Genomic DNA, 230686 nt, shown 5'->3' on the forward strand with positions numbered 1-230686 from the left:
GCTTCAATACGGTGGTGCTGGCCCTTACTATTGGCGGCCTGGCTGGGGTACTGTAGCAGTTAGGGTGGGCACAAAATCACCTAGCATATCGGGATGCTAGATACTTGAATACAGTTCGTTATGCTACCGAAGGCAATGTGCTAAAATGTAGGTTGCGGCAGTACAAAGAAGCATCGAGTAGGGTAGCCAGAACGAGGGGTTGCGCAGCCGTAGGGAGCTGTTGCACAGCATGCTGGCACTCTTCTTCAAGATGACACAAGATTAGTTCGATGCCGCGGCTGCGCACTTGTTTGCAAAACTGCCCCAGCAGCTCTACAACGGCCGTCGTCGGGTGAGACATCTCACTGCAATCTATCCAGATGTTGGCCTTGCCACTGCCGCCGGCTCGGTGTAGTGCACGCTGCAACGTGTGCGCATCAGTGAAATGGCTACCCGTTAAAATCAGCAGATAACTCTCCGGTAGAATTTCGCGGTACACGTGCATGGAGGCAGAACTGAGAAGCCGAGGTATTACTGTAAAAGCAAGTAGAAGAACTCGAAATAGTGAGGTAAAGCTTGATGAGGTAAAATACTGATATAAAATACGTTAATTGGTTTTTTGGGTTGGGTGCCGTGTTGTCCGATAGACTTCACTTTGCTGGTGATAATACTGCAAATATTATATATGAAAAGTACTAAATACTAGTGATAAATACCTAGTACTGGTGCGGAAAAACACTGATTTTCAGGTCCATCAGTTAAAATATGCTGCTGTCACGTCACTAAAAAGCAGGCGGCTCTGTTGGCTCTAAATGCAGTTATGCTTCTAAACTGTAGCACTAGAAGGAAAATTTACCTGATTTTTCATTCGTGCTAGCTTCGCGTTACCAAAGCGGCGGCACAAATAGTGGCTTGCAAGCGGCTAATCCACCTGACGCTGTTGTACGTACTGCTTTTAGCTGGCTGCTTCCGCGGTAAGGCTGCTGCCGGCGTTCCATTTCTTCTCTTCCTTTCTGCTATGATTCGAGTACTGCTGACCGACGACCACACTATTCTGCGCGACGGTATTCGGGCCTTGCTTAGCCAACAGCCAGACCTAGAAGTAGTAGGAGAAGCCAGCAACGGCCAGGAATTGCTAGACCTGATACCCACCACACCCACTGATGTAGTGCTCATGGACATTAATATGCCTGTGATGGATGGTTTTGCCACCATAGAGCACCTGCGGGAGCAGTACCCTGATGTGCGGGTGCTGGTATTGTCGATGCTCAACCACGAAAACTACGTGCACCGTATGCTGGAGGCTGGCGCCACCGGCTACGTGCTTAAGAATGCTGACATCACCGAAATAACACATGCTATCCGGACAGTAGCGGCGGGCCGGCCGTTCCTGTGCACCGAAATCGGGCTGGATATGCTCTACAAAATAGTGCGCACCACGGCGCAGCCCACCGATGCAACCCGCCCTAAAACGGGCGAGTTGTCGAAGCGGGAACTAGAGGTGCTGCGGCTGATTTCCGAGGGTATGACCAACGCCGAAATAGCCGACAAGCTATTTACCAGCAAGCGGACCATTGAAACACACCGGCAGAACATAATTGAGAAGACGCAAGCCAAGAATACGGCTGCGCTTATCAAATATGCCGTTTCTAACGGCTTGCTCAATGAATAAGAAATGCTTATTAGCCAGGTACTTCGCCTACCAGCACTTCAGTGGGGTAGGTACCCTCGGCGTATTCTAGTTGCCGGGCTAGCCGTTCCACCGCCGACTGAAACGACTCTTTGGCCGTAGTAAAGCCTTTGTCGTTTTCGCTGGGCGGAAGGTGGTAATTACGGTAAGTAGCAGCATTACCGGAAGTTAGCTGAGCGGTTAGCGCGGCGGCTTCCTGTTCCTGAATGGAATCAGGGTTGCCACGCCAGAGCGTTTGGTAGCCGGGTTGCGGGGTTAGCTCGCTGTGCTTGAAGTAGAGTGGTACACCATCGGGTACAGCATACAAGTACACCCGACGGCCTTGCGGCGCCGGGGAAAGGAACAGGGACTCCATTAAAATAAACTAAAATTGCAAGAGGTATGGTAGTGCGGGTACTCAGGGCGTGCGGCCATCTACGGAATGCGTAAAAGACCGGATTTCAAGAATACCAAAATCGATATAATATTTATAATATTCAAAAATTTGATGATTTATTTAAAATAATATCAAAGAAGAGCCGAATTCCGGCTGTTTTAATATAGCCTACACGTAGGTCCGACAAAACAACGCCGCCTGCCCAGTATACCAGGCAGGCGGCGTTGTTGTAAATAGTATCATGTGGCCCCGGCGAGAATCGAACTCACATCTAAAGTTTAGGAAACCCTTGTTCTATCCGTTGAACTACGGGGCCGGTAACGGAGCGCACAAAGGTAGGGGATTGTAGCTGAGGGATAAAAGCAGCCAGGAGGCAAGAACCATACATAACGGTCTTTGCCTCCTGGTTGCTTTTATTCCTCAGCTACTTTACATCTTGTATAGCAGCGCAATACCAAACGACAACGAGGTCAGAATCAGGCCGACCATGAAGATGGTGTAACTGATGCGGAGCAGCCGGTATTTACGGGTCAGCACGTCGCCAAGGTAGTAGATGTCCGTTACCATGTTGGTGTAGAGCGCCTCTTTCTCACCCATAATCTGGTTCATGCCCGCGTGGAAGTCATCGAGGCTCAGTTTGCTGAAGTTACCGAAAAACAGCAGGTTCACGCGGCGGTTGGTGGCAATCTGGGGGCTCTTTTTCAGCCACTTAAAGCTGGTTACGTCGGGTTGGGCACACAAAATGGCCGTTACCACCGAGCCCAGCGCCGTAGCCAGCAGCAGCCCAATTGGTATAGTAAGCACCGGGTTGTTCATGATAGTGGGGCTAAGCACGCCCGATTTGGTGCCGGCCTTGGCCCCCAAGTAGGTGATGATAACTGAGAGCAGCACCGCATTAAGGCTAATCATCATGTTGGCCTTTTTATCGGCCATGTCTGAAAGCTTCATGTGGTTGCTATACATGGTTCGAAACATAGTTTCGATACCGCGCTTGGGCTCGGCGAAGGTGCCGGTAGCTTCCTCTTCTTTCTTCTTTTTCTTTTTCTCGGTTTTCTTCAGCAGGTCGCGCTGCTCTTTCAGGTTGGCTTTGAACTGCTCCCCGTAGCGGGCTTTGGCTTCCCGGGTATGAAACTTAGCCGATAGCAAAAAATCCAGCTGCGACTCGGCCCATTCCACGTTGGAGTAAGTTTTGCCCAAAGTGGTTTCCCACTCGGCACGCAGCAACTCGGCATTGGCAAAAAAATCCTCGCGGCCCATGCCGCTCATGTCGGCATCTTGGAGCAACTCTTGCAGCTCGGTTTCGGAGGGCTCGTCGCGGTGTGTGCACCGGATGGTATCGGTTACCACCTGAATACGGGGCTCGGGGTAGCCTTGCTGGCGCAGCCATTGCTCGGCAATGGCCATGCTGCGGTACTCGTGCCCGTCGTTTACTTCAATGTAGCCCGTGTCGTGAAACCAGGCGGCCAGCAGCAGCGCCTCCTGGTCGGGAGCTTCTAGGCCGGCATCTTCACCGAGGGTGCGGGCCTCTTTCACTACCGTAACGGTATGCTTCAGCGAATGATAAACCAGCTGCGGTGGAAGCTTCTCTTCCAGCAACTGCGTGACGTAGGCTTTAGCCTGTTTCAAGATTTCTGATTTGCCGGCCTTGGCCGGTTCGAGCGTTTCCGTGGGTTCCATTCGAATTACTGGGGATGAGCGACGGGAGCGGGGCGGCGTCCCCAACCAACTTTGAACGCGAATCAAACGCTGAGGTTTTTTACCTTTTGCCTGAACCGTGAATGGTAGCTTTGCGTACGGCAGGCACTATGGCCTGCCAAAGCTCGGGGCACCCGTTTCAGGAAGTTACTCGTATTTCCCAATAACTACGGCCTAGCCTCAACGGTTCAGATACCATTAACCTGCTTGCACTTTTTTACTACTGCCTCTTTATGAAGCGTATTTCCTTGTTTTGTGGTTTGCTTTGGACGCTAGGCGCTGCCCCAGCATGGGCACAAAAAACCACACAGACTCCGCACCCCATCCGCCCAAACTACAACCACGGCGGAGAAAACTGGGAGTCGAAAACACCGCCCGACACTTCCCACATTCGCTATACCGTATTTTTGATTGGCGACGTGGGCAAGCCCATTGCGGCCGATAAAGGCGGGGAACCATCGTTGAATTTCCTGCGCAAGCAGATTATGGCGACTGGCTCCAAGAGCACTACCATCTACCTCGGCGACAATATATACGAGTACGGTATGCCCGAAGAGGGCGCCCTTGACCGTAAGGAGTCGGAGCGCCGCATTGTTGACCAGCTGGATATCCTGCGCAACTACGCCGGCGAGAAATATATGATTCCGGGCAACCACGACTGGAAACAGGGCCGCAATGGTGCCGTGGAGCAGGTGAACCGGCAGCAGCGGTTCGTGGAAAACTACATGACCAACGATTCGGCGGCGTTTTCCTACACTGGCGACTTTTTTATTCCGCGGGATGCCTGCCCTGGCCCATTTGAGGTGCGTTTGCAGGACAACCTAGTGATGATTGCCATCAACTCGCAGTGGTTTTTGCAAGGCGAAGCCGAGCGGCCGTACGGGGCCAACAGTGGTTGCGGGGTAGCCAACGAAACCGACTTCTTTACACAGCTCGAGGACATTATTGAGCGCAACAAAGACAAGAACATCATGGTGGTGGCGCACCACCCAATCCAGTCCGATGGCATTCACGGGGGCTACTTCACGCTAGGCGACCATATTTTCCCGCTCTCCATCGTGTACAAGTACGCCTTCCTGCCGCTGCCGGTGATTGGGTCGGTGTACCCGTTTGCGCGCAAATACGGCGGCATCTCGCAAGACATTCCGCATCCGCTGTACCAGGCGTATAAAAAGGGGCTGGAAGACATCTTTGCCAAGCACCCGAACATTGTGTACGCCTCGGGCCACGAGCACAATTTACAATACTTCAAAACGCCCACTTACCACCAGATTGTGAGCGGCTCGGGCTGTAAAACCCAGCACACCCGCTCGGGCAGCGGTGCCGATGCCATGTTCTCCGACAAAGAGAAAGGCATTGCCCGGGTGAACTACTACGACGACGGCGAGGCCTGGGTGGAGTACTACATTCCGAACGACCAAGGCGAAACAGCCCGCTTGGTGTTCCGCACGCCACTGTACGCCCAGCCCCTAGTGACTGATGCCCAAGCGGCACCAGTACCCACAGGGCCGCGGCCCAACTTCAAAGACAGCACCGTAACGCTAGCCGTAAACCAGCGCTACGCCGACCGGAGTGGTATTCATAAGGCGTTTTTCGGTAAACACTACCGCCAAGAGTGGGCCACGCCGGTGAAGTTTCCGGTGCTGGACTTGGCCACCGAGAAAGGTGGTCTGACGCCGTATAAAATTGGCGGTGGCAAGCAAACAGCTTCTCTGAAAGTACGCAATGAAGAAGGGCGTCTCTTCACCATCCGTAGCCTCAACAAAGATCCGTCGGCCGTGTTGCCCGAAGCTCTTCGCTCCGGCGCCGCCGCCGACATTCTGCAAGACCAGATTTCGGCGCAGCACCCGTATGCCTCGCTAGCTATTCCGCCGCTGGCTACGGCAGCAGGTATTCTGCACACCAACCCCGAGCTACGCTTTGTACCGCAGGACCCGTTGTTGGGCCAGTACCTCAATCGATTCTCGAACACACCCGCTGCTCTTGAGGAAGACGCCAACGAAAACCAAAGCAACGTAGCTTCCCTTGGCAACGCCAAAAATCTGGTGGGCACCGACAAAGTGTTTGAGCGCCTAGTGCAAGACAACGATAACCGCGTAGATGAAAAAGCCTTTGCCCGCTCGCGCCTCTTCGATATGTGGATTGGCGACTGGGACCGGCACGAAGACCAGTGGCGCTGGGCCGAGAAAAAAGACAAAGACGGTGACCGGAAATTCACGGCCGTGCCCGAAGACCGGGACGTAGCTTTCTTTAAGGGCGACGGTATCTTCCCGTATTTGGCGTCGCGCAAGTGGGCCATCCGCAATTTCCAGAATTTCGGGGCGGATTATGCCGACTGGAAAGGCCTCAACCTGACCGCCCTCAGCAACGACCGGGTGTACTTGGCTTCCGTGACCAAAGAGCAGTGGGTGAAGCAGGCCGAAGACATGAAAGCGTCGCTCACCGACGACGTAATTGAAAAGGCGTTCAAGCAGCGCTGGCCCAAGCAGATTTACGACCAGCACGGCCCCGAAATCATAGCCAAGCTGAAAAGCCGCCGCGACTTGCTGCCCCAATTGGCCGCCGACTACTATGAAGTGGTGAGCAAGGTGACCGAGGTGAAAGGATCTAGCAAGCGCGAAAAGTTTGTGGTAGAGCGCTTGCCCGACGATAAAACCCGCGTGACGGTGCGCAAAATCACCAAGGAAGGCGCGCTAGGCAAAACGCTCTTCGACCGTACCTTCGACAACAAAGTAACCAAGGAACTGCGCCTCTACGGTTTCGAGGGCAACGACGTGTACGATGTGAAAGGCGACGTGAAGCGAGGCACCAAAGTTCGCATCATTGCCGGCACCGACAAAGACTCCATTACTGACCGCTCCAACGTAGCGGGCTTCCGCCACTACACGCATATTTATGATGCCGACACTGGCAATGTGATAACGCCGGGCCGCGACACGCGCCTGCGTACCGAGCCGGGCATTGATGTGAGCCGCTATGACGTGCACAACCGCTCCGACCGCAAAGACTATACTCTGAACTACTTCGGCCCCACGGCCTACTTCGGCTACAACATTGATGACCGGGTATTTGTAGGCGGGGGCGCGGTGTACCGTACCTACGGCTTCCGCAAAGAGCCCTACGCCACCGAGCAAAGCTTGGCCGCCAACTACTCACCTTCGCAAAGTGCTTACAACGTGCGCTACCTGGGGCACTTTGTGGATGTGTTTGGCAAAACTGATTTACGCGTGACGGCTCAGCTTTATGGTCCGCAGCTACTCTACAACTACTTCGGCTCCGGCAACGACACGCGTAATATTCTGGCCGACGACACCGATGCCCGCAACCGTGACATCAACGACACTTACCGGGTGCGTTTCTCGCGCCTGTATATTTCCCCGGTGCTGGAACGTGATGTGTTTAGCTTCCTGAAAGTGGGTATCGGCCCGCAGTACGACCAGTTTCGGGTGGATGCTAACCAAATCGGTAGCGAGATTCGCAACGGGCTCGACGCCAGTGGTAACGGGGTGAGCGGTGCCGGTTTAGGTATTCGTTCCTCTGACTTTCAACTGAACCGCTACCTTGGGGCGCGGGGTTACCTGAACATCGACGCGGCTTCGTCGCCGAAGAACCCACGGATTGGATTACGTTGGTATAACTCGGTGGAGTACAACCACCAGCTCAATGCCGAGAAGCTGCAGTACGGCCGGTTAGCCTCCGAATTTCGCTTCTATTTAAGCCCCAACTTCCCATTCCAACTCACCTGGGCTGGCCGCATTGGAGCCGCTCGCAACCTTGGCGACTACCGTTTCTACCAGGCCAACACGCTGGGCGGTACCACCAATCTGCGCGGCTACCGCCGCACGCGCTATGCGGGCCGCTCCAGCGCCTTCGCCAACGCCGAGGTACGGATTCAGCTCTTCGAGTTCAACGCCTATTTGCTGCCCGGCAAGTTCGGTATCATGGGTCTGGCCGATGCCGCCCGTGTGTTCTCGCAGTACGACGTGAAAACCGGCCTTAAGGCCTACCATACCGCCTATGGTGGAGGTGTGTGGGTGGATATTCTCAAGCAGGCCGTTGTCAATGTCACCTACTCACAGGGCGAAGAAAACTTGGTGTTCCTAGGTTTCGACTTCCTGTTTTAAGGGCCTATGCGGCATCTGATTTCTGCCGCCGGATAAACTTAATAGACCTCGATACTCGTCCCAAGCAGGGAGCTGACCATCCTAGGTCAGCTCTTTGTGTGAGGAGGTAATCCGCAGGTGAGAACATGCATAAAAAACCGGGCGTGCGGCTCAGCCTTTTTAGCAACGCACCCGTTAAGACCAAACAGTTCAACGATTACCAAATTTTGACTTTGAAGCGTATGCTGGTTTTTAGTTGTATGTGGGCGCGTGCGGTGCGCAAATCGGTGTTGGGCGTAGGGGGCTTGCTACTGGCCGTGTCTGCTGTGGCACAGGTAACACCGGCCTCGCCAACACCGGTATTTCCGGCCCCGGCTCCGCCCCGTGGCGACACCCTCGCTACCGACCAAGTAGGCCAAGACCAGGAGTTTGCTACACCTTCCGTTGTAAACCAAGGACCCACCAAGGGCATCGTTTTTCACTACGAGCGAATGCCCACGTTTGGAGTTACCTCTAAAGCGCAGGTTGCCAACCTACCCAACTACTCCGCCGACGCCGAGAAAAACGCCCGGCTCATCATCAAGGGCTATATCCCGATGCTCAATCACCCTCACCTGAAGCTGATTTTAGGGGTGAACTACGAGCGGGAAGAGTTTGAATTCAAGAACACGCCTACCCGCTACGAGTTGTACGACAACATCGAGAACAAGGGCTTGAAGACGTTGGGTGCGCAGCTGGCGGTTATCCGGCCGGTGAATACCGTGAACTGGTATATCTTCCGTATCAAGGGGGAGCTAAGCGGCGACTATACCTCCAACGAGTTGAACGTGAGCGACTATCTCCGGGTATCGTCGGAGTTCATCTATGGTTGGAAGCGCAGCCCCACGTTCTCATGGGGGGTAGGGGCACAGCTGGGCTACACCTTCGGCCGACAGAGTATTTATCCGGCGGTGCTCTACAACCGCACCTTCAACTCGCGCTGGGGCCTGGAAGCTCTGTTTCCGGCCCGCGTATCAGCCCGCTACAACGTGTCGCCGAAGTCCATCTTCACGGCTGGCTATACGGTTGATGGCTTCAACTACATCGTGAAGCTGAACACGCCGCTGGTGCGCCGTACCGCCGATGGTACGCCCGAGCCCAATATTAAGCCGTTGCGCACCTTAGAGCTACGCGAAACTGAAGTAAAACTCCGGGGCCGCTGGGAGCGGGAACTGTACGACTTTATTTGGCTGGGCGTAGAAGGCGGCTACCGCTACAACTATGCCTTCGATGCCTTCGATAAAACCAACAGCGACCGGCAGAAAATCATTGATAGCCAGTTCGATTGGGCCCCCTACGCCAGCTTGGAAATATTCATTGTGCCCACTAAAGGCCTGTTGGGCATGTTTGGGGTGGGGCGCTAAACTGGCCTGCTGAAAGCCAACCCTTATAAAATAATAGCGCCCACCCTGGTAACAACCGGGGCGGGCGCTATTCTTATGCAGAAACTACGCTACTCCTTTTCTGCCAGCTTTTTGGAACGCTTACGACCAAGCTTTTTCAGGTAAGCATAGGTGTCGGACTGGGCCCGGACTTGCGGCGCGTTGGGCGAGTCGGCTGACAAGAAGTTGTTCTGCCAATCGCGGGACTTTACGTTGTCTTGGCGTTGCAGGTCGAGCAGATGGCGGACTTCCTTGCGTAGGTCGTCTTGCAGAATCGGGAAAGCCACTTCCACCCGGCGGTCCAAGTTGCGCGCCATCCAGTCCGACGACGCCACGTAGATTTTCTCTTCGCCGCCGTTGCCGAACACGTACACGCGGGCGTGTTCCAGGTACCTATCCACGATGCCGCGCTGGCTGATGTTGCTGCTCTGGCCCGGAACGCCCGGTATTAGGCACGAAATGCCCCGAATCAGTAGTTCCACCCGCACGCCGGCCTCACTGGCTTCGTAGAGCTTCAGAATCATCCGGTCATCTTGCAAAGCATTCAGCTTCAGGATAATGTAAGCATCCTGCCCTTGTGCGGCCAGCTTTATTTCGTGGTCGATGAGGGCGTTGAGTTTCTCGCGCAACTCGAACGGCGCCACCAGCAGGTGCTGGAAGCTGCCGGTTTTGTCTTGCCGGTCGGAGAAGTAGCGGAACACTTCGGCCACTTCGCTGGTCAGGCGCGGGTCGGCAGTGAATAGGCCGTGGTCGGCGTAAATCTTGCTGGTATTCTCGTTGAAGTTGCCAGTGCTTAGGTAGGCGTAGAGATGGTTGTGGCCTTCTTCGGCCCGCGTAACCAAGGCCAGCTTGCTGTGCACTTTCAGTTCTGGAATACCATAAATGACGTTGGCGCCGGCCTTTTGCAGCTTCTCGGCCCAATACATATTGCTTTCCTCATCGAAGCGGGCCTTCAACTCCACCACCACCGTTACCTGCTTGCCGTGCTTCACAGCTTTCAGCAGCGCCTTAGCCACTTCACTCTTACTGGAAACCCGGTACAGCGTGATGCTGATGGCGCTAACCAGCGGGTCGTTGGCGGCTTCCAGCAGAAAGCGCGTCACGTAATCGAAGGGCTGGTAAGGCAGGTTCAGCAGATGGTCGCGCTCGGCAATGGCAGGCAGCATGGCGCCAGTGCGGGGCAGCGTGGGATGGGGCAGGGGCGTGTGTGCTTCGTACACCAAGTTGGTTAGTCCGAAGGTTGGGAAACCGAAAAAGTCGCGGAAGTTGTGGTAGCGGCTGCCTTCTACCAGTTCATCCTTGCCAATGCCGGTTTTGTGCATCAGGGCTTTCATGGCCTCTTTGGGCATGGTAGGGTCGTAGAGCAGGCGAGCGGGGTAGCCGGTTTCGCGCTTTTGCAGGCTGCTCTTAATTTTGGCCATCAGGTTGCCCGACACCTCTTCCTGAATGTCCAATTCGGCGTCGCGGGAAAGCTTAATGGCCTGCACCTGAATCTTGCCGAACTTCGGGAACAGCGTGTGCGCGCAGCACCGGATTACGTCATCGAGGAACATGACGTACTGCTCTTCGCCTTGGGCTGGCAACTGCACAAAGCGGCCACCGTGGCGCTTCACGGGTAGCTCCATCACCAGCATCCGCTCGGTATCAGCGGCGTGCTTTTTCTTTTTGGGGGCTTCCGTGGGCTCGGTCAGGTAGAAGGTTAGGTACACCGTCTGATCCTTCAAGAACAAATGGTGCAGGTTCTCGTCCAGAATTACCGGCGACAGTAGATCCTGGACGTGTTGCTCGAAATATTGCTGTATCCACTGCCGTTGTTCATCGTTCAGGTCGTGCTCCGAAACCAGGTGGATGTGGTTTTCGCGCAAAGCGGGCAGCAAACTATTCCGGAACGTTTCGCCGAACTCCTGCTGCTGGCGGTGCACCTCTTCCAGCAACTGGCTGAGCTGCTGAGTGGGGTCTTCGCCGAGCTTGGCGCGGGTTTTCTTTTTCAGCTTCACTAACCGTCGCAGCGTGGCCACCCGGACTTTAAAATACTCGTCGAGGTTGCTGGAAAAAATAGCCATGAATTTCAGGCGCTCCAGCAGCGGCACGTCGGGGTTCTGGGCTTCCTGCAACACGCGGCGGTTGAAGGCTAGCCAGCTCAGTTCCCGGTTCAGGAGTACCGGTTTGGTAGCAACTTTTTTCTCGGTTTTTTCCATGAGACGGTGGGCAGTTCAATGAAAGGAATGAAGCGAGGAAGGTAGAGTGCCTCGCCTCAGTTAACAGCGTAAGCCGCATAAAATGAAGCGCTTGCGTTGTATGATTCTTAGTGGTTGTCCTTGGGTCGGTCGAAGAAGTAGAACTCGGAGTTGGCTTGGTCTACGCCAGCCCATGTTTCGGTGTGGAAATGCAGGCATACCACGCCGGCGGTGGGTAGCTCCTCGTTGATAGCCTCGGGCGAAAGCAAGGTCACAAACTCTGATATGGTGTTGTTGTGGCCTACCATCAGCACCGATTGTGCCGTGTCGGGGCAGGAGCGCACCACTTCCAGCAGGGTAGGTACCTCGGCGTGGTAGATTTCGGGGCGCACCTCTATTCGCTCGTGCGGATAGTCCAACTCTTTGGCTACCAAGGCCGCAGTGGTCATGGCCCGTACCGCCCCCGACGAGATAATCAAATCCAGCTTGATGTTGCGTTTGGCCAGGGCCTGGCCCATACGGGGAGCGTCGTCGCGGCCTCGGTCGTTGAGGGGGCGTTGCTCGTCGGTGAGGTCGTCGAAGCTCCAGCTGGATTTAGCGTGGCGCATCAGATATAAAGTTTTCATGCGAACAAGGTGGGTATAACTTGGGAGCACGCCTCTTTACTACGTGGCTTGCAAAATGGTTATTGCCAAGCCCAAGCACAACAGGAAAATAATGCTTCGGGCCGTGCCATGCAGTACTAACGATGCTTCGTATTGCGTTGATTATGAATTAATAAAATGAGATTCAGAAACTAGAAAAGCCTGCCGGAGTGGCAGGCTTTTCAACTGGTGAGTGGTACAATAGATTGGTTACGCAGAGCCGACGGTGCTGCAACACGCGCCGATTTTTACGTAAGTAAACTATTCTTTCTGGAAACGTTGGCGAATTGTCTGTTGGCCATCAGAAATAACCACTTGGTAGAGCCCCTGTGGTAAGCCTGAAACAGCTACCTGTGACTTACCGTTGTAGCGGGCCTGCTTCATTTCGTACCCCAGCAAATCGTACACTTTCACGGTCCAGGTAGTGGCTTTTTCGGCGGGCAGCGTTACGTTCAAAGTTTGGGTAGCAGGGTTCGGGAATAGCTGAACTTCGGGCTTGGTGGTAGCCATTTGGCGCGGAGCGGTGCCGCCTAGCGAAGTAGCCAGCGAAGCGCGAGCTCCACCAGCCCCAAATAGCGCATTCATACGAGTGCTTTGACCGGTCGAGAACATGTACATGCACGCGTCGTCGGTGTAGTCCATGTAGTTCATGCTCATGTCACCCTGGTTGTTGCACGTTACGTGAGGGAAGCTGGGGCAGCCATAGTTGGCGGTTTGCTGAGTAGGCGTGTCGCTCACCAGGTCGTTGCCGCAGCTGGCATCCCCCCAAATGTGGCGCAGATTCAGCCAGTGGCCCACTTCGTGGGTGGCAGTACGGCCTTTGTTGTAGGGAGCGGCCGAGCCGTTCGGCAACGAGGAGTACAGCACCACTACGCCGTCGGTGCTGGCCGAGCCGCCTGGAAACTGAGCGTAACCCAACAGGCCTTGGCCCAAATTGCATACCCATAGATTCAGGTACGAGCTGGTGGGCCAAGCATTGGATCCGCCGCGCTTGGCGTTTTTCACGGCGTCATTGGAGCTCCACGACGTGGTTTTGGTGAGCGTGCGCACAATACCATTGCTAGGGTTGCCATTCGGGTCGCGCTGGGCCAGTACAAACTGAATATTGGTATTAGCGGCTAATCCAGAAAAAGCCGATGGCACCAAGTTGGCATCGGAATTGAGCTTGGCGAAGTCTTTATTCAGTACGTCAATTTGCGCCTGCACTTGTGCAGTGGATACGTTTTCGGCAGCGGTCTTATATACCACATGCACTACCACCGGAATAGTAACCACGCCAGCCGTGGTGCGGCTGGCTATGCTAGCCGGGTTGGCCTGGAATGTGTGGGTTTGCGCTTCAATAGTAGCCATACGCTTCGCCAACGAGGGGTCAGCGGCTAGCTGGGCCTGCAACACATCCATGGTAGCGCACTGGCGTCCGGGTATCGTAGGAGTTTTGCTGGAAGTCAAGCGGAGGTCTTGGGCCGAAGCGGCGGAGGCCATGCCTAAAATGGAAAGGGCAAGAGCGTAGAATTTTCCTTTCATGAGTAGGGCTGATTTGGTTTTGGTTGGTGGGGATAGTGTGGAAAGGATGAATGTATTGAAATTATGTTAACATTTAGTGTGTATAATTAAGATGTTTGTATAATATAGGAATGTATATATAAAGAATTTAGAAGGATAGCCGTCATTTATGGTGGAGCAGAGGCATAAAAAAAGCTCTGGCAATTTGCCAGAGCTTTCAGGGTTGTTGGTTGGAATCTAGGCTTCCACTGTGAAATTCATGCCGGAATTAGGGTAACGCTGGTAGTGTATCTCGGCTACATGCCGCGTAATCAGGGCCCGTAACTCGTCGATGTTTTCACGCTCCTGCGCTGAAATGAAGATAACCGGGTCATGTAGCTTGGCCATGTAAGTGGCTTGGAGCTGCTGAAGCGTAGGGCGCTGCGGGGCGTCTTCGTCTTCGTTCATACCCTCGAACCCAGCCTGCTTCTCCTCTTCAGTATCATGGCGGTACTGGTCTATCTTGTTGAAGACGAGTAGCATGGGCTTGTCGGCGGCCTCAATATCCTTGAGCGTTTCGTTTACTACCTCAATTTGGTCCTCGAAGCTGGGGTGCGAAATATCCACCACGTGCACCAGCAAATCGGCCTCCCTTATTTCGTCGAGCGTACTCTTAAAGCTCTCGATGAGGCGAGTAGGCAGCTTGCGGATAAATCCTACGGTATCGGACAGCAGAAACGGCACATTGTCGAACGAAATCTTACGCACCGTAGAATCAACGGTGGCGAAAAGCTTGTTCTCGGCAAACACGTCGGAGCGGCTCAGCAGGTTCATGATGGTGCTTTTGCCCACGTTGGTGTAGCCCACCAGCGCCACCCGCACAATGCCGCCCCGCGACTTGCGCTGGGTATGGCTCTGCTTGTCGAAGTCCTTGAGCTTTTCTTTGAGTAAGGCTATCCGGTCGCGCACCACGCGCCGGTCGGTCTCAATTTCCGTTTCCCCCGGTCCGCGCTGGCTCACGCCCCCGCCACGCTGCTTATCTAAGTGGCTCCAGAGGCCCGTTAGGCGAGGCAGCAAATACTGGTACTGCGCCAGCTCCACCTGCGCCCGTGCCGTAGCCGACTTGGCCCGCGTGGCAAAGATATCGATGATGAGCAGGGAACGGTCCACGATTTTCACTTCCAACTCGGCTTCCAGATTGCGCAGCTGCGAAGGCGAAAGGTCGTCATCGAAAATGACCACCGTAATGCCTTTGTGCCGTACGTAAGCCTTGATTTCGGCCAGCTTGCCTTCGCCCACAAACGTGCGGATGTCGGGCTTGTCGAGGCGCTGTACGAAGCGGTGCTGCACGTCTACGCCGGCCGTTTCAGCCAGAAAAGCCAGCTCGTCGAGGTATTCCTGGGTGCGGGCGTCGGCTTGGCGTTTATCGGGTACGGCTACCAGCACGGCAGTTTCGCGCTGCACGGCGGTATCGTAGGTGGCGTCTTTATTGCCCTTGGCCAGCAAGCGGCCTACCCGACCAGGTATGTTATCGGTGGCGCCGGGGTGGCGGGTACTATTGGTATGCTGGCGGCCGCCAGCGTTGGATTTCTTGGCCATGTAAAGGAAAGAGTGGGTTGGGAAGGGAGAGAATAACGAATAAAAACAGTTTTCTATATAATAAGGTTCGGATGGGTCGAGCAATGCTAACAGATTACTTGAGGGTCAGAGAATACGCCACTACGGCCTGAATCTGCCCGGGCGTGAGCTGGTCTTTGAAGCCAGGCATCTTGCCCAGGCCCTGCGTTACCATGTACACGCGGCCGGTGGTATTGAGGTTGCTTTTGCTGAGGTCGTGGGCACCATTTAAACCAAGGCGGCCGTCGGAGCCGTGGCATACGGCGCAGTTCTTCGTGAACAGCACTTTGCCTTCTGTCAGGGCCACATCTACTTCAGGCTCAGCCGGTGGTGAGGCCTGTGCGGCACTAGCCGACGCGGCTGCCAGCGCCGCTGCTTCGGCCTCGGAAATTCCGGCTGGGTCGGTGGTCAGGGTGTCAACGGGTGGGGCGGCGTCGGGCGTGGCAACGGCTTCGGGCAGGCCAGGGGCGGCTAGGCTGCCTACGGGCCGGGTAGGGCGCCGAAGCGTCAGGCTGCCGGTTTCGGCTAGGCCATATACATACAAGAAGCCTAGTAGCGTAAGGGCCACGCCCGGCTTGTACTGGCGGCGCATGGCGGCAATGGCCAGCGGCAGTAGCACCAGCACCAAACCTAGCTTAGTCCAGAGCCAGCCGGGTATAGCGCCAGGGTAGGTAGCTAGCAGCCAGCCCCCCGTAACCAAAATTAGGAAGCCTAGCAGAGAATCGACCACGCGGGTGCGGGCGCGCAGAGTGCGCAGAGCTTCCTGGCGGTTCAGGAACAGCAGCGCGGCTTTAACGGCAAAAAACAGCAGAAAGGCCAGTATAACCAGCACATGCAGGCGGAGAAGCAAAGGGGAGGTATATGAAAAGGTGAAGAGTGGATTCGCGTTTCAGTAAACAAAGGTAAGGCTGGAAAAAACGGGTGGCGCGGTGAAATATTCTGTCTTGACAGACTCTCGCCCAGCAACTTTTTAACTGCGCAACCCGCTGCACCCTGCCGCGCGTAACCGGGCGGGGCCTGTTTGCCTGCCTATCTTTGTTCCCGGAACAGCAACTCACCATTTCACCACTTCACAATTTCACCTTCTGCCCGTGCGCGTTGCCATTGTAATCAACACTTCCTGGAACATCTGGAATTTTCGGCGCAGCCTGGTAACTGCCTTGCAGGCCGCCGGCCATGAGGTGCTGGCTATTGCGCCCCCCGATGGGTATTCTGAGCGGCTGGAAACCGAGCTGGGCTGCCGCTACGTGCCCATCCTGATGGAAAACAAAGGCACCAACCCCATCAAAGATGCGCAGCTGACCCGCCGTTTCTACAACATCTACCGGCGTGAGCGGCCGGATGTAGTGCTGCACTACACCATCAAGCCCAACATTTACGGAGCATTAGCAGCCCGGCTGGCAGGTATTCCCAGCGTGAACAATGTGTCGGGCTTAGGTACAGTATTCATTGTGAAGAACTTCGTGAGCCGGGTGGCCCTGCAGCTCTACCGCTACGCCTTCCGTTTCCCGCGCAAAGTGTTTTTTCAGAACGCCGACGACCGGGCGCTGTTTCTGGAACACAGCCTGGTGCGTGCCCAAATTACCGACGTGCTGCCCGGTTCCGGCGTGGACGTGCGCCGGTTCCGACCCGCTGCCGAGTTTCGACGCCAAGAGCCGTTTGTGTTCCTCATGATTGCGCGGGTGCTCTACGAGAAAGGCGTGGAAGAATATTTCCAGGCGGCCCGCCTAGTGCGCGAAGCTGTGCCCGGTACCCGCGTGCAGCTGCTGGGTGGCATTGATGAAAGCGGGGGCGTGGGCGTGAAGCGGGCGGTGTTTGAGCAGTGGCTAACCGCCGGCCACATCGAGTACCTGGGCACCACCGACGACGTAGCCGCCTACATCCGCGAGGCCGACTGCGTAGTGCTGCCCTCCTACCGTGAAGGCACGCCCAAAACCTTGCTCGAAGCCGCCGCCATGGGCAAGCCTATCGTCACGACCGACGTGCCCGGCTGCCGCGAAACTGTGGTAGATGGCCAGAATGGTTTTCTCTGCGAAGTGCGCAACGGAACTGATTTAGCCGAGAAAATGCTGCGTATCCTGGCCCTGCCCGCGGCCGAGCTGCACGCCATGGGCCAAGCCGGCCGCCAGCTAGCCGAAACCAAATTCGACGAGCAGATTGTGCTGGACAAGTACCTGCGCGAAGTGGCCGCCGTGCAAAAAGGTAATTAGGCGGGTGCCTCATCCTGCGTAACTTGCCCCTCTGAACCAGCCAACCTTAACCAGCAATATATTTTCCGCATGGAAATCAAGCAACATGCCTTAGCCGGTGTCGTGGAGTTTATCCCTCGCGTTTTTGGCGATGCCCGCGGGGCGTTTTTCGAGTCGTTTAGTGCCCGGGTGATGGAGGAAGCTGGTGTGCGGGAAAACTGGGTACAAGACAACCAGTCGCGCTCCGATAAGGGGGTATTGCGCGGCCTGCACTTTCAGCGCCCGCCCCACGCGCAAGCTAAGCTGGTGCGTGTAGCTCAAGGACGCGCCCTCGACGTCATTGTGGATTTGCGCCGCGACTCGGCTACTTACGGCCAGCACGTGCAGGTGGAGCTGGACGCGCAGCGCTACAATATGCTGTACGTGCCCGTCGGTTTTGCACATGGCTTTGTGGCCCTCGAAGACGACACGCTGTTTCTCTATAAGTGCTCCGGCTACTACCAGCCCAGCGCCGAGGGCGGCATCCTCTGGAACGACCCTGGCCTCAACATCAACTGGGGCATCGACAACCCCAAAGTGTCCGATAAAGACCAAATCTTGCCCGTGCTAGAAGGCTTCGAGAGTCCTTTCTAGACCACGGCTTTTGTTAACGCATAAAATGAGAACAGGCTGCCAAGTGGCAGCCTGTTCTCATTTTATGCGTTTGGTGTGTTATGTGCACGGTTTACAAACCAATAATCGTCACCGAAATCCGTACAATCCGGCGAATCTGCAAAATCCGTGATTCAGACGAGGGGGAGCAAGGTTTCTAGGCCCATGCCGCGGGAGCCTTTGATGAGGATTTGCTGGCCTTGCAACGCCTGAGTTTGCAGCCAGTCGGCGGCTTCGGCTTTGGTGGTGAAATAGTGCGCGGTACCACCAAGAACGGCATGCGCCAGGCGCATTTCTGGGCCAACCAGCACTGCTGTGCCAAACGGCAAATCGGCCAATAGGCGGCCTAGCTCGGTGTGTTCGTGTTGGCTCTCGTCGCCCAGTTCGAACATGTCGCCCAAAACCACCACCTTCTGGTCGTTGCTGGTGCCGGGGCGGGCCGCGAAGCTACGTAGCGCTGCTGCCATGCTGCTGGGGTTGGCGTTGTAGGCATCCAGAATCACTTCATTGCGGCCGGTTTGCACCAACTGGGAGCGGTTGTTGGTGGGCGCATACGCGGCTAGCGCAGCAGCAATATCGGCAGTAGAAACCCCAAAATGCTGCCCCACAGCGGCGGCGGCGGCTAGGTTTGGGAAGTTGTAGTCGCCGGTAATCTGGGCCTTCACCAGCGTACCATCAGCTAGGCGCAGGCTGATGTTAGGCGTAGCCCCTACGAACGTAGCGGGGTAGGTATCGGTGGGGGCGGGGTAGCTGACGCGCTGCGGCACCGCTTCCGCTAGGGCGGGCAGCCGGGCATCCAGCGTATTCACGAAGGCTGTGCCGCCCGCTGCTGCCAGAAACTGGAACAATTCGGCTTTGCCCTTGGCAATGCCTTCCTGCCCGCCAAAGCCTTCGAGGTGAGCCTTCCCGATGTTGGTAATCAGGCCGTGGGTGGGTTCGGCAATGGCGCTGAGCAGCGCAATTTCGCCCTGATGGTTGGCGCCCATTTCCACAATAGCCAGCTCGTGGTCAGTGGGTTGGATGCTGAGCAGCGTGAGGGGCACGCCAATGTGGTTGTTGAGGTTGCCGCGGGTGTACTGCACCCGAAAACGCCGGCTCAGGACGCTGTTAACAAGTTCTTTAGTGGTGGTTTTGCCGTTCGAACCGGTAATGGCCAGCACCGGGATAGTGAGTTGCCGGCGGTGATGGCGCGCTAAGTCTTGAAGAGTCAGCAGCGGGTCGGGGGCGTAGGTGTAGCGGGCAGGGTCGGTGGCGGCCAGGGCGGCATCGTCCACTACGGCGTGGCGAGCTCCTTGCGCCAGCGCCGGGGCGGCAAAGTCGGCCCCGCGAAAAGACGGGCCGTTCAAGGCAAAAAACAGCGTGTTGGTCTGCGGCTGCCGCGAATCGGTGCTGACGGACGCACAGGCGCGAAACTGGTCGTAGAGGGCCGCTATGTCTTGCATGATGTTTGTGGTAACTTAGAGATAAATTCTTGTGTTCTACCGAAAAGCAACGATGCCTTCTATGATTTCACGTTTCCTATTCACTTGCGCTTTGCTAGGCTGCTACGTAGGTACGCACTCGGCCGTGGCACAATCCACGGCATTCGGCTTCGAGCTTCGGTCGGTGGCAAAAGTAGTGCAAGGCACCGATACCCTGCGCCATGCCTGGGCCGGTGGCCTCGACTCGCCGCAGTTTTCCAACATCGACCTCAACGCCGACGGGCAGCAAGATTTATTTGTTTACGACCGGCGCACCCGGCGGGTGCTCACTTACCTCAATGCAGCCAATCCGGCGGGTGGCCGGCAGTGGCAGTACGCCCCCGACTACGAAGTACTGTTTCCGGCGGGCATGCACAGTTGGGCGCTGCTACGCGACTACGACTGCGACGGCCGCCCCGACCTATTTACCAGTGGCAACAGTGAAGTGGATATTCAGGTGTACCGCAACGTGGCTGGGCCCAACGGCCGGCCCACGTTTACGCTGGTGAACCCGCTGGTGTCAGCCATGGTAGGACCCAACCTTGTCAACATCAATACGGGTAGTCATCTACCTGCTATTGAAGACGTGAATGGGGACGGAAAGCTGGACATCCTGATTTATAATTGGGATAATCTGCGCTTCATCGACTACTATCAGAACACTAGTACTGCCTGCGGGGGACTGCAATTCCGGCTGGTTTCCAGTTCGTGGGGCGATATCCAGTCGTGCCTGCTCACGTGCGGTTCGTACGACATCAACACCACGGCACTGTGCCGCCCTACGGGTACGCTGCACAGCTCGGGCAGCAACCTGACTGTACTGGACCTGGACGGCGACGGGGATAAAGACGTGCTAGTAGGCCGCGACTTTTGCACGCAACTGACTTCGCTCACCAACCGCGGAACCAACGCTCAGGAGGCATTTACGAATGCCGACATCAGCAACACCTTCCCGGCTGGGACAACGCCCATACGGGTGCCCAATTTTGCTACCGGCTACCACGTTGATGTCAATTTTGATGGCCGCCGCGACCTGCTAGTGGCGCCTGCCGTGTACGACAACCTCGATACCATTGAAACCCGCCGCTCGGTGTGGTTCTATGAAAATGCGGGTACGGGTGCGGCCACCAATTTCCAGTTCCGGCAGAACGATTTCCTCCAGCGTGACATGATTGAAGCCAGCTCGCTGGCCAGCACCACGTTTCTGGATGTAGATGGCGACGGACTAAAAGACATGCTGGTGGCCGGCACCCGCCACGATGTAGGCACCCTGTTTGCGGCCTCGCTGGCGTACTACCGCAACGTGGGCACCCTCAGTCGCCCTGTGTATAGCCTCGTCACCAACAACTACCTGAACCTGTCCGCCAAGAAGTACGCCCGCATCCAGCCCATAGCCGTCGACCTGAACCGTGACGGGGCCCTGGATTTGGCATTTACCTGCTTCGAAACCTACGGCCGGGGCGCTTACCTAGGGTTCTTTCTGAACCAAGCGGCAGCTGGGGCGCCAGTTAGCTTCAACACCACCACGGTACGCACCATCAGTAACCTGCCGAACAGCCAATATGATATGGCGGCCTTCTTCGATGTAGACAACGATGGGTACGTAGACTTGCTCTACAGCACCAATTCCAACCGTATCGACCTGCCCGCCGGCCAAAGCCTGCGCTATTACCGCAACAACGGCAGCAGCAACCTGGAAACGGCCTTCGTGATAACCAATTCCGACTACGGCCAGATTCGGACGGCTACCAACACTCGGCCCAGCAACCTGTGCCCCGTAGTGGCCGACTTCGATGGGGACGGGGCGCCCGACTTGCTGACTGTGGATATCAGCGGCCAGATCCGCATGTTCGGCAACATCCGGGCGCAGAGCGGCGTGTTCCTGGACCGCACCAGCTTGTTTTACAACACGCTGCTAGGTACTTATAACGACGGCCAACTAGGTATCCGTGACCAGAACCACACCAGCCTAGCCGCCGCCGATGTGAACGGGGATGGCGTGCCCGAGCTGTTCATTGGCATGGAAAGCGGCGGCGTACTGGCGGCAGCCACTCGCAACCGAGTGCTAAGCACCCGCGGAGCCGCCCAAAGCCTGGCTCTCTCGCTGTACCCGAACCCAGCTACTACCAGTGCCACCGTGGCCGCCCCGCGCCCCGTGCGCCTCACCCTCTTCGACCTCACTGGCCGTGTGGTACGCACCATAGCAACGCCCGCCCGCCAGCACGAGTTGGATTTGCGCGGACTGGCCTCAGGCCTCTACATCGTCCGTTGCGAAACCACCGACGGCCAGCTAGGCGTGCAACGGCTGGAAGTGAAGTAAAAGTGACTTAGTAAGCTAGTGCAAGGGGGAGTTGAATGTTCAACTCCCCCTTGCACTAGCTTACTAAGTCACTATTTCGTGAGCTCGAAGGAGTCGGCGTCGTGCAGGGCGGGGAAACGCTCCCGGAATGCCACCAAGTCGGCGTAGCGGAGGGAGCGGGTGATGCCGGTTTCCTGGTTGCCCACTTCCACCAAATACTCGCCGCGCATATCCAGCAAGGCCGAGTCGCCGGAATAGGCGAGGCTGTTGCCATCGATACCCACGCAGTTCACGCCCATGGTGTACGCTACGTTTTCAATGGCGCGGGCACGTAGCAGCGTCATCCAGGCGGTGCGGCGGGCGGCGGGCCAGTTGGCTACGTATAGCAGCAGGTCGTAGGGTTCGGTGGCAGAGTTGCGGCTCCATACCGGGAAGCGCAAATCGTAGCATACAAAAGGGCAGATACGCCAACCGCGCCATTCCTCTATTAGGCGCTCGGTGCCAGCGGTGTAGGTGTGCTGCTCGTTGGCCATCGTGAACAGATGGCGCTTGTTGTAATAGCTCAGGCGGCCGTCGGGCCGCACCCACAGCAGGCGGTTATAGTAGCGCCCGTCTTCTTTGATGATGATACTACCCGTAATTACGGCATTGCGGGCGGTTGCCAGCTCTTGCAGCCACGTCACCGTAGGGCCATCCATGGGCTCAGCTAATTTGGCGGCGTCCATGCTGAAGCCAGTAGTGAACATTTCGGGCAGCACAATCAAATCGGGCGCCAGGGAAATTTCGTCGATATGTCGTTGCAGTTCGGCTCGGTTGGCCGCCGGATTGTGCCACTGCAAGGAGGCCTGCACGAAGGATACAGTTAGGTCAGACACAAGGGTAGGGCAATAGGGAGTAGGAGAAGAGCAGTATTTCTATCAAGAAATATAAGACGGTTGGCAACACAAAAGAGTTATGCTAGCCTAAAATAATTTCAGATAGAAAGGCAGGGGATATAGCCTGAATAAGTGCCAAACGCCCCAAGGGTACTTGCTGAAAACAGCTTGGGTATAAGTGCTAGATTCACTGAGTGCTAGCCTCTACAAAGTCTTCAGTTGTTCGGCGGCGGCACGGAGCGTGGCCTCCTGCTTAGCAAAGCAGAAGCGGACCAGGCCTTCGTCGTGGCCGTTGTGGTAAAACGCCGACACGGGCACCACGGCCACGCCGGCTTCGCGAGTGAGACGTTGGGCAAACACTACATCGGGCTCGGTGGAAATACGGGCGTAGCGGGCCAGCTGGAAGTAGCCGCCGGGCACGGGTAGCAGCTCGAAGCGCGACTCGGCCAGCAACTCCCGGAATAGGTCGCGCTTGGGCTGGTAGAAGGCAGGTAGCTGCTGGTCGTGGGTAGGGTCGGCCTCCAGCGCATCGGCCAGGGCATGCTGAGTGGGCGTGCTCACGGCAAACGTAAGGAACTGATGCACCCGGCGTACCTCGGCGGTAAGAGCTAGCGGCGCTACGCAGTAGCCCATTTTCCAGCCGGTAGCGTGGTAGGTTTTCCCGAACGACGACAGCACGAAAGCCCGTTCCCGCAACGCCGGCTGTTGTAGTACGCTGCAATGCGGCTGCCCATCAAACACCATGTGCTCGTACACTTCGTCGCTGAGCACCAGTACGTTGGTGTTAGCTAATATTTCGGCCAAGGTATCGAGGTCGGAGGCGGAAAGTACGGCACCGCTGGGGTTGTGCGGCGAGTTAAGCATGATGAGGCGAGTGCGGGGCGTGAGGGCGGCGCGTACCCGGTCCCAGTCGGGGCGGAAGGTGGGGGCCGGTAGGGGTACGTACACAGGCACGCCGCCTTGCAGCCGGATGGCCGGGCCGTAGAGGTCGTAGGCCGGCTCCAGTACCAGCACCTCGTCGCCGGGGTGCACTACGGCGGCCAGCACGGCGTACAGCGCTTCGGTGGCGCCGCAGGTTACAGTTATTTCGGTGGCTGGGTCAGGGGCGGGCACGCCGTACACGCGGGTGGTTTTGGCGGCAATGGCTTCGCGCAGGCGCGGCAGGCCGGGCATAGGTGCGTACTGGTGGTGGCCGGCGGTGCGGGCGTGGTGGGCTAGCGCCTCCTGCAGCGCCAGCGGCGGGTCGTAATCAGGAAAGCCCTGAGCTAGGTTGATGGCGCCGCACTCCTGGGCCAGCTGCGTCATCACCGAGAAAATGCTGGTGCCCACATCGGGCAGCTTGGAAACTAGAGGAGGCAGGGCCATGCGGAAAGTCGGGAGGTGGAACAGACGCCCAAAATACGCTGCGGTACCGGAAAGTTCCGGCGCCCGCCTACCCGGCTGTGGCCTCTGCTACCGGCAAATACACCCGGAACGTGCTGCCTTCGCCCACCGTGCTATCCACTTCCACGCGGCCGCCGTGGCCCTTGGCAATTCGATTAACAATGTACAGGCCCATGCCCGAGCCTTCTACATGGTCGTGGAAGCGGCGGAACAACTGAAACAGCTGAGTGCCAAACCGCGCCAAATCAATGCCGATGCCATTGTCTTGTACTGTCAATACTAAGTTGTTGGCTTGCATGCTGCTGCTGACCTGAATGCAGGGTGGCCGGCCGGGAGCAGCGTATTTGAGGGCGTTGCTAAGTAAGTTGTAGAGGATGCTTTGCAGGCTGGGCCGCACAAACGTAACCACCGGAGCAGCCTCGAAACTAGTGCTGACGGTGGCCCCAGTGGCCGTGAGCTGCTCCTGAATACTGAGCAGCACTTCCGCTGTTAAGGCATCCAAGGCTACTTGCTCAGTGGGTACGTAGTGGCGCTGCTTCTGCACCTGCACCAACTCCGAGAGGTCGTTGATGGTGGCGTAAATTTGTTGCAAAGCACGCTCGAACATGGCCACCAGTTGCACCGCTTCCGGGTCGCGAAACTGAGTGGTGCGCCGGAGTTCCTCGAAGATGCCGGCCATATTGTTGATGGGCTGGCGCAAATCGTGGGAGGTGGTGTACACGAAGTTGTCGAGGCTTTCGTTGCTGCGCAGTAATTCAGCGTTCTGGTCTTGCAGCAGTTCCCGTAGTTCGCGCTCCTCATGCACATCGGTTATGGTACTGTACCAGCGAATTACGCGGCCGGTGGCGTCGGTTTCGGGTACGCCGCGGCTTAGCTGCCAGCGGTACTGCCCATCGTGGCGGCGCAACCGAAACTCGTAGCCCCAACTGCGGCCCTGGGTTAGCGCCGCCCGAAATTCTTCATGCAGCTCAGATGCATCATGAGGGTGCAGCACGCCCTGCCAGATGGCGTTGCCACTCACGGTAGCGGGGTCTTGTCCGGTGTAAGCGTACCACTGTGGGCTCACGTAGAGCGGCTGGCCAGCTTCGTCGTTGATAAAGGTCATCACCGGCAACGACTCGGTCATGAGGCGCAGCTGCTCGTCTCGGCGCCTAATTTGGGCTTGCAGCGCTTCGGATTTCCGGCGGTTGCGCACCTGCTCGGTCACATCGAGCACGAGCACCAGCACGGCCTTCACCTGCTGCTGCTCGTTGCGCAGGGGTTGGTAGGTGAACGTAACGTGGCGCTGCCGCAGGGTCGTTGTGCCGGGCTGGCGGAAACCAAGCAAAACTTCCGTACCCGACCAAGTTTCGCCGGACTGATACACTTTATCGAGCAGCGCCACAAAGCCTTGGTCCTCCAGCTCAGGCAGCAAATCGGCAATGCGCTGGCCCAGTTCAATATGCGCGCCTACTAGTTCGGCGTAGCGCTGGTTGAAAAACGTAAGGCGGTGCTCGGGGCCGGTAAGCGTGGCAATGGCAGCGGGGGCCTCACTCAGGATTTCCAGCAGCTGCCGGTCTTTTTCCTCTAGCCGGTGCTGGGCCTGCCGCTTGTCGTTGATATCAGTATTGGTGCCTACCCAACGCAGAATCCGGCCATCGGGCCGCCGGATGGCTTCGGCGCGAGCCAGAAACCAGCGGTACTGCCCCCGCTGGTTGCGCCAGCGGTGCTCGGCCTCGAAGCGCGTGCCCTGAGTTAGGGCAGCGTGCCAGCGCGCCTGGGTGGTGGGCAAGTCGTCGGGGTGGATGAACTTCTCCCAGCCCCAGTCCTGCAACTGCTCGAAGGTGCCGCCTGTGAAATCGTACCAGCGCTGGTTGTAGTAAGTCACACCACCGTCGGGCTTCGACACCCAAGCCATGGCGGGCAGCCCTTCCAGCGCCTGCCGGAACTCTTGGTCTTGCTGCCGGATTTCTTCCAGCAGACCGGCGGCTTGCTGCTTGGCCTGCACCTGCTCAGTCACATCAATACCGAACACCAAAATGCCCTGCGTGTGGCCTTTGTCATCAAGTAAAGGCTGAAACACCCCGTTGAAAAACCACTGCTGCCGTTCCATTGCAGGGTCGGGTGACTGGAATGGTATTTCATGCAGCACAAACGGCTCCCCGGTGCGGTACACGTCATCAACGAGGGCAATAAAGCCCTGCTCCACCAATTCGGGCGCGGCCTGTGCAGCAGGTAGCCCAATGCGGGCCTGCCCCCGAAACAGCTGCTGCCCCCGTTCGTTTACGTAGCTATACACGTGGTTGGGGCCAGTGAGCGTGGCAATGTAGGCGGGTACCTGGCTCAGAATCTGTTGTAACTGCTGGTCTTTTTCTTCGAATAGCTGGCGGGTACGCTTCTGGTCATCAATGTCGGTGCTGGTGCCAAACCAGCGCACAATGTGGCCGTTAGCATCGCGCTGGGGCAGGGCCTGGCTCAGAAACCACCGAAACGAACCATCCTGCGCTCGAAAGCGGTGCTCAATTTCGTACGGTTCGCCGGTGCTGAGAGAGTGGCGCCAGTGGGTGCGTACTTGCTGCTGGTCGTCGGGGTGGGTCATGGAGCGCCACAAACCCGGAATGTCCGCAGCAGCCAACGACTGGCCGGTGTAGGCCATCCAGCGGGCACTGAAATACTGGTAGCGGCCGGCGGCATTAGTTACCCACACCAGCTGCGGAATCAAATCGGCCAGAAATAGAAACTGCTCTTGTTCCGGCGTTGGACGGGGCGCTTCCGCTACGGTAGCTAACTGGGTTTCCTGGAGCTGGCAAAGCAAATAACGCACTGGCGACCCAGCTTCGGGGCTGGCTGGTACCGGTGTGAGCGTGAGGCGTACTCCTCGTAATGCTGGCGTTGGGGTTGGCGCGGCGAGCTGGGGCAGATGGGCTTCCAGCTGGTGGGGTTGCCCAGTGGCTAGGGCCGCTGCAACGGCGGCGTTCCAGGCAATAGGGCCGCCCTCAAACTCCAGCAGTTCAGTAGCTGGCTGGCCCGTTATTGATTCAGTGCGACCGATAAGCGCTTGTGCTGCCGTATTAGCTGCAACTACCAGTTGGGTGTGCGGAGCTAAGGCCAGACTAGGAGTGGGTAATGCATCAAAAAGCAGCTGAAAATCAGGCGAATCGGTCATGATGCGGTGCGCTCGGGGTAACATGTGCCCCCGGCATTTACCCCCAAGGTAAGCGGCTGACCGCAACTTCACTAACTGATTTACTTAGCTGTGAAAGTCACTGCTGGCTAGTGTCGAGGTTCGAAAAAGCACAACGCCCACCAAGAGCCGATTCCTAGCAAGAATCAACTTCTGGTGGGCGCTGGATGGTGAGTTGCTGAACTGTTACAGCGGGTTTTTAAGCAGTTGCGGATACGCTTTCCGGAACTTCATAATCTTGGGAGTGGATACCGACTGCACGTAGGGGTTTTCGGGGTGGATGCGGTAGTAGCCCTGATGGTAGTTTTCGGCGGGCCAGAACTTGCTGAACGGCAGCACCTGCGTTACAATAGGGTTAGCGTAGTGTTTAGACGCATTAACCTGCTTGATGGTGGCTTCTATCTGCTGCTTTTCTGCGGGAGTGCGGTAAAACGCAATGGAGCGGTACTGCGTGCCAGCATCAGGGCCTTGGCGGTTGAGGGTAGTAGGGTCATGGCCAGCCAGGAAAAACACGTCGAGCAACTGTTGAAAGCTAACCTGCTTGGCATCGTAATACACTTCGATGCTTTCGGCGTGGCTGGTTTGGCCGCTGCCTACCTGCTCGTAGGTAGGGTTGGCCTCCTTGCCACCGGAGTAGCCCGACACCACGTATTTCACACCTTTCACCTCTTCAAATATTTCTTCGGTGCACCAGAAGCAGCCGCCCGCAAACGTGGCTACTGCCAGGCCCTGTGCTTGGGTGGCCGTGGGCATACCGCCTGCGGTGGAGCGTGAAAGAGTTTGGGCATCGGCGGGGCGCTGTTGGCCGCACGCCACGGTGAGCAGCAGCAAGCCAAACAAATAAGACTTCAATTTCAAAAACGACATTGGAATGGTAAAGAAGCAAGTGAAAAACGATGAGGAATGTACGAAACTGTTCAGGTATCGGACGTGCTACGCAACAATCTGCCAGGATACTCTTGTTCCTTGCCCGAGGAGGTATTGAAGATGTATTATGGCAGTTGCTTGGGCGAGGTTCAAGCCAATTAGTATCGGATTATTCGGCGGACATCAGGCGGTGCAGCATTGGAATATTACCGTAAACTCTTTCTTACAGTAATCGTAATTATTATATAATTCTACTTATTATTGGTTATGTCAAAATTTAGGCCGCTTCCACTCTCGCCGGGCGCTTCTCTCGCCAATCCTTTAGTCCGCGAACAACTAGCCGCCTGGATGAAGGATTTTCATCGGGAGCAAGTGGCTGAGGCGGGCAGCACTGAAATGCTACGGGTGTACTGCCAGGCTTTGCACAACTGGATCCTCAACCCAACCACCGACGCCCACCACATCGAAATACTGATTGACGAAATTTGCCATACCGCTCAGCTAGACGACCTGGAAAACTAGCTTTTACTGCGAAAAAGAGCCCTGAGCTGCGTGCAGCATTCCGGCGATAAAGCTATATTGGCTTTTTATTGTGCTGGCACTTTTACCGGCGCGGCGCAGTTAAGCCCTTACTCCTTTCGACCTAGCACGGCATTCTGCTCATGAACATACTACAGCGCACTTTTCTGATGGCCGCTGGTAGCGCCCTACTAGCCACCCCGGCCCTGGCCGCCGGCGACAATCCTACGGGTACTTCTTCGGTCACGGTGGTAGTATCGGCACTGGCCTCCACCAGTTCCGTAGTGAAGCTGTATTTCTACAATGTGCGCGACAAGTTTTTGCAGCACGGCGGCTATGCGTTTATGCGGGTGATTCAGCCGGGCGGGCAGCAGCAGATTACGCTACCCATCACGCTACCCAACGGCGAGTGGGCCGTGGCTATTACCCAGGATATCAACAACAACGACAAGCTGGACAAGAACTTTGTGGGCATCCCGACCGAGCCTTACGCCTTTTCCAACAACGTGCGCCCCACCCTGGCCGCCCCCGATTTCAACGAGTGCAAGTTTGTAGTGAACGGGCCGGGCAAGGTGGTTAACATCGTGCTGAAGAAGTAACCGACCTGCCAAAGCTAGCAGCCCGCCCCGCACCCCGTGGGGCGGGCTTTATTTTGGGCGGGGTTTTCAGTTTCTTGCGGGCTGTCTGTTCTTTCTATGCGCAAGTTTCTGCTGGCTGCTTCGGCGGCCCTGATGTTGGGAGCGGCGGGCCACGCCCAAACCCTCCCGGTCCTCGACCAAAACCCGCCTTCGTTGCGCTGGCAGCAGGTGCGCACGCCCCACTTTCGGGTGCTGTATCCGGCGGGGTTTGAGGCGGCGGCTCAGCGCACTGCCCAACAGTTAGAGCAGGTGCACGAGCCAGGCGCGGCCACGCTGGGGGTGCGCCCCCGCCCCATTGCGGTGGTACTCCAGACTCGCACCAGCGTCAGCAACGGCTTCGTAACGTTTCTGCCCCGGCATGCCGAGTTTTTTGCCACTCCCGAGCAAGGTATGGGCCTGGGTACCGTGGATTGGCTGAACCAGCTGGTGGTGCACGAGTACCGCCACGTTGGGCAGTTCGAGAAGGGGCGCTACGGCATTGGGCGGGTGCTGGGGCCGCTGCTGGGGGATGGGGCACTGGGCGTGGCGGCCGTAGGCATACCGCAGTGGTTTTTTGAGGGCGACGCCGTGGGTACCGAAACAGCTCTTACCCGCAGTGGCCGGGGCCGGATTCCGTCGTTCGGGGTAGGCATGCGCGCCAACCGGCTGGCCAACCTGCGCTTCAACTACCAGAAAGCCAACAACGGCTCCCTGCGCGACTATGTGCCCAACTGGTACGTGCTGGGCTATTACTTGACCTCCTACGCCAAAACGCACTACGGCCCCGGCATCTGGGACCGGGTGCTAACGGGCTACAACCGGTTTCCGTTCTACCCGTTTTCGTTTTCCAACCACCTGCGCCGCTCCACTGGTTTGCGCGTCGAGCAGCTCTATGCCCGCACGATGGCCGACCTAGATTCGACGTGGCAGGCGCAGCAGCGGGAACTGCAACCTACCGCTGCACGCGAGCTAACCGGGCAGTACCAAGGCCGGGTGTTCACCGAGTACCAGTACCCCCAATATCTCACCGACAGCACCGTAGTGGCCCTCAAGTCCGGCCTCGGCGACATTGCGCAGTTCGTGGTGCTGTCTACCACCACCGGTCGGGAGCAGAAGCTGTATGTGCCCGGCCCGCTGAACCTGCCGGAAATGCTGGCCGTGAGCGGTAGCAAGCTACTGTGGCCCGAGTACCGGTTTGATGCGCGCTGGGGGCAGCGGGTATATAGTGAGCTGAAAGTGCTGAATACCAGTACCGGTGAAGTCAAGCGCCTGGGGCAGCGCCACCGCTACCCCGCCGCTAGCCTCTCGCCGGATGGCAGCCGGGTGGTGGCTTTTGAAACCGATTCCAGCTACCATCATGCCTTGTCGGTACTCGATGCTGGTACTGGTGCCGTACTTACCACCCTGCCCAACCCCCAGAACAACTTCTACGCCCAACCCCGCTGGACGCCCGACGGGCAGCAACTAGTGGCGGTGGCGTTGAAGCCGGGCGGCAAAACCATCGAGTTGCTGAACCCCGCAACCGGCGCGGCCCGCGCCCTGCTGCCCGTCGCCAACGTCAACCTCTCCAACCCGCAGCCCTGGCGCGACTATGTGCTCTATAACTCGCCGCAGTCGGGTATTGATAACGTATACGCCGTGCATGTAACCACCGGGGCTACTTACCAGGTAACCTCCCGGCCGTTGGGCGCCTATCACGCCGCGCCGTCGCCGGATGGTAAGCGGCTGGTGTTCCACGACTACCGGGCCACCGGGGCACGCATAGTGGAAATGCCGCTGAATCCGGCCATCTGGCAGCCCGTGCCGCCGGCTACCAGCGCGGCTTCGGGGCCGTATGCCGAGGCGCTGGCCGCGCAGGAGCCCGGCGCGGCCCGCATGGTGCCGCTGCTGGCCGCCGCTACCACTCCTGCTGATACCACGCGCCGCTACCCTACGCAGCCGTATTCGGTGCTGCGCAACGCCTTCAATGTGTTCAGTTGGGGCGTGGTGCAAAGCCCGGCCGGCAACGCAGTGAGTATGGGCGTCAGGTCGCAGGATGTGCTGAGTACTACGCAAGCCATTGCCGGGGCCAGCTACGACCAGACGGAACGTACGGCGGCGGCGTTTGGCGGCTTCAGCTACCAGGGACAGTATCCGGTTTTCGATGCCGACATCACCTACGGCGGCCGTAACGCGGCCCGCTACATCGACCGGCTTCGGAACCAGGCGCTGGATAGTTTGCGGCGTGACCAGTGGCGCTATGCCCGCCTCACGGCGGGTGTGCGGCTGCCGCTCACCCTCACCCGCTCGAAATACCTGGAAGCCCTCACGCTGAGCAGCTACTACCTGCACGAGCGGGTGTACGACTACGATTTGCCGACGCGCTTCCGCTCCGAGCCCGGTCCTGATTTGCCGGTGCACGCCCTGCAAACCACGCTTAGCTACGTGCGCCAGCTACGCCTGAGTGCCCGCGACGTGGCGCCGCGCTGGGGCGGCTCTTTGCTGCTGACTTCCCGCCTTACGCCCTTCGGTACCAACCTGCAAGCCCGGCAATGGGCGGGACAGGGCAGCGTATTTCTGCCGGGCATTGGCAAGCATCACGCCCTCCGGCTGCGGGCCGGCTACCAGTGGCAGCAGCAGCGGCAGTACCAGTTTGCGGCGGCCGTGTCGTTTCCAAGGGGCGAAGGCTACGTGAGCTTCGACAGGCTGCGCGCCGCTTCCCTGGATTACTACCTGCCGCTGGCCTACACGCACTGGAGTGTGGGGCGCTGGCTATACGTGCAGCGTCTGCGAGCCAATGGGTTTCTGGATGTAGCCCAGGGCCGCAGCGTGGGTGTGTCCGGTGCGCGCAATTACCGCAACGTCGGCCTCGATACGTCGGTGCTGTTCAACGTGCTGCGCCTACGCACGCCCCTGGAAGCCGGCGTGCGGGTGGTACTCGATACTTATACTCAGCAACTGATAGTGGAGCCGTTGGCGTTCAGTATTCGGCTGTAGTCTGCTCCGTTGGCAGATCGTGTTAGAAAGTCCCTTAACAAGCAAGGTAAATACTGTCGTCATCGTAGTATATCATGATAATTGCTGATTATGAAGTAATTATAAAGTCAGGTTGTGGGCTATTCTGTAGCGTCAGTTACTTGGCTGGTAGTGGAAGTTTCTTTACCCTTGCGTGATTACCTCTGCTTCTGTAATCGTCCGCATGCATTTGGGCACCACCGCCTAAGACGCCCCAGCTTTTTTACTTTTGCGGCTGTATTTTGTGTGCCCACTACTGCCGTTTTGGTAGCCAGTAGCGCCATGTATTCAGGGGTTTTGTTGTACTTCTCTTCCTGCGCGATTATGAACCAATTCCTCACCGGTCTATTACTGTTCGCGCTGCTTGTGGCTACCGTTTCCTGCAAGAAAGACGAGATAGACGTGCTACCCAAAGCCACAGCCAAAGGAAAAAACACCTTTGGCTGCCTCATAGATGGTAAAGCTTTTCTGCCAAAGAAGTCTGACGGAAGTATTTTTCAGTTGACGCGAGATGAACCATTATTTACTTGGTATGTAAAACGCACATTCGATGTCTTAGCTACTGGAGGTGGGCAACGTGTCTTTATCCGGCTACCGAATACTATTCGAGCGGGCACGTACACTTTAGCTGATGCCCGGCCTGATGCTGCATACGGCAGTTGCCTAGTAGGTTCATTAGAATATTATACAACCAGCAGCTTAGCTAGTCAAGTTATTATCAGCCGTTTCGATACGGCAGCTAAAATTGCAGCCGGTACCTTCGAGTTTACAGCCCGTAACTATCAAAGTGGTAAAACGGTCACCATCACTGAGGGCCGTTTTGATGTTCGCTTAAACTAGAATGCAAACACAAGTAAGTAAGGTCATGAGCCTACTGGTGTTTGCTCATGGCCCTGGGTGAAATTTGCGTTACATCCCATGTCTAGCATAGATTAGGTTGCCCATAAAAGCTAGTTGTCGGGGGAAAGCATGTATTGGTCGATTGAGTAAGATGAATGCTGGTATAGGGAGCAAAATTCAGGTATTGAATCAGCAACCCTATTAGCCCATCTGTTCTCATGGAAAGAAAGCACTTCCTCAAAAGCCTGTTGGTAGGCGCTATGTCGGCCCCGGCGGTGCTGGCCGCCTGCGGCAAAGACGACGAAGCTGTAACCCCCGATACCGACGCCTCGGGCTCGGGTAGCTGCGCCGTGGCCCCCACTGAAACGGAAGGCCCGTTCCCCACCAAAGCACCGGCCAGCTACGTGCGCAGCAACATCGTGGACGGTAAAACCGGTCACCCGATGACGGTGAAAATCACCATCAAAAACGCCAGCAACAGCTGCGCCGTGCTATCGGGGGCGCTAGTGGACATCTGGCATTGTGATGCCGAGGGCAACTACTCCGAGTACGGCGGCACCGGCATGCAGACTACCAACTACCAGAGCGTGCACTTTCTGCGCGGCCGCCAGATTACCGACGCCAACGGGCTCGTGACGTTCACCAGCATCTTCCCCGGCTGGTACTCAGGCCGCGCCACCCACATTCACGTGCATATCTACAGCGCCAGCGGTACCTCGCTCAAAGTCACCCAGATTGCCTTCCCCGAAGGTGCTGGCTCGGCCGTGGCCGCCGTGAATGGCTATGGTAAAGGCCTGAGCGGCTACACCTCCAACGCCTCCGACAACGTGTTCAGCGACGGGGTAAGCCTAGAACTGGCCTCCGTTACGGGCAGCACTGCTGCCGGGTTTGAGCTGGCTATTACGCTGAATGTGGCTGTGTAAATTGCTGGTAGTGAATGAGTAGAAAGGCATGGGTGGTACATCGTTGCTTGGTCCTGCTACTCTCTACTCAATACTTGCTGCCCCTACTGACTCCTATCCTATGATCAAGCAAACACCGGGGAAAATATTTTTGGCCGACCAGCGGGGGCTCACCGAAACCAGTCGGTTCCGGCGCTACAGTACGTTCAATTTTGGAAGCTATGCACACGAACACAAAGCAGCTTTCGGGCGGTTGCAGGCTGTGAACGAAGAAACGCTGGGCGGCGGCCAGCACCTTGCGTTTCGTGCCGACCAGGCTACGCACCTGCTGCTGATTCCGGTAACCGGTGAGCTGCTGGTAAGCGTGCCCGCTCAGCAGGATGTAGTAGTGGAAGTGGAAAACATGCACCTGCTGACCGTGCCGGCCGGCACGACTATCAGCCTGCGCAACCCGTACGCCACCGAGTTGGTGACGTTCTTGCACCTCTGGGTGCAGCCCGATGCGCCGGTAACCATTATCGGCAGCCAGCAATATGCCTTCAGCCTAGCCAGCGCCGGCGGACAGCTCACGGCCGCAACGGCTCCGCTGTCGGCGGCGCCTCTGCCTTTTTCTGTGTATCTGGGCCGGTTTGCCGGGCGCCAGGAAATCATGTACGACCTGTCGCCAGAGGCCTCGTTTTTCGCCTATGTGCTGGCCGGTGCCTTTGAAGCAGAAGGCCGACTGCTACACGAAAAAGACAGCCTGGCCCTCTGGGAAACCGAAACAGTGGAGCTAGAAGCCCTCAGCAACAACGCCCTGCTGCTGGTGCTGGAACTGAAGGCGTAAACAGAAATTGAAAGAACGATGCAGAGACGCCATATTTGGTGTCTCTGCATCGTAAAAAGACAAGCAAATACTTATTTCCAGCGGCTGACAAACTGGTCGAAGGCTTCGCGGTAACTGTCGCTGACGGGGATGGTTTCGGTACCGATGTGCACTGTGCCCCGCCCAATGGCCACAATGTGCCCCAGCCCCACAATGTAGGAACGGTGAATGCGCATAAACTGGCGGGCTGGTAGCTTTTCTTCCAGAGCCTTTAGGCTGGTGAGTGAGAGTAGCGGCTTGGGCTCGTTGCGGCGATACACTTTCACGTAGTCTTTGAGCCCTTCCACGTACAGAATGTCGTTGAAAGGCACGCGCACGAGTTGATATTCCACTTTTAGGTAGAGGTAATCCTCGGCTGGCTCAGCAGGAACCGTAGGCGCGGGCGGTGTGGCGGGTGCCGTGGGTTGCTGGGTTAGTTCGGCGTAAGATTTGGCCTTGTTGGCGACGCGCAGAAAATCATCATAGGAAAACGGCTTCAACAGATAATCAAGAGCATCTACCTTATAGCCATCTAGTGCATACTGGTTGAAGGCTGTGGTGAATACCACGCGCGGGCCGCCACCCGGCCCTTTGTCCAGCAGTTTTGCCAACTCCAGCCCGTTGAGGTCAGGCATTTGAATATCCAGAAAGATCAGGTCGATGGGCTCGGTTAGCTGCTGCAACCCGCGCAAGGCCGCCACTGCGCTGCCATAGCTGGCTACTAGCCGCAAAAACGGAGTCTGCTCGATGAAGCGCCCTACCAGTTTCAGGGCCAATGGTTCGTCATCGACGGTAATGCAATTGAGCGTCATGCTTGCAGAGTTAAAGTGAGGTGCACGTAGTATTCGTGAGTCGGCGCGTTTTCGGTTACGGTAAGCGTGTGGCGTTCGGGGTAAAGCAGTTCTAGGCGCCGCCGGGTGTTCGTCAGCCCGATGCCGTGGTTTTCATCCAAAGCCAGAGGCCGCTCCGCAAACAAGGAATTACGCACGACTACGTCCAGCGTATGCGGGGTAGGCTGCTGCACCGTGATATGAATGTAGCTTGGTGCCAGCGCGCTAACCCCGTGCTTGAAGGCGTTTTCTACGAAGGTGAGTAGCAGCATTGGGGCAATGGGAGCATCGTGAAGGGAAGTAGGCGTATCGTACACCACCTGCACGTTGTCGGTGAGGCGCAGCTGCATTAGGTCGATGTAATCACGCAGGAATTGTAGCTCCTGGCTAAGCGGAGCAGTGCCAGCCTGGGTGTCGTAGAGCACGTAGCGCATCATGCGCGAAAGGCGCAAAATGGCTTCCCGGGCTTGGTCACCGTCGAGCAGTGTGAGGGAATAGATGTTGTTGAGCGTGTTAAAGAAAAAATGCGGGTTGATTTGCGCTTTCAGCCATGCTAGCTCCGTTGTCAGCTTTTCCTGTTCCAAGGCCTGCCTGATTTGCGCGTCGCGCTGCCCGCGTTGCACGGCCGCTACGCTGGTGCTCAAACCCAGGACCAGCAGGATAGAGAACATTACGGCGGGGTTCACCCACAGATTGTGCTGCTGGCGCATCATACGTCGGGGAGGCTGCGTGGCCGAACGGGGGCGCTTGTTGAACGGCGCCGCTGCCGCGCCTTGGAATTGGGGCCGAAAAAACGGTGGACCTACGCCGTAATGCTTCTCCAATGCACGCTGTGCCTGCCGATGCGGCACCGCTACAGCCAGCACCAGCACCAGTAGAAACAGCGCATAGCTTACCCAGCGCCGCCCATACAACAAGTGCGGTACGGCCCACTGTGCATTCAAATAGAACACCCCCAGCGAAGCCGCAAACAAGCTGCCTTGCAACAAGTAGAACGGCACATCGGGCAGTTGGCTATCGGGCTGTACCGCCACCAAAAAACCCACCAGCAGCCAGATAACGACGTGCAGTAAAATAGGCTGGGCTTGGCGGGAAGTAAAAAGTGGCATAGCGCGCAGAAACAAGGGTTGCTTCAAAGGTAGTGGCGCAGCAACCCGGCGACCCCGCGCAATCGGCCAAACCGACAGAAGATTATACCACCGCCGATATTACGCCGTTCGGTGGGCCTGGTTCAGGTGCCTTCCTTTTTTTCAGCCACTACGATTTGCGGAAAGGGTGATGCCCTAAGGCTAGCCGCTCAGCTAGCTCCACCGCCCGGCGGGCCCGGGTTTCCGGCTGCTTCGCCGACGCTACGTGCCGCGCCATAGCCCGGCGGTGGCTGGCTGAGCGGTGCTGAAAAGCTACTTCGGCCTCGGGCCAAGCTGCCAGGGCTTCCGCTAGTTCTTCGGGCAGGTCCACTACGTCTGGCTGCGGGTCGGGCGTGAGGATAACCGTTACGAGTTGCCCTAGTTGCGCGCCAGCGTTACGGCACAAGTCTTTGTTGAGCATCAGATAGCGCCCGCCACCGGGCAGTGGTAGCAGACCTAACCGTACCGGAAAGCCATTTATTGCGCCTATCATTCGCTTGGCAGCCTTTCCACCCAAGGCCGCTACTATCAGTGGCGGGACTACCACAATTTGGGTAGGCATAAAGCTAGGGCCGCCCGGTTCCAGCAGCGCCTGAAAGGTTTGAGAATCAGACATACCAAGAGGATAAGGGTAAGCCGGAATTTAAAAGTGCCACCGAAATCAACCTTGTAAAACTAAGCTGGTTACTCTTGCCGTATGGTATAACAGAGTACTCCAGCAAACAACGCTTATATTTCGCTGAATAAGCTACATATTTCGGCCTTTTCTCACATCCTGCTATTCTATGTCCAATCCCGGCGCACTCACATGCTTGGTCATCGACGATGACACGATGAACCGGCTCACGCTGGAGCATTATATCGGTCTAACGGAGTCATTGCAATTGGTGGCCTCTCTGAGCGATGGTGCCCAAGGGCTCAACTTCTTCCGGGCTGGCAACAAAGTGGATCTGCTGTTTCTGGATGTTGAAATGCCCAACCTCAGTGGTCTGGAATTGCTGCGCGTCCTTCCCGACCCGCCCGAAGTAATTCTGGCTACTTCTTACGAGCATTTCGCCGTTGATGCCTTTGCTCTGCGCGTAACGGATTATTTGGTGAAGCCCTTCGATTACGCTCGGTTCAGCCAAGCTGTACAGCGCGTACTGGAGCGTCGCCCCACGTCTACTATCCAGCCCGCCGCTCCCACTGCGCCCACTGCGCCGCCTTCGTCCGACGTGTTTGTGAAGGTAAACAACCGCATGGTTCGCCTCAACTTCGACGAGGTATTGTACATCGAGGCCCTCTCGGATTACGTTACCATCGTCACCACCAAGCAGAAGCACATTGTGTACACCACGCTCAAGTCGTTTGCGGCTCGCCTGTCCTTCGACCATTTCGTGCGGGTGCACCGCTCCTACATTCTGAACATGAAGCAGGTGGAATCCATTGAAGACAATACCGCTCGTTTGCCTGGTGGCCACCAAATTCCCATTGGAGTTTCGTACCAAGAGGCCTTTTTCAAAAACCTGAACCGTTTTTAAGTCGGTATTGATTTTCTTACTTGTTATTGAGAGTTGGTCGTCAGTTAACCTTAAAAAGAAGTAGCGCGAAACTCAGTTTCGCGCTACTTCTTTTTAACCTACTGTCTGTTGAAGAGACGTGCATACGCGTTTCAGCAGGTTGCCTAGGTTTTGAGCAGCTACCTGGCGTGCTTCGGGGGCGGTAGCAGGATCTTCCAGCACCAGCAAATACTCGAAGGCGGTGGTAATCTGGAACAGCTTCAGAGTGGATTTCAACTTGTGAGCCAGTGTGGTCAGGGCCAACCAATCTTTGGTAGCAGCGGCAGTTTGCAGGTCGTTGGCAGCTACCGGTACCTCGGCCAGAAACACCTCTATCATGCGGCGCATAAACTCTTGGTTGCCGTGCGCATTGCGCTCCAGCTGGCTCAGATCGAAAAGTGGGGCGACTAGTTCGGTTGGCCCCGACGTAGGGGTTGCCGCGGCAGTTGCCGGTACAGCCGTAGGCAGGTGGTTGGTGACGGGAAAGAGTTGAGCTACCAATTTCTGATACAGGTCGGTTTCTTCGAAAGGTTTGGTCAGGCAGTCGTTCATACCTGCTTGTAAGTACCGCTCTCGGTCGGCGCGGAAAGCATTGGCCGTGAGAGCAATAATGGGTATGCTGGCCCGGGCGGGGTCGGTGCTTTGCCGGATGGCCTCGGTTACTTCCAGCCCACTCATGCCCGGCATCTGAATGTCCATCAGCACAGCATCGTAGGTACGAGCCTGGAACAAAGCCAGTGCGTTGGGGCCATTTACGGCGCTGTCCACGGCAATGCCCCAGTTTTTGAGGATGAGCGTGGTAAGCTGCCGATTCACAGCGCTGTCCTCGGCCAGTAGCACCCGGGCTCCTTGCAGGCGTTGGTAATCAGGTAGGGGAGGGGTGGGAGCTATCTGCTGGTCGGTGGCTTTAGGTAGCGTAAGCGTAAAAGTAAACCATGAGCCCTGCTTTGGGATGCTGGAAAGTTCCAGTTTACCGCCTAGTTGCTCCACTAAGCTCCGGCTGATGGCCAGACCCAGCCCAGTCCCACCGAAGCGGCGCGTCGTATCGGTATAGGCTTGGGTGAAGTTCTCAAAAATCTGCTGCTGCTTTTCCACCGGAATGCCGATGCCCGTGTCGCGCACCCAGAAACAGATGGTAACGGCCTCGGGCGTGTCAGAGAGTACGTCGGCACCTAGCGTAACGCTGCCGTGCTCCGTGAACTTGATGGCGTTGCTAAGTAAATTCAGCAGTACTTGGTTGAGCCGGTACGGGTCACTCACCACTACGGGCTCAGGCAATACCAGCGGCTGAATATCAAACGTCAAGCCTTTCTCGGCGGCCCGATAGGCTAAAGTTTGGGCGGCCGTTCGCACGGATTTGCCGAGGTCGAAAGCAATCTGTTCTAGTTCAAGCTTGCCAGCCGAAATCTTCGCCATATCTAACACATCATTAAGCACTGCCAGCAAATTACGGCCAGATGCCAATATAGTGTCAAGGTATTGTCGCTGCTGGGCATCAAGCGGGGTCTTGGCCAGCAGGCCCGCCATGCCCAATACGCCGTTCATGGGCGTCCTGATTTCATGGCTCATGTTGGCCAGAAAATTTTCCTTGGCCAAGGCATTAGCCTCTGCTTCCTGTTTGGCGCGGTGCAATTCGCGTTCTGCCTGTACTCGTTCGGTGATATCTTGCCCGTAGGCTACCACGTAGGGCTCTTGGCCGGGCTCATCCACCCGGAAATTGTTGAACAGCACGTAATGACGGTCGTTTTGTTGGTTCACTATCTTCATTACCCCTTGGCTGTGCTTACTGGTGCTGATTTCGGCGAGGTACTGTTGCACTTCGCTTTGTAGAGCGTGCGGCACGGCCTGGGTGAGGTGGGCTCCCACAATAGCCGAAGCCGGCAGCCCCATCAGCTCCTCCACCGCTGGGTTCACCGTCAGCATCCGCCCCTGTAAGTCGTGGGTGCCAATCAGGGCCTGAGTATGCGCCAGCAAATCACGGTAGCGCTTTTCGCTTTGTTCCAGCGTATCGCGCGCGGTCTTGACCTCCGTGATGTCGGTGGCAATAGTAAGTACATGCGTGGTGCCATTAGGCTGCGGCAACGGTAGCTTATTCAACTTAAACCACAGCACCTGTCCATCGGCCAGCGCATAAGCGCTTTCTTGCGCCACGGCTTGCTGCTGGTTAAGCACTGCGTGATAAGCAACTTCCCAGTCGGGTAATTCCAGGGGTGCAGTTAAGTCGAGGTGTAGCGGCGTGACAGCGTGGTGGCTGCGTTCGGCCAACTCATCGAAGGCGCGGTTACGGAAAATCAGCTGGCCCTGCGCATCGCGCACGTACATAACGTGGGGGCTGGTATCCATCACTTGTCGAATGAGGGCCTGCCGGGCGTCATCATCGTTGGTATAGCCTGTGCAGTTACGCGCTTGAAGCTGTTGTTCGCGCTGGCGGGATGCTGCCAACTCCCGCCGTAGCTCAGCTACCTGCAACTCGGCAGCGGACTGTCCTGGTTGATGGGTGAAAAGCGGGAGAGAAAAAGCAGCTGATTTCATACGGTATAATGGTCCCGGCGCGGTATATGGCCTCACTAAGGTACGGGTAGGCCTCTTGCTAGCTAACTGCCCTAGCTGAACTGCGCGGTCCAGCCGCCAAGTACCCCAACTCACTCGGCCAGTACCACCCGTTGATAGATGATAAATTTCAACATTCTGTATTAAGTGCAATAAGTGAAATATGGGTTGCGCTAAACACTACTCGGATCGAATTAGCCTTTCGAACCTAAAATACTTGATAAGGCAACAGAAGAGGGAACGAGTTACGTTGTACTCAATGCCAGCCCAATGATGCTGGCAAAGCCGCCTGATTCTTTACCTTAGTGCCACTTCCTTTCTTTGCCAGCCGCGTATGCTTCCGCTTACTCCCGATTCCACTCCCGATTATCAGCTGAAAATCAAGCAAATTTTCGCCGAAGTAGGCAAGGTAGTGGTAGGCCAGCAGTACATGATAGGCCGGCTGCTGATTGGCTTGTTTACGGGTGGCCACGTGCTGCTAGAAGGCGTGCCGGGGCTAGCCAAAACCCTTACAATCAGTACGCTTTCCAAGGTGCTACATCTTGATTTTCAGCGCGTGCAGTTCACTCCTGATCTGCTACCGTCTGATTTGGTGGGCACCATGATTTACAATCAGAACCAGTCGGTATTCGAGGTGAAGAAAGGCCCCATCTTCGCCAACCTGGTGCTGGCCGATGAAATCAACCGTTCCCCGGCCAAAGTGCAAAGCGCTTTGCTGGAAGCCATGCAGGAAAAACAGGTAACTATTGGCGAAACTACATATCCGTTGGACTTGCCGTTTCTGGTGCTGGCCACCCAAAACCCCGTGGAGCAGGAGGGTACCTACCCGCTGCCCGAAGCGCAGGTAGACCGGTTTATGATGAAAGTATTTGTGGATTACCTCAAGAAAACCGACGAGCTGGAAGTGATGCGCCGTATGGCCAACATGAGTTACGTGGGCGAAGTAAATCCCATCCTGACCAAAGAAGATATCTTTGGCATCCGGCAGCAAATCAACCAAGTACAGATTTCAGAAACGCTAGAAAAGTATATCATCGAGCTGGTATTTGCTACTCGTAAACCCGCCGACTACGACTTAGCCGAGTTTCAGCAGTATGTGCAGTTTGGGGTGAGCCCACGGGCCAGTATTGCCCTGCACCGGGCCGCCAAAGCTGTGGCTTATTTCGATGAACGGGACTACGTGCTACCTGAAGATATAAAGGACGTAGCTGCTGATGTGCTCAACCACCGCATTCTGCTCACTTATGAGGCCGAGGCAGACGGAATCCGGACCCAGGATTTGATAGAGGCTATTCTAGGTAAAGTGCCTATTAGCTAAGAGGTTATACTGGTAAAATGTGTTTTAAGCTACTTAGCTGTAGGAGCTAGAACTAATAGGTGGAAGGCTGTTGGCTGAAACAGTGGCACAGGGCCGTCGGATTTGCTAGGGGCAGCAGGTGGGGTGATATGGTGCAGCAGCATCGTGCTGGCTGGTAGCTGCCGAAGCCGCGTGCTAGCAGGATTATGTGCTGTCAGCCTGCCCACAATGAGCAGCGAAAATAGAAAGGCAGTGAGTAGCCACAACTCGATGGAACGGGCACGGCCTGATGAAACGGGTTGAACTGGTAAAGGGAGTTGGGTAGTAGCGTGTAGCGAGACAGACATAGCGTTAGTATCAAGGCCTTCAGCACAAGGTGTTAGCAGGTAAAACGTGACTTAACCATCAGGTTCAAGCGCGCTCTTGCCCAGACAGAAGTAAGAGTAAAAAGGCTGCTATGTGTTGATTGAAAAGTGAATAATTAATAGTTGGGTAACACGGAGTGATAGTGTAAGTAATTAGTATCTAATGTTTTAATTTAATATAAAAACTGCGCTTTTCTCTTATTGCTACGAGGCAGGCTGGCCAGACCGATGCTTATTAAATAAGTGCTGCCAGTGCTTGGTAATGGAGGTGCGAATGCGCCGCAGGCGGCCACCGCGCTCCTCAAGTCGGTGTTTTGGCGTTCGGTATTCGGGGCGCCACTCGCGCAAGCTTTGCTTTGGGGCAGCACTAGTATAGAGTGGTGATGTTGTGCCAGCTGTATCCTGTAGCGGCGTAGCAATAGCAGTTGATGAAGTGACACTGGTGGCACTCTTTTCAGCAACTGTAGTGCTTGCTGCCGATTCGAGAGGCGTAGTAGGCATCACGGCAGCCGCTAGTACCATCGAATCAGTTAGCGGAGACAAGGGAGTTGCCTGCGCATTTGGGCTAGTAGCCGATGCTGGTACGGGCCGCACACGTTTGGCAACGGGTCTGTTTGCCTTTACTTGAACACGGATAGCATTGCTGCGCAGCGGAGTCTGTTCGGAAGTGTATGCTAATGGAACAGGGGCGGGCAGGGGTTTGGATTGAACAGCCGTTTCAGTAGTTATGGTTGGTTGCGGCTCTTGAGTTAGCTTAGTGGGGTGTGGCAACAGCCAGCCAACAGCTATGCCCACCAGCCCTACTGCTGGTAAAAGCAGGGCAAGAGGTACGGTTCGGGGCGGGCCAGGCATGGCCGACAGCTGACTCTCAATACCACCCCAGATATGGCCGGAAGGTGGTAGGTCATAGTCGCTGAATGTGTCGCGCAACGACTGGTCTAGCCGGTCGTCTTCGGGTTCCTGCATCATAATCGGATGTAGTTGTTCTGTTGTAGATAAAGGTGTTGCAATTGCTTTCGGGCTTTACTGAGTTGAGCTTTGGAAGTGCTTTCCTGTATATTCAATAGTTCACTTATCTCGCGATGAGAGTAGCCATCTACGGCATACAGCATAAGTATAAGGCGGCAGCCATCCGGCAGTTTTTCCATCAGAGCCAGTACTTCTGCCACGTTCAACCGGTCGAAAGCCGAGGAATCAGTAGCCGGCGGGTCGGGTATATCGTCGAGCGTAGCGCCTTGCGTTTGCCGACGGAGCCGGCCGCTTTGCCAATGGTTGATGGCCGTTGTTACAACTATGCGCCGAATCCAGCCTTCGAGGGTGCCCTCGGCCCGAAACTCGGTTAGGTGAGTGAAAACTTTCACGAAGGCATCCTGCAGAATGTCTTCGGCTTCGGGAAGGGTACGGGCGTACCGCCGTGCCACTCCCAGCATCCGGCCGGCATACCGGGCGTACAAGGCCCGTTGAGCAGCTGGTTCGCGGCGGGCGCAACGGGCAAGCAGAGCGTCGAGTTCAGAAGAGGCCGGCATGCTGGATAGTTTCACGCCCCGAAGCGGGTTGCATTAGGCAGACAAGTGGTAGCGCCAAAAGGCTGCTGTGGGGTGCAAATTTTTATTTGAGAGGTGCCAGGACTATGAGGTAGCTGATTATAAGGGGCGTCCTTACGGCAATTATAAGCTAGGCTACAGCTGACACCACTAGCAATAGGAGGGTGAAGTTCTAAATCCCATGCACACGCGTAGCTTTGCAGAGTCGTCTTTAAGCTCTTGGTATTGTCTCGTATTTCCAAAACCCTGCGTGGCTTAGCCAGCCTAGTGCGTAACCCCTGGCTGCTCAACAACGTGCTAGCCACCGACGAGGCGGCTTGGCAACGGCGAGTAGCCCGCCACGCCGCCCGCAACCTGACGGCACAAGGGCTCCCGGCAGTACCACTTACCCATTTCCTTTCGCCCGCCGACCACACCGTGCGGCCATTTGCCTTTCGGGATGGGGGCTCCCTGCCCACCGATTTGCTGCTGCTCCGGGCTTTAGCGCGTCAAGTGTCAGCATGCCGCTATTTCGAGATTGGAACGTGGCGCGGCGAGAGTGCCGCCAACGTAGCAGAAGTGGCCGAGTCGGTACACACGCTCAACCTGTCGGCGGAGGAAATGCGCCAGCTAAAGCTGAGTGAGCGGTACATCGAACTGCATGGGTTTTTTTCGCGGCCATTGCCCAATGTGGTACACCTACATGGTAACTCCGCCACGTTTGATTTCGCCAGCCTGGGGCATTTCGACGTGGTATTTATTGATGGCGACCATCGGTACGAAGCCGTGCAAACCGATACGCGCCGTGTGTTCGAGCACTTGGTAGGGCCGAATACGGTGGTAGTGTGGCATGATGCCAGCCGCCAGCCCGCGCAGCCACGCTGGGAGGTGCTGGCCGGTATTCTGGATGGATTGCCTGCTACTGCTACCGGCCAATTGGTGCAGGTGGCCAACACCCTATGCGCGCTGTACTCGCCGGTGGTCTTGCCTACCTATACGCCTAACTTGCTCACGGATCCAGTGCCGTATTTCGAGCTTACAGTACAGGTGAAACCCTAGCTATGTAGGCGTTGCCGGACCAATGACCAAGCATGCGCGGCATCCGCAGGGCCCGGTAGAAAAGACCACGGCGCCGCCCCTGTGGCACGATGGAAATGGTAGAGTAGAAAAGCCGTGGACACCGTGTATGACAACGTACTGGCTACAGCTGCGCCTTGAATACCGAAGCGCGGAATTAGCAACGAGCACGCTATTATGGTCATTAGTAAGCCCAGTACCGAAGCTGTATTGTTGATGCGGTACTGCGCCAGACCGGCAAAGTAGCTGCTGCACAAAATCTGGAAAGCCATAATGATGCTACCAGGAGCCAGCAGCAAAATAACCGGCCGCGCCGCCCCAAATTCGGGGCCAAACACCGCCGCTAATACCGCCGGGGGTAGCAGCGCCAGCACGCCAACGGCCCCAATCGTGCTCAGCACCGTAAGCCGTGATACGCGCATTGCCGACGCAATAGAAGCAGCTGCCTTGCCAGCATGTATCAAATCAACATATTGCACCAATGCTGTGCTGCGCGGAATCAGCCAGATGGCCTCCGTTAGCGCCACGCCTACCGACAGGATACCTACTGCCCGGGCATCAGCAAAATGCGCCACGAAGTAGTAGCTGAGCCGGTAATTAGCGAAGGCCAAAATATTGGAAAAATGCGCCCCTCGGCTGTGGCGGGCCAGTTCCCGAACGGTAGCCCGTAGGCGTCGGCCGCCGCGCCGCCTACGGTCGGGCTGCCTCCATAGTGGGCGCAAGCTCAACAGCAACGGTACACTATAGGCCAAGTAGCTAGCATAGTAATACACAGGAACCACGCGCTGGTTGAGAACAGCAAAAGCTAGCAGCAAGCCACCGGCCAGTAAGGCTACTTGTCCGGCTGCCAAGCGGTTATAGGCCGCTTCCTGGCGGCGCCCAAGCAGTAACGACGTATTTATTGATAGAAAAGCCTGCAATAAAGCTAATGCCAGCAGATGGCCGAGGTAGCTAAGCGGCACTTCGCGCACCAAGGCTACCGCTCCCGTGCCCATCAGGCAAACCACTGTGGCCCAGCCATAAGCAGGTAGCAGTAGGTGCCATAAATTGCGGCGCGGAGCCAGGTAGATGAGAGAGGAGCCGCCCAGCAAGCCAATAAACAAAAGCAACGCCGCGCAGTCTGTCACGAACAAGCTCACGGCCCCGCGCCCGGCCGCTCCTAAGTAGCGCGCCGTCAGCCACACCACCGCAAAGCTCAGCAAGGCTGTGGCTAGGCGGGTTATGAAATTGCGTAAAATCCGATGAACCATAAAAACCAGGCGGAATAAACCGCTAAGATGCGGCGACTACGCCAGAACCGGTGGCATGCACCAATAGGATGGAGCGGTATAAAGCAGCAAAGCGCTGTCCTACTTGCGTGTAACTACACCGTGCCTCGGCATCGGCGTGCAACGTAGCCGCCTTAAAAACATAAGTGCCGCTTAACACAGCTTCTAGGGCGTGGGTCAGCGCAGCTTCATCATCGGGGAGGATTAGCAGCCCAAAGGTACCATCGGGTTCAAATAGTTCAGGCACCCCCCCCGTAGCTGGCCCTACTACCGGGCAGCCCGTAGACCGGGCTTCCAAGAACACGCACCCAAACGTTTCGGCTCGGCTGAATGATACCAAGGCTGTTGCCTGCTGCATCTCCCGCGCCACTTCCTCGTGTGGTAGCTTACCCAGAAACGTGACTGTGTTGTTGGTTAGCAGACCCAGTTCATTGGCTAGTTGCCGCAGTTTAGCTTCGTCGGGGCCGTAGCCAGCCACCCGCAGCCGCAGGGTTGGCCACCGATGCCGCAACTGGGCAAACACCCGCAGTACGCCCGATATGTTTTTTACCTCGTCATGAAATGCCGAGACGACCAACAACTGCCCAGAGCTGCGTGCTACTGGTGCTAGAGAAAACAGTTCGGTGTCAACCACATTGGCAATAACTTCAGAGCGAGGAGCCAAGAAGCCCAACTGCTGCATAGCCGCGCGTAATCCTTCCGACACTGTGTGAAGTGCTGCCGCGTGCTGCACCACCCAGCGTGTCAGCCACCGCCGCAGCCACCCAATGCTGTGGGCTCGCGCAGGTAGATATAGCGTCCAGTGTTCGGTTATTATATAAGGTATACCCTGCGTCAGCTTCAGCCACCAGGCAAATAGCCCGGTCCGGAGCAGTACATGCACGTGCACCAGTTGCGGCGGACTACCCCAATGGCGCATAAATTGTTGGTAGCCTCGTGCCAGGCACCAGAAATACAAAACGAGCTTCAATAGCTTATCCAATGGCTTCAGCCCCGTTGGCTGAGCGCGGTAATAATAGCGCAGTATAGGTACTCGGGCCGTAAGGTCGGCTTCGCACTCTATCAGGCGAGGTAAGGGGCCGCGCGCTACGGTGGCAAACAGCACAGCCGTTTCAGCGTGCAACGCAATAGCCGTTACGTGCCGCGCTACAAAGTCGCCGTCCTGGTCGTCGTAGCGGTGAGGGTACCACTTAGGCAAGTGCAGAACGCGCATGTATATATAAGGTATAAGGCAGCGTGGCGGAACTGCCTCAAAGGTAGCAGCAAGCGAAGTAGTTAGGCGGTTGAGAGTGGCTGGTAGTAGCTAGCTGACACTTGTATTAATCTTTTAACATGTATGAACATGGCTCTACGGGCTGGAAACCGCCGTTTACGATTTGGTAATATTGGGGATACAATGAGGTAACGCTGGAACAGGAGCTTTGCGGCATAATTCAAGCCCATGAACCTGATTCTTACTCGTTTTCTGACTTTTCTGCTGCTGCTGCTAGGTAGCAGCGCCGCCACCTGGGCCCAGACCGGCACCATTAAGGGTACCGTGAAAGATGCCACTACGCAGGAGCCTATTATCGGAGCCAGCGTGGGCGTGCCGGGCACTTCCATCGGAGCCGCCACCGACCTCGATGGCAACTTCACGCTCAACAAAGTACCGGTAGCTACCTACTCGCTGGTAATCAACTCGGTATCTTACTCCACCAAAACCATTCCGGGCCTGCAAGTGGAGTCGGGCAAGGTGGTAGTGGTGAACACCCAACTGAACAGCTCCTCGGCGGCCCTTGGCGAAGTGGTGGTAACGGCGCAACGCCGCACCAACACCGAGGTAGCCGTTATTTCGGAAGTGCGCAATGCACAGTTGGTAGCCGTGGGCGTATCGAGCGAGCAGATTGTAAAGTCGCAGGACCGCGACGCCGCCCAGATTGCGCGCCGCGTGCCAGGCGTGAGTATCCAGGACAACCGCTTTGTGTTGGTACGTGGTTTGGTGCAGCGCTACAATGCCGTGATGCTGAACGACGTGCTGACGCCCAGCTCAGAAGTAGATACGCGGGCCTTCGCCTTTGACATGATTCCGAGCAGCGTTATCGACCGGATGATGATTTTCAAGTCGGGTTCGGCTGAGCTGCCCGGCGACTTTGCCGGCGGGGTAATCAAGGTGTACACCAAGCGTGCTCCCGAAGAGAACTTCACTTCTTTCGGCGTGCAGGGCGGCTACCGCAACGGCACTACGTTCAAAGACGTGCAGAAGTACGAAGGCGGTAAGTACGACTGGCTGGGTTTCGACAGCGGCAAGCGTACCATCCCCGACAACTGGCCCGGCAAAATCGACCGTAGCCTTCCTCTTACGCTACAGGCCGCTTACGGTCGCCAACTGCCCAACAACTGGGCAGTGCGTTCGGCAAAAGCTGCTCCCGATTTGCGGCTTTCTTTCAGCCTGGGCCGTCGTTTCGAGCTAGGCGAAAAGCAAGTAGGTACGCTTACCAGCCTCAACTACGGCAATTACAACGTAGCTACCACGCCTAACTTAACTTTCTACGCGCTGGGAGCCGATCGTAGCGCTACTAACGCCGAATACAAAGACCAGGCTTATAACAATGAAGTGCGCTTAGGCGTGGTGCAAAACTTCTGGCTGCGCTTGAACAGCCGCAGCACGCTGGAGTTCAAGAACTTGTTCAATCAGCTTGGCGCTGCCGAAACGGTAGTGCGTGAGGGGCAAGACAAGGTGGCTACCAACGATGTTCGTTCTTACTCAGAGCGGTTCGAGAGCCGCAGCATCTACTCAGGTCAGCTGATAGGCAACCACGAGTTGGCCAACGACAAAACCACCATCAACTGGGTAGGTGGCTTCGCTTATACTCACCGCACCGAGCCCGATTGGCGCCGGGTACGCTACCTGCGCCCCTTAGGCGGCCTTGAAAGCGACGGTTCACCGGCGTCTTATGGGGTGGCTACCGGTCCTCAACCCGTGTTGACAGAAGCTTCGCGCTATTTCTCCAAGCTCAACGAGCGGGTGGAATCGGCGGCCCTGAACGTAGTGCACCAATTCACGACGGATTCTACCAATAAAGAAGGTGGTATCAAGCTGAAGGCTGGCCTTTATGCCGAGCGCAAAGACCGGGACTTCTCGGCTCGCTGGTTTGGCTACACCAACGTGGGCAACACCGGTGCTACCGGTAGCGGCACCCGCCTGCAACCCGTAGACCAAGTGTTTAGCAACCAGAACCTGACCGGCCAGAATGGTGGCTTTGCGCTGCAAGAAGGTACCGACCCCAACGACGTGTACGATGCCAATAACACGCTGGCGGCCGGCTATGCTAGCCTCACCCTGCCACTTGGCAAGTTTACGGGGGTAGCAGGTTTCCGGGGTGAATACAACGACCAGGTAGTAAACAACCAGTTCCGCGGTGGCGGCACGGTGCGAGGTGGCCAGCGCCTGTTTAGCCCGCTGCCTTCCTTGAACCTCTCGTACAACCTAACCGACAAGATGTTGGTGCGTGCGGCTTATGCTTCAACCATCAACCGGCCCGAGTTCCGGGAGCTTTCCACCTTCCGTTTCTATGACTTCAACCTGAATGCCGATGTGCAAGGCAACGCTTCTCTGAAAACAGCTAAGGTTCAGAACCTCGACCTGCGCTGGGAAATGTACCCTTCTACGGGTGAGCAAATCACGCTGGGCGGTTTCTACAAGCACTTCAACGACCCCATCGAAACCTTCATGAATAGTTCGGTAGGCGGGGCCAACGTGTTGGGCTATTCTAGCGTGAACACCCAGTCGGCTACTAGCTACGGCGTAGAAGCTGAGGTACGGAAGTCGTTGGCTGGTATATCAGCTTCGCGGTGGTTGGAGCGCCTGTCATTCGTTGGTAATTTCTCCTACATCTACAGCCGTGTACAACTAGGAGACTATTTGATGATTCCGGATGCCAGTGGCCAAGTGAAATCCACCTACGTAGGTGACACGCAAATTCAGCGTCGCCCCTTACAGGGGCAGTCTCCTTACCTCATCAACCTGGGTGCTTACTACAACGACGACGAGCGGGGTACGCAGCTGAGCGTGCTTTATAACGTGGTAGGTCCGCGCATTTTCGCGGTAGGCAACGTGGACAACCCTACTCTGTTTGAAGTACCCCGCAACGTGCTCGACTTGGTGCTGACCAAGCGCCTAACTAAACACTGGGAATTGCGCGCTGCCTGGCAAGACATCTTCAACCAGCCCGTGCAGTTGGTGCAGGACTTGGACCGCAACGGTAAATATTCGAGTAACGACGGTGCCTACCGTTCGTTCCGCCGGGGCTCCAGCACCACGCTGGGCCTGAATTTCAACTGGTAATAGCAGCCGTTGGCTCCTCTATTGTTTCATTCACCCAAATCCCTTTTATGAAACGCTTTCCGAAAATGTTGCTGTTGGCTATGCTGGCTTTAGCCAGTGCTTCGTCGCTCAGCAGCTGTGAGGACAACAACGACAATGCACCTTCCACACAAGACCCCAGCGGCCCCACCGATAGTGCCGGCCGTGTGATTCTGGAGGGCGAGATTACCACTAGCCGCACGTTGCGCGCCAACGAGAAATATCTGCTGAAAGGCTTTGTGTACGTAACGAACGGTACCACCCTCACTATCGAGCCTGGCACTAAAATTTTTGGCGACCAGACCACAAAAGGGGCCCTGATTGTTGAGCGCGGTGCCAAAATTATTGCCGAAGGCACCCAGTCGAACCCCATTGTTTTCACGTCGGCCAAGGCGCCTGGCACCCGCAACTACGGCGACTGGGGCGGGCTCGTGCTGGTGGGTAGTGCGCCCATCAACCGGTCACTCAGCACCGAAATGGAAGGTGGTATCCGCGGTAATTTCGGTGGTACCAATAATGCCGATAACTCGGGTAGCCTGAAATACGTGCGCATCGAGTTTGCCGGTATTCCGCTCTCAACCACGGCTAACAGCGAAATCAACGGCCTGACTATGTACGGCGTAGGTTCAGGCACCCAAATCGACTACGTGCAGGTGTCTTACTCGGGCGACGATTCTTTCGAGTGGTTCGGCGGTACCGTAAATGCCAAGCACCTTATTGCTTACCGTGGCTTCGACGACGATTTCGACACAGATTTCGGCTTCACCGGCAAAGTGCAGTACGGCCTTTCCCTACGCGACCCACAATTTGCTGACCAGTCCGCTTCTAACGGCTTTGAGTCGGACAACTTCAACCCCGGTACTCCTGCTACCGGCGACAATGCTGGCTTACCTCTTACAGCACCCGTATTCAGCAATATGAGCGTGTTCGTGACAGCCGGTGCGCCGCCCACTACGCAGGCGTCGGGTAGCGGTGTGTACCAATCGGCTATGCACCTGCGCCGCAATACGGCTATCAGCATCTACAACTCTGTATTCGTGGGCTACCCTGAAGGTCTGCGCCTTGATGGCACCTCAACTTGGTCGAACGTACAGGGGAACAACAATGCCCAGCTGGACCTGCGCGGTGTAACTATTGCCAACTGCAACACGCCGCTACGGGCCGCTAATAACACGGGCAGCGGTGCCTTCACCGATGCTGATGTGCAAACGTGGTTTAACGGCTCTGGCAAAAACAACCAAGTAGTAGCTAGCACTGGTCTGATGGCGCTAGGCCTAAATGCCAACTCGTTTAACCTCAATGGTCCAGCTTTCATTCTCCAGAGTGGCTCACCGTTGCTGACGGGTGCTATTTTCACCGGTAAAGCAGCCGACTCTTTCTTCACCAACGGTACATATCGTGGTGCTTTCAATGGCTCTGACAACTGGACTCAGGGCTGGGCCAACTTCGATCCACAGAACGCAGCTTATTAGTGCTTGTAATTACATAATCGTATCTGCTATTGTTAAGAAAGCCGGAGCTTAGGTTCCGGCTTTTTGCGTTTCATCCAGTACCAATTTGCCTTCTCCACTGCCAGCCTTGGCTCTGCAACTATCCAGTACTTTTGCTGAATACCTTTTTCTCCTTTCCTGTATGCTTCAATCCATGACTGGGTACGGTGTTGCCCACCGCGACGCCACCCTTTATTCCGCCAATGTCGAGGTGAAATCCTTGAACTCGAAAACCCTGGATTTAACGTTGCGGCTGCCGCGCTTTCTGCAGGACAAAGAGCTGGAAATTCGCAACCTAGTAGCCAAAAGCCTGGTGCGTGGCAAGGTGAATCTGAACTTTGACTTCACTCGGGTGCGGTCTACTAGCACGCAAGGCGGTATAGTAAATCAAGCTGCTTTGGCTGCCGCGTATCAGGAGCTAACGGAGTTGAGTAGGCGTACTGGAGCTACGTTGGAGCAGCTCACAGCTATTGCTAGGGCACTACCTGGCAGTCTGCGCCTGCCAATGGAAGGCTTAGCGCAACCCGAGCAGGAAGATGATACCGCAATAGAGTGGGAGGAACTATTACCGCTGGTGCAGCAAGCGTTGGATCGTGTAAATGAATTTCGGCGGACGGAAGGCCAAGCGCTAACCACCGAAATTTTGGGTTACCTCGATAATATTCGGATTCAGCTGGCCGAAATAGAACGCCACGACCCTAATAGGGTAGAGCAGGTGCGCGAACGGCTGCGTGCCCACCTCGCCGACTTAGCGAGTAGTGAGCAATTCAATCAAAATAGGTTCGAACAAGAACTAATCTACTATATAGAAAAGCTGGATATCGCCGAGGAAAAAGTGCGTTTGATCAGTCATTTGCACTATTTCACCGAAACTGCATATTTGCCAGAGCCTACTGGAAAGAAATTAGCCTTTATTTCGCAGGAAATTGGTCGAGAAATCAATACAATCGGATCCAAAGCGAATGACTCTATTGTACAACACCTAGTAGTAGGTATGAAAGAGGAACTGGAAAAAATAAAGGAACAAATCAATAATATACTTTAAGTGCAATTAAACGCAAAAAGTATATATGTATAATTTTTTCAAGTAAGTATATGGCTCAGGTAGACGTGAATGGTTTGCTATTTTTATGCTATAACTTATGGTGTGAAGTTGTGATAAAACTTATAGTGTCATGAATAGCGCTTATAAAGTGTTTTAAAGGTGTTTTTAAATGTGCCATTGACTTGTTCGAAATTTATTTATCTAATATTTCTTGCTAACAGAAATTTCATTCGTAAATTGTGTTATCCAAACAGAGTAGCAGTTGAATACTTGAAAGGATCTACCATTTGACATTCATCTTTTTTCACTCAATGATTATGAAAAAAGTATTACTTTTTCCGATTACGTTTTGCCTCACCCTTTTGTTGGCGGCATTTCGACCCTATGCCGAAGTTGAACTCATCAAAAAGCGCGTTCTAAGTGAGCGGGTGGAAATTCTTATCCCCAAGGGATTTGAAGTGATGAGCGAACAGCAGATGGATTTCAACTATGCTCGTGCTCAAAGCCGTCCTAGCGTGATATACACGAACAGTAAGGAAGCCAGCTTGGCTTTCACTTACACGGATAACACGGCTGATCAGGATATGATTGATATCTACGCCAACAACTTCTATAAGACCTACTCCAAGCAGTTCAAAGAAGCTAAGTGGTTTGGAAACGGTGTAAAAGAAATCAGCGGCCGTAAAGTGGGCTACCTCGAATTGATGAAACCTGAACTTGGCCACGAAGTATATCAGTTAATTTTCTTCACTGATGTGGAAGGCAAGTTGCTGATGTGCACGTTCACTTGCGCCGACCGCCAGAAGCCGGAGTGGGAAACAGTTGCCAAGCAGATCATGTCTTCGGTGAAGACCAACGAGTAGAAGCCACAAGCAGGTATTATATTCCTGCCTCAGCAACCGAAAAGCCTTGCCGAAACCAAGTACCTGCTGTGGTACTGGTTTCGGCAAGGCTTTTCGGTTATGTATCGGGTTGTTAGTAGTGGCTTCTACTTCACTGTAGGTTGCGCCTGAAGCGCATCCAGAAAGCTGCGAAGCAGCGTGAAGATATTGGCGAAGGCAGTGAGCGGCAGAGTTGCGGCGCGGTCGTGTACATCGTGGTAAGCGGTTATACCACCACGGGTATATAGGAAGAACGCCGGTACGCCGTACTCCGAAAATGGGTAATGGTCAGAATTAGCGGCCTTGCCTCGGGCCGCCAAGCCTTTCAGCGCGTGTTGCGCCTCATTGAGGCGTTGCAGCAATTGAAACTGTACCGGCAGTTCCCGACCATTCACTACAGTGGCGCCCTCATCGCCAGTACCCAGCAAGTCGAGGTTCAGAAGGAAGCGGATGCGACTCAATGGTACCAATGGATGCTCTACGAAGTAACGGGAACCCACTAAGCCAGCTTCTTCGGCGCCAAATGCCAGAAAAACTACGGAATACGCAAGCCTGTTTTTTGGCTGAGTGTAGTATGCAGCTAGCTCCAGCAACATGGCAGTGCCGCTGGCATTATCATTCGCTCCTGGGAAATAGGTGCTGCTGCCCATCTGGCCCAGGTGGTCGTAGTGGGCCGTAACTACCAAGAACGAATCGGGTTGAATCTGACCAGGAATGTAACCGACGATGTTCTGGGTTGGGTAATGAAGCTTCAATATAGCGTCCACCCTGATAATAAGGTTGGGCGTTGTGTCCTGCCAACGGTCGGCGAGCAGTTGCAGGCGAATCTGGGGGCTTTGCTCGGCGCTAAGAGACGCAGTGAGTTTTCGCTCCACTAGCGTAACGCGAGCGGCGGCACTATTTAGAGAGTTGCGAAGACTGTCGTCGGGAAAAGTAGGTGCCTCGAGGCGGGCCAAGTGGCGAGCGTGTATCACCACTGGTTGGCCATCTAGCTTACGTGCTAGCCACCGACGACGAGCGGCTACATTGCTGAAGGTCAGCGTATCGAATACTACAGCGGAACCTACTACATATCCACCCCCAGAGTTGGGCTCGGCAATAAAGTCGATGCCAGGCTTGAATAGGCGACTAACGCCTGACGAACTGCTGGGGCTTGCTTGCATTTGCAGCCGTCCGGGAAATGTATTGATGTCGAGCGAAAAAGGCTGCGTGTAGTCAGGCGCCAGCGGCTGTAGACCAAGCTGTTTGAAGCGGCGGCGCAGATACGTAGCGGCGCGCAACTCTCCTTGCTGTACGTAGCCTCGCCCGTGCATGGCTGGAGCAGTAAGGTCTTGGATGGTTTGCCGGACTCGTGGCATATCCTGCGCAAAAGCCGAAGCAGATGCCAGTAGATACATCGGTGCCGCCCACAACCACTTCCGTCCTAGCCCAAGCATAATGAGGTATTAGGGTAGGCAATCTTACTCCCACCAACGGCGGGTAGCGTAGCCCAGCAGTAAGCCAACCACAACCCCTAGCGCGTCGCTGATGCCGTCAGACCATTCGCCGTGCCGGCCCAGGTTCATGGTCATTTGCAGCACTTCAATTAATAGGCCGAAGGCAGTGCCACCTAGTAATACTGCTAAGTAACCCCACCGCCGTAGCTGCGACCAGGTTTGCTGCCGGCGCACTGAAAAAACAGTGAGTGCCGCTAACACCACAAACACGAAAGCATGCGCGGCTGTGTCGAAGGATATCAACTCCCACGGCGGTAGCTCGGGCATATCCTGCGCCGGCGTCAGGGTCAGGACTAATACTACAGCCGCCCACGCTAGGGGCAGCCCCACAAGGGGCCGGCGCCGAGGCGTGGGCGGAGCAGTTGCTAGCAAAGAGGCCACTGGAACGAAGAATTACGCGCCTACCAGTTCACCATACGCTTCGGCCGACAGTAAGCCTTCCAGCTCGGCGGGGTTGGCAATTGAGATTTTTACCATCCAACCATCGCCATACGGATCGGCATTCACGGCCTCGGGAGTGCCATCGAGGTGGCTATTGATTTCCAGAACCGTACCCGAAATAGGGCTGAACAGGTCAGAAACAGTTTTCACGGCTTCAACGGTGCCAAACACCTCATCCTGCGCAATTTCTTTGTCGAGCGTGTCAATGTCCACATACACGATGTCGCCGAGTTCCTTTTGGGCGTGGTCGGTGATGCCGATATAGGCAACGTCACCTTCAACGCGGACCCATTCGTGCTCTTTGGTGTACTTGAGGTTTGCGGGCAGATTCATGGAATGCTGGTTTGAAAGAGGGATGACCGCACAGGCGCGGTAGCCCAAAAGTACGGGGAAGTAATGAAGCCGTGAAATAGTGAGGTAGTGAAATGGCGAGTTTGATGTTCTGTTGGTGCTACTCGCACAAGTCGAACATCAAACTCGCCATTTCACTGCCTCATCTTTATTGCGACAAGCTGTAGCGCAACTGAATACCGCCCTCCGTGGTGGAGTTCTTGTAAGAATTTTCTACCCGCGGCTGGGTGATATTTTTAGTGAAGAAGAATTGCAGATTCAGGCGCTGGTTCAGCACGTAGTCAACGGTAGGCCGAAGCTGAACCTGCTTGGTGCCGTTGGTAGCAATACCGTTCTGGCGACCGATGCTAGGCGTTACGCGAGTGTCAGGGGAGCCATCGGGCAGGAAGGCTGGGTCTACCGCATCCTCAATCGTGCGCTGAATAGTAACGTTGTCACGGATGCTTAAGTCGAGGCGGGCCGTTAGCTCGTTTTTCAGAATCTTCTGTTCGCCCCCAATTCGGAAGGGTAGCTTAAGCCGGTTGGTGGCATAGCCAAACCCAATAACCATTTCCTGCGTGTGCAATTCCGTTACCTGCGCGTTGGTGGTATTAAGCGCCACGGCCCGCTCGGTCCGCAGTTCCAGGTTGCCGGTAATCTTTTCCAGGGTCTGGAACCGAATTCCAATTAGCGGCGTGAGGCGTTCGGCAATGCTCACCTGCCCCAGCACGTAGTACGGAATGTACTGGCCGGTGGCATTGATGATAGAGCTTAGCCCATTGGGCTCGGCGGTGTAAGCGGAAGCCGTTGTGTAGCTGGCTACGTTATACACCGACGAGTACGCGTGCGTTAAGGCAATAGAGCGGAAGTATTTCTTCACGAATGGCAGCTCGGCCAAGCCATTGTACTGAATGTTCCAGTTTGGGATGGGGAGCTGGGCAAAGGGGTTGAACTTTTTGGCCCGGTACCCATCCGACGACTTGCCTTTATACGCATCCAGGAAAGCCGGTATCAGCACATCTTGCGAGTTGTAGCCGTACAGCCCCAAAGGCGACGTAGTGGGGCCAGCTGCCGACGACACAGTTTCCTGTAAGCGCTGCTGCACAAACTCACGGTTTTTTCTGAACCGGTCGAACGCCTTCGAGAAAGTGCCTTTCTCCGACAAGTCGCCGAACAAGGTTTGGATGGTAACAACCGAGGTGCTGAACGAGCCCGACCCCAGCGGGTTGCTGGGCGTAGGCACTGCGCCCGGTATGGGCAGCAAATCGGTTTCGTTTACTATCGTGCGGTAAAACACTTCCCGGTTGCGCACCAGCTGCCGCCGGCTTTCCACCTGAATGTTGAAGTCGCGGAAAGGCTCCAGGGCCGTGCGCAATACCAAGTTTTCGGTGAGTAGGGCGCTGAGCGGCGTGTTCAACAGGTCGCTACGCTGGGTGTACCAGCCGTTTTCGCTGGCTCGCGCATAGAGATTGTTCAGGTCATACTGCCGGCCCAGCAAGAACGGTACGCCGGGCGCATTCCAGTCGGAGTTGAGACCGAAGAATCGGGTGCCAGGCAAGTAGCCGGGTAGCAACGTGCCGTTGCTGCGGGTGTAAGTGAAATTCAGGGAACGAGCCGTCATAAGAGAGCGAAGCACGGCTTTCAGTAAACGCAGCTCTGGTCCTTTTGCGGTATCCACTGCTGCCGTCTGGTCTGCGTTGGGGCTGCCAAGTGCGGCTGGGCCTTTGTTGGGGGCTTTGCCAGGAGGTGGGGCGTTATTGATAATGTTGAGGAAGCGCACCTTGTTGTAGAGCTTCACCAAGTCAATTCGGCCGTTGGCACTCAATTCCCCGTTATTCTGGATAGTGTTGCCGAGCCTGACCTCTACGGTGCTATCCGGATAAGCTGGCCCGATGGGAGCCCGCAACGCCGTGGAGGCCGCCTGCCAAGTGTAGTTGGCGGCGTAGCGCGCATCCGCCGATAGCCAGTCAGTAAGCGGGAACTTGTCGAGGGGTAGGCGGTAGGTGAGGGCTACCGTTTGGTTGAAGTTGGTGGTACGACCGCCGCGCAGCAGGTTATTGCGCAACTGCTCCCGGTTGGCTCGTGCCTCCGGCGAGTCGTCGATGGAGCTGCCAATGCCTTCGTCTATTACCGAGCGGTTGTTGGCCGTATAGTCGAACGTGAGGCCCTTGGTGAGAGCCCACTGCATGTCGTAGATGCGGTTGAAGTAGAACGACTTCTGGAACACGCCCGGAATACCCAGTGTGGACGGTACCGTGCCGGGTTCCAAGACCCGCTGCAAGAAACGCTCGTTGTAGCGCCGGTCAATATCGGCTCGGAACGAGAAGCGTGAGGGTAGCGGCGTGAAGTTCACCTCCTGCAAAAACTTCAGGTACGGCGAGTCCAGCGACTTCACTCGGGCCAGGGGCGTGTAGTTCTTGGGCGTGGTCTGGTAGATGTAGGCTACGGCCCCGGTATAGGTGCGGGTGTAGTCCCGGTCGGTATTGATGTCGGTATGGGTACGCTCGGTATAAGAGTAGCTGAGCGCCACGTTCTCGATGTCGTAGGGCTTGGGTTTGCGTTCGGTGTTGGTGCGTTCCTTGCGCACGTTCAGCACACTGATACTGCGGCTATTGGTTTGGTCGATAACTTCTTTGCGATACGCGGCTTGGGCTTCCGCATCGATAGTATTATCGTCCCTCCTGAATTTTTGCAGGCTTTGCCGCAGCTCCGTATCAGGGTCGAGGGGGTCGTACTTGGGCGAGCGGCTCTCGTGGCCAGCCTGAATCAGTACCGGTACGCGCAAGCCTAGCTTCTCAGGGAAGAACTTTTCCACCGCTACCGTGGCATTCACGTCGCCGCGCTTAATATCATCGAGGGAGCGTTGGGAAAGCTTGTCTTGTAACCCTCCGAAACCTACTGATGTGAAGCTGCCTGTGGCCGTAATATTGGCTATATCGGCTAGCTTGGTATTGAAGCGGGCCGTAGCCGCCCAGCCAGTTTCCCGGTCGAAGTCGAACACACGCAGCTCGTCCGCCCACAAACACATTGATTTGGATTGCAAGTCGTTGGCTGGGTTGAATACGCCAATCATAGCCCCCTGCACCGCGCTGATGTCGGGGTTGCCGAGAACCGTAATGCTAGAACCGTCGGGGAAGGTTTTCACGAAAGGAACGGCGTACGATACGTTCAGTTGGTTGCGCTCGGCTTTAGCGTCAATAAAGCGCTGCAACTCAATATCTACGCGGTTGGCCAGCGGCCATACCTCGTCGGCCGTAACGTTGCTTCCACTCGTTGGACGGGTAACCACCAGCGGTAGGCGGTATTCGTAGTAGTTCTGGTTGTAGTCGGTGCCGAGGCGGATGAAAGCCTGTACTTCGTTGTCGCGCAGCCGGTCGTCTTCGCTCTGGGCGTGCAGAAACAAGCGCAGCCGCTTGTAGCGCACCAAATTCAGGTTCAGGTTTTTGTAGGCAGCCTGCCCGAAGCCGTCGCGCAGGTCTTCCACGCACAGCCGCAGGCTTTGTTCGTTCTGCTGGCGGTTTACGGTGCTGGAGCCGTATTCTTTGTCGCGCTGAATGCCTGGCGGTACCACGTACCGCACGGCCCCAGCCGCTGCCGCGTCGCTGCCTCCGTTTTCTTCCACGCCTACCGTGCTGATGTTGAAAGCCGCAGCGGCGTCGCCGCAGTTCACGCACGGAATGTTCGGGTCGGAAATGGGGCCTAGGTAGCGGCGCCACTGGTTGGCAACGAACTGGGGCTGCACTAGGCGCAATACCACTGGCTGCTCCCATTCGGTGAGCACCATGCGCAAAAACCGAATCGATTTGAAGTTAGGCAACGAGCCGTTAGGAGGGCTCTGAATGCGGGTAGGAGTCCGGATAGGAATGCGGAACTGGTACCACGAAACCTGCTCATTGCTGATGGTCCGCGTCACTTTGTCTACCACGAAGTTGCTGCCCACCGCAAGCTGGTCTTTTTTCAGATTCAGCTCGTATTCGAAGTAGCTTTCGGTTTCGGAAATAACGTTGTCCCGGTTCAGGTCTTCCTTATCGGGGAAAGCCGTGGAGCTGAGCTGGCTGTTCTCGCGGGAGTTGCCTTCCATGCCGTTGTAGTTCTTGTAGCGGCCCAGAATGTTCACGTTGTTCTGGTCGTAGAACGGGTCGAGGTGGTGGCGGAAGTTGTCACCCGATGGGTCATCGCCGAAGGCCGCCGAGAAAAAGGCTTGCTCTTCGGTGTCATCCAAACCATCTAGGCCAATATCCTGCCGAGCCCGGCCAGCGCTGTTGAAGGCGTCAGTTAGGAACTGCTGGCGGGTTACACGCCCCCACGGGGTTGGACGGGTAGTTTGGTTAGGATTGCCCGGATCGATCGGGTCGGTAGGCAAGCCATTTTCGAACTCGTACTGGTTGTTGTCGCTCAACACGTCTTCCGATATCGAGCCCAGGTTGATGAGTAGCTTGCCGCCAGTCGTGTTGTTTGCTGGTGGCGGGCTTGAAGGGTCACGGCTGGAATCATCTATTCGGCCATTCTCACCTTCGATGAACGGGTCCAGCATCCAGAACTCCAGATACTCAACGTTGGCGTTATCGAAGTCAGTGTCGAAGGTGATTTCGCGCGAAACAGCCCCGTAATTTTGCCGCGCTTCTTGAACGCTAGGGAACCGACCACTGGCGGCTATAGGGTTGTAGTTGTACTGGCCCCGTTCGGCAGGGTAGTACGCCAAGTCAAACGGATACTCGAAACCATTGCCGGAGGTACCTACGTCACGGTTCGGGAAAATCTCGTCGCGCAGTACGCCCCGGATGTAGTGGTTTTTTACTTCCCCGATGTTGTTGGGTTTGTTGGGGCCGTTGGTGTAATAAGTCTGGTCGATAGAGTACCAGGCCAGCTTACCGCGCCGGAAGGCTGAGGTAACGTTGTTGGCATTGAAGTTAGTGAATGAGCGGGGCGTGGCCCCTAGCCGCCAGGCTACCGCCGAGTTTAGGCCGCCTAGCGTGTAAGGCGTGCGCGCATTCTCAAAGTCGTCCAGATACGACACACCGTTTTCCCCGTTGCCCAGCTGCGACCTACCGGGCAGTAATTGCGCAAACTCGCCACTAAAGGCCACCGACGAGGGCTCCTTGGTGTTGATGAACGGCAGCATATCCAGGTACTTGGTGAGGGCACGCGAGTCGCGGCGCATGTTCACGTCGAAGCCGTAAATGGTGTTGTTGCCGGGCTCGTCACCGATGTTGACGCGGTTGATGCCGGGCGCCTGGTTTTCGCGTAAGTGCAGCACCGTGGCTCCGAAATTGATATCGGGGTTGAGGCGGTAGTCCATCCGCACACCGAGTAGCTTGCGCGGCTGTACCTGCACCAAAGCGTTTTTCTCGAACTCCACCCGTAGCTCGTTGGCCGAGTTCAAGTACGCCGGGTTCAGGATTTTAACAATGGACTGGTCGTAGAACACCTGGTAGTCGCGGCCTTCTTCCAGCAGCACCGAGCCGGCGCGTACCCGCACCGACCCCTGCGCAATGCCTAGGCCAGGCAAGCTTATTTCGTTGGTAGCCGTGGCCTGGAACCGGCCCCGCAGCACAAACTTGTCTTTTTCGGTGCGCTGCTGCGCGTCGCTCTGCACTTGGTTGTACAGCTCCTGGTACACGTATTTGTTGATCAGCGCATCCTCGGAGCCTTCTACAAAGCGGGTGCGTAGGTAGCTACCGAACGGCTCTACCACCGGGAAGATGATTTTGCCTAGCTCCGGGTCGATGGTGATGCCCGGAAAGAAGTCGAAGTTGCCGTCGGGGTTCTGGTCGTTGTTGGGGTTTACGTTGTCGAGGTTGAATACCTCCACCAGCGGCCGGTTGATTATCTGCTGCCCCTCTTTCAGCGAAATTTGGTCAACCCCAGTTACGTCGTCTTTGTAAATGATTTGGAGCTGGAAGTTGTCCCGGTTGAGCTGCGAGGCATTCAACGGGTACACGTTCTTCATCATCAAATCCCAGGTGGGCAGGTTACCCGTCAGCAGGTTGGGGTTGTTGGTAGCTGGGTTGGGGTTGTTCTGGGGTGTGTTGATGGTCAGATCATTCTGCTGCACTAGCTGCACGCCCGGGTTGGTGGCCTTCAGCATCTTCATGAAGATAACCTGGTCCTGCCCCACGGTGCCATAATCATCCACTAGCTCTCCTACTTTATAGGTGCGGCCGTTGTAGATGTATTCGTAGCTCACACTCAGCACCTGCTCGGGTAGCAGCGGCGTATTCAGCGAGAGGTAGCCCAACTGCGCATTAAAGGTGTATTCACGCGCATCGAGCTTGCGAGCCCGCACGTGCTCATAGTCCAAGTTCTTGCTCAGCGGCTGTAGTGGCAGCGTATTGAGGTAGTTATCCACTGTTAGCTCGCCGCGGGCGGCAGCGCCACCGTTCAGAACAGCCTGAAACTCCTGGTTGCTGGCATTAGAAGCCGTGCTATTCGTGCCCGACCCTAAGAAGGCTCGCCGATACACGCGCCGCGGTTCGCCCAAGTCCATGAGGGCTACTACGTTGCGTAGGTTGTCACTCTGGCGGTTGTCGTTGGTGATGTACACCTCCACCCGCCGGATTTCCACCCCGCTCTGCACGGTAGGCAGATTGCGCAGGGCCTGATTGTACCGGTCGCGGAAGAATTGGCTCAGGAAAAAGTGCCGGTCCCGTTCGTACTGGCTGGCTTTAATTTCAAATTGCCGACCCTGGGCCCCGTTTTGCACCCGTACCTCGTCAGCCTGGCCCCGTAGGGTACTGGCTACCGCCGTCACGGCCATACGCCCGAATTGCAACTGGGTTTTCACCCCGAACAGGTTTTGCCCGCCCTGAATCAGAGAGTTGTTGAGCGGCAAGCTTACGTTGCCGAGGTCAATCTTGCGGATGATATCGGTATCGAAGCCCGTATAGTCGAGCTTCATGTTGTTTTCGAAGTCGAAGGCGGCCTTGGTGTCGTAGTTGAACGTGAGGCGCACTTTCTCCCCAATCTGCCCGGTTAGGTTCAGGTTCAGGTTCTGGTCGTACTGGAAGTCGCCGATGCGCTGCTGCCGTAGCGTCAGAGTTGGGTTTTTGTTGACGCTGTAGCGGGCACCCATGCGCAGTGTAACCGCGCCAGCCGGCCGAATATCCACGTAGCTGCCCCCAAAAATCCGGTCGGCCATGGGGCCAAGGTAAATTTTCGGGATAACCCGGCGGGTGGCGGCGGTATTTTCGTCGCCGGTTACGCCGCCCGCCGAACGATTTCGGAAGTAGTCTCGTATAGCCTGACGTTGCTGCCATTCCGAATAATCTCGAAAACTCATGCGGCTAGGGTCCCGGAAGTCAAGCTCCTGCCCAATTCGCTCCTGAATATCGAAATACTCTAGGCTGTCATCGGGAGAAACTTGCTGCGTGATGTTGGAGGGTAGCCCCAGAATGAGGGGGGACCGACGGCGCTGCGGCGACAAAGGCGTGCCAGCCCGGTCGGCGGGTGCCACCTTGGGCCGACGACTGGAACGGTAACGGCTGGTGTCGGGCAAAACAACCCGGGGCGTGTCGGGCGCTGGCATTAGCCAAGGCAGTTGGCCCTGGGCTTTTTTGCCGGGTAGCCAAGAACTCCACAGTTGCTGCAAGGCAAACGCGGAACTTCCCAACGACTCAGCCTGCGACCACCAAGCCAACAACGACGCAACCACAACCAAAGAGGCAGTGAGGGACTTCTTACCGGAGTTCAAGTGCTACAAATAAAAAAGATACGGGTGGCGTATAGTCAGTAGCGAGACATAAGCACTGAGTGGAAAGAGTTGGTGCCAACAGTTTTAAACAAGGTAAGCAACACCTTCAATCTCCAGACTCACTACTTATGCCCTAGTGCTTAGGAAAACGCTAATTCGACTTAAGAGCAAACTTAATCAATTCCTCCACGCTCAGGTCGTTACCGTGCTTATTCTGAATTTGATCCAGCGTTTTCTCGGCAGCCGACCGGGCAAAGCCCAGCGTTACTAAAGCCGACAACGCTTCACTCCGATTCGTATTGTGTGCCCGCGCCAACGGAACGGTGTCAACCCCAGCCTTAGCCAGCAATTCATCTTTGCGCAGCCGGTCCTTCAGATCGATGATAACGCGTTGTGCCGTTTTCGGGCCTACCCCTTTGATGCTCTGAATAGCCCGCACATCTTCGTTGATAATGGCGTGCCGGATTTCGCCTACGCTCATGCTGCTCACCATTACAATGCCGGTGCCCGGCCCAATGCCCGACACCGAAATTAGGTGCAGAAACAGCGCCCGTTCGTTGGGGTCGAGAAAGCCGTAGAGCGTGTGCGCGTCTTCCTTGATGTGCTGAAACGTGTACAGCTTGGCTTTGTCGCCCTCGGTGGGCAGCTTGCTGTAGGTAGCCAGCGAAATCTTGATTTCGTATCCCACGCCGTTCACGTCGAGAATGGCTTGGGCAGGGTCTTTATAGGCGAGCTTTCCTTCGATGTACGCAATCATGGGAAGTAGTTGGGATGATAGGGTGCCAGTGAAAACGCCTTTGCAGGCGTTTTCTATCCCAAAAATACTGGCATTTTTAACTAAATAAATTGGATGAGAGCAGCAGGCTACACGCCCGTAGCTTGCTGTGCATCCACTACGGCAATAGCCGCCATATTCACGATTTCGCGCACCGAAGCGCCAAGCTGCAAAATGTGCACTGGCTTGCGCATGCCCATGAGAACCGGCCCAATTACCTCTGCCCCACCAATTTCCTGGAGCACTTTGTAAGCAATGTTGCCGCTAATCACATTCGGGAAAATAAGCGTGTTGGCCCCACCTTTCTCAGCCAGCACCGAAAACGGGTATTGCTCCCGTAGCAGCTGTGGGTTAAGAGCAGTGTTAGCCTGCATTTCGCCGTCCAGAATCAAATCAGGGTAGCGGGCTTTGGCTAGCTCGGTGGCCCGGCGGGCTTTGTCGGGGAGGGTGCCGGGGTTGGAGCCAAAGTTGGAGTAGCTGATAACGGCTACCCGCGGCTCGGTGTCGAAAAAGCGCACGGCCTGAGCCGTGAGGCCGATAATGTCCACCATTTCCTCAGCTGTGGGGTCAATGTTCACGGTGGTATCAGCGAAGAAAAACGGGCCTTTCTTGTGCTGGATGATGTACATCGAGGCTACCCGCTTCACGCCATCTTCCACCCCAATCACCTGCAACGAGGGCACGATGCTCTTGCTGTAGTCTTTGGTGAGGCCGGTAATAACGGCATCGGCGGCTCCGGTTTCCAGCATCATCGAACCGTAGTAGTTCCGCTCGCGCAGCAGGCGTTGGGATTCGTAAAGCGTGAGGCCCCGGCGCTGCCGCTTCCGGAACAGCATCTCGGCGTACTCGTTGCGCTGTTTGTCCTCGTCCAGAATGTTGATAATCTTGCAACCCGTCAAATCCAAGTTGTTGGCATCGGCAATGGTCTGAATCCGGTCGAGCGGGCCCAGCAGAATGGGCTTGGCAATGCCTTCGTCGTGCAGGATGGTGGCCGCCTTGAGAATCTTGTAGGTATCGGCCTCGGGGAAAACCACCCGCTTGGGGTTGGAGCGCGCCGCCGAGGTAATACGGTTCATTAGCTTCTGGTTCACGCCCAAACGGCCGCGCAGCTCGTCCTCGTAAGCTGTCCAGTCGGTAATCTGGATGCGGGCCACGCCGCTTTCCATGGCGGCGCGTGCTACGGCTGGGCTCACGGCCGTAATCAGGCGTGGGTCCAAGGGTTTCGGAATCAGGTAGGTGCGCCCGAAAGCCAGGGTGTTGTCGCCATATGCGCGGTTCACCATATCGGGTACGGGCTCTTTAGCCAGCTCAGCCAGTGCCTTCACGGCGGCCAACTTCATTTCCTCGTTGATTTCGGTGGCCCTCACGTCCAGCGCCCCCCGGAAAATGTAGGGGAAGCCCAACACGTTATTCACCTGGTTGGGATGGTCGGAGCGGCCGGTCGCCATGATGATGTCGGGCCGGGTGGACATGGCCAGCTCATAGGCAATTTCCGGGTTTGGGTTGGCCAGCGCAAACACAATGGGGTTGTCGGCCATGGTCAGCAGCAGCTCAGCGGGCAGCACGTTGGCTGCCGACAAACCCAGGAACACGTCGGCACCCTGCATAGCCTCGGCTACGGTGCTTACGCTGCGCTTGGTGGCAAACTGCATCTGCAACGGCGCCAGGTCGGTCCGCTTGCCGTTGATGACGCCGTCCTTGTCGAACACCACTACATTTTCCAGCTTCAAGCCCAAGGCCAGATACAGCCGCAGGCACGACACCGCCGCGGCGCCCGCGCCACTCACCACTAGCTTGATTTCGTCGATTTTCTTGCCTACCACTTCCAGCGCGTTCAGCAAGGCCGCCGACGTAATAATGGCCGTGCCGTGCTGGTCGTCGTGCATGAGCGGAATGTTCATCTGCTCGCGCAAGGCCGTCTCGATGCGGAAGCACTCGGGCGCCTTGATATCTTCGAGGTTGATGCCGCCGAACGTAGGCTCCAGCGCCTTCACAATGCGGATAAACTCGTCGGGGTCGGTGGCGTCAATTTCAATGTCGAAGCAGTCAATACCGGCAAACTTCTTGAACAGTACGCCTTTACCTTCCATCACCGGCTTGCTGGCCTCGGGGCCAATGTTGCCCAAGCCCAGTACGGCCGTTCCGTTGCTAATAACCGCCACCAAGTTGCCTTTGGCGGTGTATTTATATACGTCGTCTTTGTTGTTGGCAATGGCGAGGCAGGGCTCCGCTACACCCGGCGAGTAAGCCAGCGCCAGATCGAGCTGGGTGCTGACGGGCTTGGTGGGTACCACCTCAATTTTGCCGGCAGGGCTTTGGGAATGGTAGTCTAGCGCGTCCTGTTTGTTGATTTTAAGCATGAGGAAGGGGATGGGGAAGATGCCGCTCGTGCGGCGCGGGTTAGGCAAGTTGGGGCGAAATCAGCCGGAATCAAAGCTGAGGCCACCGGATCAGCCGGTAAAGGCGCTTCGTATCGGTGGCCTGCTACTGCAGTGGTAGCCGCACCGGAAGAAAGCAGCCGCGGCATAAGGGCCAATCAGAACCGGCTGGTGCAAAACTTTGGCAATGCAAGGAGCACCGTTAGGCACCGTAAAGGTTTGCGCCGACCAACGGCCGGATTTTCGCTTTGAGGCGGACCACAAACCAAGGTCCTGGCCCAACAGAGTTTCTGGTAGTCCTCCTACCTTGCACCCCCAACACTACAGGAGAGTACCCCGAATAGCAGTGCTCATTTTTACTGCCGGCTCACTCACCAGTAAGGCAAGCAACTGGCCTCCACCCACTGGGTAGCGTCTGGTTTACCTATTCACACAGCATAGTAGCAAGCAATTCGTATGTTCAGTTTAGCTGGGAAGAAAGCAGTAATTACCGGCGGTGGCAGCGGCATCGGCAAGGCCATTGCCCTCACATTTGCCCGGCAGGGGGCCGAGGTACACATTCTGGAGCTGAACGCCGAAGCCGGCGAGCAGGTAGTAGCGGAAATCAAGCAGGCAGGCAGCCAGGCGGCTACGCACGGCGCCGACATCAGCCAGCAAGCTGAGGTAGTGGCCGTGGTCAACCAGATTGGCCCGCTGGATATCTTGGTCAACAACGCGGGTATTGCGCACGTGGGCAACGCGGAAAACACTTCCGAAGTGGACTTCGACCGGGTGTATAACGTGAATGTGAAAGGTGCTTACAATTGCCTGTACGCCGCGCTGCCGCAGATGAAAGTCCGCGGCGGTGGTGTGATAGTGAATATGGCTTCCATTGCGGCGCACGTGGGCCTCACCGACCGGTTTGCGTATTCAATGAGCAAAGGTGCCATCTTCGCCATGACGCTGTCGGTTGCGCGCGACTACCTGGCTGACAACATCCGGTGCAACAGCATTTCGCCGGCGCGGGTGCACACGCCGTTCGTAGACGGCTTCATTGCCAAAAACTACCAGGGGCAGGAGCAGGAAATCTTCGATAAACTCTCGCGCAGCCAGCCCATCGGCCGCATGGGTACCCCCGACGAGGTGGCCGCGCTGGCCTTGTACCTCTGCTCCGATGAAGCTGGCTTTGTAACCGGCTGCGACTACCCTCTGGATGGCGGCTTCATCAAGTTGAATAGTTAAATGGCTGCTTGATGGGGGCATTGCTGACAGGCTAAGAGCAATGCCCCCATCAAGCAGCCATTTAACTATTCAGCAATTCAAAAAATCAACCAGTCAACATTCATGAAATTAATTCGCTACGGCCAGCCCGGCCACGAGAAACCCGGTGTGATACTAAACGACCAGCAGCTGGACGTATCCGCTTTCGGAGAGGACTACAACGAGGCGTTTTTCGCTACCGACGGGCTGACCCGGCTGGCGGAGTATGTGCGCGCCAATACTGGCAAGTTGCCCGCTGTAGGTGCCAACGAGCGGCTGGGCGCGCCAGTAGCCCGGCCGTCCAAAATTGTGTGCGTGGGCTTGAACTACGCCGACCACGCCCGCGAAACCGGCGCCACGCCGCCGCCTGAGCCGGTGCTGTTCTTCAAATCAACTACGGCGCTGGTAGGCCCCAACGACGACATCATCATCCCGAAAAATTCCGTTAAAACCGACTGGGAAGTGGAGCTGGCCGTGGTAATCGGCAAGCAGGCGTCGTATGTGGAAGAGGCGGACGCGCACGAGTACATTGCCGGCTACGCCCTGCACAATGACGTATCGGAGCGGGAGTTTCAGCTGGAGCGTAGTGGCACCTGGGACAAGGGCAAAGGCTGCGACACCTTCGCACCCATTGGGCCGTTTCTGGCTACTCCAGATGAAGTGGCCGACGTGGATAATCTGCGCCTATGGCTGAGCGTAAACGGTCAGAAAATGCAGGATGGCACCACCGCCAACCTGATTTTCCGGATTCCGTTCCTGGTTTCCTATATCAGCCAGTTCATGACCCTGCTGCCCGGCGACATTATTTCCACCGGTACACCAGCCGGGGTAGGGCTGGGGTTCAACCCGCCCGTGTATCTGAAGCCCGGTGACGTTGTAGAGCTGGGTATTGACGGCCTGGGTACCTCCCGCCAAGAGCTACGCGCATATACCAAGCAGTAAAGTTTTGGCTATGCTTTCTCGTTACGTGGCCGGCGGCTTGCCGGCTGCGTAGCGAGTAAAAGCGTCTCCGTTTCTCATATTACCCTTACCGTTCAACTCTCGTCACGCATTTACTGGTTTTTAGTATGGATTTGCAGCTACACAACAAGGTGATTATCGTAACTGGGGGCGCTAAGGGGATAGGCGAGGGTATTACGCGGGTACTGGCAGCAGAAGGTGCTATTCCGGTGATAGTAGGCCGCAACGCCACCGATAATACCGCGTTGGTGGCTTCAATTGAGGCAGCTGGTGGCCAAGCTGCTGCTGTAACAGCCGAACTCTCTGACCCTGCCGCCTGTGAGCGGGCGGTGCAGGAAGTGGTAGCGCAGTTCGGCCGGATTGAGGGATTGGTAAACAATGCCGGCGTAAACGACGGAGTAGGACTGGAGAGTGGTGACTATCACCGCTTTATTGCTAGTTTGCACCGCAATGTGGTGCATTATTATCTAATGGCCCATCATGCCCTACCGGAGCTGAAGAAGTCGAAGGGGGCTATTGTGAATATCACCTCCAAAACGGCTGAAACCGGGCAGGGCAACACCTCAGCCTACGCCGCCGCCAATGGTGGGCGCAATGCCCTCACCCGAGAGTGGGCCGTGGAACTGCTCAAATACAGCATCCGGGTGAATGCCGTGATGGTGGCCGAATGCTGGACGCCCGCCTACGAAACCTGGATTGCCACCCTAGATCAGCCGGAAGAGAAGTTACGCGAAATCACCAGCAAGATTCCGCTGGAAAACCGTATGACCACGGCCGAGGAAATAGCCAACACCACTGCTTTCCTACTGTCGGCGTGCAGCAGCCATACCACCGGTCAAATCATCCATGTAGATGGCGGGTATGTGCACTTAGACCGAGCATTAGCCAATGCCTGATACTTGTAAAAAGGCTAAAATCCAGAATGATAGATAAGTGAATTTTACTACTTTGTAGAAATAGTAATACCACCTATAATATTGTAATGTACTGTATTGTAGTAACTTATATATCCGGGTGCAACCAACATTATAGTGCAAGGCGACTTCTATCGGTCATTTAAGGATAGATGATAGGTTCATCAGCTATGGCAACCTCAGATCTGGTAATAATCTAGTGAGAAATATAAATTTTATATAACTGCATATTTCAGGGTAGCAGGACAGTATGCAAGCAACTAGCTGCTGACACATGATTTCGGTGATATCAGATGGCAATTATGCTATTTCCTGGATAGCTGGATAATACCAATTTTTACATTATATCAATATTCCTAAAAAAACTTGGACTAACGCTTTTGAAAATAGAAATTAGTCTGCTAATATTGTTGCACTGAAATATAAAATTGTTTACTGAAAGTAATACTGCGAGTTATGATCTCCGTACTACGCTTGAAGGAGGTTGAGGGAGTTGAAAGCATACATTATTCTCAACAGTCTCCGGTAGTACTGGGGGCTTTTATACGCAAGCGCATATTTGACATTTTATTTGCTGGCTTAGTAGCGGTTTTCCTTTTGAGCTGGCTGGTACCTCTAATTGCTTTATGCATCAAGCTAGATTCACGAGGACCGGTGTTTTTCCGTCAGTTACGCACTGGCAAGCACGGTAAGCCCTTCTATTGTTTGAAGTTTCGCAGCATGCGCACCAGCGCCGACGCCGACCGCAAGCAAGCCAGCAAGCACGATAGCCGTATCACGCCGATAGGGGCCTTTCTGCGCAAAACTAGCCTTGATGAACTGCCGCAGTTCTTTAATGTGCTGAAAGGTGAAATGTCAGTGGTTGGCCCTCGGCCGCACATGCTGCGGCATACCGAGGATTACGCTCGTATCATCGACAACTTCATGGACCGGCACCTGATTATGCCTGGAATTACCGGCCTGGCCCAGATATCAGGTTACCGGGGTGAAACCAAAGAAGTGCGCGCCATGGCCAATCGGGTACGCGCTGATATTCAATACCTGCGTAACTGGTCGTTTTTTTTGGACCTCAAAATTGTGATGCTCACCGTATTACAAGTTTTCAAGCCTGACGAGCACACTTTTTAAGACTGTGCCTTTTGTAGGCTACTGTAGGCCTTGCTATTAGTTATAATCCGCTCTGAATTCGCCAATACCTGTTTTCTCTTTTCCATATTTATCTCTCCCTTCATGAAGTTTGTTTCCACGCTAGCCCGATTGGGTGCGGTCATGCTATTTGTATTGCAGGCCAACTTACCCGCTCACGCCCTTAACCCAATCTTCGAAATTCACGTGCATGGTCCTGGCTGCCAGCCTGGGTGCGGCTCTGGTAATAATCCAGCTCCTAGTCCTACTGGCGCTCCTATTGATGGTGGTGTTTCCTTGTTGCTAGCTGGCGGCGCGGCGTATGCTGTACGTCGTATTCGCAAGGGCAACAAACAGGCTTCTGCGGTTCAATAAGTAGCATGAGCGAGCAGGTGGTTGCTACCGCTTGCTCGCTCACCTTTTTGCTTAACGCTATGCCTACTTTGCATCCCCTGTTACGGTTTGCGCTTCTTTCTATTGGCTTCTATTTAGTGTGGTTTTTCGGTTATGAGCATTACCTCGCCATCGATGGGCGGCTGGATGACGTCCTGACCCACAATATTGCAGCCGTAAGCGCGGCCATTCTTCGCCTGTTGGGTTTCCCAGCTGCCGTATCACCAACCCAGGCCAACCTGATTTTGCTGGCCAACCAACCTACCGTATTCATTGGAGCCTACTGCGACGGGATGGTGCTATATGCGCTGTTCAGCGGCTTTGTACTGGCTTTTCCAGGTGGTGGCTGGCATAAGCTCTGGTTTGTGCCACTGGGTGTATTCCTGATTTACAGTGTCAATATCCTGCGGATTGTGGCCTTATGCCTGAATCATCAGTATTCGCACCAAACTGTTGATTTCAATCACCATTACACCTTTACCTTCATTGTGTACGGGTTTATTTTCCTGCTCTGGATTTGGTGGGCCACTCGGTTGGCTGCGCGCAATTCAACAAGTCCCGCGCAGCATGCTCATGCGTGAATACCAACCAACTGCAATGCCGCCGCTATCAGCTTCCTCTATCGATAGAAGCTGGTTGTGGCGCGGTGCGGGTAGCGTGGCCCTGGTAGCATTACTGCTGGTGGCTACTTTGTCTAACGAAGCAGTTTACAGCGTGCTCGGAAATTTTTGGCAGCAAATATTCGAGCTGTTGGGCATCAAACAAACTGCTGCAGCCCCCGCCGCGGAAACCTCGGTGGGAACCGTGCTAAACCGGCCTCGCAATCTGCCGGCGGTGCTTTCGTACGGAGCATTATACGTGCTGGCTTGTTTGACGCTGCTTTTTCTGCTGCTGCCCCATGGCCGGCAGCGGCGGTTGGTGCTAGGCTTCTATGCCATAGCTGGAACGGCTTTCGTGGTGCTAATAGGAATTAGCCGGCTTGGCAACGCGGCGGTGCTGGCGGTGCTGGCCAACCAGCTGCTGCATTTTATCGTGTCGCCGGTGCCTGTTATTATGCTGGTGCCCCTGCTGCGGTGGTATTGGCACAACCAGCCTGCCACCAAGCCCATGAGCTGAGTAACTGGAGTTATGAAAACTGTTGCCAAGAGGCGGCCGGTGTTATTCCCACGAACACTGGCCGCCTCTTATGGTTCTTGGCGTGGCAGGGCAATGGGTACTCTTGGCCGGTAGGCGTGCCAGTTCGGGCCGCCATTAGTAGGCCAGCACCCTTCAACCAAGCAGAAGTGCCGGCCAGGATTTATCTTTGCCTCACTTATGCTCCGGTTCCCGTGCCACACCATCCGCTTTATTGCCGCGACTTTGCTGGTCGTGTTCCTGAGCGCGCTGCTGGGGCCGGCTCTGGTGTTGGCTGAGGTAGTACGGCCCCGCGTGGCCGAAGACCACCTACACCTGCCGGGTCTGCCGCAGGCCCATCATCACCACGAAAGTGAAAAGCAGCTCCAGCTTCATTTGAAGGCTGGTCCGGTCAAGAAGCATCATTCCTGCCAAACCTGTACCAACGACGACGAACCGCCCCTGGCAGCTCTCAAACCGTTGGCGAAGCTGCTGGGCGAGCTGGCCGCGCCTGCACTACTGGCCTTACCGCCTGTGCAGAGTTACCGTTATCAGGCCTATCAAGCTTTGGACCGGCAGCGGCCTGTGGCGCTGGTGCCACCCGATTATCTCAAGCCCAAGATTCCGGATCTGAGGGTGTTTCTGGGGTCATTAACTATTTAACCTGCTGTATCTGTTTAAGGTCCGCGCTGGAACGGCTGTGCCGTAACCAGCGCGGACCTTTTGCGTGCTGTTTTCATTGGTTTTGTAGTTATTCTTTTCCCGTTCGGCAGCTTATGCTTGATCGTGTTATTCAGTTTTCCATTGGGCATAAGCTGCTCATTGGGTTGTTCACGTTGATGCTGGTCGTGTGGGGCAGCTATTCGGTGGCGCACCTCCCTATCGATGCCGTACCCGACATCACCAACAATCAAGTGCAGGTCATCACCCAAACGCCTTCCCTCGGGGCCCCCGACGTGGAGCGGCTGGTGACGTTTCCGGTGGAGCAGGCCATTGCCACCATTCCTGAGGTACAGGAAGTGCGCTCCTTTTCGCGGTTTGGCCTTTCGGTGGTAACCATCGTTTTCGACGAAAGCACCGATGTGTACTGGGCCCGCACCCAAGTGAGTGAGCGGCTAAAGGAGGCTGAGCGGCAGATACCGCCCGGCACCGGCACCCCTGAGCTGGCCCCGCTAACCACTGGCCTGGGTGAAATCTACCAGTATGTGCTGCACCCGGCCAAAGGCTACGAACGGAAATATTCGGCCACCGAGCTGCGCACCATGCAGGACTGGCTGGTGCGCCGGCAGCTGCTGGGTACCGCCGGCGTGGCCGACGTCAGCAGCTTTGGCGGCTACGTGAAGCAGTACGAAGTGGGCTTGGACCCCGAGCGGCTGCGGAGCCTCAACGTGACGGTGGCCGACGTATATGCCGCGCTAGAACAAAACAACCAAAACACCGGCGGCGCCTACATCGACCGGAACCCGGTGGCCTACGCTATCCGCACCGAAGGACTGGCCGGCTCCCTCGACGACGTGCGCCGGATGGTGGTGCGGCCCGCCTCCACGGCCACCGGCGTACCGGTGCTGGTGCGCGACGTAGCCACCGTAAGCTTCGGCCACGCCGTGCGCTACGGCATGCTCACCCGCAACCAGGAAGGCGAAGTGGTAGGCGGGCTGGTGCTTATGCTGAAAGGTGCCAACTCATCGGCCGTTATCAAGGCAGTGAAGGCACGCATGGCCACCATCCAGAAAACCCTGCCGGCCGGCGTGGTAATCGAACCGTTTCTGGACCGCACCAAGCTGGTAAACCAGGCCATTGGTACCGTCACTAAAAACCTGGCGGAGGGTGCGCTGATTGTGATTTTCGTGCTGGTGCTGTTCCTCGGTAACTGGCGGGCCGGGCTGGTGGTGGCATCGGTTATTCCGCTGGCTATGTTTTTCGCCATTGGCATGATGCGCCTGTTTGGGGTGTCGGGCAACCTGCTCAGCTTGGGTGCCATCGACTTTGGGCTGATTGTGGACGGCGCCGTTATTATTGTGGAAGCTATTGTGCACCGCCTGGCCGGCCTGACGCGGCCCGCCGGAACCGCCGATTTACAACCCACCGAAATGGACGAGGAAGTATACCAGGCAGCCAGCAAAATCCGCTCGTCGGCGGCCTTCGGTGAAATCATTATCCTAATTGTGTATCTGCCGTTACTGGCGCTGGGCGGCATCGAAGGCAAGATGTTCCGGCCGATGGCGCAAACTGTGGGTTTCGCCATTCTAGGAGCCTTCATTTTATCGTTGACCTACGTGCCTATGGTATCGGCACTGGTGCTGAGCCGCCGGACGCACGCCGCCCCAACTTGGTCTGACCGGGTGCTGGATGGCTTGGCTGCCCGCTACCAACGGGTAGTGGAGTGGTCCCTCGGCGCCAAAACGCTGGTGCTGGGTACCGCGCTGGCCCTGCTAGTCGGGGGTATCCTTTTGTTTAGAACATTGGGTGGGGAATTTATTCCGACTTTGGAAGAAGGCGACTTTGCCGTGGAAACACGCGTGCTGCCCGGTTCTTCTATTACTTATACTGCCGAAAAAGCGCAGCAGGCCGCCGGCATTCTGCTCCGAAATTTCCCTGAGGTCAAGGAAGTGGTAGCCAAAATCGGGTCTTCGGAAATTCCCACGGACCCCATGCCGGCTGAAGCCTGCGACCTGATTGTGGTGCTCAAAGACCGCCACGAGTGGACTTCGGCCAGCAACCGCGAAGAGTTGGTCGAGAAGATGTCGGCGAAGCTCACCCGGATTCCGGGCGTTACGTTCGGGTTTCAGCAGCCCATCCAGATGCGCTTCAACGAATTGATTTCGGGCGCTAAGCAGGACGTGGTGCTAAAGATTTTCGGGGAAGACCTGCAACAACTCGACTATTACGCCCAGCAGGTAGGCGAACTGGTGAAAGACCTGCCCGGGGCCACCGACCTGTACGTGGAGCGTAGCACCGGCCAAACCCAGATTGTCGCCCGCCTCGACCGGGACCGGATGGCGCAGTATGGCCTATCGGTGGCGGCTGTAAACCGTACGGTGCAGGCGGCCTTTGCCGGCCAAGTAGCCGGCCAAGTGTTCGAGCAGGAACGCCGCTTCGATTTGGTGATCCGCCTCCAGGAAAGCTACCGCCAGGACATCCGCAACCTGCGCCAACTGTTCATTGCCACCCCCGACGGCCGCCAGATTCCGCTGGAGCAGGTGGCGCAGGTGCAATTGGTGCCCGGCCCCAGCCAAATCCAGCGCGACGATGCTAAGCGCCGTATTACGGTGGGCTTCAACGTGCGAGGCCACGACGTGGAAACGCTGGTGAAGCAAGTGCAGCAGCGCCTGGAGAAGCAAGTGAAGTTCGCGCCCGGCTATTACGTAACCTACGGCGGCCAATTCCAGAACCTACAGTCGGCGCGAGAGCGGCTGCTGATTGCGGTGCCGGTGGCCTTGCTGCTCATTTTTCTGTTGCTCTACGCTACGTTCAATTCAGTTAGCCAGTCGGTTATGATCTTCACGGCCATTCCGCTGTCGGCTATTGGGGGTGTGCTGGCCTTGTGGCTGCGGGGCATGCCGTTCAGCATTTCGGCGGGCGTGGGCTTCGTTGCGCTGTTCGGGGTGGCTGTGCTCAACGGTATTGTGCTCATCGGCTACTTCAACCAGCTCAAGGCCGAAGGCATGAGTGACCTGCGCACCCGCATTCTGCAAGGCACTCACGTGCGGCTGCGGCCCGTGCTGATGACGGCCACCGTGGCGTCGTTGGGTTTTCTGCCCATGGCGCTGTCGAACTCGGCGGGCGGGGAAGTGCAGAAGCCGTTAGCCACCGTAGTAATTGGCGGCTTGGTCACTGCCACGCTGCTGACGTTGCTGGTATTGCCGGTGCTTTACTATCTGGAAGAAACCTGGACGGCCCGCCGCACCGCCAAAGCCGGGAGTGCCATTAGCAAGCCACTCATAACCAGTGTACTGTTTCTGGTTGCGCTCAGCCTGTCAACTGTTGTGCAGGCCCAAAGCCTCGGTACGCCAGAAGGTGGACCTCTGAATGCCAGCCAGGCGGTAGATGCGGCGCTGCTGGGCAGCGGAACAGTACTCGGAGCGCAGCAGCAGCTAGCCGCGCAACAAGCCGCGGTGCGGGGCGTGCGCGAATGGGGCCGTACCACCGTGCAAGCCAGTTACGGGCAATACAACTCGGTGCACAACGACAACCAGGTGAGCATCACGCAGCCGCTGGCGTGGCCGGGGTACTATGGCACCCTTACGGCGCTGGCCAAGGCGCAGGTAGCTACCAAAGAGCAGCAACTGGCCGTGGCCCGCGCCGAGTTGCGGCGGCAAGTGCGCCTGCAATACGAAGCCGCCGTGCACGCCCGGCACCGCCTGCGTACCCTGCGCACCCAGGATAGTGTGCACAAAGAGTTTGCGCGAGCCGCCGAGGTTCGTTTCCGTACTGGCGAAACCGCCCGGCTGGAAGTAGCTACGGCGCTGGTGCAGCAAGGCGAAACCCACACCCGCCTCACCCAGACCCGCACCGACTACCAGGTGGCCGCCCGGCAGCTGCAAGCCCTGTTGCAACGGCCGCAACCCATAGCCGTGGCTGATAGTGTGCTGCAACCCCTGACCCCGCAGCGCAATGTATCGGTTACTGATACCGTGGCGCTCAGCCAAAGTCTGCTGGCCCAAGTGCTGCGGCAGCAAGTAACCGTAGCGCAGGCCGAAACCCGAGTGGCGCAGACTCAGGGCAAGCCGGGGCTGGGCGTGGGCTACTTCAACCAGTCGCTCATCGGGCCGCAGACTGTAGACGGTGTAGCCCGCACCTACACCGCCACCGACCGTTTCCAGGGCGTGCAAGCAACGGTGGCGGTGCCGCTGGTAACGGGGCCGCAACGTGCACGGGTACAAGCGGCGCGCTTGCAGGAAAAAGTGGCCGCTACCAGCTACGCCCGCTACCAGATTGAGCTAACGAGTAGGGTGGAGGAACTGCTCTTGCAGCGCGCAGAGCAGCAACAGCGGCTGCAATTCTACCAGCAAACCGGCTTGCCGCAAGCTGCCATTATCATTCGCGTGGCTACCAAAGGCTTCAAGGCCGGCGAAACCAACTACACCGAATACCTGCTCAACCTAGACCGCGCCCTGCGCCTGCGTACTGACTACCTCGACGCGCTGCTTGAACACAACCAAACCGTCATCGAACTAGATTACCTGCTGAGCACCGGCGAGTAGCTTGGCTGTTTCCTGCCGTTTGAAAACCTGCCCCATGATCACTGTTTCTTATCGAATAGTTCTGCTGCTTTCCTTGCTATGCGCTGCCTGCCACAATTCCGACGAGCCCTCCACTGAAACCGCCGAAGCTCCCACCACTAAAGGCCCCGACGACACGCCCGTCGACCAGGTAACTCTCTCGCCGGATGAGCTAGAGTTATCGGGTATCCGCACCGGCCCGATGCTGCAACGGGTACTGGGGGCGGGGCTAAAAGTGAACGGGGTGTTGGACGTGCCGCCCGACCAGCTAATGTCGATTACCGCCCCGCTGGGTGGTATCGTTGAAAGCACGGCATTGCTGCAAGGTACCCACGTGCGCAAAGGGCAGGTGCTGGCCGTTATCCGCAACCCCGAGTTCATTCAGCTCCAACAGAGCTACCTGGAAACCCAAAGCCAACTGCAATTCGCGCGCGCCGAACTGGACCGGCAGCGAGAATTGGTGCGCGAAGAGGTGTCTCCTTTGAAAAACCTGCAACGTGCCCAAGCCGAGTACGGGGCCTTACAAGCCCAGGCTGCCGGCCAACTGGCCCGGCTCCGGCTGGCGGGGCTGCCAGTAGGCGCCCGGCCATTGGCAACCACGGCAGCGTTACGGGCTCCCAAGGATGCTTTCGTGAAAACCGTAAACGTAACCGTGGGCCAGAGCATCACCCCCACCGATGCTCTGTTCGAGCTGGTTGACCCTGACCACCTGCACGTTGAGCTAACCGTGTTCGAGAAGGACGTGCCGCAGCTACGCAAAGGCCAGCGCATCCGCTTCACCGTGCCCAACGACAGCAGCGCCGAGCGCCTAGCCACCGTGTACCTAGTGGGGCGCACCGTGGATGACCAACAGCGCACCGTCCGCGTCCACGGCCACCTCGACCGAGAAAACGACCCTGCTTTGCTGCCTGGCATGTTTGTGCGGGCCGTCATCGAAACCACCTCGCGCCGCACCACTGCCCTGCCCGATAAAGCTGTAGTTGACTATGAAGGCCGCCAATACATCTTCCGGCAAGAGCCTGCCGTGCGTGGCAAGCAAGTGTTTCGCATGGTGCAAGTCCGCCGCGGTGAGCAAGCCGATGGTTACGCCGAAGTGTTGCTGCCCGGAAGCGCCGCCGCAGACACTACCGCGCACTATGTAGTAGAAGGTGCCTACTCGCTACTGGGCAAGCTCAAAAATGCTAGTGAAGAGGATTAAGGGGTGTAAATAGGGAAAGAAAGGTAGAGTAGCGCCTATAATCTTCACTAAAGCATTACAAGCACTACATAGTAAGGTGACATTGGGCCTCGAATTTTGTCGAGCCTTCGGTTGCACAACTCGCAACGCTTGAAGTAGCCCGAGCTTTATGCCTGCTAATTCCCCTCAATCATACCCGGCCCCAACGGCAAGTGGCCTCTTGCTAGGGAAGCCGGAACCTGCCACGGTACGGCGGCTCTTGAGCATCCGGATTGCTTTGCAACTTAGCGGGCTACCGACGCTTACCACTGCTAGTCATATCCTGCTGGCTCGGTACGTGGCCGGCCAAATGCCGCTCTCCGACATCATGCCGCTGCTATAACTCGGTTTGTAGCATTGCCTCATGCTATAAACTTCTGCCTTCCCCATTGCCCACCCCTATGAAAGCAAAAAAGCAAGAACTGATTGCTGCCCTCTTGGAGGCTCTGACTCCGCAACTCAGCCTGGTAGTGCCAGCTGGCCACAAAACGCCCAAGGCGCTTCTCAAAACTGTACGCCAACTCGCCGAACAGCTAGCTCGCCTCCGCGACAAACAAGAAAAGCAAGCTGCTAAAACCAGCAACCCCAAGGAAGCGCGGCGAAAACTTACCGACGAGCTAGTAGCCGTGCTAGATGCTCATTTCGCGGAAGACGTGCTAGCCGAACAGGAAAACAAGGTCATCACCGAAACCGCAGAGGAACTAGCTGCTAAGCTCACCAAGCTGCGCACCAAGCAAACCCAGAAACTAGCCTTCACCGAAACTTTTATCACAGATCAGGAAACTTCCCAGGATTCCTCTCAGGCTGCGGGCAAAAAAGCGCGCCGCAAGCGCCCTAAAGCCTTGCCACCGGTGAGTAATCTGGCTGCCAGTTGAATGCATTAAAACTCTGTGCTGTACCCTAAACAAGCAAAAAACCCCTCTGCAAGTTGCAAAGGGGCTTTTTAGTACCAGAGACGGGGCTCCATAACCATATTATATTTCAGGTAGTTATGAGGCTGGTGGTAAACAAATGCTAAACACCTGGCTCCCAATCAGTGGGGGGCGTGGTGAGCAGGTCTACCAGTTCCGACATTGTAAGCTCGTCGAGCGCCGTGCCGAAGCGCACGAACCACTCGTCAGCTGAAGCATTCCATACATAGGCCGTAAAGGGGGGCACTGCCTGGCCTGGGACGAACTCGGCATCGAGCTTCGTCGACTCGTTGGAGAAGAGCAGAATTACTTCCTGCTCAACCGCCTCAAGGAATACTTCAGTAAGCGTGGTGGTCATTAGTTGGGAGAGGAAGTTTTTACAAGCAAAGCATTGTATTTGTGCAATATATCCGTGTATAAACCATACACATGCAACAACTGGTCTTTGCAGCCCTCCAAATTGTCAAGCTGGAATACAGCTAAAGGCTCTGGCGTTACGCCAGGGCCTGCTTTGAGTTCCGGGAATTCCTGACTGAAGTCGTAGGAAATCACCTTTCCTACTTCCCGGATAAAATCGAAGTCTAGGTTCGCCTCTTCAAAACGGCGGTACAGAGTGGGACGGCTGATACCCAGTGCGGTATGCAGCTTGGTTAGTTTAACTCCACTTTTTCTAACGGCCTCAGCTACAACCTCTCCCCGATGCTTTGTTCCAGTTGTGGGCATTCGTGGGTTTTTTGTCTGAACTGTGTGAGACAAAAATGGAAAGTGTCTAGCGGTAATCATTTGCCATATTCATTACGATTTCTTCGGTTTTTTCCGGCTATGTGAGACAAATACGTATCAAATACGTATCATTGTGTATCACAAAAGTATCACAAGGACTAAGCCAATAAATCATGGGACTTACAAAAAGTGATCAAGAAGCCACCGAAAAGGCTGCTCTGACCAAGGAGCAACAGATTGAAGCTCTGAGGGAAAACCTGACGAAGGCAGACCGGGAAAAAATTTGTGCTCAGCACAAGATCAGCCGCCCCACCTATTTCCGCACGATTAAGAAGTTCGACCTCACCAGCAAGGTGATGGCCGACATCGTCGCGTTGGCTCAGGCCAACAAGATCGCGGCTGACCAGCGGGCCAAACAAGCTACCAGTCACCTTAAAAAAATGGTGTAGCACATGGCCTTCGAACCTGCTTACAAGGACTGGTGCCGGCTGGGATTTCTGCCCACCTCTCCATTTATCCGCAAGCGGCGACGTGCAGACGGCCTCTATGATGTGCTGCTACTCCAGAGTGATGGCCACTACTCGGCCTGGATATCGGAGTCCCACTCCATTTGGCTGATCATCCAGCATGTCGCTACCTGGGAGCCACTGCAAGACGAGGACGATCTGCGCACCCTGATCCGAAAGTTCCCGATTCAAACGTCACGCCCTTATTCTACCTATTATGATTATCCCCGCCCTCCAGCAACTCACGAGACTATCGCCAGAAATGCAGCTGTATGCTCTGGCGTGTGCGCATCGCAATTTAAAATCTTCACTGGCTCAGCTCAACCTTGTCAAGCTCGACTCCTTCGAGCGCGGGTTTGTCGATGCGTGGCAGTGTATGCATGACGAGGCCCGCGTGGACCTCGCCGCCGTCGAGCAGGCCATTGAAGCCTTAGCTCCGGCCCCCACTTCGCCTTACTGGAACTAATTCTTTCTCATTTTTTACTTTAACCATTCCGCTACAATGGCTAATAAATCAACGAGTAAGCCGGTAACTGCTGCTGCGGTGCCGTCATTCAAAGCTCCCAACAATTCGACGTTGGAAGAATTTTGCCACGTTTTCGTGCAGCGCGAAATCACCCGCGGCATTGGGGCTGAAGGCATGGAAGCCTGCCTGAGCATCGGGGTGTTGCTCGACCAGGTGCTCAACCACTACCGCACTTATGCCCGGCTCGTCGAGGAGTCTGCCGGCGTGGACCTGGCGCGGGTGGCACTGCACTTCGGTGAGAACTGGGGCAAAATCAGCAATGCCAAGCGCCGCATGATTGAGGAAGTCATTCGCAAGGAAGTGAAAACCACCAACGACGTGATTCAGGGGCATATCAAGTACCTGGAAACGAATCGGCAGCACATGGACCAACTGGGGCCGCGGGGAAGTGCCGAGGTAGCCCGGAAGATTGTGGAGCTGACTGGCAGCTCGGAACCCATGACCAGCGAGAAAGGAGGGCTGGCAGCATGAGCAAGAATCAGAACAAACAGGCCGGCCTCGAAGCGGATATCGAGCACCTGAACGAGGAGATTGCCACCATCGAGCTAAATACGGCACACGCTCAGGGCGCTGAACTGCAACAGATGCTGCGCGACCAGAAGGAGCTACAGGAGACGCTCGATAACAAGAAGCGCCAGTTGTTGGCCCTGAACAAAGAAAACCGCAACCAGTGGGCCAGCATCCTAGCAATGGCCATCGTGCTGCTGCTGGCCGCATGCACCAAGAAGCTCCCGACTTTTAATAACCAGGACTTCGATATGGAAAGTTGGACCGATCTGCGATACTAATGCCGATCAATTACAAGAAATACCATCCCAAGTGGAGCCTGATCAGCCGCCTGATCAGGTTCCGCAGGGCCTGCAACAAATGCGAGTGGTGCGCGGCTGAAAACGGCCAGCCCCATCCGGATACCGGTTCCAAAGTAATCCTGACGGTGGCCCACCTGGACCGGAACCGCGCCAACAACCGCTTCCACAATTTGGCAGCCCTCTGCCAGCGCTGCCACCTCAATTACGACCGGCCCAGCCATATCCAGAGCCGCAAATACGGCACTGAATACAAGTACAATAATTTGAGCCTCGACCTCTAACTATTATCTGGCAACGGCCTCAAACAGGACCAACTGTTGCTGACACCAGAAACCGGCGCACCGCTACATGCGCCGCTTCTGAAACACATTTTTTATTGCGTCCCATGTCCCGTTACTCTCTCGAAAAGCACCCCAAGCCCAAAGGACAATGCCCATCCTGCGGTGAAAAGAAAGTTTTCCGTTATTTCCAGGATGAAGAAGGCAACCGCCTCGACGAACAATATGGTATCTGTGACCGCCAGGCTAAATGCGGCCACGACCACCGCCCCAGCGGCGAACTATTCACCCGCTCCGGCACTGCGGCCGACGCGCCGGAGAGCATCACGCTGAAGCCCGCGACCGATGTGGCAGAGCTGCTGCTGGCCAAGACCAAGGACCACACCAGCAACCTGCATAAATACGCCCGAACCCTGACCATTCCGGCCGAACACCTGGAGCGGTGGGCAGTGGCCACCGACCGCGACCGGACGGTGTTCCTTCACCTCGATGGGGAGAAGCAGCTGGTAAACGCGAAGTGGTTCAAATACGGCGAGGATGGCAAGCGCGACAAACTGACCCAGCCGTACTCTTTCGCCAGCACCGACGAGGAGAAGAAGAAATCGGCCCGCTACGCCTTCTGTTTCTACGGAGAGCATCTACTACGCCACGACGATGCTCAGCGGCCTATCTGCGTAGTAGAAAGCGAGAAATCGGCGGTGCTGGCTTCGTTCTTCTACCCGCACCTGGACTGGCTGGCCTGCGGCTCGGCCAATGGCATCACCGACGAGAAGATTGCGGCCCTCTACAACCGCCCCATTTGGTGGCTAGCCGACGCTGACGGCCTCCAGCCCAAAATGAAAGATGGCCGACCGGAAGTCAGAAACGGCAAACCGGTTCTGACCGAGGGAGGCCGCGCCAACAGCAGCCTGCGCAAGCTCAAAGCCTACAAGCAGAATTTCGTAGTTATCGACCTGTTTCCGGAGCGCCACGACGGCTACGATATCGGGGATGCCATCCGGGATGGCGTGCGCCCCGATATCGTAGCCCCCGCGGTGCCCAAGGCCGAAGCGAAAGCCAAGAAAGCCAAGGAGGTGCCAGTGTTGCCGGCCAACGTGGAAGATTGGTCTATCGCGCTGAAGGACCACTGGTTCAAGGCCGAGCAGTTTGTAGGCGAATTTGAACGCCGCGGCATCTGGATCGGCAAAAACGCCGAGGACTGGACGAATACCGCCAACGCCCTAGCCGTGTTCCGGGAGCACGGCCGGGAGCTGCTGCACCGCCTGGCCCGCCCGGAGCAGACCTACTCCAAAAAAGACGTGGACGAGGCGTTCGATACCGCGCTGGAGCTAAGCATCTGCAGCAGCCCGGCTAAGTTTTTCAAAATAGCCAACCACTACAACATCACCCTGCGTGAGCTGCGCGAGGATAAGGAGGAGGAAGATTACCTGACCCGTCACCTGCCCAAGGGCGTGTCGGCCGAGGACTACTTCCTGCACGGCTTCTACGAGCACGACAACGCGTATTATTCGGTCACCAAAGAAGGGCCCAAGATGGTGTGCGGCTTCACCATCAAGGTGCTGTACCTGGTGAAGAGCAAAGACAACCCTAAGCGCATCGTGGAGCTGAAGAACCAGTACGGCTACTCGACGACGCTGGACCTACCCACCGACGCATTTGTAGGCCTGGGCGCATTTAAGAAGTACGTGGAATCGGTGGGCAACTTCGTATTCGAAGGCAACGAAACCGACCTGACCCGGCTGAAGAAGAAGCTGTTCCGGGAAGAAAAGGTGACCACTGAAATCAGTACCCTGGGCTGGCACGAGCGGGGCCAGTTCTATGCCTTCAGCAACGGCATCTTCAATGCCGAGTGGACCAAATCCGACGAATATGGCATCGTAGAGCATGGGGGCTCCAACTATTTCCTGCCCTTCTGGAGCGGCATCAACGACGACGACCACGCCTACATCAACGAGAAGAAATTCGCCCACAAGGAAAGCCCGGTGAAATTCAAGCAGTGGGCTGATTTGATTCACAAGGTGTATGGCATGAACGGGGCCATCGGCACCTGCTTCTACATTGCCTCGCTGTTCCGCGACTACATTTTCGAGGTAAACAACAGCTTCCCGATGCTCTACGCCTTCGGCCAGCGCGAATCGGGTAAGACCCAGTTCGGTATTTCCTTCAAACATCCCTTCGGTTCGCCCCAGGACTCGATATCATTGGAAAACCCATCGACCGTAATCGGGGTGGTACGCACGCTGGCCAATTTCAGCAACAGCATCGTGATGCTTGACGAGTACAAGAACAGCATCGATAAGAAGGTGGTCGGGATGCTGAAGGGCTTTTACGACGGCTTCGGCCGCACCACCGGCGTGAAGAGCAACGACAACCAGACGCGGGTTACCAAGCCCAAATCGTCGGTGTGGATCAGTGGCCAGGACATGCCCAACATCGACAACGCCCTATTCACCCGCTGCATCCTGTTGGAGTTCCTGGCCAAAGGCCGCGACTACGAGAGTTACGAGAAGCTACAGCGCATGCAGGAAAAACCGCTCACCAGCGTTACGCTGGAGATATTGAGTCACCGGGCCGATATCGTGAAGTGGTACAAGGACAGCTACAACGTGGTGCATAAGAACATCAAGAAGCTGCTGGCCGACAAGAAAATCGAAGGGGTGGAAGACCGGATGCTGCAAAATATGGCCGCTATTCTTACGCCCACGCTGCATCTGCTGGAGCACGAGCTGCTGGCCTTCCCTTACACCGATTCCGACCTGTACTTGATGGCCATCGAAATCATCGAGCGCCAGCACAAGCAAATCAGCCAGAGCACCGACAGCCGCCGCTTCTGGGACGTGTTCGTTGGTATGGTCAGCCACAAGCCCATGCCGCTGGTGGTGGAGGGCGTGGACTACAAATTCCACAAAGGCAACCTCTACATCCGCCTCGGCAACGTGCATCCACCGTACATGCAGCAACACCGCAACCAGTACAACGTACCGGGCCTGGACAAGACTACGCTGGACTACTATTTGAAGAATGACCCAGCCTACGTCGATATGAAGAACCTGCGCTTCGATATGCCTGGCAGTTCTGCCGGCATGGGGCCGCAGAAAACCAACCCAACCAGCTGCTATGGGTTTAATTTTGCCGATCTTGGTATCGACCTGAGTAGCAGCATACATGCCGACATTTCGAAGGCCGACACCGAGTAGGTTTGGAGGTCGGCGCAGGGCGAATATTTCACACAGATTTTTGATTCGGAGTAGCGGCCGGATCGATTAACCAGGAAGGGACGCCTGGGCACAGGGGTAGCGCAGCAGCGCTACCCTTTTTTGTGTGCCATGTACTAGGGGCCATCCGGCCGATTCTGCTACGGATAGTACAAAGTGGGCGCGTGGGGGTGGGCGCAGGCGGGCGGGCGCGTTAAGAGACAAAAACAGTATAAAGCTGTGTTTTTGTGCTGCCCCCTTCAAAAAGCCGACCTACACCGACCTACAAACCTACACAGTGAGACAATAATGTAAAATGTAGGTCTATTCAATATAAAGTAGGTTTTCAATCAATTCTATCTATTCCAGGCCGTAGGTTTCGTGTAGGTCGGTGTAGGTTTCTGTAGGTCGGGGTATTTTCGGTCAACCTACAAAACCTACAGAAACCTGCTCCCGACCTACAACCGACCTACAGAAAAAACATTGATTCCAATTCAGAAACGATGTTTTTAAAAATGTAGGATGCTGTAGGTCGTGTAGGTCGGTGTTTTAACACCTTCAGCCCTGAAAAACACGCTACTTTTTTTTCGTTGCAAAATGATGGTTGCAACCGGGCTGTGGCATAGTACCCCGCTTTCTTCTTGGAATACAATATTTCACCTTCAGCGAAGTTGGTGGAATTGTTGCTGATACATTTGTGTAAATAATCCGCCTTAATTGCATTAATTATTTACAAATCTGATTCACGCTTAATGATCCAACCCTTACTGTTTCCACCCCCTGTGTTTCGCCCTGCTATTCAGTCCTTTTGCTCACCTGGGGCCGCGCTTACGTTTGTTAACCTTAAGCAGACTAGCCTGTGAGCATCCTATCTATCCCCGTTCGGCCCCACGTTAAAAAGTATTTACTGGTGCACCTGGGTGAGGATTATGACCTCTCGCTAGGTGACCAATTTGGTATCATGCTGCTGCTGCTCTTACGCCGTCCGCTCAAGGACAAGCGCAAGGAGGCCAGCATGAGCGAGTACAAGGAGAAATTCTCCTTTAGCGCCGCGGGCTACCCGGCGCAGAAGTGGGGCCTGCGCAGCTTCACCACTGGCACCATCTACCTCTTTGGCAAGTATGTCGAGGAAGTCATGCTCAAAGAGATGTACGGCCAGGTGGCCACGCACGTCGACAACGGCCGCGGCCTGCACGACTCGATCAACGAGTGGCGGGCCAAGTACGATTTCACCGAGGCCGACAAGAGCTTCGATGCGGTGAAGAAGAGCTACCAGCGCCAAACCAAAGAGGACACCTATCGCAAGTCCGCCAACCGTCATGCCCCGCTCAAGGCCGTGCGGGTGTTGAAGCGAGAACTGCTCAAGCTACCTACTACAGCACTCATACAGCCGGCATCGCTGCCGGCCTAATTTTTTTATAAAAACAGGGAAAATCTAGTCCACCGATTGTCCCTTCAAAATCGACTTTTGTCCCTTCTATCTACGTGCCCGATTCGATATCCTCTGACGACTTCCTGGTAGGGCTGGCTGCTGCTCCCTACCAGTTGCAATCTCTGCCGGCCGGCTCCAGTGGGGGCGTGGTTGGCTATGCTGCTCTGTACTTCCTGCCGGTGGAATCCTTGTTAGCTGACCCGCTTTCGGATGGCTCACGGATTACAGGCAACCTGGCACTGGCTCCGGGTGCGGGCTGGTACGAGCTGAAGGTGACGCAGAACACCATCAAGTTCGACGAGACGCCCAAGCAAACCCGCGGCGTGACTACTTACACCACCAAGGTGGCGGCCACTCGCGCCCAGAATGGCGACGAGGGCGCGGCCCTGCTGGCGCTGGAGGGGCGGCGCTGTCTGGTGATGCTACGTGAGCATAGTGGCCGGCTGCGTCTGGTGGGTAGCCGCGAGTCGTTTCTGGTATTTCGCTCGGGAAGTGAGGCCAGCAACCCAGGAGCCCGCGCTGGCTTGGACTTTCAATTCAGCAATGAGCTGACCCGGCCTGCGGTCTATTACGCTGGGGCGATGCCGGTTATGGGTGGCTCCACAATTAGTGGAGCCGCCCCAGTGGCGGGCGCACCAGCGGGCTTCGTGCAGGTGCTCAACTATAAAGGAGAATTGATAGCTACCGTGCCGGCCGGCAAGCAATTGGTACTTACCAGCGGCTTCCACATCACTTTACGTGTTTCATAATTATAACAATGCGCCTTAGCAAAAAGGAGTTTATTGACAAATACGCGCTGGTATTTGCCCCGAATGCCTTCGAGAAAATTAGAGAAGACTCGTTTCAGGAGTTTGCGGTCGATATCGCCGATCTGACGGCCCCCGATCCGGTAGTGGAGGTAAGTGCCGAGCAGCTGCGTGGCCTGGTGGCGGGCCTGGCGCTGACCGAGTTTCAGCTCTACCGGATTATCGACCGCTCGGATGCCAACAACCTGAGCCTGCCATCGGTGCGGGTGCGGGCCTATTCTCCTTCCGCTTTGGCCAGTGCCGATGCCTACGAGGAGGCTGCTGGGGGCAACCTGATTCCGGTGTTGTACAACCTAGCCAACGATACTACCACGCCGCGGGAGTCGGCAGGTATTCAGCCCTGGCAGGCGGGTGCGTACCCGGCCGGCCGCATCGTGAGCACCGCGAATACCGATAAAGAGCAGGTGCTGTTCTACGCCAAGCAAGCCATTGGTAACAGTACTTCTGCCCCTGGCACCTTTGCTAACAGCGGCCAGTATTGGGGCCGGGTGGCCCTTACGCCCGCCGAGGTGGATGCCGCCATCAAGAAGCTGGTTGTTGTTTTCCAAAAGTTTGAAAAGACGGATGACCATCCGGAGCTACTCACCCAGCGGGCCACCGACGAGTACTTGCTGGCTGAAATAAAGGCCCTGAAAGAAACCGTCAAAAATATGGGTGGGCAGACCATTCCGGGCAAGCCCGATGATGCGCGAGTCGACGACGTGAGCGACACTTTCAGTGCGAAGCTGGTACCAGGCTTTCCGGCACTGGTGGAATATGAAGGCTTTGGTTTTCCAGGCGAGGCGGGTATTGTGCCGCTCAGCTCGGATAATGCCTACGTGCAGGGCGGGTACATCTACCTGAAGGGCCTTGCGGGTCCGATTGGTATTGGCGAGGTGGGGTTTCGGGTGGCCGCCAGTGGTAGCCGCCCGTCCGGGCCATTCGCTACCAACCCGGTGTCCTTCACTGGTTCGGTTGTCATTACGCCACCAACCCCCATCATTTATACGGCTACGCTCCAGAGCTATACGGCGCGTTGCGGCAGTGACAAGCCAGGTACAGGAACCGATGTTACGCGCACAAATAGCACGGAAACCAGCACGGTAAGCCAAGCGGATGCCAATGCGAAAGCGCTGGCGGTGGCTACTCAGGACGCCAAGAATGCTATCACCTGTCAGGTAGCGCCCACGGTGTACGATAACACCATTTCGGCAGGGCAGACTGTGAAGGGCGTTACGCTGGGTGCTCAGCAAGGGGCCACACTGGAATTCAACAATGCCACCGGCTCCGATAACAGCCCGGCCACGATGGCACTGTGGCTCAATAATGCGCAGGTAGCCTCCGTGCCCTATGAAAATTACTATACCGGCAAGCCCTTCCGCTTCGCGCTGAACGGCCAGAAATACACGAAAAACTTTGCGGCGGGCCGCGTTGACCTCTAAACAATGGCAAACGAAATAACTGAATTCGGGCAGATTGTGACCTATGGCGGGTCGCAGCTCACGTTGGCAGGCTCGGACCTAGCCAGCAAAATAAACTCGCTCTTAGTGCGCGAAGGCAGCGGCAGCGGGCGCGGATGGCGACTCTTCGATTCCGCACAGGCCAGTTTTCTCAACACGAAAACGGTGCTCAATCCTGGCGACGTGGTGCTGGTGAATGCCAAATCGGTCCCGATAGATTTCCCGGTGCAAACCACGTCTGGCGGTGGCGGGTCGGACACTATTGTCCTAAATGGTCCTTCTGGAGAGACAACCACAGAATTCGAGGAAACCTACACGGCCACTAGCACGGCTACGCCTACCAGTGCCTTCTCTTCCGGAGCGGGTACTATCGAGCTCTATATCAATGGGTCGTGGGGCGCACTTCCGGCTTCCATACCTAGTGGCACTCCTTTCGGGGTACGGGTACAGCACCCTAATTCTGCTCCTTTCTCTGCAATTCTAACGCTTACTTACGCATAATGGCAACGCTAACTGCTACCCGAAAAACTACTAGCTCCGGCTCCGGCAACAGCCAGTGGGCTACCAAAAAATTAACGGACTACGGCGTTACGCCTAACTCTAGTGCAGCGCAAATTACCGCCGCTATTCATCAAGCACAGGCCGATGCTGCCAACTCGACGGCCGTGGGTGGTGGCGTGCTGATAGGACCGGGCAAATGGCCGGTGACTAACGTTATATGGAATCCGGCGGTAAGTGTGAGCGGCGCCGGTCGTCGCAACACGGAGCTGGTAGGCACCACGTCTGGCGTGGTGTTTGGCCGCTCCGGGGAAACACTATTCGACTTCCCCGGCGACCTGCGCTCGTTCACCATTAACGGCAACGGCATTGCTGATACCGGGCTGAACGTCACTAAAACGGCGCACTTCAACCACCAGGACTTAGGTATTTACAACTGCCGGGCGAACGGGGTCTACGGCTTCGGCTGTTTGATAGGAAATTTCGACAACATGGTGGTTGAAAACTGCTATATCGGGGCGGAATTTCCCTCTCAGACCGTGGGAGAAATCTACCGCTGCAACCTGATTAATTTCTCTGATTGCGTTTGGCGGCTCAATAAAAAGTGGGCGGTAAAAATTACGGGTGGCTCCAATAATTCATTCATTGCCAACGAGGCTGGCGGCAACGGAATATTGAACGATTTAAGCACTGGTACATTCTGTATTTTGGATGCCAGCGCCGAGAAGGAAGGCGTTTCGGTCATTGTCACTGGAGGCTGGAACGAAGGCAACTTCGGCCACTTCTGGTTTTTGGGGGAAACCAAGCACCCTTGTATTGCCAACTTTACCGGCTTCACGACGCAATTAGGGGCACCGCAGCACGGGGCGGGCTACGGCCTGTACTTGGAGGGGCGCAACACGGAGCACCGGGTAAACCTGTTCGGGTGCAGCATGAACGAGCAAGTAGGCTCCGGTGACTTGTACGCCGTGGGGCAGTTCGCCAGCATCTACAATTACAGCAGCATTGTCGGTACAATGGTGCTGGAAGAAGGCGCCATGTATATTGATGTGAACGGCGTGCTGCAATCTGGTGTCGGCACTGGTGGCGGCGGTACGGGTGGCGGCGGTACTTCCGGCCCGAAATCACTGCGTTACGCTAGCGCGGTAAAAGCATCCAACCCGATTTATTACGCGCCGCTGGATGATGCTGGCAACTCGCAGCCGGCCGAGGTAGGCAGTCAGGCAATGACCATTACCGGCGCGGCCTTGACGCAGCAGCCGGGGCCGTTTTTCAGTGTTGATGCCGCTAGTTATTGCGTGGACTTGGAAGGGGCCAGCAAGATTACGGTGCCCATTGACCTCTCGCCTTATAAGGCGGTTGCGCTGGAGTTCTTCACGAAAACCGATGGCGCGGATTCCAGCACCAACTATGGCTCTATTGTCGAGTACGGAAGCCCGAACTGGGGCGGAAAAAATGGCCGATTTACCTTGTCGCCGTTCGCCGTGCCTTCGGAAAACAGCATTTTCGGCTACCGGATTGCCGGTGGCGCAGATGGTACCAATCAGCGCGTGGTGCGCTGGGGTACCAGTTGGTATCATTTGGTGATGATAATTGAAGCGGGTTCCCTGAAAGCCTTTATGCTGAATGGGGTTACCTATCCAATTACCACCAACGAGCCGCTGCCGCAGGATTTGCCCTTCGCCCCCAACGACCTGTTGCAATTTATGAGTGGTTCGGAGCCCGGAAAACTCGCCCACGTGGCTGTATACGGCGCGGCTAGTATGGCACAGTTGCCAAGCCTTGCCGATTTCCGTCTGCACTACAACGCCTAAGTGCCAGCATATGCTGTATTAAGTAAAAAGCCCCTTCAGCCTGAAGGGGCTTTTTGCATTAGGGATATCTACCTTTGCAACTCATTGTTATCTATATGCATGGAAACATATACTGTTGTATCACCAGAGTTATCACAGGTTCCTGCGGCTGTCACCAAGCCTAAGTACGCTTATATTACCAGTCTGCGCGGCCTGGCCATCTTAGGCGTTATGCTGGTGCATGTGTCGCAGTTTGGAGCACAAGTTCAGTTTCTGCGCCCGCTACAGGTTGCCCTGCTCGCTAATGGTGCACGTGGTGTACAGCTCTTCTTCGTTGCTTCAGCACTAACGCTTTACCTGTCGATGAGCAACCGGCGTGGCGAGGAGAAAAACCCAAAAATCAACTTCTTCTTACGCCGCTTCTTCCGAATTGCCCCGCTCTACTACCTGGGTATTCTTTACTACGGTGCGATAGTTCCAGTGCACGATGGGCTGCTCTTTTCACCGGCCGAGTACGTCAGTAATCTGCTTTTCCTAAACTGGCTCAGCCCGTATTACATCAACCACTTAGTGCCTGGTGGATGGAGTATCGCTGTGGAATTTGCCTTCTATGCCATGCTGCCTTGGCTGTTTCCGTTAGTACGGAATTTGAATCAAGCGGTGAAATTTCTGGTGTTTACCCTTTTGTTTAACACGTTTATTACCTACGTTTTGCGTCATGTGCAGCTGGCTACTGACACGACGAAGTGGGTTGAGTTTCTCTTCTACTACTTCCCTAGTCAGCTACCCGTTTTCGCTACGGGCATTGTGCTGTACTTTCTGATTCTTACCAAACAGCGATACCTAAGCGCCCGAACCTTGCTGCTGGGGGCCTTCGTCGTACTCTGTAGCTTCAGCACTGATACGAGCATCGAGGTGGAAACAGGCTTGCCCTACCTGCCTAAGCATTTCTTCTTCGCCATAGGGTTTCTTTTGTTGGCATGGAGCTTAAGCATTAAGCAATTCTGGCTACTAGTAAATCCTGTGACGCACCTGATTGGCCGGCTCAGTTTCAGCCTTTATTTAGGGCATTTCACCGTGCTTTACTTTATGGATAAGTACCATGTAATTGATCCACTTCCCCCAACAGGGCATATTTCCGCGCTACTTAATTTAAGCATACGCTTTCTTGTTGTGCTGTTCTTTAGTCTGGGCTTAGCATGGATATTGGAACGCTGTATTGAGATTCCAGGCCAAAAGCTAGGTCAACGTGTAATTGCTTATTTAGAAAAGTAGCACTAGGTGAGCTTTTGACAACGTTGATTTAATGCATCAATCATAGAATGCTTTCCAATAAGGTCGTAGATTTGCACCCGAAAGGTAGATATAAGGGCTGTTGTTATGACGAATCTTCTTAGCGTGGTAGGGTTGAATCGGCGACGTCGGAAGCGCCGCAAGACCAATAACTCGATTGGTGACATCCGCCGCATCACTGACAAGATAGCCTGGGTGCTGCTCGTCATCGTTTTTGGCTTCCTCGTCTGGGCCGTCTCCACGTACGGCTGGTAGCTCCAGCTTTGCACTGGAATCATTGCCCCCAACCTCCCCAGGCTGGGGCTTTTTTGTGTCCTTTTTCGCGCCTTATAGCGCGGGCAGCTTTGCATCGATAATTACCCTAATTCGATGCAAGTCAATCATCTTTTGTCCGCTATCCTTCGCTCGCCCTGGGCTATCCAGAGTGAAGCGGTGCTAGGTTATCTGCCGCAGATTGCGGCTATGCTCAATGGGGAGCGGCTGGCGGTTATACCTGAGCCAGCCGCTCCAGTTGAGGAAAGTGTGGTGTTTGCTGCCGCTCGTGGGGGCCGTTCCAAGGCCAAGAAGTACGATGACGCCACCGAGGGAGCCGTAGCGGTGCACTCGCTGAAGGGCGTGATGATGAAGCAGGATCAGATTGGCCTGTGCACCGACGTGCCTGGCACTGCCTCGTTGCTGCGGGCCATGCAGGCCGCTGACAGCCACGATAATGTTATCGGCCATTTACTCGATATCGATTCGGGTGGTGGCGCAGTGGATGGCACGGCAGAGTTTGCGGCCGGCCTGGCTGCTCTGACCAAGCCCGTTGTCGCGTACTCGGATGGCATGATTGGTTCGGCGGCCGTATGGGCAGCCGTTTCGTGCCGCGAAATCATCCTCAACAACGAGACCTGCCGCATCGGCTCGATTGGCGTAATGGCCTCTATTCAGGACATCAAGCCCGCGCTGGAGAAGCTGGGCGTGAAGTTCCACGACATGGTCGCCGATGGCTCCGAGGATAAGAACTCCGACTTCTTCTCCGCTCTGGCCGGCGACTACAAGCCTTACAAGGCCAACGTGCTCAATCCGCTACGTGCTCACTTTCACGAGCATGTGAAGTCGGCCCTGGGGGAGCGACTCAACCCCAAAACCAGCGAGAAAGCCCTGAAAGGGGGGATGTTCTTCGCTTCCGAAGCCAAAGACATGGGCCTGATCACTGCGGTCGGCCCCTTTGATTTTGCCGTGCAGCGGGTGTTTGCCCTGGCTGAAGGCACCGATGACGCCCCGGATCAGGGCGACAATACCCAAGCCAACCATTCAAATTCTAACACCATGTTCGGAAAGAACAAGTTTCCGGCCGTCGCCGCTCTGGCCGGCCTCGCAGCTGCGGCCCTAACGCCCGCACTGGTATCTGCCGCCAACGACGAGTTGGAGGCCCAAGGCATTACGGGTGCTGCGCTGATTAGCGCCACCGACTTCAATGCCCTCGACACTGCTGCCACCGCGCACAAAGCCAACACCGAAGCCCTGAAGGCAGCCGGTGTTGACTCGATTGAGGCATTGGTAAAGCAGCGCGACGAAGCCGTAGCCAAAGCCGACGAGTACGGCGACCAGCCAGGTGCTCTGCCGACCGGCTCGACCAAGGAGAAATCTGACATCGAGGAGGACGGCAACGACCCGCAGTCGCTGGTGGATGCCCTGCACGCCAAGATGCTCGGCTAGTATTACGCTACCCTCAGTCTATCAATTTTTCATTTATCACTCTCTACTAGTCCTATCCAATGGCTTTAGAAATTACCGACGTAGTAGCTCAGTTTGGTGCTTACTACCTCAACCAGGGCCAGAACCTGACCCGTTTGTACACCTTGCTGCGTTCGGCCACGACGACCGAGAGCCTGTTCACGCCGGTTAACACCGACGACACCATCTGGCGGGCTGCCAAGGCGCTGTTCACTCGCGTAGTGCAGCCCTTCCAGAAGCAGTTCACCCCGCTGGCCAGCGTGAAGTTCGTGCCCGTAGAAATCCGCCAGTTCAAGATGAAGGTGGATGCTCAGGAGTATCCAGACGAGTTAGAGTCTAGCTGGTTGGGTTTCCTCGACGGCGACGACATCGACCGTAAGACGTGGCCTTTCGTGCGCTGGTACGTGGAAGTGTACCTGATTCCGCAGATCAAGCAGGACATCGAGTACAACGAAATTTTCCAAGGCTCTTATGTGGCTCCGACCACTGGTACGCCTGGCGCAGCTGGCACGTCGATGGATGGCTTGAAAAAGACCATTAACGGCCACATCACGGCCGGCCGCATCACGCCTATCACCACCGGCGCGTTGGAAATCACCAACCCTGAAGCTCTGGTGGAGCAGTTCGAAGCGTTTGCCGACGGCATCCACAAGGACTACTGGAGCATCCCGATGACCTTGGGTACTTCGGAAACGGTAGCGCGGGCCTTCCTGCGCGGCCAGGAGCGTAAGTACGGCAAGAACACTGGCGGTGGTGCGCTGGGCCTGCAGATCAACAACACCAACATCACGGTGGCTGGTGTGCCTTCTCACCGCGATACGCAGAAGATCTGGTGCACGCCCAAGGGCAACGCCATCATGCTGCGCAAGCGCATCCAGAACCAGACGAAAGTTCAGGTGGAGAGCGTGGACCGCTTGCTGAAGTTGTTCACCGACTTTAGCATGGGTATCGGTTTCATCATCCCCGAAATCGTCTTCACCAACGACCGCGAGCTGGTCTAGTGAAACCCGACGCGCCGGCACCCGACTAGGGTGCTGGCTAACGTCATTTGAGTGCTTTCCCATCCTTTCATTGTCAATACGCCACGATCATGGCCCAAGAGACCCCAGAACAAATCATTGCCCGCTTAGAGGCTGAAAACGCGAAGCTGAAGCAGGAAAACACCGAAGCCGGTGAGGCTATCGGTGAACTGAACGAGAAGCTGGCGAATGCCGAAGCCGTTGCTCCCGAGAAAGTTATCGTGACGCACGAAAAGGTGCAATACCAGGTGTTGGCTCCCAAGTTCCAGCACAAAGGCCAGGTAATCGAAGCCAAAGACCTCCAAGGCAACAAAGAGGTGCTGGCCGAGCTGGTGAAGGCCGAGTCCGGCTTGCTGGCTAAGGTTGAAGCCAAAAAGTAAGCCCGCGTCAGCAGGCTGAATTCTTAGGTTTTATAAGTCAATCCGATTCGAATTATGGATTTATTTGATCTCAAAGGCCCCCAGGGCAGAGATAACACGCCTGGCCTTAAGCAGTCCATTTTTGTGGCGGCTGAGCAGGACTTCACGACCATCAAGGGCGTGAAGAAAACCAAGCTCCCAGGTGACTCAGTAACTATCGATGGCTCGCACGCTTTTGCGGACGGTAAGGGCTTCGCCAAGTGCTACACCACCCTGAAGACGGCGCAGCTCAAGCTGGGCAACGTCGGTGAGCGTGACGGCCGCGGTAAGAAAATCGACTTCACCTTCTTCCACCCTGGCAACAGCAAGGAAGTAGCTGAGTTCGACCGCCAGATCAAAAACCAGACGTGCATCATCCTGGTGACCACGCCCGATGGCGAAGTGCTCCAGCTGGGCTCGGAAGGTTTGGGTGTGGAAATCCTGGGCGAGTACGACTCGGGCACGCTCGACAGCGGCCGTCGTGGTTTCACTTTCAAAGTAGAGGGCTATGCCAACGGCTTGCTGTTCTACGAAGGTGATATCAAGCAGCTCGATGGTTCCATCGTTGGTGCTGCTGCCTAAGCCGTGAACAAGGATTGGCAAAAACTGCTGCGCCCCGAAGTGGCCGCGAAGTACGAGGTACTACAAGCTCCGGGCCGCTATGCGGTTCGGGCGCTTGACTACCAGACAATCGACCTCCGTACCCTCAGTGTGGCCGAGGCCGACGAGTTGGTAGCGAAGCCAGGTGGAGAGTCCTACTTCAAGCTGCGGAAGGTGCGCCGCAAGCCCTCAGCAGCTCCCAAGGCAACAGTGGGGGAGTAGGAGCGAAGGAGCTGCCTGAGAAAAACGCCTCGGCCATTACGGTCGGGGCGTTTTTGCGTCCTTTTTAGCCGGCATCGGTGGGGGCAGCTTTGCTCTATGAATGTGGAAATTTCCAACTGGCTGGCCTCTGAGCAACCCTACGAGGTAGGTGTGGCCCTCTACGAGCAGCATGGCACCAGCGGCATGATTAAGCGGCTGCTGGCCGGCAGTTGCACCAGCTACAACCGGGAGGTGCTGGCCCGTGAGTTGGGCAAGCTCGTGGCCACCGCGCCACCTCCTCCCCAAACCCCACCTCCGGCCCCGGTGCCGGCTGCCGCGGCCGACGTGCTCACCCAGCTACGCCAGGCCCGCCGCCCGCTGCTCAGTGAGCGGGAATACCTGCACGCTCGCCTGGAGCTGGCCTCTGATGCCGAGCGTAGTGCCTCAGCCCTGCGCATCCTCGATATCGGCGACTTGCTGAACGAAAGCTATGCGGCCGAGGCCCACTACGAGAAATATGGCACTCTGCCCGCGCCGCCACCCGTAGCCGAGCCGGCTCCAGAGCTGGCCTCGCTTACCAGCACCGCCGACATCCAATATCAACTGAAGCTGCTGCGCACCCAGCGCAGCAAGCTAAAAGACCGCCCGGACCGCGCCGAAAAGTTGGCGCAGGTGCTGGCTAACATCGATTTACTGGAATCCAAATTATCCCCTCAATGACTACCGAAGAGTTAGCCCCGCTATCCTGGACCACTGTGCAGCGCCGAGTGCGCGACCTGGTGCCCTTATCCTACAATCCGCGCATTCTGACCGAGGAGGGCCGCACGCGCCTCATGCGCAGTATCCAGAAGTTCAACCTGGCCGAAATACCCGCCATCAACACCGACGACGTGGTGCTGGCCGGCCACCAGCGCCTGAGCATCCTGCTCGACTTGGGCCGAGGGGATGAAATCATCGACGTGCGGATGCCCAACCGCCTGCTCACCAAGGAGGAGCTGGACGAGTACAACATCACTTCCAACGTCGGAGCTGGTGTGTGGGACTATGCCAGCTTGCAGGAGAACTTCGCTCACATCGACCTGGGTGCCATTGGTGATGCCAGCATGCTGGCCGGCCTCGCCGACCTGGCCAACATGGCGTTGCCCTTGCTGCCCTCGGAAGAGCAGGAGTTCGACCCCACGCCGCCCAAGGAGCCGATATCGGTGCTCGGCGACGTGTACGAGCTGAGCAGCGATGCCCGTGGCCTGCAGCACGTGCTCGTGTGCGGCTCGTCCACTGATTCGGACGTAGTGGCCAAGGCCCTGGCCGGCAAGCTCATCGACCTGGTGAACACCGACCCGCCCTACAACGTCAACTACCAGGGCAAAACCAAGGATGCGCTGAAGATTGAGAACGACAGCATGGACGATGCTTCGTTCCGTGAGTTCCTCTACGACTACTACACCAACTGCTACACGTTCATGAAGCCGGGTGCGCCCATCTACGTGTTTCACGCAGACTCGGAAGGGGCCAACTTCCGCCTGGCCATGAAGGATGCGGGCCTGAAGCTGAGTCAGTGCCTGGTGTGGGTGAAGCAACAGTTCGTGATGGGCCGCCAGGACTTCCATTGGCAGCATGAGCCGATTCTGTACGGCTGGAAGGAAGGCGAGGCCCACAAGTGGTACTCCGACCGCAAGCAAACCACGGTGCTCCAGTTCGACCGCCCTCAGCGCAATGGCGAGCACCCGACCATGAAGCCGCTACCCATCCTCGAATACCAGTTGGAGTGCTCCAGTAAGCCCGGCGACGTGGTGTTCGATGGCTTCAGCGGCTCCGGCTCGGTACTCATTGCCTGCGAGAAGCTGGATCGGGAAGCCCACGTCGTGGAGCTGGACCCAGCCTACGTCGACGTGGACGTGCGCCGCTATATCAAGTTTATGCGTGATAACCAGCGTCGCTTCACCGTGACGCGCAATGGGGAGGAACTGACCGATGCCGAGCTTGCCCGCTACGAGTAACCCGAACTACTCGCCGGCCACTGAAACGGCGCTGGACCGCATTAAGGCTTCCTACCTGAACGAGGGAGCCGAGGAACTGCTGTCGCCCGACGATAAGAAGCGCAAAGAGCAACTGGAGGCCGCGCACGGCCTGCTGGTGAACTACCACAGCATGGAGCAGGCCGTTCCGTTGCTGGAGGGCCGCTTCAACATCAGTCGCGCGACGGCCTATCGTCGGTGCACCGAAGCCATCCGGCTGTTCGGCGACGTGACCCGCTCCTACAAGGATGGCATCCGCCACATCCTGTACGAGTTTGCCATGAAGGTTTTCCAGCTGGCTGCCAGCGCGAAACCACCGGATTTGAAGGCTATGAACGCCTCGATCAAGAACATGGCCGTGCTCAAAGGGCTCGACAAAGACGATGGCAACGCCCTCACGCCCGAAGTGCTGGCCAACCGCTCCTACGTGCTCAATATCACGCTGCAGGGCAAGGATGGTGAAACGAAAAGCATCGATTTGGGCAATCTGAACAAGATTGACACCGATACCTATGCCCAGGTGATAGATGCCGTTGAGCAGAGCGACGTGGGCCTAGAGCAAATGCGTGGGCTGCTGCTGGAGGCCACGGATGATGGGAAAGGAGACGACGACGATGAATAAGCCCCATATCAAGCCGTTGTCGTTCAACCGGCCCCAGCTCCGGTTTGTGCTCTCGAAACTGGCCTCGGCCGTCTCGCTCTGGAGCCGGGCCACCGGCAAGTCCACCATCATCGCCTGGCTGATCCACATGATTGTCCAGAAGATGCCCCGCAGCTGCTGGGGCCTGGTGGGCTCGACGTATGGCCAGATGCTGACCCGCACGCTGCCCTCGACGATTGCCGCGCTGGAAAAGCTCGGCTACATCAAGGACGTGCACTATTTCATTGGCCGTAAGCCGCCCGAAAACTGGAACTGGCCCGAGCCGTTCCAGCGCCCGGTTACTTACAAGCACTTCTGGATTTTCTACACTGGAGCCGGTTTTCACCTGATAACGCAGGATGGCAACGGCTCCAGTTCGCGGGGTCTGAACCTGGATGGCTACATCGGTGACGAGGCCCTGCTGCTGGACCGGGAAAAGCTGGGCACCGACGTAATTGCCTCCAACCGGGGCAACAAGGACTTCTGGAAGGGCTGCGACCTGCACCACGGCAAGTTCCTGTTCTCGTCGATGCCCTGGGGCGACCAAGGCAAGTGGCTGCTCAACGACTCGCTCTACTACGAGCGGGATGGCAATGCTTTCGAGGCCACTCGCAACAGCATGATCAAGCTCCAGATGGAGTTCGTGGATACCCGCAGCATGAGCACCCGCATGCAGCTCTACCAGGAAATCCTGGACCTCAGCAAGCAGTTGCGGTTCTACCCGAACCCCAAGGCCATGAAGCGGGATAAGCAGGAAACGCCCAAAGGGCTGCTCTACAGCGAGGCCAACATCTTCGATAACCTGGGCAACATCGGCATACCCTACTTGGAGGAGCAGCGCCGGGAGCTATCAGACTTCGTGTTCCTGATTGAGATTCTGAATCAGCGGCCGGCCACGGTGGAGGCCGGCTTCTATCCGCGGCTGAAGATATCCCATCATGCTGAGGAGTGCATGGCCAACGATTACATCGCGGGCCTGGGCTTCAACATCGCCAAGCTCCGGGAGCCAGGCTGTCTGCTCGATGCCGACTGCTTGGCTCACCTGCCTATTCGCGGGGCCGTGGACTGGGGCAGTAAGATCAGCTGCTTACTGGTGGGGCAGGTGCATAAGGAGGCTGGCGAATACCGGTTCCTCAAGGACTTCCACGTTAAGCACCCCAAGCTCATTGAGGACTTGGCCAAGCTGTTCACCGACTACTATGCCAACCATCTGCTCAAGGAGTTCCACTTCATTGAGGATAGTGAATGGGGTAACGCTAGGAAGCCCGATAGTAAGCTGACCTACAACCAGGCGTTTGCCGAGGAGCTGAAGAAGGCGGGCTGGCGCGTGCGCCACTTCAACCAGGGCCGCGTGCCCAGCTATGCCCACCGCTATAAGCTGGGCATCGACCTGTTGGGTGAGCAGGATGCTCGGCAGCTACTCATCCGCTTCAACAAGGTGAACTGCAAGAACACCCTGACGGCGATGAGCATGGCCCCGCTGAAAGAGAACAGCAAGGGGGAGATCGAGAAGGACAAGACCAGTGAGCGGAAGAAGACGATACCAGGAGAGGAGGCCACCCACTTCACCGACACCGTGGACCTGCACTTCCTCAGCATCGATAAGCATGTGGTCCGCTCGACTCCCGAGGCCGGTGGCCTACTGATGGTCAGCAGCTAGAATAGTCCAGATAACCGTGGTAGTCGGCCCGTAGTGGAACTTGCCAGTTGCCGTCAGGTTAGATTTAGGTAGCGTGGTTATTGTAAACTCCAGTAACTGATTAATCTCTTCCTGTCTAGCTCGGTCTTCTGGCAGGGATAGATAAATGTTCTCTGTTGTACGCTCTTCTTTGAGTGCTAGCGCATAGCGTTCATAAATAGCTGAGTGTTCCATCTCTAGCTGGAACGTCTCTTCATCAATAGGGGTAAGCAAGTAGGGAGTTGGTTGCCCATCTATATCATAATCCAGTTGGCACACATAGTAGTGAGGTTGGCCTGCAAAGCTGGTGACACCTTCCCGTGCCCCATCATACCATACTGAGATGGTGTACACTGTATCGAGTGCAGTTGTCATAGGTGAAAGGTAAAAGATGCCAGCGAACTGAGTGGAAATAATGTGAAAAGCCTGTTTGCGCATTGCGAACGGGCTTTTTTGTGTCCACACCCCTGGGGTATATCCCCTGGGCCGACTCGTGGAAATTTCCACACGCGACAGTGCGCGTCGGGGTGAGTAACGACAATTTGAGACTAAAACGGATTCTGGTAGGCCAAAAACGCCCTTCCTGATACCGTGAGGGCAATACCCTGTGAGATTGGGGGTTTTGCGGCCCGTTTCGCGGTGGGTTTTCTGTCCTTTTTCCCGCTTTCGGGGTCGGCGAATTTCGTCTCGATGATTCCGAATTCTATCCGACTAGCCGACGCATTACAGCAAATGGAGGAAGCCGATACCGGCTTCACGCTCCGGTTCGTGCAGGCCGACCGCAAGCGCAAAAAGGCCGGCAAAATCGTGGAGTGGCACCACTGCCGACTCTCCCGGCCGCGGCAGGGCCAGCGCAAGAAACTCGTGCCCGCCGCCGACGTGCCCGAGGCCGCGCCGCGGTCCAGCCGCCAGCCGGCCCACTTCGCCAACGCCACCCGCAACCTGGTGCAGGGCCGCAGCACGCAGGTGCGCAAAGTGCATATCTGGCTAATCCTGGCCTTCAATGGTAAAAAAGTAGTGTTATCATGAGTGTTGTATTTAACAATGACCTAACGGTAGGCTATACCGAAAACGGTACGGGCGGCATTGCCGTCCGTACTGGCCTGAGCATGGCGGCTACTGGTGGCGCTGGCAACCCAACGGGCGGCGACGCGCCGGGTGCTACACCCACTACGTCGGTGAAGAAAGACACCGGCAGCGACGACATCGCGCCTTGGGGCGAGGACAACCTGTTTCCGCAGGCGGTTATCAAAGACATCGAGCGCAACACCATCCTGCCCGCGGTGCTGGAAAAGAAAACCAGCATGATGTATGGCGGGGGCCTGGTGTACGGCATCATCACTGGCAAAGACAAGGATGGCCGGCCCGTTTTCGAGGCGCAGTCCATTTCGGAAATCGACGAGTTCTTCGAGTACTCGCGCCTGGACCGCTATGCCTTCGAAGGGCTGCTCGATATCAACACCTTCGCCAACGCCTTCCCGGAAATTATTCTTTCCAAGAACCGCCAGAAGGTCAAGCTGATAACCATTCAGGAAGCAGCGTGGTGCCGCTATTTGAAGGTGAAGAAGGGCGTGCTGCCTGGCGTGGTGATTAACGCCAACTGGGACAATGGCGGCACTTCCAAGGACGAAAACGCCACCACGGTGCCGGTGCTCGACCCCTACTTCGATGCTGTGGGCAACCTACGGGCCGCAAAGGGCTGGAAGTTTATTTATCCGCTCAGCATCCCAAGCCCGGATAAGGCACTGTACCAGTTGGCGGCTTGGAACGCTGTGCGTCGCTCAGGCTGGCTGGATGTAGCTGCGGCCATTCCAGAGTTCAAGCGGATGCTGTTCAAAAACCAGCTCAGCGTCAAGTACATCATTGAGGTGCACTCGGCCTATTGGGAGTGGAAATACGGCGACTGGGACGGACTAAGCCGCGACGAGAAGAAGCAGCTGCTGGAGGAGGAAATCAAAGCCTTCAACGACGTGATGCAGGGCACCAACGGGGCGGGCAAAACGGTGATGACCACTACCATCGTCGACAAGAAAACGAACCAGGAGGTGGCGGCATTCAAGATTACGGCCGTCGACGACAAACTCAAGGACGGCCTGCACATCGAAGACTCCAACGAGGCCAGCACCCACACCTACACCGCCCTGTCGATGCCGCCAAGTTTGATGGGCGTCTCACCCGGCAAGAGCATGGGCGACGGTGCTGGGGGCGGTTCCGAGCCACGGGTGCTGTTCAACAACTTCGTCAGCACCTCCCAATTCCAGCTCGACCTGCTGACGGCCCCGCTAAACCTGATTTCCAAATACAACGGCTGGAAAGTGGGGGATAAATACATCGTGTGGCGTTTCCTCAATCCCTTCGTGATGGAGATGCCGGAAAGCAAGCCAAAACAACAAGAATCCAAATAGTTATGGGACTTATCCGCTCTATTGAGAATTATCGTGAGTACGTTGTCGTCAATAAAAACTCGTTTTCGCTGGCCTCCATCCAGCCCGACATGCGCCTGGTGGAACAGGACCGCATCAAGCCGCTAGTGGGGGCAGCCTACTACTACGAGTTGGATGGTAAGCTGACCGCAGGCACCGAGCTTACCGGACCCGAGAAGGACGTGCTGGAGCTGCTGCGCCAAGCCGTGGCCACGTTAGCAATGGTGGCTTACCTGCCGATGGGGCAACTGGAAATTACTGACATGGGCGTGACCGTTACCGCCACCGGCGACCGGAAGCAGCCCTACCAGTGGCAAATCAACCAGCTCCGCTCCAACCTACAAGCCAAGGGCTACAATGCGCTGGAAAAAGCGCTGACGCTGCTCGATGAGCATATCGATGCGCCGGAGTTTGCGGCCTGGGCAACGTCGGCTGCGGCCACCGCCTCTCACAAGTTCTTCCTGAACACGGCCGCAGGTTTCTCTGAGCACTACAACATCGGCGGCTCCCGCCTCACGTACCTGGCCATGTTGCCCACGCTCCGGAAAATGGAGCGCTTCAGCATCGAGCCGGTGCTGGGCGAGGCGTACTACCTGGAGCTGAAAGCCGAGGTTGCGGCCCGCACGGTGTCGGCCGACAACCTGCACGTACTGGAGCAGTACGTGCGGCCGGCGCTGGCCCACCTGACCGTGGGCAAGGCGGTGCCCGAAATCGGGCTGGGCCTGAACGGCGACGCCATCGAGCTGAACGTGTACCGCCTCGACGATGCCAACCAGAAGGAGGCCGATGCGTCGCTGGATAGCTTGCTCAGCCTGAAGGTGGAGCAGGCAATGGGCGACGCGATGGTGTACCTGGAGCGGTTGAAAGCCTACCTCAACGCCAACGCCTCGGCCACCCGGTTCGCCACGTACTTCGCCTCCCGCCAGTACCAGTCGCCCACCGCACCCCGCGCCACGGTACGCACCGCCTCTGATGGGGCTGTTTACGGCTGGCTGTGATGCGGGCCATTCTTCAGCCAGTGCTGCTGTTCCTTGGCGGGCCGCGCACCATGTTCGTGCTGGTTACGGCCCGCGACGCTTCGCCCTGGGCGCTGCTCGTGCGGCAGTACTTCTTTGCTGACTGGCAGTTTGCCGGGTTTCTGTGCACGCTGATTTTCGTGGATACCGTCACTGGCGTGCTCCGGAGCTGGCAGAAGCACCAGGTGAGCAGCCGCGCCTTCAGCCGCATTTTCATCAAGTGCCTGGTCTACCTGCTGCTGCTGGTGCTGGCCCACGTGATGACGAGTTTCACCATCAAGGGCAAGGTGAACGTGGTGTTTCAGTGGTTCGACACCTTCATCTACTGCGCCATGATGGCCCGCGAAGCCCTGAGCGTGCTGGAAAATCTGGCCGCCGTCGCACCCGAGTTGGTGCCCAAAAAGCTGGTTAAGCGCCTGGCCCTATTCAGCGAAGACCCCGAAGCTGCCTTGGGTGAGCTGAAGGCCACACCCAAGGCAGCTTCGGAAGTGGTGAGCCCAGAGATAGTAGAGTTTCCCAATCCTTCATCGGTGCCCACTGAGGGTGCCATAATCAATTAATTATGCAGTTAACCAAGCAACTATTAATGGCCGCCCTGGTGGGCACCAGCTCGGCTGAGGCCGACAAGTTCCTCAAGCCCATCAACGCCACGCTGGAGCGTTACAAAATCAACACCCCGCTCCGGGTGGCGCACTTCCTGGCGCAGATCGGCCACGAGTCGTGCGGGCTGGATGCCGTGCGTGAGTACGCCAGTGGCGCTGCCTACGAGGGCCGCAAAGACCTGGGCAATACGCAGAAGGGCGATGGCATCCGCTTCAAGGGCCGCGGCTTGATTCAAATCACTGGCCGGGCCAACTACTACACACTGGGCCGCGCCTTCGGCATCGACTTCGTGGCCGAGCCGACGCTGCTGGAGATGCCCATGTATGCCGCCCTGAGCGCGGGCTGGTATTGGAACAGCCGCAGCCTCAACGAATTGGCCGACGCTAACTTCTTCGACACCATCACCAAGCGCATCAATGGCGGCACCAACGGCTATGCCGACCGAATGAACCGCTTTTTGGTGGCTGCTAAAGCCCTGGGCATACCAGGTGGAAAAGCATGAGAAGCATTCGTATAGGTTGCGTTTTAGGAGCACTTGCCCTGCTTAGCGCAGTCAGTGGCTGCGCCACCACTCGCCCGCGGCCGGCCGACGTGCCGACGCTGTCGGTGCTGTCGGTGCGCCAAGACTCCCTACGCGTGGACTCGCTGGCCGGGCTTCCGGACTCGCTACCCAAGCCCACGTTCATCCAGCGCCTCACTGGTGGCGTATTTGGGGGCGGTTCCGGTAAAACGAAAACCGTCCAGAAGTTCAAAGGGCCAACGACCATCATCATTGGCAACAATAACGCGGGCAGCTCGGCAACCAAGCCCGGCCCTGCGGCCACCGGCACTGGAGCAGTGGCCACCGAGGCAAAAAAGGCCGACGCGCCCGTAGTCGTTGGCGAGGGCAATCAGGCCGCCAGTTCCCGGAAGGGGCCGGCCGTAGCTGGCACCGGCAACTCGGTGACGGTGCCGCTGCCCAGCAACTGGTGGAAGTGGCTGCTCGGCGGCACGGTGCTCGGCTTCGCGCTGAGGCAGTTCGGGCCAATGCTGCTCAAGGGGGCGTTGGGCATATAAATAAAACGCCCTGGCATATACAGCCGGGGCGTTTTGCTATCTTGCACCCGCTAACACACTGAATACCCTAGATTACCCACAGAAGCCTCGGCCGTCGTCAGAAAACGGTCGGGGAGTAGAGCGGGAGCATGACCCGTATGCTTAGGCTTCTGTGGAAGTTCAGGTGTTAGCAGCGATTTCCCCGGCTTGCTCGACGTGCTGCATTATGGCTACTTCTGAAGAATCGGCCCAAGAGGCCCCCAACTTGCCGCTCGTAAAGCCAGCAGGTATCGACGACGCTGAAATGTGGAAGCTGTGTGAACGGTACAACATCGCCTTCACCCCACCCACGGCCCGCGATATTCAGTTTGCTGGCATCATTAAAGCCCTGGAGGAACTAGTGGATGCCCTTGGGCACCGCCCTTAAAACCAACGAAAACAGACTGCCCCGGCCCACCAGCCGGGGTTTTTTTGTGCCCGATTGCACCGTGCCAGTCGGACAATTAGACCGTGCATTGAATCTGCGCTAATGCACTCAAAAACAAGTGATTAAACTTGATAGTCGCGGCACACGATGCGTTGTTTGTATCACCTAAACGACACGAACACAACGCCTTACGATAATGACCGCAGCCCAAATCCTCGCCAGCACCGGAACTACTAAAACTTGGAAAATGCAGCAGCTTTTCGGCCTGGGCCTGAGCCGCCGCGAAGTAGCCACGATGATGAACGTAGGCTACGGTTTCGCCCAGAACGTATATGCCGCCTGGGTAGCCGCCCGCGCTACCACCGCCCTGGCCACGCCGACCCGCACCGCTACCGTAGCTGCCCTGGCCCCGTACCAGCCCGCCCGCTTCGACCGCACCTTCGGCGTAGAAATAGAAGCCTACGGCTGCACCCGCGAAGCCTTGGTAAACGAGCTACGCGCCCAGGGCCTGGAAGCCCACAGCGACGGCTACAACCACACCACCCGCCCATACTGGAAAATTGTAAGCGACGGCAGCGTAACCGGCCCTAACGCCTTCGAACTGGTAAGCCCCGTACTGCGCGGCTACGAAGGACTGGAGGATTTGGCCCGCGCCTGCCGCGCCCTGAACGCCTGCGGAGCCCAGGTAAATAACTCCTGCGGCCTGCACGTACACCTCGGGGCCTCGGACCTAACGGTAGAAAACATGAAAAACCTAGTACGCAACTACCTGGTACTCGAAACCAGCATCGACTCGGTAATGCCCGCCAACCGCCGCGGCTCGGCCAATACCTACTGCCAAAGCCTACAACGCAGCCGCACGATGGCCGAAGCCGAACGCCAAATACTAGCCGCCACCACGGCCGAGGAGCTAAGCCGCGCCGCCAACGGAGGCAGCCGCTACCACAAGGTGAACATGCAAGCCTTCACCCGGCAAGGCACCATCGAATTTCGCCAGCACAGCGGAACCACCAACTATGAAAAAATAAGCTTTTGGGTGAAATTCCTGGCTAACCTAGTAGACTACTCGAAGGCCCGCCTAGTAGCCCCAAACCTGCCCGTAGCTGAATTTACTACCTTTAACCCCCGCGACATTGCAACCTACTACACCCGCCGCCGCACGGCGCTACAAAACCGCTAACATGCCCAAATACGAAATACTAGGTGGTGGCCAGGTAGAGGCCACCACCGACCTCGGCCTAGTAGAAGCCTTACGCCGCGACGCGCAAGCCTGGGTGCCCAGCGTCAGTATCGAAGATTTTATGGAAGGCATGGCCAGCCGCGCCAAGGTTCAGAAGGGGGTGGAAGTCCGCACGAATTCCATTGCCAACTTTACGGCCGACCTAAAGCGGTTTGGCTTCATCACACAGGCCTGATTTCAGTTTTCAGTATGTTTGGTTTTCACCAGTCATACTATATGAAAACGCTATTATTTGCTGTACTGCTAGGGGCACTGGCCTTCGTCGGCTTCGCCCAGGATTCCCCACCCGTGGCCATCGCCAAAACTATGGCCGGCCGCAAAGCCCCACGTCGGGCACTGATGCTGGAGGATGGCGTGAAGCGCTACTCCAAGTTCAATCTGTACGCCACTCGCAAGGGCAACCGTGCCCGCGAATTTGAAAACGAAGGGGCAGTCCTAGCCTTACTTGATAGCCTCGGCTGGGTCGCTACTCCCAACGGCCAGGAGCAGACACCCTACGGCGAATACAACCTGTATATGCTCAAACGCAAGCCAGTGGTTCAGAATTAATATAGATGCACTTGCGGTATGGCATTCAGAATAAATGAACCCAAAAACGCTGTCTTACTACATGCAGCAGCAAAGATTGCTAGTTTGAGTGAAGCATCAGCCGTTGATGGTATGAGAATAATATTTCAAACGTTGGCGGAAGCTAGTGATCGGCTCAAGGAAAAGTTAGACCGCTATGGCGAGGAGCAAAAAGGATTGCAGTTCACAGCTCTTACAAACGATACTGCGCGACAATCAACTGATGGTGCAATTACATTTTCTAGACCTAACGTAGGGTTAAATAGCGTAAAAGACATTGATGTTAGCTATGGAGTAAGACACAGCAGTATTATGGCTGATGTGTGGATTCTTCTTGATAATATCCACCGCTTAGACATACTGTTGAAATTCGTACCTGGCCCAATAGTAGGATTTAGCAGACGAAATTTTATGCAATTAATGAACTCCGTGACGGGTATAAGAGGCTCTTTTCATCACATTGATGAGAGAATAAAGAGACACTTCGCAAAAGTTGGCGGTTCAGCTTTTGGTGATGTGAATTGGGTGTATAATTCAAGTGACAATCATCCCGCTCTATTTATAATGCACTCAGGGGTAGATCGGTTTGGAATGAAAAATACCGCTTATGGAGCAATTGAGGGAGAAGATAAGGAACATGAAATAGGAGCTCATAATTTAGAGTTGAGGTATTTGATGCAAGACAGAATTCCTGGTACTAAAGCGGACGGTACTCCATCTTTTACTTGGGGCACCCCGTATCCAGTTAGCGTGAATTTTGATGACCTTGCAGCACTTATAAACGAATTGCAATTAGGGTTAGAACATAGATACGCTTCTCTAGCAGAAACTGCTATCAAACCTGGGGAGGTCCCTGTTTTGCCAGGAATTCAAATCATCAGGCGCAGAAACGCTGAAAAACCAGATTAGTGAAATTTATTTAATAGCCTCGGCCAGATAGGTTGAGGCTTTTTTGTGTCCTTTTTCGTCGGTTCGGGGAGCGGGAGCTTTGAGGAAACTACTTCCTCACCCATGCATGATGTTAGTATCGGTGGCCGGCACCGGAAGGTAGCCGACACCTGGAACGCCCTCCCGCGCAAGCAGCTGCTGGAGGTGGTGCGCCACTTGTACGCCAAGCACCGCACCGAAACCGATTTGCGCCTGTGGCTGCTGAGCGTACTGCTCGACGTGCCGTTGGCGTTGGTCATTCACTTTACCGACGTGCAGGTGGCCCAGCTCCTCTGGCTGACCGACTTTCTCCTTGAGGAGAATAGCCTTACTGAGCAGAAGCTAGGCAGCGTACAGTTGCCGGCCTGGCGCGACCCCTTGCGCCGCACCTTCTACGGGCCGCGGGAGCACTTCCGCAACATGAGCTTTGCCGAGTTCATCTTCGCCGACGCCTACTTCGTGCGCTACAGCCAGGACCGCAGCCAGGTGGCCATGCTCGACAAGCTGGTGGCCGTGCTCTACCGGCCCCAGCGCCGCAACTACGACCCCAACTCCCCGGAGTTCGGCGGCGACCGGCGCGAAGACTTCAACGAGCACCTGCTGGAAAAGCGGGTTTTTATGTTGGAGGCCCTGCCCAGCACCGAGAAACTCGCCATCTATACCTGGTATGCTGGCTGCCGCAAGGCGCTGGAATACGCCTACCCGGACGTGTTCACCTCGGCCCACCAGGAGCAGGCCAGCGCCAAGGGCTGGGACTACGTGCTGCGCGAGTTGTCGGGCAGCACCTTCGGCACCCTAACCGAAACCAGCCGCCAAAATGCCCGCCTCGTGCTGGCCAAGATGCAGGATGATCAGGAAGCGGCCGAGCGCCTGCGCGAACTACACCGCCAACACAATCCCTAACCAATGCGCCACAAACAATACACCGCAATGGGCCGGGAACTGGCCCGCCGCCACGTCGACATTCAGCACTCGCCCGAGAAGTGCCGCTTCCTGCGCATCCTCATCAGTTCCGACCCCATTCAAAAGCAGCTCGACCTGAGCGAGTTCAACGCCAGCCTGCGCAACCGCCTGGATTTGAGCGATGGCAAGGCCGCGATGGTGCTGGAAAACTACCAGGCCGACTACTCGGATAACGAGGGCGACTTCTACGCCAAGTACCACCACAGCGCCTTTCTGGTGCTGAAGCTGGTGGGCCGCGACGACTACGACGGCCGCGACGACGTGCTCGACGAATGCGAGCGGATCGGGGAGGAGCTGATGGGCGCATACATCGAGCAGCTCACCGCGGCCGGCCTGCGCATCACGCCCGACGACGTGCTGCAGGAAGCCATTGGCCCCATCGGCGACGGCCTGGTGGGCTGCCGCTTCAACTACGTGTTCCGCAGTGCCGCCACGCAGGCGCTGACTTACCAACCTTCTAAATTCCTCGACTGATGGCCGGCGAAAGATTAGCAAAACAAGTTGTCCAGGTGGTCAACCCCCAGGACGGCAAATGGGTCCAGCTGTTTCTGGGCGGCTTGTACCACCTGTTCGAGCCCAGCTATAATGGTACGGGCATCAACACGTTCCGCATCATTCCGCCCCAGAGCAACTATCAGCGCCAGAACGCGCTGTCGTTTGTGGCCGCGGTGCGGGCGCGTATCCTGGCCTTTAACCTGCCCTACACTGTCAGCGAGGAAGAGATTCAGCTGCCGTATTGTACGCTGGTGACCATTGAGGCCACTGCCTACGACCGGGCGCTGGACTTCCAGCCCATGCAGGACTTGCCGCACACCGGGCTCTATGGCATTCTGCAATGGGACCAGGCCGATACCATCCGGCCGGTGTTCGTGGATCAGCAGGTAAACGATGCCGGCATCTTTGGCTCGGCCACTGGCTCCATCACCCTAACGGCCCGCAACGGCAACGATGGGGTGTACACTTATACCTGGGCCGATGGCCCTACCACGGCCAGCCGCAGCAACCTACGGGCCGGCCGCTACACCTGCGTGGTGGCCGACTCCAGCGGGGCCAGTACGTCGGTGACCGTACTGGTGGGTCAGGATGATCAACTGAGTGTGGTAGTCAACCGGGTGGAAAACGACGTGACTCTACAAGTAAGCGGGGGCCTGGCTCCTTATGCCTACGCGTGGGAGGATGGCAGCACGCTGCCCACCCGGCTCGACCTGGAGCCAGGCACCTACACTTGCACCATCACCGATGCGCGGGGCGCGACGGCCAGTGCAACCGTCACCATTTCGGCTTTCCAGTTTTATTTCTCACTTAACCCCATCCTGCTGCCGCTCGATGCCGGCGACGCCTACCGGACCGACCCCACCACCAAGCCGAACCTCTCGTTTTGCTGCGAGGTGTACATCGAGCCGGAATATTTGAGTGACGAGTTCGTGCGCCTGGGCGACGTGCTGGAGCAGCCCGCCGACCGCGACGGCCGCACCACCTTTGAAGTGCAGGCCCTGCTCGATACCTACTTGCAGGAGCACCTGCCTGCGCCGGGCCAGCAGGCCATCAGCCGGGCCGATTCGCTGTTCAAGCGCTTCTACTTGCTCAGTTACGAGCGGTTCGGGGAGCCGTTGGAGGATGGCCCGCAGCAGCTGCAAAGCACCAACTATGTGGTGCTGGGCGGCCTCGATTACTTTGAATACGCGGCCCGCACGTGGTTCAGTGCCTATCAGGCGGCTGCCAAGCCCTTCCTGACCTGGCAGCCCAACGACAAGCCCGTGTACGCCGACCAGCCCGAGTACCTCTACTTCATGGTGGACTCGTTTGCCCTGCCCTCGTTCGCCCTGCAGGTGAGCGTACAGTGCACCAATGGCAAAACGGAGCGCTTAACGACTCTGCCGTATGGAGGCGTGAAGCGCTACGAGGTGTTCTGCGTGCCGGTGAGCTACGAGGCCCTGGGGCTTTCGCGCTACGAGTCGCCTAAACGTCGGGTGCTGGGCTGGAGCGTGCAGGTAGTCGATGAGCTGGGGGTGCCCCAGTCCGAGGAGCGGCGTTACCAGCTGGAGTACCGCTATGCCCCACAGAAGCGTTACTTCCTTTATACCAACAGCCTGGGTGGGGTCAATACGCTGGCGTGCATTGGCGACGCGGTGGGTACGTTCACGCCGGTGCAGGAGGAAGCTGAACGCGGCCCCAACCCGCGCTACAACCCGCTGCTGGGCGACACGGTGGTGCTGGACCGCTCCGGCACCATGGTGCTCAACGTACAGACCGGCTCGCTCTCGCGGGCCGAGCAGTTGCACTTGCAGGAGTTCGTGCTCAGCCGGCGCGTGACGATGGTGCGCGACGGTTTCTACTGGCCGGGCAAGGTCAAGCCCAAGGCACTGGAAGCCTTCAGCGACGGCGACACCACCCGCGTGTTTGTGTTCGACTTCGAGTTGCCCCGCCAGCGCGTGTTCTCGCCGCGGCTGCCGGTGCTGCCCGCGGCACTCACCCGGCCCGTGGCGGCTGGAGAAGGGGGGCGGCTATGATTCGGCTGCTAACGCTGGCCGGCGACGAGCTGCAACTCGGCGACGGTTCCCTGAGCCTGGAAATCCGGAATCCGTACTTCGAGGAGGAGGCCATTCCCGGCACCACCTCGCTGCCGTTTTCCTTTAGCTGGACGCGCGACAACCTGCGCACGCTAGGCTTCCCACACCGCAGCCGGGTGCCAGGTGGCCCAGCGCCGTTGCCGGCGCAGTTGCTGCTCGACGGCCCACTTTGGCGTATCGGAGCGCTGAAATACGGCGAGTGCGACGAAGCCAAGAAGAAGCTCACGTATAAGTTCACGGCCGATGCTGGGGCCTTGCGGGAGGAAATCAAGGGCATCCGACTTTCGGACCTGGACCTGGGCACGGTGCCATTCATGCGCAGCAATGCCAGCCCCGATTATGCCCTGCTGCCAGTGCGCAACACGGCCTTCTACGGCGAGAAAAACAAGGACTTCAAAGGCATCGTCAACTACTACGGGCCGGCCGGCTACCCAGCGGTGGCCAGTAAGCAGCATTGCTTTGCGCCCCAGCCGTACCTGGTGCCGGTGCTACGCAAGGCGCTGGCGCACTTCGGCTGGAGCGTGAGCGGCGACTTTGTCGACGAGCTGGAAATTCAGCAGCTGGTGATTTACAGTGACCGGGCGCTGGAGGATGCCACCGGCGCGGTGCTGGCCAACGTAGAGCTGGCCCGCCACGTGCCCGATATCACGGTGGCTGCGTTGCTGCTGGCCCTGCAAGGCCTGTTCACGCTGGGCTACCAGGTAGACACCCAGCGCAAGCATCTGCGCATGCGCTTTTTGAAGAGGGAGTTGGGGCGCACGGACTACCAGGACCGTAGTGGCGTGCTCCAGCGTAGTGCGCCCAACCTGACTGAGGGCTGGCAGCTCATTCAAAAACCTGATGGCAACGACGAGTTGGATAAATCGCTCGACACGAGTTGGCAGAGCTTCCGCATCGGGTCGGCGAAAGAGGACATCACCGTCGACGCGGGCACGCTGCACCTGGTGCGGGAGGAAGATCCACTGGCCGCGGGGCGGCAGTGGCTCGTGCCAGCCATCAGCGCCAAAGGGGCCTCGGCAGCCTATGACCTGGGCGAGGAAAGCCGCACCGGGCTGCGGCTGCTCTTCAACCGCGGGCTCCAGCCCGATGGCCGCGGCAACAGCTATCCGCTGGGCACGGCCGGCACGGTCAACTATGCTGGCGCGTCGGTGGGGCAACTGAGCTTGCACTGGGACGGGCCGCAGGGGCTGTACCAGCAGTTCGGGCAGGCGTGGTACACGTTCCGCAGCCAGGCCACTGAAACGGAATACGAGGTGCCGTTCACGCTGGCTGACTTGCGCAGCATCGAGCCGGGTCGGCTGGAGATGGTCGACCACCACTTACGGCTCTGGCAGCAAATCAGCGTGACCATCGACTTGCGGCGCAAGCTGAGCAAGGCCACCATTATCTATCAGCAAGTACGATGACACAGCCAACCCAAGAGCAGCGGCCCGACCTGGCCGCCGAACGGCACCGGATGGCGCTGGAGTGGCTGCGCTTCAGCATCGAGAAGTTTCGGGCCAACATCAAGAAGATGAAGATTGGCTCCACCGGGCAGCTCTATGAGAGCTTCCTGGGTACGCTCGTCGGCGGCGCGGCCGGCGACGAGCTGAAGCTGCGCCTAGTGTACGCCGTGCAGGGGATGTACGTCGATATGGGCGTGGGCCGGGGCATGGGAGCCGGCCAAACCAAGGGCAGCCGTGACTACAACCGCCTGCGCAATGAGAAGGGCAAGCTGCGCCGCCACGAGCGGAAGGCCAAGCGCTGGCAGAGCAAGCAACTGGCCCGCGAACAGCACCGGCTGGGTGAATTAATGAGTGATATCAGTGGCCGCACGCTCATCGCTTCGGTGAGCATGGGGCTACCCAAAACCGTGGAAATTAACTTATAAGGAAAGTCGTATGGCTGGTGAAACCGAAAAGAGAACTATTGAGATAGTCGTTAACGGGCAAAAGGTCAATGCCAGTTTGAAGGAAATGGACGCGGCTGCCGCCGTTCTGTATAATCAGTTCCGCAAGCTCTCGGCCGACGACCCAGGGCGCGAAAAGATTATCCAGGACTACCGGGAAATGAAGGCCCGCATTGGCGATGTGAAAGAGGAGCTGGGCCAGGTGAAGGAGTCGCAGAGCGTGTTTTCGCAGGCGATGGCCTTTGCCGGCGTGACGGTCGGCACCGAAGCTATTATCGACGGCATCAAGGAACTGGGTGCGGAAATTATCAACACCACCAAAGAAGTGGTGGCACTGCGGGGCAACATCAACGGGCTGACCGGCGCGACCGGGGCCGAGTTGGATAACCTCACCAGTTCGGTGATGGCCGTGGCCCGCACCTTCGGTAAGGACTTTAATGAGGTACTGGTGGCCAGCAACTCGCTCAGCAAAACGATGGGCGTGAGCCAGCAGGAAGCCATGCGCCTGATTGAGCAGGGCTTCCTGAGCGGGGCCGATGCCAGCGGCGAGTTCCTCGACCAGGTGAAGGAGTACGGCCCTCAGTTCAAACAGGCCGGCCTGAGCGCCAACGAAGCCATCGGCGTGATTTCGCAGTCGGTAACCAGCGGTATTTTCTCCGATAAGGGTGCCGACGTGGTGAAAGAGTTCGGCCTGCGCATCAACGAGCAGACGAAATCTACGCGGGATGCCATGTACGCCGCCTTCGGCCCGGAATTCACTAAGGAAATCCTGGATGGGGTGAATAAGGGCAGCATGACGTCGGTGGAGGCCCTGCGCCGCATCTCGAAAGAGATGAACGACACCAAGATTCCGGCTGCTCAGCTGCAAACGGTGGTAGCCGACGTGTTCGGTGGGCCGGGGGAAGATGCCGGCCTCGACTATCTAAAGTCGTTGCAAAACGTGGGGGTGGGTGTGGACCAGCTCGTCGATAAAACCAACGTGTACGTGCAGCGCCAGCGGGCGCAGCTGCTCTCGGAAAAGGAACTGGCCGACTCGCAAAACGAGCTGGCTAAGTCGTTTGAGGGCGGCAGCGTGATTATGAGCACCCTGACCAACAAGGCCATGACGGTGCTCTACACGTTGCTGGTATCGTTGGGGGCCACGTTCCGGGAACTGGCGCAGCCGGTGAAGGACATCTGGAACTCGCTGATGGAGCTAGGGGAGTCGATGGGCTGGGTAAGCAAGGAAGGCACCTCGGCCAAATCGGTCGGGGAGGCGCTGGGCAATGTGTTCCGGGCCATCCTCACGCCTACCAAGCTGTTGTGGGGCGCGTTAGCCGACGGCGTGAAGTCGCTGGTGGAGTGGGCCAAAAGTTCGGAAACGGCGCGGGCCGCGTTGGAATTCATGACCATGCCTATCCGCACGCTCTATCAACTGCTCACCAACGGGCCGGCGTATTTTGCTGCGTTCAGTGCCGAGGCCGAGAGCCGGTTCGGTACCATCGGCCGGGCCTGGCGCAGGCTGCTGGACCGCGACTTCAGTGGGGCCGCGGCCGAGTTCGGCAACATGGGCAAGAATGCTGGTGAAGCCTACAACAAGGCGTTTGCCGCGGCTTCCGCGAAACAAAGCATCACACTGGAGGCGAATGCCACGGTGAAAAACGCCGGGGCTGACCCAACCCCTATGCGCAAATCGGGCGGCAACGGGCTGACGGAGGCCGATGAGCAGAAGGCTGAAAAAGCGCGGGAGGCTGCCCTGAAGAAGATTGCGGCTGCCCAGGACAAAGCCGATAAGGCTCGGCAGGATGCGCTGAAAAAGCAGATGGAGTTCGAGGCTAAGCTGGAAGATGCCCGCGTGGCCGCCATCGCTGACAGCCACGAGCGGGAGTTGGCCGCGGTGAAACTCAAATACGACCGAAAGTCGCGGCTCATCACCGGCACCGAAGCCGAGCAGGCCGTGCAGGCTCAAGCCAACCGGGAAGCCATGAACCGGGAAGTGGAGGCCATCGACGAGAAATACCGCAAGCAGGCTGAGGAAGCGAAAAAAGCAGCCTTCGAAAAGAGCCTGGCCGAGGAGGAAGCGGCAGAAACCGAGCGGGAGACGGTTATTCAGGCGCAGTTTGAAGACTTGCTCATCACCGAGGCCACCCGCGACCAACTGCTCTACGAGGCCAAGCACGCTAGTCTTGAAGCCAAGCTGCTGCTGGAGGAATCGTATGGGGGCAAAACCTCGTCGTTGTATCAGAAAACGTTCCGCGAGTTGCAGCGGCTGGACCGGCAGCATTCCAAGGAATCCGAGGAAAACGCGAAGAAGCGGGCTGAGGCGATGCAAAAGTTCGGGACGCTGATGATGAAAACGCAGTCGGATGCGCTGGGGCTCACCATTGAAATCTTAGGCAGAGACGAAGCGGCTCGGAAGAAAAACGCCTCGCTGATTCGCTCGTTCACCATTGCCAAACTCGTGCTCGATGGCGTGCAGGAAGTGCAGGGTATCTGGACGGATGCTGCGCAGAACCCGTTCTGGAAGCTGCTGCCTCCGGGAGCCAGCGTGGCGTATGCCGCCGTTCGTACTGGCCTGGCCGTTGCCCGCACAGGCTTCGCCGTGTCGCAGGCCGCCAAGCAGCAGTTTGCCCAGGGGGGCCGCACAGGTGGGGGGATGAATGCCGGTGAGGGCATGGCCATCAACCCGATGGGGCAGTTGCTGGAAATGTCGGGGATGCGCGTGGGCTCCGGTGGCAAGCTGGTTGACAACACCGGTTTCGCCGTGGCCGGCATCGTGCATCAGGACGAGTACGTGATTCCCAAGTGGATGCGGGCCGACCCGCAGGTACTGGCGGTGGAGAATTGGTTGGAGGCAAAGCGCCTTCGGGGGTATGCTGAAGGTGGAGGTACGACCGATGGTGGTAGCCAGATGCCGGCACCACCAACCCTGGCAACAAATCCGGCCGGTAGTACTTGGGAGCAGGAACTACTATCAACTCTGCATCAGTTAAATGGGCGACTCGCAGGGGTGGAGGAATGGCAGCGTAATCTGGGTGTAAACCTCAGTTTGCAAGAATTGCAGAAGAGCCAGAAGCAGTTGCAGTTAGTCCAAACTGAGAGTGCAATTCGCAAAGGAGACTAGGAAAAAGGAACTTTTCGCCGATTATCCTATACTTTTAGCAATCTGCTAACGTAATTAGTCTAGCTAACGCCCTCTTCATCTCACCTTTATCCCCACCTATGCAGACTCAATTTCCGAGTGGTCCTATTCCAGCAGTGGACCCAGTGACGAATACCATTATTGATATTCGGCCCCTTCTGACATTGCTCCACACTAAGTACAACGGAGACAAAGAGCAGCTGGTGGGCGACCTGCATCAGTTATCGGATTATATCATGCGTAACCCGAACGATGCAGAAAAAGACTCAGCCCCGAAGCTGCGGAAAATGTATGGTCTGATTGCCGACCTCTCGGTGGCGTTCGACAGCATCAGAGAAATTCCGCAGCATTGATCAAACTCTTACACCACACTTTGCTTGCCGCCTCGCCTCACAAGCGAGGCGGTTTTATTACCGCCAAGGCTGTCCTAAACTTGTTGTTTCGAACAATTGTAGAATTATAGTGCGTATCATTTTACAAAGGACCGTTTGTAAAACGATACGTAGCTAGTAGGGACTTACTAGTACTAACCCTGCCTACCCTCGTTTCTTGATAAGGAATAGCTTTTGCTCAGTCGGCACCCATACATACAGGAAGGTTCCCAGCGGATAGCCTCCGTATGCCGCATAGTAATTGCCGGCTCGCTGCAGATACTGTTGCTCGACAAACTGACGGCTACAGCGAAAATCATCCAAGTTGCCGAACGTGGCGATTGATGTCCAAAGCGAATCTTGCTGTCGAATGGGTGTCGGGTGCCACAGCAGGCTATCCATTGCCTGCAAATGACTGGCATGTCTTTTAAAGCGCAACCGCGGTAACGGACTGCTGGAACCAAGGGCGCGCTGTACGGGAACCGTCGGAACGTACTCATAAAAATCGAAGCCATCGCCTGGACTGAACCCAATCAGGTCGTGGCTGCATTCAACTTTAAACCTAAGGCCAGGTTGCTGAAAAAGTGTTGCCCCAGCCGTATCTGCTAAAGGTTGTCGATACCATGCTCCATCGACTACAAAAAAGAGAACGAGAAATCCGATGATTAGCAGTCCAGTTCCTACTCGCCATGGTGTACGCATCGATTACTTACCAAATAAAACTAGGACTACTAACCCTCTTGTATTTCCGATGCAAACCAATGATAAAGTACAATATGAAATAGGTGTTATTCCGTTGAGCAAACCTACCACTTTTCCGCGATCTCGCTTATAACTAACTTTATGTTAATCAACTATGCCAAGAAAGTGATGTGCTGCGCTCTCGCGTTGCACTACTTCGTAAATCCTATTGCTTAACCAACAACGACTTTACCAGTGGCGGTATCTCCTCGTCGGGCCCAAGATCATAGAAGTCAATAGCTGTTTGATCGGATCGTAGTAATTGCCATGCCTGCAAGACCACCTCGGCGTTTTCTCCCGCAGTCATTGTCTGATGAGTGAAGGGAGGAGGGCAGTATTGATTCCACATGCCAGCTAAGGCGTTGAGTGTTTCGTAGAGTTGCTGGCCACGCTCTAACAGCTGGGCCTGTAAGGCTTGGTTTTCAGCTTGTAGATCTGTGGTATTGGGGATAGGTCCCATTCAGTTAAATAAAATGTCCGAGAAGTCGAATTATGTTTACCAAGCTAAGCAGCCGCAAGGTGTTCGAAATAGAGTCTTTTCCGAACACTTTTAGCACCCCTGAACATGCCCCCGAAAACGCGGTTTTTCGGGGGCATTTTTCACTAGGTAATTCGAACACCTACTTTTACCAACATGGAAGCGTTTAAAATTACCTTGTTTGAACAGGAGCACGCTCAGCCCTTCCCTTCGTACCGCTCTCTGCTACCTACTGAAGGCCGGGCGCTGCAAGCTCGCCTCGCCAGACAGTTTGGGCTGACGGCCTCCCATACAGCCAATGAATTCGAATTCGCTCTTGCCTCACGCCAAACTTACTATCACGAGGTAAACGCCGAGCAGGACTTTGCTTTGCTTCCGACGCTCACGGCCTTAGGCATTACGCCGCTACCAGAACTCTTCATCAATTGGGCCCGATTTGAGGAGGTGGACACCTTCCAGACAGCCGATGTGGCTCACTACTTCGACGACCTTTGGTACCCGGTCGCTGACAACATTGACTTATTCGATGCCAGCCTCCGTTGGGTCGTCTCCATTCGGCACGACGGGGTGGTGAGTGCTATTCGCTGAACGCTCTTTTATGGGCAAACAGGACTTTTCTCGTGCCAAGTACTTTTAAAAATCCTGCATTCATCTTAAAATATTTGATTGACATAATGTTAGTTATAAGCGCCACCTCGGAAAAGTGGTAGTTTGCAATCTGAGTGAAACTTGTGATAACAGTAGTACTATTCTAACGAAACAAGTTGTACTTCGCTCCTATAGAGCCGTTACATACCGCTACCACAGCTAATTACTATTGTGGCTCAAACGGCACATACACTAGAATTTGCACACGTACAGCTTTGCCATCTTGGTAGCCAGGTGTCCAAGGTGGCTGCAATTGTAGCACCCGCAAAACTTCGGCGTCATACTCCGGTGAAAGGCTTTTCGAAATCTTAAAGTCCGTTAGCTGTCCCGCTGGGCTTACTACAAATGTGGCCCACACTCGCCCTGATAAATGGGCTGAATCAGCTGGCCGCTGCACCTGGCTAGCTAATGCTTGCAAGAACCCGGTAGCCCCTTCTGGGGGCACTGGCATTTGCTCGACACAGCTGTAGGTATCTAGGGCGGGGGAAATAGCAGCACAAGGAACGAGACAGGTACAGCCAGGGTCCCCTAAGTCGATCGGTTGCTGTGTTGGCGTGATAGCGGGATGAGCTGTCTTTTTGCGAATTTGCTGAGCGTAAGTCGGCAGTTGCTGGACAATAAGTAGCAGGACGAAGAACAGAGAGGATAGTAGCAGCTTCATAAGATGTATTGGTTCTGAAAAGGTATACGAAGGGAAAAGCATACCGTTGGTTCCATGAACGCGGCTGCACATAGTGTGCGTCCGATAAGCCTCTAAAGATTTGTAACATTACTTAAACGGTCTATCATAAGGAGCTACATCGTTCTATCATATCAACACCCTCAAAAACGTCTTTTGAGGGTGTTGCTTTTCTAGACTGTTTGGAATGGCTTGCGTGTCCATAAATCGTCCGTTTTATGGACAGTTTTCGACACCCCCAAACAGGCCTAAAAACGGCGTTTTTTGGACGCGTTTTCAATACCCTTTTTTGGACAGTTGTAACTACCTTACATGCACTCTTTATAGGCCTGTCCTTTCAAGTTTATCTCAGACAATATTCTACCCCTAATGAGTGCAAGTAAAGCGCCTGTGAGAATACCATTTTGGAAAACATCACTCTATGTTTTAGGACAAGCCGTACTACTGGGTCTGTTTGGAGCAGCAGTCGCACTTTGGGCTTTAGCTAGTGGTACTGAAGAAGGTAAACCTGTTGATTTGAGCTTAGAGCAAATAGCTGTTGTTCTTGCGGTTTGTTATTTAGTTGCAGTTATAATTATAGCTGTTGTGCAATATTCTGATAGCTATAATGAAATAAAAAATAATAAAATAAAATCAGATATTATATATGAGGAGTCAGAGAAACTTCAAGAGAGTATAGAAGAAGACTTTTTTACTAATCTTGTGAAGATAAATTTTAAATATATAGATAAATATTATTTGCAGACCCAAATACAAGCTGATAAGAGCTTTACAGTTGCAGTTGCAATAGCTGTGCTTGGATTTATTACTATAGTAGCGGGAATAGTTCTTATGTATATTGGAAGTGTAAACTCATCATACATTGCGACTACAGCAGGGCTTATAAGTGAATTTATATCTGCTATATTTTTCTATTTATACAATAAGACTATAATAAAGATGGGAGAGTACCATCAAAAACTAGTATTAACGCAAAATATTAGTTTGGCTCTTAAAATAACAGAGGGTATGCCGGATGCTGAAAAAGCTAAAGCTAAAACATTGTTAATAGAGCAATTAACTAAGGATATAAATTTGCATTTAGCTTCTCAAGTAAAGGCGTAAAGAGAATAATGAAAGCTGCCATCTATGCCCGTGTGAGCACCCGCGACAAAGGCCAGGACAACGAAAACCAGCTTCGTGAGCTGCGGGCCTTCGCCGAACGTCTGGGCTATACTACATATAAGGAGTATCTCGATACCGATTCGGGGGGCAAGGCCGACCGGCCGCAGTTCAAGCACCTCTTTCAGGATGCCCATCAGCGCCGCTTCGACGTGGTGCTGTTTTGGGCGCTGGACCGTTTCAGCCGGGAAGGCGTGGTCGAAACACTGAACCACTTACAAAAACTATCCTTAGCCGGTGTGCAGTTCAAGAGCTTCACCGAGCAGTACCTAGACTCGACCGGCATGTTCAAGGATGCCATCATCAGCATCCTGGCCACCATCGCCAAGCAGGAGCGAGTGCGGTTGGGGGAGCGAACCAAAGCCGGCCTAGCCAAGACCGTGGCGAAGGGCACCGTGCTCGGCCGGCCGGGTGTCGATGCTGATAAGCAGGCCCAGGTGAAACGGCTGAAGGCCACCGGCATTTCCAACCGGGCCATTGCCACCGCCCTGGGCATGTCGCCTACATCGGTTGGCAAGTATCTGGAGAGTAAATAGCTGTCCTTTTCCGAGGCTGGTGGTGGGGTGAGCTTTGAGTCCTTCAACTCAATTCTTACCTCATCATCAAGCCTATGAGAATTTATTTAGTGGCCGCATCAACTTTGCTCGGCGTGCTGGCGTGCGCCGACGTGCTGGCCCAGGCCCCCCACCTCGATGTGGAAGTGGTGACACCAGAGCATGACAAGTATGCCTACTTGCTCGACCTGAGCACCTCGCTCGATACGGCCGACCTCACTGCTCCAGTGTGCATCCCCTGGCTCAAGCCCCAGGAGCGAGTAGCCTACTCCGAAGCCAAGCCGCCGCGGTACGACTACCGAAATGCCCGCAAAGTGGAGCGCCGCTACAATGCTGCTAGGCGCTACTACAGGAGCAAGAACCGGCGCGACAACCGCATGCTGGCGAAGCACGCCAAGGAACGAGCCCGCAAGGAAAAGCGGCTTATCCAGGCCGGTGGCAAGCGCCAAGCGCCAACCACTGGCAAGTAGTGACCATAAAAAAGGCTCGTCCCAATATTGAGGCGGGCCTTTTTTGACTATCATTAATATCAACAACTAAATGCGCCCATTATGGCTGATCTGCTTACCTCACTCATTGGTCCTGAAAGTATACAGGCTTTAACCCATTCAGCCCAATTAGCAGCTGTATATAAATTGGCGAAACCCATCCTAAGCACATTTTTAGGCCCAGCAGCCCAAGAAATTGCTGAAACCGGAAGAGATTTTGTCAAGCAGTTGGAATGGGTGAAACAGCTGAGAGCTAACAATGCACTCGTTGATGCGAAAAAGGCTCTTGATGATGCTCATATTGACCCACAGCCAGTGCCACTTAAAGTTTTGATGCCAATTCTTGATAATTGTGCCCTGGAGGATGATGCAGTATTAAGAAATACGTGGTCTTTATTACTAGCGAATGCAGCGAATCCTCACAGCAGATATAAAGTTGACCCAAGCTTTGTAGAAATTATGAGGCAGCTTATGCCTATCCATATTAGAATACTAGGGTTTATGTATGACTACCATACAAAAGCTGAAAAAGCTAGGGAGCAAGAATCAATGGTTTTAGATTCTACTACATATTTTGTTGAGATAGAGAATGAACTGATGCCAGAAGAAGATAACGAAGTGATTAAACTTGCCCTAGATAACCTAATAAGACTAAGGTTGTGTATCGGTACTGCTGGCTCAGGCCGAAATTTGCCAAGGTCAGTAGGGTCGAGGCCAATGGAAGCAAGAGCATCGGAAGCATACCCTGGGTTAAGTAAACTAATCCTAACCAACTTGGGGAGAGCATTTATTACTATTTGTTCCGCGCCTATCGCTAATGAATAGTTAGTGTGCATGGTTTTTATGCAGCATCCAATGAGTCTAGTCGGTCTATTTCGGCTTGCTTCATGGCTTCGTCAACGTGCACGTATTTCATGGTCATAATTAGTTTCTTATGGGCCATGAGCTTCTGGAGTACTTCCACTTTGCCGCCTTTCCGGATGAAGTTGGTGGCGAAAGTTTCCCGCCCGATATGGTGGTGAATCTTAGTTTTAATGCCCAGCCAGTAAGCTATCTTCTGAAGCGCTCGGTTGGTGTACTGGTCGGTGTAGAGGTAGAAACCATCGGTGCCGTTCTCTGTACGGCTGTCCTGCAAGTAGCCCAGGGCTTTCTTTGTGATGGGCAGCAATGTTTCCTTCTCGTCATAGCGGAAGGTCTTTTGCACCTTCAGCTCCACGAGCTGGCCGTTTACCTTGGCTTCGCCCATCCGCTTCAGGTCGCCGAGGCGCAGGCCGCAGTTACAGCTGAAGAGAAACTTCTGGAGCATACGTCGGTGGGTCGACCCGACTTCGGTGCCGGCGTAGTATGTCTCCAGTGCGGCCAGTTCCTCTTCGCTCAGAGCCTTCCACTTGCCTTCGACCGTGGTATTGACAAAGTATTCATACGGGTCTTCAAAGGTGATTTTGTCGCGCCGGGCCAGTTCTAGGTATGCCTTCACGTTCCGGTGGCGGCCGGAGCAGGTGTTGGTGCAGCTCTGGTGCTTCTTCTTTAGCCACGAATCGAAGTCGCCGGCAAACTTGTGGGTCAGGGCGCTGAAGGGGAGCGTGGGCCGCTGCTGGCTTCGCTTGTTCATCGACAGGCCGGCCGCGAACTCCTGGAGCTTGCGCAGGGTGGACGTGTGGCCCTTGTGCGTGTTCAGTGATATCTGGCCCTTCTTATACCGCTCAGCAATGCGGGCCTCCATGTAGCTCAGGAAGTCGGAGCCACTGGCTGCGCTGTTGTACTGACGCAGAAACTCGTCGACGGTGAGCACCAGGTCGGGCTGCAACCGATACTTGACAAAGATTTCGTTGGCCTTGGCGCGGGCCTGGCCGATGATCAGGTTGTTGTCGTCGGCAGCTTTCTCCAGCAGAGCACCCACCGCGGCCTCGGCGCGGGCCAGCAAATCTTTATAGCCAGAACCCTGATTTTTTTTTGGTAAGGATGCCAGGCACCGGCCAGATTCTTCGTCAAACAGGGCCTCGGGCCAGGCCAACTTCAGCGGCAGGGGCAAAACCTTCCGGTTGATGATGACTTGCAGGCGCACGGTGTTGAGGCCGTTTTTCTGCGCAGGTTTACGGAGGTTGACGGTGGCAGAGTAGCTCACGTGTTAAACAGATGATAAACGGTGAACGACAAAACCCTGCTGCAAACCTGCGTTTCCAATTTGGAAACGCGGTTTGCAGCAGGGTTTGCGTAGCCCGAAGGCTAAAAAGTACCAGAGACGGGAATCGAACCCGTACGCTCGTGAAAGCAAGGGATTTTAAGTCCCTCGTGTCTACCAGTTCCACCACTCCGGCAGGTTGGTCACTGTAGCCTAGGCAAAGGTAGGAGGCCAGGCTTACCCCTCCAAAAACAAAAAGAGGATGTTGCGGTGCAACATCCTCTTGGAGCGGGAGACGAGGTTCGAACTCGCGACCTCGACCTTGGCAAGGTCGCGCTCTACCAACTGAGCTACTCTCGCTTGAGTCAGCCACCGTAGTGGCGTTTTGGTGTGACAAAGGTACTACAGGAAATCAAGTTGTCAAGGGTATGCGCTAAAAAAAGTCTGTTTTTCACAGTCATTTGAGCAGTTTTTGCTGATTGTCAGGGAGAAAAATTTTCAAATTGCTGTGCTCGTCTGTGCTTCGGCATGATACATTCTCCTTTCATAACGGTGAGCGGAACTGTTCTTGACAAGGTGGCCCCAATGCATCAGGGCACCTTGTCGAGTAACTATTTCCCACCTATTGCCAGTTTCAGCTCGTTCAATTTCAGCAGGGCTTCAATCGGGCTCATCGTGTTGATGTCCAAGGTTTGGAGTAGCTCCCGCACCCGTTCCAGCGCCGGATCGGCGGGCTCGAACATGCTAAGTTGCAAGCTGGGGCGGGGCGCATTGTGCACGGCTGCCACTGGTTGGGCTTTTGGGCCGCGCGGAACTTCTACGCCATTCAAGGGTACCACCTTGCCGTCGCCTTGCTCGTCAGTCAACCCTGCCAACACTTCGTCAAACTCAGTGGGAGCTTCGGTATCGAGGCCGGCGCTGGCCCGCTCTTGCTCCAGATGGTGCATGATTTCGTTGGCGCGTAGCACTACCGAAGTGGGCATCCCCGCCATACGGGCCACGTGAATGCCGAAGCTGTGCTCGGAGCCGCCTTCCTGAAGCTTGCGCAAAAACAGGATGCGGCCATCGGCTTCGCGCACGGCCACATTGTAGTTGCGTACCCGCGGGCAGTCGTCGGCTAGCTGGTTGAGCTCGTGGTAGTGGGTGGCGAACAGCGTTTTGGCGCGGGCCTTAGGGTTGTTGTGCAAGTGTTCCACCAGGGCCCAGGCAATGCTGATGCCGTCGTAGGTGCTGGTGCCGCGCCCGATTTCATCCATCAGCACCAAGCTCCGGTCGGAGAGGTTGTTGAGGATGCTGGCGGTTTCAGTCATTTCCACCATGAAGGTGCTTTCGCCTTTGCTCAGGTTGTCGGAGGCGCCTACGCGGGTGAAAATCTTATCGATGATGCCGATGGTAGCCGCCTCGGCGGGCACGAACGAGCCGATTTGAGCTAGCAGTACAATTAGGGCTGTTTGGCGTAGCAGGGCCGATTTACCAGCCATGTTGGGGCCGGTTATCACCACAATTTGCTGGTTGTCCTGGTCGAGGTGAATGTCGTTGGGAATGTACTGCTCGCCGGGGGGCAGTTGCCGTTCGATAACCGGGTGCCGACCCGCTTTGATTTCCAGCAAGGTGCTGTCGTCAACCGTCGGTTTTACATAGTGGTACTGCCGGGCCGTGGCCGCAAACGAGGCCAGGCAGTCGGTTACGCCGATGGCGCGGGCGTTCTGCTGGATCTGGGTGATGTACTCGGCCGCCGACAGCACCAAATCATTGTAGATGTTCTGCTCAATAACGAACAGCCGGTCTTCGGCGTGTAGGATTTTCTCCTCGTATACTTTCAGCTCCTCGGTGATGTAGCGCTCGGCATTTACCAGCGTCTGCTTCCGAATCCAGGTGGCCGGTACTTTGTCTTTATGCGCGTTGGTGACTTCTAGATAATAGCCAAAAACCTTGTTGTACGCCACTTTCAGGCTGGAAATGCCGGTTTCCTGCACGGCCCGCTGTTGCAGCTGGAACAGGAAGTCCTTGCCCGAAAACGCAATGCCACGCAGTTCGTCCAGCTCCTTATCCACGCCGTCGTTCAGCACGCCGCCCTGGTTGGTGAGGATGGGCGCATCGGGCCGGACTTTCAACTGAATTTCCTCGCGCAGTGCGTTGCAGGGGTTGAGCTGGTCGGCCATCTTTTGCAGCGCCCGAATGCCGGACGCGGCCAGTTGCTCCCGCATGGGTGCCACGGCTTCTAGGGCACGGGCCAGTTGCAGCAGCTCGCGCGGGTTGATGCGGCGCACCGCCACCTTGGAAATCAGCCGCTCCAGGTCGTTGATCTGGCGTAGGTGCTGTAACAGGCTTTCCAATAGCTCGGGCGTTTGCAGCAGGGCCTCCACTGTATCGAGGCGGCGCTGAATCTGGGCGGGCTCCTTGAGGGGCAGGACTACCCACTTGCGCAGCAGGCGGGCACCCATCGGCGTCACGGTCTGGTCGAGGATGTCGATAAGGGGGACGCCGCCGGGGTGCTGGGCGTGTACCAGCTCCAGGTTGCGCACCGTAAACCGGTCGAGCCACACGTATTTATCTTCCTCCAAGCGCCCGATGCTGCCGATGTGGCCCACGTCGGTGTGCTTGGTTTCGGCGAGGTAATGCAGGATACAGCCAGCGGCCGTAATGCCTTCGCGCAGCCCATCAATGCCGTAGCCTTTGAGCGAGGTGGTATTGAAGTGACGCGTGAGCGTGTCATGGCCATAGTCGAAACCGAAAACCCACTCGTCTAGCGCGTAATGGCAGTAATCGGGGCCGAAATGGCCTTCAAACTCCTGGCGGCTTTTCTTGCAGAACAGCACCTCCGCCGGCTGGAAGTTCTGGAGCAGCTTGCCCAAATAATCCACTGTGCCCTGCGCCACCAGAAACTCGCCGGTGCTGATGTCCAGGAAGCTGATGCCGGCGTCCTGCTTGCCAAAATGCACAGCGCAGAGGTAATTGTTGCTGCGGCGCTCCAGCACGTTGTCGTGGAGGCTCAGGCCGGGCGTAACCAACTCGGTAATGCCGCGCTTCACTAGGCCCTTGGCTTGTTTGGGGTCTTCGAGCTGGTCGCAAATGGCTACGCGCTGCCCGGCCCGCACCAGCTTGGGCAGGTAAGTATCGAGGGCGTGGTGGGGGAAGCCGGCCAGTGGCGTTTCCGAGGCCGTACCCGCGCCGCGCTTGGTAAGCGTGATGTCCAGAATACGCGACGCCGTAACAGCATCCTCCCCAAACGTTTCATAAAAGTCGCCGACCCGAAACAGCAACACCGCGCCGGGGTGAGCTTGCTTGAGCTGGTAATATTGCTTCATGAGCGGCGTATCGACCACGGGAGCGGGACCGAGTGAGCCGTGCATGCGGACAGGTTTCTTATCGGGGGCGGCGGTGCTTGTTTTCACTAAGGCAGAGAAAATACGGAAACAGATGCGGAATGCTCGACCATCATGCAGCGGCGCAGGTAAAACAGCTCGCATGCTCCCGTTGTGCTGGCAGATAGGTTTACCACACGAGTGAACTGCTTTACCTGCCCCATTGCATGACGGGCTATTATAAGGCGACACACGTCTAACAGCCACTACCCGGCTGGGCGTTCCTACCTTTGCACAATGCGCAAACTCTCGATGGAAGAGCTGAACCGGCTGACGGTGGCAGACTTCAAAAATACGCGAAAATTCCCCCTCACCCTAGTGCTCGACAACGTGCGTAGCCTGCACAACGTGGGCGCCGCCTTCCGCACGGCCGATGCCTTTGCCATTGAAAAAATCTGGCTATGCGGCATCACTGGCCGGCCACCGCAGCGCGAAATCACCAAAACAGCGCTAGGCTCCACCGAGTCGGTGGTGTGGGAATATGCGCCTACCACGCTGGAAGCTTTGCAGCAGCTCAAGGAAGCTGGCTACGTGCTGGTAGCGGTAGAGCAAACTACGGGTAGTCAGCAACTTCCCGCTTTCCAGCCCGACCCGACCCGGCCGTACGCGCTGGTGATGGGCAACGAGGTATTCGGGGTGGAAGACGAAGTGCTGGCGTTCTGCGACGCGGCCGTGGAGATTCCGCAGTTCGGTACCAAGCATTCCCTGAACGTGAGCGTGGCGGCGGGCGTGGTGCTCTGGGATTTCCTGAGCAAGCTGGGCTGGACCACCGGCCGCAAGGTGTAGGCTGGTACTCAACAGAGTAGGTGACGGTGGCATGTATTTCACCACGATGGTATTCTTGAAGTAAAAAGTAAGCTGTTTTTCAGGGCAATCTGTTTAGATTTGGAACTTAGCCTATTCCTTATCAAACGGCTGTTCCTTTCTGCTTTTTCTTGTCTACCCATTCATCCCATTCCAATCCACTTCACTGAATGAAAGTAACCTCTACACTATCGGGCTGCCGGGCACTGGCTTTTGCGGCCATGCTGGGCTTACCCACACTGACTGTGGCGCAGCAGCAGCCCCTGTCTCGTGCTTTGTCGGCTCTCACCACCCAGGCCGCCCGCCAGGGGCTAAGTGAGCAGGACGTACTGAACCCCGCTGTTACCAGCCAGCATACCGACGCTGGCACCGGCCTGACGCACCTCTACCTGCGCCAGCGCCACCAAGGCATTGAGATATACGGTGCCGTAGCCAACGCCACTGTAGCCGCCAATGGCAAACTGGTAACGTTGCATCACAGCTTTCTGCCTAACGTAGCTGCCCAGGTTCGTACTACCAGCCCCACCCTAACCGCTGCCCAAGGAGTTGCCGCTGCCGCCCGCGCCCTGAACCTGCCGGCCCCGCGCGCGTTGAGCGTGGTAAAGGAAGGTCAGCCAGCTACCGGTTTGGTGTTCAATAAGGCAGGTATCTCGCTGGATGATATTCTGGTAAAGCTCATGTATCAGCCGATGCCCAGCGGTGAGCTGGCTCTGGCCTGGGACGTTACCATCTCGCCGCTCGACGCGCAGCATTACTGGAACGTGCGCGTAGACGCCAACACCGGCGCTTTGCTCGACCAAACCGATTACACGGTGTCGGAGCCTTCTTCCTTTGCCGACTTGACCCAGCGCACTCTGGCTACGCCAAACTGGCCTCAGGTAACCACGCCAACGGATTCCGGTAGCCGCGTAACCGTACCCAACTCGTACGGAGTGTTCCCGATTACCGTTGAAAGCCCTATCCATGGAGCGAAACAGCTGGTAGTTGACCCTGCTGATGCGTTGTTCTCGCCGTTTGGCTGGCACGACGTAAACGGGGTAGCCGGCGCCGACTCCACCAATACCAAGGGCAACAACGTGTATGCCTACTTGGACCGCATGAATACCAACACCTTCCAAAAAGGTGCCAGCCCAGACGGCGGAGCTACCCAGGTGTTTGATTTCCCGTTTGTGGATGGTGCGCAACCAACTGCCAACTCGGATGCGGCCGTAACCAACCTGTTCTATTGGAACAACCTGATGCACGACGTAATGGCCTCCAAGGGCTTTACCGAGGCATCAGGCAACTTCCAGGCGAAAAATTATTCCAACACAGGGCTAGGCAACGACGCGGTACGGGCTGAAGCTCAGGATGGTGCTGGTTTGGCTGTACCTAACCTCGGGAATGCCAACTTCTCCACGCCCGTAGATGGGCAAGTGCCACGCATGCAGATGTTTGAGTGGTCGGGACCGGCTTCGCTTACAATTAGTGCCCCGGCCTCTGGCGCAGCTACTTATTCTGCTATACCAGCCGGTTTTGGCAAGAAACTCGTTTCGGGCGTGCCTTTCACCGGTCAATTTGTATTGGTAAACGACTCCAGTGCTACGTCGCTGGGTTGCACTCGCCGCTTCATTAACGCAGCGGCGCTTAGCGGCAAGATTGCAGTATTGGACCGTGGTAGCTGTGACTTCTCAGCTAAAGTGCGCAATGCCAAGCTCTCTGGCGCCAAAGGGGTAGTGGTAGTGAACAACGTAGCTGGCGCGCCTATCACAATGGGGGCTGGCGCTGATACTACCAATACTGGTATTCCGGCCATTATGATTTCTCTGGCAGATGGTAATGCCCTGAAAGCCACACTGGCTACCGGTACTACTACCGGCGCCATGAATGGAGGGGTTAACCGCGACGGAGACTTCGACAACGGTATTATTGCGCACGAATACGGCCACGGAATTTCCACTCGCCTCACCGGTGGGGCGGGCGTTGGTGGCTGCCTCAACAACGCCGAGCAAATGGGCGAAGGTTGGAGCGACTTCTTCGGCCTTTGGATGACTACCAAGCCCGGCGACGTAGGCACTACGCCTCGTGGTATCGGCACGTATGCCAGCTATGAGCCAGTAACGGGTGGTGGTATCCGGCCGCAGCGTTATTCCACTAATTTCTCGGTGAACAACCAAACCTACGCTATGGTGGGTGTGGCTCCTTACACCGCAGTGCACGCAGTTGGCTCAATCTGGGCCGCTACGCTATGGGATTTGAACTGGGCACTTATTGGCCGCTACGGCTACAACAACGATTTGCGCGCCCAGACTGGTGGCAACAACGTAGCCTTGCGCCTGGTAATTGAAGGGTTGAAGCTGCAAGGCTGCCGCCCCGGCTTCTTGGATGGCCGCAACGGTATCCTGAAAGCGGATTCCGCTCTGAATAACGCCGCTAACTCGGCCCTTATTTGGCAGGTATTTGCGCGTCGCGGTATGGGTTTCAACGCGGTACAAGGCAGCAGCAACAGTCTCACCGACCAGACTGCTGGTTTCGAGCTGCCCGCAGTGCTCAGCACGGCCAAGCGCCTCAACGAGCAGCAGTTGGAAGTGTATCCTAATCCTGCCAACAACCAGATTTTGGTACGTACGCAGGTGAACAGCAAGGCCTCGGTAGGAGTAGAACTGGTGAACCTGATGGGCCAAGTGGTGCGCTCATCGTCGGTAGCGGCCCACACGGTGCAGCAGGAAGGCGTGAAGCTACAGACTGCCGACCTGAGCGCCGGCGTGTACGTGGTACGCTTGACTACTTCGGAAGGTACGATTACCAAGAAAGTGGTGGTGCAGCACTAAACTCATTTCATTCGCTTTCTGAAATTTGATTTAATAAAACCCGTCTGGCTTTCGAGTCAGGCGGGTTTTTTTCGTATCTGGAACATGTCCCTCTCTGTAACCGAACTGCACGTGCCACCACCTTCTTGCCCGGATGCTGCTCTACTGGCCTTACGCCCCACTATTGCCATTGCGTCAGCCACCGGCAATGCCACTCCAGCCAACTTCTTGCGCTACACGCTCTGGCCTTTGCTCAAGCTGCAGAACGAAACGATACTGGCCGTAGTGGCCGATTTTATGCTCGCTCACCACGCCGACAAGCAACGGCAACTCACTGAGCTAATGACCTGTAACCTGAAGCTGCGCTACATATCGATAGGGGTGGTGAGCGACTTGCTCACCACGGCCGAGCGAAGTTATCATCGGCAGCACTGCGCCCATCTGAATCGACGGTTGTTGGAGTTGTCACTACGCCAGGTACAATGCCAAGTGGGAACAGTGGTAAATGCCAGCGTGGCATGACGACCTACTATGCCATTCTAGGCGTTAGTGAGCAGGCCACCCCCGACGATATTCGCAGGGCCTACCGCCGGTTAGTATTGCTTACGCACCCCGACCGGACGCCTGACCCTGCGGCTCACCAACGCTTTATTGCCGTGAATGAGGCATACGAAGCGCTAAATGAACCTACTCGCCGCTACTTCTACGATTCGCAACTGCGCGAAATGCGGAATCAAGTGAAGCCGTTGCAGCCAGGACCACTGTCGGATGCAGCTAGGGCGCCTCGTCAGCCGCCACCTTCTACCTGGCGCCGCCATAGCCATGTGCCGACGCAGCTAAACTTCTCGGCTTATGCTTGCATAGCCAAGCGTTGGGGAAAGTGGCTGTCACTGCTCCCAGTCTTTATTTTAATCGATTTTTTCGTGTTGCGGCACTACGCAATGACCGATTTTATCAGTATCAGCACCTCGCGTGATGGAACAGGTAATCTGTATAATTGTGTGGTTACTTCACGAGGAGAGTTCAATACAGCTGTAGATATTCCTCTCTCCACGGCTGGTTTTCGTGTGCAAACATCTTTGCTTTTCAAATTTATACACGAAGCCTACTTGCCCGACGGAACTGCGTTGCCAATCCACACCACGTTTGGTAGCCTGTTTGGTTTTATTGGATTATCGCTGTTACTAATTGGTGTCACGCAAGTCAAATCTCTGTCCGATGCTGCCCGAGTGAATGTGACAATTATAGCTGCTACCGTTGGTATAATTCTGCTATTAATAGCAATAAGCGGAGGATAAGCTAGCTTTTATTCTCCTGTAAAGACGAGAGTATCTACGCCTGATGAACCTTTAAAAATTAACACAGGGACCTGCATTTATCCGCACAGCAGGATATAAACGTTAAGGCTGTGTAGGGTTCCAGCAACAGCTTCGCCGGTTAATTTGCTCTGATGATTGCCAACTGCGTGAAGTAGCACACTTCCGTAAAAGGGAAGCTGCAGACCCTGATGGGCCAAGTGGTGCGCTCATCGTTGGTAGCGGCCCACACGGTGCAGCAGGAAGGCGTGAAGCTACAGACTGCCGACCTGAGCGCCGGTGTGTACGTGGTACGCTTGACTACTTCGGAAGGCACGATTACCAAGAAAGTGGTGGTGCAGCACTAAGCACCACACGCTCTTTATTTTCAAGTATCGGAACCCGCCTGGCAACCTAGCCAGGCGGGTTTCTAGTATGTAGGGCACGTAGTGTGTTTCTTTGCATTCTAATTGCCTGCACCCATGTCCCTTCGCCCCAATGCCGCGCTGCTAGCGCTACGCCCCCAACTTGCCGTAGCGCCTGCCACTGGCGACGCCACCGCCGGCGACTTTCTGCACCATACCTTGCGGCCTCTGCTGAAGCTGCAAAATGAACTGTTACTGGCAGTGGTAGCTGATTTTGTGCGCGACCACCACATACCGTTGGCCACCTTAGCAGCCCCCGACCAGCAGCGCCAGCTCACGGAGCTGCTGACCCGCAACGTGAAGCTGCGCTACACAGTAGTAGGGCTAATCAGTGGGCTTTTTACTACTGACGAGCTGGACTATTACCGCCAACATCGGCCTGAGTTGAATCGGCGGCTCTTGGAACTGGCCGTGCGCCGGGTGCAGGACCAATCCGAGCAGGTAGTGCAATTACTGGCCCTATGAAAACCTATTACGCTGTTCTGGAGCTTGATGAGCGCGCCAGCCCCGACGATATTCGGCGGGCTTACCGGCGGCTAGTATTACTCACCCACCCCGACCGTACCACCGACCCTACTCAGCACCGCCGCTACCTGGCCATCAACGAAGCCTATGAAACCCTCGGCGACCGGGCCCGCCGAATCCGTTACGATGCCCAACTGGCCCGGCAGCGGCAACCAGTACCCCTAGTATTCGAGGTAGTGCAGGATGGGACTAGGCCGCACCCCGACCCAGCTCTGCGGCGCCGGGGGGGGCGGTATCCGTTCTTTGGCAACCAGAATCCCACCCAGCTACCCTTGCACATCCGATACGCCGCCGAGTTCAAGCGGGCACTCCCACGGTTCCGGATGGTGGCCTACGCTAGTCTGTTGTGCGTACTGATCATTGCGGTTGATTTCAACCGGACGGAAATACTGCCAGATGAAACCGTGCGGGAAGTGGCATACGTCACTAGCCGGACCAAAAGAGGCAATTGGTACTACTTCCGCATCTTCACCGAAAATACCCGTTTCAAGGTGAACAGCACCATTGAGCTGGCCAAAGGCGACCAGGTGATGGTGGAACAGACACCGTGGTTCGGGAAAGTAAAGAATGTGACTATCAACTCCGGTAAAATGCACGGCAACACATTGCAGATCAGTAATTTCGATTTGCTCTGGTCGTTGGCCGTGCTAGTGGTTGGCAGCGCCTTGCTGGTGCTATTCTTAGAGGTCCGGCCTGACCGGGCTTTTAACCTGGGCTTTGCCAACTCTTTGGTGGCTTTCTTTATGGTCGTGTATCTGTTCTTTGTCTGATTGCAGCCGGAGTGGACACCGACATAAAAAAGGGGGCGCAACTTTGGTTGCGCCCCCTTTTTTATGTCGGTGTCCACTCCGGCTAATCGTATTGTGATTCGCGCAGGTGTACCGGAGTACTTTTCTTGCGCAGCCGCATGTTCAGGATTTCCACTACCAGCGAGAAGGCCATGGCAAAATAGATATACCCTTTCTCGATTTCCTTGTGAAAGGACTCCATCACCAGCATCACCCCAATCATAATCAGGAAGGAAAGAGCCAGCATTTTGATGGTTGGGTTCCGGTTTACGAAATCGGCTACCACCCCTGAGAAGACCAGCATCACGCCCATCGAAAGGATAACGGCCGCAATCATAATCAGCACGTTATCAACCAATCCTACCGCCGTCAGAATGGAATCGAAGCTGAACACGATGTCGATGATGATTATTTGAAAGATGATGTTACCCATAGAAGCGCCTCCCTTGCCGGCCGCCCCGTTTTCATCTTCCTCGCCCTGGAGCTTGGTGTGAATTTCGGTGGTGCTTTTGCCAATCAGGAACAAGCCGCCGCCCAGCAGGATTAAGTCGCGGCCCGTTACCCCGAACGGCTCGTCCATCCACGGCAGATTCAGCGTGAACAGTGCCGATTTCAGCCCCACAATCCAGGAGATACTCAGCAACAGCCCAATCCGGAACAGCAAAGCCAACAACAGCCCGATGGTACGGCCCCGGGGCTGTTGTTCGCGTGGTAGCCGATTGACGATGATGGAAATGAAAATGATGTTGTCGATACCCAACACAATTTCCATGAAGGTCAGTGTAAGTAAGCTCACCCAGGTTTGTGGGTCGGAGAATACCGAAAAGTCGAAGTGCATTGAGTGGATGGTTGAATTGTTGATTGTTGAATTGTTGAGCGGTTGACTATTGCAAGGTTGAGCGTTGGCTGCCCAACAAGCCAATAATCAGCATCCAGCAATCAACTCTTCATGTTCACGAATTGCAGCGGCTGGCCAATATCAGTGTGGCGGAGCAGGGCAATAACGGCCTGTAGATCATCAATTTTCTTGGCCGTGACGCGCACCTGGTCGTCCTGCATCTGGGCTTCCACTTTTAGTTTGGCGTCTTTGATGGCCTTCACAATTTTGCGGCCCGCCTCCTTATCCACGCCAGCCCGCACCTTGATGGTTTTTTTTACCAAGTTGCCGCTGGGTTGCTCTTCAGCCGTGAAATCGAGGGCGGTGCCATCAATACCTTGCTTTACCACCCGCGCCAGCAGAATATCCTCCAGTGCTTTCACGCGCATCGAGTTTTCCGAGCTTAGCAGGATGGTATTGGCTTTTTTGTCTAGGTCCATGCCACCTTTGGTGTCGCGCAGGTCGTAGCGAGTTTGTAGTTCTTTTTTGGCTGTATTCACCGCATTTTCAAGAGTTTGCGGATCTACTTTGCTTACAATATCGAAAGAGGCCATGAGAAGAAAATAAGAGAGAAAAGCAGGGCAGTAGGTAAAACTGCCTGCCGGGGTTGAAAGGAGGGCAAAGGTAGGAAGTTGGTGTACGAATATTCGCGGAAAACAGTGAAGTACGTATCAGGGGAAGAGGTGACAACTTACGCCACAGAAACCTTGGTGCTCTCTAGCCCAGCTGCCTCGCAATTCCGTTTTACCTTTCCACTCTCTCGTTTTTACAAATCAGGCGCTCTATGGCTGTTCGTTCCCCCCAAACATCAACTGAGTGGTTGGCTTACTATCGGTTACGCTACGAAGTGTTGCGCCAGCCCTGGCAGCAGCCCCTTGGCTCGGAGCGGGTGCCTGAAGACGAAGCCCCTACTACCGTGCATGCCATGTGCGTAATGCCTAATGGCGCCGTAGCTGGGGTTGGGATGCTACAGCCTGCAAGAGAAAATAAGGGGCAGGTGCGGTTTATGGCGGTAGCGCCCGCGTGGCAGGGCCAAGGCATCGGTCGTGAATTGTTGGTGTATTTGGAAGAAGCGGCCATGCAGCTAGGGTATGCCGAGATAATACTGCACGCCCGCGAAGCCGCCGTACCATTTTACCAGCGCCAGCAGTACACTATTGTAGCACCATCACACACCTTGTTTGGCAGTATCCCTCATTTTCTGATGGCTAAAACTTTCGCGCGGTAGCTATAGCTAGTTCGCGCGGCAAGGTGCCACTCCACTTACAAGCCTTCAACTTCTAGTTTCCTTTATGGAGCAGCTTCCCGATGTAGCCGCGCTGGTGGCCATCTACAACCAAATAAACACCTACGGCCGCGTAAACGGCATGCACCTGACCGCACAGCAACCAGGTGTGGTGCAATACACCATGAGTATCTTGGAGGAGCATCTGTCGTCGCCGGGAACCTGCCACGGAGGCGTGCTGGCGGGCCTTATGGATGCAGCGCTGGGTGCGGCAGCCCTGTCCTTGGCCTTCACTGCTGGTGAGCTAGTATCCACGGTGGAATTCAAAATTAATTACCTGCACCCGGTGCATTTACACGACCAACTGGTGGCGCACGCCAACGTGGAGCACAGCGGCAAAACACTGATAGTGAGCAGCGCCTTTATCAGTTGTCCGGCCCGCAACAACCTAGTGGTGGCCCGCGGGATGGGTACCTTCAACCGTTATCCTGCCGATAAGCGGGACTTCCACCACCTGCTGCTGCCAGATACCGGATTGGGAGAATTGAAATAGCCACCGGCCACAACGCAAAAAGCCGCCGGTATTCCGGCGGCTTTTCAAATAAGCAAACTAAATGCTAATGCGAACGGCTAGAGACGGTCCGACGAGTCGGCCGACTCGGTTTCGGTGTGCTCCTCCTCGTCGTATTCGTCGCCTTCCTCCATCTGAGGGGCTTCTACTTTACGCACATTGCGGGCACAGTCTTCGTCGCGGTGGTTGCGGCCTACGGTGAATTCCACCCAGTCGCCTTCGCGCAACTCGTTGAAGTCGCCTTCTGACATGTCGGCGTAGCTGAAGAACAGGTTGTTGGGCGGCATTACCACAAAACCAAAACCGTTCTTGAGGTTTTTGATGGTGCTGATACCCACCGTGCCTACTGGGCCGGCAGCAGTAGGGCCAGTAGGCCGAACGGGCTTGGCCGGCGCTGGGAAAGCCACAGGCTCAGGCGTATTCACAAACATCGTCTCAATCAGCTCGTCACCGTCGGTGAGGCCTTGGTCGATGATTTCGTGCATCTGCACAGGGTACGTAGCTTGCTCTAGCAGGTGCTGCGAGGCACGGGTTACGCGGGCTTCGCCTTTGAAGTCAACGTATTTGAAGTCCCAGTTCAGCAGCATCACGCGGGTGCCGATGGTGTTGAGCTTCTTAATGAGCGGCGCGTAGTCGGAGTCGCCGGCAATCAGCACTACCACGTCGTAGCTCTTGTGCAGCGTCAACTCTAGTGCTTCCAGAGAAAGCCATACGTCAATGCCTTTTTCCTGCAAACGGCCGTCGCGCGTTTTCAGGGGCATATAATGGGTGGCAATCCCCATGTTCATCAAAATATCGTCGAGCAGCCGGTCATGGAACAGGCGGTCTTTATCACGGGCTTCGGTGGCCGAAAGGCGGCCCCGGAAAAAATGGGCATCTATAACTCGGCTCAGACGCAAATCCACGTCTTCTTCTTCTGCCACTTGGTGGCGAATAAACTCATGTAACCCTTCCAGGCTAATGCGGGCCTTACGGTCGTGTTGGAAGTAGTAGTAATCACTGATCTTGAGGAAATAATTGCCGTCGTAGAAGACGCCGATCCTAATCAGAGGGCTATTTATCTGGTTCATACAGGAAAAAAGGGTTGGAGGTAAGCAAGAGGTGTGTGTGATATAAGGGAGCGGGTAATCAGGGGCAGTAAAACTCAGGAGGGTTACCTACCTGAGCAAAGGTACAAAGCTTGGAGTTTTGAGGCGAAGTTGGCAAAGGAGTAGTAGGTGATTACCACTTCTTTACAAACCCAGATTATCATAAGTGCTTACGTAGAAAACGGCTAGCAAGCAATAAGAAACGGTCTTTAGGATGAAGCGGACATGAGGAAGCAAGTTTCTCTTTTCCGCTGATAATCCCAATGGTGGCTAGCAATTCGCTGTGTATGAAAGCTGTTGCGCCTAGTATTAATGTAATATTATGGAATATATATTTTATATAGTACAGATTGAAAATTAGTTGAAGTATCTCTCCTCCTCCAGTCGTGCTACGGTTCAGCTTCAGCGCTAATTTATTGTAGTTAAGCGTATGCTACAAATAATGCCCTAATCTTGAAGACCTGACTTCAAGCGAAATAGAGCAGGTTTTAGCTTGGTGATAGTAGCACGATTACACTACGCTCTAGTTTCTGTGTTGATACACAAGTGCTTGAACAACGCGAGTTGTACATTCTTGGTTGCATGAGCCATTTCACTGAGTGTCAAAAAATCCTTGGATAACGCAATTCAGCGCAACCTAGCCGTCAACTTTAAAAATTCATCTTTCCAATTACCAAGCCAAGCACCAGCAAACCGTAGCCAGTGCAGATGCTCACTTCCAGCAAGTTACCGCTCGGCGAGCCGGTGCGAATGAGGGGGATTTTCAGCGAGGTGTCGGTGAGGGGCATAAACCACTTCACGCCAGCCTTGGTGAGCGTATCGGCCACCAAGTGCGACACGTAGCCCCCGCCGGCAAACAGAGCCACGCCGTGCCAGCCGAGGCTCTGGTTGGCCAAATGCCCAATGTATGTCCAGAGGCCGGCCGCCCAAATGGTGTGGGTCCAGGAGCGGTGCGCAGTGAACGGGGCCACTGCTACAAACAGCCCCACCATGCTCAGCCAGACGTAGCCGGTATACAGCCCCGCCATAACCGTAGACAAACCCGTGAACAACAAGGCTAGCTTGCGTGTAGAGCCGCCTTGCATGGCCGCCCCCAGCAGTCCAAACGCCAGTGCTGCTGTAAAGCCCATACGTCGGTCGGGGCCGGATGGAACCTGGAAATGCGTGTAGAGCGCCAAGCCCGCTGCCGCCAACACGAAGGCCCAGCGTACGTAGTTCTGGGCGAAACCCAGCCGTTTGCTGAGCCGGGATTCGGGATGGTCTAGGTCGGGCGCGAGGGCCGAAAAGCCCGCCAGCGCAATGCCAGCTGGCGAGAATTTTATTCCGGCTACCAAGCCGCCAATAGCAACGCCGGTAATGAGGCCAATGGCCAGGTGAGAAGAACCGCGCAAAAGAAATTATAGAATAAGTAAGCTATAACAAGCTACTGGTTAAATTATAGCCAGCGAGAGTGCAATATTAAAGATTGTATAAGCAGCACCGTAATGATTTCGCTGTATCAGCTTATTCCTTCCATGAAGGGCTGATTTTCAACTGCCAATTACCTGAACAGTTCTGAGTGGCAAGGCCGCTGGGGCTGCTTACCACTGGCCCGAACTGCCTTTCAGGTTGCTACTAGTGCGAATGTCGTCTACCTGGGTTTCGAGTAGGGCAATGCCTTGTTTGAAGGCGTTGGTGGCCTCTTCCTGTTTCTCGGCGTCGAGGGGGCCGTGCTCCTGTACTTGCTGGCGGAGCTGGCGCAGTTGGTCGAGGAGCTGGTCCCAATCCTGACCGGCGGGCTCGTGAGTTGGTTCTGTCATGAAGAAGGTAGCAGAGCCGGGTTAAGCGCGTGAAGTAGGAAGGTACAACGCACACGGCGAAAATGTTGCGGAAACTTTCAGGGGCGGGCCGTGGTATTGAATGGTGGGCGCCGTAGCGCGCCGTATCCTTGCCTCGCCCGACCGGAGTTGACTCCGGCCGGGCTTCTACCTTTGCTTCCTCTCCTAGACTATCCGCCGCTTTGAAGGTTTCTGATTTTCTCCAGCTATACTCTCTCGACCCTACCGTTATGACCGTGGGGGCCCGCCTGAACCCGGCGACGCGTAACACCCTCCGCGGGGCCACAGCCGCCGAGGACGGAGCGCACCCGCGTTTGCACCTGCGGGGCCTGGTCGGGAGCCAGGATGCCGTGCTGGCTGCGGCTATGCACACGGCGTACCCAAATCAGCATCACCTGTTCATTCTGCACGACCGGGAGGAGGCCGCGTACTTCCTGGCCGACTTGCAGCACCTGCTGCCCGAGGAGGAGCCGCTGCTGTTCCCGAGTTCCTACAAGCGGCCCTACGCTTTCGACGAGACGGAAAACGCCAACGTGCTGATGCGGGCCGAAGTGTTGAACAAGCTGAACTCGCACCGCGGGCCCAAAACCGCCGCCGAGCAAGCCACCGAAGACGCCCAGGATGCTATTGATACTGCCGCACTAGAAACCGACGCCAAGCCTAAAGGCCGCAAAGCTAAGGTCAGCGTGAAGGACACGGCCGGCGCTATCATCATTACGTATCCAGAGGCGTTGTTCGAGAAGGTAATCAACAAGAAGAGCTTGGTAGCCAACACGTTCATTGTGAAGATGGGCGACAAGCTGGACGTGAACTTCATTAGCGAAATGCTGGCGGAGTACGACTTCGAGCGGACCGATTTTGTGTATGAGGCCGGGCAGTTTGCGGTGCGCGGCGGCATCGTGGACATCTTCTCATACGCCAATGAGCTGCCGTACCGGATAGAATTGTTTGGCGACGAGGTGGAAACCATCCGGACGTTCGACCCGGAAAGCCAGCTGTCGGTGGAGAAGCGGGAGCAGGTGAGCATCATCCCGAACGTGCAAACCAAGCTGCTGCAAGAAACCCGCGAGGCTTTCCTGGACTTCATTCCGAAGAACACTACGGTGTGGGCCAAGGACATGCGCCAGACCCTGGACGTGGTGGAAGAATCGTTCGACAAGGCCGAGGCGGGGTTCCAGGAACTGCTGCTAACGGCGGGCGGTACCCAAATCGTGAGCAAGCCGGAGGACTTATTTGAAACCGGGAAGTCGTTTAAGAAGCTGCTGGAAGGTTTTGCAGTGGTGGAGTTCGGCAAACGGTTCCACTACAAAGCGGGGGCTGAGGAGTTTCAGTTCAGGGCCAAGCCGCAGCCGAGCTTCAACAAGGACTTCAACCGGCTGGTGAAGAACCTGCACGAAAACCAGGAGAAAGGCTACGTCAATATTATTGCGGCCGAATCGGTGCGGCAGGCGGACCGGCTGCGGACCATCTTCGATGAACTCGACAACAACGTGCAGTTTCAGCACTTGCTGCTGGGGCTGCGCGAAGGCTACGTGGATGAAACGCTGAAACTGGTGGTGTACACCGACCACCAGCTGTTCGAGCGGTTCTATCGGGCGCAGGAAGGGCGCAAGTTCTCGAAGAAGAAAGCCCTGACCCTAAAGGAGCTGCGCACGCTGAGCCCCGGCGACTACGTGGTGCACCAAGACTACGGCATTGCGCGTTTCGCGGGCTTGACGCAGGTGGAAATCAACGACCGGGTGCAGGAAGCCATCCGGCTGGTGTACCGCGACGACGACGTGCTGACGGTGAGCATCCACGCCCTGCACAAGATTGCCAAGTACTCGGGGGCCGAGGGCACGCCGCCCAACATGAGCAAGCTGGGTTCGCCGGAGTGGGAAAACAAGAAGAAGTCGGTCAAGAAGAAGGTGAAGGACATTGCGGCCGAGCTGATTCGGCTGTACGCCAAGCGCAAAACCGCGCCCGGTCACGCCTTTGCTATGGACTCGTTTATGCAGGCCGAGCTGGAATCGAGCTTCATCTACGAAGACACGCCCGACCAGGCCAAGGCCACTGAAGACGTGAAGCGCGACATGGAGGTGCCCCACCCCATGGACCGGCTGGTGTGCGGCGACGTGGGCTTCGGCAAGACGGAAGTAGCCATTCGGGCGGCGTTTAAGTCGGTGGCCGATGGCAAGCAGGTGGCCGTGCTGGTGCCCACTACCATTCTGGCCATGCAGCACTACAAAACGTTCCGGGAGCGGCTCTCGGCTTTGCCCGTGACGGTGGAGTACGTGAACCGCTTCAAGAGCACCAAGCAGATCAAGGAGACGCTGGGCCGGGTGGCCGAGGGCAAAACCGACATCCTGATTGGCACGCACCGCCTCACCAACAAAGACATCAAGTTCAAGGATCTGGGCTTGCTCATCATCGACGAAGAGCAGAAGTTCGGGGTGAAAACCAAGGACAAGCTCAAGGAACTGAAGGTGAACGTGGACACGCTCACGCTGTCGGCGACGCCGATACCGCGCACGCTGCACTTCTCGCTGATGGGCGCCCGCGACCTGAGCGTAATTGCCACGCCGCCACCCAACCGCCAGCCGGTGCAAACCGAGCTGCACGTGTTCGATGAGCTGTTGATTCGGGATGCTGTGGCCCGCGAAATCAAGCGGGGTGGGCAGGTGTTTTTCGTGCACAACCGCGTGAAAGACATCGACGAGCTAGCCAACATGGTGCTGCGCCTGGTGCCCGATGCCCGCATCACCACCATCCACGGCCAGATGGAGGGCGACCTGCTGGAAAAGCGCATGATGAAGTTTGTGGACGGCGACTACGACGTGCTGGTGAGCACCAACCTGATTGAGTCGGGCCTGGATATTCCGAACGCCAACACCATCATCATCAACCGCGCCCACATGCACGGCCTCTCCGACCTGCACCAGATGCGCGGGCGGGTGGGCCGCTCCAACAAGAAAGCCTACTGCTACCTGCTCACGCCGCCGGTGGCCGGTTTGCCGTCCGATGCCCGCAAGCGCCTAAGCACGCTCGAAGAGTTTTCCGACCTCGGCGACGGGTTCAAGGTGGCCATGCGCGACCTGGATATCCGGGGGGCCGGCAACCTGCTGGGCGGCGAGCAGTCGGGCTTCATCAACGACCTGGGCTTTGAAACCTACCACCAGATTCTGGACGAAGCGGTGCAGGAGCTGAAGGAAACCGAGTTCCGCGACCTGTTCCTCGGCGACCCGACCGAGCGCCTGCAAGCGGCCATCAAGGACAGCGGCCCTAAGGAGTGCAACATCGAAACGGACCTGCAAATCCTGATTCCCGACTCCTACGTGAGCAGCGTGTCGGAGCGCTTGCAGCTGTATAGCAAGCTGGATCGGGTGAAGAGCCCCGAGGAGCTGCGCAAGCTGGTGGCCGGCATCGTGGACCGGTTTGGGCCGTTGCCGGCGGAAGTGGAGCAGCTAGCCGACATCGTGCGCCTGCGCTGGCAGGCCTGCCAGGTGGGCTTCGAGAAGCTGACGCTAAAGAAGAATCTGCTCAAAGGCTACATCTCGGCCACCAACAACGAGCCCTACTTCCAGAGCGACACCTTCGGCAACATCCTCAGCTACGTGCAAACTCACACCCGCACGGCCAGCATGAAGGAGCGCAAAGAGCAGCTCATCATCAGCATCGAGGAGGTGAAGAACGTGCAAACTGCCAAGCGCATCCTCAGCGAGTTAGGCAGTGAGGAGAAGGTAGGGGTGTAAAACCTTAGCTCATACCATGAACACTTTGCCTATTGCATTGTAATCGTGTTATGAGCTAAGATTTATAAGGCTATGAAAAGCTGTTCATTATAAATTCTGAAATAGTCTTCATATGTCCTTTTGCTTTTTTACTTAGATCACTGAGTTTTATTTCTCCAATTTCTACTTTTGATAAAAATAATCTTGCAAATAATTCTTTTCCACCAAAATGTTTTACGTGTTCACTTATTTTTCCATTGTTGCTGTCAAAAATATTATTAACTAATTTAAAGTCAGATTCTTCAAACATGTCCTCTATTCCATCGCATCCTTCTATTATGAAAAGCTTTTTTTTATAAAAATCCTCACCCTCTCCCAAGGATTTCTTTATTGCATTTACATCTGAGGATGAGCCTTTTTCATCGAATATAGCGGACCATTCAAGCCCCCATCCTATGCATAAACTTATCAAAAGCTTCATGTTTGGACTTCCCATCGATGGGATAAATGATATTTCTTCACTTATAGGGTAAAAATTCCTTATCACATTCATGTAATAAAAATCAGAAATTCCTTCTAACACAACGTTCTTTTTCTTGACTAGAGAAAAGTCGTGAGCTACGTCCATGCCAATTGCATCTATTATAGGTTTTAAAGCATCTAATTGTTGAGGAGATATTTTTGTCGTAATTTTTTCGATAGTTGTTCCATTTTGTGCTGTGTTAAATATTAGCCTAGCTCTGTGTAGTTTTTTTGTTGGAATCAGGTAAGGAGAATGAGTGCTGTATATTATCTGATTATCAATGGATAAACTTTCCAGAAGATCTAGCATATCTGACTGCGCTCTAGAATGCAAATGTAGTCCAGGTTCGTCTAGTAATATAATTTTTCCTTTGTTATCATTACTCGTATTAAGTTGAATATAGAATGACAGAAACCATCTAAAACCTTGGCTTCTTCTTTGAGGAGATAATTTTTCGCCTCTTTTAGTTTGAATATAAAACTTCAAATAAGGTTGTTTGTCTGAACCACCTTGATAATATTTAACCGATATTGTTACCCCTTTTGAGTCTCCTATCCTCTGTTTCCATTTCGAATTAAAATCTTTAGACAACTTTAATTCAAATGTTTCCTCAGAAGCCTCTACTTGAAAATCCGCTTGTTTAGAAAAATTTTTGAAATTGGTTCCTAAAAAGGATTCAATATTATGGACAGCTTGTATACCATCAATGCCTTCTTTTTTATCTAAGTCACTTACAAATATTTGTTCTGGCAGCACTGATACAAAATCGCTAAAAAATATTAAGTATGGAGTATTTCTCCATAAAATATTTGCAATTTCACTCATGAATTTTTCGAGTGTAGGTAGTTCTATTTTAGGGGGTGCGTTTAGTTTTATCTCTTCTGGATTTAGGGGTTCTTCATCAAGATCCTCTGTGATTTCCTCATTGTTTACCGTTGTATTATTTACTGAATTAACATTGCTTGCTTCTTTAAGTAAAGCTTCAGATAATTCATTGTTTTCGCTGTTTAGTAAAGTTTCTATATAAGATTTGATTGTTTCGTAAGATTCTCCAACGAGAGTTATTTCATGGCTATTTTCGTTGAATATTTTTTCTATTGAAAACGTATTTACACTTCTTAGTGTATTTATAAAATTTTTATCATTTATAAGCAATGGAACAGATGAATATAATTTTTTTAAATCTTTGGAAGCAAATTCCTTCACAAATACAGTTTGAATTTCATTTTTATTAGCTGAGTATTTGCAAATAACGCGCGGGTTTTGTGGTTCTCCGTTCTCATAGCGCATAGAATCAATATTGTAATTATTGTTTTCATAGTCTCGAAGCGCTTCTAAAATTGATGATTTGCCAGCTTCATTCTGGCCGGCAAGAATAGTTATATTATCTATAGACAGATAACATTCTTTGCTGTCAATGATAGATTTGTAATTGAATACTCTGAATGATTCAAGTTTCATTTTTATTGTCTTTAAATGTTTGATACTGGCTTATTTGTTAATTGGATAATAAAAATTCTAGCATGTATTGCATGTCAAGGTGATATTAGTGGATTTTGTATTTTGGAACTATTAATCGCCTGATGAAATATTGGTTGTAATTACAAATATGAGTATTTGCTATATGACTAATTCTTATCCTTTGCCCATCTAGCCTCTCCAATTACTGCTATAATAGCTGAATTGTTTGCATATATAAAGAAGCCCCCGACCATACAGCCGGGGGCTTTGCGTTTATCTACTGTCAGAAGCGGTGGCTACTCGGCGGCTTGGTGGGCGGGGGCGCTGGCGGCCGAGGAGGCGGTTTCCCGGCCGGTTACCGACAGAATCAGCTGCACGGTTTCGGCGGGCTGGTCCCAGTGCGGGAAGTGGCCGCAGTGGTCGAACCAGTACAGGGCGGCATCGGGGAAGGCGGCGGTAGCGCGGCGGGCCTGGCTGGGGAAGCACACTCGGTCTTGCCGGCCCCACCCAATTACCAAGGGATGCCGGATGCTGCCACGCGGAGCGCCTTCCTGCTTTTTGCCGTAGGCTAGGTCGCGCAGCAGCTCATCGAAGATAGGAGTGTGCACAAAACTGCGCAGCTCGGATAGCGCCACCGCGGCGGGCACGCGCCACGGCCGCGCCGAAAACTGCGCCAGCAGCAGCGTCCGCCCCGCGGTGTTGGCCGTGAGAGCCGACAGCGCCGGCTCTACCGCCCGCAACAAGCGCACCGAGCCTGCCACCGAGTAATAGAAGAACTGAATCTGCCAGCGCCGCCAGAACCCGCCGGGGTCGAGGGCTACTACGGCGCCTACCGTGCCGCGCCGGGCCAGTTCCAGCACCATGCGTGCGCCCATCGAGGAGCCCACGCAGGCTATGCCTTCCAGTTGTTGGGCGCGGAGCCAGTCGGCTACGGCGTCGGTGAGGGCGTAGAAGGTGTTGGGGCCGGGGAGCGGGGGCGTCTGGCCGTGGCCGGGCAAATCGATGGTTATTACTTCGTGGTGGGCGGCCAACTCGTCGAGGATGGTGCTCCAGGAGTTGCTGGTTCCGCCGAGGCCGTGGATGAGCAGGAGCGGTTTGCCGGAGCCGTGGCGGGTGTGGTGCAAGTGCATAGGTGGCGTGGGGTAGGGGTGGAGTGGTTGCCGGTGCCCAGCGAGGTGCTGCAAGCCGGGCACAGGCAACGGTTGAGGTAGTAGTACGTGGGCGCTGGCTAAACAGCTACCGCACAATGCCTCTGCACTAGGGAGCTGCTGTGCTGGGCGGTATCCATAAAAATAGGCCGCCCGATACCGGACGGCCTATTTCTAAAGTGACAGTGAACCCCGTATTACTTAGCAGGCATCAGCACCGTGTCAATGGAGTGCACCACGCCGTTGGTGGTTTTGATGTCGGCTTGGGTGACGGTAGCCGTGCCGCCTTTGGCATCCTTGAGAGTGACGGTACCGCCTTGCACGCCCACGGTCAACGATTCGCCTTGCACCGTTTTGATTACCTGCCCGTCTTTAAGGTCGGCGGCCATTACGCTGCCGGATACCACGTGATAGGAAAGTAATCCGGCCAGTTTCTTCTTGTTGGCAGGCTGGAGCAGCGTGGCAACCGTACCGGCCGGTAGCTTATCGAAAGCGGCATTATCAGGTGCGAATACCGTGTAAGGACCAGCTCCTTTGGCTTTGTCGGCCAGGCCGGCCGCTTGCAGCGCTTTGAGCAGGGTAGTGTGGTTGGGTGAAAGCGCCGCGCTGGCTGCTAGGTCTTTGCCAGTGGAGGCAGTAGCGCTCTTGGCGGCTGGCATAGCGGTTTGCGCCGAGGCAGTTTCCGTGGTGCTTACGTACAACAGGGCAGCCAACAGAACCGGGAACAACGTTTGCTTTTTCATAGATGGTGAGAACGGAGTAGTGAAATATGCGTGTGAAATAACACCCACACTATCAGAACACTATTCACTGCCAATGTTCTTTGAATGCCAGAATCTTGTTAGTATTCACTGCCCGCTGTGTCGGGTTGGCAGCCGGCATCACTAAGCCAGTGTAATAGCTGGGCTGTATGGCTTTTCCGTATATCTTGGCTGCCGTTACTTATCCTATGCGTTGATGCCTATACTACACGCCGAAATTCAGGTTGGGGGCCGGCAAGTGCCCTTTGTAGCCGGCTCGTTCTCCTTCTGGCAAATCACCGACTACGAAGGCCGCCCCAGCACCGACGTGCGCCTGGGCCTCATTGAACTGACCTTAGTAGGAGAGGCCGCCACCTGGGGCTTTTGGGAAGAGTGGATGCTCGACCCGCACCGCCGCCAGAGTGGCCGCCTGATCTTCTTCCAGAACGAAGACCAGAAAGCCAAAACGGTTATCTTCTACGATGCCTTTTGCGTGCATTACACCTGCCGCTTCGATGCCCGCGGCCAGTACGGTCAGGGCTCGTTTGAGGTAGAACTCAACCTGTCGGCGGCGGCCAAGGAAGTGCAAGGCCAGTTCTCGGAAGCCCACAGCGTCATCCCTTGGGATGCCGACCAAGACACCCGTTACCGCGCCCTCACCAAGCCCACGGAGTACCTGCCCTCGGCAGCCCTGGCAGCTAAGGCAACTACTGAGCTAGCGCCAACTGATTGGGTAGAGAAAAACCAATGGTCCAATAAACCCCGAAGCGGGGAAGGATATAAAGGTGGACGTAAATTAAGCCGTAAAGAACTGCAACGATTTCAAAGGCATCTTCTATCCACCTATGGTGTGCAGATGGAAATTGTACGCAAGGGCTCTGAAATTGAGAAAAAGATGAATGAAGCAGGTGGTCAGGCTGGATTCATGGCTAGCACTCGTAAAATTTATGTGCGAAAAGGGGCAACTCATTATGAAGTCAGTCATGAAATGTATCATGCCGAGCAATGGCACCAGTTAGGCAGTGAAGCGTACAATCAGCAAACTCGACTGGAGAAAGAAACTTACGTTTACAACCAGTTGATGGCAAAAGAGCAGGGGAATATTACGGCTGAGCAACGCCAAGACGCTACCGATTACATCAACAGATTGCGAAAGAAGCAAGGTCTGTCAGAAATCATTTCTTAACTACTTATGCCTAAACTAACAGCGAACCAAGCCATTGCTATTGCTAAAGAAACTTTTCAGCGGTATGGCCTTACTTACGATGCCCAGGAAGGGCTTGCCGCTCAATTCACTGATGTAACGACAGGTGCTACCACCGACACGCCTGCGGCCTACTGGTGCGTCTCCTACGTTAGTGAGCCGGGCGTATTTGAACAGCACGACTTTTTCATGTTTATAGCCGATGATACTGGCCGGATGCTTTATATTCTAGGTCCGCATGGCAAGCTGCGCCTTTAGCTATAACCCGCCCGAGCACCGACGTGCGCCTGGGCCTGATCGAGCTGACCTTAGTAGGGGAGGCCGCCACCTGGAGCTTCTGGGAAGAGTGGATGCTCGACCCCCACCGCCGCCAGAGTGGACGCCTGATCTTCTTCCAGAACGAGGACCAGAAAGCGAAAATGGTTATTTTCTACGATGCCTTTTGCGTGCATTACCAATGCCGCTTCGATGCGCGCGGCCAGTACGGCTAAGGCTCATTTGAGGTAGAACTCAACCTGTCGGCGGCTGCTAAGGAAGTGCAAGGCCAGTTCTCGGAAGCGCACAGCGTCATCCCCTGGGATGCCGACCAAGACACCCGCTACCGAGCACTGAGCAAGCCGGCAGAGTACCTGCCCTCAGCAGTACTTAGAGCGCGGCCAACTATGCCTGTTGTTACTCCAACGGACTTCATGCGCTTTGACAAGGAAAAAAAGCTTTTCGCTGAACGTCCGCAAAGTGCCCGCACCGGTTATCTAGGTAGTGCGAGACTCAGTAGAATAGAGTTGAAAAACCTCTCTCAAAAGCTGGCGGCAATCAAAGTTGATTTGATTATTGATAAGAAAGGAGTGCTACCCAGTTTTGCTCGTGCTGGCTTTGATCCAGCCTTGGGTAAAATGTATTTACGCAAAGGAGCTACTCATTTTGAAGCGTTTCACGAAACCCAACATGCCGAACAATGGGCTGCTTTGGGCCAAGCTGCTTATCAGAAACAAAGCCGATACGAACGTGAAAAATACGTTTTCGACAAGATTGTTGACCATCAGCACTTGTTTTCCAAGTCTGAAATGGTTGCAGCAACTAAGTACATTGAGTCATTGAGCTAAATAAATCGTCGTACCACATGAACAACCTACTCACAGAGCAAGAAGCTACGCGGATTGCACTAGATGCGCTGCAAAAAAGAGCCATTCCATTTAGGGAACAAAGCATAGTCGGGAAATTGCTTGCTCACCAAGATGCAGTGTCCTATCCAGTGTGGCGCATTTCGCTTGATATTCCAATGCCTTTAGGTATGCAGGATGAATATTTCACTGTTGAAATTAACGCGCAATCCGGTGCAGTTATCGGTATCATCACGCCTACCGGTAGTATAGTTTAGTATGTGAGTTGTATACCCGCATGAATCCTGAGAACAGAATAGATTGCGACGAATTAGATTTCCACTACAGCCCCAATGGAGTGATATGCCTGTGGGGAGACCAGCCCTTCACGGGCGTTGGGGTAGAGCTGTATCCGGATGGCAGCCTACAAGCCGAATCCGTTTTCCGCAAGGGCATTGATACGCAAGCAGGTAGCATATGGTACCCGGCAGGCCAGATCAAGCGTCGTTCCGTAGCTGACGAGGTGCCCCATACGCTGCACGTTACGGAATGGTACGAAAACGGTACCCTCAAAAGCCACACAACGTATGAGCACGGGGTTAAGATAGCCGAGCAAAGCTGGGACGCCCACGGTATACAGCTTACTGATTTACGAATCACAGAGCACGATGAGTACTATACCATCTTGCGGTTGTACCGGGCTAAAAACAGTCCTCCACCCTGAATCAGTAATTCTCTTATGCTTAGCGTCCTCTCTGCCGCCGACCAAGCCGCCGCTGAACAGGAGCAGCGCCACCTGGCGGCTCTCGTTGTAGCTCACGACCAACTCCCCACTGCCATTAAAACTGTGGCGGGTGTAGATGTAGCCTACTCACCACACAGCGACTTGTTAGTGGCGGCCGCTGTGTTACTGGATGCCACCAGCCTAGAAATTCAACACACGGCTATCGTGCAGCAGCGGGCTACCTTTCCTTACGTTCCGGGTCTGTTTTCCTTCCGCGAGTTGCCCCCCATTCAGCAGGCCCTAGCACAGCTACCCAGGTCTCCTGATCTGGTAATCTGCGACGGGCAGGGGGTGGCGCATCCACGCCGCTTTGGGTTGGCTTGCCATCTGGGCGTAACTACCGGATTACCTACTATTGGCTGCGCTAAAACCAGACTGGTGGGTTAATATCACAGTTTGGAGCCGCTAAGAGGCAGCACCGCCGAACTGATATTGGATGGAGAAATAGTAGGACAAGCGGTGCGCACCCAGTCCTGTATCAACCCAGTGTTCGTGTCGGTGGGGCATAAGGTTTCGTTGGCTACGGCTTGCTACTGGGTGCTGCGTTGTGCTCCGGCCTACCGCCTGCCCGAAACCACTCGTGCCGCCGACCACCTCGTCAACCAAGAGCTTCAGCGCCTGCTGAACATAGGTGCCTCGTAGCCACCCGTGTTGATAGCCTTTTTTTAGGCAACACGCCGAAACTTAGGTTGGGGCCAACAACTGCCGTTTGTGGCCGGCTTGTTCTGGCAACTCCCCGCCTATGAAGGCCACCCGAGCGCCGATGTGCGCCTGGTAAAGCTGTTGCCAAGCGCAGCTTCAGAGTGCCCGGTTAAGCCCCTAGCTTAAAACGACGGCCATTTATTCGTTACTAGGCTATTGCAAGCCATGCAATGTCCGTGGTTCTAGCTTGTTTGCTCTGCTACTTCTGCCCAAATAACGCGTAGCATCTGGCTATCCATTGGCTTATGAATCAGGCCTGACACCAACGAGTAGTCTTTGGTTTTAGTGGCATCGGCAGTGGCAAGCGACGAGGTAAGCACGTAGATATGGCACCGGTGGGCTAGCTGCTGCTCGTATGGCTTCAAAGCTTCCAGAAACTCCCAGCCATCCATCACTGGCATATTCAAGTCCAGAAAAACGATGGCAGGCACCCGATCAGGAAGGCTCTGCTGGATGTAGCGTAAGGCTTCTTTTGCTGTAAAAAACGAATGAATATTACTCGAAACCCCCTCACGCTTTAGCAGCATTTCCGTCAGAAACACGCTGGTCGAGTTGTCGTCAATCAGTAGAATATCCATGTGGTGCTTAGCGTAGGTGGATAGTGAAACGGGTGCCTACTCCCTCGTGGCTGCTAACCGAAATATGCCCGCCCATAGCCTCCACGTGTGTTTTGACTAAGTACAGACCCATGCCACGGCCAACGTGCTGTGAGTGAAACCGTTTGTAGAGCTTGAATACATCCGCCCCGGCCTTCTGCAAATCGAAGCCCGAGCCGTTGTCGGCGAAGGTAACCACAATGTTCTGCTCGGAACTGCTCACTGCTTCAATCTGCACTTGCAACGACCGTGAATCGGCACGGTACTTAATGGAGTTGGAAAGCAGATTGAAGAAAATGCTGTGGAGATAGGCACGGTTGCCATGCACGCGCAAAGTATCAGGCACGGCTATCTGGAGGGTGCCCCGGCATTGCTTCAGAGGCGCATCCAGGGTTCGGCAGGCCTGCTCAATTACATCCAGCAGCGGCACTTGCTCGGGCGCTACCACATTGTGGTTGTCGCGGATGGTGAGGATGGTATTCATGTCCTGCAACACGGTGTCCAGTTGATGAGCGTTGAGTTGCAGATGCTGGCGAGTTTGTTGAAAATCAGTGGAATTGGGCTCTAGCGAGGCCAGCAGGTCCACTAGCCCCATAATATTGGCTAGGGGCGCGCGTAGGTTGTGCGATACGATGTAGGTGAACTGCTGCAAATCGTTGTTCTGCCGGTACAGCTCTTCGTGGGCTTTCACCCGGTCGGTAATGTCGGCAAAGTAGACTGACAAGCCCTCCTCCGATGGAAACGCCTTTACATCGAACCACATCTGTAGCCGCTCGAAAAAGCCTTCGAAATGCACTGCCTGCTGCGTGTGCAGCGCTTGCACATAATGCTGATAGAAAACGCCGTTGCTTTCCTCCGGAAATACGTCCCATAGGCTCTGGCCCATAACAGCAGCCCGCTGTACGTTCAGTACCCGCTCCGTTTCACTGTTGAGGTAAGTGAAGCGCCAGCTGTGGTCCACCAGAAAAAAAGCGTCGGTAATGGCTTCAAATACAGTGTTGAGCTTTTGGGCTTGTTGCTGGATAAGTAGCTGCGCAACCGTTACGTCAGTAATATCTCGGAATACGACGTGTATTCCTGTTACCTCGCCATCCGTCATTAGTGGCACCTGCGTTATATCAAACTGCCGCGGTGGTAGGCTATCAAATTGCACGTCGGTGTCGAAACGCACCGTTTGGCCTTGAAATGCTTCCGCTAGCTTCTGCTGAAATAGGGCGCGCTTGTTGGGCGGCAAAAAGTCCGACAAAGGCCGGTTCAGAACGTGCCCTTTGGGTTTGTCGATGTGGGCAAAGAATGCCCGGTTCGCATCTAGGATAGTGCCAGCATTGTTCTGAAACAGCACCAAGTCTGGGTTATTATCGAATAGCGAGCGGAACCGTTGCTCGTCTAGTAGAAACGATGTATTAGTATCCATATACGCGGCAATAGTAACTCAGGCGCTTTACAGATACGAAACTACTGGCAGTTTGTATGTGGGTGCCCAGCAATTAGGCTGGCGTACATTGTTATAATGCGCTGCACCTGCGGCCAAAGCCCTATGCCAGGATATTATCGCCTGGCGTACGAACACTGGCTTGCGGCTTCACGTATGCTTACCGAGAGCCAACATCCGGTGATCGTTCCCTCACTTATTCACTCCGCTATGAAAATCGTATTTGCTTTCGCCGCCGCTTTGGCCTTGAGTGTAACTGCCTCCTTCGCTCAAACTACCACACCAGGTAGCACGCCCACCGTAAACGGCAACACCAGCCCCCAATCTGCGCCACCAGCGCAAGGATCTGGCTCACTGGGTACATTGCCCGCTAGCAACACTCAACCCGCCAGCGATATGCCTGCCCAAACCACGGCGGGTAGCGCGAGACGCTCCGGCAAAATGAAGGGCAATAAAGACATGGACAAAGCCCGAACCAAGAAAACCAAAATGAAGTCCAGCACTACAACTACTAGCCCGCAGTAAGTGCGAGCACCTTGTATACTGATTGCACAAAAAGGGTGGCCTTGTACAAAGGCTACCCTTTTTTTTGCGTCTGTACCCAAACGCTTTCTTGCGAAAGAACCTTTTAAAAGAGCGTTGCCCGACTGCTTAAGAACCGATGCAGGCGCTAGACGCTTTGCAATAAAACCGTTGATTGACCCCGCTACATAACCCGGCGGCGCGTAAGAAATCCGGCAGTTTGCAGTAGCTTGGCGGCCATGAAGCAACTTACAGTGCTAGCCGTATTGGCGTTGTCTGCCTGCGGACACGCCGATAAATTTCGGTATCCGGTGGTCGTAACGGCGGAAACAGCCGCTATTTACATGCAGCCCGATACCTCCGCGTACACCCGTATTCTGATTGTGAAACGCGGCGACACCATCGACCTAAAATCGGCCGCGGTGAATGGGCTGTATACGGTGGCACCCAAGCCGGGCGGGGAGCTGTTTCCTAAGCACAGCGCCAAAGGCTTCATTGACAGCCGCTTTGTGCAAGTGCCAGACTCCACGCTGCGTGCCTCGGAAGACCCCCGCTTTCCACGCGGCGGCAAAGCAGCCAAGTAATATACCTCTGTAGCTGCACTGCCTCAACTCAGGCTACTTCCTTGGCCGACTCCCGGCTTTGGTTTATGCTCACCACGCGTTGTTGGCTGCGGAGTGAAGCGGCCTACTAAGCTAGCGCATTGTCGGGCTGGCTTACTGCATCGTTTCACCTAGCCTTTGTTTAGGGTGTCTGCTTCCACTAGTTCTGCTCATTCGTCGCACACCCTACATTACCTCGACGGTATTCGGGGCTTAGCGGCAGTGGTGGTGGTAGTGCATCACCTGGCTAGCATATTCTACCCTGCACTCATCACGGCCGACCCGCACGCTATCCGACTTGGGAGCTGGGAGCTACTGGTAGCGGGTGGTCCGCTCAATGTATTGTTAGGGGGGCATTTGGCGGTGTGTTTGTTTTTTGTGCTGAGTGGAGTGGTGCTCAGCGAGCAGTATTTCCGTACTGGTCAGTTGGCGGCCATACGCTCACAAGCAGCACGGCGCTATGTGCGGTTGGTGGTGCCAGTTGGATTTTCGGTGCTGCTAGCAACTGGCTTGCACTGGGCCGGAGCGTTTCGGCATGTGGAGCTGGGCCAGCAACTCGGCAACACGTGGCTGTCGGGCTTCTGGCAGGAGCCGCTCGGCACCGGCTGGGAACTGGCCCTCGACGCGTTAGTGCGCGTACCGCTCAATGGCGAAGCTAAGTACAACCCCGTTCACTGGACGCTCAACACCGAGTTAGTTGGGTCTTACTTTGTATTCGCTTTTCTCGCTCTATTCGGTGATTTTCGGCGGCGCGGCTGGCTCTACGGGTTTATGCTGGTGGTACTGCACTTCTCCAACCTTAGCTTCTACCTCGCCGCCTTTACAGTGGGCATAGCTCTCAACGACGCCCGCCATCATATCACTTGGCTCGTGGCGGTGCGGCGCTACCGGCGGGTTGTGGTTGGGTTACTGTTGCTGGCGGCTGTATTGCTGGGTTCATTTCCGCAGGCCGGGTTCATAGAAATAGAAACTACGCCTTACCGTTTGCTAGAGCCAGACTGGCTCACGCACGACCGGGCCATGCAACTAGCGCACATTTTGGGGGCAGCGGCTTTCATTGCGGCAGTTACTGCTTCAGGCACACTGCGGCGCATCCTCGGGGCCCGGTGGTTGCGGTGGCTAGGGAGTATTTCGTTTTCGCTGTATCTGCTGCACTTTCTGGTTATTGCCACCTTCACCAGCGCCCTATTCTTGGCGTTGCCTTCTCAGATTAGCTACCATGCTGGCGTGGCGCTGAGTTTACTGGCAACGGTACCCGTGTTATTGCTGCTGGCGTGGCTGATGTACCGGCTGATTGATTTGCCAGGCATTAGGCTGGCCCGGTGGCTATACCAGCGCCTATTTCAGCGCCTCGGTGCGTAGCGAACCTAGCCAGCATTTCACATAAACCATCCGCCCGCAGCCGCCACCGAAACGTATGTAAGAGTACCCGCTGCCAATGCTGCGGTGGTACGCACCAGTATTTGCGTGTCCAGTACCTGCACATCCACTTCCGAGTAGCTCCCAAAAAACCGAGTAGCCACCACGGTGCCGAGCACGCCGCCGTTGTCGGTGGCACTCAGTATCAGCTGCTCGGGCCTAACTAATAGGCGCTTGTTTGCTTGGCGGCTGGCCTTAATGCCACTGAGCTTGGCAAACGCCTTGGCTGCTGGTCCGCTCAACAAGTTATAGTCGCCGAACAGGCCGGCGGCATACTCGTTTACGGGGTGATTGTAAATCTGAACTGGGGTGCCCTGCTGAATGAACTGGCCGTTCTCCAGTACCAGCAGTTCCTCGGCCCAGGAAAGCGTATCGGTAGGGTCGTGCGAAATCAGCAGACAGGTGATGCCCAACTTGTCGCCGATGTCTTGGATAACAGCTTTCAAAACGGCCTTATGTACCCGGTCGAGGTTGGAGAATGGCTCGTCGAGCAGTAGCAACTTAGGTGCCGTGAGCAGCAGCCGGGCCAAGGCAATACGCTGCCGTTCGCCGCCGGAAAGCTGGTTGGTTTGGCGCGTAGCCAAGTGGCTGATGCGGCATACCTCGAACAGGGTAGGCACGTCCAGCGTCCCAAACCGGTTGGCGTAGCGTAGCACCTGTTCCACCCGCAAAAACTTCGGTAGCTCGAAGTGCTGCGACAAATACGCAATGCCCGGATGACCCGGCATGAGCTGTTCGGTGGGGCCTTTTACCCGGTCGCCTTCAAACCGGACCTCGCCGCCAGTAGGCTGAATCAGGCCCGCTATAATTTGAAGCAGGGTGCTCTTGCCCGCGCCAGTAGCACCTGCAATAGCCAGCCTCTGAAATTGCCGTTGCGTGAAGCTTACCTCCTGCAAGGCCGAAGCACCCTTTTCCTGCAACGAAACACAGGACACGCTCAGCCAGCTGTGAGAGCCAGCCGGAAAATCGGGAGTTGAATTCTGCACCCCCAAAGGTAGTAGTAAACAACCGCCCCCGCTCAGCAACTGAACGGGGGCGGTAGGGCAATTGCGTAAGGCAGAAAGCCAGCTAGTTTTTTTCGCCGACCGGAAACTTGTCGAGGATGTCCTTGGCAGCTTTAGCGAATTCGGTACCGATGTTGGCTGGGTTGCCTACCGGGTCGGCCACTGAGCCGCGCCACACCAAGTTGTGGGTGCGCGCATCTACAAAGTCCAGGATCATGGTGCCTTCCTGGTAGGTTTCGGTGCGGTAGCCGGTGTTGTAATACGGCGACGAATAGAAATAGCCGTAGTTGATGGGCAGAAACCGGCCCCGGTACGACATGGCGTAGGGGTATGCAAAGCCAGTAGCCGGCGGGTTGGCTACCGTGCGCTCGGCCTCTTCAATGTAGAGATGATAAGTGAGGTAGAAATCGGGCTTGGTACGGCCCTGCGCCTGCCGGATACCGCGCTTGGACAGCTCCGAGCTGATGGCACTCTGAATGATTTCGTCGTTGAGGCTACTTTTGTAAATGGGATTCTTGGAGTCGGCTGATTTTACGTCGGTTTTAGCCCAGTCGTAGGTGCGGTAATTGCTGAAGTCGACGCCCGGTTTTTGTTGAACAGTTACGGCCGGCGAGCAGGCACTCAGCAAGCCGATCAGCAGCAGAAGTGCTGCGTGCAAAGTGGTTTTCATAGCGGTGGTGAGGAGTTGGGGTGATGTACTCTTCACTATACCGCTGATTTAAAAGGTTAGTTACAGCCGAGGTAGTAGCAATAAGAGGTGAAAATCAACAAAATTTGTGCGTTGACTAGTAGCTGTATACAACCACTTTAGGCTTGCAACCCTCTTTGCAGTATGCAACGCGTTTTACTACTCTTTCTGGCCGCCACGCTTACTTGCTGCGCCCCCGGCCGCTTCACTACCAGCACCCTCAACCAAACGGCCCTAGCCGCACACCGGACCGTGGCCATTCTGCCTTTTGACGTAGAGCAGGACCGTATCCGGCTCAGCGACATCCGGTTTCCGGGGGCCGATACCACGCTCACCGCTCAGCAGCGTATTCAGCAGGAATGGACTGCCAAGCAGCAATGGGAAGGCCGGCACGTAGCCTATCGGTTGCAGGAACTGTTCTACGACCAGCTTCAGGCCCAAAAGCCCGCCCGCGGCTACACCGTGCAGTTTCAGGACGTACGCGAAACCAACCGCCTGTTGCAGCAAGCCGGTATCACCTACGAAAACCTGCCTGACAAAAGCCTGGAGGAAGTGCGGAAGGCGCTAGGAGTCGATGCCATTTTATCGGGCGAAACCCTGCTATTTCAGCCGTTGCCCAATGGGGTAGGGCTGGCAGCACGCATCCTGCTCAACGAGCCGCTGTTGGGTAACCAGTCCGTTATTCCGGCCAGCGAAGCTACAACCAGCCTCACGCTCTATGACTGCCGCGAAAACCAACTGGCGTGGCGGCTGGACTTCCAGCGTACCGGCAACAATGCCCTCAAGCCCGAGCGCCTGGCCCAGAACCTGGTGCGGGCCGCCATGCCCAGCTTTCCATACAGCCGCCGGTAGCCACCTAGCGGCTCTGGAACTGCGCCGTACCGTGGCCCGGTGAGCCCGCCGCCGATATGCCTTCAAGGGTGAGGCGGTAGGTGCCCGCTTCGTCGGAAGTGTAGAACGAAACGGTGGTTTGGCCGCTGGCGTCGGTACGCACGTTGGGGTTCCAGTACAGCGTGGCGCTGCGGAAATCAGGTACGTTGGCGTTGCGGTTGGTAGCGTAAGTGGGAGCGTAGAACTCGCGCACTTGGTAGTAACGCGGCATCAGGTAGGTTTGCATGTTAGGCGAAGGTGGGTCGTTGGAGAAGTCATAGTCGGGGTTGCCTCGCTTGGTGAAGATGGCAATAACGCCCCCGCCCCCTCGGGAGCCATAAATAGCCGCCGATGGGCCCTTCAACACCTCCACACTTTCCACGTCCGTTACCGGAATGCTGTTGAGAATGTCGAAATCCATTGTAATGCCGTCCACCACAATAAGTGGAGTGCCCTGGCCCCGAATTTGAGCCTGCATATTAAACCCGGAGCCGGTAATGGTGAGGCCGGCCACTCGACCCTGCAACAGCTGCAACACATTGACGTAGCTGCTGGCCGCCGGAATGTCTTTGGTTTTGATTACCACATCGGCCTGCCCATAAATCCGGCGTAAGTCAGGCTGCGGGGCACGGCCCTTCACGGTTACATTGCCCAGCATGATGGTTTTGGCATTGGGGCTGTATTGGCGTTCTACCACCTGCTGGCGCCGGCTACTGGCCAAGTAAGGCGCTTTTTCGGGGGTGGTTTCGGGCAGCGGCCGAACCGGCGTTTTGTCGATTTCCACTAGGCGCCGGTCGAGCTTGATGGTGGGGTTGCGCAGCCCTTTCCGGCCTCGCACCTGCACCAGCATCCGGGTACTGTCGCGCCCCGAGAAGCCAGCAAACAAAAAGCGTCCCGCCGAATCGGTGGTAGCTTCGGTGATATCCGAGCCCGAGCCAAACCGGAACAACGACACCGTAGCTCCGGCAGCGGGCACCTGCTTGTTGTTGAATACCTGTCCGCTCAAGCTCAATAGCTGCTCTAATGGATAGGGATAGTCCCCGAACTTATTGGCCAACAAAGGCTTCCAGGCAAACCGCCGCCAGCCTTGGGTAAGCAGCAGATTGTCAAGGGCCTGCCGGGTTTGGGCCGACTGGTTGCGGAAATAGAAACCGGGCTGCTCCACGCGCCCATGTAAGTCGGAAGTCAGCAGCAGGTAGGTGCGGATATCCGTAGCACCGGAGTCGAGGGGTACCAGCGCGGTACTGTTTACGGCCAGCGCAAACTGCCCGGCCGCAGGCTGCCCGGCCTCGTCGGTGACACCCACGCGAAGCGTTACCTTTTCCCGAAGGCCGTAGCTAGGCTTGTCGGGTTGCAGGCTGACCCGTAGGCCGGGGTTGTTGTCGGTGAAAACAAGCCGCTCGCAGCGTGCTACCTGTTGGCCATCAAAGAGTGTAAAATGCACCACTCCGCCTGGAAACCGTTCCTGAGGGATACTAGTGGAAAAGGTGCCGCCCGACTTGATTTCGCCTTGCCCGGCGTACACCACCTGGCCCCGCACATGGCCCACTACCGTAATGCGCTCGGCCGGCGCGTTGGGGGGCAGCTTGCACTGAATGGCTATCCGATAAACCGGCCCCAACGGCAGCACCCGCATGGTAATACCTGTGGGTTGCACTGCTGGCAACTCGTGCCGGATGCGTTGGCCGTCGGGTTGGCGCACAATGGCGGTATAGCGCCTGCCGAGCTCGGGCTGTAGCTGAAAACGCCCCATTCCCAAGTGCTGGCTGCTGAATTCGGCTACTTGCTTGCCTGTATCGTCTTGCACAGTGCCTTGAATGTTCACACCTGCGCCATAGGTGTCGGTGGCTTTGAAACCAACGGTGCTGCCCAAGCCGGCTACAAATTGCCCCCCTTCTGGGAAGAACTGTACATCCAGCCACTTGGATTCGGGCTGTGTTGTGGTGGGAGTGGCTCGGCGGCGGGGCTTGGCTGGCAATGCATCCGTGTTGGCCCATACTTTCAGCGAGCGGCTGAAAAAATAGTTGGGGCCGGCGTTGCGCATCCAGCTGGTATAGGCACGTACTGTATACGTTCCCTGCGTGAGACTATCGGCCAGTTGAAAGTCGCCGGGAGCGGTGCCGTTTTTCAGCTCTAGCATCCGCTGCTGCACTACTTTCTGGTTGGGCGCAATTAGGTCGATGTACAGCACACGGCTGAGGGTATCGGGGCGGTGGGCATTAGCTTCCACCACATAGGCCTTGAACCACATGATTTCACCTACCGCATAAGTGTCCTTATCGAACTGGACGTAAGCTTTTTCGGGATAGGTGCTGGCGTAGAATCGAGTCAGCTGCCTCGTTATCTGCTGGATAAATGCGTCGGGTTGCCCTTGGAAAGCCGCCAATAGCAAACCAAAGCCTAAAAGCACGCATACAATAAGATGACGTCGCATAAGGGAGAATAGGGAGGGAAATAAAAGGCGCAGTGCCCTAGTGTAAGACGCACGCCGGCACCGAAATAGCAAGGGTGCCTAGTAGCTACTGGTTCTACGGCTGTAGCGCCGGTTAAGACGCCCTTATTTCACTTGTTGCCCCAATCCTATGCCTGCTGCTCTGGCGGGCTGGAAACTGCACCTCAGAGTAAGCTGCGCCGTAACCTTGGCCCCAGCATTGGGGTATTTACAGCTCCCAATAACTCACGACCAGCAAATAGGCTGGCCGTTTCTAAGCAGACAAACAAACCGATGGAATACAGAAAGTTAGGAAATTCAGAAGTTGAAGTTTCGCGTATCACGTTTGGTAGCTGGGCCGCCGGCGGCTGGATGTGGGGCGGTACCGAACAGAATGATGCAGTGGGCGCTATCCGGGCCTCTTACGACCTAGGCGTAACCAGCATCGACACGGCGCCCATCTACGGCATGGGCCTGAGCGAAGAAATTGTAGGCGAGGCCATTAAGACCTTGCCCCGCGACAAAGTGCAGATTCTAACCAAGTTTGGCATGCGCTGGGACTTGGCTAAGGGCGACTTTGCCATGAAAACCAAAAACAACGACGGTCAGGACATCGACGTGTACAAGTATGCCGGCCGCGACAGTATCATCAAAGAGTGCGAAGACAGCCTGCGCCGCCTCGGCACCGACTACATCGACCTGTATCAGCAGCACTGGCCCGACGTGACAACGCCCATTGACGAAACGATGGAGGCTGTGAGCCGCCTGATTGAGCAAGGTAAAGTGCGCGCCGCCGGAGTCAGCAACTACTCGGTGGCCCAAATGGAGGAGGCAGAGAAGACGCTACACATCGTATCCAACCAGGTGCCATACAGTATGTTGCGCCGCGACATTGAGCAGGATGTGCTGCCATATTGCCTCAAGCACGACAAATCCATTCTGGCCTACAGCCCTATGCAGCTGGGGCTACTGACCGGCAAAATCAAGCCCGGCCAGCACTTCGACGACAGTGACCTGCGCGCTACCAACCGCCTCTTCACACCCGAGAGCGTAACCCGCGTCAACGAGTTTCTGGAGAAAATCCGGCCGCTGGCGCAAAGCAAGAATGCTACGTTAGGCCAGTTGGTACTCCGCTGGACCTTGGCGCAGCCCGGTATTTCGGTGGTGCTGGTAGGAGCCCGCAACGCCGAACAGGCCATCCAAAACGCCCGCGCCGTTGACTTCGAGCTGGTAGCTCACGAGGTGGACTTCATTACTGAGCGGCTAGAACAGATGCAGACACAAACGGCGTAATGCCCCCAGCTAGCTGCAACTGAAAAACAAAAACGGCTGCCCCGCAAGGGGCAGCCGTTTTTATGGGCAAGCTAAGGCGGCCTAGCAGTTGCCGTTGATGTCGCAAGAGGCACCCTCAGAGCCGGCTAGTTGCACGGGTTGGGGCCGGGCCTCTTCCCACACTTTCTCCAGTACTTCCTGAAACAGCTCCGTCGGCTGCGCGCCAGACACGGCGTACTTGTCGTCGAACACGAAGTAAGGCACGCCACGCACCCCAATCTGGCGCGCCTGATACTCGTCGTGCCGTACTTGCTGCTCGAAGGCGTCGGAAGCCAGCAGTTGCTCTACTTCAGCGGCTGGCAAGCCCAGCTCACTGCCGATGCGGGCTAGCGTGGGTACGTCGTTGATGTCGAGGCCTTGTTCCAGATAGGCTTTGAATAGCCGTTCTTTAGCCGCATCCTGGTGGCCGTGCTGCTCGGCCAGGTGCACCAGGCGGTGCGCCCGCAACGAGTTGGCCGGTACAGCCCGGTCGAAGTCGAAGGTTAAGCCCTCTTCTTTGGCTGATTGGGCCATGTTGGCGCTCATCTGGCGGGCCCATTCTTCGGGCTTGCCGTACTTAGAGGCCAGCATGGCGTATTGGCTAACGCCGGGGGTAGGGTTGGCATTAGGGTCTAGCTCGAAGCTGCGCCATTTCACTTCCACCTCGTTAGCGTGCGGAAACTTAGCCAAGGCCTTTTCCAGCCGCCGCTTGCCGAGGTAGCAGAAGGGGCACAGAATATCAGACCAGATTTCGACTTGTATCTTTTTCATGAGCGAGGATTTCGGAATATGGCGTTTATAAGCAAGAATCAACGCGAAAGGTTTCGCCGGAAAATAAAACGCCCTCAGCGGACAGGCTGAGAGCGTTTTGCTTAATGGTAAGCTAGAGCATTAAGCTGAAGCGCCTTCCACCAGCTGTTTATCGGGAATGGAGCGGTCCTGAAGTGTGGCATGGCCACGACTGCGGCGCGTAATACGTGAGAAAAGGCTGATTTCTTGGTCGAAGAGGAACGTGAAGAACAGCTTGGTATATGAGCGGTGGTGCAGCAGCGGCTCATAGAATTCGGGTGCCACGGCCTTGAGGCGGGGGAGCTTGTTCCACGGAATCGAGGGCATGTCGTGGTGCTCGTTGTGGTAGCCTACGTTCAGGTTAATGCCGTTCAGCGGGCCGTAGTAGCTGTACGTTTCCTGCCGGTCGTCGAGGGTAAGATAGTGCTCCTGAATCCAGCGCGCACCCAGCGGATGCAAGCCCACCGAAAACCAGAAGCTCAGAAACAGGTAGCCCAGCGCCGGCCAACCGAAGAAATACACAATAGCCGCATCGAAAGCCAACTGCGCCACAATGTTGGCCACCACGTATCGGTCGAAAACGGCCACCTCGCGGCACCGAATGGTGCGGACAACCTGGAACAGCGGGAAAAAGAACAGCCACACTGCTTTCCCAAGCGAGTAATTTTTAATCAGCTTGGCCTCGTACCAATCAGGCAAATCGGCATCCAGCTCGTGCACACCCTGAAATACGTGGTGCTTGATGTGGAAATTCTTGAAGGAAACAGCCGTGGGTACTACCGACGCGAAGTTGGCCACAATACCTACCGCCACGTTCTGCCATACCTTTCGGAAAACCAGGTTGTGCGCCGCCTCATGGATGACGACAAACAGCGTGTGCGAGAAAAACGCCCCTACAAAGTAGGCCGCCAGTGCTATAATGTACCACGGCTCATGGCGTAGAAACACTGCCAGTAACACTTGCGCTGCCACACACGCTACCCCAATCAGAGCCGTGGCGGGAGTGCGCGTCATCAGCTCTTTCACCTCTGGGTGGGCTTTCACAATCTGGCGGGTGCGTACCCGGTGCGGCTCCGGGGTTTCTACCAGAACGAACGTATTAGCTGTTGAAGCCATCAGGAAGCGTAATAGCAAGAAGTAAATAGAATCCCAAAGCTACACTTAGCAGCCAGAAATCTGGGCTTCTGGCCGGCAGCAATTTGGTACTGTGAAAGCCAAGCCGCTGCCGAAAGGTTTCCGGTTGGCCCTCTACTTCAGGTCTACGCTGAAATTTACCGGGCTACAATAAGCTTCTGGCCAGGCTTTACCTCATCGGAAGTGAGGTGATTAAGCTGCTTGAGCTGTTCCACCGTTACGCCCTGGTAACGGCGCGAAATATTGTAGAGCGTATCGCCAACCTGCACGAGGTGCACTTTCTTGATGGCTGGCTGCGCAACCGGCTGCGGCTTGGCGGTAACTTGTGCGGCGCGGCTAGGTTTCTGCGGAGCCGGTGCCGGAGTTTCCTCACTTGTATCCTCCTCCTCAACTGGGGCCGTGAATACCAGCTTTTGGCCGGGCGCTACCGTACTGGACTTGAGCTTGTTCCACTCCATTACCTGCCTTACGCTCAAGCCGCGTATTTCAGCTATCCGGCTCAGATAATCGCCTTTGCGCACCACGTATTCGGTAGGCAGGCTGTCGTCGGTCACCGAGTTTTCAACAGCTTTTACGGCTTCCAAAGCCGGCACAATAGTAGTAGCAGGAGATACCCGAGCAACTTGAGTGGGCTCTTTGCTCACGGCTACCGGTTCTTCCGTTGCTGAAGCCGCTACCACGCTGGAGGCCAGTCCTCTGCTAGGCCTAGCTACCGGCGAAGTGAGTTGCGCAGGTACCTTGAGTTTGCTGTTGGCTGCTAATGCTGTTCCAGCAGGTGTTGGGCGCGTAACTGGTGTAGTAACTGGCACAAATACCACTAGTTGCCGACCAGAAGTCAGTGCCCGGCCCTTGCGTAGGCCGTTCCAGCGGTTAATCTGGGCAGTGCTCACCTCATAGCGGTTGGCCACAGAAGCTACCGTTTCGCCGCGGCGTACTTTGTGCTGCATCCGCCGGAAGCGTGGCGCTGGTGTTTCAGTTTGTTCGCGTGGTGCGCCTTCTGCCAGCATCGAGCGGGATGAGAAAGGCTCCGTACCGAACACGCGCGGCATTATCGGGGCCAGCAACTGTGGTTGGTCGATACGAGGCTGGCAATAGTCAAATAGCGTAGCCCGGTCAACCATAGCTAGTTGAGGCCGAGCTGTGGCTGGCACTTGTACTGCGTAGGAGCGGTAGCCAGCCGGCAACCACGGCTGCCGCAACTCAGGATTGTAATGATGCAGCGCCAAGGAGTCGTCGAAGCCACAAGCTTGGCTCAGGCGCCGCAAATCCAATGCCCGGCCGTTGAGTTGCAAGGTATCGGTGGCTTCGGCGTAGCGGTATTTCAGCTCAGGCGAGTGCAACTGATGCGCCTGCGCGTACTTCATTGAGTACATGATGGCCGTGAAAGTCGGCACGTAATTGCGCGTTTCCCGCGGTAGGTTGGGATACAAGTCCCAGAAATTCTTTTTGCCAGTGCGCCGCATCACGCGCTGCATGCTGCCCGCGCCCCAGTTGTAGGCTGCCAGCACCAATTCCCAATCGTGAAACACACCGTACAGGTAGCGTAGGTGCTTGCAAGCAGCTTCCGTCGATTTCTCAGGGTTCATCCGCTCATCCACCCACTCGTCGCGCCGTAGCCGAAGGTCGCCAGCCGTGGGGCCCATGAACTGCCACAAACCGGTAGCGCCTACGTGTGACTTGGCCGTTGGAATCAGGGCCGATTCCACTACGGCTAGGTATTTCAAGTCAACGGGTAAGTTGTACTTGGCCAGATACTTCTCGAACAGCGGAAAATATACGTTTTCCCGCTCCAGCACCCGTTGCATGTACTTACGGTTGCGCTCCGTGAATAAGGTCACGAACGACATTACCGACGGATTGAAAGCGTGCGGCGCGTCGGTTTCAAAGCAGCCTATCCGGTCACCTACTAAGTCGCGCAGCTCGGGTGGGGTTTGCAGCCACGCCAGCCGCACCGAATCAACGGGTGTGGGCGCGGCTACCAACGAATCGGGTAGCAACAGCGGCAACTCCAGCACTTGAGTGGAATCGTTGGGACTGCTGGGGCGAGGTACTTCTGGAGTCCGGGCGGGCAGCGTCTGGCCCACTGAGGGGCAGGCCAGCGCAGTTAGCACAAGAAGGGCAGAAGCAACACGAACCGGCAGCAGCAACTTTTTCATCGATCCACCAGAATGTTAGGGCAGAGCCGGAGTGAGAGTTTCGGTTAGGGACTTGGCAAACGCCAGCAAGTGTTCTTCGCGGAATGCGCCGCTTATCACCTGCAAGCCGATGGGCAACCCTGCGGAGTCGGCACCGGCCGGCACCGACAGCGCCGGCAATCCAGCCAGTGAAGCCTGCACCGTAAAGATATCCGCCAAGTACATAGAGAGGGCATCCTTGGTATTCTCGCCAATGCGGAACGCCGTGGTAGGAGCTGTAGGCAGGATTAGGAAGTCGTACTGGCGTAGCAATTCGTCGGTTTTTTCTTTGATTAAACGCCGAACTTGCTGGGCTTTAGTATAATACGCATCATAATAATCTGCCGACAGCACGAACGTACCTAGCAGAATCCGGCGCTGCACCTCGGAGCCGAAGCCCTGCGAGCGGGTCTTCTTATACAACGATTCTAGGTCGGTAGCATCGGGGGCACGGTAACCGTACTTCACCCCATCAAAGCGGCTCAGGTTAGAGCTGGCTTCGGCAGTGGTCAAGATGTAATAGGTTGGCACCATGTAGTCGAGGTATGGAAAATCCACCGCATCAACTACGTGGCCCTGGCTGCGCAATCCTTCTAAACTGGTTTCTAGCGCCTCTTTGATTTCCAGGTTCAGGCCTGGCCGTTCCACTGCGTCGCGGATGTAGCCAATACGGTAATGTGGCGCAGCTTCCAGCAGTTGGCTATAAGCGGGAACTTCACGCTGGCTAGCGGTACTATCGAAGTTATCGGCGCCAGCCATTACCTCTAGCAGTAGCGCGGCATCATCTACCGAGCGGGTGAGCGTGCCAATCTGGTCGAACGACGATGCGTAGGCTACCAGGCCGTATCGCGAAATGCGCGAATATGTAGGCTTGAACCCAACTACACCGCAAAAAGCTGCTGGCTGCCGCACCGAGCCACCCGTATCCGAGCCAATCGACGCCAAACACATATCAGCCTGTACTGCTACGGCCGAGCCACCCGACGAACCGCCCGACACCCGCTCTTCATCCAGCGCGTTGCGCACCGGCCCAAAGTACGACGACTCATTGGAAGCACCCATGGCAAACTCGTCGCAGTTTTGGCGGCCAATGAAAATGGCGTCCTCATCTAGCAGGCGCTGCACTGCCGTAGCCGTGAACAACGACTTAAAACCGTCGAGAATATGGCTGCTGCTTTGCAGAGCGTGGTCTTTGTAAGCCAGTACATCCTTTAGCCCAATAACCATACCTGCCAGTTTGCCTGCTGTACCAGCAGCCAACTTAGCATCTACGGCATCAGCCTGGGCACGCGCTTCCTCGGGCCATACTTCCAGAAAAGCATTCAAGCGGCCGTTCCGCCGCTCGATGTTATCTAGGTAATATTCCACGAGCTGACGACAGGTTGTGGTGCCTGCCGTCAGCTCGTTACGAACTTCCGTGAGAGAATGAAAGAGTCTCAAATCAAAGGAAATAATTAGGACATTTGGTCAAGACGGGGCCGTTCAGCCGACGTCGGGGCAGCGTGGTTGGCGCTGGCAGGTTGGGCTACGGGCGGGGTATACGTGGTGCCGGGCGAAGAATACGTAGGCTCGGTTTGCATGTATGCATCGTCGGGCAACTGCTCTGGAGCGGGGTCAGATACATGGTTCGAAACCGGCGGAGCGGGCGCAATATAGTTCTGGTTGAACTGCTGCTGATATGGTTGTTGCTGTGGCTGGTCGGCGTTTTCAAATTCGCTCCGAATTTCTCGGGAAGCGTCTTTGAACTCCCGAATACCTTTGCCTAAGCCCCGAGCCAACTCTGGAATTTTATTGGCTCCGAAGAATACGAGGATGGCAACCATGATGAGCAGCATCTCGCTGCCCCCGATGTCGCCGAGAAACAAAAGTGGCGTCTGCATAGTCGTCTAGGAGAGTTAGTAGCGAGGCTGGTTAGGCTCGTTAGGATTGCGGGGAGGATTCTGGTCGCGGTATTCTGGCTTTTCCTCTTTGGAAGCATCCTTAAACTCGCGGATACCCTGGCCCATGCCACGGAATAGCTCCGGGATGCGCTTGGCACCGAACAACAAAATAATGGCGAACAGGATCAGCAGAATTTCAGTCGTACCGAAGTTGCCAATCAGGAAAAGCGAGGAAAGCTGCATAGAAGAAAGCCGGAGGGGCTGATTTGAAATGGAAAGCCTGAGATACGCATACGGAACCAAATCAGGATTGGTAAAGATACCCCATAATTTTAAAATGGTTGGCTGCCCATTTTCCTGAACAATGGAAAAGGAAGGCAATCTACTATTAGATTATGATGCGTAGATGAAGCGCAGCCTATCCTGATTTCCGGCGGTTTCATCGTGGTTAACCAGGTATTGATAGGGCGGAATTGTATGTTCACCGTTTTAGGCTTCTCTTTGTAGAATATTACTATCCCCAATATTATAGCTACAGCTTTTCTGCTACTAGTACCACCACCCACCCTAGTGAATATCTGCGAAAATGAGCCCAGCCACCAGAATCACTCGCCCGCCAGTGTCCGCGCTGCAACAGCCCAATGAGGCCGAGCGGCTGGAAGTGTTACGTAATTATCAGGTGCTGGACACACCACCTGAAAAGGCTTTCGATGATTTAGTGCGGCTGGCAGCCTATATATGCGGCACGTCGGTATCGTTGGTGTCGTTGATTGACGCGGAACGGCAATGGTTCAAGGCCAACGTCGGGCTGACCGGCTATCAGGAAACTCACCGTGACGCGGCCTTTTGCCAGTACGCTATGCTCTCCGACGACGTGTTTGAAGTAGAGGACGCCACTAAAGACCCGCTGTTCCGGCAGAACCCTATGGTGCTAGCCGACCCCAGCATCCGGTTTTACGCGGGAGCAGCATTGGTTTCGCCGGAAGGAATGCCGCTAGGCACCATTTGCACCCTTGATACACAGCCCCGGACGCTCACCGAGCATCAGCGCGATGCACTCCGGATTCTGGCCCGTGAGGTAGTAGCACACCTAGAACTGCGCCGAGCCCGGTTGCAACTGGAACAGGAACAGCAAAAGCTGGAAGGCTTACTGCGAATGGCTAATAACGCGGCCGAATCGATGTTTGTAGGTAGCCGCAACGAGATTTTCGTGAAGCAGGACCACAAGCTAGTGCGCGTACACACCGAGGACATCCGGTATGTGGAGGCGTTAGGTGATTATGTGAATATTTATACTTCGCGGGAACGGTATACGGTGTATAGCACGATGAAGGAACTGGAAGCCAAACTGCCAGCCCGTGAGTTTGCGCGCATTCACCGCAAGTACATTGTGTGCCTCGACCGGATTACTGCAATTGAAGGCGACACCATTGCTGTAGACACCGGCCGTAGCGCCGACCGTCAGCAGAATCCGACTACAGTTCCAATCGGCAATTCATATAAAGCCGCGCTATTGAGCAGATTGAACTTGATATAGACTTAATGATAAGAGTTCAGGCGTAAAGGTGGTAAATAGTGTCATTCGCCGGGAAAAAGGTGTGCTTCGGCGAAATCATAGCACTTGTAAAATTACAAGCTTCTATCTTTCGTCATGTTATCGGGGTTGTACTGGTTGACTTGTTGTCAACATGGCTTTACAAGCCAGCCGGAAGGCACTGATAGCTAAGTTTGTTTTCATAGCTCAGAAAGACACCATGCCTTGCATGGTGTTTTTTTTGCTACAAACTAAACCAATCAATAATCTTCGGTTGCAATGATTTACAGCTTTAAAGCGCAAGGTTATCATGAGGAAGGAGTAGATTTTGTCTTGTTTAAAGACAAAATCTACTCCTTCTGTACCGAACAATTAATTCAGCGCTTTAGCGGCGACCAATCCAGTTTTCTGGATTGAGGTTGGCGCTGTTACGCCACAATTGGAACTGTAGCTCCGACGTGCCTTCGGAGTTGGTGTACACGGTGCCAATGGGCTGACGCATTTTCACGGTTTCGCCTTCACTCACGCTTACTCCCCGCAGCTTGGCGTATACCGTAAAGTACTCACCGTGCTGAATCATGACAATGTTGTTCATGCCGGGTACGCTGGCTACCGTCAGCACCTTGCCATCAAAAATGGCCCGTACTGGCTCTCCAGCGCTGGTCTGAATATCGATGCCGCGGTTTTCCACTACCACGTTTTTCAGTACTGGGTGGTTGTGCCGTCCAAAACGTTGCGAAATAAAGCCTTTAGCTACTGGCCATAACAAGCGCCCCCGGTTGTCAGCAAACGACGACGAAAGGATAGCTGTTTCGGGGGTGAGAGTAACTCGGTCGGTGCGGGTGGCGGCGGCTTCGGCGGGAGCATCGTAGGTGTTGCTTCCGGCCCCAGAGCCTCGGTTAGCAGCGGCGCGCTGGGCTCGTTCCCGGGCGGCGGCGCGGGCAGCGGCTACGCGGGCAGCACGAGCAATTTCTTCCCGTACTCGCTCGGCAATCAGGTTATCGAGGCGACTGATGGCTTTCTGGCGGTCGGCCAGTTCCTGCCGCAGGTTCTGTTCCTGCTGGCTGAGCTTGGTTACCACTTGGTCCTGCTGGGTTTTCATGGTCAGCAGGTTGTTTTTCTCGGCCACCTGGGTGTTGAGCAGGGTGCCTTTCTCTTCCTTCTTGACTTTGAGGCCGGTTAGCTGCTGGGTGAGGCGCTGCTGGGTGCCGGTAATCTGGGCGGCTTGTGCCTTGCGCACCTCCGAATACTGCCGGATATAGCGCAGCCGGAGCATGAATTGGTTGAACGACTCGGCCGCAAACAGGAACATGATGCGGTTGTAGCTATTGGCCGTTTTGGACGCCGAATAAATCAGGCGGCCGTACTCGGCCTTTAGCTGATCGAGGCTCTGGCGGGTTTGCTGCACCTGCTGCTCGGTCTGCTGCACATCGGTTTCAATGTATTTCAGCTCCGACGAAATGTTGCGAATCACGCCCTGCTGCACCGTTAGCTTTTCCTTGAGGGCGTTGAGCTGGCCTAGAGAAGCTTCCTTTTGGCGCTGGGTCTGCTCCAGAATGCGGCTGGTTTCCTGAATGCGCTGCAAGGTGGCGCGCCGCTCCCGTTCCAGCTGCGCCTTGGATTTGGGCGCGGCGGTGCGCCTACGGGTAGCGCTGGTGCGCTTGCGGGTGGTAGTGGTACGGCGTTTCTGCTGCGCCTGCACGTAATTATCGGGCACGAGTACGCCTGCCCCAAGGACTAGTAGCAGCAGCAGGAACAGCCAACGCTTACTTTTTGCGGGCATAGCCTTTGGGAATGGAGAAAGGGAACAGCAGGCGTTCCTTGTCCACGTCTACGTTGCGGTAGGTGATGGTGAGCGTAGCCGGCGCCGACTGACCCTGTTGCAGCTGCACGGTGGCGGTGTGCGCGAACGGGCTGGGGTTGCGTTCCAATGCCTGAAAATCAGAGTAGTTCACCGTCACCTTGTTCTGCGTAACTGAGTCGCGGACAGTAAGCTGCTGGACCCGGCCTTTACCCAACTCAATCAACTGCTGCACTAGCAAGCCGGCCTGCTCGTAGCTCACCTTCTGCACGGCGCTTTCGGTGCTCACTTTGGGCACGGTAGCCTCACTCACGGGAGCCAGATAGTTTCCCAGTAGCAGCGCCTGAAGCATGTCGAAGGTGACGGGCACGTTCAGGCGCTTGCTCAGGTAAGCATAGTCGCCGGCGTAATACTCGCGGTGCAGCTTATCAAGCACCTGCACCGAATCTTGGGTGATATAGGCCCGGAAGCCTTCGAAACCAATCAACGACGCTGAAATCCAGATGACGCTGTCCTTACGGATGCGGATGTTGAGGTTGCCGCCTTGCTGCTCGTATTGCGCTTTGCCTTTAGCCGACAGAAAACGGAAATCCAGGTTGGTGGCTCGCACGGCTTCGGGTACGGGCCGGGCCGCGGTTGGCTTGGCAGTAGTTGGAAAAATCTTGCGGTTGCAGCTTCCCAACACGGTGGCCGCCAGTAGCAAGCCTAGGGCAATGCGGTTACTCATACAATTTTTTGTCTTTGATCTTGCGGTCAATCAACTCCGATGTACCGCCGTTTTTCTTGGCCCGTAGCCATTCGGTGTGCGCCTTGTCTTTCTCGCCAAGCTGGTATAGCACGTCACCGTAGTGTTCGATAACGGTACCGTCTTTGGTGGTTTGTAGGGCTTTTTCCAAGCTCTGGCGCGCTCCGGTGTAGTCTTTTTGCTTGTAGAGCACCCAAGCGTAGGTATCAAGGTAAGTATCATTGTCGGGGAATTGCTTCACCAGCTTGCCCGCCATTTCCTTGGCCCGCTCCAGCTTCTCGCCCCGTATCGAGAGGAAGTAGCTATAGTTGTTGAGCGCCTGCGCATTGTTAGCATCAAACGCCAGTGCCGCCTCATAGGCCGCATCCGACTTTTTGTAGTCCTTTACTTCGTGGTACGCGTCGCCGAGCTGGCTGTCGAACTGGGCCAGCAGCTCGGGGTTGTCGGTAGCCAGTTTGCGGCCGTATTCCAACGACTTCACACCTTTCGCTGGCTGCTTTTTCAGCATGTACCCGACGCCGTTATAGAACCACAGCGGTGCTTGGTTCGGGAACAGCTCCAAGGCCCGCTCGGAGTGGCGCAGCAACGAATCGGTTTGGTTGAGTTCGGCATCAATCAGCACCACTTGCTGCCAGATTTGGTAGCGGGTGTTGTCGAGCTTGATGGCCTGCAAATACGTGTCGCGCGCTTCTTTCTTGCGGTTGGTGAGGGTCTGGATGTCGCCGGCTACGGAGTAGGCCTTGGCGTCCTTGGGGTGCACCCGTACTGTAATGGCAGCCAAGTCCAGCGCGGTTTGTTCCAGTTTGGGGTTTGGGAGCTGCTTGATGTAATCAACCAGCACGCGCACCTTATTGTCGATGTCGAGGCCGGGGCTCTCAAACGCCAGCTTGATCTGCTTTTCCGACTCCGTGGTATTGCCCTGCTGCCGGTACACGTCGGCCATAATCATGTGGGCCTGGGCGTTGTCGGGGTCGGTGCGGAGGGCTTGTTGGGCCACTCGCAGGGCGTCGGGCAAGCGGTTGTTGGCGGCGTACATTTCGGCCTGGGACAGCACGTACCGGATTTCGTCGGGGTTGGCCTTAATCAGGGCCTCACCTTCTTGTAATGCTTTGTCAAGGTTATTCTGCTTGAGGTAAATCTGCTGCTTCTTGAACGATATCTCATCGAGCGCGCCAAACTGCTTTTCGGCCCGCTCCAAGGTGGCTAGGGCTTCGGGCAGCTTGCCTTGCGCCAGATACAAATCGGCCAGGTTGAACAGGTAATAGCCAGAATCGGGCACGTCCTGAATCAACTGGGCGTACACCTTGGTGGCTTGGTCGTACTGCTTCTGCGAGGCGTAAATCTGGGCCAGCAGCAGGTAGTAGTACGAGTTTTTGGGGTCGAGCTTGACAGCGGCCTGCGCAAAGTTGGTGGCATCCTTGAGGTTGCCGCTGAGCAGGTTGGTTTCCGCTATTTTGTAGCTGATGGCCGCGTTGGTAGGGTTGAGGGCGTACGCCTTTAGCAGCCGCTCCAGGGCCTTGTTGTAGTCTTCGAGCAGCACGTACTTCACGCCGTCCACGAAGAACGACTCACTCATGCCTTTGTCGCGCTCTGATAGTTGGCGCTGCTGGCTGGCGGCTTCCAGTTCGGCCCGGCGTGCCAGTTCTTTGCGCTCTTTGCGGCTGAGCTTGCCGAGTTTGGCCGGCTTGGATTCCGCTACTTTATCGGCAGGAGCCGGCGCGGCTGGCCGTTGCTGCGCCCGGCCGGTTTCCGCCGTCAGGAGCAAGCCCAGTACCAGAGAAAAGGAAAGAAAAACGCTACGCATGAAAGCAGGAGTGCGGAGCAAGCCGCCGGTCAAAGAATACAGAACGAGGTGAAGATACCCAAAACAACGGAGTGAACTTCGTGCCTCTGCGTAACGCGTTGGTTGATTGTTAATTGCTGAATGGCTGATTGCTGTTTGTCTTTCTGAAACCAGAACAAACAACAATCAGCCATTCAGCAAGTAGCAATCAACAATTACCTCACACTTTCAAGGTGTTATAGTCGCCGAGGCTCAAGTCGTTCGGGGTGCTGGTCACGGTGGCAAAGTTGCCAATCATGGAGTTGGTTACGTTGGCATGCGCCACCGTAGCCGACTGCTGCACAATGGAATTAGACACCACCGAGCCACGAATGTTGCTTTTGTCACCCACCGATACGTGCGGACCCACCACCGAATCGGTGATGATGGCGCCCTCGCCGATATAAACCGGCGCAATCAGCACGGAGTTCGTCACCTTTGCCGATTCGGCTACTAAATTCTCGCCGCGCTCCTGCAAATACTCCAGGTAGCGCTGGTTGGTGTACACGGTGGCGTCTTTGTTGCCACAGTCCAGCCACTCGGTTACGCGGCCCGGCACGAAGGTGGTGCCTTTGTTTTTCATGTTTTCGAGGGCGTTGGTGAGCTGGAACTCGCCTTTGTCCTTGATGTCGTTGTCGAGCAGGTATTGCAACTCCTGGCGCAGATACTCGCCGTCTTGGAAGTAATAGATGCCGATGATGGCGAGGTCCGATACAAACGTTTCGGGCTTCTCCACGAAGTCGGTAATCTGGCCTTGCTCGTTCAGCTTTACTACGCCAAACGGCTTGGGGTCTTCCACTTTCTGCACCCAAATGGTGCCAGGCACGCTGGAATCAAGCGTGAAATCAGCTTTGAACAAGGTATCGGCGAAGGCTACTACCACCGGCCCTTTCAGGGCCGACTGCGCGCACAGAATGGCGTGCGCCGTGCCGAGCGGCTCGTCCTGGTAGTGAATTGTGCCTTCGGCACCTACCGACTCAGCAATTTTAATCAGGCTTTTCTCTACTTCCGCCCCGAAGCGGCCAATAATGAATGCCACTTCCGTTACTGGCTCGCCACACACTTTGGCAATGTCCTCTACCAGACGTTGCACGATGGGTTTGCCCGCAATTGGAATAAGTGGTTTTGGAACTGTGAGCGTGTGGGGGCGCATCCGCTTGCCCATGCCGGCCATCGGGACGATAATTCTCATGTGTTGGGAAGTTGAAAAGTTGGTAAGGTGAATCGATTTACTTATTCAGGGGCTGAACTTCTAACGAAATAGAAGATTATTTGGAATAATCATGTAGGTAACAAGCTACCAGCCGTTTAGCTCACGCCCGTGCTGCCGTAGCCACCAGCGCCACGGGCTGTTTCGCTGAGGGTTTCGGTCGGCTCCCACCGGATGGTTTCGTGGCGAGCCACTACCAGCTGCGCAATACGTTCCCCGTCTTGCACCACAAACTCGGTGTCGGACAGGTTAACCAGCAGCACCTTCAACTCGCCCCGGTAATCGGCGTCAATGGTGCCCGGACTGTTCAAGATGCCAATGCCATGCTTGTAAGCCAACCCGCTCCGAGGACGCACCTGCATTTCGTAGCCCACCGGAATTTCCAAAAATAGCCCCGTCGGGATGAGTGCCCGTTGCAAGGGCTTCAACGTAACAGGCTCCGCGAGGTTGGCTCGCACATCGAGGCCGGCGGCGTGGGCGGTTTGGTACTCAGGCAGCGGATGGCGGGAACGATTGATAACAGGGATTTGCATGCGGCAAAGGTAGTTTTCGTTTTTCGTTGCTTGTTTTTCGTTGTTCGTATTCAGGCTGGCTGATTAGCTAAATGGCAATTGGCTTAGGATGAAGTTGTAACAAGCCGCCAGCAACGCAAATCGAAGAACGGAAAGCCTACCGGGCCAACGCTCGTTGTGGTTTTTCAACTACTACAATCAGAGCCAAGAACACCGCGCACAGCCCCAAGTGCCAGGCGTGGCGCACCCAGTAATTTTCGGGGGCAATAAACCAGCCCAGCGCTACTATGCCCGAGGCTACCAGCAGCCACATCAGTAGCCGGCCCACCGGGTAGGGCACCGGGAAGTGCCGCTCGCCCAGCCACCAGCAAATAGCCGCCATCATAAAGTAGCAGGCTAGGGTAGCCAGCGCGCAGCCCATGTAGCCCAGCACCGGAATCAGCAGCAGATTCAGCGCAACGGTCAGTACGGCGCCGGCGCCGCCAATGTAGGTGCCGTAGTAGGTTTTGTCGGTGAGCTTGAACCACACTGACAGGTTCCAGTACACCCCCAGAAACAGGTTGGCCATCAGCAGAATTGGCACTACTACTATACCTTCGCGGTACTCGGCGCGCCGTAAGAACTGCTGCGCAAAGTCTTCGATGTTGACGCTGATAAACACGAAGATGAAGGCGCAGCAGAGCGTGAACCACTTCAAAACCAGCGCAAAAGTGGCTGGTGAGTTCTTTTCGGTGCTTTGGGCGAAGAAGAACGGCTCGGCGGAATAGCGGAACGCCTGAATCACTAAACTCATGAAGATGCTGAGCTTGTAGCACGCCCCGTAGATACCCGCCACTGTCTCGCTGCTCTTGCCCGGATAGAACCCTGTGGGTAGCCAGGCCGGCAGTAGAATCCGGTCCAGGGTTTCGTTCACCATGCCGGCCAGCCCCATTAGCATGATTGGGTAGGCGTACACCAGCATCGGGCGCAACATGGCGAAGTTCAGCTGGAAACGGAAGGCAACTAACTCGCGGGCCAACAGCAGCAACGTGAAAGCACTGGCCGCCAAGTTGGAGAGAAACACGTAGCCGACGCCAATGCTGGGGTCATACACGCTGGCCACCACGGGTTGCAGCACGCTCAAGTACTCGCCCGCCATGATGTCGGGGCACACAATGATGAAGAACAGGTTGAGCGCCACGTTCAGCACAATATTGGCCATGCGGATGGTGGCAAACTTGCGGGCCTTGTTCTCCAGCCGCAGCCGCGCAAACGGAATGGCCGCCACGGCATCCAACCCCAAAATCAGGGCCAGCCAAACGGCGTACCGCTCTTGCCCCGAAGGCAGACTTAGCAGCCGCAACAGCGTGCCTGCCTGCCACGCCAGCAAAGCCGAAAACAGCACGCTGCTCACCAAGAGCAAGCTCAATACCCGGTTGTACAGCAGTTGCCGGTCGGCGCCAGGGCGGTTGGCAAACCGGAAAAACGTGGTTTCCAGCCCATAAGTGAACAGCACATTCAGAAACGAAACGCAGGCGTACAACGCCGTTACGATGCCGTATTCAGCCGCCTCAAACCGGGCCGTATACACCGGCACCAGCAGGTACGTCAGCACACGGCCCACAATGCTGCTCACGCCGTAAATGGCGGTTTGTGAGGCCAGCTTTTTCGCTACACTCATGAGAGTGAATTAGTAATTAAGAATTTAAAATCAAGAATGCGCATGCAGAGCAACTGCGCACGCGGAAGCCCAGGCGACCTACTCTAGTCGGGGCTCGTACACCAATTCTTCCTTACTAATCAGCAACTATTATTTGCCCGTGAAGGCCGTCGGCCTCTTTTCCAGGAATGCCTGGGTGCCTTCCTTGAAGTCGTCGGAGGCAAAGCAGCGGGCAAAGGCATTGGCTTCCGTCTGGTAGCCGTGGCGCTCATCATCGAAGTAGGCATTCACGCTGTCAATCACCAAGCCCACGGCCAGCGGTGCTTTACTCAGGATGCGGCCTAGCAGGTCCCGCGTAAAGGTCAGTAGCTCGGCGGCGGGTACTACGTGGTTCACAAGGCCCAGGCGCAACGCCTCGTCGGCCTTCACCATGTCGGCCGTGAGCATTAGCTCCAGCGCTTTGCCTTTGCCAATTAGCTGGGTCAGGCGTTGCGTGCCGCCGTAGCCCGGAATCAAGCCCAAGTTCACCTCGGGCTGCCCAAACCGAGCATTTTCGGCGGCAATGCGCAGGTGGCACGCCATAGCCAGCTCGCAGCCGCCACCCAAAGCAAAGCCGTTCACGGCCGCTACTACCGGCTTGGGGCTTTCTTCAATCATACAGAACACTTCCTGGCCCTGCTCGGAAGCCCGCCGGGCCAAAGGTTCACTCAGTGCCGCCAGCTCCGCAATATCAGCGCCAGCCACGAAGGCTTTGTCGCCGCTGCCGGTCAGGATGATGCCGCGCACCTGCTGGTCGTCGAGGGCCTGCTGCATAGCTTTGCCAATCTCGCCGATGGTCGCGCCGTTCAGGGCGTTGAGCTTGGTGGGGCGGTTCAGGGTGAGAGTCAGGATACCCGAGGTAGTATCTAGGTCGTAGAGCAGGTTTTCGAAAGAAGCCATAGAGCGGGGAAAGGAAATAGGCGGTAGCAGATGCCGGCAAAGATAGCCGAAATCAGAAGCCGACTACCGACCAGGCACCTCCCGCCAGCCGACCTCAACCCTTGGGAAAGCCACCCGAAAGGCGGTGTCTGCCTCCGGCATCATGTTATATTTCGTCGCGAATAACTGTTGAGGTATTAGATTACTCTTATATTTGCTTGTATATTTTGTTCATTCATCACCGTAACCCTTTAAGCGTATGGGATTTGTTTCCGAATTTAAAGAGTTTATTTCCAAAGGGAATGTGCTCGATTTAGCAGTTGGTGTCATCATTGGCGGGGCATTCGGCAAAATAGTAACCTCCCTCACCGACGACATATTGATGCCGGTGCTCAGCTTGCTCACAGGCGGCATCGACTTCAAAGAGTGGTATCTGTCGTTGGACGGCAAAAGTTACCCTACGCTGCAAGCGGCCAAAGCAGCCCAGGCGGCCACCATCAACTATGGCCTGTTTATGAACGCCGTCATTACGTTCATGCTGATGGCGTTTGCCGTGTTCTGGATTGTGAAGCTAGCCAACCGATTCACCAAGCCGAAAGAAATTGTGGTAGTAGCCGACCCAGGCCCAACCAAAGACCAGGCCTTGCTGATGGAAATCCGCGACGCGCTCCGCAACCGCAGCTAAGCAATTTCTTCTGATTTGCTTTTCGATAAAGCCGGCTTTCTCCTCAACAAACCAAAGGGAGAAAGCCGGTTTTTTTCGCGCTTTATTCAACCCTCAACTATCTCTCGACTATGAAAACATCTACTCTGAATCGATACCGCATACTAACTGGCTTGCTAGTAGGGCTGCCGTTTGCCGCACTGGCGCAGGAACCCGTTCCGAACCGGGCTCCAACTCCTCAGGAAGCTTTCAAAATTTCGGCGGAAGTAGATACGGTGCAAGGCTGGCGGTACGGCGGGGCCGGCACGCTCAACTTCAGCCAAGTGAGCTTAAGTAACTGGGCGCCCGGCGGCCAAAGCTCCCTCTCGCTGCTGGGCCTCGGCAACGCCTACGCCCATTACCGCGCCGACAAACACTCCTTCGACCTAGCTGGCAACTTGGTGTACGGCTTGCTGAAAGCCGGTAAAGCTAAAGTGCGCAAAAACGACGACCGGCTGGAACTCAATGCCCGCTACGCCCGCAGTTTCGCCCCCAACTGGTCGTACGCCGCACAGCTGAACCTGAAAACCCAACTCACGCCCACCAACGACATCGTAAAACCCGATTCGCTGCTGTCGAAGTTTTTTGCGCCCGCCTATATTCTGGCTTCCTTGGGCTTCGAGTACAAGCCCAGTGAAAGCTTCTCGCTGTTTCTGTCGCCGGCAACTGGCAAGTTCACCGTAGTCGGCGACCAGGGCCTAGCCGATGCCGGGGCGTTTGGGGTGAAGGCTGCCCGGCTGGGGCCTGATGGGCTACCGGTGCGGGGTACGGGCGAACGGTTACGTGAAGAGTTGGGCGCCTACCTCAACGCTCGCTACCGCCGGCCCCTTATGGCCAATATCACCTACCAAACGCGGCTGGAGTTGTTCAGCAATTACTTCCATAACCCACAGAACGTCGATGTGAACTGGGAAAATCTAATTGACTTTAAAATCAATAAATTCTTTAGTGCCAGCGTTGCTACCACGCTCATCTACGACGACGACATTTTGGTGCCGCTAAACGTAGACCAGCAGAACGCCGACGGAACAGCCCGTGGCCGACGCATTCAGTTCAAGGAAACGTTAGGTATCGGGCTGACTTACAAGTTTTAAAGAAATTGAACTATCTTAGCATGCGGCCCGTTGCCGCGCTAAGAATACCACCCATTTCTTACCCTCGGTTTCAGTCGGCTTCCCCCGCTTATTTTACCCGTTTTTGCGCATGAAACACTTGTTAGCTGTCATGGTGCTGATTTTCGCAGGCTTGCTCCACCGCACCGCGTATGCCCAGGCTCCTACCCTCCCTTCCGATGGACCAACGGCCCGCCAAGAGCAGGCGCCTCGCAAGCGCAAAGCCAACTCCGTAGACATTGCCAACATGCAGCGGCGCATGAACATGAACCCCGAGGAAGCCAAGCGCGACCAACAAATGGAAGTCCTGCAAGCTCGTTCTGGCAGTGGCAATACTAGCTTTGGTCGGGCCGCGGGCCCCGCTCGGCAGTACGAGAAAGGCAACGGGGGCTTCACGGTGCGTAAATTCAAAGCTAGTAAGCACGCCCGTAACGCTATGATGAAGCGTGGCCAAAGCCGCCCTGCTATGGGTATCGACCCTAAGGGTAAGCCGCTAAACCATAAAAAGAAAAAGCACTTCCTGTTCTTTTAGTTGCTAAGTAGCAAGGCTGCAATAAACCAATATAGGAAAAAGCCCCGGTGCATAGCACTGGGGCTTTTTTCATCTTTAGTGGAATCGAGGCCACCGTTCGCCCCCGGTTTAACTAAAGAATACGTTTTAACCACTGAGTTATACAAAAACAAACTGTCGTTGCTAGCTGCCACTAAAATGATTGGAGAAACTACGCGGTAGCCCGTGCTGTGTCGCCTTATAGCCACAGCATAGTCAAGGTTGACTTTGTAATGAATGGAAATTGGGAATAGAATAAAACCGATAAACCAATGCCGTAGTGGAATGAAGTTTGACCGTTAAAACTTGGTGGTTAGTCCTAATTTCAGGTAGCTCATATCGTAGCCCAACTCAGCAAATGCTCCAATCTTATCCGTAAATAGGTAGCGGCCACCTAGAAAAACACCGGCGTCGAGGCTAGTGCCGTTGCCATAGCTTTCAGTATAGGTATCAGAGTAATTAGTAGAAAACCTCGTGATACGAGCTGCCAAGCTTAGTCCGGCATAGGTGTCTATCTTGGGGTTGTCGGTGAAGTTATAGTGGTACGCGCCACGGGCGGCTATGTAAATATTGCTCCAAGTGGATTTGTAATCGTCGCCCAGTATGTCCCACTTATAGCTATCTGATTTGTAACCAAGTAAGCCGCCTACGCTAATAACCCCCGGCCCTACACCTTCCACAAGCCCCTTTTCAACCGAAAGGCTGATAGCCGGCGACGACTGTGTGCTTCCCCCGAAACCACTGTAGCCATACCCGTAGCCATACCCGTAGCCAATACCTAGATTCACGCCTATCGTACCCTTAGCAAACGAAGGTGCCTGCTGCGGCGCTACACCTGGAATTTCAAGCTTAGGAGAGTTGCTTGTAGCAGGCGGCGGTGGCGCAGTTGCTGGCTGTGCAGCTGGTTGAGAAGCTGGCTTGGCAACGGGTTTTGCGGCGGGGCGTGCTATAGTAGTACGCGTTGCTGCCGGCTTGGTGGTGCTGGTCTTGGTAGTGCCTGCCTTGGTTGTATTTGCTTTCGATACTGGTTTAGCTGTAGCAGTTGGCTTGGTAGTGGAGGTTTTGGTTTGAGCAATAGCTGAGTGCGCAGTTAATCCGGTACCTAGTAGTAAGAGGGCAAAAGCTGCTTTCATGAGAATCGGGAAATGGTTTAATTTATTCATTGAGAGATACAAAAGTATCTCAGCATGCTTCAGATGTCAATAACATGATGATGTGACAGCGCTTTGGGTATCCTAAATTAATATGCAAGCAACTATCATACACGATACATGCAAAACGCCCCGACTGCCAAGCAGTCGGGGCGTTTTGCATGTATCGTGTTCTTCGTTACAGACCAAAGTCTGTTTATAAAGTCCGCTTCACTTCTTTTTCCTCGAAGCCTTCGATGTTGTCTCCCTCTTGTAGGTCGTTGAACCCTTTCAGCGAGATACCGCACTCGTAGCCCTGGCGTACTTCCGACACATCGTCTTTGTAGCGCTTGAGGTCCTGAATTTCACCCGAGTACACCACAATGCCGTTGCGAACAAGCCGCACCTTGGTTTTGCGAGTAAAGGTACCCTCCGTCACCATGCAGCCACCAATGGAGCCTACTTTAGTGATGTTGAACACCTGCCGGATTTCGGCGTTGGCTACTACCACTTCCTGCACCGTTGGGGCTAGCATGCCTTCCATAGCATCCTTCACCTCATTGATGGCATTGTAGATGATAGAGTAGAGGCGGATATCAATCTGCTCCTGCTCAGCCAGTTTCCGGGCGCTCTGCGAAGGCCGCACCTGGAAGCCGATGATAATAGCGTCGGAAGCCGAAGCTAGCAATACGTCGGATTCCGAGATGGCACCTACACCTTTGCTAAGGATGTTCACCGAAACTTCCGGAGTGCTCAGCTTCAACAAGGAGTCGGCCAATGCTTCCACCGAACCGTCCACGTCACCTTTTACGATGATGTTCAGCTCTTTAAACGAAGCCAGCGCCAAGCGACGACCAATTTCATCCAATGTGATGTGCTTCTTGGTGCGCATAGTCTGCTCACGCGAGAGTTGCTGCCGCTGCGTTGCCAATTCGCGGGCTTCGCGTTCGGTTTCCATCACCTGAATTTTGTCGCCGGCCTGCGGAGCACCGGTCAAGCCAAGCACCTGTACTGGAGTAGCCGGACCGGCTTGCTTCATTTTCTTACCGCGGTGGTCGGTCATGGCCTTCACGCGGCCGTAGTGCGGACCAGCAAGTACCACGTCGCCCACTTTCATGGTGCCAGTCTGTACCAGGATGGTTGTTACGTAGCCGCGGCCTTTGTCCAGCGAGGCTTCAATAACAGCTCCAATAGCGCTACGGTCTGGGTTGGCTTTCAGCTCAAGAATCTCAGCTTCCAGCAACACCTTTTCCAGCAAGTCGTCAATACCTAAGCCACTCTTAGCCGAAACTTCCTGCGACTGGTACTTACCGCCCCATTCTTCTACCAGCACGTTGATAGCCGACAGTTCCTCACGGACCTTATCGGGGTTAGCACCTGGCTTATCGATTTTATTGAGAGCAATAACAATCGGTACACCAGCCGCTTGCGCGTGGTTGATGGCTTCCTTGGTTTGTGGCATCACCGAGTCATCGGCAGCTACTACGATGATGGCAATGTCGGTAATCTTGGCACCACGGGCACGCATAGCGGTAAACGCTTCGTGACCAGGAGTATCAAGGAACGTAACCCGCTTACCCGATTTGGTGAGTACATCGTAAGCCCCGATGTGCTGCGTGATACCACCGGCTTCGCCCTTAGCCACGCTGGCATTACGGATGTAGTCAAGCAACGACGTTTTACCGTGGTCGACGTGACCCATAATGGTTACGATAGGAGCCCGCGGCTGCAAGTCTTCTTCGTTGTCCTCAATTTCAATGGTCGTATCCTCTTCCTCTGCGCTCAAGAATTCCACGTCATAACCGAATTCGTCGGCAATGACAGTAATAGCTTCGGCGTCGAGGCGCTGGTTGATTGATACGAACATGCCCATGTTCAGGCACACTTTAATCACTTCGTTCACCGATACATCCATCAGCGAAGCCAAGTCGTTGGCCGAGATGAATTCAGTTACTTTCAGCGTTTTGGCGTCCAGCTCGTTTTGGGCGCGCTGAGCTTCGCGGTCCTCGGCTACTCCAGCCCGCTTGTCGCGGCGGTATTTAGCGCGGTTGTTATTGTTGCCACCACGGCCGCCGCTGAGCTTAGCCAGCGTAGCCTTGATTTGCTCTTGAATCTGCTTTTCGTTCTGCTCAGGAGTGAGCGGTACGGCTGGTGCTTGACGCTGTGCAGCTTGGCCAGTACCCGTTACGCGAGGTGCAGCGTTAGGCCGGTTGCCTTGGGCGCTGTTGTTACCACGCGGACCGGTACCTGTTGGCCGGTTACCTTGGTAGCCACCTCCCTGGCCCTGACCTTGCTGGGTACCGCCTTGCCCTTGGCCACCTTGGCCAGGCTGAGTGGTACCTGCTTGTCCGGGAATACGCTGGCGCTGGCGTTTCTTCGCATCGGCAGCATTGAGGCCGCTCTTGCGCACGTCGGAGGATGCAACGGGCCGTGGACCACGGCCACCAGCACCACCACGCCGCGACGAATCGAGCGGTAATTCTATTTTACCCAATACCGTCAAGCCCTTCAACTGATCGGCGCGGGCGGTGATGATACCTGCCTCTTCGGCCGGAGCTGGTGTGGCTGGGGCTTCGGGGGCAGCTGGTGTCACCGGAGGATTTGGGGTAGCAGCAACCGAAGCAGGAGCCGGGGTTGGCTTGCTTTCGGGGGCTTTGGTTTCAACTGGAGCTGGTGCAGCAGGAACTGGCTTAGGTGCTGGCGTTGGCTCAGCAACTGGTGCTGCTGGAGCCGGCACTACCGGCGCAGCGGCCACTGGAGCCGAAGCTACCGGAGCAGGTGCAGGCTCGGGTTTGGTTTCAACAACCGGGGCTGGCTTTGGCGCAACTACCTCGGGGGCAGCAGCAACTGGGGCCGGAGCCGGAGTAGGTGCTGGCGGCGGGGTAGGGGCTGGAGCGGGCCGAGGCGGTACTGGCCGGCCTTTAGAGTCCAGCTCAATTTTCCCCAGAACCTTCAGGCCGGGTACTTTGGGCACTTCCTCTATTGGCGCAGGCGCCGGTTTAGGCTCTGGAGCTACGGCAGGTGCGGCCGCCACTGGTGTTGGCACCGGGGTAGGAGCAGGCTTAGGCGCTTCAACTGGCTTCGGAGCGGGCACTGGAGCTGCTGGCGCTTTGGGCGCTACTGGCTCAGCAGGACGCGCCAAAGCCGCAGCTTCCAACTCACTCTGGCGCTTGGCCTGACTGAGCTTTGAAGCTTCGGCTTTGTCTTGGGCTGAAGACGCGAATTCCTTGTCCAGCAGCGCAACCTGATCTGAAGTCAGCTTGGTGGTGGGCTTATTTTCTACCGAAAATCCTTTTTTCGCCAGGGTTTCCACCAAGGTGTTCATCCCAACGTTCAGGTCTTTGGCTGCCTGACTAAGCCGTTTGGTTGCTGCTTCCGCCATTCTATGCTCGCGAACGATACTCTTATCTAATTGCAAAGGTACTACTTTAAATGGTGCCAGCCGACGTTAAATCCGGCCGGCTGGCCCGATTTAATGCCTTTGCCGGGCCGAAGCCCGCGCGCTCATTGCGCGTCGTCGCTGACGGTGGGAGATTGTGCTGCGTTGTTTTCTTCTTCTTCCTCGTTAAATTCCTGTTTGATGACGCGGAAAAGGTCATCTACATGCTCCTCTTCCAATTCTGTGCGTCGCACAATATCTTCCTTGCTGACTGCCAAAACAGCCCGACCGGTATCCAAACCGATTTTCTTGAGTTCGGCAATCATCCAGGATTCAATCTCATCCGAGAATTCATCGAGGGCAATGTCTTCGTCGTAGTCACCGGCATCTCGGAATACGTCGATTTCCATGCCTACGAGGCGACTTGCCAATTTGATGTTGGCACCGCCTCGACCAATAGCCAGTGAAACCTGGTCTGGCTTCAAGAACACCGAAACCCGACCAGTTTGTTCGTTTATTTTCATCGAAGTCAACTTCGCCGGTGATAAGGCCCGAGCTATGTACAGCTCCAGGTTGTCGGTGTAGTTGATGACGTCAATGTTTTCGTTTTCCAGTTCGCGCACTACGGCGTGAATCCGAGAGCCTTTCATACCTACGCAAGCACCTACCGGATCAATCCGGTCGTCGTAGCTTTCTACGGCTACTTTGGCTCGTTCGCCGGGTTCGCGCACGATATTCTTGATGGTAATGAGGCCATCATAGATTTCGGGTACTTCCTGCTCGAATAAGCGCTCTAGGAAAGCCGGAGCTGCGCGCGAGAGGATAATTTTGGGCGTGCCGTTGATAATTTCGACACGATGTACGACAGCACGTACAGAATCACCTTTGCGGTAACGGTCTTTCGGGATTTGCTCAGCTTTAGGCAGTACCAGCTCATTTTCCTCTTTATCGAGGATGAGGGCCTCGCGGCTCCAAACCTGGTACACCTCGCCGCTGATGATTTCTCCTACCTGATCTTTATACGTCTGATAGAGGTTGTCGCGCTCCAAGTCTTTTACGCGCTGAATTAGCGTTTGACGGGCCATAAGTACGGCGCGGCGGCCGAAGTCCTCAAGTTTGATTTCTTCAGTTACTTCCTCGCCTACTTCGAAGTCAGGCTCAATTTTCTGCGCTTCTGCCAGTGGAATTTTGTCGTTATCCCAAATATCCTCCGAGTTATCATCCACAATCTCGCGGTTGCGGTAGATTTCCAGGTCGCCTTTGTCCACGTTCAGAATAACGTCGAAGTTAGCGTCGTCGGTGTATTTCTTGCGAATCATGGTGCGGAACACGTCCTCCAAGATGCTCATCATCGTGGGACGGTCAATGTTCTTGCTCCGGGCAAACTCGGCAAACGATTCAATCAGAACGTGGCTGTTCATCTGATTTAATTGTTGAATTGTTGAGTTGCTGCTTGTTGGGTGGGGCTGGCTGCTTGCTCCTGCTGGTTATGCTAGCAGCGTAGTAGTCAACAGTTAACAATCAGCAATTTACTATTTTACTTAAACGAAATAACTACCCGCGCTTCCTGAATATCGGCAAACGGTATCAGCACGGCTGGCAGCTTTTTCTGCTTGCTTTTCTCTTTTATCACTTCGGCCAATTCAATACCCTCGGAAGTAGCAGCTTCCAGCGCACCGGTTTTCTCGGTGCCATCGGTTAGCTTCACACTAAGCGTGCGACCTACGTGCCGGGCGTACTGGCGTGGGTCGGAAAGTGGCTGGTCGGCCCCAGGGGAAGTAACCTCCAGTGAGTAGGTAGCATCTTCACCGTAGGCCTCGTCGATGCGACGTGCCAATCGGCGGCTTACCTGCGCGCATTCTTCGATGCCTAGGCCTTGTTCGCCATCGAGGGTAACGGTGATTTTGGGCCGAACAGCATCGGATACACTCAGGTCGACTACGAATAGCTCAAAGCCTGTAAGGCTGTCCTGAAGCATCTCTGCAATACGCTTTTGATCGAAATTCATTTACAATCAGACCGGGTGATAAAAGAAAGAGGGGACCTGCGTCCCCTCTTCACAACTTAGAATACTGCGCAAATGTACGCTAATAAACTGCGGAAAGCAAGCTAGGTAGAGGCAGCAGGCAGAAGAGCCCCTCACCGACTAATTTCCAGCCAGCCTTTAATGGAACCACCATTGGCCTGACGCAGCAGGTAATAGTAAACGCCGTTAGGCAGCTGGCCGCCATTCCAGTCGTTCTGGTAGTTAGCGGCTTCAAAGACCTTGTTGCCCCAACGCGAAAAGACCTGTAATTGTGCTGGGCAGCCATTAGTGGCCTTGAAATATTCGTTTTTAGGGTCGCCATTGGGTGTGATGATGTTAGGAATCTTATATGCCTCAATGACCTCCAGCACTGGTAAGGCGAGTTGAGTAGAGCACAGCCCATTGTTGAAAGGCCGCGTGATGCGAGGCGTGTAGCGGCCGGGCTGGGTGTAGACATGCGTTACGTTGTTGCCTGTGCCCTGCGTACCATCACCGAAATCCCAGCGGACTCCGGAGAAGTTGTTAAGCGGATCAGAAAAGCGCACCGTGAGTGGGGCCTGCCGAGCTCCAGCGCACAGTTCAGGTTCCCAGCGGGCGGGGTAGGTGGGAGCTTCGGCTACGCTGACGCGGCGCGTGGCAGTGCTGGTGCACACTCCGGCCGTGATGGTGTATGTGAGCGTAACGGACCCCATAAAGCCTGCGGGCGGCGTAAAAATACCGGTGCTGCTTACGTTTGGGCCGCTCCAGGTGCCACCTGTTGGGGCAGCGCGCAGCCGGAAGGGCTGGATTGTGCCGGGGCAAAGGACCGTATCGGGTGGTAGGCTGAGCGCCACGGGAGCAGTAACGGTAACGGGCAGCGTACCGCGCAAATCACACGTGCCGTTGCCAGAGGTATAAGACAGCGAGTAGGTGCCAGGCGTGAGTTGGGCGGGAGCAAACGTAGAGCCGGACGAAGTAGCAAAGACTCCCGGCCCAAACCACGAGAAGCCGGCCGGCAGGGGCACGGGGGTGGTCGTATTGGCACAGTAGGCCGCTGGCAGCGTAGGAACAGTAATGGTAGGCCCGCGCAGCACAAACACAGTTTGAGCGGCTGTGCTGGTACAGCCGCTGGCGGCTGTCAGGGAGTAAACAAGCACCTGGGTGCCTACCAGGGCTACCGTGGGCGTAAACACGAAACCAGTAGCCACCGACCCTGACACGCCCGGCCCAGTCCAGACGCCGCCTGCCGGCGTACCAACGAGCGGGGTGGCCGTGCTATTGGAGCACGTGGTGAAGCTGGGCGCAACACTGGCCCGGATGACGATTACGGTTTGGGTGGCTTGCAACTGGCAACCCCCGGCGTTTACGCTATACAATAGCGTGTGCGTGCCTGGCCCAGCCAAGTTGGGGTTGAATGTAGCACCCACCACGCCCGGTCCCGTGAAAGTACCGCCCACCGGAGTGGCCGTCAGCGCGATGCCGGGTAAGGTGGTAGAGGCCAGGCAAAACGAGGTTTGCGGAACGCTGAAAGCGGCCGTTGGGGAAGGAACTACGGTAAGCTGCAATGTGGATACCCCGCCGCACTGCCCTACACCCGTGACAGTGTACGTGAGAGTCTGGAGGCCCAGCAAAGTCGGCGTGGGCGTAAACACGAAACCGGTAGCCACCGACCCCGATACGCCCGGCCCGGTCCAGACGCCACCTGCTGGGGAGCCGTTGAGTTGCTGTGGCGCCGAGGCCACACACACGTTACGGTTGGTACCTGCCGTTACGGTTACGGTTTCAAAGTCGATTTTGAAGGCCGCGTTGTTGCAGTTAGAATTGCCGGAAGTAGCTGAGTAGGTACCCGCTCCGGGCGGTATCGGAAAGCTGCTGCCCCCACCACAAGCACATACGGCTTGGTACACCACACCGCGCGGGTCGAAGCGTGAGGTGCCGCCGTCTACATGGTCGCCGGTGCTATTATTCTGCCCGAAATAAGTGGCATAGTCGAGGCGAGTGGCATCCGGGGCAAGCTGCATTAGGTAGAAGTCGCTGCCATCGGTGGTGCGCTGCACAGCGTTGGTGGTAACGGGCAAGCCCGTGGTGCTGCCCCCGCCGGTATTGATGCTGCCGCCCCAGCCACTCACGTAAATGCGGTTGCACTGGTCAACCAGAAAGGCGGTGGGCGAAATATCAATGGTAGAGCGCCCACTGCCGAACACGGTGGAGAAGCTGGTGACGCTCAGGTCGGCATCGAGCTTATGGATGAACTGCTTGCTGCCCGCGTTCTGGTAGCGGCCGGCCGTAACGGGGTAGCTGCCCAACGACTGGCCCAGCAAGTACACTGCGCCGCTGCCATCGAGCTGCACAAAATAGGCCTGGTCGTAGGCGGGAGTCCCTAGGTAGGTTGATTTTTCGAGCACGGTGCCCGCTGAGCTGATGCGTGCCACAAACCCATCGATGCCGCCCTGCGCCGTGGGTTGCAGCGTGCCGGTGGTGGTGGGAAAGTTCGAGCTGCCAGTGCCGCCGCTGACGTACAGGCTGCCGGTGGTGCTTAGCTGGAGCGAGTACGCCGCATCGGCGCCGGAGCCGCCCAGATAGCTGCTCCAGAGCAGCGCGGTGGCGGTGCTATTGAGCTTGCACACCACGGCATCGAGCCCACCCCCCTGAAACGTGCGGCCCAGTCCGTTGCTAACAGGGAAGTTGGAGGAGGCAGTATTGGAGGCTATGTAAATATTGTCGTTGGCATCCAGCTGAATGTCGCCCCGGGAATTGTCGCCGTAGTTTTGGATGAGGGACGGTGTGCTGGAAGCCAGCAGACCGTCGTTACCGGCGCCGCCCAGGTACGTGGAGCCGGCCAGCGCGCTGCCGTTGCTACTGAGGCGGGTGACCACCAAATCAAAGCTATTGGGTGTAGTTGTGCCCCCGTTAAAAGTACGGTCGTAGGCGCCAATAGTGGTCGGATAGTCAAGGGAAGACGTAGTGCCGAGCAGAAACAGGTCGCCCTGGCTGCCGACCACTAAGCTGTGCGGAAAATCGGACTGCGAACCGCCCAGGTAGGTGGCCCACACCCGGGCCGCCGGGCCGGTAGTGGCCGTGTTGTACTTGATGATGCCGATATCAATGACGTTGCTGAACGAGGTCTGGTAAGCGCCTGTTGTGGTTGGATAGCCCGGCCCAAATACAGTGCCACCCGAGTACATATTGCCCTGCGCATCATAAGTAGCCGTGAAGCCCCAGTTATCGTTGGTAGAGCCGGTATAGGTGGAAAATACCACGGTCGGGTCGATGGTGAGGGGCTGCTGCTGGTTGTAGGCACCCAGCTGGAAGCGGACAGTGCGACCCTCAAGTACGTAGGCGCAGGATACCGAACGGCGGTGGCCGGCGGCATCCGTTTGCCAAGCCTTGGGCGCCAACTCCCGGATTACGCCCACCGAAGTGCGGATTTCCAGGCTGCCATCAGGGTTCAGGTGCAGGGCATCGGCGCCGTCGTAGCGTAGCCGGATGGCGGTAGGTTGGGCGTTGGCAGCCAGCTCGAAATCGTATTCCAACTGCTGGTTCTGGTTTTCATAGAAGTGCGCCCCAATACCTGGCCAAATGCCGGCGTAGCGGACCTCCCGAAAGCCCGGCACATTCTGGGCCCAGTGCTTGGGGTCATTGCCACGAAGGTAGTGCCGGACTTCGGCAGTTTGAGTTGTAGATTTTAGAACGGGCTGTGGTGCGCCGCCTTCAAATGTCACGCGCAAAGCGTGGGCCTGAAGAGCGGTATTTGGCGCAGGTTGCTTAGTGCCATGCGCATGAGGTACGCCAGCCAGCAAGGAATAGGTAAGGCCGCTAGATTCCAGAAACAGCCGCCCGCTTGGCACGTCGGCCGAGTAGCGCACCGGTTCTGGCCATTGCCCCCGGTTTTCGATGAACTCCAGACTGGGTGCCACCGCTACTGGTACCTGAGCGTGAGTGGATACAATAAAAAAGCCACCTGAGGCAGCCAACAACAGTAGTTTTTTCCACATAGACAGCGGTTTAATAATACAAGAAGATGGGCGGGTGAAGATAAGCTCCCGCAACCCTGGGCAACGCAAAAGCGCCCTGCTCTTTCAGAAAAATGAGCAGGGCGCTTGCCACAAACTATTTACCGCTTTAGCTCCAGCCAGCCCTTGGCGCGTCGGTTATCGGTGTCGCGCAGCAGATAGTAGTATACGCCGTCGGGTAGGCCTTTGCCGGTCCAGTTGTTGTGGTAGTCCTGGGTTTCGTACACGAGCGTGCCCCAGCGGTTGAACATCTGCAAGCGGGTGGGTTTGCAACTGAACCGGGGCTTAAAGGCGTCGTTGAGCGAGTCGCCATTGGGGGTCATGATGTTGGGCATCTTCATTTCCTCAACCCGTACTGGGGCAAAGGCGGTTTCCACCACGCAGCCCGCGTAGCGTGCCATTAGCTTCACGTTGTAAGTGCCGGGCTGCTCATATAGGTGCAGCGGACTGGCTTCGGTGGAGTGCGCGCTACCATCGCCAAAGTCCCAGTCATAAACGCCGCCGGCCAGCACGGGCTCAAATTGGCAGTTGAAGGGCGCCATGCCCGCGTAGTTGGGCGAGGCCGAGCACACCGGCAGATTCAGGGGCACGTTGGCGGCCGAGGTGGGCGCCAGCACCACTGTGCAGATGGCTACGTTTTCGCAACCGTTCAGCGAGTAGGTGTAGCGCAATGGAAAAATACCGCCTCGGTTGTTGGTGTTAGGCGGGGTAAACAAGCCGCCTGCCGACACGCCATTGCCGCTCCAAACTCCCCCGGCCGGCGTCATGCCCCGCATCTGAAACGGACGAATCTGGTCGGCGCATAGAGTGGTGTCGTTGCTGGCGCGCACCCGCGGCAGCAGGCTGACGGTTACGGTTTGGGTGCCTACGCCGCAGCCTAGGGTATCGGAAATGGAATAGGTGATGGTGTGCGTACCTACGCCAGCCGCCGACGGGTTGAAGATGCTGCCCGACACGCCGGGGCCCGAGAACGTACCGCCCACCGGTGTAGCCGTCAGGTTCACGCTGCCCGACGACACGCACTTCGGCGGAATGGGGGCCACAGTGATGGTGCGCACTGGCGTTACGGTCATGCGCAGGGGCCGGGTGCTTACGCAGGTGCCGGTAGCCGCCACCGAATACGTGAGGTTGCTGACGCCTAAGCGGGCTGGTGAAGGCGTGAATTGGTAGCCGCCGCCGGGTAGCGCCGTTACGCCCGGTCCGGCCCAGATGCCACCGGCCGGGGTGCCGCCCAGCGTGATGGGTCCACTATTTACGCACACGTAGCGGCTGGGGCCGGGGTCGGCTGTCACTACCCCAAAGTCAATTTTGAAGGCCGCGTTGTTGCAGTTGCTGTTGTTGTTGCGGGTGGAGTAGGTGTTGGCACCCGGCGGAACCGGGAAAGCCGAGGTGCCGCCGCAGCCGCCGCACACCGCCTGATACACCATGCCTTTCTTATCGAAGCGCGAGGTGCCGCCATCCACATGCTCGCCGCTGCGGCCGCCCCGCTCCCCGAAAAACGTGGCGTATTCGATGGACTGCATGCCCGGCCGGAACTGCACAATGTAGAAGTCGGAGCCGTCGGTGGTGGACTGGATGGCGTTGGGTGTAACGGGCAGGCCCGCGGTGCTGCTGTTGTTGCTGGCGGCACTAGGATAATTGACGGTGCCGCCCCAGCCGCTGACGTAAATCCGCTCACAGTCATCAACCAGGAAAGCCGACAGTGAAATATCGGGCAGCAGCGTATTGCCGCTACCGAAACGGGTGCTATAAAGGCTGGTGCTGAGCGTGGGGTCGAGCTTCTGAATGAACTGCCGGCCATTGGCAACGCCGTAGCAGCCAGCGCTAATCGGGATAGTGCCCTGGGTCTGGCCCAGCAGGTACACGCTGCCGGCCGCATCAAGCTGGACGAAAAATGCTTGGTCGTAATCAGTGGTACCGATGTAGGAAGATTGAAGCACGGCAGTGCCGGTGTTGCTCAAGTGGGTCACAAAGCCATCGGTGCCGCCGGGGCGAGTGGGGCGAAAACTGCCGGTGGTGGTAGGGAAGTTGGCGCTCAGCGTGCCGCCCGTTACGTATACGCCGCGGGTAGCATCTACCTGCAACGAGTACGCCGCATCGGCCCCCGAACCGCCCAGATACGTGGACCACAACAGGCTGCGCAGATCGGCGGAAAGCTTTACCACCACCGCATCGAAGGCGCCGCCTTGGTACGAGGTGCGGTAGCCGGTAGCTGGGAAGTTGGGGCTGTTGGTAACCGAGGCTATATATACGTTGCCGTCGCCATCCGTCGTCACGTCGCCTCGGAACTGGTCACCGTAGTTGTTAACCGGCGAGCCGGGCAAACCATCAAGGGTTTGGCCGGAGTTATTCAGCGTGGATACCACACCGTCGGTACCGGAGCCGCCCAGTAGGGTGCTGCCCGTGAGGGTATTGCCGGTGGCCGAAAGCTTAGCAACGAAAATATCGGCACCGTTCTGGTACAGAAAGCTGGTAAAGTTGGGCGACTCGTCGGGCAGGATGCGTGGGCCGCCGTTGTGGGTGTTGTCGAAAGCGCCTGAGGTGGTTGGGAAAGCGTTATTGCCGGACCCTCCGGAGCCCGTGGAGCCCATAATCACCAGCTCGCCTTGCGGATTGACGACCATACTATGTGGCACATCCATGCTGCTACCGCCCAGGTAAGTGGCGTAGAGCCGGGACGCTGCGCCCGTAACGGCCGTGTTGTACTTAATGATGCCTACATCAGTGGCTCCGGCAAACGTAGTGCGAAACGCGCCGGGGTTGGTGGGGAAGCCAATGTCAAACACCGCGCCGCCCGAGTACATGTTGCCCTGCGCGTCGTAGGTGGCCGTGAAACCCCAGTTGTCGGCCGTAGAGCCCGTAAACGAGGAAAAGATAACCGTTGGGTCGATGGTAAGAGCGTAGCGCTGGTTGTACTTACCCAGTTGGAAGCGCACTGTGCTGCCTTGCAGCTCAAACGCGCACGGTATGGCCACGCGCTGCCCATTGATGTCCTGCCATGCCCTGGGCGCCTGCTCCGTCACGTCGCCCACCGAAGTGGCAATCAGCAGGTTGCCTTCCGGCGAGAGGGTGAGCTTATCGGCGCCGGCATAACGCAGCCGAATGGCGGCTGGCTTGGCCCCAGCTTTCACTAAGAAATCGTACTCCAGGCGGTGCTGCTCGTTTTCGTAGAGCGTGGCGCCAATGCCGGGGTAGAGGTTGGTGTAGCGCAGCTGCCGGAAGCCACGGGCGTTGCTGGCCCAGCGCTTGGGGTCGGAGCCGCGGAAGTAGTTGTAGGGCGCGGCCGTGCCTTGCTCACCGCTCAACTCGGGCGCGGCATTGGCTCCCTCAAACGTAACTGAGTAGGAGTGTCCCCGCAGCTCGTCGCTGGTAGTAGCGGGGCCGGCTTGTTTAGATAGTTTGTTGTGATGCGCGTGGGCGCCTAGCGCAACCGGGTCGAGAAAGGAATAGATGAACCCCGTGGGGCCTACAAACAGTCGGCCACCGGGCAATGCTGCCGCGTAGCGCGAGGGGCCTTCCCACTGGCCTTTGTTTTCTACAAACTCCAACGACGCAGTAGTGGCGGGAGCCGAAGCAGGAGTCAGCTTGGGAGTAGCCAGCAAACCCGGCGCCATCAGCAGCGCCAAGCCGGAAAGAAAAAATCGTACGGTAGAAAAGGGCATATAATGAATGTCTAATTGCTGATTGTGAACTTGTTGAGCTGTTGCTTGTGCAAGGACTGAACGGTTGTGCAAAGCTGCTTAATGGGCTGCCGAACTGTTGATTGCAAGAAGGCTGTGCCTCACAGGAAATCAAAAATTCAGTGAGTAGCCATCCAGCAATTTAGCAGCAACAATTCAACATCCGGTAAGCACCTACTCCTCAATTCCAATCTTGAAAGTACAACGAAAACCGGTCATGCTTCGTGCGCAAGAATCGGGCCCGGTGGCTTGGGCAGTTCCGTCTTACCTTTGCTCGTCCTGCATGGCCTGAAGCCGTGCTCTTGCTACTGTGCGTCGTTCGTTTGCCTTTACCTGCACCTTACTGATTATTGGGTGGCTGCTCGTGGCCATTGCCTGCGTGCAGGTGCCCGCCTATACGTTTTGGCCCGCCACGTTCGGGGCCCTCACGCTGCCGGTGGCGCTGGTCCTCAACTTGCTGGCCGTGGCGTACTGGCTGCTGCGCAACTGGCGGGTGGCGGCGCTGCCGCTGCTGGTGGCCGTACTCACGTGGCCGCACTTCCAGCGGGGGCTGGCGCTGCACCCGTTGCGGGTGGCCCCGGCCAGCTCGGCGCCGGGGCAGCGTGTACGGGTGCTGTCAGCCAACGTGCGCATCTTCAATGTGTACCCCCAGCTGCGCGACGCCGAACTGAACTCGTCGCGCCAGATGATTCAGTGGCTGGCCGAAAACCCGGCCGATATTCTGTGCCTTCAGGAGTTCTACAACGAGCCGCGCAACTCCACTAGCAAGGAGAAAAACATCTTCAATAGTGTGGAGCGCATTGGCGAGCGGGCCGGCCGGCAGAGCTTCGTGTCCAAAACCTTGACCAACCGGGTGGGGGCCGAGTTTGGCCTAGCTATTTTCTCGCGCTACCCCATTCTGCGGCGTGGTACGGTCAGCTTCGGTAAGCTCAGCCAGAATCACGCCATGTGGGTGGATTTGCGCCTGCCATCCGCCGATACTATCCGGGTGTTCAATTTCCACCTGCAAAGTATGAGCCTCGACGAGCGGGACATTGTGGACAGCTACTCCAGCAAAGCCGGTTTTAAGCGGAAAGGCTTGGGGCTGATGCGGCGCTTCAAGCGGGGAGCAGTGGCTCGTTCTTGGCAGGTGGATACACTGATGCGCCGCTTCGAGCAGAGCCCGTACCCGCTGCTACTCTGCGCCGACCTCAACGACCTGCCCTACAGCTATAGCTACGACCAGCTAGCCGACCGATTCCAGAACGCCTGGGCCACCGTGGGCAACGGCTTCGGGCACACCTACCACGGCCAACTGCCGCTGCTGCGCATCGACAACCAGTTTGCCGGCCCCCAGTGGCTGGTAGACGATATCTGGGTGCACTACGAAATTCCGTATTCCGACCACTTCCCATCAACTGTCACGTACCGGCTGGCCCTCAAGTAGCCAAACACCGCCAGCAAAAGCGTGAAGCACCACCATTTTGTACTGGAAAACTGATTTCTAAAACTACAGAATGAACTTTATGTGCTTTCTGATTTCGTTTTTGTACTGTTTGGGGTAGGTTATAGACTTGGTTGCCCAAAAAGGCGCATCAAACATCTAAAATTCGGGCCGGTTCAAGCACTTTGAACCAGTTAGGCTTAGCCGGCACTGTGCAAAGCAACACCACGTGCTTTCAGCACGAAATCCATTCAACCCAACGAAGCCGTTGAAATCCGTTATACTTTTGCATAATGCAGCCTTCTCTCTCGCTTTATAATACGCTTACCCGCCGCAAAGCCCCGTTCCAACCCCTGCACGCGCCCTTCGTGGGCGTGTATCTCTGCGGCCCAACTGTGTATAGCGAGGCGCACGTAGGCAATGCCCGCGGCCCGGTGGTGTTTGATGTGCTGACGCGCTATTTGCGCCACTTGGAATACACTGTGCGCTACGTCCGCAACATCACCGACGTAGGCCACCTGGAAGGCGACGCCGACGAAGGCGAAGACAAAATCAGCAAGCGGGCCAAAGCCCAAAAGCTGGAGCCCATGCAGGTAGCCGAGCAGTACGCCAACCTCTACCAAAACCACATGGAGGCGCTGGGCTGCTTACCCCCCGATATTACGCCCCGCGCTAGTGGCCACATCATCGAGCAAATTGAGATGATTCAGGAAATCATCAGCAACGGGTTTGGCTACGAGGTGAACGGGTCGGTGTACTTTGATGTGCCTGCTTACAACGAAGCCGGTCGTGGTTACGGCAAGCTCTCTAACCGAGTGGTGGAAGAGCTGCTGGCTGGCTCGCGCGACAACCTGGCCGGGCAGCAGGAAAAGCGCAGCCCCCTGGATTTCGCGCTCTGGAAACAAGCCGATGAGCGCCACCTCATGCGCTGGTCCTCGCCCTGGGGCGACGGGTTTCCGGGCTGGCATCTAGAGTGCTCGGCCATGAGCCGCAAGTACCTCGGCGCCGAGTTCGACATTCATGGCGGCGGGCTGGACCTGATGTTCCCGCACCACGAGTGCGAAATTGCCCAGAGCCAAGCCTGTAACCACCCCACCAATGAAGCGCAGGTGTGGATGCACAACAACATGATTACGGTGAACGGCGCCAAGATGAGCAAGTCAATTGGCAACTTCATCACCATCAGTCAGCTGTTCGAGGGTACCAATAGCACGCTGGCTCAGGCCTACTCGCCCATGACGGTGCGCTTCTTTTTGCTACAAGCCCATTACCGCAGCACCGTGGATATCACCGATGAAGGCTTGCAGGCGGCCCGCAAAGGCTACCGCAAACTCATGAACGGCCTGCGTCTGCTGGATAAGCTGCGCGAGCTTAGCCTCTCTTCGGATGTCATCAAGGCGCGCACTCTGGCCCCCGTCACCGAAGGCAAAGCCCCCGATACTGCCACCGCTGACGCCGAGTTGCGCAAGCTGGTAGCCGACTGCTTTGTGGGTTTGAACGACGACCTAAATACGGCTCGTGCCATTGCTAGCCTGTTCAATCTGCTGCGTAAGCTCAATGGGTTCTACGCCAACCCAACTACGCTGGCCACGGTTAGCGCCGCCGCTGTGCAGGAAGCCACCGAGGCCTACCAGACGTTGGTGCAGGATGTGCTGGGCCTCGTAGACGAGCCCCGTGCTAGTGCCGAAGACTTGCTCAGCCTCACGCTGGAGTTCTACCAAGAAGCCAAAGCCACCAAGGCCTACGACAAAGTAGACCAGATTCGGGCGGCCCTCAAGGCGCAGGGCATCGTGGTAAAAGACACGAAAGCCGGCATTGATTGGGCGTACAGCGAAGAGTAAACAGCGCATTAGTTGGACGTCATGCAGAGTGCAACGAAGCATCTCGCCGGCTGACTTCAAGTTAGTAACTCAACATCAGCACGCGAGATGCTTCGTTGCACTCTGCATGACGACCTTTAAGCAAACTATTTACCATGAAACTCACCCGTTTTGCTTCTGTCGCGCTGGCGGCGCTGCTCCTCACCGGCTGCTTCGATAACAAGAAGCCTAACACCGAAACGTCGGCGCCGGAACAGGCGAAGCTGCCAGCCGCGCCCAGCTTCAACTCCGATTCGGCTTACGCTTACGTGGCCAAGCAGGTAGCTTTTGGGCCGCGGGTGCCCAACTCGGTGGCGCATGTCAAGACCGGCGATTGGGTAATCGGTAAGTTCAAAAGCTACGGCCTGTCGGTGCGGGAGCAGCCGTTTGAGGCTGTGGCGTTTGATGGCAAGATGCTGAAGTCGCGCAACATCATTGCTCAATTTCAGCCCCAGGCTGCCCGCCGCGTTACCATCTTTACGCACTGGGATACCCGCCCCTTCGCCGATAAAGACAAGCAGAACAAAAACGCGCCGCTCGATGGCGCTTCCGATGGGGCCAGCGGCGTAGGTATTGCCCTGGAAATGGCGCGCCTCCTAGCCGCCCAGCCCGACAGCCTCACGCCCGCCGTGGGCGTTGATTTCATCTTGTTCGACTCCGAAGATTACGGCTACGATTCCAGCACCCAAGGCGAGCTGAAAAACCAACTGGCCAACCTCGAAGCCCAAGGTGGTTCCAGCTGGTGCCTAGGCTCCCAGTATTGGGCTAAGAACATGGTGCCTGCCAACTACAAGCCTGAGTTCGGGATTCTGCTGGACATGGTAGGTGCCAAAAACGGCAAGTTCAGCCGCGAGGGCCAGTCGTTGGAAAAAGCGCGCGATGTAGTGGATAAAGTCTGGAACCTGGCCTCCCAGCTTGGCTACTCCGACTATTTCCTGTTCAAGGATATGGGGGGCATCACCGACGACCACGTGTTTACGAATCAGGCCGGCGTACGTACCATCGACATCATCGACACCATGCCCTTCGGCGACGAAACCTTTCCCGCCTACCACCACACCACCCAGGACAACCTAGCTAACATCGACAAGCGCACCCTCAAAGCTGTGGGCCAAACCGTGCTGCAGACGATTTATGGGGAGTAGTTGGGCAGTAATGGGCCAACCTTATTAATGTGGTTTCGTGTAGGAAAGTGGCCCGCGCGCCGCACCTACCGCCCCCGCCCTGCATTCCAGCAAGTAGCAGCAGCGCCCTAGCTAGTAGATTGCGAGAAGCGGCCGGAAAACCGTAGCTTACCCGTAACTACTCGTATCCTTATATGATTAATGCCTCCTTTGAGGGCACCCTGCATCTGTCCTCGCTTAATCTGCGGTTACCTATCCAGCGTAGCTATTACCAATGGCGGCAGCAGCAGGACCACCGGGGTCGGCCAAACAGCAAAGTGCGGTTTGGCTCGCTGCTGATTGAAGTGCTGGCCAATCAGGAACAGCTTTCCGAATTATCAGAGGCTGCCTCCGACCCGTATGTGGTGCTGGATGGGCACGCGGCCTACCAACGCACCGACGGGCAAGGTACTTTCATTACCGTCTGGTTCCGGGAGGCTAGTCTGCACCGCTTCACCGAATACTTTGACGCCACTGGTACCAACGGCACCGAGCCCAGTTGGGTAGTGCAGTTTGCCTTAGCTCCCCAGGAAATGGGCCGCGACAGTGGCGCCGCCGGTGAGTTTGTAATGCCAGCTCCCGGTACGCACGGCGTGCCAATAGCAATTGCACACGCGGCGAAATACGTAGGAGAACGAGCATTAGAGCCGGGCTCCGATGATTCTGTATCACCCTTGAACTCATTAGCCGCCGGCTTATTCCCTGGTAGGCAGAGATACGGTAACTGTGGTGTTCAAGCCTGTCAGCAGATCATCAGGCAAGCTACTGGGGTCAACTTTCCAGAGAAAGAAATACTCAGTTTTGCTCTGGAAGGAGGGTTTGCCGTAAAAAGCCCTAATCCAGCCTGGCATGGGGAAACTAATGCGTTAAGCCGGCAGGCATTATTAAAAGCAAAGGGCATTGCCTCTAGCATTATCGATGAACCTACGCACGAGCAATTAGCTACTGCCCTCCGGGAGAAGAAAGGAATTATTGCGGGCCTCAATGCCGATGTGCTGTGGGGAAAAGTGCCGCCTCAAGCAGGTGGTCACGCCGTACTGATAACGCACGGAGACTTCAATGAGCAAGGTGAGCTGACCCACGTGTATGTCAACGATACAGGAACGTCGAATCCTGATTTTCAGCGTGGTCGGCAAATCCCTACGGCCGATATTATGCGCGCTTTTGCTAAGCACAAAAACAAAGCGGGGGATAATGTATCCACCCTGAACGTAACCGACAACCCCATCTGGGATTAGGTTTTCTTCCCTACTAACCCATGTCTACGTCCCAACCGAATTGGCTACGAGGTACCACTCGGCCTGCTATGGCCACCTTGCCTGCGCACCTTAGCTTGTACATGAACGACGCTACCTATTCCACTAATTTTTTGCCTGTGGTTATAGAGGGCGAGCAATATGCCGTGATTTCCTACTGTCTCGGATCAGGGCGCTTGCAGGATGAGCAGCAAGCAATCCTTCCGCCGTTTGCAACGCTATACATTCGTTATCCAGATAAAACTTTTCGCTGGAAAGAAGTTACGCCTGAAGACTATCCCGCTTATGGGTTGGTTGATTTACCGATTGACGAATACCAACAATCATACATTGGTAGGTTAGCGCCGTATGCCGCAGGCGTTACGGAGGAAGCATTAGAAAACGCCCAGAGTGAGTATTTAAGATTGATAAGCTTAGTGCTGGAGCGTGGATGGTTGCTTTCCCATCAGGCCGTCACTAATGAGGAGCAGACGGCTGCGCGCGAATTACAACAGCACTTAGGGCTAGTTTACGATGCATTGCTGTTGCCTTACTATCAGCACGTTGGGCGTGAATTTTTCGCTTGGATGACTCGCGCAGCTCAGTAGCCTGCTGCTACACGTACGACAGCCAAGCACCTTGCTCATTCACTGTCAGGCGCGCTTCACGGCCGCAAATTAGGGCCATGTTCTGGGGCTCGTGGCCGACGGGAAAGTTGTGTGCCACCGGGAAATCGTACTTGCTGGCGTAGTGCTGAATGATTTCGTTGGGCGTCTGGCCGTAGGGCACGGTGTTGTCTTGGGGGTTACTGAAATGGCCCACCAATAGCCCGGCCAGGTGGCGCAACTTGCCGGTACGGTCCAGGTGCACCAGCATCCGGTCAATGGCGTAGAGGTATTCGTCGATATCCTCCAGAAATAGGATGCGGCCGGCCGTGGCCACGTCGGAGGCGGTGCCGGTCAGGGTTTGCAGGATGCTCAGGTTACCACCCACTAGTTCGCCGGTAGCCACCCCAAGCCGGTTGAGTGGGTGCGGCGCCACCTGATATTCCACCGGCTCACCGAACAGTGCCCGACGTAAGCTCTCCACCGACTGTTCGGCGCCCACTTGGTGAAAGAGCAGCGGCATCACGCCGTGTATGCTCTGGTGGCCCAGCGCTAGCAAATGGCAGTTAAGGGTGGTAATGTCGGAGAAGCCCGCCACCCATTTGGGGTCTTGCCGGAAGCGCGAAAAGTCAAGCTGGTCGATGATGCGGGTGGTGCCATAACCGCCGCGGGCACACAGCAGCGCCCGGATGTTAGGGTTGTCGAGTTGCTGCTGAATGTCACGGCGGCGCAGCTCATCGTCGCCGCCAAACTGGTGGTGCGCTACGTTGGTGCTCGCGCCCAGCACCACGAGCAAGCCCCAGCTTTTCAGCAACGCTACGGCGGTGGCCAACTCCTCGTGTGAGGCTTTGCGGGCAGGACACACAATAGCTACTTGGTCGCCAGGGCGAAGAAAAGCAGGAGCAGCGGTAGACATACGGCGGTAGCAGTGCAGTGAGCTGCAAACTTAACAGCTCCGCGCAAATAGGTGGGGCCGAACTTGCCCAGAGCCGGGATGCTACTTTTGCCAGGGCCGGCGGGCGGGCCAACCGCCGCCGCCGAAATGGCGTTACATTTTTTCACTCATCCTCAGCAACTCAGCGTATGAAAAACCTCTTCCAACGCCTACTGATTACGGTAGCCTTGCTGGCCGCCACGCTGTCGGCTTCGGCCCAGATTGATACCACCGGGGGGCGCTATTACCAGCCCGTTTTTCCTAACGTCACTATCTCGCTGAATGTGGCCTACGGTTCGGCCGTCACGTTTTCGGGGGCTACCCAGCAGCTCTTCATGGACATCTACCAGCCCACCGGCGACACAGTTAGCCGGCGGCCGGTTATCATTTTCGCGCATGAGGGAGGCTTCCTGACTGGTTCGCGGACCGATGCCTACATGGTGGCCGTGTGCCGACGCTTTGCCCAGCTCGGCTACGTAACGGCCAGCATCGACTACCGGCTCGGCTTCAACCTGACCGGCCTGGCCCAGCCCCGCGATACGCCGGAGGTGGCCCGCGCCGCTATTCGGGGCACGCAGGACATGCGGGCCGCCGTACGCTTTTTCCGCCGCGATGCTGCTACCACCCGTCAGTACAAAGTGAACCCGCGCTACATTGTAGTGGGCGGCTCGTCGGCGGGCGGCTTTATGGCCTTGCAAGTTGGCTACCTTGATAAAGCCAGTGAAGTGCCCGCTTACGTGGATGTTGCGGCGCTGGGCGGCATTGAGGGCAGCAGCGGCAACCCCGGCTACAGCAGTGCCGTGCTGGCCGTGCTCAACCTGAGCGGCGCCACCGAAAGCGTCAATTACATCGAGCCGGGCAACGTGCCGTTGTGCAGCGTGCATGGCACCGCCGACAACGTGGTACCATATCTGAAGGGTCGGGTGGGGTCGGTGCTGCCGCCGAAGTATGTGGTGGGCAGCGGCCTGCTCAACCCGCGCGCCACGGCCGTCGGCGTCCGCAACGTATTGCGCACCTTCCGCGGCGCTGGCCACATACCTTTTGAAGGCACCAGCGCCAGCGGCCTTGCCTACGCCGACACCACATTCCGCACCATCCGCGACTTTTTGCGGCCCAGCCTGGGGCAACCCGGCACGGTGCTCAGTGCCGCTACTGCTGCCCGCCGCGCCGCCGCGCTGCAAGCCTACCCCGTACCCGCTACCACCGAAATTCAGCTAACCGCAGCAGCTGGCACCGTTTTCAAGCCGCACACTGCGGAGCTATTAGACGCCACCGGCCGCGTAGTGCGGCGTTTCCAATGGGAAACGGCCAGCCAATTGCTACCGCGCGAAAACCTGAAAGCAGGCTTATACTACCTACGTAGTTCCAATCAACCGCCGGTTCGCGTAGTGTTTGAATAAGAATTAATCAAATTAAACAAAAACAGAAAGGACGAACGAGTCCGGGGGCGCCCCGGACTCGTTCGTCCTTTCTGCTGAAAGCTCTACCTTGAGTAACTACAAACTCTCTTCCAACTCAAATTCCGATACCGGCGTGGTAAGCGGCCGGACAGCACCAGTGCGTACCACAAAGGCACCGTATTTCTGAATCAGCTCCTTCACGCGCAGCAGGTTGGATAGGGCTACATAGCCCACCACGTAGCCGTCTTCGTCGGCTTCCTCGGAAATTTCCGTGAAATCCAGCGCGTCAATCAGGCGGTCCTCGTCGGTCCGCAGATAGATTTCCAGCTCCAAATCGGTGGCGTAAGTGGGAGAGGAGGCCGTGAGCTTGGGGTACTGGTAGGAGTAGCCCTGCCGGATAGCCGCCAAATCGGCTAGCACGGCCGAGCCGGTGGGGTGCCCACCCGCGCCGCGGCCCCGCAGGAACTGCTCCCCAGCAAAATCAGCCTCAATCAATACGCCATTGAACTCGTTATCGACCGAGTAAAGCGGCGACTCGGGCGCCACGAACAGCGGCGTTACCAGGGCCGTTATGCGGCCATCGGGCAGGCGCTGCAAGCCGGCTACCACTTTTATTTTGCGGCCAAGCGTACCGGCAAAGGCAATATCCACGGCATTAATCTGCTCGATGCCCAGGTTCAGCACTTCCTCAGGTTGCAGGAACGTACCGTAGGCGTGGGCCGCTAGAATAACGGCCTTGCTGCGCGGGTCGAAGGCGCCCATGTCCAGCGCGGGGTCGGTTTCGGCAAAGCCTTTGGCCTGGGCCTCGGCCAGAGCGGGTGCGTAGTCGGAGCCGGCCTCACCCATGCGCGTCAGCACGTAGTTGGAGGAGCCGTTCAGGATGCCCGTCACGCTCCGCAGGGTTTCGGCCCCAAAGTAGGCGTCCAGCGTCCGGATGATTGGAATGCTGCCGCACACGGCGGCTTCGTAGAGCAAAGTGCCGCCGGCTTCGCGCTGCAACTGCACTAGCTCGGGCAGGTGGCGGGCCAGCATGGCTTTATTGGCCGTAACCACCCGGCGGCCTTGGCGCAGGGCCTCGCTCACCAATCGGAACGCCTCAGCGGCATCGTCAATGACTTCTACCAATACGTCCAGCGAAGCGTCATGCAGCAGGTCGTCGGCGTGGAAATCGAACCGGCTGAGGGGCAGGCTCCGGGGCTTGGTAGGGTTCTTCACGGCGATGCGCGCCACTTCAAAGCCGGTTTCAGGACGCTGCTCCAGAATATCGTACAGGCCTTGCCCTACGCAGCCAAAACCAATCAGACCAATGCGTAGCGTTTGTTTATCAGTTGCCATAGTAAGGAAAGCACAAAAAGAAAGCAGCGGCGGCGCAACAGGTGTAAGGCGGGGCGCCGCTCGGTCAGGGTGAAAGGTATTAGGCGAAAGTGGTGGCGTGGAACCGTTCCAATAGGTGCGTGATGTGCGCCGTTTCAATCAGGAATCCGTCGTGGCCGAAGCGGGAATCCATTTCGGCGTACACGGCCCCCGGAATATGACGAGCTAGCAACTGCTGTTCGGCCGGCGGAAACAGCACATCGGAGGTGATGCCTAGTACCAAGGTGCGGGCCTGCACGCGGCGCAATGCCGGCGCTACACCGCCTCGGCCGCGCCCCACATTGTGCGAGTCCATAGCCTTGGACAGCACCACGTAAGTGTAGGCGTTGAAGCGAGCCACCAGCTTTTCGCCTTGGTATTGCTGGTAGGCGCTGGCCCGAAAATCGTCTATTTTATCGTTGGTGGGCTCGGCCTGAGTATCGGCGTAGGCGCCGTAGCTGCGGTAGCTCAGCAAAGCCACGGCCCGCGCCGCCCGCAACCCTGCTGCCCCGCCTTCAGGCGTGGCCTGGTGGTAAGTAGGGTCGGCAAAAACGGCCAAGCGCTGCGCTTCATTGAAGGCAATGCCCCAAGGCGAGTGTTGCGCGTTGGTAGCCAATAACACTAGGTGCTCGAACACAGTCGGCAATTGGATAGCCCATTCCAACGCCTGTTGGCCGCCCAAAGAGCCGCCAATCAGCGTGTGAATCTGCGTGAGGCCTAGGTGCTGCCGTAGCTCCTCATGTGCCGCCACCATATCCCGGATGGTAAGCAGCGGAAACTGCTGATACCGCGCCACACCCGTTTCGGGCGCCGGCGACAGGGGACTAGTGGAGCCGTAGCAGGAGCCCAGTACGTTGGCACACACCACAAACCAGTCGGCTGGGTCGAAGTAGCACTCCGGGCCAAACAACCCCGGCCACCAGCTTTCCACGTCGGCGTTGGCGGTGAGGGCGTGGCACACCCACACTACGTTGTCGCGGCTGGCATTGAGGGTACCAAAAGTATGATAAGCCACTTCCACGCCAGTTAGCACCTCGCCGCTTTCCAGCGTTAGGGGTTCAGGAAGGAAGAAGCTTTGTGATTCAGACATTGGGTGGGTGATGGGAATAAGTAAGACCGTCATGCAGAGGCGGAGCCGAAGCATCTCGCGTGCTGATGTTGTGGTAGTAATCCAGCGCCAGCATGCGAGATGCTTCGGCTCCGCCTCTGCATGACAGGCTGAATACTTCAGGAAGGATAATAGCCAACGGGCTGAGCCGGCGAACCAACTCAGCCCGCGCTATTGTGGGATGTCAACGGCGGCTCCCTCTCTCACAAAACAACCGCCTTGCCACCCACGCACTGCTTTTTGCTGAAAGCCAACCCGGCTGCCCTCTCACAACCAGCCGGGTTTGCCCCACTAGTTACACTTCCAGCACCGCAGCGTGTTCCACTTCCTGCTCGGGCAGCGCGTCGCTGCTCGTTTCGTTGGTATCAAGGGTAGCCGCGTTGCGCACCGCGTCAAACGCCTGCTGCAAATCAGCCTGAATATCTTCGTAATGCTCAATGCCTACCGAAAGGCGCAGCAGCGTCGGGGTTACGCCGGCAGCCCGTTGCTCGGTTTCGGACAGCTGCTGGTGGGTGGTAGCCGACGGCTGAATGATGAGCGTTTTGGCGTCGCCCACGTTGGCGAGGTGGCTCACCAGCTTCAGGTTATCAATGAACTGCGTAGCGGTGTCCTTGCTGCCTTTTATGGCGAAGGTGAGCACTCCACCCGAGCCGCGCTTCAGGTATTTCTGGGCCAGCGCATTGTACGGGCTGCTTTTCAGGCCGGGATAATTCACGGCTTCCACTTGTGGATGCTGCTCCAGCCAGCTGGCAATGCGCAGCGCGTTTTCCACGGTGCGCTCCACGCGCAAGCTCAGCGTTTCGAGGCCTTGCAGCAACAGGAAGGAGTTGAAAGGGCTCTGCGAAGGACCGAAGTCGCGCAGGCCTTCCACCCGAGCCCGGATGATGAAGGCAATGTTGCCGAACGGGCCGCCTTTGCCAAACACGTCGTTGAATACCAAGCCGTGGTAGCCTTCGCTCGGCTCGGTGAACTGCGGGAATTTGCCGTTGCCGAAGTCGTACTTGCCGCCGTCCACAATCACGCCGCCTACGCTGGTACCGTGGCCACCAATCCACTTCGTAGCCGATTCTACCACAATGTGCGCGCCGTGCTCCAGGGGGCGGAACAGGTAGCCGCCTGCCCCGAAGGTGTTATCCACTACCAGCGGCAGGTCGTGCTTTTCGGCAATGGCTGCAATTTTCTCAAAATCCGGAATGCTGAAGCTAGGGTTACCAATGGTTTCCAGGTAGATAGCCTTGGTTTTCTCGTCAATCAGGTCCTCAAATTTCTCCGGCTGGTCACCATCGGCGAAACGAGCCTCAATGCCCAAGCGCTTAAATGCTACCTTGAACTGGTTGTACGTACCGCCATACAAATGGGAGGTACTCACAAAGTTGTCGCCGGCTTGCAGAATGTTGTTGAGGGCAATGAACTGCGCCGCCTGCCCCGACGATACAGCCAGTGCCGCCACACCGCCTTCGAGAGCCGCAATACGCTGCTCAAACACGTCGGTAGTGGGGTTCATCAGACGGGTGTAGATGTTGCCGAACTCCTTCAAGGCAAACAGGTTAGCACCGTGCTCCGCGTTTTTGAAAACGTAGGAAGTGGTCTGATGAATCGGCACAGCGCGTGAGCCAGTGGTAGGGTCGGGCTGCTGGCCGGCGTGGAGTTGCAGGGTCTCGAAGTGATGGGTTGGAGCGGACATACGTAGGGGCTGTTTGAAGGAGAGTATTTCGAAAGAAGAGAATGTATTGCTCTGAAAATGAGCCCGCAAGAGCTGCGAATTTTCCCTCTAGCGCCAACCGAATACAGTGGCTTAGCTGCGGCAGTGCCCGCCGTGGTGGCCAAGGGCACACCAACGCATCAGAAGCAAAACGAGAAGGAGGGAGGTTGCCGGAACCGCGTGGCGGTTAGCTACAGCAACAACAGGTGCTGAAACAGCAGCGCATTCGCATTCGGGCGGCCTCAGCGGCAGCGGGCGAAACACGGAAATCCATCGGCAAGGCGGTGCGCAACGCGGCGACCGGAGCAGATGGGGTAAAGAAGGCGGAAAGCGAGTTGTTTTTCATGGTACTCAACTTATCTCTCCCGCTGGCAAATGCCGAATCGGGCAGGAATTGGCACCTTTCGCATCAACGAAGGTTGCCAGTGGGTCACGGAGCCTGTTCTCTCGCCACTTCTGTATAAATCTTTGAAAACTGTCCCACCGTAAGCGGGGAGTACCGGACTGGTGATGCAAATGTATAACCGGTTTTGATATTCGCAATACTCTTGAAAAATATTTTTTCTTTAGCCTACTCTTTTTCGAAAGTATTATAATAGAAATAAATATTTTTTAAATAAGACTGAATTACAGGGCTATACATCATGCGGTGGCAAATGCCCTATGCTTCCTGTTACCTGTATTTTGAGTGTGTGAGCTTCGCTGGAGTAGTTTAGACGGAGTGGTAAGCTAAAGGTATATCAAGCAAAAAGCCGCTCTCTATTGAGAACGGCTTTTATGAAATTTCCTAGAAGGAAGTATTTCTAAATCTTAGGCAACGTCAGTACTTGGCCGATTTCGATTTTGTCGGGGTCAGAGCCGATAGTGCCTTTATTGGCGTCGTAAATCTGGTGCCACTTGGCTGCGTCACCGTAGTGGTGCTTGGCAATTTTAGATAAAGAATCGCCGCTTACTACGGTATACGTCTCGCCAGCGGCTGCTTCAGGCTGAGCGGCATTGCCGAAAAAGTCGGTGCCACCAGCAGCTGGTTTTGCGGCGGGTTCAACGGGCTTTTTTTCGCCTTCATTCGAGAGAAAATCAAACAGTCCCATGGTCGTGCGTTGGTTTGAGGTGAAAGCAGAACGCAGCACATCCACTTGATGGCCACGGTGTCAGGCCTCATACGCTATGGAACGGAAGAGGTTATGCTCCGTAAGGTCAACCGTAGACAAGCCGAACATCTTGCCGGGGGCCACCGTAAGAGGCGCAATACCGACCGGCTATGGTGCCGGCGGCAGCTTCTCTCCACTTCTCACTTAACCTTGACACCTAATGAAAGCTATGTCCTCTCCGTTTCGCTATTTGGCCAGCCTGTTGATGCTGCTGGTGTTGTTCACTTCCGCCTGCGGCAGCAAAGAAGGTAAAGTAGAAGGCGTGAACATGCTCTACGGCAAAGAGAGCAAGGTTTGGAAAACCGATAAAGAACTGGATGCCACTGGCGACAAAGTGAAGCAGACCGACGCTCAGGAAGACGAGCGTATCACGTTCTTCGCCAATGGCCAGTACAACATGGCTTCTCCGCAAGGCACCGTGAATGGTAAATACACCTTCGATCAGGCTGGCAAAACCATTGCCATGACCCCTGACGGTTCCAGCACCAGCAACTCGTTCAGCGTAGTGACCCTAACCGACGACAAGCTTACGCTGAAAAGCGCCGCCGGTGCTGAGCTGCGCCTCGAAAAAGAATAACCTTCCTTTCCATAATTCCGCAAAAAGCGCCATCAGTTGAACTGGTGGCGCTTTTTTTTGCCACTTACTGAATGAGTACCCCGGCCGTAACGTGAAAACCACAGGAGACCATAAATCGGTTAGGGATTGTAATTGTGAGCGTGGCGAAAGACCCATTTCCGTCAGCGTAGAGCGTTCAGGAGGATAGGGGTTTCGCCACACTCAGCATAAGGCGGACGACCAGCTACAAAGGGGCCTCTGAACTGCCTCTACGGGGGGGCTTGCACTGTTCGCTGAGCTACGAGTGCATAACCTGCGCGGCTTTAGGCTTGCCGAAAATGCGCGCCACCCAGCGCGGTAGAAACACAGCGCCCAGCACCAAGTAGAGATAGTACGTAACCAAGCGGTAGAGCAGCACCATGAAGTTGGTCATGGTGGGAGTGCCAATAAACTTGCCGAAGAACGTAGGGAAAGCACCTTCGGCAATGCCCGCGCCGCCGGGCGTAATAGCAATCAGTAGAATAACCTTGTAGGTAAGGTTGCGGCCAAAAATCAGCCAAAACTCCGGCCAGGTTACGTCAATAAACGCCGAAATCAGACAGCCGATAACTAGGTAACGGGCCGTCCAGACGAAGGCGGTGCTTAGAGCGGCCCGCAGCCAGTATCCCCAGCCGTTGCCCCGCAGTTCCGCCGAAGCCAGTACCATTTCGTTGCCCATCCTGTAGGCCTTGCCCCGGAAACGCCGGATGCCGCGAATGGAAAACAGCCGTACCAGTAACCGTTTCACCGACTGCGGATTGAAGAAGATGGCGTACATCATCAGCAGCGCGTACAGGCTTACGAAGATGTAACTGGTAATGAAGCCAACGCGGAGCGTGGTAACCAGCCCGCCTTGCAAAGCCTCATGCGGATACAGCGCATCACCCCCAATCCAGACCACCAGCGGCACCATCAGCATGTAGTACATGTTGTCGAGCATGGCCGTGGCCATGATGTAGGCCACCGACTTGCCCAGCGGAATGCCTTCCTTGTGCAGCAGCACCGGCGCTACGGCCGTGCCACCCACAGCCGAGGGCAACACGCACGACGAAAACTCCCAAATCATAATCACGTCGAGGGAGGCGCGCCAGGTCAGAACTTTTTGGGTGAGGTAGCGGATGCGATATACGTAGCCGGCGTCGCGGGCCACCAGAATTACCAGCATCAGCAGCAGCCAGATGGGTTTGGCATTGGCCAGTGGGGCCAAGTCGCCGGGCTTGTAGCTGCGCCAAAACATAAACCCCACTACGCTCAAGCCAATCAACACTGGCAGCACAATGCGCGACGGGCGGAGCTTGTCCAGCAGTTGCTGGTCCTCGGTTTGTTGATCGGCAGAAAGCTGAGGCATGAGGCAATGCGGGTATGCGAAGTCAAAAGTAGGGATTATAGCAGGGTAGCCTGTTAAAGCACGGTTAATTAAGGCGAGTAGCACCCAGCCAGAACTTACCACCCGTGGTGTTGCATACGCGCAAGCTGCGTCTCGGGTGCTGTGCTGCTTTTTATCGTGTTCAACGCCAGCTAGTAGCGTTGTGGGCAGCGAGCTGCATGGTGGATACCTGTGTAGACTGGCTGAGTGTATTCAGAAACCAATTCGTTGGCCAACCGTCCGAACAGAAAACCCGTAACTTTGTCCGGTACAACCAGTAAGCCGCCGAGGGGAGTCTAACTTTTCGGGTAGCACAACGGTTGCACCACTATATATTCCATTTGCTTCTCCGATACATGATTGTTGAACCTGGTGAACTGCTGGCGGCCATAAATTCGCCCGACGACCTGAAAAAGCTCAACCAGGATCAACTGGTGCAACTAAGCCAGGAGCTGCGTCAGTTTATTATCGATACGGTTTCGATTTATGGCGGGCACTTCGGGGCTTCGCTGGGCGTGGTGGAGCTGACTGTAGCGCTGCACTATGTGTTCAACACGCCCTACGACCAACTGGTATGGGACGTGGGCCACCAGGCGTACGGCCACAAAATTCTGACCGGCCGCCGCAACCGGTTTCCTACCAACCGCCGCTACCACGGCATGTCGGGCTTCCCGAAGCGCAACGAAAGTGAGTACGATGCCTTCGGGGTAGGGCACAGCAGCACCAGCATTGGCGCGGCGCTAGGCATGGCCGTAGCTTCCGACTACAAAGGCGAGTTCGACCGGCAGCACATCGCCGTAATCGGCGACGGCGCCATGACGGCTGGTATGGCTTTCGAGGCGCTCAACCACGCCGGCGTGAGCAACTCCAATTTGCTGGTTATCCTCAACGATAACTGCATGAGCATCGACCCTAATGTGGGCGCGCTCAAAGAATACCTAACCGATATTACCACCTCCCGCACCTATAATAAAGTGCGCGAAGAGTTGTGGAACGTGCTGGGCAAGCTCAGCAAATTCGGCCCTAACCCACAGCAGATTGCCCGTAAGGTAGAGCAGGCCATGAAGGCGACACTGCTCAAGCAAAGTAATTTGTTTGAGGCGTTGAATTTCCGCTATTTCGGCCCTGTGGATGGCCACGATGTCCAGCATCTGACCACCATCCTCACCGACCTGAAAAGCATTCCAGGCCCGAAAATCCTGCACTGTGTAACGGTGAAGGGCAAAGGCTACGCGCTGGCCGAGAAAGACCAAACCCTGTGGCACGCCCCCGGTCTGTTTGATAAGGTAACCGGTGAAATCCACACCAAAACCTACGAGAAGCCCCAACCGCCCAAGTACCAGGATGTGTTTGGCCATACCATGATTGAGTTGGCCGAGGCCAACGACAAAATTATGGGCGTAACGCCGGCTATGCCGTCGGGTTCGTCGCTGAATCTGATGATGGCCGCTATGCCCAAGCGTGCCTTCGATGTGGGCATTGCCGAGCAGCACGCGGTGGTTTTTTCGGCGGGTTTGGCTACGCAGGGCCTTATTCCGTTCTGCAACATCTACTCGTCGTTCATGCAGCGCGCCTATGATCAGGTGCTGCACGATGTGGCGCTACAAAATCTGCACGTAGTGTTCTGCCTCGACCGCGCCGGTTTTGCTGGTGCCGATGGCCCCACCCACCACGGCTGCTACGATATTGCCTACATGCGCTGCATCCCCAACATGGTGGTGTCGGCTCCAATGAACGAAGAGGAACTGCGCAACCTGATGTACTCGGCCACGCTGCCCGAAAACGCCGGTCCGTTCAGCATCCGCTACCCGCGCGGCGAAGGTGTGATGCCGGAATGGCGCAAGCCGCTACGCAAAATCACCGTGGGTACCGGCCGTGTGGTACGGGAGGGCGAAGGGGTAGCAGTGCTTAGTATCGGCCACATCGGCAACTACGCCACCAAGGCCACCCATAAGCTGCAAGCGGAAGGCCTGAACCCTGGCCACTACGATATGCGCTTCTGCAAGCCGCTGGACGAGGAAATGTTGCACAATATCCTGAGCCGCTACCAGGCTATTGTAACCGTAGAAGACGGCTGTCTGCAAGGCGGGTTCGGTTCGGCGGTGCTGGAGTTTATGGCCGACCACGGCTATAATGTCCCCGTGAAACGCTTGGGCATTCCCGACCGGATAGTGGAGCACGGCTCCCAGGACGAGTTGTACAAGGAATGCGGCTTCGATGCCGACGGTATTGCTGCCGCTCTGCGTGAGCTAAGTGGCAAAGTAGTAGCCAATGCTGCGGTAGCAACGGTACTGTTGTAAGCTGATTTCGCATAGTGAAAAGCCCCGCTGGATTCATCTGGTGGGGCTTTTTTGTGCTTGTGAAAATCTGTAAGGGAATAACGGGTGGTATTGCAATGCAGGGTAGATAAAAAATATTTAACGATGTACGTACACATATTAAATAGATGTACATACATTTGTGCATGATTCGGCGGCACGAATAGCACGCCGCAACTTACAACGTTATCAAACCAGCAACGCCTACCACTATGGCAACTACCACTTGGGTCCTCGACCCCACGCACTCTGAAGTCCAGTTCAAAATCAAACACCTCGTTATTTCGACGGTTACGGGTTCGTTCAAGAAGTTTGAAGGCAAAGCCGTAACTGAAAACGATACTTTTGAAAACGCCCAGGTTACGTTTTCGCTGGATGTAGCCAGCATCGACACCAACCAGGAGCAGCGCGACGAGCATCTGCGCAACAACGACTTCTTCGACGCCGCCACGCACCCGCAAATCACCTTCACCTCTACCTCGCTCACCAAAAAAGGCGACGACTACAAGCTGGCTGGCAACATGACCGTGAAGGACGTAACCAAGCCCGTAACCCTGGACGTGGAGTTTGGCGGCACGGCTACCGACTTCTACGGCAACGAAAAAGCCGGCTTTGAAGTAACCGGCAAAATCAACCGCAAAGAGTTCGGCCTGACCTTCCACGCCGTAACTGAAGCCGGTTCCATCGTGCTCGGCGACGACGTGAAGCTGTTCGCCAACGTGCAGTTTATCAAGCAGAAAGAAGAAGTACTAGCATAGTTCTGTTATTCGTTCAACCACATCCTATTGCATAAAGAGCAGGCTACCTCAGGCGGCCTGCTCTTTTTAGTTATAGCCGGCGGCAACGGCTTTGCTGGCATCGGTTTCGCAGCGGCGGCGGATTACTTCTAGGATGCGCCGTTGGATTTCGCTCATCACGTAGTCGGTCCAGAGGCCAGCGTAGGGATTGATGCGGGTGCTGAGGCGCTGCTGGCTGTAGAGTACGAGGCGGGTGCGACCGGGGCCGGCGGGTACCAGCTCGTAGGTGCCCCGCAGCACGTCGAAAAACCGGCCGCCAACAGTTACGTGCTCATCGAAGGTGGTAGGCGGGATGGTAGCCGTGTTGGGCACAATGCTGAACGACAGACGCCGTTGCGGCTCCCATACATCTACGGTTTCAATGAACTCCACGCCCCGCTCGAAGGTGGCATGCCGTACGCCGCCTACGCCCTCATGTGTGAGGGTGGCTTCCACGGGCCGCGGAAAGCCGATTTTGTCTACCAGGCTCGGCCCCAAGTCGTGGGCCTGAATGGGCGGTACCCGAATGATTTGCTGCCAAACCACGGACGCGGGTGCCTGAATGAGCACGGTATTCTCGACGCGACGCAGGCTGTTGGGAGCGGCAAGTTGGCTTTCAAGTGGTGCTAGCAGGAAGGGCAACAGTGCAAAGACAGCCACGGTGTAGGTTTTGTCTCGGTTGGGTTTATTGTCAGCTATACCAACATATAAAGCAGCTCCCAAAAAGCCTGTAAGTATGAACAGTGGGAAAATCATGAGCACGCAAATCATACCTTCTAAGTGGAACAGCAAGGCGGCAGTTAAGAAGATAAGAATGGTGATGAACGGTGCCCATACTGTTCGCCACCAAAAACCAGCTGTAATAGGAATGAAACACGCTGTGACGGCTCCTAGCGCCACCGGGACAAGCAGCAGAAAGCAAAGCATGAGTAGTCCGCCGGCGTCGTTGAAGCTGCTGCTGGCGAAAACAAACCGTCCTAGTAGTGCCACGAGCAGGCCCGCTGCTATGGCAATAACATAGTGTAGATTATGACGCTCGATAAAGGCCATCGGATAAGAAATAAGAAGGAACCAGCAGGGTAAATGTGCGTAGTTGTTCGGACTCATACGTAGTCTTTCCACGCAAATCTTTGCATTTGTTTATGCTCACTCAACCAGCTATTGTTTTCCTACACGGCTTCGCCGAAAGCCAGGCTATTTGGACTGATTTCCTGCACGGCTTTCCTGAAGTCTACCAGCTACTAACGCTCGACTTGCTAGGACACGGTGCGAACACGCAGTCGGCGCCAGACTACAGCATGGAAGCGCAGGCGCAGTACGTAGCCGACCAGTTGGTAGAACAGAACGTGGAGAAGGTGCTGCTAGTAGGACACAGCATGGGCGGTTATGTGGCGCTGGCTTTCGCAGAGCAATTCCCCGAACGGGTAGCCGGCCTCGTGCTATTCCATTCCACGGCCCTGCCCGACACCGAAGAGAAACAGGCGAACCGCGACAAAAACATGGAGTTTGTACGCAAAAACGGCGTCGACAAGTTCATGGATTCGTTTATCCGGCCACTGTTTGCGCCCGCCAACCGCGGTAAAATGCCGGTGCAGCAGGAACTGCTAGAAACCATTGGCAAAGCCACCCCTGAAGCTACCGTGCTGGGCGGCCTGCAAGCCATGCGCAACCGCCCCGACCGGACACAAGTACTGCGTGATGCTGCTTTTCCGGTCCTGTTTATCGGGGGCAAAGACGACGCGGCGGTACCTCTGGATAGCCTGCTGCCGCAACTAGCGCTACCCGCCGAAAGCCACGCCTTGCTGCTGGGCAACGTAGGCCACCTGGGCTACCTGGAAGCACCAGAACTCACGCGCCGCGCCGTAGTGGATTTTGCCGCCTCGGTAGCAGCTAGTGCGCGCTAAGCACACGGCAACCTGCTAAAGGATGATGCAAAAGTTTAGCGTATGCGGAAACTGAAGGGCAGCACGTAGAACACTTTCACGGGCTTGCCCTGGTACCTGGGTGGGGTAAGCGCCACTGGTTGGCTGCGTGCGGCTTCTAGTACTGCCTGGTTCAGTTCCGTCCCTGCTGACCTAACCACCTGCATCTGTTCCAACGCTCCGGTTTCGTTCACCACAAAATATAGGTACACGGTGCCTTCCACCTGGTTGCGCAGGGCTTGTGCCGGGTACTTGATGGCGCGCTGAATGCTGGTTTGAATATCCATGCGCGTTGCTTCCGCCCCGAACACGGGTGCCTGGTCGGCGTACGGATAGGGCTTGGCGGCAGAGTTGGGGGCTGGGTTCGGACTGAAGATAATGGGCAGCACTAGCTGTTCGCTTTCCACCGCTGCTCCGTCCAGCGTGGCGGGCGCCCAGGCAGGCATGGCTTGGATGTAGGCCACGGCGGCTTGTTCCACTTCCAGATTTTCGGCTTCAGTGGCCGGCCGCGGCGGGGGCGTAGCGGCTGGCTTGCGCATGAGCGGGCCAATGATTTTGGCCCCCATTACCTTGCCAGTAGCATCTAGTTTAAAGCGAATAAATAGCCGAACATCCGCTTCTGTGGCGCGGGCGGCCTCGGGGTAGGGGGCTGCGGCCAGATAAGCCAGCAGCGCCTCGGGGCCGCCGGGGTACTTCGGTGCAGCGGCGGCGGGCTGCGCGGGCGCCTGCATCACAAAACTAATGGGCACCGTGATGGCCACGGCCACCGGCTGCCCGTTCTGCTGCCCTGGCTGCCAGGCGGGCATGCTCTGAATTACGCGCACGGCTTCTTTGTCCAGGTCATCTTGCAAAGGCCTCGCTACCCGCACCTGTTCCACAAGGCCCTGCTTATTGACCACAAACGTGACGAACACCTTGCCCGACGCGCCTGCCTTGAGGGCCTCGTCGGGGTAGCGGGTGTTGCGCCGGATGTAGGCCATAATCGAGTCGGTGCGGCTGCCTTTGAACGTAGGCATCTGCTCCACAAACGTGTACACCTGCTCGGCCGGGGCCGTTGGGGCAGGCGCGGTAGGGGTGGTAGTTTGGGCGAATAGCAAAGGGGGCGCTGCAAGCAGCAGGGCAGCGACCATGCCGCAGTACCAGCGTTTTTTCATGGAAATTTGGGCAGATAAGGAAGTTGTAAGGCGATGAACTTGATTTTGTGGCGTAGCCTATAATATACATGCATTGCCTATAAACACCGCGCTAGCTAGTAAGGCCGGAAAAGCTAGGTTATGAAGTTATCTTGAAAGTAAACGGTACGACGTAAAACACCTTCACGGGCTGGCCCTGATGCCGGGCTGGCAGCAGCGTCCCGAGTGGCTGCCGCGCGGCTTCCAACACGGCCTGGTCCAGCTCCGCTCCCGCCGACTGAATGATTTGTTGCTGCTCTAGTTGTCCGGTCTCGTTCACTACAAAATAGAGGTACACCACACCTCCCTGCCGGTTGCGTAGGGCCTGCGCCGGGTAACGCACTCCGCTTTGCAGGCGTTTTTCGAGGGGCATTTTGTTTTGCGGCGCGGCAAAAACCGGCATCTGGTCGGCGTAGGCATACACGGGTGGTTCATTGCTTGGCGCAGTGGTACCAAACGTAACGGGCACCATCCAGAAGTCACCTTCTATGGCAGTGCCTTTAAGGGTAGCAGGAGCCCAGGTTGGTATGGCTTGCACCCACCGGATGGCCGCATCGGTCAGTAATTGGTTGGTGGCTTCGGTGGCTGCCTGGCGCTTCTTTTTGCCTTGCTGAGTTGCCTGTACCACGCCTGCCTTTTTCACGTTGCCGGGCTTTCCATCGGGCCTGATTTTGAATTTGATAAAAACGCGCCCTTGGGCTTGCACGGCGCTAGCCGCCTCCGGATACGGAGCAGAGGCCAGGTAAGTCCGTAGCGCCTCGGGCCCACCCGGAAACTTAGCCGTAATAGCGGCCTCCGGCTGGGTGCCATTGGCTGCCGCCGCTTGGTTAGATATCAGCTGATCGATATTGTTAGGCAGCCGGAACGTAATGGGTAGCGTGAGGCTGACCGGTACAACTTTGCCGGCCTGCTTGCCTGGTGTGAAAGCTGGTAGGCTGCTGACGGCCCGCACTGCTTCGGCGGCCAGCAACGGATGCGGGTCTTTTACCGCTTTGGCATCCTGCACGCGGCCGGCAGCACTAACCACAAACGAGACGTACACCTTGCCCTCCGCCCGCTGCTGCAAGGCTTCGGCTGGGTACCGAACAGTGTTGCTGAGCTCTTGATATAAAGCTTGCTGCCCACCCGGAAATGCCGGCATCTGCTCGGCATAAGAGTACACCTCACTGCCAGCCCGAACGGTATCGGCAGAGGCGTTTGGCGCTGATTGTGCCCACCCAAGCGTGGCGGGCAGCAGAAAAGTGGGCACTAACAATACAGCGTGTTTCATAGAATACAGTAAGTAACGATTGGTAAGTAGGGAGCAGTCTGGCGTGAGGGCTAAAACCGAAAAAGCCCCCGCAGTACACCAAGCAATGCCAGGATACTACGGGGGCTTCTGATGGCGCAACTACTTGAGCAGGCCCATTTTTAGCATGGCTTCGGCAATTTGCACAGCGTTGGTGGCAGCGCCTTTGCGCAGGTTGTCGGCTACCACCCACATGTTGAGCGTGCGCGGCTGCGACTCGTCGCGGCGCAGGCGACCCACCAGCACGGCATCGCGGCCGTGGGCGTCTTTGGGCATGGGGTAGAGGTTATTGGCTACGTCGTCCACCACGTCCACGCCGTCGGTGTTGCGCAGGATGCGGTACACGTCTTCCAACTCGAAATCTTTGGCAAATTCCACGTTTAGGGCTTCGGAGTGGCCACCCATAACGGGAATGCGCACCGTAGTAGCCGTTACCCGAATGGAGTCGTCGGAGAGGATTTTCTTGGTTTCCTTCACCATTTTCATTTCCTCCTTGGTGTAGCCATTGGCCTCGAACACGTCGATGTGGGGCAGCACGTTCAGGTCGATGCGGTGGGGGTAGGCCTGGCTAGTTACTTCCTGGCCGGCGCGCTCCTGCATCATCTGGTCCACGGCTTTTTTGCCGGTGCCGGTCACGCTCTGGTAGGTGCTCACCACAATGCGCTCCACCTTATAGGCCTCGTGCAGCTTGTGCAGCGCCAGCACCATCTGGATGGTGGAGCAGTTGGGGTTGGCAATGATTTTATCGTCGGCGGTGAGCTGCTTGGCGTTGATTTCGGGCACTACCAACTTCTTGGTGGGGTCCATGCGCCAAGCCGAGGAATTGTCGATAACCACCGTGCCGACTTCCGCAAAGCGGGGCGCCTGCTCTTTCGAAACCGAGCCACCGGCCGAGAAGATGGCCACCGCCGGGCGGGCCGCAATGGCATCGTCCATGCTCACCACCTTAAACTTTTTACCCTGATACTCGATTTCCTGCCCCACCGATTTTTCGGAGGCAACGGGCAGGAGTTCCGTGACCGGGAAGTTACGCTCGGCCAGCACTTTCAGCATCTCGCCACCGACCAAACCGGTGGCACCTACTACGGCTACTTTCATGGTTACAAGGATTAGACTGCGGTAAAGATAGCGCTAGGAAGAATATTGATTTTCACGCTATATTTCCTGTATCGTCCTGAAACGGCGACTCTCAGATAATCTGTGTGTTATCCTGCCTAGTTAGCTCCTATTTCAAGTGAAAAAACTACTATTGCCGCTGCTGCTGGCGGCGTTTGCCCTGCCAACGCAGGCCCAGCTACTAGAAAATTTTGCGGATGGCGACTTCACCCAAAGCCCTACCTGGACCGGCGACGCCACTAGCTTTCAGGTAACTGGTCAACAGCTCCAAAGCAACGGGCCCGCCGTTACGGGCACCACGCTTCAGCTGGTTACGCCTGTACAATTGGCGGGGGCCACCACCTGGGAGTTTTGGGCGAACCTGAAGTTGGCTACCAGCAGCGGCAACCTCGCCGATGTATGGCTGCTGTCGGAGCAGGCCGACCTGAAAGCCACCGGCAACCGCGGCTATTTCGTGCGCCTCGGTGGCACGCCCGATGAAGTGGCGCTATTCCGCAAAGACGCCACTGGTAGCCCGGTGTATGTAATTAATGGCGCCGACGCCACGCTCAACTCTAGCACCAATAACCTAGTGCGGGTGCGGGTAACCCGCTCAGTGCAGGACGTCTGGACTCTGGAGCGCGACCTAACGGGCAGCAGCAGCTATGTGAGTGAGGGTACGGCCACCGATGCCACGCTACGGCGCGGCTCCTATTTCGGGGTGCAACTCACGTATTCCTCGTCCAATAACCGGGCGTTTTATTTCGACGATTTCCGCGTGACGGACACGGCTGCCCCTATGCCGCTGGCCGTGTCGGTAGTGGCCGCTCGGCAGCTGAACGTGACGTTCAACGAGCCGATAGCGGCCACCCAAACGGCCAGCAACTACCGCCTGACTGCCGCCGGCGCGCCGGCCATGCTCACTGCCCAGCGCGACGCTACCGATCCAGCCCTTGTACACTTGGCCCTGGCCGCTGACCTGCCAATTGGGGCCAGTACGCTGGAAATCCGCAATGCTACCGACCTGTATGGCAACACCACCGCGGGGCCTTTTGCCATGAGTTTGCAGAACAACGGCATCGTTGCGCAGCCAGCACTAAACCAGCTGCTCATCACCGAAATCCTGGCCGACGAAACCCCCACGATAGGGTTGCCAGCTTCCGAGTATGTGGAAATACACAACCCGTCGGCTACCGCCACGCTCGATTTGGCGGGCGTGCGGCTGCTGAAATCGGGGAGTAGCAGTCCGGCGGTGTTTCCGGCGGGGGCGGTGCTGCTGCCGGGCGAATACGCGGTAGTGTGTGGCAGTACCCGAGCCGCGCAGTTCAGTGCTTTTGGGAAGGTGTTCGGGCTAGCCAATTTCCCTAGCCTCAACAACGCCGCCGACCAGCTGTTGCTGCGCGGGCGCAACGGCCTGATGCTGTTCGAGGTGAGTTACTCTGATACTTGGTACAAAGACAGCCGCAAGAAGGACGGTGGCTGGAGCCTGGAAATGGTGGACACCGCCAACCCCTGCGCCGGCCTCGACAACTGGACCGCCAGCACCGACGCCAGCGGCGGCACTCCCGGCCGCGCCAACGCCGTGCGCACCACCAACGCCGACCGTACCGCGCCCAAGCTACTCCGGGCGTTGGCGTTGAACGCCACCACCGTGCGCCTGTTTTTCGGGGAGAAGCTGGACAGCGTGGCCGCTGCCAACCCGGCACTGTATAGCCTCATGCCCGCCGCAACCATCACCCAAACGGCCCCCATCGGTCCAGACTTCCGAACCGTGGACCTTACGCTAAGGGCGCCGTTACTCGCTAACCAGCCGCTGACCGTAACAGTGCAGCGCGCCACCGACTGCGTGGGCAATGCCACCGGACAGGCCGCCTCAGCCACGTTTGGGCTGCCGGCGCCGGCAGCGTCCGGCGACATAGTAGTCAACGAAATCTTGTTCAATCCGCGCACCAACGCCGTGGATTTCGTGGAGCTGCTGAACCGTTCCACCAAGTACTTGGATGTGCAGGGCTGGCACTTGGGTAATGAAAAATCCGATGGCACCCTCGACCAGGAAATTATCAGCAACAGTGCCTACGTGCTGGCGCCCGGCCAGTTGCTGCTGCTCACCACCCGCCCCGACATCGTGCAAAGCCAGTACCCGACCAGCACCGACCCCGAAGTATTTCTGCCGATGACCAGTTTCCCCACCTACCCCGACGATGCCGGGACGGTGGTGATAACGGATGAGCAGGGCCGGTTACTAGACCGTTTCGCCTACGCCGAAGAGCAGCACCTGAAACTGCTGGATGATATGAATGGCGTGTCGTTGGAGCGGCTGCGGTCCGATGCGCCAAGTGTAGCCAGCAACTTCCATTCGGCGGCCAGTGCCGCCGGGTATGCCACGCCGGGGCGCCCTAACTCGCAGCTCCAGCAGGACCCTGGTGGCAGTCAGCAGTTCAAGCTAGCCCCCGAAGTTTTCACGCCCGATGAAGACGGTCAGCAAGATTACACCACTCTAAACTATACGCTCGACAGCCCCGGCTACGCGGCCAGCGTGACGGTGTACGACGCCCAGGGCCGCCTGGCCCGCCGCCTCGTGCGCAACGAAACGCTGGCTACCAGTGGATTTTTCCAGTGGGACGGCCTGACCGACCGGGGCCAAAAAGCCGCTGTTGGCTACTACGTTCTGTTGATTGAGCTGTTTAAGCCTAACACTGGTGAAAAACGCGAGTATAAGAAAACAGTAGTGCTAGGCGCCCGCCTCTAAACCACGCCTCAACGTTGAGCAACCTGCGCTGTGAAAGTCGTTCTGGCGGGAGACGCCAAACAGGGCATCTATACATCGTTGGGTCCCAATTCAGGGTATCCAAGATATCCAGCTGAATCTATGATTTAAACCTGCTGCTGGTTTTGTCGTCCAAAGAACATGACGATGCAACAGCAACTCCAGCATTTGTACTGGCGGGCCGGGTTTGGGCCGCGGCCCGAGGACGTAGCCAGTGGTCTGAACCCACGCAAGGCCCTCCGGCAACTCCTGCGCGACTCCGAGAAATTCGAGCTGCTTGATAGTCCGGCTATGCAGTACCAGGAGCCGTTCACGCCAATTATGGCGGTGTCGCCAGCTGCGGGTACGCCACAAACGGCCATGGTCACCACCCCCGACCAAACCACTACGGCATCAGCCACGGCAGTTAAGCCATTGGTGGGGAGGTCGGCGCTGGCACGGGGCCGCAACCAGCCGCCGCTTTTGCGCCGCCAAGACATGACAGCCCAGCAGCGCAAGATGCAGAACGACAACATCCGGCAGGCGTTTTACGCCATGAACACTGGCTGGATGAACCAGATGGCCACCTCGCCAACCCAACTTCGAGAAAAGCTGACGTTTTTCTGGCATGGGCATTTTGCCTGCCGCGTCCGGCGTCCGGATGCCGCGCTGCACCTCAACAACACCATCCGGCAACTGGCCTTGGGCAACTTCGGTGATTTGCTGCTGGCCGTGAGCAAGGAGCCGGCCATGCTGCAATTCCTCAACAACCAGCAAAACCGCAAGCAGCGCCCCAACGAAAATTTCGCCCGCGAGGTGATGGAGCTATTCACGATGGGGCGCGGCAACTACACTGAAACAGACGTGAAAGAAGCGGCTCGCGCTTTCACTGGCTGGGGCTACAATGTGAAAGGCGAGTTCGTGTTCCGCTCAACCCAGCACGACACCGACAGCAAAACCTTCCTGGGCCGCGCCGGCAATTTCAACGGCGAAGAAGTGCTCCGCATCATTCTAGAGCAGCCGTGCACCGCCGAGTTTATTACCACCAAACTGTACCGCTTCTTCGTGAACGATACGCCCAATATGGCCCACATTCGGCCGTTGGCACAGGCGTTTTTCAAGAGCAACTACAACATCAGCGCGTTGATGGAGCAGCTGTTTTCGGCTGATTGGTTTTACGAGCCTGCTAACGTGGGTACGCGCATCAAGTCGCCAATTGAGTTGCTGGCGGGCATCAAGCGCACGATGGGGTTGCAGCTAATCGACGATAAGCCGCTGATTGTGTTTCAGAAAGCTTTGGGCCAAACGCTGTTCGAGCCGCCGAACGTAGCCGGTTGGCCCGGTGGCCGCAACTGGATTGATTCGTCGTCGTTGCTGTATCGGTTGCAACTGCCGTCGGTGCTGCTCAAGAATGCCGAATTCAACGTGGCGCTGAAAGAAGACGAGAATGACCTCAAGCCGCAGGTTTCCAAAGCCGACCGCACGTTTAGGCAACAGGTAAAAGCCTCCGTGAAGCTAACCCCGGTTCAGGCGCTGCTAGCCAAAACTGCCCCCACTCAGCAAGCCGCCAAACTCAGCGAGTTTTTGCTGCAAGCCCCCATCCGGCCCGAAAACCTAGCCCTCATTCAGCAAGCTGCCAACCAAAGCCCCGAAGAAGGTCGCCTGCGCACCATGGTTACCAGCCTGCTCAGCTTGCCGGAGTACCAGTTGATGTAGCAAGTAAACTGTGTTACATGCTCGTCATGCAGAGGCGGAGCCGAAGCATCTCGCATGCTGGCGCTGTGTTAGTAACTCTCAACGAAACCACGCGAGATGCTTCGGCTGCGCCTCTGCATGACGTTCCAACTAATCTTATGATGCCTACTTCCCGCCGCGACTTTCTGAAGACTTCCGTGCTGGCCAGCAGCTTGCTGTTCGTGCCGAAATTTCTGCATGCGCTTGACCGCCAGGGCCTGCAAAGCTTGGCCGATGCCAACGGCCGGCGGCTGGTAGTGGTGCAGCTTGGTGGGGGCAACGACGGCTTGAATACTGTGGTGCCGTTCCGCAACGACCTGTATTACAAAGCTCGCCCCACGCTGGGCTTACGGGAGCAAAGCGGGGTGCTGGCGCTGGAAAAGGACCTGGGCTTCAACCCCAACATGACGCGCCTCAAGGAGCTGTATGACCAGGGCCACGTGGCGGTGCTGAACTCGGTGGGCTACCCCAACCCGGATAGGTCGCACTTCCGGTCGATGGACATTTGGCAAAGCGGCTCGGCTTCCGATGAGTACCTGAGCACCGGCTGGCTCGGTCGCTACCTCGACTCGAACTGCCCTTCCTGCCAGGTACCCTACAACGGGTTGGAGGTGGACGATACGCTGAGTTTGGCCATGAAGGGCGACTTGCGCAAAGGCTTGGCCCTCAAGAATCCCGAGAAATTTCACCAGATAACCCGCAACCGATTCATTGCCCAGGTGAGCGGTGAAAAACCCGTTGGCGCAGTGTCGGAACTGGATTATCTGTACAAGACGCTGGCCGAAACCTCGTCCTCGGCCGATTACTTATACCAGACTTCCAAGGTGTACAAGTCCGGCGTGGCGTACCCGAACAACGAGTTCGGCCGCAACCTGAAAACCACCGCCGAGCTCATTAATTCTGGCATTAACACCCGCGTGTTCTACGTGTCGCTCACCGGCTTCGATACCCACGTGCGGCAGCAGGAGCAACAGGGCAAGCTACTTGGTGATTTATCGAATGGGCTGGCGTCGTTTGCGGAGGACTTGCAGAAAGCCGGCAACTTCAACGATACGCTGGTGATGGTGTTTTCGGAGTTTGGCCGGCGCGTGACCCAGAACGCCAGCAACGGCACCGACCACGGCACCGCCAACAACGTGTTGCTGCTAGGCGGCGGCCTCCAGCAACGCGGCATCCTCAACGACGCCCCCGACCTAGCCAACCTCCTCGACGGCGACCTGCGCCACCAGCTCGACTTCCGCAACCTCTACGCCACCATACTCCACGACTGGCTACAGGCCGACGACAAGGCCATTCTGGGGCGCGAGTTCGAGCGGTTGAAAGGACTGGTGTAGCATCTGGTAGGAGTTAAGTAAGCTCATCAATAAATGCTAAAATGTAGTAGCTCAGCAATATCCTTTGTGTGTATCGGGCGTAAAAAACACCAAAATCGTCCTTTCCACATCAACCAACCTGAGCTATGAAAGTAATATCACCCCGCGTGCACGGCATGCTCGACTACGGTACCATTGCCCTGTTTGCCTTAGCCCCTACTCTTTTCAATTTCCAAGGCCCTTACGCCACCGTCTGCTACGTGCTAGCTGTCGGCTACCTAGTTATCACCCTGCTGACCGACTTCCCGATGGGCGTGGCCCGCATGATTCCGTTCCCAATTCACGGAGGGCTGGAATTGGTAAGTGGCCTCGTGTTTCTGGCTTCGCCATTCTTGTTTGGCTTTCACGATGACAACGTGGTGGCCCGCAACTTCTTTATTGGGATGGGCATTCTGTTCCTGGGTACTTGGATGCTCACCAACTGGCGCGCCAACACGCACACCGCCATGCCCAACTCCATGATGCCCAACCATCAGCACTAAGCGGTGTAATAAATAGAACACCCAAAAAAGCCCCCTCCAGCCATACTGAAGGGGGCTTTTTGCTATAGCTAGTGGTTAGTTAGCTTAACGCTCAATAACCAGGCCTACGTAATACTCGCGGGTGGCGGTGTGGCTCAGGGCAAAACGGCGGCCGAAGTCCATCTGAAACCGGTCGGTGATATGGAAAATGGGACCTAAGTTGATGGCAGAGGCCCATTGTTCGTGCTTTACATCATAGCGGGTTGAAAACTCGGTGAAGGCTGCCAGCCACTTATTGATGCCATGGTCGAGGGCAAAAGAGGGCGCCAACTCGGTGTAATGCTGCTTTTCGTCTCGGTCGTAGCTCAGAAAGGCGGCAGCCTGCGCGCTGACGTGCCAGTCGCCGGGCAGGTTGTAGGTAGCGGGCACGAGAATGCCGTACTCGTAACCACCCGCGCCTTCGCGGCCGCCGGTGGGTAGACGCACCAAGCCAATGGCTGCTATTACCAGGGCTTCGGTTTCGTCGTCGTCGCCGATGAAATTGTGCTTCACCCGCAGGGCTACGTCGCCGAAACCTGCGTGGCGCTGCATCGGCTCACCTGGCTCCCAGGCTTTTTCCACGGTGTAGGGGTCGATGAAGGCCTGCACCTCGGTTTTGTCGCTGACGCCTACCCGGATAGCTAGTGCATTCACCCGCAGGGTTCGGTCGCGCGAGCCGGGGGCAGGCTTGGTGGAAATGAGCCGCACTAAGTCGGTTTCCAGCTGAATATGGCCGGGGTCAATAGTATTGGGGCTTTCCGTCACGCCGGGCCGGTCGGCGTTGAGGGGCCGAAGCTGCCGGCCAGAGCCGGGCGAATCGGCTGAGGCGTTCTGGTTGGCGCGCTTAAGCGTGTCGGCGGGTGCTTGCGCTTGGGCAGTGAAACCTGCCAGTAGCAAGCCAAACAGCAGATACCGGTTTTTCATAGAAGTAGGGAAAAGGAGGAGAGTGCGCCTTCTACGAGCCACCATTAAAAACAGCTTAAAACGGTATAATTACTTTCAAACTCAGATTACGCCCCTGGTTGTAAATACCGCGCCGGCCGTTAGGCGAAACCGCGTAGTACTCGAAATATTTCAGCCGGTTCAGGTGCGACTGATAATTGGTATTCAACGCGTTGTCGAGCTGCGCAAAGAGCTGTAATACTTCCTGCTTAGCGGGTCCGCCGAGGATACCCGTACCCGCGCCAATGCCCACCAAAGCATAGCCGGCCGTGCGGGTTTCGGTGTCATCGACGGCGTAAAAACGGTTTTGAGGCGCGTTGTAATCCAGCACGGCCCGCACGTAAGCGTTGCTTAGGCGGCCCCAAGCGTGCTGGCTGGTGAGGCGCACTTCCGAGCGAGTCCGCAACGGCGGAATAAAGGGCAGATACTTAGCTGCCGCGCCGTTGGCCTCCAATAACCCAGCTTCTTTATTCAAGCCGGTTACGGTAGCCAGGCTATTGTTGAAGGCCAGCGCGGGCATTGTTTTGGGGTGCAGGTTCACGGTTACTTCGGCGCCGTAGAGCCGGGCCCGGCCCTGTTGGTATTGGTAGGTGGCATTGCCCGGCACAATAACTACGGGTTGCCCGTTGGCATCTTGCAGCCGCGCCTGGTAGATGTAGTTGTTGATGGCGTTGTTGAACACACTTACGCTGACTTCGGCATCGGGCAGGTAAGCGCTTAGCCCCACATCCTGCTGCAAGCTGAACTCCGGCTGAAAGCTGCGGTTGCCTAAGTACACGATGTGCGCGCCGGGGTCGAGGCCGTTGGAGCCTACCTCCGTGATGTTGGGCGCCCGGTAGCCCCGCGCGACATTGGCCCGCAGCAACAGTCGCTCCGACAGGTTGTAGGTGGCTCCCACGCTGGCCGACATGCCTTGATAACGGGTGCGAAGCGCCGCAAACTGCGGGGCCGCGCCGGCAGCCTCCGCGGCGCTCAGCTGCCGGTCGAAACCCGTCGTGGAATCAGGACCCACATAGAAATCATTCCATTGTAAGAGCCGCGTATCGTAGCGAATGCCGCCGCTCAGGTCGAGCTTACCGAAGGTTTTCTTGGCGTACACGTAGCCGCCCACATCGGTGAGGGAGTAGTTGGGAATGGGGAAGTCGGTGGCGGCGCGGTTATGGTTGGTTTGGTGCATGCCGTTCAACCCGAATGTGGTTTCCAGACCCTGCCAGGTGGGCGCAGCGTAGCGCAAATCGTAAGTGTAGGTGTTCAGGGCTACGGCCAAACCAGCCTGCGTGGGGGCGGTGGGGTGGTTGTACTCGCGGCGCACATTCTGCTGAATCCCCAGCAGGGCCTGTAGTTCACCGCTGCCCAGCTTCAACCGGCTCCGGCTTAGCAGGCGGTAGTGCTGAATGCGCTGGTGCAGCGCATTGATGCGGTAGGTGCTCAGGTCAGAAGTCGGTACCAGCGGGCGGTTCTTGATGTCGTCCTGGGGACCTTCGGCAACTTGCCGCGTGAAGTGGCGGCTCAGGGAGTCGCGGCTACCGTCGGGTATTTCCTGGCGGTTGTCGTAGAGGGTGGCCGTGAGATGCGTGGCGCCCCATTTCTTTTCCACCCCGGCCATGGCCGTCAGGTTCAATTCCTGAAAAGCCGTACCGTACACGCGGCCTTCCAAGGCATTCTTATACGCCTGCGCCAGCCGGTACGAGCCCCGCGCCGCATATTGCCAGCCGCGCTGGTTGTAGTGCAACCCCACCGAGTTGCCCAGCAGGCGGTTGTTGGTTTGGTACTCGCTCAGCACCTCGCCCTTGAGCTGGCCAGCCGGACCGTTGGGCAACCGGGGCAGCATATTGATAACGCCCGCCACGGCATCGGAACCATAAATCAAGCTGGCCGGGCCTTTCACCACTTCTATCCGCTCGATGTCGTACTGGTCGATTTCAATGCCGTGCTCGTCGCCCCACTGCTGGCCTTCCTGCCGCAGCCCATTGTATAAGGTGAGCACCCGGTTGTAGCCCAGCCCTCGGATGAACGGCTTGGAAATATTGGGCCCGGTGGTAACGGCACTTAAACCCGGTACACCTTTCACCGCGGCATCAATTAGGTTGCCGTTGCTGTTCAAATTCACTTCCCGCTTGCTGAGCACCACAATAGGCACCGGGCTTTTGCGGATTTCGGTGGCCCGGCTCACGCCCGTTACCACTACGTCGGATAGGCTGGTAGGCACGGCGGTAAGCTGTGCGTTAAGCTCCAGCGTTTGACCCGCTACTAGAGTTATCTGCCGCTTCTGGGGTTGGTGCCCAAGGCTACTAACTATTATAGTGTGGCTGCCCGCTGGTATGCCTTTCAGTTCGTAGCGGCCTTGTGCATCGGTGGAGGTACCGAAGGTGGTGCCGGGTAGCGCAATGGTTGCCAGTTCCAGCGGCTGCATGCCGGTTTTCACTTGCCCCCGAATAGTGCCGGTTGAAGATTGAGCAGCGGCCACT

At 56.2% G+C, this 230686-nt stretch carries 194 protein-coding genes, 3 tRNA genes, 1 pseudogene and 1 riboswitch (2 of these 199 cut by a window edge); of the genes and pseudogenes, 115 read left to right on the forward strand and 83 right to left on the reverse strand.

Annotated elements, in window-relative coordinates; genetic code table 11:
- On the forward strand, positions 1–56 hold the end of the coding sequence (locus tag G536_RS0101585) for a DUF1345 domain-containing protein (protein ID WP_022821824.1). The gene continues 625 nt to the left of window position 1, outside the view; the window shows 56 of its 681 coding nt (coding positions 626–681); its start codon lies beyond the left edge, outside the window; the stop codon is at positions 54–56.
- 62 nt (positions 57–118) lie between these two features.
- Here the strand turns inward: G536_RS0101585 and G536_RS33020 are convergent, their stop codons facing one another.
- The gene (locus G536_RS33020) at positions 119–484 is read right to left on the reverse strand and encodes an STAS domain-containing protein (RefSeq protein WP_022821825.1); all 366 of its coding nucleotides are present in this window, start codon (positions 482–484) and stop codon (positions 119–121) included.
- A gap of 513 nt (positions 485–997) precedes the next feature.
- On the opposite strand from G536_RS33020, the gene G536_RS0101595 reads away from it, so the two are divergent.
- A complete protein-coding gene (locus G536_RS0101595; RefSeq protein WP_026879747.1) occupies positions 998–1651 on the forward strand; it encodes a response regulator transcription factor in 654 nt (217 codons plus the stop codon).
- 10 nt (positions 1652–1661) lie between these two features.
- Here G536_RS0101595 and G536_RS0101600 read toward each other — a convergent pair whose 3' ends face one another.
- The 3 genes from G536_RS0101600 to G536_RS0101610 all read right to left on the reverse strand — a co-directional run bounded on the left by G536_RS0101600 (position 1662) and on the right by G536_RS0101610 (position 3722).
- Positions 1662–2024 (reverse strand): hypothetical protein, encoded by a 363-nt coding sequence (locus tag G536_RS0101600; protein WP_022821827.1) that lies wholly within the window; start codon positions 2022–2024, stop codon positions 1662–1664.
- Positions 2025–2289: 265 nt separating this feature from the next.
- A tRNA-Arg gene (locus tag G536_RS0101605) sits at positions 2290–2361 on the reverse strand.
- A gap of 113 nt (positions 2362–2474) precedes the next feature.
- Positions 2475–3722 carry a Pycsar system effector family protein gene (locus G536_RS0101610; RefSeq protein ID WP_022821828.1) on the reverse strand — a complete coding sequence of 416 codons (1248 nt, stop codon included), beginning with the start codon at positions 3720–3722 and terminating at the stop codon, positions 2475–2477.
- 251 nt (positions 3723–3973) lie between these two features.
- Here G536_RS0101610 and G536_RS0101615 point away from each other — a divergent pair, with 251 nt between their 5' ends.
- Together G536_RS0101615 and G536_RS0101620 are read left to right on the forward strand one after the other, a co-directional pair.
- A complete protein-coding gene (locus G536_RS0101615) occupies positions 3974–7864 on the forward strand; it encodes a metallophosphoesterase (RefSeq protein ID WP_022821829.1) in 3891 nt (1296 codons plus the stop codon).
- Between the two features lie 239 nt (positions 7865–8103).
- Positions 8104–9246 (forward strand): DUF6268 family outer membrane beta-barrel protein, encoded by a 1143-nt coding sequence (locus G536_RS0101620; RefSeq protein ID WP_157530296.1) that lies wholly within the window; start codon positions 8104–8106, stop codon positions 9244–9246.
- Positions 9247–9335: 89 nt separating this feature from the next.
- On the opposite strand, the gene ppk1 is transcribed toward G536_RS0101620, so the two are convergent.
- The 5 genes from ppk1 to G536_RS31715 form a co-directional block, all read right to left on the reverse strand.
- A complete protein-coding gene (gene ppk1 / locus G536_RS0101625) occupies positions 9336–11462 on the reverse strand; it encodes a polyphosphate kinase 1 (protein ID WP_022821831.1) in 2127 nt (708 codons plus the stop codon).
- Positions 11463–11569: 107 nt separating this feature from the next.
- Positions 11570–12067, reverse strand: a complete 498-nt coding sequence (locus G536_RS0101630) for a SixA phosphatase family protein (RefSeq protein WP_022821832.1) — start codon at positions 12065–12067, stop codon at positions 11570–11572.
- A gap of 279 nt (positions 12068–12346) precedes the next feature.
- Positions 12347–13609 carry a M43 family zinc metalloprotease gene (locus tag G536_RS32855; protein ID WP_022821833.1) on the reverse strand — a complete coding sequence of 421 codons (1263 nt, stop codon included), beginning with the start codon at positions 13607–13609 and terminating at the stop codon, positions 12347–12349.
- A 216-nt stretch (positions 13610–13825) separates the two neighbouring features.
- The gene (hflX, locus tag G536_RS0101640; RefSeq protein WP_022821834.1) at positions 13826–15166 is read right to left on the reverse strand and encodes a GTPase HflX; all 1341 of its coding nucleotides are present in this window, start codon (positions 15164–15166) and stop codon (positions 13826–13828) included.
- A gap of 94 nt (positions 15167–15260) precedes the next feature.
- Positions 15261–16034 carry a c-type cytochrome gene (locus tag G536_RS31715; protein WP_157530298.1) on the reverse strand — a complete coding sequence of 258 codons (774 nt, stop codon included), beginning with the start codon at positions 16032–16034 and terminating at the stop codon, positions 15261–15263.
- A 241-nt stretch (positions 16035–16275) separates the two neighbouring features.
- Here G536_RS31715 and G536_RS0101650 point away from each other — a divergent pair, with 241 nt between their 5' ends.
- Together G536_RS0101650 and rfbC are read left to right on the forward strand one after the other, a co-directional pair.
- Positions 16276–17394 carry a glycosyltransferase family 4 protein gene (locus G536_RS0101650; RefSeq protein WP_022821836.1) on the forward strand — a complete coding sequence of 373 codons (1119 nt, stop codon included), beginning with the start codon at positions 16276–16278 and terminating at the stop codon, positions 17392–17394.
- A gap of 69 nt (positions 17395–17463) precedes the next feature.
- Positions 17464–18006 carry a dTDP-4-dehydrorhamnose 3,5-epimerase gene (gene rfbC / locus G536_RS0101655; protein WP_022821837.1) on the forward strand — a complete coding sequence of 181 codons (543 nt, stop codon included), beginning with the start codon at positions 17464–17466 and terminating at the stop codon, positions 18004–18006.
- A 152-nt stretch (positions 18007–18158) separates the two neighbouring features.
- Here the strand turns inward: rfbC and G536_RS0101660 are convergent, their stop codons facing one another.
- Complete coding sequence (locus G536_RS0101660) at positions 18159–19466, reverse strand: UDP-N-acetylmuramoyl-tripeptide--D-alanyl-D-alanine ligase (protein WP_022821838.1); 1308 nt, start codon at positions 19464–19466, stop codon at positions 18159–18161.
- A gap of 61 nt (positions 19467–19527) precedes the next feature.
- Here G536_RS0101660 and G536_RS0101665 point away from each other — a divergent pair, with 61 nt between their 5' ends.
- A complete protein-coding gene (locus G536_RS0101665; protein ID WP_022821839.1) occupies positions 19528–21804 on the forward strand; it encodes a T9SS type A sorting domain-containing protein in 2277 nt (758 codons plus the stop codon).
- A gap of 71 nt (positions 21805–21875) precedes the next feature.
- On the opposite strand, the gene G536_RS0101670 is transcribed toward G536_RS0101665, so the two are convergent.
- From G536_RS0101670 to msrA, 4 genes are all read right to left on the reverse strand, one after another.
- Positions 21876–22658 (reverse strand): amidohydrolase, encoded by a 783-nt coding sequence (locus G536_RS0101670; RefSeq protein ID WP_022821840.1) that lies wholly within the window; start codon positions 22656–22658, stop codon positions 21876–21878.
- A gap of 204 nt (positions 22659–22862) precedes the next feature.
- Positions 22863–24023, reverse strand: coding sequence for a methionine aminotransferase (locus G536_RS0101675; RefSeq protein ID WP_022821841.1), 1161 nt, complete (start codon positions 24021–24023; stop codon positions 22863–22865).
- A 67-nt stretch (positions 24024–24090) separates the two neighbouring features.
- On the reverse strand, positions 24091–27210 hold the full coding sequence (locus tag G536_RS0101680) for a PAS domain-containing protein (RefSeq protein ID WP_084708447.1): 3120 nt from the start codon (positions 27208–27210) through the stop codon (positions 24091–24093).
- A 180-nt stretch (positions 27211–27390) separates the two neighbouring features.
- Positions 27391–28071, reverse strand: a complete 681-nt coding sequence (gene msrA / locus G536_RS0101685; RefSeq protein ID WP_022821843.1) for a peptide-methionine (S)-S-oxide reductase MsrA — start codon at positions 28069–28071, stop codon at positions 27391–27393.
- Positions 28072–28338: 267 nt separating this feature from the next.
- Between msrA and G536_RS31955 the strand changes: the two genes are divergently transcribed.
- From G536_RS31955 to G536_RS0101715, 6 genes are all read left to right on the forward strand, one after another.
- Positions 28339–28593, forward strand: coding sequence for a hypothetical protein (locus tag G536_RS31955; protein WP_157530300.1), 255 nt, complete (start codon positions 28339–28341; stop codon positions 28591–28593).
- 140 nt (positions 28594–28733) lie between these two features.
- Positions 28734–29189: a DUF2141 domain-containing protein gene (locus tag G536_RS0101695; protein WP_022821845.1), complete on the forward strand. Its 456-nt coding sequence runs from the start codon at positions 28734–28736 to the stop codon at positions 29187–29189.
- Positions 29190–29285: 96 nt separating this feature from the next.
- Positions 29286–32183 carry a TolB family protein gene (locus tag G536_RS0101700; RefSeq protein ID WP_022821846.1) on the forward strand — a complete coding sequence of 966 codons (2898 nt, stop codon included), beginning with the start codon at positions 29286–29288 and terminating at the stop codon, positions 32181–32183.
- Positions 32184–32525: 342 nt separating this feature from the next.
- Positions 32526–33041 (forward strand): Riean_0653 family protein, encoded by a 516-nt coding sequence (locus tag G536_RS0101705; RefSeq protein ID WP_157530302.1) that lies wholly within the window; start codon positions 32526–32528, stop codon positions 33039–33041.
- Positions 33042–33259: 218 nt separating this feature from the next.
- A complete protein-coding gene (locus G536_RS0101710; protein WP_022821848.1) occupies positions 33260–33964 on the forward strand; it encodes a dioxygenase family protein in 705 nt (234 codons plus the stop codon).
- 100 nt (positions 33965–34064) lie between these two features.
- Positions 34065–34769, forward strand: coding sequence for a pirin family protein (locus tag G536_RS0101715; RefSeq protein ID WP_022821849.1), 705 nt, complete (start codon positions 34065–34067; stop codon positions 34767–34769).
- 71 nt (positions 34770–34840) lie between these two features.
- Here G536_RS0101715 and G536_RS0101720 read toward each other — a convergent pair whose 3' ends face one another.
- From G536_RS0101720 to G536_RS0101730, 3 genes are all read right to left on the reverse strand, one after another.
- Positions 34841–35599 (reverse strand): LytR/AlgR family response regulator transcription factor, encoded by a 759-nt coding sequence (locus tag G536_RS0101720; protein WP_022821850.1) that lies wholly within the window; start codon positions 35597–35599, stop codon positions 34841–34843.
- Positions 35596–36726, reverse strand: coding sequence for a sensor histidine kinase (locus tag G536_RS0101725; RefSeq protein WP_026879751.1), 1131 nt, complete (start codon positions 36724–36726; stop codon positions 35596–35598). The genes G536_RS0101720 and G536_RS0101725 overlap by 4 nt, the downstream gene beginning before the upstream one ends.
- Positions 36727–36874: 148 nt before the next feature.
- Positions 36875–37360 carry a YdeI/OmpD-associated family protein gene (locus G536_RS0101730; protein WP_022821852.1) on the reverse strand — a complete coding sequence of 162 codons (486 nt, stop codon included), beginning with the start codon at positions 37358–37360 and terminating at the stop codon, positions 36875–36877.
- Between the two features lie 169 nt (positions 37361–37529).
- Between G536_RS0101730 and G536_RS0101735 the strand changes: the two genes are divergently transcribed.
- Positions 37530–38264: a LytR/AlgR family response regulator transcription factor gene (locus G536_RS0101735; protein ID WP_022821853.1), complete on the forward strand. Its 735-nt coding sequence runs from the start codon at positions 37530–37532 to the stop codon at positions 38262–38264.
- A 93-nt stretch (positions 38265–38357) separates the two neighbouring features.
- Here G536_RS0101735 and G536_RS0101740 read toward each other — a convergent pair whose 3' ends face one another.
- A complete protein-coding gene (locus G536_RS0101740) occupies positions 38358–40814 on the reverse strand; it encodes a hybrid sensor histidine kinase/response regulator (RefSeq protein WP_084708448.1) in 2457 nt (818 codons plus the stop codon).
- A 352-nt stretch (positions 40815–41166) separates the two neighbouring features.
- On the opposite strand from G536_RS0101740, the gene G536_RS0101745 reads away from it, so the two are divergent.
- Positions 41167–42150 carry an AAA family ATPase gene (locus G536_RS0101745; protein ID WP_022821855.1) on the forward strand — a complete coding sequence of 328 codons (984 nt, stop codon included), beginning with the start codon at positions 41167–41169 and terminating at the stop codon, positions 42148–42150.
- A 29-nt stretch (positions 42151–42179) separates the two neighbouring features.
- Here G536_RS0101745 and G536_RS31960 read toward each other — a convergent pair whose 3' ends face one another.
- From G536_RS31960 to G536_RS0101750, 3 genes are all read right to left on the reverse strand, one after another.
- Positions 42180–42476, reverse strand: a complete 297-nt coding sequence (locus G536_RS31960; protein ID WP_157530304.1) for a hypothetical protein — start codon at positions 42474–42476, stop codon at positions 42180–42182.
- A gap of 222 nt (positions 42477–42698) precedes the next feature.
- The gene (locus G536_RS31965) at positions 42699–43463 is read right to left on the reverse strand and encodes a hypothetical protein (RefSeq protein ID WP_157530306.1); all 765 of its coding nucleotides are present in this window, start codon (positions 43461–43463) and stop codon (positions 42699–42701) included.
- Positions 43460–44020 (reverse strand): RNA polymerase sigma factor, encoded by a 561-nt coding sequence (locus G536_RS0101750; RefSeq protein WP_022821856.1) that lies wholly within the window; start codon positions 44018–44020, stop codon positions 43460–43462. Before G536_RS0101750 ends, G536_RS31965 begins: the two co-directional genes overlap by 4 nt.
- Positions 44021–44263: 243 nt before the next feature.
- Here G536_RS0101750 and G536_RS25785 point away from each other — a divergent pair, with 243 nt between their 5' ends.
- On the forward strand, positions 44264–45076 hold the full coding sequence (locus G536_RS25785; RefSeq protein WP_169515026.1) for a class I SAM-dependent methyltransferase: 813 nt from the start codon (positions 44264–44266) through the stop codon (positions 45074–45076).
- Here the strand turns inward: G536_RS25785 and G536_RS0101760 are convergent.
- Both G536_RS0101760 and G536_RS0101765 read right to left on the reverse strand, forming a co-directional pair.
- Positions 45073–46344: a lipopolysaccharide biosynthesis protein gene (locus G536_RS0101760; protein ID WP_022821858.1), complete on the reverse strand. Its 1272-nt coding sequence runs from the start codon at positions 46342–46344 to the stop codon at positions 45073–45075. The genes G536_RS25785 and G536_RS0101760 overlap by 4 nt on opposite strands.
- 22 nt (positions 46345–46366) lie before the next feature.
- Positions 46367–47575: a glycosyltransferase gene (locus tag G536_RS0101765; RefSeq protein WP_022821859.1), complete on the reverse strand. Its 1209-nt coding sequence runs from the start codon at positions 47573–47575 to the stop codon at positions 46367–46369.
- 228 nt (positions 47576–47803) lie between these two features.
- On the opposite strand from G536_RS0101765, the gene G536_RS0101770 reads away from it, so the two are divergent.
- The 4 genes from G536_RS0101770 to G536_RS25790 all read left to right on the forward strand — a co-directional run bounded on the left by G536_RS0101770 (position 47804) and on the right by G536_RS25790 (position 54102).
- Complete coding sequence (locus G536_RS0101770; protein WP_022821860.1) at positions 47804–50686, forward strand: TonB-dependent receptor; 2883 nt, start codon at positions 47804–47806, stop codon at positions 50684–50686.
- 47 nt (positions 50687–50733) lie between these two features.
- A complete protein-coding gene (locus G536_RS0101775; RefSeq protein WP_022821861.1) occupies positions 50734–52176 on the forward strand; it encodes a hypothetical protein in 1443 nt (480 codons plus the stop codon).
- A 106-nt stretch (positions 52177–52282) separates the two neighbouring features.
- A complete protein-coding gene (locus G536_RS0101780; RefSeq protein WP_245575735.1) occupies positions 52283–53239 on the forward strand; it encodes a YicC/YloC family endoribonuclease in 957 nt (318 codons plus the stop codon).
- A 317-nt stretch (positions 53240–53556) separates the two neighbouring features.
- On the forward strand, positions 53557–54102 hold the full coding sequence (locus G536_RS25790; protein ID WP_157530308.1) for a hypothetical protein: 546 nt from the start codon (positions 53557–53559) through the stop codon (positions 54100–54102).
- Between the two features lie 125 nt (positions 54103–54227).
- Here the strand turns inward: G536_RS25790 and G536_RS0101790 are convergent, their stop codons facing one another.
- From G536_RS0101790 to G536_RS0101815, 6 genes are all read right to left on the reverse strand, one after another.
- Positions 54228–55478, reverse strand: coding sequence for a M28 family metallopeptidase (locus G536_RS0101790; RefSeq protein WP_026879753.1), 1251 nt, complete (start codon positions 55476–55478; stop codon positions 54228–54230).
- A 102-nt stretch (positions 55479–55580) separates the two neighbouring features.
- Positions 55581–55997, reverse strand: coding sequence for a VanZ family protein (locus tag G536_RS0101795; RefSeq protein ID WP_157530310.1), 417 nt, complete (start codon positions 55995–55997; stop codon positions 55581–55583).
- 12 nt (positions 55998–56009) lie between these two features.
- Positions 56010–56390, reverse strand: a complete 381-nt coding sequence (gene gcvH / locus G536_RS0101800; protein WP_022821866.1) for a glycine cleavage system protein GcvH — start codon at positions 56388–56390, stop codon at positions 56010–56012.
- Positions 56391–56556: 166 nt separating this feature from the next.
- Positions 56557–64077 carry a T9SS outer membrane translocon Sov/SprA gene (gene sov / locus G536_RS0101805; protein WP_245575736.1) on the reverse strand — a complete coding sequence of 2507 codons (7521 nt, stop codon included), beginning with the start codon at positions 64075–64077 and terminating at the stop codon, positions 56557–56559.
- Positions 64078–64228: 151 nt separating this feature from the next.
- A complete protein-coding gene (gene ruvA, locus G536_RS0101810; protein ID WP_022821868.1) occupies positions 64229–64834 on the reverse strand; it encodes a Holliday junction branch migration protein RuvA in 606 nt (201 codons plus the stop codon).
- 107 nt (positions 64835–64941) lie between these two features.
- The gene (locus G536_RS0101815) at positions 64942–67212 is read right to left on the reverse strand and encodes an NADP-dependent malic enzyme (protein WP_026879755.1); all 2271 of its coding nucleotides are present in this window, start codon (positions 67210–67212) and stop codon (positions 64942–64944) included.
- A gap of 474 nt (positions 67213–67686) precedes the next feature.
- Between G536_RS0101815 and G536_RS0101820 the strand changes: the two genes are divergently transcribed.
- The 12 genes from G536_RS0101820 (at position 67687) to G536_RS0101870 (ending at position 80287) form a co-directional block, all read left to right on the forward strand.
- Positions 67687–68451, forward strand: a complete 765-nt coding sequence (locus G536_RS0101820; RefSeq protein WP_022821870.1) for an SDR family NAD(P)-dependent oxidoreductase — start codon at positions 67687–67689, stop codon at positions 68449–68451.
- Positions 68452–68553: 102 nt separating this feature from the next.
- On the forward strand, positions 68554–69411 hold the full coding sequence (locus G536_RS0101825; protein WP_022821871.1) for a fumarylacetoacetate hydrolase family protein: 858 nt from the start codon (positions 68554–68556) through the stop codon (positions 69409–69411).
- Positions 69412–69536: 125 nt separating this feature from the next.
- Complete coding sequence (locus G536_RS0101830) at positions 69537–70325, forward strand: SDR family oxidoreductase (protein WP_022821872.1); 789 nt, start codon at positions 69537–69539, stop codon at positions 70323–70325.
- 474 nt (positions 70326–70799) lie between these two features.
- Positions 70800–71471, forward strand: coding sequence for an exopolysaccharide biosynthesis polyprenyl glycosylphosphotransferase (locus tag G536_RS25795; RefSeq protein WP_022821873.1), 672 nt, complete (start codon positions 70800–70802; stop codon positions 71469–71471).
- A gap of 141 nt (positions 71472–71612) precedes the next feature.
- Positions 71613–71843 (forward strand): PID-CTERM protein-sorting domain-containing protein, encoded by a 231-nt coding sequence (locus G536_RS33025; protein ID WP_425402121.1) that lies wholly within the window; start codon positions 71613–71615, stop codon positions 71841–71843.
- A 59-nt stretch (positions 71844–71902) separates the two neighbouring features.
- Positions 71903–72442: an exosortase X gene (xrtX, locus tag G536_RS0101845; protein WP_245575737.1), complete on the forward strand. Its 540-nt coding sequence runs from the start codon at positions 71903–71905 to the stop codon at positions 72440–72442.
- 16 nt (positions 72443–72458) lie between these two features.
- On the forward strand, positions 72459–72977 hold the full coding sequence (locus G536_RS0101850; RefSeq protein ID WP_157530314.1) for an XrtX-associated membrane protein: 519 nt from the start codon (positions 72459–72461) through the stop codon (positions 72975–72977).
- A gap of 198 nt (positions 72978–73175) precedes the next feature.
- Positions 73176–73637, forward strand: a complete 462-nt coding sequence (locus G536_RS0101855; protein WP_022821877.1) for a hypothetical protein — start codon at positions 73176–73178, stop codon at positions 73635–73637.
- A gap of 113 nt (positions 73638–73750) precedes the next feature.
- On the forward strand, positions 73751–78178 hold the full coding sequence (locus tag G536_RS0101860) for a CusA/CzcA family heavy metal efflux RND transporter (protein WP_022821878.1): 4428 nt from the start codon (positions 73751–73753) through the stop codon (positions 78176–78178).
- Between the two features lie 34 nt (positions 78179–78212).
- Positions 78213–79394, forward strand: a complete 1182-nt coding sequence (locus G536_RS0101865) for an efflux RND transporter periplasmic adaptor subunit (protein WP_022821879.1) — start codon at positions 78213–78215, stop codon at positions 79392–79394.
- A 148-nt stretch (positions 79395–79542) separates the two neighbouring features.
- A complete protein-coding gene (locus tag G536_RS31975; protein ID WP_157530316.1) occupies positions 79543–79755 on the forward strand; it encodes a hypothetical protein in 213 nt (70 codons plus the stop codon).
- 58 nt (positions 79756–79813) lie between these two features.
- Positions 79814–80287, forward strand: coding sequence for a hypothetical protein (locus G536_RS0101870; protein WP_022821880.1), 474 nt, complete (start codon positions 79814–79816; stop codon positions 80285–80287).
- A 139-nt stretch (positions 80288–80426) separates the two neighbouring features.
- Here G536_RS0101870 and G536_RS0101875 read toward each other — a convergent pair whose 3' ends face one another.
- Together G536_RS0101875 and G536_RS30165 are read right to left on the reverse strand one after the other, a co-directional pair.
- Positions 80427–80681: a hypothetical protein gene (locus tag G536_RS0101875; RefSeq protein ID WP_022821881.1), complete on the reverse strand. Its 255-nt coding sequence runs from the start codon at positions 80679–80681 to the stop codon at positions 80427–80429.
- A complete protein-coding gene (locus G536_RS30165; protein ID WP_022821882.1) occupies positions 80681–81046 on the reverse strand; it encodes a hypothetical protein in 366 nt (121 codons plus the stop codon). Before G536_RS30165 ends, G536_RS0101875 begins: the two co-directional genes overlap by 1 nt.
- 173 nt (positions 81047–81219) lie before the next feature.
- On the opposite strand from G536_RS30165, the gene G536_RS0101885 reads away from it, so the two are divergent.
- The 20 genes from G536_RS0101885 (at position 81220) to G536_RS30175 (ending at position 101872) form a co-directional block, all read left to right on the forward strand.
- Complete coding sequence (locus tag G536_RS0101885) at positions 81220–81495, forward strand: hypothetical protein (protein WP_022821883.1); 276 nt, start codon at positions 81220–81222, stop codon at positions 81493–81495.
- Between the two features lie 559 nt (positions 81496–82054).
- Positions 82055–82549, forward strand: coding sequence for a hypothetical protein (locus G536_RS0101895; RefSeq protein ID WP_022821885.1), 495 nt, complete (start codon positions 82055–82057; stop codon positions 82547–82549).
- Positions 82546–82866, forward strand: a complete 321-nt coding sequence (locus G536_RS0101900; protein ID WP_022821886.1) for a hypothetical protein — start codon at positions 82546–82548, stop codon at positions 82864–82866. Before G536_RS0101895 ends, G536_RS0101900 begins: the two co-directional genes overlap by 4 nt.
- Entirely contained in the window at positions 82866–83168 is a 303-nt protein-coding gene (locus G536_RS25805) for a hypothetical protein (RefSeq protein WP_022821887.1), read from the forward strand. The genes G536_RS0101900 and G536_RS25805 overlap by 1 nt, the downstream gene beginning before the upstream one ends.
- 104 nt (positions 83169–83272) lie before the next feature.
- Positions 83273–86362 (forward strand): DUF6371 domain-containing protein, encoded by a 3090-nt coding sequence (locus G536_RS30170; protein WP_022821888.1) that lies wholly within the window; start codon positions 83273–83275, stop codon positions 86360–86362.
- An 856-nt stretch (positions 86363–87218) separates the two neighbouring features.
- A complete protein-coding gene (locus G536_RS0101915) occupies positions 87219–87770 on the forward strand; it encodes a hypothetical protein (RefSeq protein WP_157530318.1) in 552 nt (183 codons plus the stop codon).
- 74 nt (positions 87771–87844) lie between these two features.
- Positions 87845–88540 carry a hypothetical protein gene (locus G536_RS0101920; protein ID WP_022821890.1) on the forward strand — a complete coding sequence of 232 codons (696 nt, stop codon included), beginning with the start codon at positions 87845–87847 and terminating at the stop codon, positions 88538–88540.
- An 8-nt stretch (positions 88541–88548) separates the two neighbouring features.
- The gene (locus tag G536_RS0101925) at positions 88549–90018 is read left to right on the forward strand and encodes a DUF5977 domain-containing protein (RefSeq protein ID WP_022821891.1); all 1470 of its coding nucleotides are present in this window, start codon (positions 88549–88551) and stop codon (positions 90016–90018) included.
- Positions 90019–90021: 3 nt separating this feature from the next.
- Entirely contained in the window at positions 90022–90537 is a 516-nt protein-coding gene (locus G536_RS0101930) for a hypothetical protein (RefSeq protein ID WP_022821892.1), read from the forward strand.
- The gene (locus G536_RS0101935; protein ID WP_022821893.1) at positions 90537–92348 is read left to right on the forward strand and encodes a right-handed parallel beta-helix repeat-containing protein; all 1812 of its coding nucleotides are present in this window, start codon (positions 90537–90539) and stop codon (positions 92346–92348) included. The genes G536_RS0101930 and G536_RS0101935 overlap by 1 nt, the downstream gene beginning before the upstream one ends.
- A gap of 99 nt (positions 92349–92447) precedes the next feature.
- Positions 92448–93602, forward strand: coding sequence for an acyltransferase family protein (locus tag G536_RS0101940; protein ID WP_022821894.1), 1155 nt, complete (start codon positions 92448–92450; stop codon positions 93600–93602).
- A 405-nt stretch (positions 93603–94007) separates the two neighbouring features.
- Positions 94008–95321 (forward strand): S49 family peptidase, encoded by a 1314-nt coding sequence (locus G536_RS0101950; protein ID WP_022821896.1) that lies wholly within the window; start codon positions 94008–94010, stop codon positions 95319–95321.
- A gap of 59 nt (positions 95322–95380) precedes the next feature.
- Complete coding sequence (locus G536_RS0101955; protein WP_022821897.1) at positions 95381–96340, forward strand: hypothetical protein; 960 nt, start codon at positions 95381–95383, stop codon at positions 96338–96340.
- A gap of 89 nt (positions 96341–96429) precedes the next feature.
- Positions 96430–96738, forward strand: coding sequence for a hypothetical protein (locus tag G536_RS0101960; protein WP_022821898.1), 309 nt, complete (start codon positions 96430–96432; stop codon positions 96736–96738).
- A gap of 54 nt (positions 96739–96792) precedes the next feature.
- Positions 96793–97338, forward strand: a complete 546-nt coding sequence (locus G536_RS0101965) for a hypothetical protein (protein ID WP_022821899.1) — start codon at positions 96793–96795, stop codon at positions 97336–97338.
- Between the two features lie 3 nt (positions 97339–97341).
- Positions 97342–97578, forward strand: coding sequence for a hypothetical protein (locus G536_RS0101970; RefSeq protein ID WP_022821900.1), 237 nt, complete (start codon positions 97342–97344; stop codon positions 97576–97578).
- 102 nt (positions 97579–97680) lie between these two features.
- Positions 97681–98277, forward strand: a complete 597-nt coding sequence (locus G536_RS0101975; protein WP_157530320.1) for a hypothetical protein — start codon at positions 97681–97683, stop codon at positions 98275–98277.
- Entirely contained in the window at positions 98274–99554 is a 1281-nt protein-coding gene (locus tag G536_RS0101980; RefSeq protein ID WP_022821902.1) for a DNA modification methylase, read from the forward strand. The genes G536_RS0101975 and G536_RS0101980 overlap by 4 nt, the downstream gene beginning before the upstream one ends.
- On the forward strand, positions 99529–100194 hold the full coding sequence (locus tag G536_RS0101985) for a hypothetical protein (protein WP_022821903.1): 666 nt from the start codon (positions 99529–99531) through the stop codon (positions 100192–100194). Before G536_RS0101980 ends, G536_RS0101985 begins: the two co-directional genes overlap by 26 nt.
- Positions 100187–101872: a hypothetical protein gene (locus G536_RS30175; RefSeq protein WP_022821904.1), complete on the forward strand. Its 1686-nt coding sequence runs from the start codon at positions 100187–100189 to the stop codon at positions 101870–101872. The genes G536_RS0101985 and G536_RS30175 overlap by 8 nt, the downstream gene beginning before the upstream one ends.
- Here G536_RS30175 and G536_RS0101995 read toward each other — a convergent pair.
- Complete coding sequence (locus tag G536_RS0101995) at positions 101852–102265, reverse strand: hypothetical protein (RefSeq protein WP_157530324.1); 414 nt, start codon at positions 102263–102265, stop codon at positions 101852–101854. The genes G536_RS30175 and G536_RS0101995 overlap by 21 nt on opposite strands.
- A 216-nt stretch (positions 102266–102481) precedes the next feature.
- On the opposite strand from G536_RS0101995, the gene G536_RS0102000 reads away from it, so the two are divergent.
- The 18 genes from G536_RS0102000 (at position 102482) to G536_RS0102085 (ending at position 119023) form a co-directional block, all read left to right on the forward strand.
- The gene (locus G536_RS0102000) at positions 102482–102919 is read left to right on the forward strand and encodes a hypothetical protein (RefSeq protein ID WP_157530326.1); all 438 of its coding nucleotides are present in this window, start codon (positions 102482–102484) and stop codon (positions 102917–102919) included.
- On the forward strand, positions 102916–104295 hold the full coding sequence (locus G536_RS0102005; RefSeq protein WP_022821907.1) for a hypothetical protein: 1380 nt from the start codon (positions 102916–102918) through the stop codon (positions 104293–104295). Before G536_RS0102000 ends, G536_RS0102005 begins: the two co-directional genes overlap by 4 nt.
- A gap of 2 nt (positions 104296–104297) precedes the next feature.
- Entirely contained in the window at positions 104298–105311 is a 1014-nt protein-coding gene (locus G536_RS0102010; RefSeq protein WP_033369484.1) for a DUF6712 family protein, read from the forward strand.
- 20 nt (positions 105312–105331) lie between these two features.
- Complete coding sequence (locus G536_RS30180) at positions 105332–105889, forward strand: bacteriophage holin (protein WP_169515027.1); 558 nt, start codon at positions 105332–105334, stop codon at positions 105887–105889.
- A 2-nt stretch (positions 105890–105891) separates the two neighbouring features.
- Complete coding sequence (locus G536_RS0102020; protein WP_022821910.1) at positions 105892–106434, forward strand: glycoside hydrolase family 19 protein; 543 nt, start codon at positions 105892–105894, stop codon at positions 106432–106434.
- Positions 106431–106988 (forward strand): hypothetical protein, encoded by a 558-nt coding sequence (locus G536_RS0102025; RefSeq protein ID WP_157530328.1) that lies wholly within the window; start codon positions 106431–106433, stop codon positions 106986–106988. Before G536_RS0102020 ends, G536_RS0102025 begins: the two co-directional genes overlap by 4 nt.
- A gap of 205 nt (positions 106989–107193) precedes the next feature.
- On the forward strand, positions 107194–107394 hold the full coding sequence (locus tag G536_RS0102030; protein WP_022821912.1) for a hypothetical protein: 201 nt from the start codon (positions 107194–107196) through the stop codon (positions 107392–107394).
- A gap of 247 nt (positions 107395–107641) precedes the next feature.
- Entirely contained in the window at positions 107642–108574 is a 933-nt protein-coding gene (locus G536_RS25825) for an amidoligase family protein (protein WP_169515028.1), read from the forward strand.
- 1 nt (position 108575) lies between these two features.
- Positions 108576–108809: a hypothetical protein gene (locus tag G536_RS0102040; RefSeq protein ID WP_022821914.1), complete on the forward strand. Its 234-nt coding sequence runs from the start codon at positions 108576–108578 to the stop codon at positions 108807–108809.
- Between the two features lie 41 nt (positions 108810–108850).
- Complete coding sequence (locus G536_RS0102045; protein ID WP_022821915.1) at positions 108851–109183, forward strand: hypothetical protein; 333 nt, start codon at positions 108851–108853, stop codon at positions 109181–109183.
- An 18-nt stretch (positions 109184–109201) separates the two neighbouring features.
- Positions 109202–110110, forward strand: a complete 909-nt coding sequence (locus G536_RS0102050; RefSeq protein WP_157530330.1) for a hypothetical protein — start codon at positions 109202–109204, stop codon at positions 110108–110110.
- A gap of 102 nt (positions 110111–110212) precedes the next feature.
- Positions 110213–111031, forward strand: a complete 819-nt coding sequence (locus G536_RS0102055) for a hypothetical protein (protein ID WP_022821917.1) — start codon at positions 110213–110215, stop codon at positions 111029–111031.
- 3 nt (positions 111032–111034) lie between these two features.
- A complete protein-coding gene (locus tag G536_RS0102060) occupies positions 111035–111565 on the forward strand; it encodes a hypothetical protein (protein ID WP_022821918.1) in 531 nt (176 codons plus the stop codon).
- Positions 111565–113601, forward strand: coding sequence for a SprB repeat-containing protein (locus tag G536_RS0102065; protein ID WP_022821919.1), 2037 nt, complete (start codon positions 111565–111567; stop codon positions 113599–113601). The genes G536_RS0102060 and G536_RS0102065 overlap by 1 nt, the downstream gene beginning before the upstream one ends.
- The gene (locus G536_RS0102070; RefSeq protein WP_022821920.1) at positions 113598–115067 is read left to right on the forward strand and encodes a hypothetical protein; all 1470 of its coding nucleotides are present in this window, start codon (positions 113598–113600) and stop codon (positions 115065–115067) included. The genes G536_RS0102065 and G536_RS0102070 overlap by 4 nt, the downstream gene beginning before the upstream one ends.
- Entirely contained in the window at positions 115064–115531 is a 468-nt protein-coding gene (locus G536_RS0102075) for a hypothetical protein (protein ID WP_022821921.1), read from the forward strand. The genes G536_RS0102070 and G536_RS0102075 overlap by 4 nt, the downstream gene beginning before the upstream one ends.
- An 85-nt stretch (positions 115532–115616) precedes the next feature.
- A complete protein-coding gene (locus G536_RS0102080; RefSeq protein ID WP_169515029.1) occupies positions 115617–118652 on the forward strand; it encodes a phage tail tape measure protein in 3036 nt (1011 codons plus the stop codon).
- A gap of 98 nt (positions 118653–118750) precedes the next feature.
- On the forward strand, positions 118751–119023 hold the full coding sequence (locus G536_RS0102085) for a hypothetical protein (protein ID WP_022821923.1): 273 nt from the start codon (positions 118751–118753) through the stop codon (positions 119021–119023).
- 183 nt (positions 119024–119206) lie between these two features.
- On the opposite strand, the gene G536_RS31980 is transcribed toward G536_RS0102085, so the two are convergent.
- Both G536_RS31980 and G536_RS0102095 read right to left on the reverse strand, forming a co-directional pair.
- The gene (locus G536_RS31980) at positions 119207–119743 is read right to left on the reverse strand and encodes a hypothetical protein (RefSeq protein WP_157530332.1); all 537 of its coding nucleotides are present in this window, start codon (positions 119741–119743) and stop codon (positions 119207–119209) included.
- 205 nt (positions 119744–119948) lie between these two features.
- The gene (locus tag G536_RS0102095; protein WP_022821925.1) at positions 119949–120242 is read right to left on the reverse strand and encodes a hypothetical protein; all 294 of its coding nucleotides are present in this window, start codon (positions 120240–120242) and stop codon (positions 119949–119951) included.
- Positions 120243–120416: 174 nt separating this feature from the next.
- Here G536_RS0102095 and G536_RS0102100 point away from each other — a divergent pair, with 174 nt between their 5' ends.
- Positions 120417–120848: a hypothetical protein gene (locus tag G536_RS0102100; protein ID WP_022821926.1), complete on the forward strand. Its 432-nt coding sequence runs from the start codon at positions 120417–120419 to the stop codon at positions 120846–120848.
- Positions 120849–121074: 226 nt separating this feature from the next.
- Here G536_RS0102100 and G536_RS33030 read toward each other — a convergent pair whose 3' ends face one another.
- Positions 121075–121641: an energy transducer TonB gene (locus G536_RS33030; protein ID WP_084708451.1), complete on the reverse strand. Its 567-nt coding sequence runs from the start codon at positions 121639–121641 to the stop codon at positions 121075–121077.
- Between the two features lie 315 nt (positions 121642–121956).
- On the opposite strand from G536_RS33030, the gene G536_RS31720 reads away from it, so the two are divergent.
- From G536_RS31720 to G536_RS0102125, 4 genes are all read left to right on the forward strand, one after another.
- The gene (locus G536_RS31720) at positions 121957–122691 is read left to right on the forward strand and encodes a TRADD-N-associated membrane domain-containing protein (protein WP_022821928.1); all 735 of its coding nucleotides are present in this window, start codon (positions 121957–121959) and stop codon (positions 122689–122691) included.
- An 8-nt stretch (positions 122692–122699) separates the two neighbouring features.
- Positions 122700–123284 (forward strand): recombinase family protein, encoded by a 585-nt coding sequence (locus G536_RS25840; protein WP_022821929.1) that lies wholly within the window; start codon positions 122700–122702, stop codon positions 123282–123284.
- Positions 123285–123358: 74 nt separating this feature from the next.
- Positions 123359–123772, forward strand: coding sequence for a hypothetical protein (locus tag G536_RS0102120; RefSeq protein ID WP_157530334.1), 414 nt, complete (start codon positions 123359–123361; stop codon positions 123770–123772).
- An 81-nt stretch (positions 123773–123853) separates the two neighbouring features.
- Positions 123854–124615, forward strand: coding sequence for an Abi-alpha family protein (locus tag G536_RS0102125; RefSeq protein ID WP_022821931.1), 762 nt, complete (start codon positions 123854–123856; stop codon positions 124613–124615).
- A 16-nt stretch (positions 124616–124631) separates the two neighbouring features.
- Here G536_RS0102125 and G536_RS0102130 read toward each other — a convergent pair whose 3' ends face one another.
- From G536_RS0102130 to mutS, 4 genes are all read right to left on the reverse strand, one after another.
- On the reverse strand, positions 124632–125915 hold the full coding sequence (locus tag G536_RS0102130; protein WP_022821932.1) for a tyrosine-type recombinase/integrase: 1284 nt from the start codon (positions 125913–125915) through the stop codon (positions 124632–124634).
- Between the two features lie 109 nt (positions 125916–126024).
- A tRNA-Leu gene (locus tag G536_RS0102135) sits at positions 126025–126108 on the reverse strand.
- Positions 126109–126196: 88 nt separating this feature from the next.
- Positions 126197–126272: transfer RNA gene (locus G536_RS0102140), tRNA-Gly, on the reverse strand.
- 251 nt (positions 126273–126523) lie between these two features.
- Positions 126524–129265 (reverse strand): DNA mismatch repair protein MutS, encoded by a 2742-nt coding sequence (mutS, locus tag G536_RS0102145; RefSeq protein WP_026879758.1) that lies wholly within the window; start codon positions 129263–129265, stop codon positions 126524–126526.
- Positions 129266–129514: 249 nt separating this feature from the next.
- Between mutS and G536_RS0102150 the strand changes: the two genes are divergently transcribed.
- From G536_RS0102150 to G536_RS30200, 7 genes are all read left to right on the forward strand, one after another.
- On the forward strand, positions 129515–130063 hold the full coding sequence (locus G536_RS0102150) for an RNA methyltransferase (RefSeq protein WP_022821934.1): 549 nt from the start codon (positions 129515–129517) through the stop codon (positions 130061–130063).
- Between the two features lie 188 nt (positions 130064–130251).
- Positions 130252–132891 carry a T9SS-dependent M36 family metallopeptidase gene (locus G536_RS25845; RefSeq protein WP_022821935.1) on the forward strand — a complete coding sequence of 880 codons (2640 nt, stop codon included), beginning with the start codon at positions 130252–130254 and terminating at the stop codon, positions 132889–132891.
- A gap of 84 nt (positions 132892–132975) precedes the next feature.
- Complete coding sequence (locus G536_RS0102160) at positions 132976–133392, forward strand: hypothetical protein (RefSeq protein WP_022821936.1); 417 nt, start codon at positions 132976–132978, stop codon at positions 133390–133392.
- Positions 133389–134168, forward strand: coding sequence for a J domain-containing protein (locus G536_RS30195; protein WP_022821937.1), 780 nt, complete (start codon positions 133389–133391; stop codon positions 134166–134168). The genes G536_RS0102160 and G536_RS30195 overlap by 4 nt, the downstream gene beginning before the upstream one ends.
- A gap of 209 nt (positions 134169–134377) precedes the next feature.
- Positions 134378–134533 carry a T9SS type A sorting domain-containing protein gene (locus tag G536_RS31315; protein ID WP_022821938.1) on the forward strand — a complete coding sequence of 52 codons (156 nt, stop codon included), beginning with the start codon at positions 134378–134380 and terminating at the stop codon, positions 134531–134533.
- A 114-nt stretch (positions 134534–134647) separates the two neighbouring features.
- Positions 134648–135055 (forward strand): hypothetical protein, encoded by a 408-nt coding sequence (locus G536_RS0102175; RefSeq protein WP_022821939.1) that lies wholly within the window; start codon positions 134648–134650, stop codon positions 135053–135055.
- The gene (locus G536_RS30200; protein WP_022821940.1) at positions 135052–135885 is read left to right on the forward strand and encodes a J domain-containing protein; all 834 of its coding nucleotides are present in this window, start codon (positions 135052–135054) and stop codon (positions 135883–135885) included. The genes G536_RS0102175 and G536_RS30200 overlap by 4 nt, the downstream gene beginning before the upstream one ends.
- Positions 135886–135967: 82 nt before the next feature.
- Here the strand turns inward: G536_RS30200 and G536_RS0102185 are convergent, their stop codons facing one another.
- Both G536_RS0102185 and G536_RS0102190 read right to left on the reverse strand, forming a co-directional pair.
- On the reverse strand, positions 135968–136741 hold the full coding sequence (locus tag G536_RS0102185) for a TerC family protein (RefSeq protein ID WP_022821941.1): 774 nt from the start codon (positions 136739–136741) through the stop codon (positions 135968–135970).
- A 101-nt stretch (positions 136742–136842) separates the two neighbouring features.
- Positions 136843–137334, reverse strand: a complete 492-nt coding sequence (locus tag G536_RS0102190; RefSeq protein ID WP_022821942.1) for a YajQ family cyclic di-GMP-binding protein — start codon at positions 137332–137334, stop codon at positions 136843–136845.
- Between the two features lie 230 nt (positions 137335–137564).
- On the opposite strand from G536_RS0102190, the gene G536_RS25860 reads away from it, so the two are divergent.
- Both G536_RS25860 and G536_RS0102200 read left to right on the forward strand, forming a co-directional pair.
- A complete protein-coding gene (locus tag G536_RS25860; protein ID WP_022821943.1) occupies positions 137565–138008 on the forward strand; it encodes a GNAT family N-acetyltransferase in 444 nt (147 codons plus the stop codon).
- A 64-nt stretch (positions 138009–138072) separates the two neighbouring features.
- Positions 138073–138558 carry a PaaI family thioesterase gene (locus G536_RS0102200; RefSeq protein ID WP_022821944.1) on the forward strand — a complete coding sequence of 162 codons (486 nt, stop codon included), beginning with the start codon at positions 138073–138075 and terminating at the stop codon, positions 138556–138558.
- Between the two features lie 77 nt (positions 138559–138635).
- On the opposite strand, the gene G536_RS0102205 is transcribed toward G536_RS0102200, so the two are convergent.
- The 3 genes from G536_RS0102205 to G536_RS0102215 form a co-directional block, all read right to left on the reverse strand.
- Positions 138636–139646, reverse strand: a complete 1011-nt coding sequence (locus G536_RS0102205; RefSeq protein ID WP_022821945.1) for an NYN domain-containing protein — start codon at positions 139644–139646, stop codon at positions 138636–138638.
- 668 nt (positions 139647–140314) lie between these two features.
- Entirely contained in the window at positions 140315–141055 is a 741-nt protein-coding gene (locus G536_RS0102210; RefSeq protein WP_022821946.1) for a metal-dependent hydrolase, read from the reverse strand.
- A gap of 189 nt (positions 141056–141244) precedes the next feature.
- A complete protein-coding gene (locus G536_RS0102215; RefSeq protein ID WP_022821947.1) occupies positions 141245–141463 on the reverse strand; it encodes a hypothetical protein in 219 nt (72 codons plus the stop codon).
- 200 nt (positions 141464–141663) lie between these two features.
- Between G536_RS0102215 and mfd the strand changes: the two genes are divergently transcribed.
- Complete coding sequence (gene mfd / locus G536_RS0102220; protein ID WP_026879760.1) at positions 141664–145212, forward strand: transcription-repair coupling factor; 3549 nt, start codon at positions 141664–141666, stop codon at positions 145210–145212.
- A gap of 70 nt (positions 145213–145282) precedes the next feature.
- On the opposite strand, the gene G536_RS0102225 is transcribed toward mfd, so the two are convergent.
- The 3 genes from G536_RS0102225 to G536_RS0102235 form a co-directional block, all read right to left on the reverse strand.
- Positions 145283–147175 carry an ATP-dependent nuclease gene (locus G536_RS0102225; protein WP_022821949.1) on the reverse strand — a complete coding sequence of 631 codons (1893 nt, stop codon included), beginning with the start codon at positions 147173–147175 and terminating at the stop codon, positions 145283–145285.
- Between the two features lie 296 nt (positions 147176–147471).
- Positions 147472–148368, reverse strand: a complete 897-nt coding sequence (locus G536_RS25865; RefSeq protein ID WP_211223310.1) for an alpha/beta fold hydrolase — start codon at positions 148366–148368, stop codon at positions 147472–147474.
- 152 nt (positions 148369–148520) lie between these two features.
- The gene (locus G536_RS0102235; RefSeq protein ID WP_022821951.1) at positions 148521–149066 is read right to left on the reverse strand and encodes a fasciclin domain-containing protein; all 546 of its coding nucleotides are present in this window, start codon (positions 149064–149066) and stop codon (positions 148521–148523) included.
- Between the two features lie 214 nt (positions 149067–149280).
- On the opposite strand from G536_RS0102235, the gene tssD (G536_RS0102240) reads away from it, so the two are divergent.
- The 7 genes and pseudogenes from tssD (G536_RS0102240) to nfi all read left to right on the forward strand — a co-directional run bounded on the left by tssD (G536_RS0102240) (position 149281) and on the right by nfi (position 152793).
- Positions 149281–150249 carry a type VI secretion system tube protein TssD gene (gene tssD / locus G536_RS0102240; protein ID WP_022821952.1) on the forward strand — a complete coding sequence of 323 codons (969 nt, stop codon included), beginning with the start codon at positions 149281–149283 and terminating at the stop codon, positions 150247–150249.
- Positions 150250–150255: 6 nt separating this feature from the next.
- A complete protein-coding gene (locus tag G536_RS0102245) occupies positions 150256–150525 on the forward strand; it encodes a hypothetical protein (RefSeq protein ID WP_022821953.1) in 270 nt (89 codons plus the stop codon).
- Positions 150526–150527: 2 nt separating this feature from the next.
- Entirely contained in the window at positions 150528–150758 is a 231-nt protein-coding gene (gene tssD, locus G536_RS0102250; protein ID WP_281170596.1) for a type VI secretion system tube protein TssD, read from the forward strand.
- A 171-nt stretch (positions 150759–150929) separates the two neighbouring features.
- Complete coding sequence (locus G536_RS0102255; RefSeq protein WP_157530336.1) at positions 150930–151370, forward strand: zincin-like metallopeptidase toxin domain-containing protein; 441 nt, start codon at positions 150930–150932, stop codon at positions 151368–151370.
- 17 nt (positions 151371–151387) lie between these two features.
- Positions 151388–151645 (forward strand): PepSY domain-containing protein, encoded by a 258-nt coding sequence (locus tag G536_RS31985; protein WP_022821956.1) that lies wholly within the window; start codon positions 151388–151390, stop codon positions 151643–151645.
- Positions 151646–151665: 20 nt separating this feature from the next.
- Positions 151666–152091: a toxin-antitoxin system YwqK family antitoxin gene (locus tag G536_RS0102260; RefSeq protein WP_022821957.1), complete on the forward strand. Its 426-nt coding sequence runs from the start codon at positions 151666–151668 to the stop codon at positions 152089–152091.
- Between the two features lie 15 nt (positions 152092–152106).
- Positions 152107–152793 (forward strand): annotated as a pseudogene (nfi, locus tag G536_RS32665) (deoxyribonuclease V).
- 242 nt (positions 152794–153035) lie between these two features.
- Here the strand turns inward: nfi and G536_RS0102270 are convergent.
- Positions 153036–153431, reverse strand: coding sequence for a response regulator (locus tag G536_RS0102270; RefSeq protein WP_022821958.1), 396 nt, complete (start codon positions 153429–153431; stop codon positions 153036–153038).
- A gap of 7 nt (positions 153432–153438) precedes the next feature.
- Positions 153439–154863 carry a sensor histidine kinase gene (locus tag G536_RS0102275; protein ID WP_022821959.1) on the reverse strand — a complete coding sequence of 475 codons (1425 nt, stop codon included), beginning with the start codon at positions 154861–154863 and terminating at the stop codon, positions 153439–153441.
- 228 nt (positions 154864–155091) lie between these two features.
- Between G536_RS0102275 and G536_RS0102280 the strand changes: the two genes are divergently transcribed.
- From G536_RS0102280 to G536_RS0102290, 3 genes are all read left to right on the forward strand, one after another.
- Positions 155092–155406: a hypothetical protein gene (locus G536_RS0102280; protein WP_022821960.1), complete on the forward strand. Its 315-nt coding sequence runs from the start codon at positions 155092–155094 to the stop codon at positions 155404–155406.
- A gap of 236 nt (positions 155407–155642) precedes the next feature.
- Positions 155643–155987 carry a hypothetical protein gene (locus G536_RS0102285; RefSeq protein WP_022821961.1) on the forward strand — a complete coding sequence of 115 codons (345 nt, stop codon included), beginning with the start codon at positions 155643–155645 and terminating at the stop codon, positions 155985–155987.
- Between the two features lie 165 nt (positions 155988–156152).
- Complete coding sequence (locus tag G536_RS0102290; RefSeq protein WP_071837649.1) at positions 156153–157367, forward strand: acyltransferase family protein; 1215 nt, start codon at positions 156153–156155, stop codon at positions 157365–157367.
- Positions 157368–157384: 17 nt separating this feature from the next.
- Here the strand turns inward: G536_RS0102290 and G536_RS0102295 are convergent, their stop codons facing one another.
- Positions 157385–158410 carry an ABC transporter ATP-binding protein gene (locus G536_RS0102295; protein ID WP_051166860.1) on the reverse strand — a complete coding sequence of 342 codons (1026 nt, stop codon included), beginning with the start codon at positions 158408–158410 and terminating at the stop codon, positions 157385–157387.
- Between the two features lie 82 nt (positions 158411–158492).
- Positions 158493–159098, reverse strand: coding sequence for a DUF4136 domain-containing protein (locus tag G536_RS0102300; RefSeq protein ID WP_022821964.1), 606 nt, complete (start codon positions 159096–159098; stop codon positions 158493–158495).
- A gap of 162 nt (positions 159099–159260) precedes the next feature.
- Here G536_RS0102300 and G536_RS0102305 point away from each other — a divergent pair, with 162 nt between their 5' ends.
- Positions 159261–159968 (forward strand): hypothetical protein, encoded by a 708-nt coding sequence (locus tag G536_RS0102305; protein ID WP_022821965.1) that lies wholly within the window; start codon positions 159261–159263, stop codon positions 159966–159968.
- A 4-nt stretch (positions 159969–159972) separates the two neighbouring features.
- Here the strand turns inward: G536_RS0102305 and G536_RS0102310 are convergent, their stop codons facing one another.
- Complete coding sequence (locus tag G536_RS0102310) at positions 159973–162420, reverse strand: TonB-dependent receptor plug domain-containing protein (protein ID WP_084708454.1); 2448 nt, start codon at positions 162418–162420, stop codon at positions 159973–159975.
- Positions 162421–162711: 291 nt separating this feature from the next.
- Here G536_RS0102310 and G536_RS0102315 point away from each other — a divergent pair, with 291 nt between their 5' ends.
- A complete protein-coding gene (locus G536_RS0102315; RefSeq protein ID WP_022821967.1) occupies positions 162712–163710 on the forward strand; it encodes an aldo/keto reductase in 999 nt (332 codons plus the stop codon).
- Positions 163711–163791: 81 nt separating this feature from the next.
- Here the strand turns inward: G536_RS0102315 and G536_RS0102320 are convergent, their stop codons facing one another.
- The 6 genes from G536_RS0102320 to tatA all read right to left on the reverse strand — a co-directional run bounded on the left by G536_RS0102320 (position 163792) and on the right by tatA (position 169948).
- A complete protein-coding gene (locus G536_RS0102320; protein ID WP_022821968.1) occupies positions 163792–164499 on the reverse strand; it encodes a DsbA family oxidoreductase in 708 nt (235 codons plus the stop codon).
- 120 nt (positions 164500–164619) lie between these two features.
- Positions 164620–165633 (reverse strand): fatty acid desaturase, encoded by a 1014-nt coding sequence (locus tag G536_RS0102325; protein ID WP_022821969.1) that lies wholly within the window; start codon positions 165631–165633, stop codon positions 164620–164622.
- Positions 165634–165788: 155 nt separating this feature from the next.
- Positions 165789–167807 (reverse strand): LysM peptidoglycan-binding domain-containing protein, encoded by a 2019-nt coding sequence (locus G536_RS25875; protein ID WP_022821970.1) that lies wholly within the window; start codon positions 167805–167807, stop codon positions 165789–165791.
- Between the two features lie 15 nt (positions 167808–167822).
- Entirely contained in the window at positions 167823–169265 is a 1443-nt protein-coding gene (gatA, locus tag G536_RS0102335; RefSeq protein ID WP_022821971.1) for an Asp-tRNA(Asn)/Glu-tRNA(Gln) amidotransferase subunit GatA, read from the reverse strand.
- Between the two features lie 14 nt (positions 169266–169279).
- Positions 169280–169705: a twin-arginine translocase TatA/TatE family subunit gene (locus G536_RS32950; protein WP_022821972.1), complete on the reverse strand. Its 426-nt coding sequence runs from the start codon at positions 169703–169705 to the stop codon at positions 169280–169282.
- Positions 169706–169720: 15 nt separating this feature from the next.
- Positions 169721–169948: a twin-arginine translocase TatA/TatE family subunit gene (gene tatA, locus G536_RS0102345; protein ID WP_022821973.1), complete on the reverse strand. Its 228-nt coding sequence runs from the start codon at positions 169946–169948 to the stop codon at positions 169721–169723.
- Positions 169949–170291: 343 nt separating this feature from the next.
- On the opposite strand from tatA, the gene G536_RS32455 reads away from it, so the two are divergent.
- Positions 170292–171242, forward strand: a complete 951-nt coding sequence (locus tag G536_RS32455; protein WP_084708455.1) for a GAF domain-containing DNA-binding protein — start codon at positions 170292–170294, stop codon at positions 171240–171242.
- A gap of 382 nt (positions 171243–171624) precedes the next feature.
- Here the strand turns inward: G536_RS32455 and G536_RS0102355 are convergent, their stop codons facing one another.
- From G536_RS0102355 to G536_RS0102385, 7 genes are all read right to left on the reverse strand, one after another.
- The gene (locus tag G536_RS0102355; protein WP_022821975.1) at positions 171625–173022 is read right to left on the reverse strand and encodes a murein hydrolase activator EnvC family protein; all 1398 of its coding nucleotides are present in this window, start codon (positions 173020–173022) and stop codon (positions 171625–171627) included.
- Positions 173006–173767 carry a lipoprotein insertase outer membrane protein LolB1 gene (lolB1, locus tag G536_RS25890; protein ID WP_022821976.1) on the reverse strand — a complete coding sequence of 254 codons (762 nt, stop codon included), beginning with the start codon at positions 173765–173767 and terminating at the stop codon, positions 173006–173008. Before lolB1 ends, G536_RS0102355 begins: the two co-directional genes overlap by 17 nt.
- Entirely contained in the window at positions 173760–175589 is a 1830-nt protein-coding gene (locus tag G536_RS0102365) for a tetratricopeptide repeat protein (RefSeq protein WP_022821977.1), read from the reverse strand. The genes lolB1 and G536_RS0102365 overlap by 8 nt, the downstream gene beginning before the upstream one ends.
- A 199-nt stretch (positions 175590–175788) precedes the next feature.
- Positions 175789–176799: a sugar phosphate nucleotidyltransferase gene (locus G536_RS0102370; protein WP_022821978.1), complete on the reverse strand. Its 1011-nt coding sequence runs from the start codon at positions 176797–176799 to the stop codon at positions 175789–175791.
- 116 nt (positions 176800–176915) lie between these two features.
- Entirely contained in the window at positions 176916–177350 is a 435-nt protein-coding gene (dut, locus tag G536_RS0102375; RefSeq protein WP_022821979.1) for a dUTP diphosphatase, read from the reverse strand.
- Between the two features lie 136 nt (positions 177351–177486).
- Positions 177487–178989 (reverse strand): oligosaccharide flippase family protein, encoded by a 1503-nt coding sequence (locus G536_RS0102380; RefSeq protein ID WP_022821980.1) that lies wholly within the window; start codon positions 178987–178989, stop codon positions 177487–177489.
- A 129-nt stretch (positions 178990–179118) separates the two neighbouring features.
- Entirely contained in the window at positions 179119–179907 is a 789-nt protein-coding gene (locus G536_RS0102385; protein WP_022821981.1) for an enoyl-CoA hydratase/isomerase family protein, read from the reverse strand.
- A 238-nt stretch (positions 179908–180145) separates the two neighbouring features.
- On the opposite strand from G536_RS0102385, the gene mscL reads away from it, so the two are divergent.
- The 3 genes from mscL (at position 180146) to G536_RS0102400 (ending at position 182233) form a co-directional block, all read left to right on the forward strand.
- A complete protein-coding gene (mscL, locus tag G536_RS0102390) occupies positions 180146–180571 on the forward strand; it encodes a large conductance mechanosensitive channel protein MscL (RefSeq protein WP_022821982.1) in 426 nt (141 codons plus the stop codon).
- Between the two features lie 110 nt (positions 180572–180681).
- Positions 180682–181683: a DUF3078 domain-containing protein gene (locus G536_RS0102395; RefSeq protein ID WP_071837650.1), complete on the forward strand. Its 1002-nt coding sequence runs from the start codon at positions 180682–180684 to the stop codon at positions 181681–181683.
- Positions 181684–181792: 109 nt separating this feature from the next.
- Positions 181793–182233: a hypothetical protein gene (locus G536_RS0102400; RefSeq protein WP_157530338.1), complete on the forward strand. Its 441-nt coding sequence runs from the start codon at positions 181793–181795 to the stop codon at positions 182231–182233.
- A gap of 317 nt (positions 182234–182550) precedes the next feature.
- Here G536_RS0102400 and G536_RS31995 read toward each other — a convergent pair whose 3' ends face one another.
- The 6 genes from G536_RS31995 to G536_RS30215 all read right to left on the reverse strand — a co-directional run bounded on the left by G536_RS31995 (position 182551) and on the right by G536_RS30215 (position 196440).
- Entirely contained in the window at positions 182551–183384 is an 834-nt protein-coding gene (locus G536_RS31995; protein ID WP_022821985.1) for a hypothetical protein, read from the reverse strand.
- A 214-nt stretch (positions 183385–183598) separates the two neighbouring features.
- Positions 183599–186763, reverse strand: a complete 3165-nt coding sequence (infB, locus tag G536_RS0102410) for a translation initiation factor IF-2 (RefSeq protein ID WP_022821986.1) — start codon at positions 186761–186763, stop codon at positions 183599–183601.
- Positions 186764–186885: 122 nt separating this feature from the next.
- Entirely contained in the window at positions 186886–188181 is a 1296-nt protein-coding gene (nusA, locus tag G536_RS25900) for a transcription termination factor NusA (RefSeq protein ID WP_022821987.1), read from the reverse strand.
- Positions 188182–188297: 116 nt separating this feature from the next.
- Positions 188298–188768, reverse strand: coding sequence for a ribosome maturation factor RimP (locus G536_RS0102420; protein WP_022821988.1), 471 nt, complete (start codon positions 188766–188768; stop codon positions 188298–188300).
- A gap of 131 nt (positions 188769–188899) precedes the next feature.
- Positions 188900–192760: a DUF7948 domain-containing protein gene (locus G536_RS30210; protein WP_022821989.1), complete on the reverse strand. Its 3861-nt coding sequence runs from the start codon at positions 192758–192760 to the stop codon at positions 188900–188902.
- A gap of 119 nt (positions 192761–192879) precedes the next feature.
- Positions 192880–196440 (reverse strand): DUF7948 domain-containing protein, encoded by a 3561-nt coding sequence (locus tag G536_RS30215; protein WP_022821990.1) that lies wholly within the window; start codon positions 196438–196440, stop codon positions 192880–192882.
- Between the two features lie 328 nt (positions 196441–196768).
- On the opposite strand from G536_RS30215, the gene G536_RS0102435 reads away from it, so the two are divergent.
- The 5 genes from G536_RS0102435 to G536_RS0102455 all read left to right on the forward strand — a co-directional run bounded on the left by G536_RS0102435 (position 196769) and on the right by G536_RS0102455 (position 202746).
- A complete protein-coding gene (locus G536_RS0102435) occupies positions 196769–197884 on the forward strand; it encodes an endonuclease/exonuclease/phosphatase family protein (protein WP_022821991.1) in 1116 nt (371 codons plus the stop codon).
- A 290-nt stretch (positions 197885–198174) separates the two neighbouring features.
- Positions 198175–199722, forward strand: a complete 1548-nt coding sequence (gene cysS, locus G536_RS0102440) for a cysteine--tRNA ligase (RefSeq protein ID WP_022821992.1) — start codon at positions 198175–198177, stop codon at positions 199720–199722.
- A gap of 134 nt (positions 199723–199856) precedes the next feature.
- Positions 199857–200885, forward strand: coding sequence for a M28 family peptidase (locus tag G536_RS0102445; RefSeq protein ID WP_022821993.1), 1029 nt, complete (start codon positions 199857–199859; stop codon positions 200883–200885).
- Between the two features lie 173 nt (positions 200886–201058).
- Complete coding sequence (tssD, locus tag G536_RS0102450; RefSeq protein ID WP_022821994.1) at positions 201059–202141, forward strand: type VI secretion system tube protein TssD; 1083 nt, start codon at positions 201059–201061, stop codon at positions 202139–202141.
- 101 nt (positions 202142–202242) lie between these two features.
- A complete protein-coding gene (locus tag G536_RS0102455) occupies positions 202243–202746 on the forward strand; it encodes a hypothetical protein (protein WP_157530340.1) in 504 nt (167 codons plus the stop codon).
- A 7-nt stretch (positions 202747–202753) separates the two neighbouring features.
- On the opposite strand, the gene G536_RS0102460 is transcribed toward G536_RS0102455, so the two are convergent.
- Positions 202754–203659 (reverse strand): S66 peptidase family protein, encoded by a 906-nt coding sequence (locus G536_RS0102460; protein WP_022821996.1) that lies wholly within the window; start codon positions 203657–203659, stop codon positions 202754–202756.
- A gap of 167 nt (positions 203660–203826) precedes the next feature.
- On the opposite strand from G536_RS0102460, the gene G536_RS0102465 reads away from it, so the two are divergent.
- Entirely contained in the window at positions 203827–205077 is a 1251-nt protein-coding gene (locus G536_RS0102465; protein ID WP_022821997.1) for an alpha/beta hydrolase, read from the forward strand.
- 96 nt (positions 205078–205173) lie between these two features.
- Here the strand turns inward: G536_RS0102465 and G536_RS25915 are convergent, their stop codons facing one another.
- The 4 genes from G536_RS25915 to G536_RS0102485 form a co-directional block, all read right to left on the reverse strand.
- A complete protein-coding gene (locus G536_RS25915; protein WP_022821998.1) occupies positions 205174–206412 on the reverse strand; it encodes a homoserine dehydrogenase in 1239 nt (412 codons plus the stop codon).
- Positions 206413–206491: 79 nt separating this feature from the next.
- Positions 206492–207520 (reverse strand): homoserine O-acetyltransferase family protein, encoded by a 1029-nt coding sequence (locus G536_RS0102475; RefSeq protein WP_022821999.1) that lies wholly within the window; start codon positions 207518–207520, stop codon positions 206492–206494.
- Positions 207521–207833: 313 nt separating this feature from the next.
- Complete coding sequence (locus G536_RS0102480; RefSeq protein WP_022822000.1) at positions 207834–209222, reverse strand: O-acetylhomoserine aminocarboxypropyltransferase/cysteine synthase family protein; 1389 nt, start codon at positions 209220–209222, stop codon at positions 207834–207836.
- Between the two features lie 371 nt (positions 209223–209593).
- Positions 209594–209707, reverse strand: a riboswitch (SAM riboswitch).
- A 336-nt stretch (positions 209708–210043) separates the two neighbouring features.
- Entirely contained in the window at positions 210044–210331 is a 288-nt protein-coding gene (locus G536_RS0102485; RefSeq protein ID WP_022822001.1) for a LysM peptidoglycan-binding domain-containing protein, read from the reverse strand.
- Between the two features lie 229 nt (positions 210332–210560).
- Here G536_RS0102485 and G536_RS0102490 point away from each other — a divergent pair, with 229 nt between their 5' ends.
- On the forward strand, positions 210561–210968 hold the full coding sequence (locus tag G536_RS0102490; RefSeq protein WP_169515030.1) for a hypothetical protein: 408 nt from the start codon (positions 210561–210563) through the stop codon (positions 210966–210968).
- Between the two features lie 277 nt (positions 210969–211245).
- Here the strand turns inward: G536_RS0102490 and G536_RS0102495 are convergent, their stop codons facing one another.
- Positions 211246–212334 (reverse strand): lysylphosphatidylglycerol synthase transmembrane domain-containing protein, encoded by a 1089-nt coding sequence (locus G536_RS0102495; RefSeq protein ID WP_022822003.1) that lies wholly within the window; start codon positions 212332–212334, stop codon positions 211246–211248.
- A 374-nt stretch (positions 212335–212708) separates the two neighbouring features.
- Between G536_RS0102495 and dxs the strand changes: the two genes are divergently transcribed.
- Positions 212709–214652, forward strand: a complete 1944-nt coding sequence (gene dxs / locus G536_RS0102500; RefSeq protein ID WP_022822004.1) for a 1-deoxy-D-xylulose-5-phosphate synthase — start codon at positions 212709–212711, stop codon at positions 214650–214652.
- A 230-nt stretch (positions 214653–214882) separates the two neighbouring features.
- Positions 214883–215428 (forward strand): YceI family protein, encoded by a 546-nt coding sequence (locus G536_RS0102505; RefSeq protein WP_022822005.1) that lies wholly within the window; start codon positions 214883–214885, stop codon positions 215426–215428.
- A 66-nt stretch (positions 215429–215494) separates the two neighbouring features.
- On the opposite strand, the gene G536_RS25925 is transcribed toward G536_RS0102505, so the two are convergent.
- Positions 215495–216496: an SRPBCC family protein gene (locus G536_RS25925; protein ID WP_022822006.1), complete on the reverse strand. Its 1002-nt coding sequence runs from the start codon at positions 216494–216496 to the stop codon at positions 215495–215497.
- Positions 216497–216588: 92 nt separating this feature from the next.
- Between G536_RS25925 and G536_RS25930 the strand changes: the two genes are divergently transcribed.
- Positions 216589–217350, forward strand: coding sequence for an alpha/beta fold hydrolase (locus G536_RS25930; RefSeq protein WP_022822007.1), 762 nt, complete (start codon positions 216589–216591; stop codon positions 217348–217350).
- Positions 217351–217385: 35 nt separating this feature from the next.
- Here the strand turns inward: G536_RS25930 and G536_RS0102520 are convergent, their stop codons facing one another.
- The 3 genes from G536_RS0102520 to G536_RS0102530 all read right to left on the reverse strand — a co-directional run bounded on the left by G536_RS0102520 (position 217386) and on the right by G536_RS0102530 (position 220926).
- Positions 217386–218522 carry an energy transducer TonB gene (locus G536_RS0102520; RefSeq protein ID WP_022822008.1) on the reverse strand — a complete coding sequence of 379 codons (1137 nt, stop codon included), beginning with the start codon at positions 218520–218522 and terminating at the stop codon, positions 217386–217388.
- A 118-nt stretch (positions 218523–218640) separates the two neighbouring features.
- Positions 218641–219810, reverse strand: coding sequence for a TonB family protein (locus tag G536_RS0102525; protein ID WP_022822009.1), 1170 nt, complete (start codon positions 219808–219810; stop codon positions 218641–218643).
- Positions 219811–219930: 120 nt separating this feature from the next.
- Positions 219931–220926: an aspartate-semialdehyde dehydrogenase gene (locus G536_RS0102530; protein WP_022822010.1), complete on the reverse strand. Its 996-nt coding sequence runs from the start codon at positions 220924–220926 to the stop codon at positions 219931–219933.
- Between the two features lie 136 nt (positions 220927–221062).
- On the opposite strand from G536_RS0102530, the gene G536_RS25935 reads away from it, so the two are divergent.
- From G536_RS25935 to G536_RS0102550, 4 genes are all read left to right on the forward strand, one after another.
- Positions 221063–223672: a lamin tail domain-containing protein gene (locus G536_RS25935; protein WP_022822011.1), complete on the forward strand. Its 2610-nt coding sequence runs from the start codon at positions 221063–221065 to the stop codon at positions 223670–223672.
- A gap of 165 nt (positions 223673–223837) precedes the next feature.
- Positions 223838–225385: a DUF1800 domain-containing protein gene (locus G536_RS0102540; protein WP_051166827.1), complete on the forward strand. Its 1548-nt coding sequence runs from the start codon at positions 223838–223840 to the stop codon at positions 225383–225385.
- Positions 225386–225522: 137 nt separating this feature from the next.
- Complete coding sequence (locus G536_RS0102545) at positions 225523–226737, forward strand: DUF1501 domain-containing protein (protein WP_022822013.1); 1215 nt, start codon at positions 225523–225525, stop codon at positions 226735–226737.
- Positions 226738–226862: 125 nt separating this feature from the next.
- A complete protein-coding gene (locus G536_RS0102550) occupies positions 226863–227258 on the forward strand; it encodes an SPW repeat domain-containing protein (RefSeq protein WP_022822014.1) in 396 nt (131 codons plus the stop codon).
- A gap of 84 nt (positions 227259–227342) precedes the next feature.
- On the opposite strand, the gene G536_RS0102555 is transcribed toward G536_RS0102550, so the two are convergent.
- Positions 227343–228200, reverse strand: a complete 858-nt coding sequence (locus tag G536_RS0102555) for a transporter (RefSeq protein ID WP_022822015.1) — start codon at positions 228198–228200, stop codon at positions 227343–227345.
- A gap of 55 nt (positions 228201–228255) precedes the next feature.
- Positions 228256–230686: the 3' portion of a TonB-dependent receptor gene (locus G536_RS0102560; protein WP_071837664.1), read on the reverse strand. It continues 23 nt past the right edge of the window; the window shows 2431 of its 2454 coding nt (coding positions 24–2454); the start codon falls outside the window, past its right edge — the gene reads right to left on this strand; it ends in the stop codon at positions 228256–228258.

Origin of the sequence: Hymenobacter norwichensis DSM 15439 (assembly GCF_000420705.1) — a bacterium.
Lineage (GTDB): Bacteria > Bacteroidota > Bacteroidia > Cytophagales > Hymenobacteraceae > Hymenobacter > Hymenobacter norwichensis.

Excerpts from the sequence above, each read along its gene's own strand:
- G536_RS0102235 (WP_022821951.1), bottom strand. The coding sequence starts at position 149,066 with ATGAAAAAGCAAACGTTGTTCCCGGTTCTGTTGGCTGCCCTGTTGTAC.
- G536_RS0101680 (WP_084708447.1), bottom strand. The coding sequence starts at position 27,210 with ATGTTACCCCGAGCGCACCGCATCATGACCGATTCGCCTGATTTTCAG.
- G536_RS0102400 (WP_157530338.1), top strand. The coding sequence starts at position 181,793 with ATGAAACACTTGTTAGCTGTCATGGTGCTGATTTTCGCAGGCTTGCTC.
- G536_RS0102070 (WP_022821920.1), top strand. The coding sequence starts at position 113,598 with ATGATTCGGCTGCTAACGCTGGCCGGCGACGAGCTGCAACTCGGCGAC.
- G536_RS0102025 (WP_157530328.1), top strand. The coding sequence starts at position 106,431 with ATGAGAAGCATTCGTATAGGTTGCGTTTTAGGAGCACTTGCCCTGCTT.
- G536_RS0101595 (WP_026879747.1), top strand. The coding sequence starts at position 998 with ATGATTCGAGTACTGCTGACCGACGACCACACTATTCTGCGCGACGGT.
- G536_RS0101700 (WP_022821846.1), top strand. The coding sequence starts at position 29,286 with ATGCGCAAGTTTCTGCTGGCTGCTTCGGCGGCCCTGATGTTGGGAGCG.
- G536_RS0102525 (WP_022822009.1), bottom strand. The coding sequence starts at position 219,810 with ATGAAACACGCTGTATTGTTAGTGCCCACTTTTCTGCTGCCCGCCACG.
- G536_RS25925 (WP_022822006.1), bottom strand. The coding sequence starts at position 216,496 with ATGGCCTTTATCGAGCGTCATAATCTACACTATGTTATTGCCATAGCA.
- G536_RS0101750 (WP_022821856.1), bottom strand. The coding sequence starts at position 44,020 with ATGCCGGCCTCTTCTGAACTCGACGCTCTGCTTGCCCGTTGCGCCCGC.
- G536_RS0102300 (WP_022821964.1), bottom strand. The coding sequence starts at position 159,098 with ATGAAAACCACTTTGCACGCAGCACTTCTGCTGCTGATCGGCTTGCTG.
- G536_RS25795 (WP_022821873.1), top strand. The coding sequence starts at position 70,800 with ATGATCTCCGTACTACGCTTGAAGGAGGTTGAGGGAGTTGAAAGCATA.
- G536_RS31980 (WP_157530332.1), bottom strand. The coding sequence starts at position 119,743 with ATGCGTACACCATGGCGAGTAGGAACTGGACTGCTAATCATCGGATTT.
- G536_RS0101610 (WP_022821828.1), bottom strand. The coding sequence starts at position 3,722 with ATGGAACCCACGGAAACGCTCGAACCGGCCAAGGCCGGCAAATCAGAA.
- G536_RS0102040 (WP_022821914.1), top strand. The coding sequence starts at position 108,576 with ATGCCCAAATACGAAATACTAGGTGGTGGCCAGGTAGAGGCCACCACC.
- G536_RS25825 (WP_169515028.1), top strand. The coding sequence starts at position 107,642 with ATGCAGCAGCTTTTCGGCCTGGGCCTGAGCCGCCGCGAAGTAGCCACG.
- G536_RS0102505 (WP_022822005.1), top strand. The coding sequence starts at position 214,883 with ATGGCAACTACCACTTGGGTCCTCGACCCCACGCACTCTGAAGTCCAG.
- G536_RS0102465 (WP_022821997.1), top strand. The coding sequence starts at position 203,827 with ATGAAAAACCTCTTCCAACGCCTACTGATTACGGTAGCCTTGCTGGCC.
- G536_RS0102045 (WP_022821915.1), top strand. The coding sequence starts at position 108,851 with ATGAAAACGCTATTATTTGCTGTACTGCTAGGGGCACTGGCCTTCGTC.
- G536_RS0101935 (WP_022821893.1), top strand. The coding sequence starts at position 90,537 with ATGGCAACGCTAACTGCTACCCGAAAAACTACTAGCTCCGGCTCCGGC.
- G536_RS33030 (WP_084708451.1), bottom strand. The coding sequence starts at position 121,641 with ATGTGCAGCCGCGTTCATGGAACCAACGGTATGCTTTTCCCTTCGTAT.
- G536_RS30210 (WP_022821989.1), bottom strand. The coding sequence starts at position 192,760 with ATGTGGAAAAAACTACTGTTGTTGGCTGCCTCAGGTGGCTTTTTTATT.
- G536_RS0102095 (WP_022821925.1), bottom strand. The coding sequence starts at position 120,242 with ATGGGACCTATCCCCAATACCACAGATCTACAAGCTGAAAACCAAGCC.
- rfbC (WP_022821837.1), top strand. The coding sequence starts at position 17,464 with ATGGAAATCAAGCAACATGCCTTAGCCGGTGTCGTGGAGTTTATCCCT.
- G536_RS0102315 (WP_022821967.1), top strand. The coding sequence starts at position 162,712 with ATGGAATACAGAAAGTTAGGAAATTCAGAAGTTGAAGTTTCGCGTATC.
- G536_RS0101705 (WP_157530302.1), top strand. The coding sequence starts at position 32,526 with ATGAACCAATTCCTCACCGGTCTATTACTGTTCGCGCTGCTTGTGGCT.
- G536_RS31975 (WP_157530316.1), top strand. The coding sequence starts at position 79,543 with ATGCCTGCTAATTCCCCTCAATCATACCCGGCCCCAACGGCAAGTGGC.
- G536_RS0101665 (WP_022821839.1), top strand. The coding sequence starts at position 19,528 with ATGATTTCACGTTTCCTATTCACTTGCGCTTTGCTAGGCTGCTACGTA.
- G536_RS25790 (WP_157530308.1), top strand. The coding sequence starts at position 53,557 with ATGAAAAAAGTATTACTTTTTCCGATTACGTTTTGCCTCACCCTTTTG.
- G536_RS31955 (WP_157530300.1), top strand. The coding sequence starts at position 28,339 with ATGTCAAAATTTAGGCCGCTTCCACTCTCGCCGGGCGCTTCTCTCGCC.
- G536_RS0101980 (WP_022821902.1), top strand. The coding sequence starts at position 98,274 with ATGACTACCGAAGAGTTAGCCCCGCTATCCTGGACCACTGTGCAGCGC.
- G536_RS30195 (WP_022821937.1), top strand. The coding sequence starts at position 133,389 with ATGACGACCTACTATGCCATTCTAGGCGTTAGTGAGCAGGCCACCCCC.
- G536_RS0102480 (WP_022822000.1), bottom strand. The coding sequence starts at position 209,222 with ATGTCCGCTCCAACCCATCACTTCGAGACCCTGCAACTCCACGCCGGC.
- G536_RS0101790 (WP_026879753.1), bottom strand. The coding sequence starts at position 55,478 with ATGCCACGAGTCCGGCAAACCATCCAAGACCTTACTGCTCCAGCCATG.
- tssD (WP_022821952.1), top strand. The coding sequence starts at position 149,281 with ATGCCTATACTACACGCCGAAATTCAGGTTGGGGGCCGGCAAGTGCCC.
- G536_RS0102355 (WP_022821975.1), bottom strand. The coding sequence starts at position 173,022 with ATGCCCGCAAAAAGTAAGCGTTGGCTGTTCCTGCTGCTGCTACTAGTC.
- cysS (WP_022821992.1), top strand. The coding sequence starts at position 198,175 with ATGCAGCCTTCTCTCTCGCTTTATAATACGCTTACCCGCCGCAAAGCC.
- G536_RS25845 (WP_022821935.1), top strand. The coding sequence starts at position 130,252 with ATGAAAGTAACCTCTACACTATCGGGCTGCCGGGCACTGGCTTTTGCG.
- G536_RS0101960 (WP_022821898.1), top strand. The coding sequence starts at position 96,430 with ATGGCCCAAGAGACCCCAGAACAAATCATTGCCCGCTTAGAGGCTGAA.
- G536_RS0102185 (WP_022821941.1), bottom strand. The coding sequence starts at position 136,741 with ATGCACTTCGACTTTTCGGTATTCTCCGACCCACAAACCTGGGTGAGC.
- G536_RS0101710 (WP_022821848.1), top strand. The coding sequence starts at position 33,260 with ATGGAAAGAAAGCACTTCCTCAAAAGCCTGTTGGTAGGCGCTATGTCG.
- G536_RS0101900 (WP_022821886.1), top strand. The coding sequence starts at position 82,546 with ATGAGCAAGAATCAGAACAAACAGGCCGGCCTCGAAGCGGATATCGAG.
- G536_RS0101825 (WP_022821871.1), top strand. The coding sequence starts at position 68,554 with ATGAAATTAATTCGCTACGGCCAGCCCGGCCACGAGAAACCCGGTGTG.
- hflX (WP_022821834.1), bottom strand. The coding sequence starts at position 15,166 with ATGGCCAAGAAATCCAACGCTGGCGGCCGCCAGCATACCAATAGTACC.
- G536_RS33020 (WP_022821825.1), bottom strand. The coding sequence starts at position 484 with ATGCACGTGTACCGCGAAATTCTACCGGAGAGTTATCTGCTGATTTTA.
- G536_RS0102125 (WP_022821931.1), top strand. The coding sequence starts at position 123,854 with ATGGCTGATCTGCTTACCTCACTCATTGGTCCTGAAAGTATACAGGCT.
- G536_RS0101730 (WP_022821852.1), bottom strand. The coding sequence starts at position 37,360 with ATGTCTGATTCTCAAACCTTTCAGGCGCTGCTGGAACCGGGCGGCCCT.
- G536_RS0101885 (WP_022821883.1), top strand. The coding sequence starts at position 81,220 with ATGGGACTTACAAAAAGTGATCAAGAAGCCACCGAAAAGGCTGCTCTG.
- G536_RS0101720 (WP_022821850.1), bottom strand. The coding sequence starts at position 35,599 with ATGACGCTCAATTGCATTACCGTCGATGACGAACCATTGGCCCTGAAA.
- G536_RS0101765 (WP_022821859.1), bottom strand. The coding sequence starts at position 47,575 with ATGCGCGTTCTGCACTTGCCTAAGTGGTACCCTCACCGCTACGACGAC.
- G536_RS0102530 (WP_022822010.1), bottom strand. The coding sequence starts at position 220,926 with ATGAAAGTAGCCGTAGTAGGTGCCACCGGTTTGGTCGGTGGCGAGATG.
- G536_RS0102150 (WP_022821934.1), top strand. The coding sequence starts at position 129,515 with ATGCGCAAACTCTCGATGGAAGAGCTGAACCGGCTGACGGTGGCAGAC.
- G536_RS0102545 (WP_022822013.1), top strand. The coding sequence starts at position 225,523 with ATGATGCCTACTTCCCGCCGCGACTTTCTGAAGACTTCCGTGCTGGCC.
- G536_RS0101930 (WP_022821892.1), top strand. The coding sequence starts at position 90,022 with ATGGCAAACGAAATAACTGAATTCGGGCAGATTGTGACCTATGGCGGG.
- G536_RS0101760 (WP_022821858.1), bottom strand. The coding sequence starts at position 46,344 with ATGGTTCATCGGATTTTACGCAATTTCATAACCCGCCTAGCCACAGCC.
- infB (WP_022821986.1), bottom strand. The coding sequence starts at position 186,763 with ATGGCGGAAGCAGCAACCAAACGGCTTAGTCAGGCAGCCAAAGACCTG.
- G536_RS0102305 (WP_022821965.1), top strand. The coding sequence starts at position 159,261 with ATGCAACGCGTTTTACTACTCTTTCTGGCCGCCACGCTTACTTGCTGC.
- G536_RS0101895 (WP_022821885.1), top strand. The coding sequence starts at position 82,055 with ATGGCTAATAAATCAACGAGTAAGCCGGTAACTGCTGCTGCGGTGCCG.
- G536_RS0101600 (WP_022821827.1), bottom strand. The coding sequence starts at position 2,024 with ATGGAGTCCCTGTTCCTTTCCCCGGCGCCGCAAGGCCGTCGGGTGTAC.
- G536_RS0102075 (WP_022821921.1), top strand. The coding sequence starts at position 115,064 with ATGACACAGCCAACCCAAGAGCAGCGGCCCGACCTGGCCGCCGAACGG.
- G536_RS0101965 (WP_022821899.1), top strand. The coding sequence starts at position 96,793 with ATGGATTTATTTGATCTCAAAGGCCCCCAGGGCAGAGATAACACGCCT.
- G536_RS0102205 (WP_022821945.1), bottom strand. The coding sequence starts at position 139,646 with ATGAACCAGATAAATAGCCCTCTGATTAGGATCGGCGTCTTCTACGAC.
- G536_RS0101850 (WP_157530314.1), top strand. The coding sequence starts at position 72,459 with ATGCCGCCGCTATCAGCTTCCTCTATCGATAGAAGCTGGTTGTGGCGC.
- G536_RS0102005 (WP_022821907.1), top strand. The coding sequence starts at position 102,916 with ATGAGTGTTGTATTTAACAATGACCTAACGGTAGGCTATACCGAAAAC.
- G536_RS0102085 (WP_022821923.1), top strand. The coding sequence starts at position 118,751 with ATGCAGACTCAATTTCCGAGTGGTCCTATTCCAGCAGTGGACCCAGTG.
- G536_RS0102310 (WP_084708454.1), bottom strand. The coding sequence starts at position 162,420 with ATGCGACGTCATCTTATTGTATGCGTGCTTTTAGGCTTTGGTTTGCTA.
- ppk1 (WP_022821831.1), bottom strand. The coding sequence starts at position 11,462 with ATGGAAAAAACCGAGAAAAAAGTTGCTACCAAACCGGTACTCCTGAAC.
- G536_RS0102495 (WP_022822003.1), bottom strand. The coding sequence starts at position 212,334 with ATGCCTCAGCTTTCTGCCGATCAACAAACCGAGGACCAGCAACTGCTG.
- G536_RS0102030 (WP_022821912.1), top strand. The coding sequence starts at position 107,194 with ATGGCTACTTCTGAAGAATCGGCCCAAGAGGCCCCCAACTTGCCGCTC.
- G536_RS0102520 (WP_022822008.1), bottom strand. The coding sequence starts at position 218,522 with ATGAAAAAACGCTGGTACTGCGGCATGGTCGCTGCCCTGCTGCTTGCA.
- G536_RS32855 (WP_022821833.1), bottom strand. The coding sequence starts at position 13,609 with ATGAAAGGAAAATTCTACGCTCTTGCCCTTTCCATTTTAGGCATGGCC.
- G536_RS0101620 (WP_157530296.1), top strand. The coding sequence starts at position 8,104 with ATGTGGGCGCGTGCGGTGCGCAAATCGGTGTTGGGCGTAGGGGGCTTG.
- G536_RS0101770 (WP_022821860.1), top strand. The coding sequence starts at position 47,804 with ATGAACCTGATTCTTACTCGTTTTCTGACTTTTCTGCTGCTGCTGCTA.
- G536_RS0101675 (WP_022821841.1), bottom strand. The coding sequence starts at position 24,023 with ATGGCCCTGCCTCCTCTAGTTTCCAAGCTGCCCGATGTGGGCACCAGC.
- G536_RS0101875 (WP_022821881.1), bottom strand. The coding sequence starts at position 80,681 with ATGACCACCACGCTTACTGAAGTATTCCTTGAGGCGGTTGAGCAGGAA.
- G536_RS32455 (WP_084708455.1), top strand. The coding sequence starts at position 170,292 with ATGAGCCCAGCCACCAGAATCACTCGCCCGCCAGTGTCCGCGCTGCAA.
- G536_RS30200 (WP_022821940.1), top strand. The coding sequence starts at position 135,052 with ATGAAAACCTATTACGCTGTTCTGGAGCTTGATGAGCGCGCCAGCCCC.
- G536_RS31995 (WP_022821985.1), bottom strand. The coding sequence starts at position 183,384 with ATGAAAGCAGCTTTTGCCCTCTTACTACTAGGTACCGGATTAACTGCG.
- msrA (WP_022821843.1), bottom strand. The coding sequence starts at position 28,071 with ATGTCGTTTTTGAAATTGAAGTCTTATTTGTTTGGCTTGCTGCTGCTC.
- G536_RS0102455 (WP_157530340.1), top strand. The coding sequence starts at position 202,243 with ATGAACGACGCTACCTATTCCACTAATTTTTTGCCTGTGGTTATAGAG.
- G536_RS0102275 (WP_022821959.1), bottom strand. The coding sequence starts at position 154,863 with ATGGATACTAATACATCGTTTCTACTAGACGAGCAACGGTTCCGCTCG.
- xrtX (WP_245575737.1), top strand. The coding sequence starts at position 71,903 with ATGCCTACTTTGCATCCCCTGTTACGGTTTGCGCTTCTTTCTATTGGC.
- G536_RS0102120 (WP_157530334.1), top strand. The coding sequence starts at position 123,359 with ATGAGAATTTATTTAGTGGCCGCATCAACTTTGCTCGGCGTGCTGGCG.
- G536_RS0102325 (WP_022821969.1), bottom strand. The coding sequence starts at position 165,633 with ATGGCTTCAACAGCTAATACGTTCGTTCTGGTAGAAACCCCGGAGCCG.
- G536_RS0102540 (WP_051166827.1), top strand. The coding sequence starts at position 223,838 with ATGCAACAGCAACTCCAGCATTTGTACTGGCGGGCCGGGTTTGGGCCG.
- G536_RS0102065 (WP_022821919.1), top strand. The coding sequence starts at position 111,565 with ATGGCCGGCGAAAGATTAGCAAAACAAGTTGTCCAGGTGGTCAACCCC.
- lolB1 (WP_022821976.1), bottom strand. The coding sequence starts at position 173,767 with ATGAGTAACCGCATTGCCCTAGGCTTGCTACTGGCGGCCACCGTGTTG.
- G536_RS0102215 (WP_022821947.1), bottom strand. The coding sequence starts at position 141,463 with ATGACAGAACCAACTCACGAGCCCGCCGGTCAGGATTGGGACCAGCTC.
- G536_RS0102460 (WP_022821996.1), bottom strand. The coding sequence starts at position 203,659 with ATGTCTACCGCTGCTCCTGCTTTTCTTCGCCCTGGCGACCAAGTAGCT.
- G536_RS0101855 (WP_022821877.1), top strand. The coding sequence starts at position 73,176 with ATGCTCCGGTTCCCGTGCCACACCATCCGCTTTATTGCCGCGACTTTG.
- G536_RS0102445 (WP_022821993.1), top strand. The coding sequence starts at position 199,857 with ATGAAACTCACCCGTTTTGCTTCTGTCGCGCTGGCGGCGCTGCTCCTC.
- nusA (WP_022821987.1), bottom strand. The coding sequence starts at position 188,181 with ATGAACAGCCACGTTCTGATTGAATCGTTTGCCGAGTTTGCCCGGAGC.
- G536_RS32950 (WP_022821972.1), bottom strand. The coding sequence starts at position 169,705 with ATGCAGACGCCACTTTTGTTTCTCGGCGACATCGGGGGCAGCGAGATG.
- G536_RS0101775 (WP_022821861.1), top strand. The coding sequence starts at position 50,734 with ATGAAACGCTTTCCGAAAATGTTGCTGTTGGCTATGCTGGCTTTAGCC.
- G536_RS31985 (WP_022821956.1), top strand. The coding sequence starts at position 151,388 with ATGAACAACCTACTCACAGAGCAAGAAGCTACGCGGATTGCACTAGAT.
- dut (WP_022821979.1), bottom strand. The coding sequence starts at position 177,350 with ATGCAAATCCCTGTTATCAATCGTTCCCGCCATCCGCTGCCTGAGTAC.
- G536_RS0102060 (WP_022821918.1), top strand. The coding sequence starts at position 111,035 with ATGCGCCACAAACAATACACCGCAATGGGCCGGGAACTGGCCCGCCGC.
- tatA (WP_022821973.1), bottom strand. The coding sequence starts at position 169,948 with ATGCAGCTTTCCTCGCTTTTCCTGATTGGCAACTTCGGTACGACTGAA.
- G536_RS0101830 (WP_022821872.1), top strand. The coding sequence starts at position 69,537 with ATGGATTTGCAGCTACACAACAAGGTGATTATCGTAACTGGGGGCGCT.
- ruvA (WP_022821868.1), bottom strand. The coding sequence starts at position 64,834 with ATGATTGCGTACATCGAAGGAAAGCTCGCCTATAAAGACCCTGCCCAA.
- G536_RS0102475 (WP_022821999.1), bottom strand. The coding sequence starts at position 207,520 with ATGTCTGAATCACAAAGCTTCTTCCTTCCTGAACCCCTAACGCTGGAA.
- G536_RS0102420 (WP_022821988.1), bottom strand. The coding sequence starts at position 188,768 with ATGAATTTCGATCAAAAGCGTATTGCAGAGATGCTTCAGGACAGCCTT.
- G536_RS0101745 (WP_022821855.1), top strand. The coding sequence starts at position 41,167 with ATGCTTCCGCTTACTCCCGATTCCACTCCCGATTATCAGCTGAAAATC.
- G536_RS0102285 (WP_022821961.1), top strand. The coding sequence starts at position 155,643 with ATGAAGCAACTTACAGTGCTAGCCGTATTGGCGTTGTCTGCCTGCGGA.
- G536_RS0102080 (WP_169515029.1), top strand. The coding sequence starts at position 115,617 with ATGGACGCGGCTGCCGCCGTTCTGTATAATCAGTTCCGCAAGCTCTCG.
- G536_RS31960 (WP_157530304.1), bottom strand. The coding sequence starts at position 42,476 with ATGTCTGTCTCGCTACACGCTACTACCCAACTCCCTTTACCAGTTCAA.
- G536_RS31315 (WP_022821938.1), top strand. The coding sequence starts at position 134,378 with ATGGGCCAAGTGGTGCGCTCATCGTTGGTAGCGGCCCACACGGTGCAG.
- G536_RS0101695 (WP_022821845.1), top strand. The coding sequence starts at position 28,734 with ATGAACATACTACAGCGCACTTTTCTGATGGCCGCTGGTAGCGCCCTA.
- G536_RS31720 (WP_022821928.1), top strand. The coding sequence starts at position 121,957 with ATGAGTGCAAGTAAAGCGCCTGTGAGAATACCATTTTGGAAAACATCA.
- G536_RS25930 (WP_022822007.1), top strand. The coding sequence starts at position 216,589 with ATGCTCACTCAACCAGCTATTGTTTTCCTACACGGCTTCGCCGAAAGC.
- G536_RS30175 (WP_022821904.1), top strand. The coding sequence starts at position 100,187 with ATGAATAAGCCCCATATCAAGCCGTTGTCGTTCAACCGGCCCCAGCTC.
- G536_RS0101925 (WP_022821891.1), top strand. The coding sequence starts at position 88,549 with ATGCGCCTTAGCAAAAAGGAGTTTATTGACAAATACGCGCTGGTATTT.
- G536_RS0102370 (WP_022821978.1), bottom strand. The coding sequence starts at position 176,799 with ATGAGAATTATCGTCCCGATGGCCGGCATGGGCAAGCGGATGCGCCCC.
- G536_RS25875 (WP_022821970.1), bottom strand. The coding sequence starts at position 167,807 with ATGAAAAAGTTGCTGCTGCCGGTTCGTGTTGCTTCTGCCCTTCTTGTG.
- G536_RS0101985 (WP_022821903.1), top strand. The coding sequence starts at position 99,529 with ATGCCGAGCTTGCCCGCTACGAGTAACCCGAACTACTCGCCGGCCACT.
- G536_RS0102550 (WP_022822014.1), top strand. The coding sequence starts at position 226,863 with ATGAAAGTAATATCACCCCGCGTGCACGGCATGCTCGACTACGGTACC.
- G536_RS0102320 (WP_022821968.1), bottom strand. The coding sequence starts at position 164,499 with ATGAAAAAGATACAAGTCGAAATCTGGTCTGATATTCTGTGCCCCTTC.
- G536_RS25840 (WP_022821929.1), top strand. The coding sequence starts at position 122,700 with ATGAAAGCTGCCATCTATGCCCGTGTGAGCACCCGCGACAAAGGCCAG.
- G536_RS30165 (WP_022821882.1), bottom strand. The coding sequence starts at position 81,046 with ATGCCCACAACTGGAACAAAGCATCGGGGAGAGGTTGTAGCTGAGGCC.
- G536_RS0101725 (WP_026879751.1), bottom strand. The coding sequence starts at position 36,726 with ATGCCACTTTTTACTTCCCGCCAAGCCCAGCCTATTTTACTGCACGTC.
- G536_RS0102555 (WP_022822015.1), bottom strand. The coding sequence starts at position 228,200 with ATGAAAAACCGGTATCTGCTGTTTGGCTTGCTACTGGCAGGTTTCACT.
- G536_RS0102200 (WP_022821944.1), top strand. The coding sequence starts at position 138,073 with ATGGAGCAGCTTCCCGATGTAGCCGCGCTGGTGGCCATCTACAACCAA.
- G536_RS0101735 (WP_022821853.1), top strand. The coding sequence starts at position 37,530 with ATGTCCAATCCCGGCGCACTCACATGCTTGGTCATCGACGATGACACG.
- G536_RS0102100 (WP_022821926.1), top strand. The coding sequence starts at position 120,417 with ATGGAAGCGTTTAAAATTACCTTGTTTGAACAGGAGCACGCTCAGCCC.
- G536_RS0101815 (WP_026879755.1), bottom strand. The coding sequence starts at position 67,212 with ATGCTTAAAATCAACAAACAGGACGCGCTAGACTACCATTCCCAAAGC.
- G536_RS0101995 (WP_157530324.1), bottom strand. The coding sequence starts at position 102,265 with ATGACAACTGCACTCGATACAGTGTACACCATCTCAGTATGGTATGAT.
- G536_RS0102485 (WP_022822001.1), bottom strand. The coding sequence starts at position 210,331 with ATGGGACTGTTTGATTTTCTCTCGAATGAAGGCGAAAAAAAGCCCGTT.
- G536_RS0102010 (WP_033369484.1), top strand. The coding sequence starts at position 104,298 with ATGGGACTTATCCGCTCTATTGAGAATTATCGTGAGTACGTTGTCGTC.
- tssD (WP_022821994.1), top strand. The coding sequence starts at position 201,059 with ATGATTAATGCCTCCTTTGAGGGCACCCTGCATCTGTCCTCGCTTAAT.
- G536_RS0102020 (WP_022821910.1), top strand. The coding sequence starts at position 105,892 with ATGCAGTTAACCAAGCAACTATTAATGGCCGCCCTGGTGGGCACCAGC.
- G536_RS0102385 (WP_022821981.1), bottom strand. The coding sequence starts at position 179,907 with ATGGCTTCTTTCGAAAACCTGCTCTACGACCTAGATACTACCTCGGGT.
- G536_RS30170 (WP_022821888.1), top strand. The coding sequence starts at position 83,273 with ATGTCCCGTTACTCTCTCGAAAAGCACCCCAAGCCCAAAGGACAATGC.
- G536_RS31965 (WP_157530306.1), bottom strand. The coding sequence starts at position 43,463 with ATGATGCAGGAACCCGAAGACGACCGGCTAGACCAGTCGTTGCGCGAC.
- G536_RS0102050 (WP_157530330.1), top strand. The coding sequence starts at position 109,202 with ATGGCATTCAGAATAAATGAACCCAAAAACGCTGTCTTACTACATGCA.
- G536_RS25915 (WP_022821998.1), bottom strand. The coding sequence starts at position 206,412 with ATGGCAACTGATAAACAAACGCTACGCATTGGTCTGATTGGTTTTGGC.
- G536_RS0101870 (WP_022821880.1), top strand. The coding sequence starts at position 79,814 with ATGAAAGCAAAAAAGCAAGAACTGATTGCTGCCCTCTTGGAGGCTCTG.
- G536_RS0102365 (WP_022821977.1), bottom strand. The coding sequence starts at position 175,589 with ATGCGTAGCGTTTTTCTTTCCTTTTCTCTGGTACTGGGCTTGCTCCTG.
- G536_RS0102175 (WP_022821939.1), top strand. The coding sequence starts at position 134,648 with ATGTCCCTTCGCCCCAATGCCGCGCTGCTAGCGCTACGCCCCCAACTT.
- G536_RS0102380 (WP_022821980.1), bottom strand. The coding sequence starts at position 178,989 with ATGAGTGTAGCGAAAAAGCTGGCCTCACAAACCGCCATTTACGGCGTG.
- gcvH (WP_022821866.1), bottom strand. The coding sequence starts at position 56,390 with ATGAATCTGCCCGCAAACCTCAAGTACACCAAAGAGCACGAATGGGTC.
- G536_RS0101660 (WP_022821838.1), bottom strand. The coding sequence starts at position 19,466 with ATGCAAGACATAGCGGCCCTCTACGACCAGTTTCGCGCCTGTGCGTCC.
- G536_RS0102270 (WP_022821958.1), bottom strand. The coding sequence starts at position 153,431 with ATGGATATTCTACTGATTGACGACAACTCGACCAGCGTGTTTCTGACG.
- G536_RS0101615 (WP_022821829.1), top strand. The coding sequence starts at position 3,974 with ATGAAGCGTATTTCCTTGTTTTGTGGTTTGCTTTGGACGCTAGGCGCT.
- G536_RS25805 (WP_022821887.1), top strand. The coding sequence starts at position 82,866 with ATGCCGATCAATTACAAGAAATACCATCCCAAGTGGAGCCTGATCAGC.
- G536_RS33025 (WP_425402121.1), top strand. The coding sequence starts at position 71,613 with ATGCTATTTGTATTGCAGGCCAACTTACCCGCTCACGCCCTTAACCCA.
- G536_RS0101865 (WP_022821879.1), top strand. The coding sequence starts at position 78,213 with ATGATCACTGTTTCTTATCGAATAGTTCTGCTGCTTTCCTTGCTATGC.
- G536_RS0102490 (WP_169515030.1), top strand. The coding sequence starts at position 210,561 with ATGTCCTCTCCGTTTCGCTATTTGGCCAGCCTGTTGATGCTGCTGGTG.
- G536_RS0101715 (WP_022821849.1), top strand. The coding sequence starts at position 34,065 with ATGATCAAGCAAACACCGGGGAAAATATTTTTGGCCGACCAGCGGGGG.
- mutS (WP_026879758.1), bottom strand. The coding sequence starts at position 129,265 with ATGCACGGCTCACTCGGTCCCGCTCCCGTGGTCGATACGCCGCTCATG.
- G536_RS30215 (WP_022821990.1), bottom strand. The coding sequence starts at position 196,440 with ATGCCCTTTTCTACCGTACGATTTTTTCTTTCCGGCTTGGCGCTGCTG.
- G536_RS0101740 (WP_084708448.1), bottom strand. The coding sequence starts at position 40,814 with ATGAAATCAGCTGCTTTTTCTCTCCCGCTTTTCACCCATCAACCAGGA.
- G536_RS0101940 (WP_022821894.1), top strand. The coding sequence starts at position 92,448 with ATGGAAACATATACTGTTGTATCACCAGAGTTATCACAGGTTCCTGCG.
- dxs (WP_022822004.1), top strand. The coding sequence starts at position 212,709 with ATGATTGTTGAACCTGGTGAACTGCTGGCGGCCATAAATTCGCCCGAC.
- G536_RS0102225 (WP_022821949.1), bottom strand. The coding sequence starts at position 147,175 with ATGAAACTTGAATCATTCAGAGTATTCAATTACAAATCTATCATTGAC.
- G536_RS0101860 (WP_022821878.1), top strand. The coding sequence starts at position 73,751 with ATGCTTGATCGTGTTATTCAGTTTTCCATTGGGCATAAGCTGCTCATT.
- G536_RS25860 (WP_022821943.1), top strand. The coding sequence starts at position 137,565 with ATGGCTGTTCGTTCCCCCCAAACATCAACTGAGTGGTTGGCTTACTAT.
- G536_RS0101955 (WP_022821897.1), top strand. The coding sequence starts at position 95,381 with ATGGCTTTAGAAATTACCGACGTAGTAGCTCAGTTTGGTGCTTACTAC.
- G536_RS0101820 (WP_022821870.1), top strand. The coding sequence starts at position 67,687 with ATGTTCAGTTTAGCTGGGAAGAAAGCAGTAATTACCGGCGGTGGCAGC.
- mscL (WP_022821982.1), top strand. The coding sequence starts at position 180,146 with ATGGGATTTGTTTCCGAATTTAAAGAGTTTATTTCCAAAGGGAATGTG.
- G536_RS0102245 (WP_022821953.1), top strand. The coding sequence starts at position 150,256 with ATGCCTAAACTAACAGCGAACCAAGCCATTGCTATTGCTAAAGAAACT.
- G536_RS0101630 (WP_022821832.1), bottom strand. The coding sequence starts at position 12,067 with ATGAAAACTTTATATCTGATGCGCCACGCTAAATCCAGCTGGAGCTTC.
- G536_RS0102255 (WP_157530336.1), top strand. The coding sequence starts at position 150,930 with ATGCCTGTTGTTACTCCAACGGACTTCATGCGCTTTGACAAGGAAAAA.
- G536_RS0102260 (WP_022821957.1), top strand. The coding sequence starts at position 151,666 with ATGAATCCTGAGAACAGAATAGATTGCGACGAATTAGATTTCCACTAC.
- G536_RS0102055 (WP_022821917.1), top strand. The coding sequence starts at position 110,213 with ATGCATGATGTTAGTATCGGTGGCCGGCACCGGAAGGTAGCCGACACC.
- G536_RS0102280 (WP_022821960.1), top strand. The coding sequence starts at position 155,092 with ATGAAAATCGTATTTGCTTTCGCCGCCGCTTTGGCCTTGAGTGTAACT.
- G536_RS0102160 (WP_022821936.1), top strand. The coding sequence starts at position 132,976 with ATGTCCCTCTCTGTAACCGAACTGCACGTGCCACCACCTTCTTGCCCG.
- G536_RS0102395 (WP_071837650.1), top strand. The coding sequence starts at position 180,682 with ATGAAAACATCTACTCTGAATCGATACCGCATACTAACTGGCTTGCTA.
- G536_RS0102190 (WP_022821942.1), bottom strand. The coding sequence starts at position 137,334 with ATGGCCTCTTTCGATATTGTAAGCAAAGTAGATCCGCAAACTCTTGAA.